The sequence below is a fragment of the Morganella morganii genome (genome assembly GCF_019243775.1).
GTDB lineage: Bacteria > Pseudomonadota > Gammaproteobacteria > Enterobacterales > Enterobacteriaceae > Morganella > Morganella morganii.
In genome coordinates, this window is the sequence record NZ_CP069157.1 from 2126232 (window position 1) to 2356917 (window position 230686).

Genomic DNA, 230686 nt, shown 5'->3' on the forward strand with positions numbered 1-230686 from the left:
ATGATTGGCATTCTGCCCGCGGACGGCATAACTGCGTTTCTGCCATCCTGCCGGTGTCTCACCAACAGGATAAAAGGCAATAAAATCCTCTCCGGAGATATGATTTTCCGGAAAGAAACCCGCCTTAACGCCCGTGGTAATACCGTGATTTTTCAGCTCAGTAACCAGCTGGTTATAAATAATTAATTCAATGTCTTTATCATTCATTCTTACCTCAGTGCCTGTGAATACTCTCTGCCTCCTGTCCGGCCATAAAAAAGCCCTGCTCACAGGCAGGGCTGAACACACCGTATTTCGGTGCAGTGATATAATGACAGATAAATAATGATTTAATTTCCGTCAGGAAACCGTATATTAATGGTATCCGCCATATACCATAAAACCGGAACCGGCATCATGGATAACGATTACAACAGTAAATCAACACAGGAATTGGCTGATGGTTTAGCGCTGTACCTGAAACAAGGTTATATCAACCCGTTATATTTCAACTGGGATTGTGAAGACGAGGGTGCAGAAGAAGCGGGTTTTTATCTGGATGCGCTTTCTGTACGTGACCCTGATTTATCCTGTGAATTCCGGAAAAAAATAATGGAATCACCGGTAATCAGTAATGATTATTTTAAATCCCAATGTATGGAATATTTACTGCTGTCATCAGATAAACACCGTGAGTATGTTATTCAGTATTTATCCGGCCATTACGATGTATTACCGGTTTCTGTGCTGCAAAAAGCGATGTTTTATTTTTATTGTGCAAAGCGTGATCCTGATGACAATGATGTTGTTCCGGATTCATTGATAGTAAAACTCAAATCCCGCTATCATACCGTTAAAGATAACAAAGACGTCATGGCTTATGAACTGACTGAACTGAAAGAAACCGGCGACGACTTTTGCGCGGCATATCCTTCACCGTAAGATGCAATTCGTCATTTTTTACAGATTAGCATGCTGTTTGCGGCCGCACTAATGTGCTCCGGACTGCGGAAAAACATCCCGCCATAATGACAAAAAGGCACTCAGAATCTGAATGCCTTTCAATATGTAATTCGTTATTTTTTACAGATTAGCATGCCGTTTGCGGCCGCACCAATGTGCTCCGGACATCAGGATAGGCTTTATATAAACTATCCATATCCAGTTGCACTGCCAGTGTTTCCAGACAACCAAAAATAAAGCTTTCCGCGCTCTGTACCTGTTTACGGATTTCATCCTCGCGGACTTTATATTTACGCCCGATCGCCCGCTTGCTCATCCCTTTCACGTAATAATCCGTAATATAGTCGCGTTCACGTTCCAGACCGGCCGTCCCCAGCATGGATACACAACGATCGATAACCCGGCCATCCTCATCGCTGCATGAGGGTCTCTGTTTACTGCTGTTCTGAGCAAGTTCCCGGAATCCGGATGAAACACGGGCCCAGCCCATGCCCGCACAGTGACCACCCGCTGCCCAACCGCCCCAGTGCAACAGTATCGTCTGAATGTCTCTGCTCATAATATTCACCTGTATAGTATCCGTATTTATTTCCCGGTATCAGCTACTCTTCAGTGCCCGCTCAGGTCGCCGGGACACTGACAGAAAAAGCCCGCCCGAGAGGGGGCTGGATAAATATACAGTATTTTTATGGATGATGTTAATCTGCTCCGGAAATAACAGGGAGATTAGCCTTGTGAATATCCGGAGCAACTATCAGTGAAACACAGAATTAGTGGTTATCTGACGGTGAAATAACCTTCACGCCTTTTATTGCCGTCACATCGATTAGTACCGGTGTATGGTGATGCCCGGTTTCGGCATAAAACATTTCGCCGGTAACAGAGACCTGCTGATTAAGATAATGCTGATTTTTGCTGTAAAAATCACCTCTTACTATCAACTGAAACTGGTCATTACTGCCCCAGTCCGGACTGTCTTTTATACAGGTCAAAGGTGCTTTGGTAAAAAGAACCCAATACGGCTCCGGTTCATCGCCCTCTTCCACGCTTTCATAATTTGGCGGCCCCGGAAATACAACACGTTTCAGTGTACCGGTTAATGTCACCTGCTGCCCGTCCTCGTAGCATATCTGCGCTGACGCCGGATTTTTACTGTCAGCAATATTCCGGAACAGCACAGATGATTTTTTATACCATTCCAGCTGGCATGCTTCTGTATCACAATTCTGTAATCTCAGTTTCCGGTTTTCTCTGACAATTTTTCTAAACTCATCACTGTTTCCGGTGATTTTTTTTGCCTGCAGGTAATCTGCATATAATTCATCATCTGCCTGAGATAATGACGGACTATCGCACACCAGTTTTTCTGTTTTACTCTGTGCTTTACTGCAATCAAAGCTGACTGCAAAAGACGCAGATGAAAATAGCAAACAGGATATAACCACCACTTTTTTCATACCAGACCTTCTGTTTCCCGGTGACAGCTTACAAAGATAAAAACCAGACATCAGCGGCTGTTATCCCTTAACTCTCCGTTATTGTGCCACAGGAGAAATCACATTTAACGCAGGTCAGGTCACAGATAATATCCGTATGACTTATTTTTAAGCATGGATACCTTATCATAATGACTACCTAAAAAAATCAAGCTGCCGATTAGTTTTGGTAAGTAATGATACTTATGTTAAATTGTCTGTACCACCTCAGTTCACGGGAAAGAGACAGCATGTCTGACATAACCAAAATCATCATTGCCGGTCGTAACATCAGCGGTTTTGGCGGCATGGAAACCGTATTCAGTACATTCAGCAGATTACTGACTGAATCCGGGAAAAACTATCAGATATCTTTCGTCTTTTTTAATGAACTGAATAATAGTGTTGACGATACGTGGCTCGGTAATAACCCGTTTACACGCTTTAGTTCATCACTAAAAAACGGGAAGCTGAAGAGAGTTTATTTTGCCTGTCAATTCGCTTCTGTTATTAAAAAAATAAATCCGGATTATGTCATTGCCTTTGATTCTGTTGGTTGTTATATTTCAAGACTGGCTTTGCGCTTCGCATTTAAAAGAATTCCATTGTTCTCGTGGAATCATTTCTCTGTCACCGGCTCATATAAAGCCAAATATATCAGGCTGACGGATAAACACCTGTCTATCAGTAGTGGTATAGCAACTCAGTTATCAGAAATGGGTATCAACCCTGCGGATATTTATACGATCTACAACCCGGTTCCGGAACAATCTGGAACAATCAGCTGTGGCAATGCGATAAATTTTTTATATGTCGGTCGCTTAATGTGCGGAGGACAAAAAAAACATGAGGGAGTTGTTCAGCGCATTATCCGGTGTTCATGGTGACTGGAAATTGCATATCGTCGGCTCCGGCGATGACTCCGAAATAAAAAAAATTAACCAGCCTGGCTCACGATCTGAAAATAGACGATAAAATCATCTGGCATGGCTGGCAATCAAGCCCGTGGAATTACATAGAACAAGAAATAAAAAATGTCTCTGCGCTTATTTTAACATCCGCATACGAAGGATTGCCGATGGTGCTGTGTGAGGCAAACAGCTATGGTATTTATACTGTCAGTTCAGACTGTCCGACAGGACCTGCAGATATTATTCGTCCGTATGTAAATGGTGAATTATATCCTGTCGGAGATAATAAAAAACTCGCTGACATTCTGAATAAAATCGTTTCCGGGGAAACAGAAATAAATCATACCGTGATAAAAAACTCCATTTCACCGTTTTATGAAGATAAATATCTTGCAAGGGTTTCGGATATATTTAAATGATAACTCTGCATTTTTCAGCCACAAACAGCCGATACACCATCAATAGTTATTTAGTATTCATAAATTCACATGACAATATCACAATATTATTTCACTATCACTGGCACTCGGCCCATTGCTCAGTGGTTTTAGTTTTGAAATCTGAAACAGCGTATTCTTTATAATCCACTGACATGACATAAACAGTTTTATCATCCTGCTCAAAGTAATAACCATTCTTTTTTGTTTTCATCTTCGGACTGGAGATTTTACTGCCGTCAGGCCTGAACGCAGTGAATGCTGAGTTGCTCAATGATACCGTGGAGTGAAATCGGCCTTGCATAGGGCCCATGGCATCACCAACGATCACAGCCTTAGAATAAATACAATTATAAGCAACACCAGAACCGATTGAACCGCCACTGCCAGAAGACCTGCCAGCCAATGATGCCGCGCTTACTCCGCCTGTTGCTGCCACTGTTGAGCCGTGCAGAGATTTTTTACTATTAGTTGATATGGATTTATTACTATAATTCTTTGTGCTGTAACTGTTTGCTGTTCCTATCCTGCAAACTTTGTTTGCTGATATACATGAGTTGCCGCAGGGAATTCCTTTCTTGCAATTTTTAGCCAAAGCATCAGACAAGAATAATAAGGGAGATAATGCCACTAAACAGACAACAGTTATTTTCAAATTAGCCATCACACTACTCCAATAATCAGTTTCCCTAATGTTAATCGTCAGGTGGTGCAAAGGAAAGCAAAACGGTGTGAACATTTGAGGTAGGCGGCAACAAGAAAAGCCCGCGATATCAAAGATATCGCGGGCTTTTCTTGTTGCCGGCTACCGGAGTCGAACTGGTGACCTACTGATTACAAGTCAGTAGTTTTGTTTTTTAATCAATTAGATACCGCATTAAATCACGCTTTCACATCCCAACAATTAAAAAGATTGAAAAGGTATAAAGCACATCTTAAACCATTTGTGTCCCAAATATGTCCCATCACTTCTACCAACAGCTATACACCCATCATTTAAACAATTTGCATATTTGCGACAACTCTTTGTCTAACTGGGACTACATTAACTTTTTACCACCGGCAACTGACTAAAATTTGTTGTGTATGCCGGTGACAACATTTCGCGCTTCATCTTGTATCCGCTGTCACTGCCTTTACCGGCAAACCACACACGGCCCAGCCCACTGTTGTTTATTGTGTCGATGGTCTTCATCAGCTCGTCGCTGTTTTTGAATGGCTGCCTGGTGGCGAACATATCGAACTGAGTGACGGCTGAATCAGTGAAATCTGACAGGATGATGCCCGCCTTATAATACCGGTACCCGTCACACCAGATACTATCCAGTGCTCTCGTGGCAGCATTGATGATGTCCCGCGTGTCGCAGCTGGGATACTCGAGTGAAATATTTGCACTGTTCGCATAATCCGGCCCGTTCGCGTGCCTGCTGGTCTGCACAAACAACCCGATCATCCGGCAGCGCTGCTTTTCTTCCCGGAGTTTTTCGGCTGACCGCTCGGCATATTCACACACGGCCTTTCTCATTGTGACAATATCCGTCACTTTGGTACCGAATGATCGGGAGCAGAGGATCTGCTGTTTCACCTTTCTGACTTCTTCCAGCTTGATGCAGGGTTCTCCGTTCAGTTCCCGCAGCGTACGCTCAGTAATAACACCGAAAGTTTTACGGATAGTCGCCGGTGCGGCGTTCGCCAAATCTAATGCAGTGCGAATCCCCATGGTGTTCAGTCTGGCCGATATTCGCCGACCGATACCCCACACTTCACTGACCGGTATCAGTGCCAGTAACTTACGCTGGCGCAGCCTATCAGAAAGGTCGACCACTCCGCCGGTTTTTTTCCATGTTTTTGCTGCATGGTTGGCAAGTTTTGCGAGTGTCTTTGTCGGTGCAATGCCAACACCGACCGGAAGGTGTGTTTTCTGCAGAATAGCAGCCTGTATCTCACAGCCGTAATCTTCCGGGCTGAATATCCTGGTCATGCCGGTAAAATCGAGAAAGGCTTCGTCTATAGAATAGATTTCTGTGGCGGGTGCGAAAGATGAGAGCAATGTCATCACACGGCTGCTCATATCGCCGTACAACGCATAATTTGAGCTGAATACTGTCACATTGTTTTTATAACAAAAATCGCGACACTCATAATACAGTGCCCCCATTTTGATGCCGAGGGCTTTCGCCTCTGCTGACCTGGCGATCACGCAGCCATCATTATTGCTCAGGACGATAACCGGCTTACCTGTCAGATCGGGCCGGAATACTCTTTCACAGCTGGTGTAAAAGCTGTTTACATCCACCAGCGCAAACATCACTGCGCCCGATGGATGATGTAGGTGACCACACCGAAAATCTGTAAATCTTGTTCACTGCTGATTACGATAGGCTGATAATCCGGATTCATCGGGATCAGCATAGGTACCGGTGACAGTTGCAATTTTTTGACAGTAAACTCTCCGTCAAAACTGGCAATCACAATATCCCCCTCTGCCGCAGTTACCGCGCTGTCCACGATAACCACATCACCGTCAAAGATATTCGCATCTATCATCGAACTACCTTCAACCCTGAGTAAATAGGTACTTTCCGGGTGTCGGATCAGTTCACTGTTCAGGTTTATGCGTTCCTCGATATAGTCCGTCGCCGGTGACGGGAACCCAGCGGGGACATGTTCCAGGAACAGAGGCAATGTCAGAATTGTATCATCGTTGATCTTGACAAGTTTCATACTCAGAACCGATTAACTGTATATATATACAGTTAATGATAGAGAAATTTGACCGTCTCATCAATCTGATTTTTACTAATCTTATGCGTCACATATTTTACTCGTTGAAATCAAATCGGGCAGTCCGCTATAAGCGAAGAACGAATATTGCTAACAGCATTCTGTGTGAATCAATGGGGAGCAGGCCAAAGTTAAAAAAAAGGAGCTTTATGAAATAAATCACACTTTATCGTATGGTACATACCCATATTTAAATTGTGTGCTAACATTCGTTCTGTAAATACCTTTCAACTCAACCCGAGGCTTTGATGCTGGAGAATGTAATCATCCGATAATCAGCTTACCGACCTTTTCAGGCCGGACTGATTATCAATGCGCCGAAATCGAATGCGGACACCGCTATGTGTTTGCACGTTTTGCACATGATGATTAAACAGGTTTTCCAGTATGAATTTATCCCGTCAGGAACAACGTACCTTACACGTTCTCGCTAAAGGTAGTCGTATCGCGCAAGTCCGAGATACGTCTGGCCGCCTCATCGCCGTTGAATGCTACACCCGCGAAGGGCTGTTGCTTACCGACTGCACCCTTGCCACCTTCAAAAAACTCAAAACCAAAAAACTTATCAAGTCCGTTAACGGTCAGCCGTACAGCATCAACACTACCGGGCTGAATAACGTTCGCGCACAGCTTGATAACCGCTAAGGAGGCATGATGGATATTAATACCCTTATTTACGCATCCCGATATGTCCGGCTTTCAGCGGATGAAAGCAAAATTCCCTGGGATGAACCAGCATTCAGCCAGCGCATGCTGGCGAACCACTTGTCGCAGGATCACGACTGGGCCAGCCGCAGGCAGGAGATCATTGAGCAGCAGGTAGAGTGGATCGCCAGCCAGTTATCCCCTGGCGCACACATCCTCGATCTCGGCTGCGGTCCCGGCTTTTATACCCACCGCTTAGCGGAGCGCGGATTTCGCTGCACCGGCGTGGATTTCTCACCAGCATCAGTGAGCTGGGCCCGCCAGCAGGCACAAAATGCCAATTTGAACATCGACTATATTCAGCAGGATATCCGCGCATACTGGCCGGATAGGTCGTTCGATTTCATCATGATGACGTTCGGGGAACTGAATGTGTTCAGCACTGCGGATGCACGCTTACTAGTCAGCCGCTGCGCGCTGTGGCTGGAGTTGGGTGGCAGGCTGCTCACTGAAGTCCATACTTTCGAAGAAGTTAAGCGTCAGGGAATGGCTGAAGCGAGCTGGCAACGCTGTCCGGATGGGCTTTTTCTGGGCGTCCCTCATCTGCTGCTGACGGAACATAGCTGGGATGAAGAAGAGCAGACCAGCTCAACGCAGTTCTGGGCTATAGAGGCAAACGGTCACACCACTCGTTTCGGCAGCCAAATGACGGCCTGGCGCGATGAAGAATACGTCAGCCTGCTCAATAATACCGGATTTACCCTGCTTCCTCCCCCTGCAGGCCACGACTGGCCAGTCAGCGAGACATTTGAAGGGAAGCTGTTTGCTCTGTTGGCTGAAAAAGCAAAAACCTCAGGGGAGCTTCCTCTTAATACTCAACACAATAAAAGGAATTCAGCATTGGATATCCCACGTATTTTTACCATCAGTGAAAGCAAACACCGTATCCACAACCCGTTCACCGAAGAGAAGTACACCACACTGGGCCGTGTGCTACGCATGAAGCCGGAAACCCGCATTCTTGACCTCGGCAGCGGCTCGGGGGAAATGCTCTGTACCTGGGCGCGGGATCATGCGATTACCGGAGTCGGTATCGACATGAGCCAGTTGTTCAGCAAGCAGGCCAGACGGCGCTCGGAAGAACTTGGTGTCAGTGATCGGGTCCAGTTCATACATAGCGATGCCGCTGGGTATGTGGCAGAAGAGAAATTCGATGTGGCCGCCTGCGTAGGTGCGACATGGATTGCCGGTGGATTTACCGGGATGATGGAGCTGCTGGCGCAGAGCCTTAAGCCAGGCGGGATCATGCTTATCGGGGAACCCTACTGGCGTCAGCTACCCTCAACAGAAGAGATAGCGCAGGCATGCGGCGTCAGCGCAATAGCTGATCTCCTGATGTTGCCTGAACTTATCAGCGCATTCGACTACCTCGGCTACGACGTGGTGGAAATGGTGCTGGCAGACCAGGAAGGCTGGGACAGGTATGAAGCCGCGAAATGGCTGACCATGCGCCACTGGCTGGAGGCCAACCCTAACGACGACTTCGCGGCAGAAGTCAGGGCTGAGCTAACGGTCTCGCCAAAACGTCACGTGACCTACGCGCGTGAATACTTTGGCTGGGGCGTGTTCGCGCTGATCGCCAGGTAACAACAGACTCCCGGTATTTCTTTCCGGAAATACCGGGACTTCTTCTTTGCATTAATCTGCTCCCTATAAACTGGCTTACGAAGTGTAAGCACACCCGTTTCAGTTCCACACACTTTTTGAGATTAGCTCCGCAGCATTTTACTACTTTTTGTTTATATATTTTAATAAGTTATAAATTTATTTTTAACGATTAACCTGATCGGAAGTAGATATTGCTTTCCTCTGTCCACCCCCTCTGATTATCCTACCACCAACGGTTAGCATTCTGTTTTCATTGAGATCTTACACTCCTCCATCAAATTAATATCTGTATATTTATACTTATTATACATCATCACACCACAACCATTAATAACATTATATTTACTATTCATCTGACCAAATCAATATTATTACATTTCACTTAAAAAATAACAACCAACAACTCAAATCACTATTTTAACCAAAAAATAAAGTATATTAATAAATAAAACACAGCATTGCTTTATCGTTATATACCAAATGATTATCACACTATTCGTAACATCACTTCATATAGACTATTTTACATATTGCACACTTGTCCTGCGATAATAATATTTTCAGGTTAAATAACCGAGCAATGATAACAAAAAAATTAAAAAATGAGATAAATCTTATTTGTAATTAAGGCTGCTATTTTAAAATTATACAGATAGCACAGAAGATCTTATCAATATTTCTAACTTAATGTCATGTAAGGATATATATGAAATCACTGATCACTACCACCATGTTTAGCTTAGGGATTTTATTCTCCGGATTCTCAACTGCAGCTGAAGGTGATGAAATTACCAAAGTGTCTTATGCTTGTGCAAATAATCAGACAATGGAAGTTATCTATGTCAACACAGAAAAAGATAGCTATGCTATTATCAATCAAATGAACGAAATGATTCCGATGAAAATAATGAAAATGGCCTCAGGCGCAAACTATGAAGCCATGAATAAAAATTACACATACAAACTTTATACAAAAGGTAATAACGCAAATTTAGTTGAAGGGAATGATAAAGCTGTATTAACAGATTGTAATGCAGATTGATATAGATTTCTATCTAAGCAAGGGGGACTGTATCCAGTCCCCACGTGACAACCAAAATAAATTTAATAGCAAATTAAAAGAATATTAATCAAAAACCGAACTCATTAAACATATCTTTACCAATAACATCATTATTGTGAGATTTGTTAATATCTTTTATTTGATCAATCAACCCCAAACCAGCCCCGACAGGTCCACTCACACTAAAGCCGACACGGCTGGAGCGGCTACGGCTACGACTGTTACTATGAGTTTGACTGCTACCATTGCAGTTGCTTTGACGAACAGTGGTTACACCATTAGCATGGTGTTCTCTTGCCTCACTTTCCGTGCAATCTCTGCTTGCCTGAGTATCACTATTTCCGGAGGCATAATTATCACTATCCGTATACCACTCACTATATTGTCCAGTCGGAGCAATGATTCCGGATAAAGTATCGTATGTTGAGTACTGATGCGGAAGGCTATTACAAGCACTTAATACCATTGAACAAGTGGTGACAAACGTTAATTTAATAAAAGTAGCTATATTCATCATGTGTTAATTTCTGAAATAGTAACCATATGTAAAAAAGTGCGGATAATTATTCATTTCTTAAATTTGAAATCAAGACCTAGTGCTCTCTTTTTTAAGAAACAGTTAACATCCAAAATAAAAACAAACAGATATACACCACCTATTTTTATTTGGTCGCAAAAATCAAACGATTAATGAACTTTTTGTTATCTCTCCTCCGCTATTTCCTGTGCCTCCCGCTCCATCTGTTCAGCCAGTTCGCGCTGTTTCACATTCCACACAGAGCCCTGCGGCATTTCAACACGTACATCGAGACGGGTGGATTCCGGCAGGTCACACAGTTCACCGTCCTGATAAAAGATGCGCTCACCTTCCGGGGTGACGTCTTTCAGCCGCCAGTTCTGGAAACGTTCCGGCAAATGCGCATGCTGACGGTGACAGGTTTCAATAATCAGGCTGCCGTCACTCTGCACCCTGTCATCGACATAAACCAACTCAAGGCCGTTATTGTCTTTCGGTACTGATATACCACCGTTTACACCCCAGGCACCATCTGAGTTATAACCAAGAATGCCGGTAATGTGATATTGGCCGGTGCCGGTGCGGCTGACTTCAGCACCTTCGGATTCGTCGTTGGTGTCGTAATGGCCATCAGGGTAAATCTGAACGATTGGCGACGATTTTTTATAATATCCACTGCCGTCTACGATATACATATTGGATGTCAACACCCTTACCGATTCCCATGCAGAACCAGTATACCGATGTATCGCCATGTGCGTCGCGCCGTAGTTGGGAAGGACTATCCTTTGTCCAATATCCCCGGAATACCTAGTTGTTATAACGCTTCCAAATCTGTCTCCTATGACAGAAGGGGGATTTTGACTGTTCTGGTTAAATCTATACATACCATTAGGCAAATTGGTATTAGTGAAATTTGTCATATACGGAGGATAGTCCGCGTATACTGACCCCCATCCGGTTGCCTGCTGAATCCAGGAGCGAGTCGCAACTACGCCGGTGTCATATGGTATCGTCACAATGTGCTGGTTTTCGCCGTTAGCTTGCCGATACACAATGCTAAGCATTGATGCTGTACCCGCATGAGGATTTGTCTCCAGTCGCACATAGCGGCCATCGATCTTTACTAAATCCAGTCCTGTATATTCTCCGTCACTAAAGCAGCGGGTGGAGCCATCCGAAATCAACGCAAAACGATATCTGTCTGTGACGGTGTCTTTAAAACCGACTGTTCCCCCGTCTTCCAGCTGAACAACATTCCTTTTGTTCGGACTTTGTACGCGGGTAACAGCAGAATTTGGCTTATACAGCATCTCCCCGACCCATTCCCTCGAAGCCAGCCCTTTTACATCCTCCAGTGTCACCTTCTGCCCGTTCGGCAACTCAATTTCCACCTGGCCGGTGTCTGTCATCCACTGCTGCATTGCCTGGAGAAAGTAAACGATATAGCCCTGATTGGCTGACATGGTGCGGGCTGCATCCGAAATGGTATCCGGGACTGTGGTGGCAATGGAGTATTTCGCACCACTGAGCGTTACCGGGGCATTGAATGACAACACCAGTTCGGTATCACTGTTTACCGCGCGGATCATCATGCTGACCGGTGCTATACCGTTCTCGATGCTGATAAGCTGGCCCGGGGCCACACCGTGAATGTTCTTTTTCCACTGCGTACCAGTGCCGGTCACAATCGGTGAACCGGCATTAATGGCTATGGTGCCGTCGGTGTAAATCATGGGGTTTCCTTAAATTTCAGACGAAAAAAAACCGCCGGAGCGGTTGTTGGAGGAGATTATTTATTTTGATTTTAGTTTTGCGGATCGAAGTAAGCGACGGTAACGGCGATAATCAGTCCTCTGTACTCTTGCCTTTAACACATGTAATTTTGTCAAACGTATCCATGCGGATCCAGCCATGCAAACCCAGAACAGGATCACCTGTACTGAAAAACCGTTTACTGTCCGGCGCATATTTTGTCAGCTTAGCTGAATAATGCCGGTTATCCAGCCCCTCAAACATATGCCCGGTGCAATCCACTGGTTTGGTGTATACGTTATGGCTGCAGGCTGTCAGCGTAGTTATTGCAGCTAATGTGATTAATTTTGATATATTCATTCTTATATCCCCGTTGTATCTATTATCATTATATATAGCGGTATATCACATGATTTAAAAGATTGTGATGCATGCGGTCTGGAATACGTATCAACCAACAGACGTACTTCCAGTTTAGAACCGTTCATTCGCCAGAAATAAGACTCGAATTCCATATATTCATCATAATTTGTTCTTTTCTGAGCACCACCGCCAAATACAACTGCACAGTTATTACCATTATTAGGCATTGTCATAGACCACATTGTATCAGGCCATAGTTTAAGCCGCTGAACATGCAGTATATTTGCAACGCCCCAGTTAGTATTATATACCACCTGATTGGTTAGCGGGTTTATCACAACTATTCCCGTTTTTTGATTACGCACCTTAACAGGAGCGTTGCCAAACTCCCAGATTTCTATATTTCCGCCGGGACCGTCGCGGAAAGGCATCGAGACAAAAGCATTGTTATTCGTATTGTCAAACGCCTGACCGCCTATTCTGACCCAGAATGATGCTCTGGCTGCGATCATTTGTGTTTTCGGATGAACTCTGGCAGGAAAATAAACCTCTTTAATGGTTCCCTGTCCTGCATCCTGCACTTTCGGACAATGAAACGACTGTTTTCTGATTAGCCCTAACGCTATATTAGTGCCGTCAATTTGCATCCGGCCGGTGTCACCAAAACATATAAAACCGTGTTTCATGATTTTACACCATATAATATACGCATATAAGTTTCCCTGGCTCTCTGTTCGTCGTTTCGCCTTAAATTACCCTCAAAAATAATAACGCCATTTTCAACCCGGCAATCGCACCAGCCGTTATGATTGAACCAAAAGCTCGGATTAACCCAGACAAAAATCTCCCCCATAGGGAGCAGGTTCCGGTGATCCCAGCTGTATTTAAACTGACCGACCGGTGCAGGATTAATATCATGCCAGCCGACGAACCGACCGAGTCTTTTACCGGAATCTAATATTTTATTACCGCGATCATCATATACAATAATCCCGTGAGCCATATTAATACCCCGATATATCACCAATAATGACCGTCAGCCGGTTATTGTCATATACTTTAATACCGCCCGCTGTAATACCGGTACCGTTTGTTGTTGTTCCGTCAAAGAACTCAAATTTATTAGCCTTTGCATCCAGAATAAAACCCTGTTTACCCGGCACATAGTTCTCCGACTGCATTTTGTCAGTGACAACCACACTGTTAAGCCATGCCTGATTAATGAACGCCTCACGCATAAAGACCTGTCCGTCCTTCATGTACATGAACATGTCCATCGATTTTTTCACCGGATTATAAAACGCAAACTGCTGAGCGTTAAAACCGATAAGGGTGTTCACCTGACCACCTTTCAGCTCAGCCCCGATCACCATACCGGCGGAATAATCCTCACCGTTATAACGGATCCGGACTTTCATATCGTGGACCACGGATGCCTGACCGGATGCCATATCCCACTGCGCGCGGATGGAGTTCTGCGCCAGCGCCAGTCCGTCTTCTGCTTTAACCTGTACCGCGTCCAGTTTCTCCGCAAGTGCCGTTGTTTCCGTAACCGTGTAGTTGCGGACATCGATGATTTCTGCTTTCATAACACCGTTTTCACGCTGCCAGTAACCCCACTGACCGTAAACGTTATTGGCGTTGTTGATAATGGCCTCGAAGTTATCATTCGCCTGAGACTGCAGGCCTTTAATGATGGCTGAGTCTTCGAGCTCTTTTTGCACTACATCGAATATTTCATCCGCATGGTTATTGGACTGACCTTTTTCTTCAATAAAATGAGATTTACCATACTCATTAATACTTCGGATATAAAACCAGTAATCATGTCCGGGCTTTAACTGACCTTTTGACCATACTTTTGCTCTGCCAAGGAATTCAGCCTCCTGTTCAATGTTATTAATGTTGGTAATTCTTTGCTCGCCGGAAAACCAAAATTCAAACTCAGTATTCAGTGTGTGCGGGGCACTGATATGTGGTATCAATTTCACCTCAAAGAAGCCTGACTCAACGCTGATAAACGAAGGGGCCGCTGGCGCACCAATAACCATCAGCACTTTCGACTCGCTTCCCAGCATTCCATTTTTATCTTTGCCGCGTACGCCAACCAGATATTCCCCAGCGGCCAATCCGTTGAAATAATATTCAAGATCAGACGTTTCACCAGTAAGGACAACCTTGTCATCTTTATAAACAGAAACAACGTAAGAAATATTGCGGTTAGCTGTTGTCATGGCCCACATAACTCTGGCCTGAACCTGAGAGCTGTCATTGATATAAGCTACGGAAAGGCGTTCAATGTCAGGGATTCGAACCGTATTTTGTGCAGACGGATTACCGGTGAAATTAACACCATCATCTACAATGCGCTCCTTTTTTGGTTCATGGAGAATACAGTTAAACTGATAGTTCCCGTCTTTATCTTCAGTAATAGTCAGTACCCGGAACATTCGCGTAATCAGCGTGTTTTTCGATACAGAAAACACACCGAATTTTTGCAGTCCGGCTGGTTCGCTCTTCAGGATAACAATGTCGCCATCTACTGATGATATTTCTGTTCTGATGAACTTCCCGCTGCCGCCGAGGTAAGCAAAATATCCCTTATCACCAGAAGACCATTTTATAGGTGCATCTGTTTTTACTCTGCTGCCAACAACATCTAAAACCCGGCCACCGACTTTTGAACCCGCAAATGAATCATCCGCTATTTCAATGATGTCACCCGGAAGACAATTAATACCCTCCCTGAAAGTCGTGAATGTTACACTTTCAGTCTCAAGCTTCTCTGTTTCCAGAATCCATTTACCAACACGATGAGCCTGCCCCCTGCTGGTGCAACCGAAAGCCGTTACTTTCTTAACATTCAGTCCGCCAAATCTTATGATCTGACCATCATCCTGTATAAACTCCCTCTCTTCCTTCCAGCCGTTATCCGGGTTAATCCATGAAACTTCAACTGCATTATGCCTTGCACTTTTAGCTGTTGATGTATAATTGAATTTCCCGCCGATAACATTTGAGTTTGTGTATGTCCATTCCGGATCTGCGGGCCTGTCCTGAAAGCAGGTTAACTGCACTCCATCCCATAAAGGCATTCCGCGAAATACGGATGCCAAATCATCAATAACGTCTTTCGCTTTCCGCTGTGAGGTAATATAGGCATTGAAAGTAAATCGTGGCTCTTTGCCGCCAAACCCATCCGAAACCATTTCATCGCAATACCTGGCTATCGCATACAAAGCAAACCGGTCACAACCAAAACGCCCCATCACGGAACCAATCCCGTAACGCCCATTGGTCACCAGATCGTAAAAAATCCATGCGGGATTGTCTGTCCATGCAGGCTTAAACCTCCCCGTCCATATACCGTTATAGCTGCGGGTTTCCGGGTCATAATTATCCGGGACCTGAACAATCAGCCCTTTGATATGATATGTACGTTTAGGCGTGTCACCATACTGAGATTTATCAATGCGCATACCAACCACAGCGGAGTTTGGGTATGAAAATTTAGCATCCGTAATTTCTGTATAGCTGGCCCACACCGTCCCGTTTTTAAGAAGGTCACTTTTACTGTCATCAGTGAGGCGCGATACTCTTATCTGAAACGGCTTTTGCTTTGGCGCGTTAATAATATGTGATTCAAGGTACTGACCACTTATTTTCCCGGGACCTATTGTGATTGTTTTTTCTGTCACCCATCCGCTGCCAGCATTAATCTCGACAAGCATCTGAACAGAAGTGTTTTCCTGGTTGCCTTTGTTGTCCTGTTTTACCAGCGCCGAAACACCTAATGTAAAGCGAATGCGATCGACTTCCTGATCAGATACCGTACGCAATATCGGTGTTTCTTTTTTCACTTCCACGTTTACAGGTATTTCTTTCTCAACAAACGGGAAACCATCGAGCGGAGACTGAGACTGCGTACCCGATCTCCACTGAACTTCGACCCCGCGAATATTCGGATTACCTTGTTTATCGACTATAGGCGTTCCGTTCAGCAGGAATCCCTGCATTCCGCCAACCGGTCCTTCAATAGGACCTTCTGACACCAAATCAATAATGTTCAGAAACTGCTTATTTTTCAGGTTGTCATCAACCAGACTCGGCGTGCTTCCGCCACCACCACCTTTGCCCATTTATACTGTCTCCAACCCCTGTGAAATCACATTTGAGCCAACCACCATCTCTCCATAACAAAGCGGAACGGGATATCCTTGCCCGATTCTGTTGGAAAGTGAGCTGAAATACTGGTTACTTTCTGAATTGCCTTCACTGAAATTTGGTGCGCCCGGTGTTCTTGTCAGCATCGTTGCCACCCCTGCTGCCGCTATTCCGACACCAGCAGCAAACATAGCCGTCGATGTCATCGTTGCCAGAAAACCGCCCGGAATAAAGAATGCCCCGGCAATTAGCGCTGCGCCGCCGATAATGCCAAGGAAGCCACCTGATTTTGCGCCACCTATAACCGGCACTATCGTGATAACATCATTGTCATTAAGTGGAGTGTGTAATCCTGCCACTATGCAGTCCTCTGTCATATCATGACCGGCAACGCGTACCCTGAACTGCCCACGGTTTATTTCCCGTTTTAATCCGTCAATCTGATAACACAGACATCTTAACGCCTCACCTGCACTGCTGACCTCTAATTCAAACCGGCGTCCATATCGGCGTAAATAGCCAGCAAACTGTAGTCTGACCACTGTTTGTGCCTCCATATGCTGTGTGTGAATTTAAACCAGTAGCCACCGTAAACATCCCGCTTACTCAAACGATCAGGGCGATGATGAAGAATCTCCTGATTACCGATATATAGCGCTGCATGACAAGGTTTTGATGTACCCAGGCAGATAAGAATAACGTCGCCATCCCGTACTTCATCAACCTGATAAAAACCCTGTCCGGAAATGTTATCCAGATACAGATTGTCACCGGTGTACCACCAATTATCATGTCGCTCAAAGTCATCAAGACTGATGCCGCACAAATGGTAAGCATCCCGGATAATGCTGTAGCAGTCCTGCACACCGTGATTAAACTCACGCCCCAGCAATCGCGGAACAGGATTAAATTTCAGTAACCGGTCATCACAAACGAGCCACCACGGTAATCCGGTTTTAACCTGCATATCCCTGTCGCCCGCGCTTAAAAATGGCAGTCCAGCCGGATGACTGTGCACGACAGCTTCCACTTCTGCATGACTCTCAGCTCTCAACCATTCCTCTGAGCTGATTTCAAAATAATTTTCCGGGTCAGGGTGAATATTGGTACACGGGAAATAAATTCCCCCTGAAACCAGCCCACACGACTCCCTCACACCTTCCGTTGTTGCATGTGCGATAATGTTACTTTCAATCATGGGTTAACCTAGTTTATTGGAGCCGAGAAACCCACCGAACGGCAATACTGAGGAGTGGCGAAGTTTGCAGCCACGGTACTTATGAGAGCACTGATCTTTTGTCGGTTCATTGGTCGGCTGATCCTTTTCGTCTGCGACAGGAGGCCCGTCATACCCGCAATCCTGTCCACGATATCGCCACGGGCATATATCAGCCTGAATAACCCGGGCGGGAATTTGTGCATTATCTGTTTCTGTCGGCAGCGCCAGCACATATGTAACGAAATCTGAGTCTGAATTTTCACGTTGCTCAATGACAAATTTCTGTACAGCCTCACGGGACGGATCTGCCTGATTGTTTCCATCCGGAAAATTTACCGCATCAAGATATTGCTCCATAACCTGCCGTCTGGTAACAATCGCCCCCAGTGCGTCGTCATAATCGTTATTGATTGCAGTCAGCAACCCATCAATGTTGGCGAATGTCATCTTCGGCCTTGCTGACGCTCCCTGCGCTGTCATGCTGAGTCCGGTTACCTGAACCGGATACGGATCATATCGGTTACCCTGCCAAATCACCGGTTTCAACAGGCCGTTCATTCCGTCATGAAAGCGGTATACATTCCCGCCGAAGCGACTTAAATCCACCTCATACAAATCAAGCATTGCTGATTGTTCAATCTGAGTAACCGCAATCCGCATATCTGCCGGAATATCTCTCACGCAACCACCTCCTCAAATACACAATCAATCTGCCAGACAGACTGTTTCCTCGTTACCTGCCAGTTACGGCACACGAATGTCCGCAGGGTTCTGTCATCCCCTGTCAGCCACAGGAATGATTCCACGGCCCCACGCTGACTGAGAAAATTATCTATTTCACGTCCGACAGAAACCGGTTTGATGAATGCCAGGTTATATGTTTTAAGCTGATTATTGATTCCGTCTTTGGCTCTCTGCTCGTAGCCATTGCCGAATTTTGCAACCCTGACCTTCGGTTCATTATTAATTTGGCAGGCATCCTCAGGACGCCATTTAAATTCATCCATTTATCGGTTCCATTAAAAAAGCCACCGTACTGGTGGCTGTTAATAGCGCTGATTACCTTGTATTGCACCGCTTCTGATTTCTGTCATCAGAACGTCATATACAGTACCTTTAACCATCCTGGTTATCATTGTTGCTTCCTTTTCTGTCATGCCATTGGGAGCCTGAACCTGAAAATTGAAGTGCATATCCCCTATGCTGACACCACCATCGCCACCCATCTGCCGGTTACTGATTACTTTTCCGCTGTCACCGGGGATCATGTACTGATGACCGTTCGACGCCTTGAATATTTCAGGCTGCCCGTTCTCACCAACGCGATACATTTTGTTAGCGTCAACGGGGCCACCGTTATAACGGGCACCGGCGACAGCCATTGTTTTACTCGCCGCCATGGCTGACATGTAAGACGCTGAACCAGCTGTAACCGCCGCCCCCATCGTTGCAATAGCAGCACTCATTGCCGCTGGAGCCCATGCTGATTGTGCTGCCACGGTCTGAGCAACAGTAGATGCCTGCGCTGCTGTTGACATGGCCTCACCAACAACCATATTTTTAATCTGCTGCATCCCCATCTGAACTAACGCCCCTACAGCCTCATCAACAATGGTTGATGCTACATTACGGAATGCATCATTAAGACTCTGTGCGCCGGTAATAAGCCCTGTCAGTACGTTGGATGAGCGCTGACCGAGAGCATCAAGACCATCTGCGAGAAACTGATTGGCCTGACTCTGATTACGCCAGATTTCCCACTGAGCATTCAGTCTTGCTTCCTCATACTCAGTGTTTGCTGCATTTATCAGCGCAAGACTTTGCTGTGCCGTAATAACTTTCTGATTTTCAAAATTTTTAATCAATGCCAACTTCTGAGCGTGCTCATTAGCCAGCGCCTGAACAGGATCAACCTGAGCCGCCATTTCCTGGACAGGAGATACAGCAGATTTCGCATTTATTTCCGCTGTTTTTCTGGCGTGTTCCGCTTTTAACTCAATGCTGCGTTTCTGATACTGTTCTTCGGTGATGAGGTTACCTTTCAGTTGCCGTTCGAGTTGCTCTCCGGCCAGTTTCATATCCTGATCAGCTTTTGCCTGCGGGTTCTGCTCAAATGCCTCTTTGCGGTCTTTGATTTTCTGCGTAAGGTCGTACTCTTTACCGGCCAGTGCTGTAACTTCGGCGATCTGAGCGGAATTAGCTTTTGAACCAAGCTTCTGTACTGCTTCAAGAATTGCAGCCTCGCGGGACAGCCCTTTTGTTTCCAGCTCTGCAACTTTCGTCGCATTAGCCAGGTCGGTTATCTTCTGTTTGAGTTTTTTCGCTTCTGTTGCTTCTTTTTTTGCTTCGGATACCGCCTCCCTTGATATTTTAATACCGGTTTTTTTTGCTTCGCTTGCCTCGCCAGCTTTAGCAGCTAATTCAGCAAGTTTTTCAGCTTCCTGCTCTGATATCCCTTTATCTTCAACATAATACTTGACCTGTAATTGACGTCTTACTACGTCATCCTTCGCTCCAGCCATTTCAATTTCACGTTCAAGCGTCTTTTTCATGTCAGCGCCAGCATCTGACCATTCAACTTTCAGGCTTGCTGAATTGAACTTTTGTTTTGCTTTTGTGGCTCCGTCAAGGTCAAGTCCGTAAGCGCGAAGTGCTGCTCCGGCATTAGGTAGCAAAGTACTCGCCTCTCGCTTTAGCAGCTCCTCGCCCTGCAACAATTCCCCGTTTAACTTCGCTTGCGCTGCACTGATAAAATTCACAGTCTTGCTTCTGTCATTTTGCACGCGCTCAAGATTGGCTTCTGCTTTTGCTAATTTTCTGGATATTATTTCGAGGTTCTCCTGGGTACTACCAAAGTGTAATACCCCATCAGAATATGCTTTGTATGCTGTTTTGAGATTTTTAACCTCCTGCTCTGCAGTGCGCTGAGCATCCGTCAGAACTTCGAGCTCGTCCCTGGCATCTGCTATTTTTGCTGCCAGTTCGGTGCGAGACATTTTATCCATGCTGGCACGCAATTCATTTAGTGAATCAGCAAACTCTTGTGCTGATCTTTTTGCTTCTTCAGCTTTTTGGAAAAAATAATACACAGCGGCTCCGGCCAACATCGCAGCACCAACCGGTCCACCAATCAAGGATAGAGCTTTGCTTGCCAACCCACTTGCAACGTTAAGTCTGTTCTGTGCCGCAGCGAGACTATTTGTAGCTGCGGTTTCCTGCTGTGTTAATCCTGTTATTACTGATGAGTTTACTGCCAATTCACGGCGAATTCTGGTTCTCTGCGCTTCAGTAGTGGCTGCTGCCAGCTGCGCACCCAGCGACTGCTGAACTGTCACAGCCAGAGTCTTCTCAGCTGCAATTCTGTTGATTGTTGCCGTGGCGGCTTCGATCTCAACTCTGACCGCTTGTTTTGTCGCCGCCATACCGGCAAGTGTCTCTTTAACTTTCTTTGCCTGAGCGGTAGCTGATAGCGTAAGAGCTCCAACATATCTAGACCCCATGACACCGGCTGCAATAAGCAATACGTTAGCCAGTGATTCCAGATTGTTGCTGGCAGATACGGTAGCGTCGTTGAAGATGTTTATAAATGTCTTAACAGTGGTGTTTTCGCCAAAGAATTTAGTAATATTATTGCTGGCGATCTGAAGAGACTGCGACATTGTTTGTGTTGTATTCGCAAACTCCTTCTCAATAGCTGGTCCCATTTCACGGAATGCTTTTAACAGTACATCCGTGGTTAATTTGCCTTCTGCGGCCATCGCCCTCAGCTTGCCGATGCTGACACCCAGTGAATCCGCAAGTCCTTTCATCAGTGCCGGAGCCTGTTCACTCATTGAGTTAAATTCCTGCCCGCGCAGTACACCAGATGCCAGTGCCTGTGATAACTGGACAAGTGCACCTTCTGATTCTGCTGCTGTGGCACCTGAAACGGTCATTGCCTTTGAGATAGTGGTGGTTATCTGCCCTAACTCTTCGCCGCTGAGCCCGGCACTGCGCATCGCTCTTTCCAGTCGTGAATACAGCGTTGCGATACCGTCAAGGCTTGAACGACTGTTCTGAGCAATATCAAACACGCGCTGATTCACCACCGCCAGCGTCTCTCCGGCCTTTATGGAGTTGACGAGTTTGTTATTCAGCACCGTCCAAGCTTCCGCGTAGCTGGTAACGGCTGATACAGACAAGTAAGCAGTCAGAGATACGGCAACCCGCGACAGCGAGGCCATTGAGCGCTCAGTGCCATTGACGGCGGTCGTTGTGCGGTTAAATCTGCCTTCCATATTCCGCAGCCGCTGATCCAGTTGACGCTGTGATGTCAGCAACTGAGCAACATCCATCTGCACCTGATATACGATTTCACCGACGTTTGCCATTTACCGGCTCCTTAAAATGAAAAACCGCCAAATGGCGGGTGTGTTAGACTGTCTTCCTGCTCACCAACCGGCGCTTGCCCTTAATCAAGTCATCGTTACGGGCATCATCGGCCTTGGTGATAGCCTCATACTCATCTTTCGTGAAGCCTTTCTCATCCGGATATTTCACTTTCAGCATCATCACGAACTCGGTCATTGTGAGTTGTTCCGCTTCGCTACGGGTGATGTTGAAATGCACACGGGCGGCACTGATGTAATCGACGGCGCGGAACTCGTCGGAGTATTCGTCTTTACCTTCGTTGCGCTGGAGTTTGCGCACCTTGGCTTTACCGATAATGCCGTGGGTCATTAGCTCGCGCGCCAGCAGGATGATATCGCGATAATGCATAGCGCCGCGCCGGTACACCATGCCGGATTTGCCAACCCGCCATTCACCGATAACCTCAGAACAGTCATCGTTACAACATGCCTGCATCACGTCCATTGCTGTCGATAAAATGCTGCGCCCATAAACCGGTTTATTTAACAGTGCAATCAGCCATTCAGGAACCACTCCGTAAGCGTCTACGGCAGACGCTATAATTTGTTGTACCTCTGAGCCATTTAATCGCGTAAACGCACTCACAATCTCTTTAGGCTCACCGATTCGCGTCATGGCATCCAGCGACGGGCGGAACAGGTAATCATTTTCGGCAGTGGATATCACTATCTCGCCGTATTCTAAACGCGGTGTCATATATCCTCCTGAACATTATCAAGGGCATCCGGAGATACCCTTTGTAATATTTAGGCCGCAGTGACTGTAACGACACATTTCGCCGTCTTACTGCCATCTTCCGATGTGACTGTAATATTCGCGGTACCGGCTGCGACACCGGTGACAGTGACAACATTCAGTAGCTTACTGACGGTAGCGAAGTTAGGCTTATCGCTGACCACCTCGTAATTTTTGTTTGTCGCGTTAACCGGATTAAATCCGACCGTGAATGTTGCCGTTTCACCGGCTTTCACAGTCAGTGTCGCGGGGTTGGCTGCGATGCTCTGAACCACGATTTCTTCCTGCAGCCATTCAAAGCTGTCAGCGTCTGCGACTTTCAGTTCACCGGAGTACGTGGAGATTTCTTTGGTAGGGAACTCCATCGACCATGATGTGAAGTTCATATACCCCTGAATCACATCACTGCCATCACCTTTCATGTCGAGCTGCACCCAATATGACGGCTGACGGCTGGCCTTAACTTCAGCAAGGATTTCTTTGGCGATATCAAAAGCAGACGTGGAACCATCAGCACCTTTGCGCTTCAGCTCGCCATCAAACTTAATGGTTAAATCCAGACCGGTCACGATGGCTTCGCCCAGCCCTTTTGTGTCGTCTGCTTTGGAAGTAACCGTTTCAGTACCGTAATCCAGCCCTTTACTAGTCAGTGCGCCGAGACGCAGAAACGCTGACTGTTCAGGAACCGTACCGGGGCAGCCGGGCGCGATGCGAAGAACCCCCGCATTACCCATCACCAGGCCTTTATCATCAGGGCATTGTGCCATGTTATAACCTCTTTATTTGCAAATAAAAAAGGCCGCATCAGCGACCTGTTTGAAGTGTGCTTGTTTAGGATGTGCAGCGGAAGGTCAGGGGAATCCAATACCTCCCCTCTGCCGTCTGAACCGGATTCACGAACCCGGATGTATTGATGATGAAATTAAGACCATGAGACTGAGCATGGCACCTGACATAATCAAGTATTGCATAGGCTCTCTGAGCGACGAATTCAACCCAGCCCTTGCCAGAAATTAACGACACAGTGAAAAAATCATCACCACCAAGATCATTGATTCTTCCGGTTCCGTCCCGCTGCTGAAAAACCATGTACGCATCATGGTCATGTCCGCCGGATTCTGACCACTCATAGTCCTGGATGATAAAACCGTCAGACAGCCCTGACTCGGAAAAATAACGCTTAACCTGCTCAGTGGTGGTCATATGCGCATCTCCTCCGCGACAGCCTGGTCAATCATCTGCTGTGTTTCCTCAAAGCCTTTAGTGAGGAATTCTTTCTTCGCTGTCGGCCTGCGGAAGCTCTGCTTCACATTCGGGTCGTGAACGAAAACGGCATAGGATGCTGAGTAACCTACACGCCCGGTAAACAGCGTTCCTTTCACCTCCACACCACGGAACTGAGAGTTGATCAGTGTCTTTGTATCAATCGGTGTGTATACCGCAGCCTGTCTGCCGCCGATATCCAGCGCACGATGCATGGCCCTGCTGACTTTTTTTGACGTGATATTACCGACCAGCGCATTAAGGTCAGCAACAGCACGGTTAATACCGATTACTCTTGCTCCCATGTCACACCGCCGTTGTTAGAGTGTAGTCATCTTTGCCGCCGTTAATATCGCGGTCACGGTCAACAGCTTTGATTCTGCTGGCTCCGGCCACGAACGGATCTTGTCCGTCATGCTTGCCGATAGCGATGTAATCATCTTGTGTGGCTTCGCTGTATTCCGTCCAGATGACATTTTTGATGACAATTTCAGTGCCTACCGTTTTTGTTCCGTCACTCATCCTGCTTCCGTAGTCACACCGGATATGAATGGGCTCTGAAAATTTCGGCTTGCCGTAACTGTCTTTGCCTTCAATCTTCCAGATAGTTGCCCATCCCTTGCAGAACCGGCGAAGGATTTTACCCATATCACCCCCGGTTCACGTCAAACTGAATAATGCTGACCGGCCGGTCAATAGGCAGGTTATCTGTGCATCCGGCGGTATCCAGTGCGGATAACAATTTCAGCAACGATTTTCTGCCGTCAGCAAAATACTGGTACGAAACTGAAGCACCGGACGGTGCATGTTCTGATGCAATTTTACGGACATCAGCCGCAGACAGGATGAGGATGACGGAATACACCTTGATAAGCGTCATCACCGCATCCGTATACCCTGCCTTATCAAGGCATCCGTCAATGCTGTCCACTACAGATAATGCGGCGGCAACCGCAAAATCAGGAGCCTCAAACCCCATCATTTCCAGTTGCTCGCCTATCTGCTCCGGACTGATTTGTACTGCCATATCACCTCCGGATTATTACTGCGATTACTTCGCAGATTTAGCAGCCTTACCGCCTGCATCAGCATCTTTACCGAATGTCACCATAACCCCGGCAGTGTCTTTGATGCTTGCAGCAATTTGTTTCCAGTTATCAGTTGCGGCTACCTGTTCGTTAGTCGGTGACTTGATACTGTCCTTCGCCCACTGATAACCACGCAAACCGATGGTGAAATCATATTCCCCCTGCATCAGAGCCTTAATGTTTTCCTGTCCGAGAACGTCCTGCGCTTTCATGATCAGCGGTGAGGTCTGTACAGCAGCTGCACCGGTAACCAGACCGAGTGAATGCTGCTTATTACCTTCAGACAGAGACGGAATATCAGAAATTACAAAACGACGCCCGAATCCGTCCTGCTTGATGGCCACGTTACCAATCTGGAACAGGTTACTGGAGTTGGTTAGTGTTTCGTCCATAAAGTCATTGAACGTTGCACCGTCCATCAGCCAGGCGATAATACGGGAATACGCATCACCAAACGGGCGGGTGCCTTTGTTTAGCCCGCGCAGTGATGGTGCGCTTCCTGTTGCTATCAGGTCAGTAACTGCCGCTGCGTTGCCGGAGATTGCCGCTTTCAGTGCCGCACCTGCAGTGTTCAGATAATCCTGCAGCATCGCTTCTGCTGCCTGAGCAGACACCACCGCTGCCGCTTCTGATACGTCTTTACCCAGGCGCTTCATCATCGTCGGAGTGACAGATACCGGCCCGATACGACCATCGACCTTAATCATCCGGTCGAGAATTTGCCCTAACTCCTGCGGTGTAAGATTACCTGATCCGTATGCATTACGACGCTGTGCCAGACCACCAAGTAACTGCCATGATGTCTGCTCAATGTAATCACCAATATGGTCACCATCACCGAAAACCAGCGCACCGCCGGATGCTTCATTAAACTGCTGTACTGCCTGAGCCACCAGCTCTGTCGCTGCCAGAGATACCTGATGCTGAAAAATATGCAATGTCATAAATCTTATGCCTCTGTATTTTTTGCAATGATTTCACGTGCGCGATCCACCAATGGATTCACACTTTTGGGTTTATCACTGCCTCCGGCAGGTGATTTGTCTTTGCCTCCGTCACCCCTGGTTCCGGTTGCCTTACTGCCGATAATGACCGGCGCAAATAACTGATTATTTCTGAATTCTTTTTCCAGCTCATCGATAGTCAGAGCTGATAGTTGCCCAGTTGCGTCCACCACGCGGGTTTTACCATCTTCAACGGCAAGGCGTGATTTGATATGCGGCACAATCAGCGCGGCACTATCACCCGCAAGTTTTGTCGCCAGCGACTGCGCGACGTTATCAACCAAAAGTTTTTGCAGGCTGGCATCTTTTTCCTGTAACTGTGTCAGTAACTCTTTTTCGCGGGTGCTGAGTTTTTCAGCCCAGCTCTTTTCCAGTGATTCGATATCACCGTTTTTACGGGCCTGTTCTTCTGCAGCTTTCTTTGCGGCTTCTTCAGCCTGACGGCGCTTTTCCTGTTCTGATTTCTTCTCAGATAACAGTTCATCGACTTTCTTCTGAAGGCCGGACACATCCGGGATGTCAGGCATGCCGTCAATCTGGATTTGGTATCCGTCACCGGCTTCTTTGTACATGGCCTTATGCTCTTCAGTCAGCACGTCAAATTCTTCTTTGGTTAATTTCCACTTAAACATCGTCAACCTCTGGTTTTGATGGTGTAGTCACTGACTACAGGTAATAAAAAACCCGCCGGAGCGGGTCATTTGAGTTCGATATCGGCCTTTCTGAAGGCATCGGGTATGATTTTCTGAAGTTCCTTCAGTGTTATTGGTCTGAAGTATTTATCGAGTTGTAATTTTGCGAATCGTTCCGGTGATAACCCGCCCTCACGGAATAACTGCGCCCTGGTCTTACCAAGCACAATGTCCTGCCTGTTCGCTGGCTGGCGGTAAAGCCACTCATAATAAGTTTCTTCGCCCCATTCAGAATTACCGACCGGCTCTGTGACAAACAAGTCTGCATATTTTTCATCAAGCACCGGGAGCAAGCGACTACGGCAGTTAGGGTGAAGCGGAGGCCTCGGTCCTTTACCAAGCGGATAACAGCGGCCGGACAGAGAACGGCACACTGCCGATGTTTTGTTATCCAGTATTGCACTGAATTCCTCATACTTAATCAGATCAGAATTCTCTTTATAGAAATCCGTCGCCGCCACACTGTGAGCATGTTGTAATGTCGTTCTGGCAACAGTCTGAAATCCCCTGACCACCCTGCCAACCACTGCCGCTGCGATTATCAGCGGTTCCGCTGAGGTTCCGTTAATAGCCGATTGCAGGTCAGCCACATCCCCGCCTGACGACAACGATATCACCACCTGATTCTCTATCTGCTGCATGGCTGTATCGGCCCACGACTCAATGAATTTGGCGAGAAACAGGGAGCTGTTCCATCCCGTCAGAGAGAGCGGTATGTTTTGCACATCTCTGCGCACCTTGTCAGCATCAGCCGGATTAACGTTTTTTACCAGTGAGTTAAACCCGTGATATTCAGCGTCTGCCATCACAACAGCGGCGTTGATAATGTCATCAAGTAACCTGTCAGAATAACCGGAAAGAACTGGCTTCAGCGTTTTTCTCAGCGCCAGCGCAATTGATTTCGCTCTGCTGACTGAGGAAACACTACCGGAATATCCGGATAATGCAGATGCTACAGCAGCGCGAATATCTGACACCAGTTCACGTGTGTCAGCAGTTGATGATTTGAGCCTTTCCAGCATAATCTGAATCATCAGTGCATTATCAAAAATGAGACCCGGCCGCATATTTTATACTCCCAGCATATTTGTACCTCTGATCAACCCAAGCTCTTCAGCTACATCCTCCGGTTTCTCATCCTGCGGAACAAGGTTCGCCCCCTGCATATACCGGATAAAATCTACAATCCGCATATTGCCGGACTGCACAGATGCCAGAAGTGCAGTAATTGCTGCCGAATCAAACTGCGCAATCTCGTATGTCTTATTGAGTTCAACAGAAGCTTCTCCAGCTCCGGCAAACTGAATACAGAAAGCCAGCGCACGATTAAAAGCCTGCTCAACATTACCGGCGCTCAACGATAAAACAGAGTTATCCGTCTGTGCTTCATCCAGTGCCTGTGTTGCTGTTCTCGCCGATGAGCCTCGCTCAACCAGCTTTGCTCCCAGCATTGCCATCTGCTTTTCCCGGCGCTCTGCCACAATAATCTGCATGGTGCGTTCTTCCGGCTGTGCAAACTTCATATCGCCACCCTGAGGCAACAACACTCCTTTGCGGGAACCGACTGTGAACCCGCCTGACATGTGGTTTTTCACCCAGTCATCTGTCAGGCCTGACAGCGCAACCATCGGCTGACCGATAGTGTGTGCTGACTCTGCAATATCTGCCTCAATCTGGTAATGCTTTATATTCATATAAGCTATGTCAGCCAGTGGTGGCGCATCAGGAGTATGGTCATTGTTTTTTGACCCAATCCACGACCATGGCAACTCAGAAAGCGGCTTTCCCTGCGCATCAGTGAATTTTATCCACTCGCCAGAGCTGATTTCACTGTCCTTCTGCCACCGCCTTGAGTGTGCCAACCCGTCGATCAGACGTAACTCAATCCAGCGGTCCTGCATTTGCAGTTCAAAATCATCAGACTCAACCGGTTCCTGATATTTCACAACAACTAGTGATGTTTTCCCGCCGGTGACCCGCCAGTTGATAATCTCCTTCGCCGTAAACAACCGGACGTATGGTCTGCCTTTGTCTGCCTCAGTCTGGATACCTGCCCCACTGAAATCACTGAGCAGTCCGGCACGGCCACGCTGCAATACCTGAGACAATGCATCGCGGATCATCTGAGTCAATGGTTGCCCCTGACCATCAATATCAGCTTCAAGACTCTTTGTTCCACCCGATATACTGATTTTTACCGGCTTACTGAATGCAATACCGAGTAATCCGCTTAATGTTCGTCCGGTTGCATTCAGAAACGAAGCACGGAGAAGATATTTTTTGTATCGCTCACCATCATCGTCATCCCGCTTTTTATCTGCGGGGTGCGGCAGGTACTTTTCACCGCGGCTTTTCACTACGCGCTCACCGTCAACGCAGTCCCCGATCATATTCCATTCCGGTAAAAATTCGGTGTATGCAGGATGTTTGTAATCCACGTTTGTATTCATGTCAGTTCCAGTTGAATGTCAGAGACTTTGTCAGACGTTTGACGTTGCGGCGACTGACCGCAAAATAACGGAATCCGTCAGCATCGTGTGATGTGTAGTCGTGAAGTGGTTTATCTTTCCAGCACCCGCGTTTGTCATCCCATTCTTTCCGGTACGCCTCAAGGTGGGTAATGCCTTCGCCACACTTGTTCTCATCGAATACACAGAGCGGCAGGATTTCGCGCACTGCCTCAATACCCTCATCAACGGATAGCTTCGGCACCACCTCAAAGCGGATGGAGTAGGTTTGCCCGTCAATTTCGTACCCTTCCTGCGCCAGTTCCCGGCGTGATTTCGCGTCTGAACCGAACTCGCGGTTGTCGATATCATGCGGCCCGTTGTGGCTGGCATATTCATAGCCTTTGTCTTTCAGTACTTTCATGTAGTGCCGCAGACCTTCGCCACTGTTTGAGTAGTGATCGATGATGTGAAATTCTTCACCGACTTCACGCACAAACCAGATTGACGTTGAGTCACCCACACCGATATCCCAGTAAGTATGCACCGGCAGGTGTGAGTTATCAGGGATTTCGCCAATGCGTTTATTCTCGTACAGCCAGCGGAATTGCTTGGCGTAATACGCACCATCCACAGACTGCTGAAATGCCTCTGACGGTATCGACGGGTATTCCCTCTTCATATCGTCGCCGAGTGTTTTTTCTTTGGCGTAGTACCAGGCTTTCTGCCGGTCGTTGAGCGTGATTCCATATTTGCCTGATAGCTCATCAAAATAGTCAGTCAGGCGTTGCGGTATCTGCTCAACAGGGTCGATTGCGTACTGCGGATTCTTCCACCAAGAGAAAAAGAAAAACTTCCAGTCCAGTGGAGATAATGTTTTGCCCTGCATCAGTGCTTTTTCAGCCAGTTGGCAATAATCGAAGAAATAACCGGCCCGACCCTCTGCCGTGCTCTCAATCGTCGTGAAGCATTCCGTTGATACCGCCTCAAACGCCCCTGTGACAATCTCACGGGCTTTCTCTGGCTGCTTGGCGCATATCTTCCCGAACTCCGATACGTGCAGGTAGCGCAGCGTACCGCCACGAAACGACACGGACACAGTCACCGAGCCGCCTTTGCTGAACACCAGTTCACCGGCAGAGTCATTACTCGCGGGATTGGCTGCTTTGATTTCGTCCGGCAGGCGCTCGTAGGCGTATTTGATTTTCTCCCGGAACAGGCGTTTTGCATCCGGCAGGGTGTGCGCTATCAGTGCGCACTTAGCTGATTCAAATATGGCCGCGTCAAGCTGGATAATGCAGACCTCAGTCGTGAATCCAAGCTGACGGGCTTTCAGAATGATATTGCGGTTGTGGATGCCTTCGAAATATTCTGTTTGCTCAGGCGTCATTTTGAAGCGAACCGGATGACCTTCTTTATCGGTGATCCAGTACAGATTATTCAGACGCCATTGCTTATTACGCAGTAACGCTAAATGCTCTGGCTTCATATTATTTGCCCGATAGTTCGTCCATCAGGTCAGAGAGAGTGCCGACAACATCATGCTCGCTTTTAATCTGGTCCCGGAATGCCTGGACAGATATGTGCTTACCGAGCAATTCAAGGTTCTTGACCTTGTCAGGCCATTTTATTTTCTTCAGGATGCCGATCATTTCCCGATTTTCACCACGTCCTTCAAACATATCAGCAAGGTCGAAGCCGCTCAGGTAGCGCCGCCATGATGCAGGCCAGTCGGAGACCGGCCTTATGCTCATGTCATCGGTCATAATGTCGAGAACATCCATCTGGTCTATTTCAACCAGGCGCTTCAGCACATATTCAGCATCAACCTTAAGTTGCTCACTGCGGCTGCTCATTAATTCCTGAATCCGTTTTTCGATGTCAGGTTTTGTCAGGTTTTCATTCCCGACACTTCGCGCAGTTTTATCACTGTACCCCGCACGAATAGCCGCCTGTGTGGCGTTCAAATCTACGAGGTACTCACGACAAAACATTTCCTGTTTATCTGTGAGTGCCATAATTATTTCTTGCTCTTTTCCTCAACCACCGGAATGTATCTGATGTCGCTGATTTCATCCGGTGCGGTATATGTCCATGAGCCATCCAGACCAGAAATACCAATCAGTCCGTTAGTAATGCGGGGCTCTTTCATTGTTGTCAGTCCGTGATATGTCGTACCGTCCTTCTTGGTTGCTGTGACTTCGTATTTTTCAGTCATGTCCACCTCAGTTGATTGATGTTCACCATTTCTTCCACCACGGCTGGTGTCGCCGCATATGAGGGGGTCTTTATCCCGGTGTTGCCGATTATTCTGGATGCCCACACGCTCGCTGTGAGGAGTGGCACTGGTCGTGGCTAATGTGGCAGAGGAGATCGGCGGCTCGCAGGTAATAAAAAACCCGCCGGAGCGGGTTGTTGTGTTTTATTTGCTGAAATATTTAATATTCAGTCCATTCAGTATCCCGGGGAATAAACCGGAATATAATTTTATTGAAATATAAGTATTCTTTCTCTGTCAAAACCATGTTCACCAGCAAAGCTGAGATACTCATTTAACAGCTCTGGCGGCATAGCTGGTGTTCGTGACAACACCCACAGGTAATCTTTATCGGGGCCAACAACCAGTGAGTACTGATAGTCATCATCAAGCTTAATAATATTGTAACCTCCATAGAAAGGTCCGAAGAAAGATACCTTTAACGCCCCAGTATCAGCTGAGTTAACAAAATAGGCCTTTCCGGTACTCTCTTTCCATTTATTGTTACTCGCATCCCAACCCCTGTTGATAACCTTGACACCACCATCATCACGAAGAGAATAGTTAGCTGTAACTTTGCTTAAGCCTTTTTCAAAACGATTATCTATCCTGGCAATTTCATACCAGTCACCTAAGTAATGAGATAAATCAAAAGGTTTAACCGGGGTTATATCTTTGGGTACCTTGACACTGCATCCATTAAGCAGAAACATGCCCAAAAACATAAAAACTGACTTTATCTGCATCATAACCTCATCAAGTTATTAACCAATGAGATACTTTCGCATAAAAAATGTGTTTGTACGATCTATTCGATATTCAGCTGTAGTCATTACCCTTGTCTCAATACCATCGATACACAAGCGGATCTATAGGAAGGTTCTGGCTGGATGCATGGCTGATTTCCTGCAGGTAAGGTAATACTTTACCCAACACCATAAACGCCTGACATATGATTCACTTTATCTTAATGAATCACATTCGTAAAAAGCCCCGCCATTTAGCAATGGTACTATTGATTTACCAGCAAAATTGCCTGTATATTGAGCATCGTAGTTAGAGTAAATATTCTTTATCAATTGCCTATTTGCCCTGTTCTTACAGGGCATTTTTTATTTGTTCCGCATATTGTAATTACGGAATTATCGGGGATATACTCAACCCGAAGATCACAATAAAAATATCCTGAATCTTTTATATATGCCCCCTCGTCATGGGGGGCTTTTTTTACTTCATTCTCTCCGCTTCTATCTCCCGTATTGACCGCTTATCGTGATTACAGTCAGCTATCGACTTCATGGCATCAGCCAGCAACAGGATTACATCGCCGTAGGTAAGTTCATCAGGAATAACCGGCTGCGGACAATCAGCGGTCAATTGTGGCGGTATCGGCACCACCGGCGCGGGAACGTATTCCGTCCGCGTATTTCCGCAACTCACTAACAGCATCAGCGGGAACAGGAGCAACAGCGCATTCGCTGTCCTTAAATACTGTCCTGATAACAGTCTTAAATTTGACATTCTCCGTGCCCTCTTCCTGTTTGGCTTTGATGTTGTCGAATGCCACGCGGTGTCTGATGGCAACGGCTGAAAGCGTGATGGTGTTTATCGTCTGTTGTGCTGACAGCTGTCCGGACAACGTTGTGTTATTCACCTTCAGTTGCTGGTTATCCCGGTAAATGTCATATACCCACCAGACAGCAGCAATAAACAGCGCGGCAATTACCGTTTCTTTCCAGTTCATGGCGCTTCACACTCATAACAGATCACACCGTCCAGCGGGTTACCCGGCAGTGACTTACAGTGAGTATCGAGTGAATACAGATAACAACCCGCCAACAGGCAGGCCGTCAGCAGGATGATAGCAATGATGAGCAGCACTAAAGGGTTCCGTGGCATACCGCTTTCTCCGTTTCGCGCCGGTTAATCAAACCCTGCCACTGCTTACCACCAGCAAATGTCCAGCGTTTCATTTCGTCACACGCCCCGGCGATATCACCGGCATTGAGTTTGCGCAGCATAGTGGAGCGCGAGAACGCGCCGGGGCCGACGTTGTAGACAAATGAATAGATGGCCACCCGGGTATTGTCATCAATCGGCACTTTGATCATCGGGTCAACCGCGCGCCGGACTTTCGTCAGGTCGTTATGCAGCAGCGCCTTACATTCAGCATCCGTATACAGCTTGCCGGGCTGAATATCACTACCTGTATGGCCATAACATACGGTGAGCACCCCAGCCACATCACGGTAAGGTTTGTACTCAACACCCTCATACGCGGGGATCAGCACCAGCGCACCGGCAATCGCCCCGACGGCACAAGCGGCCATGACTTTTTTAAATAATCGGTTATTCATGATGTTCTCCGGCTTTCAGCTGGAATTCCTTCCGTTTGTAATACCAGTTAACCAGGAACGTCCCGACAGTACAGATGATCCCGGCAACAATAGCCCACTGGTCCAGAGATAAAACGCCAAAGGCAGAGGTTATAAGTCCCCAGGCGTATGCTGTAGGGCTGGAATATTTGTCAGACATGCGCATATCCACCCCCTGCGGAGTGTTCCGTATGTTGAGTGATAGGGAAATGCCGCAACCGAGTTATATATTTTAAACAGGTTAAAGTAAGGTGGCTGCGGCATTATTCGGAATCCCACCAGCGGCGGGAAAGCAATAAGAAGAGCACCGTGACCGAATACAGATTAGGTAATGAGCCTGTCGTATTCCAATGCTCTTATTGTTGCGGGCAATAAAAAAGACCGCACATGGCGACCTTTGAAATTTATGAAATATTTTTTATTTCACCCTTTTACTCTGATAGCATCAGGCTCTGATAGTTTGCAATATGGGGTTAACTGACATGTATAAGGCTGGAACATTATTAATTATCGTACCTTTTCTTTTAGCTACGGGGTGCTCACCAAAAATCAAACACCAAACCGGTCAGGATGCATGCGTAATAAAAATGGATACTCCGGAAGGGAACCAGCCAGGCAAAATAGACCAGGTTGACGGAAACAGTCCTGAATGCAGAGCTATAGAAAAATCAATAAACAAAGCTATTTGACTTATTTATCATAGATATAAAAACCACTGATTATTTAATCTAACTACGCATCCACACCAAACTTTTACAGCGTGATAATCAGTTGTTCGGAATAACCGAACATGTGAGCTATCCGGAAACTCCGGAGAGTTGAGCCTGTAAGATTATCACTGAGTCTCTTCATCATGCTGGTTTATGCATAACGGACATAAAACCACTGCCCCTCTTGCCACAACGATAGCCTGCTGAACTGCAGCGTGCTCTCCCCAGTAGTATCCAACATACACTGTACTTTTTGCCTGTTGTAATTTCGGACATGCCTTTTTATGCAGAACAGAACAAGTATCGCTGCCCGGTAACGTCAAAAAATAATCCATATACCCCGCCTGTTATTCTTTTATTCACAGAAATATGGATAACACCCTGACAAGAATTTTAAAAATTAAAAAAACTGTTGATTTCGACCTTAGCCTGCTCAAACCACCCCACTTCCATCCCGACACCCAATATCCAGCGGTTATGCTTCAGTACGGCTTTCAGTTTTGTTCCGGACCCCGCCGATCACATCACCTTCTTCCTTACCACCGGATTTGCACTATATTTAATACAGACAGAGCAAATTTAAGATTGCCAGCATGAAAACCTATACCGGTAAACGAGTCCCTTCATATCATTCTGAATGATAATCAAAACAAGACATCTCACCATGGTTAATTTTTTTTAATTATATTACGTGTAAATACATACTATTACGCTATAATAAAAAGGTAATGAAATTTCCATAAAATAATGTCGCTTATTCCTTATGCCGGTTATTCCCAAACCGGCTTTTTTTGCATCTGAAATAAGAAACTGATTCAGTTCAACCGAACTGACCTGCGCTACCAGAGTCTCACAGCAAGTATCCAGTTATTCGGAATAACCAAACATACGGCCCTCGGAAACTTCGGAAAACCTAACATGAAAGCCATTCTTACAAGTTGGAAAAATAAAAAAGCCTCACCGAAGTGAGGCTTACACCGTAGTTATACCTTTAATCCACAAAATACTATTAACAACGGTGCATTATATATTATGTTAGGACTGTAATTTTCAGGCCTTGTAAAACCCGCCAATATTGGCGGGTTTGGAACAAAAAATCAGAAACTAAGCCTTTATATCTTTATTTTCAATAGCTATCAACTGTGGTTTTTCTTCTTCCGGAATTTCATACTCTATATCCAATGTCAGCAATCCGCAGGATAATTCTGCATTCCGAATTTTGACATTCTTACCAAGGTTAAATTCTAATGAAAACTGGCTTTTTAATATCCCTTGGTGTACCCATTTCTCTGATTCATTAACTACTTCTGCAGGTTGTTTACCCTGAATACTAAGTTTGCCACCTTTCAATGATACCTCAAGATCATCTTCCCTGTATCCGGGAACACTAACCGTCAGTTGATAGTGCGCATCATTTAATTGCTTCAGGTTATATGGATGTTCTGAGGTTATTGGCCTGTTGCCCGTAAGTTGACTGAATAAACGGTCCATCTGGTCAAAGCGATTTGACAGCAAACTATCAGATAATGCCGGAAATAATGAAAAAGAACTAATGTTCTGCATAATTCCTCCTTCAGTATTTCAATTTATTCTTTTTAAATACACATCATGGTATAACTTACCCTGATGCGTTATTTATATAGGGATGAGATCTTGACTTTCAATGACTCATTTACATTTCTTTACAAAAATCACTTCGTGACCAGCAACCAACCTCAGATTTTACAGCATAAAAATAGTTAAAAAGGCATTTGAATTTATAGGGTAATAGACAATCTACTAAAGCTGCCCCCTGTTACTCAATAATTTACCTCCGATAATCAATAATGTCCTATACTTTATAGTGAAAAGCAAACCGGAGAGAAAAGTATGTATAAGAATATTCTGGTACCGATTGACACTTCTAATAAAGCACTGGTTAACCATGTCATCCCTCACATCGAATCTCTTTCAAAGTTTGATGACCCGCACATACATTTTTTAGTCGTTATACCAAGCTACAAAATGTTTATCGGCCTTTCATACGGCATAGAAAAAGAAATCATTACAGAAGATAATCAACGATTGAAGTTAGCAGAAGCTGACCTTAAAAATGAAGTTTCAAAATTTAATCTTCCGGAAGATCGGGTTCATTATCATGCAATTCTTGACACTCCGATAGATGGGATTTTGACTACCGCAGAAAAAATACACGTTGATTTAATAATCATCAGCTCAAGATCACCAAATATTTCAACCAAATATCTACTTGGGTCTACTGCATCAGCTGTAGTCCGCTATGCAGAAACATCCGTCCTGATTGTCCGCTAATACATATCGCCCGCCATAGCGGGCTTTTTCATATACAATTATGACACTCAATACTGTCCATATCATACCGAAGTATTTAGCTGTTCAGAATGACCGAACATGTAAACAGCTCAGAAGAGTTAAACCTGTAAGTTATCGATACACACCAGACTAAGATGTAAAAACACATATTATTCAATTAAATACATAATTTTTATTAGCCGTCATTAGTAGATAGGCGACGAAAATAACCTTTAATATAATTTTTAACAATCAAACCGCATATTTACACATTTAGCCTGAATGTAAAAATTGCCTGAACTTACAAAAATTATTTGATTGAAAATAATTAGTGCTGGTTTTTTTTTATTCAGCTTCGCAAGGCTGTCACATGCCGACTGAAACCCACCAAAACATGCTTCATCATACAATGACTCGGCCTTTGGTTGGCTTTTTTCAACGCCTTCACCAGAGAGATGCATCTCTGCCAACTTTGCCAGTGCAAATGCATATTTTTGATCGGCCGCTTTCTTATACCACTCCGCTGCAACGCGGTAATTCTGTTCTATTCCCTTCCCGTAATAATACATTTTCGCAAGCTGGTATTGAGAAAATGCATTTCCCTGTTCAGCTGCTTTCTTATACCACTCTGCCGCTTTTAAAAAGTCCGGATTAACTCCATCACCGTCTTCATAGATAGCACCAAGACGAAACTGAGCACCAGCATTTCCCTGCTCACCTGATTTATGAAACCACTCAATAGCCTGCCGGTAATCCTGTTGCACTCCCTCCCCCTGAAAATACATCTCCCCCAGAGAATATTGTGCGTACTCATTACCCTGTACCGCAGCTTTTGTATACCAGTCAGCCGCCGTTTTATAATCTATGGGAGCACCATTACCGTAGTAGTAATAAGATCCGATTGTAACCTGGGCACCAGCGTCACCACCATTTGCCGCCTCGCATAATGCCGAATCCTGAGTATCGAGCTCACAATTCGCTGAGTATGCAGTATCCGTGTGAATCAAAAAAAAGGCACAACAATATTTTTTTCATAATAGTTCCCGTTTTGCAGTTAACGGAAATCATATCAAAAACAAAAATTGCAGACATAAATAACTGCGATTGTGAGGTTTCAGCTCATAAGTAATGGGTATAGGGCACCCAATGACAATCTTTGTAACTTATTTGTACAGAGAATTTTCTCCCGGAGGTCTGGTCTTAAACCTTCTGTGTGCCCACAAGTATTGGTCCGGAGCATGCATGATTTCTGCCTCAATAATCTGATTTAGTTTCTCAGCATCTGCCAGGTCATCTCCACACGGAAAATCAGCAATTTCTTTACCAATTATTAATTCATAAGGCCTCTTACCACTTTCATTATTTCTTATCATCGTTGCAGTAAGTATCGGCGATTTCGATAATTTGGCTATAGCTGCCACTCCTTTTGATGTAGAAGCATTAGCTACCAAAAAAAAAGGGGCGAAGATAGTACCTTTAGTTCCAAAGTCCTGATCCGGAGCAAACCAAATAGCCTGCCCGCGTTTTAGTTCCGATACCATAAACTTCAGATTCTTACGGTCGATCATCCCGCTTCCGGAACGGCTTCGGCATCTTGTTTGTATATACTCCATTGCTTTATTGTTGTGGGGACGATACATAGCATTTACAGGAAAACACAGCCCCATAACTCGGCCCCCAAGTTCCAGTGACATGGAATGAATACCAATAATTAAAACACCATTATTTTTGTCATATACATCATTGAAATTATCACAACCCTTTACTCTAAATATTTCATTAATTCTTTTGTCATTCCAGAACCAGGCAATACCGGTTTCAAATAATGCAATCCCTAAAGATGACAGATTACTTGCGACCATACTCTCTATCTGGATTTTATTTCTGTCAGGAAAACATAATTCTAAATTTTTTTTTAATTATGGATACCCGCCTTTTCAGGAACAAACCAGAAAAACGACCTAACTTATCGCCTAAAAACACAAGCCATGGATAAGGCATCTGAACCAAACAGAAAAGTAATAGGATACCAATCCAGGTTAATATGTACCTTGGGTGAAGAAGCCTGATAGAAAATTTATTCAGAGAGTACATTTTTTCCTGATAAGTAATAATTACTGCATAATAAAAAGGCCTGATAATATTATCAGGCCTTGGGATTTAGTTTTTTCTATTGCCTGGACAACAGCATCACCGTTTTACAAAAAATGCATTTTGCTCCATGCGGATTTGATGCGGAAACATCAAAGTGCGAAGTCCGGTATTGTGTTCCACTGCAACAGGGGCACTGAAAAAACAGTGCTATTATCATTGGTGCGCCTTAGAGACCCACCACATTTGATGCAGACGGACCTTTTGCCCCGTCTTCAATATTGAAAGTAACATTCTGACCTTCAAATAATGTCTTGAAGCTGTCGCTCTGGATCGCAGAGAAGTGAACAAACACATCTTTGCTGCCGTCAGCTGGGGTAATGAAGCCAAAACCTTTCGATTCGTTAAACCATTTTACTGAACCAGTCATTGTATTAGACATAGAATTTCCTTTAATTTTTTTGATTGCCATAAGGCATATGAGGTTTGTTTTTTATTTTTACTTATGGGAATTAATTAGAAGGAATTCGCAATGAAGTGGTATCGGGGATAACGCTAAATGGTGAACGACTTTAAACTGACTAGCATAAATAGGCCTGTACTTCCAAACCAGTGACGCTATTAAGCCACAGATGATCACAAATAGCAAACTTTATTATTTTATCCCTCAGATATTACGTATCACTACACGTAAATCACGACTGATTTTAACAAATTATCTTATCTGTTTATCAACATAAAAAAACCCCGTAAAAACGGGGTTTCAGTTTGTAATCAATACGACACAGAAATAACTCTGATCACAATAGCGTCTTTTTTACGATCGTAAAGCACTAATTTTTAAATCATGTAATTTGTTCATAAACGTCCGCATACCTCCACGATGTGATGTACCGTCCATTTCCAGTTTTACATCTCCCATTATGAGCATTCCTTCCACCAGCCCTTCTGCCTTCTGGAGTTTTTTCCCTATGTGAGTGTCTGAGCACCCGTATTTCTTCGCCAACTGGATAAACGTTTTGCCGAAAACATAGTAGTCAAAAAGCAGATCATGCATATCACTGTTGCGGATATTCAATTTTGCCATAATGCCAGATATCACCAGAGCATCATCATCGCTGCATGATTGCCGACTCTTAATTTTTTCAGGGATCAGCCCTTTAAACCCAGCAGCAATTGGTGACCAATATACTGATTCCTGATTATCAACAACCCAAGCCCCCCACCGCTCTAACACCTGGTGAATATCACGCATACATCACCTCGTTATTTTGTAGGCTATGAGATTTAATATCTTCCGATAAAACGGAAATGATACTTCCTGCATAGTTGCCCTGAAGAGTAGAGTTAATCCAATGTTCGTCTCTCATTGCTCTTTCCCCTGATTGCCTTTCATCTTGGTTTTGGTCATCAGCACGCCGTTGCAGATAACATGTCTTTCACACCGGGTGTCTTGGTTAAACATGCCGGTTTACTCCCAACTCCCTGATAGCTGTAAATCTGACAGTAAAGGCATGTCCTTTCTCTTGCGCTGAAATGATCCTCATGGTTCTCCTGTACCAGACATAAACGAGAGGAAGCCACAGGAGCGTTGATATAGCCCACGCGACAAAGGCCTTTCCTAACTCCAACATAATGATTTAAGTTCCTTCAGTTTCCGCCGGTACTCATCCCGGATGCGCTCGTAGTCTTCCCGCTTCCACTTCGGCAATTCATGTTTCCCTATCAGACGGTCGAAGCGTTCCTGGCCGATTTTCTCAATCAGCCGCAGCGTATAGTTTTCGATGTTTCCTGATAGATGGTTATTACATGGGGCACATTGCTTATGGACGTTATCCTCATCAAACCGCAGTTCCGGATTGGCCCCGGTGGTTCGATAGTGCCCAGCGTGATACTGACCTGCGTGGTGACGCCCACAACTGATACACGGCTGGTCTTTGTCCCTTTCCCGGATGTATGCGTTGAATGCGGTCTGTGCTTGTTTTGCGAAATATGAGAGGGGTTTTACTGCTAACTTGCGGATTTTTAATTTATCTTTTGCTTCACGTTCTTTTTGCTGCTGCTCCTTTCTTAATTTTGCTTCAGCCTTTTCCCTTTCCCTGCTTCGTCGTTTTATTGCCAACTCAGCACCATGCTCAGGACTGCACCACCACTCATTACTAAATTTTGGGTGAAACCACTCCCGGCAGATTTTGCATTTCCGCCTAAGTGTTCTTGCCACAGCTACCTCTTTTTGTTCTATGCTTAATACGGATTGAAAATAAATTTCGGGAGGACATATGTATAAAAGTATTCTGGTACCTATTGATACTTCTAACGAAACCCTGATTAAACACGTCATTCCACATATAGAGTCACTTTCAAAAATTAATGACCCTCATATCCATTTTTTAGTTGTTATCCCCAGTTATACGATGTTTATCGGATTTGCATATGGCATCGAGCAAGAAAAGTTCATGGATGATAATCAGCGTCTGGAACAAGCCAAACTTAATCTTAAAAACGAAGTTTCTAAATTTAATCTCCCGGAAGACAGGCTTCACTTTCATGCTGTTGTCGGGATGCCGAGAGATGGGATCCTGAATGTTGCCGAAAGAATTCAGGCCGATTTGATTGTTGTCAGTTCCAGAGCGCCGAATATCACAACGAAATACCTGCTTGGTTCCACAGCTGCATCTGTAGTCCGCTACGCAAAAACCTCGGTTTTAGTTGTCCGTTGACGCCGGTAGCCCGCCCCGGCGGGCTTTCTATTTTTCCTGCTTATTTTTTAATTTCATATACTCTGATTCTCTGGGAATGATGATCGGTATCCCTTTCTCAATGCACCACTGTTCATGTTTCTCCATCATGTAGAGCATCCGTACTTTATCCATTCTGCTGGTTTTTTCACGCTCTCCGTTTTCATTCCGGCCAAGCCAGTAACCGACAAAGTATTCGTGAGTTTCTTCATTGGTTATCGGCTTCGATATAACCACCTCTCCAGCTCCGTTCCGGATATCAATAACCACACCGCGTGCACGCAGCCAGTCGCCCGTGGTTTCCATCCACATGCGCCATGTCTTGTTCATCGGGATTGTCCGGAGGTCACGCCATTCGGTGATTTTGATTCGATACCGTTTACCGGTTTCAGCTACTTCTGAGAGAGTTTTGAGAATACCTTTGAGATTGGATTTATGGAGACAGATATCATCTGTCAATTAACCTCCCTGCTTTTTTCGTACTTTGTAAATGCGACTCTTCGATTCCACGCAGCTATTGCTTCCAATTCATCAAACCGCTTAATCCGCGCACCACATTCGTCACACGCAATACCAAACAACGTAAGTCCGTGACTGCTGGGGCTGTGTATCGTGATATCAGCACATCCACAAAACGGACAGCTCAGTAACTCCTGCGTTTTCTCTGTCATTTGAACCTCATTAACCAGCCGGTAATGTTCCTGTCGATGATTTCGGTGTGCTGCACTTTTTGCGCTCTCCTGCACATAACGTATGTAGCCACACCATAGATCGGATAAATGAACGGCGTAGTCACTGCAATGAAAATCATGGTAAACAGTGTTATCGCAGTGAATGGTAGCTCTCTGATTTCTGTATCAAGCCAAAAAAGCCATTTTGAATCCTTCAGAAACTTAACGTAGGTGTGCGCCGTAAACGCCATGCAGTCGAAGAGGTTGAAGTCATAACCGGCGGCGGCAGCATAAATCGGCCTGTCAATAAAGTGCCTGAGAGTTACCGGGTATTTTTTGAAATACTTCATCACTCCTCCGGTGGTTGTGGCGGTGTCTGAGTCTGATCCGGAAGTATGCTGCGAGCTCCGGCCATGTATGCACGATATCTGATATCAATCTCGCTCAATTTATACCCAGTGATGCCGAAAAAATCTTTTCTCCGTTTATTCATGATGTATTCGACTGTGTACCCCATTTCCCCAGCACACCACTTTTCAAAATCCGTTGGTTCCATAACCAAAATCCTTCTGTCCTGGGTTATGACGCTACTTAACCTGCCTGCGGAAACTTTCCCATGTGAAATTGATAACGGTCGGCGAACCCATTCTCAGGCGGTCAATAACCCGATCACCTAATGCTTTTGTCAGTTCGTCAAAATTGAGATTGGTCAGCACACCTACCGGCTTCTTGTTCGATGACCGGCGGTCTACCACCTGGAAGATAATCAGCTCTTCGTTCAGGTTATTACGCTGTACGCCGACATCATCCAGCACCAGTAAATCCACTTCGCACAGGTCGCTGATCAGCTGCGACTCAGTAGTTTTTGCCCCTTTCTGGTATGTCTCACGGACACGCATCATCAGGTCCGGCAGAGTGGCAATCAGAATGCTTTTCCCGTTCCGGATTATCTGGTTGCCGATAGCCGCTGCCAGATGGTTTTTACCGGTACCGGGGTTGCCGCTGAAAATAAACCCGCCAAATGATTTTCCAAACTCAGCTGCGTACTGCTGTGATTTACTGAGAGCCCGCTGCTGTTCCTGCGTTATCGCCTGGTAGTTATCGAACGTGCATTCCTGGTGTAACGGGCTGATACCGGAACGCCCCATGATTTTATGCAGTCGAGCCACACGGTTTTCGTCAGCAATCCGTTTCGCATCGATAGCGCCCTGCTCACGCTGCCACGCCATCAGCTCAGCAGCATTCGTGAATTTTGGCTTGATGTGCTTCGGCTTCATGCGGTTAAACCGCGCCAGAGTCTGCGCTGCTGTTGCCATCAGAAGTCCTCCGGTATGAATTGCTGAACACGTTTAGGCTGGACAATGCGTTGCCGTGTTGGTGGTGATTTCGGCATAAACAAGCCAGTCCAGCCGTTTGATATCGATTCGTCGATTACGCTCTCAGGTGTATACCCAGCCTCGTAAAATTTAGTCAGTCTGGATATCAGCCCGTTTAGTGTCTGTTTTGTCCTGATCGGTTTTTTCAGGTCTTTCCGGTAGGTAACCCAGTTCGCCCAGGTATCACGGCTCAACCAGTCAGGCAGCGGGTGTGCATTTGCATCAAACGGTTCTGACTTGGCCGGTTTTTCAGGTTTAGGGGATATAGGGGTATATATATTTTCTTTTTTCTTTAAAGTATTTCTTTTGTGTGTCTCCAAACCAGAGACATTGTTTGTCTCTAACTTAGAGACTTTTTTTTGTCTCCAGATTAGAGACACTGTCTCTAAGTTGATTTTTCCACGCCGAAACCTCTTTGTTTACCCCTATCTTATTGCCATCTTTCACAATGTAATTCATTGAAATTAATTCGTTCTTTACCTTGTTAACGTTCTGCCGGGACAGGCCGGTAATTTCTGCCAGCTGAGAATCTGTTATCCGGTCATTTTTCTTCCCGAACCCGTATGTTTTTCTGATCAGTGCCAACATTACCCGGAACTGTCTGGCCGTCAGGTTGCAGCATGAGAGAGACTCCAGCAGTTCGTTGGCGAGTTTAGTGTAACCATCGTCCAGGTCTGCCACTCGTGATTGCTCCTGCTTAACAGGGAATTCATACACTTCCGCTGTATTCATAGCGACCTCCATATCTTTGTTTCGTAATTACTTTCATGTATAATTACTCCGTTATTTGCTGTATCAAAAAAGGGAAACTTTATGTTTCCCTCTTTTCAACAACACTGGCTATTGATACAGTATAAATATTAAGTGCTTTTCTTAATACGCCTCTGCTGCTCCAACAGCCGGGGCGTTTTCTTTTATTCTCATCTGAGATAGCTCACCAATCTGTTTCCACAGAAACCGATACTCCTCCTCACTGATTTTTCTCTCGCCAGGCAAAACAAAATCCCTGATACCGGCTGCGGCCAATGTTTCGCATATCTCCGGTAACTTTTCTGTTCTGCGCAGGATTGTTGAATCGTGAACACCGAGTAATTTTGCAACTACCGTCTGTGTGGTGTTTCTGATTGCCTGATGAGCGGTTGTCATCAGATGATTTGACACAAACCGGTTGAACGATTTGCGTGGATTTGCATTTTCCATAATGTAAATTCCTTTTGGTATAGATAGTCCGTAGCTCACATCCTGTGAGGTAGTTTTATATGTAAATCGTCACTTTATCAGTGACTCCGTAGCAGCTAACAGCTCTGCGATTGTTAAAGAACCAGGGTAACTACATATACCTCTGCGGATACAAAATCTGCATTTCAGTGATTTTTTGTTCGTAAAATTTCACCAATTTTTCAGCAATCTCAAGTGATGCCGCCTGAGCGCCGCGCTCCAAACGACTGAGGTTCCCGACATCGTAGTTAATTGCGGCTGCTACCTCTGCAATTGTTAATTGCTTCTCCAAACGAATTTTCCTTAACGGCGTTATTTGCATATCTCACTCCATTTTGAATGCGCCACACGCATATTACCATATACTTTGATATGCGCAATACGCTTTGTGTGAGACGCATAAATAAAGTTGAATGATAATATGAAAATAGGAACAAAAATTAGAGCTCTCAGAAAACAGAAGGGATTAACAATCCTGCAATTAGCCACTGCTATTGATAGCGACGTGGGGAATATCTCTCGCCTTGAAAGGAATATCCAAGGCTACTCCGAGAGCACATTAACAAAAATTGCGGCTGCTCTTGGTGTCACGGTAGCCGACCTATTCTCCGATACCACTACACAGCAACAAGATGATAATGTTGAGTTTGTTGGATTCGTCCCCAATGGCATGGTTAAAGTAGTTGGGGAAGCATTCCTGGGGATTGATGGCGCAGTGGATATGATAGAGGCCCTTGAGGGATGGGTTCAAATTTACAGCGATGATAAGGACGCTTATGCCCTCAAAGTTAAGGGTGACAGTATGTGGCCCAGGATTCAATCAGGTGAGTATGTGGTTGTTGAGCCCAACACAGTAGTCAGATCCGGTGATGAGGTCTTTGTGCGCACTGTTGAAGGTAAGAACATGGTAAAAATACTGAATAAAACCAGAGATGGTAGTTACCAATTCACCAGCGTCAACAATACTCACCCGCCAATCACAGTTGATCCACGTGAAGTGGAAAAAATGCACTATGTGGCAGCGATTGTAAAGCCGACTAAGTTTATCGATAAATGCGAGCAATCATAAGCCAGTACTGATAATCAAGCGTGTTCTAAGGACAAACTATGGCATTCAATGACACTGAAGTCGTACAAATTAAACAATGTATGAACTATTTCATGGAAAAGCGTCGTCCACCAAAGCATATCCGGGATGAACATGATCTTCAGTATCGTATTGAAGACGATAGCGTAATCATTTTCGAGGTTAGACAACTGTCCTGGAGCACCGGACGTGCGGAAGAAATGCTGGCCAAAATAACAAACAACAGAAACAGCAACTCGTGGTCCCTGTTCTGGTCTACTGATAATAATGAATGGCGGCACTATGACGGCCGAATGATAGGCAGTTTTTCTGACGCAATAAAAATTATTGATGAAGATGCAGATCATCGATTCTTCGGCTAACAGTGGCCTGACGACACGTTTTAGCGTGTAGTGGTAAGCCGTCAGATAATATTAAAAGTAGAGATATCGTCATCACTGTAATAAACTAACAACATCACAGGGGTACCGATACAAAGCAGAAGATCGGATTAATTATGAGCAAAATTCACAAGATAAAACTTAAGCTTGGCGGGACAAAGCCAGATGAGTTACCACAAGCAAAGCTTGTTCAATATCTTGCTGCACTTACAAAAATGTGCGGTGAAAGTGATGTTCATTTTTCATCCGTAGAAGAAGGCTCGGCTGAGTTAATTTCATACACGAAATGCCAGAGTACTTATGGTTCGGTAATAGCAAACATAAACGCAAGTATTGCCAGTGAATCGAAAGATTATCGGGATATAGCTAAATACCTTGCCAGAGACAATTATACGGCACAAATACTATCTGAAGATAATATAGTTATCGGCAGCATAACTCCTCACATAGAACCAAAACCAATTGCCATTACGAAAAAAACAAAAGTGCAAGGTCAGTTATATAACATAGGGGGTCGAGATGAGACTATTCCAGTCAAGTTACTCGGTGCCAATAATGAAATTTTAAATTGTGAAGCAAATCAACAAACCGCTACTCAGCTGGCAAAATATCTGTTCAAAAAAATCAGAGTTCATGGTGTTGGAGACTGGGAAAACATCAACGGCATATGGAAACTAAAAAAACTTAAAATTGAAAAATTTGAATTACTTAAAGATATTTCAATAAAACAAGCACTATCCATTTTAAAAGAAGATGAAAATAACAAGTGGGATGAAATGGAAGACCGCGAAGACATTCTACACAAGGTTAGGAGCATCAATTGAAAGTTATCATTGATACCAACATCTTAATTTGTATGATGCTAGATGTAGAACCTCAGGGATCGTGGATAAACCCTCGAGATAACACAAAGGTTGATAATGTACACTTAAGGGCTAAAGCCCTGAAAGATTACATTGAACAAATTGGCGGTGTAATTATTGTACCTACGCCAGTTTTAGCTGAATACCTTGTTGGCATCGATAAAGAGAAGCATATTGATCATGTTAACCTCATATCATCAATGTCATGCTTTGAGTTGGTTTCATTTGATGAAATTGCAGCTATAGAATGTGCTAAATTACCGACACTTCAAGAAATTAGGCAATTGGCAAGTTCCGCAGAAAGCACCTCTAGTAAAATAAAATTTGACAGGCAAATCATATCAATTGCTAAAGCGAATAACGTTAATGAAGTATGGAGCCATGATAAAAATGTTTTTAAGAAGTGCACTGATTTAGGGATTTCAATAAAATCTTTAGCCGATATAGCCCCACCCCCAGAGCAATTTCCGCTTTATCCAGATGATGAAACAGGCACTCACATAACACATTGACCCCAGCCCTCCCCTGCGAGGGCTTTTTTGTGCCTGTAACTCCCCGCCTATGTGATCCACACCAGATTTTGACGATTTAAAAAAAATAAATTATCAGTAAAATCAACAAAATAACTACATTAAATCTTACATAATATTACCCACCCCAAAATATGCGCTTGACGCATTTGCGTTAAATGCATATTATCATAACCATCAACGGAACACAGCACGTTGGTGCTCTTTAAAAACGATGATAGCGAGCTGTGTATTGGCTGTCAGAACGGTGACGCTGATAAAGCGTCAACCTTCTCAGAAGGTTTTGGGATTGAAGCAAAGCATGATTGTACCAATCACCAAAGCCAACTGTTTGGAGGAAATATGGCAATAATCATAGTGAAAAAATCACGCAAACCTGAATTTTTACGTGGTAACTCAGCAAACAGACGTCACGCCAGACGAAAGGCTGAAGCTATTGCCACCAAAAATGTAAAAATGAAGTTGGAGGAAATATTCAGAACTGAACCGGACAAAAGCCCAATGAGCCGGGTAGAAAAAGCCACATCAGCATGCAGTACCCCGATTTACGACTCACCAGACAACTGCTGCTTAAACACAACTGCCCTGTATTCAACTAAGCGATATAAGTCAAAACCAAAAACAGAATTTGGTATCACGGCCAGAGCATAACCTGCTGGGTTGTATGAGCGCAGATACTTACTCTAGAGCTTTTTTCTTTAAATACCAGTCATAAAACATAGCTTTATATTTTGTATTTAAGCTATAGGTGGCAAGATTTTTATTGTATGCATTTGGCATCCAAAAATTAAATATCTTCTTACTTACAAGTTTATTTATTGCAGGTGAGTTTCTATTGAAATCAGATAACGGTTCGCCTCGTTCAAAGAATAGATAGATAAAGTCAAATTCATCGTTTGAAAGAGAAGCGAATATGTTATCTCTTTCATTTTTATCTCTTTGATAAGCTACGAATGACACTACTCTTTTCTTTAAAAACTCAATCGTTGATCCTGCTGCTGCTGAAATAATATAACTACAGCAAAATAGTAATATGTAATACATACAGTAATCCGGAAGCACCTCTGGATTATGGGCATTAACTGCTTCCTTGGCTTTGTCTGGTGTAAATATAACCAACAGTATCAAGATAAAAACCATATAAACCAACCTATTAAGCGTAATTCCTCGCAGGAAAAACTTAACAAACTCCTGCCACCATGAGTTGTTCATAGGCTATGTAATCTCTTATCTGTAGGGGTGAGCAGATTATAGCCGATTTCTCGCTGTAGGGGTACACGAGAACCACCTCGCCTGATGTGGTTAAAAGCAGGCACTTCGCCCCAGAGCCTAGGGACGTTAGGTTGAATGGCTAGCACCCCGCGCGGGGATAACTATTCGGACATCACGTAGCGCAGAGACGTGTAGTAAGAGGAATTACCTCGGATAAAGGAAATATCCGATTACCGCAAGGAAGATAAAGACAACAACAGGAATCCCGATAGTTAATTTCAGATACCTGATGAATGACTTGGTTATAGCTTTTTCTACAGCTTTCTCAATGATCGTCTCGAGTTGTTCAGGGGTTAAATTCATAACTGCTCTCCTTAGTTTTTCTAACTATATCCGGGGAGCGGACATTGTTCCAGAGTGAAATTATGCGCCATTAATTTATGGAAAAGGCAGTTGGAATATAACTGCCTTAATGTCCATCAGAAGGAAACAAACATAAATGAGACAGGAAGAAAAAGATACCGCCAGGAATGGTTGCTGTAATCAAAGGTAATAAAGCAAAAGCCTCAATAATCTGCTCCTCATTGTTATCACTAAATATATTTTAATCAGCATCAATAAAATTTCAATATATCCTTTATTTTTCAGGTATATCCGTAGGTAAACAACATGAAAACTAAACCTTGTCGCGCTGCGTGCGGTTCTGACGTGGCGTGCATCTCTATGCCATTTTTACGCCTTGCCCGATGTGCGGCAAGGGTAGCGATATCCACCGGAAAGTCCCGCATTTGGGATCTGGCTAACCAATTACAGATGAGAGCTTACGGGAGAAAGATATGTCGCTGATGACTGCAAAACAAAAACACACCAAGGAACAGGTTATTGAGTTGTTCAATCAGGCTGACATGGATGAAAAGCAGATTGAGCAGATTGTGTCGGAGTGGCGTTGGCGCAGGGAGAACGCCAAAACAAGCCGCATTCTCCATCAGTGCAGAATGAGGCTACCGGCATGAACACATACACAATACAGGATGCTCAGGTAGAACGGCAACGGATTGCCGAACAGCGCAGGAAACGAGAGCAGAAAGAAAAGGATGATTACTGGTTTCGTGAAAGTGTCGGATTGCCAAACGGACGGGTACCGGCAGAATTTTTAAGCGGAGAATTCACATGATGGAATATCCACGACGCATAGGGAAACCCGCAGGCTCCGGTGGAACGTATGAGGACAATTATCAACGCGCCCTGAAATCAGCAATTGAGCAAATGGATTTGCAACGGCGGGGGAAACCGACCGGAGAGCCTTCACTGTCAGAGCAACGGGTGGCCGAGACACTTTACAACATCTGCCGTATCACCGCCCTTCACTATCCCCCACTACCCGCAAACATCAAAGCAGCACGGAATGCTGCTGAGACACAGGCGTGGAGAGAATGGAGGACTGAACATGGAAAAGCTACCGGTGTCGGTGGTGTTGATTATTACGGCGGTGGGCGTGCGGAATCACGCCCCGGCCAGAGATTGGGGGATTAATCATGTCTGAAGTCTATAAGGCAATAAGTGCCGTAGCCAAGGAACTGGCTGAGACAGGCATCAAAAAAGGGAGCAGGAATTCACAACAGGGGTTTATGTTCAGGGGGATCGACGCTGTATACAACGCCCTTGCCCCGGCGCTGGTTAAGCATGGCCTGATTATCCTTCCTCGCATTATGGAGCGTTCTGTCACGGAGCGACAGACACAAAAAGGCGGCACCTTATTTTATGTCGTGGTGAAGGCTGAGTTTGATTTCATTGCCACGAAAGACGGCAGCAAACACACAGTGACCACCTTTGGCGAAGCTATGGATAGCGGGGACAAGGCAACCAACAAAGCAATGTCTATCGCTTATAAATACGCAGCTTTCCAGGCATTTTGTATTCCTACCGAAGAAACTGCGATTGATGCTGACGCAGAGGTTCACGATGTTGTTCCACGTAATCCAGAGCAGATTTTGGGTGACTATACCGAATTTCTTAATGTCACAAGTGACACAAAGACGATTGAGGCTGAATACCGGAAAGTATGGCGAATGCTGAACGGTAGCGACAAACAGGATGAATGTAAGCGCCTCACCGGCATCAGGATCAACGAACTTAAGCAGGCGGCATAAATGGCAATTAACGTAATTACAGTCAGCGGCAATCTCGGAAAGGATTGTGAGCAACGATGGACTCCGGCAGGGAAAGCCGTTGCATCGTTTAGCCTACCGGTGAAACAGGGATATGGCGAGCACGAAAAGACATCGTGGGTTATCTGTAAAATGTTCGGCGCGAAAGCTGAGAAATTGCCAGAACACCTGAAAAAAGGAATGAAGGTGACGGTTACTGGCGAGTTCATCATGGAGGAATGGACAGGTCAGGATGGCAATAAACGATCAGCGCCGGTGATTATCGTGAACCAGTTGGATTTCAGCAACAATCAGGCAGGAAGCCAGAAGCCGCAGACGCAGCAAGCTCCAGCACGGAATGAGCCACCGATGGATTTTGACTATGATGTTCCGTTTTAGGATGAAGCGTAATGCAGGGATGATCAGGTAGACGAAAGCGTTAAGTTATAACACCACAGAAAGCAGAGAACGGACGCAGACGAATAGCAAGGGATTGCCTTACGGAATTAATGCAGCACACATCAGACGAACAACACACCGCAATACTCGGCAAATACACACCGAAATTCAAACCACTTAATCACCCGTGCTTTCCTGAGAAGAAAGTGCCTGGGTATTACGTGCGTACGTTACAGCAGGAGGATGAAGTATGGGGGTTGCAACTAAACCCACATTAACCAGAGGCAGAGCCCTAACTTTATATTGGCCGACCGTAGACGCCTACCCGATGGATAGCCGTGAAGCCTGTGCTTTCATGGGAATATCTTACCCTACCCTGAAAAAATGGATTGATTCCGGCAGGCTTTCCGGCTCGAGAAAAGATCCGCTTAAGCCCAAATCGCCGTGGCAGTTTACCCGTGCAAATTGCATTGCAGCCATCAACTACAAAATGCACAATACGCCGGAAAGCGTGATTAGTGCGGAAGAGGAAAGGATATGTCAATCTTCCGGAGAGGCGAGATATGGTACGCCAGTTACTCGCACAATGGTAAAAGAATTAAGGAGTCGCTTGGTACAACGGACAAAAAACAAGCGCAGGAGTTGCATGATAAACGAAAGGCCGAGCTGTGGCGCGTAAACTCACTGGGTGAAACTCCGAAGGTTACTTTTGAGGTTGCCTGTACGCGGTGGCTCGAGGAAAAATCAGGCAAAAAATCTCTTGATGATGATAAAACCAAAATACTGTTTTGGCTCGATCACTTTGAAGGGATGCACCTGGCAGATATTGATGAGATTAAAATCTATGATGCTGTCAGTAAGCTGAAAAATCAGAAGCTGAAAGAAAATTGGGAAAAGCATATTTCCGGCAGGAAGCGGCGTGCAGTCAGTAAAAAATCAGAGCCGGTTTCTGTAGCAACCAAATCTGCTTACCTGGCTTTCATCAAGTCACTGCTCCGCGCCGCTGAACGCGACTGGAAGTATCTCGATAAAGCCCCGAATATCCGGGTGCCAAAACCGAAGAATAACCGGGTCCGATGGCTCGAGCCACGGGAAGCAAAACGCCTGATCGATGAATGCAGTGAACCTCTTAAATCTGTTGTGACATTTGCTCTGGCTACCGGCCTGCGGCGCTCCAATATTATTAACCTGGAATGGTCACAAATAGATATGCCGAGAAAAGTAGCGTGGATTCCCCCGGATCAGACCAAATCAGGGAAAGCATTGGGTGTTGCTCTTAACGACACTGCGTGCCGCGTCCTGCGTGAGCAGATAGGCAATCACACAAAGTATGTTTTTGTGCATACGAAGGCTAAAAACAGATCTGACGGCTCAATGACTCCGGTTGTCAGAAAAATGCGCGTTGACGGTAATACTGCTTTCAGGACTGCACTTAAACGTGCCGGTATAGAAAACTTCCGTTTTCACGACCTTCGCCACACATGGGCGAGCTGGTTAATTCAGGCGGGAGTACCGCTGTCCGTATTGCAGGAAATGGGGGGATGGGAATCAATAGAAATGGTACGCCGGTATGCTCACCTGGCACCGGGTCATCTGAGCCAGCATGCGCAGCAAATCGATGCTGTTTTTGGTGAGGATGTCCCAAATATGTCCCACCCGACCCTGAGTGTGGTTGGTGAGCACAAATGAAAAACCCGCTAACTGGTTGAGAGTTAACGGGTTTAATATGGTGCCGGCTACCGGAGTCGAACTGGTGACCTACTGATTACAAGTCAGTTGCTCTACCAACTGAGCTAAGCCGGCGAATTTGGCGGAAGGATAGAGATTCGAACTCTAGGACGGTCTCCCGTCGGCGGTTTTCAAGACCGCTGCCTTAAGCCACTCGGCCATCCTTCCATGGGGCGCGATTATGCTGAAAAATGAGGAACCTGTCTACCCCTATATGCAAAAAAATCCGATTTTTTTGTCTGCCTGCTCAACATTCGTGCATCATACCGGCCCTGCGGCGGAATACTGCTGTTATTGTGACGGGAATTAGTATGATAGAATTAATTCCCGGTGAATTTACAGTCAAGTACTTACTATAAGGTCGCAACGGAACATATGTACAGACAGTCACATTCCAAGCCTTATGCGATACCCGGCTTTTATGCATCATTTGTTTCGTTATTAGTCTTATCTCTCTTTTTATACGGATATAACTATTACGATGCCTGGCTGGGAAGCAAAAAAGGCGCACTCTACAGTTTCAGCACACGGATAGAACATCAGGTTGAAACGTACCGCTATCAGTCCGCTGAGCTGTTCCGGCTCGCCAATACCACGGACACCGAGAAGCGGCCTGAGCTCGTTCCGCCGCATAAGATCCTGAATGATATTTACTGGATTGACAGCCGTGTGCCGGTTGTGGATGCCATCCTGTTCGGCCAGACCAATGATGAGACCTACGCCATCGCACGGCGTTTTTCAGACTATCTGACCATTCTGTGGGGCGGTGAAAATCAGTTTAATTCTGTATATTACCTCAACGGACTGGATAACAGTCTGCTGCTGGTGACATCCCATTCTGCCCTGCGTCCGGAGCTGCGCTACCGCGAAAGCCCGCTGACATTGGGTGCCGATGAAAAACGGGCGGAAATGCTGGCGGATTCCACAGCGCTGGATGAGCGGGAAACCCTCTCCTCCTTTACCAAGATGCCGTCAGAATCAACCTATTACTATACCTACCGCGCAATGTTTAATAACCCCGGTCAGCTGACCAGCGTGGTGGCGTTTGATTTACCGGTGAATAACCTGGTGCCGGATAATCTGGATCTGTCCAATCTGTCACTGATCCCGGCCGAGACCCACACCCTCAGCAACCGTCCGAATGCGGTGCAGATCAGTATTAACGGCCTGTCACTGAAACTCAGTTACCGTCTGCGTGAAATGCCGTATCAGGTGGTTTATCAGCTCTCACTGCTATCTCTGGCCGAAGAGATGCTGGCGGCCAATATCTGGCTGTTAATTTCTGTCTTCCTGTTCAGTATGCTCTCCGTCGGCGGCCTTGTTTATATCCGCAAACGGTTCATTTCCCCGCTCAATACACTGGTCCGCCAGGCCAGAAACAGTGAGGCGATAACCAATGAAATTGTGGCGCAACTGCCTATCGGGCTGGCGATTTATGATTTTGCCGCCAATAAACGGCTGGTCAGTAATACCATCGCCAGTCAGTTGCTGACCCTCAGCGACCTGAACAAAACCCGCGATATGGCCCGCGAGCACCAGGGCCGGATCCAGACCACCATTGATAACGTGGTTTATGAAGTCAGTATGAATCCGGTCCGTAATATGAATGATACTTATCTGATTCTGTTCCGGGATGTGGATCAGGAAGCGCTGACCGCACGCCGCCTGCAATTGTCTGACCGTGAGTATAAGAAAAGTATCAAAGCCCGTCAGTCTGTGCTGTCAAATATCCGTTCAGAGCTGGTGGTGCCGGTCAAACAGCTCGGTAATGACCTGCATACGCTGGCACCGTATGTGACTGATCCCGCCGGCGGCATGCTGATGGATAAAGTGGTAACGGAATCCGGTTATCTGTGTGAGTGGATCGAAAATATTATTCTGCTGGCTGACCTGGAAAGTGATGACTGGAAACCGACCAATGATGAATTCCTGTTGTCACAGACCGTCGAAGATATCGTTAAACAATTCTCACGTCAGATAAATGACAAAGGCATTCCGCTTTATTTCCATAACAGTATTAATAAACAGCTGAATTACATTGGTGACGGCCCTATTATCAGTAAGATATTTTTATTATTACTGAATTATGCTGTCAGTAATTTAAAATACGGTAAATTGGTTATTCGCCTTAAGAATATATTTAAAGATGAACATAATAATATCAGATTGGAAATAATCGCCAGCGGCTCCGGTCTGCCGCAATCTGATCTCGTTAATCTGCACGATCCGTTTATGTTTCAGGTCGCGGAGACGGAAGGTCGTCCGAACTCGGGGCTGGCATTCTATTTGTGTGATTTATTATGTAAAAAACTCAGCGGAGAGCTGAAAATAGACAGTAAACCAGACATCGGCACACACTACACTGTCGAGTTGCCGCTGCCTGCCACCGAGATGATCGGTGAGCCGTCAGAGGTGCTGGAAGATACGCTGTTTAAGATCAATATCATTAATCCGAGTATTCGGGAAATAATTAACGCAATTATAATTGAAAACGGCGGAATTTTATTTGATAAAAATCGCGCATTATTGCAAGATGAATATGACATCCTGATAACTGACTTTGATAAGAAAGCGAGAAAGCCAATACTCTTTTTACGAAATGACATTATTGAACACAGAATGATTACGCCTTCCCTGGTGGAGTGTAATTATAATTTCAATGATGAAATTCTGAATGCTATTACGCTGCTTATCGAACAAAGCTTAACTTCGGATGAGTTTGATGATAGATTCTTACCCGGGAATCCGGGTATTAATACAGCAGCGCTTTCCGTCGGGGAAGTTGTTGCGTTATATAAAAATCAGCTGGCACAAAGTACGTATAAAGACTTGTTTGCCACCACAGTCCCTCCTGATATAAGTAAGATGTACACGGAAGCAGAATTAAGTGAATTGCAGCCACTGGCGCTGACAGTACATCGGGTCAAAGGGGTCTTTGCTGTGCTCGACTTTGATTATCTGAAATCACGCTGTGAAGATATAGAACGCTGTATCGCTGACAAAAACAAAATGAAGGTGGATGAAGGTATCCGGGAAATTGATGCCATTGTCACTGAATTGCTGCAGCAAGGTAACCAAGAGTATGAATAACCTGAATGTTATTATCGCTGATGACCATCCTATTGTTCTGTTCGGGATAAAAAAGTCCCTGGAACAGCTGGAAACGGTTAATGTTGTTGGTGAATTTGAAGATTCCACTTCACTCATCAATAACTTAGCACGCCTGGATGCGGATGTTCTGATCACTGACCTTTCCATGCCGGGAGATAAATATGGTGATGACATCACGCTTATCAAGTATATCAAGCGCCATTATCCTGACCTGGCGATTATTGTGCTGACCATGAACAATAATCCGGCGATCCTCAGTGCCGTACTGGACCTCGATATCGAAGGGATCGTACTGAAGCAGGGTGCGCCGGCTGATCTGCCGAAAGCACTGGCCTCTTTGCAGAAAGGAAAGAAATTCACCCCTGACAGCGTTTCCAAACTGCTGGAAAAAGTGAATGCCAACGGGTACGGCGATAAGCGCCTGTCTCCGAAAGAGAGTGAGGTTCTGCGTCTGTTTGCCGAAGGGCATCTGGTCACTGAGATTGCGCGTAAACTGAACCGCAGTATCAAAACTATCAGCAGCCAGAAAAAATCCGCCATGCTGAAACTGGGTGTAGATAACGATATCGCTCTGCTGAATTACCTTTCGTCTGTCACTATCGACAGCCACAGAGACGAGTAATCCGGAAACGTTTTACAGTACTGATGCAAAACCGCCATTCAGATGAACGGCGGTTTTTTTATGTGCCGGTTATTCAGCCCCGGGCGGCGTGACCTGCGGAATGTAGTGCTGCATCATGGTGCGCAACGCCTGCATCGAGACCGGTTTGGAGAGACAATCGTTCATGCCGGAAGCCAGACAGCGCTCGCGCTCTTCGGCCAGCGCGTTGGCGGTGATCCCGATAACCGGTAGTGTCATCCCCTTCTCTCTCAGTGTGCGGGTCAGGTCATAACCGTTCATATTCGGCATATTGACGTCTGACAGAATAATATCCACCTCATGGGTTTCGAGGAAGTCGAGTGCATCCAGCCCGTCATCCGCCGTTGCGGTGTGGAAGCCGAACAGATGCAGCTGATCTGACAGCAGATGGCGGTTAATCGGATGGTCATCCACAATCAGGATCCGGACATGCGCGGCCTGCTGACTGTCCGGCAGCAGCGGCGGCGGCAGATCATCGGCTTCCTGACGACGATTATTCAGGCGGTCAGAGACAAAATCAAACAGCCCGTCGAGCTGATGGGTATTATGCCGCCAGTGATTGCCGCCCATCGGCACCGGTTTGTCAGTATAACCGGCATCCAGTTCAATCAGCAGACGCACCTGTTTCATCGCCGGGGTCACCATGTCCGTGATCACTACCGCACAGGCAATATCTGAGCATTCAGACAACGGAACCGCTGCCGGGGCAATATCCTGCCAGTAACGCTGCATATAATCCGCCAGCACGCCGTTGCGGAACTCAAAGACCAGCGGTACAGTCAGCGGCACAATATCCGCATGATGGCCGGACGGATAGGCGGTATAGCACGGGAAGCGGATCCCGAACAGACTGCCGACCTCTTTCTGTGATTCCACCATCATGTCGCCGTCCATCAGTGAAATCAGCTTTTCACAGATAGGCAGCCCCAGCCCGGTACCCTGCGACGGGCTGTCCGTGTTCGGCATAATCTGATAGAACGGGTCGAATAACTGGCGCAGTTCATCCTCACTGATACCGCCGCCGGTATCCTGAATATCCACATGCAGATATTCGCCGCAGACATAGACATGAATGCACACCATCCCGACATGCGTGTATTTAATCGCATTATTAAACAGGTTGGCGATCACCTGCTGCATCCGCACCGGATCATTACAGACCAGCTCCGGCACATCTTTTTCAATAAAGCAGTACAGTGAAAGGTGTTTTTTCGCCACCAGCGGCAGGTAGTTTGCCACCACAAAATGAATATGTTCGCGGAAGTTAAACTCTCTCGGCTCAATTTTCAGCTGTTTGGATTCAATTTTGGAGAAGTCGAGAATATCACTGATAATTTTCAGCAATAATGAGGAGGAGTTATTCATCGTGCCGAGCAGGCGCTGGGCATCCCGCGAATGTGCCATGGACTGTAACAGCTCCAGGTTACCGATAATACCGTACAGCGGCGTGCGCAGCTCATGACTGACCGTGGCAAGGAACATGGATTTCGACTGGTTAGCCTGCTCTGCCGCCTGTGCCGCATCCTGTAACGAGCTTTCCAGCTGCACACGTGCGCTGATATCCACCAGCACACAAATCGCCACTTCCTCGTTCTGGTAACGGGAATGCACAAAACTGACCTGAAGGTGCCCTCCGTTACGGGTCACCATATCTTCCATTCCCTGCCGTTTATCTTTTATCAGCAGGCCGATACGGTTGCGATCCTCAAACGAAAGCATACGCCAGTAATTATGAGCCAGCTCATTACTCAGCAGTGCCGTACCGTCGAGTGTGCGCAGAATGCAAATCCCGACCGGTGCGGAGGCCACAATTTTATGGTTGAACTGCTCGTGCTCCTCCAGACGCATTGCGCTGTTTTCGGCCGGCATAAATATCCGCCGTTCCAGCAGCCAGGTAAACAACCCGATAATAATGGCGGAGATCAGATTAAGAATCGCCCCGTTAAGGATCTGAAATTTCAGTTTTTCATAGATTGAGCTCAGCGGCGTGGTATATACCACACTCAGCAGGGACGGCGTGAGCCTGCGTTTAAAGACCAGTTGGGTGAATTCGTCGTCATAGCCGAAATAATTATCGTCTACCAGATAACGGTCTTTATTTTTCTGTGTGTTAATTTCTTCCGGATAAGAGAGCACGACATCATCCTGCTCATTAATAATCACCATATTGGCCGGGAAATCGCGCAGGCGGTTAAAGTTTTCCAGCTGCAGATTACGCTCAATGCCCATCAGTGCCAGAAAACGCCCGTCATAATACAGCGGCATCATCACAAACAGGCTGGCCATTCCCTGATTACTGCCCGGCGCCGCCCAGTAAATAGTGCGCTCTTTCCCCTGACTTTTCAGGCGGAAATAGTTCTGAGAGTAATCATTGACCATTCTGCGCAGCGTTTCGCTGCTGGTGGAAAGGTTGCGGATCGGAAATGACACCATACACAGGGTTTTTGAACCGACCAGAAAGACCTGATTCAGCCCCATCGGTGCGGCGATATTGTTCTGCCAGTACGTCAGGAGATCTTTGAATGCAATAATATACGGGCCGCTGCCGGTGCGGAAGGCCGCGCAGTCGCCTTTGGTATTCAGTGCCCGGTAATCAATAAAAAAGCCGTCGGTGGTCCGGTCTGCGGGCTCTCCCGGCCGTACTTCTTTATTTTCGACAAACCGTTCATTCATATAACGGATATCGCGGGTCATATCAGTGGATTGCCGGAAATAGGCTAATAAGGCATCGTAATCGGAATAATATTGCTGGCGGATATCATTGCGCATCCCGTTATAGATATTCAGTAAATAGAATACCGTCACCAGCGCCCCCAGCCCCCATAACATCACACCGACGATCCGGAACAGGTAACGCGAAATTTTCAGTGATGTCTGGAAAGATGAAAAGTATCTCAAAGGGGCTCCGCCAATAATGAATCTGATATATTCACGAGGTTTCAGACTGTTATGTCTAGGATATACCACTGTGCAATGTTTACAAAACCCCCGGGGTAAATAAAAAGCAGGAACAATATTATTGTTCCTGCTTTATCGGTTTTTCTGATTTTATATTACCGGAAACCGGTGATATTAATCGTTATTCTCTTCTGCATTATCATCAGATGCCGCATCCGTCACTTCACCGTCTTCAGAGAAATCATTTTCATCCTCTTCCGGCTCCGCAACACGCTGCAGACCGACCACTTTCTCTTCTTCTCCGGTACGGATCAGCGTCACACCCTGGGTATTACGGCCCACGATACTGACTTCAGAGACGCGGGTGCGGACCAGAGTACCGGCATCGGTGATCATCATAATCTGATCATCCGCACCGACCTGGATTGCACCCACGACTTTCCCGTTACGCTCACTCACTTTAATGGAGATAACCCCCTGAGTGGCGCGGGATTTGGTCGGATACTCCGCTTCCGCAGTCCGCTTACCGTAGCCGTTTTCGGTGACCGTCAGAATTTCACCTTCACCGCGCGGAATAATCAGTGACACGACCGCATCGTCGTCACCCAGACGGATACCGCGCACGCCGGTGGCGGTACGCCCCATGGCACGGACAGCATCTTCCGCAAAGCGGACGACTTTACCGTCAGCAGAGAACAGCATCACTTCGTTGCTGCCGTCAGTCAGGTCAACGCCAATCAGCTCATCACCCTCATTGAGGTTGACGGCGATAATACCGGCGTTACGCGGACGGCTGAAGTCCTGCAGGGAGGTTTTCTTCACGGTACCGCTGGCGGTCGCCATAAAGACAAACTTACCTTCTTCATATTCACGGACCGGCAGAATAGCAGTGATACGCTCGTTCTGTTCCTGGTCCAGCGGTAATATGTTGATAATCGGACGACCGCGCGCACCACGGCTGGCTTCCGGTAACTGATACACTTTCAGCCAGTACAGCTTCCCTTTGTTGGAGAAGCAGAGAATGGTGTCGTGGGTGTTTGCCACCAGCAGACGTTCGATAAAGTCTTCTTCTTTGATACGGGCGGCAGATTTACCTTTCCCGCCGCGGCGCTGGGCTTCATAATCGGTCAGCGGCTGATACTTCACATAGCCCTGATGGGACAGTGTCACCACCACGTCTTCCTGACTGATCAGATCTTCGATGTTGATATCCGCTGTGTTTTCTGTGATATCAGTACGGCGCTTATCGTTGAACTGCTCTTTCACTGCCACCAGCTCTTCACGGATGACTTCCATCAGACGCTCAGGGCTTTGCAGGATATGCAGCAGACCGGCAATCAGTTCCAGTAACTCGCGGTATTCGTCGAGCAGTTTTTCATGCTCCAGACCGGTCAGTTTCTGCAGACGCAGATCCAGAATCGCCTGAGCCTGAACTTCGGTCAGATGATACAGACCATCGCGGATACCGAACTGCTCATCCAGGCCTTCCGGACGTGCGGCATCATCACCGGCACCGGCCAGCATGGCGGCAACCGTACCCAGTTCCCATGCCTGTGCCAGTAACCCGGCTTTTGCTTCCGCAGGCGTCGGCGCACGGCGGATAAGCTCGATAATCGGGTCGATATTGGCCAGTGCAATCGCCAGACCTTCGAGGATATGGGCGCGTTCACGGGCTTTACGTAATTCGTAGATTGTCCGGCGGGTCACCACTTCACGGCGGTGGCGCACAAACGCACTGAGAATTTCTTTCAGATTGAGGATCTTCGGCTGTCCCTGATGCAGGGCAACCATATTGATACCAAACGTGGTCTGCATCTGTGTCAGCAGATAAAGGTTGTTCAGTACTACTTCACCGACCGCATCGCGTTTGACTTCAATCACAATGCGCATACCGTCTTTATCGGATTCATCACGCAGTGCGCTGATACCTTCCAGACGTTTCTCTTTAACCAGCTCGGCGATTTTCTCAATCAGGCGGGCTTTGTTCACCTGATACGGAATTTCATTAACGATAATGGTTTCGCGGCCGGTTTTTTCATCCGTTTCCACTTCAGCGCGGGCACGGATATGAATTTTGCCGCGTCCGGTGCGGTAAGCATCGAGAATACCGCGGCGGCCGTTGATAATCGCCGCAGTCGGGAAGTCCGGCCCCGGGATGTGCTCCATCAGACCTTCGATGCTGATATCTTCATCATCAATATAGGCAAGGCAGCCGTCAATGACTTCACCCAGGTTATGCGGCGGAATATTGGTTGCCATCCCGACAGCAATACCGGATGAACCATTCACCAGCAGGTTCGGGATGCGGGTCGGCATCACATCCGGGATCATTTCGGTACCGTCATAGTTCGGTACAAAATCCACGGTTTCTTTGTCGATGTCGGCTAACAGTTCATGGGCAATTTTCGCCATACGGACTTCCGTATAACGCATTGCCGCTGCGGAATCACCGTCGATTGAACCAAAGTTACCCTGACCATCCACCAGCATATAGCGCATTGAGAACGGCTGAGCCAGGCGGACAATCGTTTCATACACAGCACTGTCACCATGGGGGTGATATTTACCGATCACATCCCCGACCACACGGGCAGATTTTTTATAGGCTTTGTTCCAGTCATTACCCAGTTCTTTCATCGCGAATAATACGCGGCGATGAACCGGTTTCAGACCATCCCTGACATCGGGGAGCGCGCGTCCGACAATAACGGACATGGCGTAATCCAGATACGAGCTTTTCAGCTCCTCTTCGATGTTAACGGGCAAGATTTCTTTGGCATTGTCGCTCATGGAGCCAGTATCCCTCATTACTCCGGATTCAAGGTGCGGAACTATACCACAAATCGCCAATGTTTAAAAAAGGAGATATAGAAATCGGGAGAGTATTTTATTTCTGACGCATCCGCGCCCGGCATTGTATACTGACGCCATCGCGTATTCCGGCAGGTTCTGCCGCAGCAAGAGAGAGAAAGAGACCATGAATGACACAGCTTCCCCGCTGACAGCCAATGTCGATCCTGCGGAAATTAAAAAGTTTGAGGATGTTGCCTCACGCTGGTGGGATCTTGAGGGTGAATTTAAACCGCTGCACCGGATCAATCCGCTGCGTCTGGCTTATATTCAGCAGCGGGTTAACGGTGTGTTCGGGAAGAAAGTGCTGGATGTCGGCTGCGGTGGCGGAATTCTGGCAGAAAGTATGGCGCGGGAAGGTGCGGATGTCACCGGGCTGGATATGGGCGCGGAGCCGCTTCAGGTTGCGCGTCTGCATGCACTGGAAAGCGGCACAGATATCACCTATGTGCAGGAAACAGTGGAACAGCACGCAGAAAAACATGCGCAACGGTATGATGTGGTGACCTGCATGGAGATGCTTGAGCATGTGCCGGATCCTGCGTCTGTAGTGCGTTCCTGTGCCCGTCTGGTCAAACCGGGGGGCGATGTGGTGTTCTCCACCATTAACCGCAACAAGAAAGCCTGGTTTATGGCTGTTATCGCAGCAGAATATATTCTGAAGATGGTACCGCCCGGTACGCACGATGCGAAAAAATTTATCCGTCCGGCAGAGCTGATTGACTGGCTGAATAATACCGGTCTGCGCGAGCAGCACATGATTGGCTTACATTACAACCCGTTAAGCGATAAATTCTGGCTGGCACCCAATGTGGATGTAAATTATATGTTGCATACCCGTTTTATTTTATAGTGTCAAGTTAATTACTCCGGCGATTAATAAAACGCCAAACAAATCGCATTTTTCTAAAATTATCGCTTCGCGTAATAAGGTAAGCACAGTTTCATTTTGTCAGGGATCTCAGTGCTTACCACTCTGTCAGCGGGTGACTATCCTCAAGTTATCCACAAAAGATCCTGATTTTATACACTTGATCCTGAGCGCATTTATCATTATCTTGTTACCCATCTTTTACAGACACACTACATCTTGTGTTTAAATCGCTCAGCACCCGCTATTGACTTTCCCGGAACATTTGTTTCAGGGATCGTTTTTTATCGGGCAGATACACGTTATCAGCGCGTTAATCACAACAGGGTGTCATTTTCAAAACAGGGTATATCAACTGATGAACCAGAATCTGCTTGTTACCAAACGTGATGGTCACAAAGAACGTATCGATTTAGACAAAATCCACCGCGTCATTACCTGGGCCGCTGAAGGTCTGAATAATGTCTCTGTCTCCCAGGTCGAGTTACGTTCCCAGATTCAGTTCTACGACGGGATCCGTACCGCGGATATTCATGAAACCATGATTAAGGCCGCCGCCGACCTGATTTCCGCTGAAACACCGGATTATCAGTATCTGTCTGCCCGCCTGGCTATTTTTAACCTTCGCAAAAAAGCCTACGGCCAGTTTGAGCCGCCGGCGTTATATGCCCATGTACAGAAAATGGTGGCTGCCGGTAAATATGACGAAAATCTGTTAACCGATTACACCGAAGCTGAATTTGACCAGATGAATGAGTTCATCGATCACTGGCGTGATATGAATTTCTCTTACGCCGCCGTCAAACAGCTGGAAGGGAAATATCTGGTTCAGAACCGTGTTACCGGCGAAGTGTATGAAAGTGCACAATTCCTGTATATCCTGGTTGCGGCCTGTCTGTTCTCGCATTATCCGAAAGAGACCCGTCTGGATTATATCCGCCGGTTCTATGACGCCACGTCAACCTTCAAGATTTCCCTGCCGACGCCGATTATGTCCGGTGTCCGCACCCCGACCCGCCAGTTCAGCTCCTGTGTGCTGATCGAGTGCGGCGACAGCCTGGACTCCATCAACGCGACCTCCGGTGCGATTGTCAAATATGTGTCCCAGCGTGCCGGTATCGGTATCAACGCGGGTCGCATCCGTGCGCTCGGCAGCCCGATCCGCGGCGGTGAGGCATTCCACACCGGTTGTATCCCGTTCTACAAACATTTCCAGACCGCCGTGAAATCCTGTTCTCAGGGCGGCGTGCGCGGTGGTGCGGCGACGCTGTTCTACCCTATCTGGCATCTGGAAGTGGAAAGCCTGCTGGTACTGAAAAACAACCGTGGCGTTGAGGGCAACCGTGTCCGCCACCTCGATTACGGCGTCCAGATCAACAAACTGATGTATGAACGTCTGATCAAAGGCCAGGATATCACCCTGTTCAGCCCGTCCGATGTACCGGGGTTATATGACGCGTTCTTCGCCGATCAGGATGCGTTCGAGCGTCTTTATGAGCAGTATGAGAAAGATCCGTCTATCCGCAAACAGACGCTGAAAGCGGTGGAACTGTTCTCCCTGATGATGCAGGAACGTGCCTCGACCGGCCGTATCTATATTCAGAACGTGGATCACTGCAACACTCACAGCCCGTTTGATCCGTTTATCGCGCCGGTGCGCCAGTCCAACCTGTGTCTGGAAATCGCCCTGCCGACCAAACCGCTTAACGATATGAATGATCCGAACGGGGAAATCGCGCTGTGTACGCTGTCCGCGTTTAACCTGGGTGCCATTGAGAACCTCGATGAGCTGGAAGAACTGGCTATCCTGGCAGTACGTGCCCTGGATGCCCTGCTCGATTACCAGGATTATCCGATTGAAGCGGCACGCAAAGGCTCAATGGGCCGCCGTACCCTGGGTATCGGGGTGATTAACTTCGCTTACTACCTGGCGAAACACGGTGTGCGCTATTCCGACGGCAGCGCCAATAACCTGACTCACCGCACCTTTGAAGCTATTCAGTATTACCTGCTGAAAGCCTCCAATGAGCTGGCAAAAGAGTACGGAGCATGCCCGTGGTTTAACGAAACCACCTATTCACAGGGCATTCTGCCGATCGATACTTACAAGAAAACCCTGGATCAGCTGACCAACGAGCCGCTGCATTATGACTGGGAAGGCCTGCGCGAAGAGATCAAAAAACACGGTCTGCGTAACTCCACCCTGTCTGCCCTGATGCCGTCAGAGACATCCTCGCAGATCTCCAATGCCACCAACGGCATTGAGCCGCCACGCGGTTATATCAGTGTTAAAGCCTCGAAAGACGGTATTCTGCGCCAGGTCGTGCCGGAGTATGAGCGCCTGAAATCCGCGTATGAACTGTTATGGCAGATGCCGGGTAACGAGGGCTATCTCCAGCTGGTGGGGATTATGCAGAAGTTTGTCGATCAGGCGATTTCGTCCAACACCAACTATGATCCGACCCGGTTCCCGAGCGGCAAAGTACCGATGAACCAGTTACTGAAAGATTTGCTGCTGGCCTATAAATACGGTGTGAAAACACTTTATTACCACAATACCCGCGATGGTGCGGAGGATACCCAGGAAGACCTTCCTGAGGAAGTGGTCATCGCCGACGATGATGGTTGTGAAGGCGGCGCGTGTAAAATTTAAGGTGAATAAATAATGTCTTATACAACATTTTCGCAGGTACATAATGATCAGCTGAAAGAACCGATGTTCTTCGGCCAGCCGGTAAACGTCGCCCGTTACGATCAGCAGAAGTACCCGATTTTTGAATCACTGATTGAAAAACAGCTCTCCTTCTTCTGGCGTCCGGAAGAAGTGGACGTATCCCGCGATCGCATCGACTACAATGCCCTGCCGGATCACGAAAAGCATATTTTCATCAGCAACCTGAAATACCAGACCCTGCTGGATTCCATCCAGGGCCGCAGCCCGAACGTGGCGCTGCTGCCGCTGATCTCCATTCCGGAGCTGGAAACCTGGGTGGAAACCTGGTCTTTCTCGGAAACCATTCACTCGCGTTCTTACACGCATATTATCCGTAATATCGTGAATGACCCGTCGGTGGTATTCGATGATATCGTGGCAAACGAAGAGATCATCAAACGTGCGGAAGATATTTCCGGCTATTATGATGATCTTATCCGTATGACCAATGAATATCATATGTTCGGTGAAGGAACGCATACCGCAAACGGTAAAACCTTTACTGTTACCCTGCGCGCCCTGAAACGCCAGCTGTATCTGTGCCTGATGAGCGTCAACGCGCTGGAAGCGATCCGTTTCTATGTCAGTTTCGCCTGCTCTTTCGCCTTTGCCGAGCGCGAACTGATGGAAGGTAATGCGAAAATCATCAAACTGATCGCCCGTGATGAAGCGCTGCACCTGACCGGCACCCAGCATATGCTTAACCTGCTGCGCAGCGGCCAGGATGACCCGGAAATGGCGGAAATCGCCAAAGAGTGCGAGCAGGATTGCTACGACCTGTTTGTCCGTGCGGCGGAGCAGGAAAAAGAGTGGGCAGATTACCTGTTCTGCAACGGCTCAATGATCGGTCTGAACAAAGATATCCTGTGTCAGTATGTGGAATATATCACCAATATCCGCATGCAGGCGGTGGGTCTGCCGCTGCCTTTCAAAGTCCGCTCGAACCCGATTCCGTGGATCAACGCCTGGCTGGTATCTGATAACGTCCAGGTGGCACCACAGGAAGTGGAAGTCAGCTCCTATCTGGTCGGTCAGATTGACTCTGAAGTCAACACTGACGAACTGAGTAACTTCGAACTCTGATGCCCCGCTATAAAATCACCCTGCATGGCAACATGCAGGGTATTCAGCTGCATTATGTCAGTGAAGAACACAACAACCTGCTCAATACACTCGAACAATCCGTCCCGGTGGAATACCAGTGCCGTGAAGGCTATTGCGGTGCCTGCCGTGTCCGCCTCAAACGCGGTAAAGTCGGTTACCGGCAGCGGCCGGTGGCGTTTATTAATGACGGTGAAATTCTTCCCTGCAGTTGCTACCCGCTGAGTGACATCGACATCGAACTGTAAGCTGTTTTGTGACCGGATCTGCAATCCGGTTTTTTTACGCCATTAGTGTAACGATATATTTACGATATACGTAATTTAAATTTGACACCTTTCCTGTTTTTCATTACGCTTTGCGCACATATTATTGATTGAAATATCATGAGGTTTTGGTGAAAAATCGTACACTCGGCAGTGTTCTGATTGTTGCGGGAACAACGATCGGTGCCGGTATGCTGGCAATGCCCCTGGCGGCTGCGGGGATCGGGTTTCCGGTCATTGCGGTTATTCTGATCGGCCTGTGGGCTATCATGAGCTACACCGCCTTACTGATGGTTGAAGTGTATCAGTACAGCTCACCGGATACCGGCTTAGGCAGCGTCGCCCGTCAATACCTCGGATTACCGGGTCAGCTCCTGACCGGCTTCAGTATGTTATTGCTGATGTATGCCCTGACCACTGCCTATATCGGCGGTGCCGGGGAAATGATCTCCGCCAGCCTGCAAAACTGGTGGCAAATATCTGTTACACCGGGTACCGCGACCATTATCTTCACCCTCGTCGGCGGCCTGGTGGTGTGTGTCGGGACTCACTCGGTTGATTTTATCAACCGTATCCTGTTCACCGGTAAAATTATCTTCCTGATCATCATGCTCGCCGTCATGATGCCGCATGTGAATATGACCAACCTTGTCAGCATGCCAATTCAGAACGGACTGGTGCTTTCCGCTATCCCGCTGGTGTTTACCTCTTTTGGTTTCCACGGCAGTGTACCCAGCCTGGTGAATTACATGAACGGCGACAGCAAAAAGCTGCGCTTTATTTTCCTCACCGGCAGTGCCATTCCGCTGGTGGCGTATCTGCTGTGGCAGATTGCCACGCTCGGCGCGATCCCGTCCGATACTTTCTTTGGTATTCTGGCGCAGAAATCCGGCCTTGACGGCTTACTGACGGCACTCAGTGAGACCGTGGCCAACAAATACGTGGATATCGCGGTCAGCCTGTTTATGGATCTGGCACTGGCTACCTCATTCCTGGGTGTGGCGCTGGGGTTATTTGATTACCTGGCAGACCTGTTCCGCCGCAAAAATTCCGCCTTCGGCCGTACACAAACCGGGATTCTGACCTTTGCCCTGCCGCTGATTTGCGCCCTGTACTACAAAAGCTTTACCGGTGCGCTGGCGTATGCCGCAATGGCGCTCTCCTTCCTGGCGCTGATCCTGCCGTCATTATTAGCGTGGAAAGTACGGCAGAACCCGAAAGCAGGTGCTTACCGTGTTGCAGGCGGAAACGGTGTGCTGATCTTTATCTTCCTGTTCGGCCTGCTGGTGATCTCCATCGAGTTCATCAAAAGCGCCGGTTATCTGCCGAATATCTGATGTCATTCTTCTGAAAACAAGCCCGGAAACCCGGGCTTGTTTTTTATCAGTGCGCGGCATTCAACCGTGCAAATCCGGCGGTTAAATCCGCTATCAAATCCTCCGTGTCTTCCAGTCCGATTTGCAGGCGCACTGTCAGGCCGCCCGGCTGCCAGTCAGTGACCGTCCGGTAACGGCTGCAGTCAAACGGCACTATCAGGCTCTCAAATCCCCCCCCCAGGAATAGCCCATCGCGAAAATATCCAGCCCGTCGAGCATCGCCGCCAGGTCGTCTGTGGTGTATTTCGCATTCAGAACCACCGAGAACAGACCGGAAGAGCCGGTGAAATCCCGCTTCCAGATCTCATGCCCCGGACATTCCGGGAAGGCCGGATGCAGTACTTTGCTGATCTCCGGACGGGATTGCAGCCACTCAACGACTTTCAGCGCCCGGTGCTGTGCTTCTTTCAGGCGGATATGCAGTGTACGCAGACCGCGCAGCACAAGGAAGCAATCCTCAGCACCGGGCAGCATCGCCATCTGGTCATAGGTTTTGCGCAGTTCCGGCCACCACTGTGCATTGGCGGAAATCAGCCCCATCAGCACATCCGAATGACCTCCGGGGTATTTGGTACCGGCTTCCAGGGAGATATCACAGCCGTGTTCATGAGCGCGGAAAAAAAGCGGGGTCGCCCAGGTGTTATCAATAACGGTTGTCACATGATGGCGTTTCGCCACGGCGGTGATCGCCGGAACATCCTGCACCTCAAATGTCTGGGAGCCGGGGGACTCAAGGAAAATCACCGTTGTTTCCGGGCGGATCAGCGATTCAATCCCCGCGCCGATCAGCGGATCATAATAGGTGGTGGTAATGCCCATCTTCGCCAGCAAACCGCCGCATAACTGCCGGGTCGGGTGATAAACGGAATCTGTCATCAGCAGATGATCGCCGCTTTTCAGGGTGGTCAGCAGCGCCAGTGTCACCGCCCCCAGCCCGGACGGGGATAACACCGTACCCGCCGCACCGGTCAGTTCACTCCAGGCATTTTCCAGTGCCGCGATCGTCGGTGTTCCGTCAGTACCGTAATGAAATTCCGCCCGGCGGTTGATCAGGGCATCATACGTCGGGAAGACCACCGTCGAGCCGCGGTATACCGGGGTATTCACAAATCCGTGCTGTGATGCGGGGTTACGGCCGCTCTGTGTCAGCCGGGTTTCTGTCCGCAAAGGGCGGCGTGCATGTTCTGACATAATCACCTCAATAATAGTCTGCCTGGTTATACTGCTATCCTGCCATAAGGGCGGCAGCTTTCCTTAGTAGCTTTTCAGCTAAGATATGCCGTTATCCTCACCGGCCGTGGCGTAAAGAAATATCTGGCAATTTTGCTGCATCACTATTATTAATAAGTTACGAAACCTTATATTATCAACAGATTAATTTTCACATAACGGAAAGGATATGGAATCAGAAGAAATCAGGGACCGACGTCCGATTAAAGCCCGGCAGACCCGCTGGGCGACCTCAGCCGCCCGTCTGCTGCAACAGCGCGGTGCAACCCCGAACGGTATATCTGTTGCCAGTTCAGTCTGTGCATTACTTGCCGCTGCTGCCTTTTACGGTGCCCTGAACTGTGAAATAACGGCACTTCGTATCATCCTGTTTTTGCTGGCCGCACTGATAGTACAGGGACGGCTTATCTGTAATCTGCTTGACGGTATGGTGGCGGTCGAAGGCGGCCTGCGCAGCCCTGTTGGTGCCGTATTTAACGATTTGCCGGATCGCGTTTCGGACAGCCTGATCCTCATCGGTGCCGGTTACGGACTGGCCGGTTTTATCGCTTATGCCCCGCAGCTCGGCTGGGCGGCGGCGCTGATGGCAGTGATGACCGCCTATGTCCGGGTACTCGGCGGCAGTTGTGAGCAGCCGCAGAAATTTTCCGGCCCGATGGCCAAACAGCACCGGATGGCGCTGCTGACCGCAGGGGCCGTTGCCGCCTGTTTTCTCCCGCTGTATCAGGCTCAGTGGCTGTTTCTTATCATACTGTGGGTGATTACCCTCGGCGCACTCTGGACCACCGTGCGCCGTACCCGCATACTGATGGCTGATTTACGTAAGGATAATAAAGGATGACCCGTAAAACGTTTTCGCCGGATCAAAAAATTGTCCCGGCGCTGCTGGTGTCGGTATGCCGGTTTCTGACCGGGATCCGCGCAAAGCAGAACGCCCCGCTGCCGGAAGGTAAACCCTGTATTTATTATGCTAACCACTCCAGTCACCTTGACGGACTGGTGATCTGGTCCTGCCTGACCAGTGCGGCGCGAAAACGCGTTCACCCGGTGGCGGCGCAGGATTACTGGGATAAAACCGGGTTCCGCCGTTATATTGCCAAACGTATTTTTGGTGCGGTGCTGATCGCACGCGGTAAAAAAATCGAACCGGCAACAGAGGATGAACTACAGAAGACCACACCGGCGGAGAATCCGCTGGATGTGATGCAGAATGTTCTCGATACCGGAGATTCCCTGATTTTGTTCCCGGAAGGCACACGCGGCGACGGTGAAAAGATTCAGGATTTCAAAGCCGGGCTCTGGCATTTATCCCGCAATAACCCGGATGCGGTGCTGGTGCCGGTCTATCTGGAAAACCTCAACCGCGTTCTGCCGAAAGGCTCACGGCTGATTGTGCCGATTATCTGCACCGCCACATTCGGTGCTCCGGTTGAACCGGCCGGGGAAGAAGAGAGCAAAGCAGACTTTTTAGTACGGACCCGCCAGGCGTTAGAGGCAATACATCATGAAAGATAATGAATTATTCTGGATCTTCAGCGGGCTGTTCGGGTTCCTGGCGGTGGCAACGGTTATCGGCCTGATCCTGAAGCATGTTAAGGGAAACACCTCTGTTATCAGTAACCTGAATGCCCGTATCCGTGCCTGGTGGCTGATGTGTATTATCGCCGCGGTGGCTATCAGCATCGGGCCCATCGGCTCTGTGGTACTGTTTGCCTTTATGTCCCTGCTGGCACTGCGTGAGCTTATCACTCTGACGCCGACACACCGCGCCGACCACGGTGCCCTGTTCTGGTGCTTCTTTATCATTCTGCCGGTACAGTATGTGCTGGTCGGTGTTCAGTGGTATAACCTGCTGGCGGTCTTTATCCCCGTCTATGCGTTCCTGTTTATCCCGACCCGCATGGTGCTCTCCGGCGACACCCGCCACTTCCTGGAGCGCATGGCAAAAATCCAGTGGAGTGTGATGATTGCGGTTTACTGCCTCAGTTATGCTCCTGCACTGCTGGTACTGCCGATTCCGGATTTCACGGATAATATCAACCTGCTGCTGTTTCTGATGATCGTGGTTCAGATTTCTGACGTGCTGCAATATGTGTTCGGTAAACTGTTCGGCAAACGCCCGATTGTACCGAAACTCAGCCCGAACAAAACCGTTGAAGGCTTTATCGGCGGGATCCTCAGTGCGAGCTGTGTCGGTATGGCACTGTGGTGGGCCACACCGTTCAGCCCGTGGGCGGCATTCCTGCTCTCACTGTTGATTTGCCTGGCCGGTTTCGCGGGCGGGTTGTGTATGTCCGCCATCAAGCGGGACAGCGGGATCAAAGATTTCGGTGCCATGATTGAGGGTCACGGCGGCATGATGGACAGACTGGATTCCCTCTGCTTCGCAGCCCCGGTTTTCTTCCATGTGCTGAAATATTTTTATACCTGATGATTCAGGAAATTCTGCTGATCCGCCACGGTGAACCGGTGCCGGACAGAAAAACACCGCTGGCCCTGCGCAACCTCTGTGCCTGGCTGGCGGAATATGATGCGGGCGGAATTATCCCGCCGGCCGCTCCGCCTTTATCGCTGTCCGCTGAAGAATTGTCCCGTTATTTCCCGGTAGCCAGTCCGCTGTTTCGTACCACGGCATCCCTGGCCATTCTCGGGATCACACCCCGCGCCATTGTTGATGAACTGCATGAAGCAGTACTTCCCCTGTTCTCTCCTGCACTGCTGATGCCGGTAAAACTGCCGCCGATGTGGTGGGTAACCGCATTCCGGCTGCTGTGGCTGGCGGGTGGCGGAAAATCTGTTCCCTCTGTGGCACAGGTACGCGGACGGGCACAATGTGCCGCACAAATCCTCTCAGACTATGCACAGGAACATGGCGCTGTACTGGTCATGGCGCACCGGATTATCAATCACGCCCTGCGCCCTGCACTGGAACAATCCGGCTGGCAGATGACAGAAAAAACACATAACAGCTACTGGGGAATGATGCGGTTCACCCGTGACGCACCACACCGGTAATGTCAGCCGGTGTATTCTGAACCGTATACCTCCGCACGTTTCGCCACATCCGCTCTGTTTTGCTCACTTTCCCGTATAAGACTCTGCCTGCTTTGTTCCGCAGGCTGATCATCTGCTGCTGCCTTGCTTATTTTTAAATAGTTATTGCCATTAAATGAATATTTATGTATTTTTAATTAAAAATCACGCATAAAAATGAGGTTGTCATGTTTAAAAAATTAGTCTTTGCAGGCTGTTTATCATTATTAGCATTCACCGGGGTAAGCCAGGCCAAAGAAACCTATGTGGTCGGTGCAGGCGGTACCTATCGCCCGTTTGAATTTGAAAACAGTGAAAAACAACTCGAAGGGTTTGATATCGATATTATCAAAGCGGTTGCTGCCGCCGAAGATTTTGACGTCAAATTAATCAACACGCCGTGGGAAGGTATTTTCGCCACACTGTCCGCCGGGGATCGCGATATTTTAATTTCCGGTATTACCATCACCGATAAACGCAAACAGATGGTGGATTTCTCCGCCCCGTATTTCCCGGCAGAACAGGCAATTGTGGTGAATGAAAATTCACCAATCAGCGCGTTATCTGAACTGAGTAAATATAATGTCGGTGTGGTGAACTCCAGCACCGGGGATATTGTGGTTTCTGATGTGCTCGGCAAAACCAGCACCGCCATCAAACGCTTTGATAATACTCCGCTGCTGTTACAGGAATTATATGAAGACGGCGTGGATGCGGCGGTCGGTGATGTCGGTGTGGTGAAGTTTTATATTAAAACCCATCCGGACAAGAAATTTAAACTGATTTACGACAATCATTTTGAAAAACAGTATTTCGGCATTGCCGTCGCTAAAGGTAATACGGAATTACAGGAAAAAATTAACCGTGGTCTGGCAAAAATTATTGCCGACGGTACTTACGCCAAAATCTATCAGAAATGGTTCGATAACGACGTACCTTCCCTGCCCGCGCAGTAATTCATTATTTATCTGATTAAAAACCCGCTTCTGCGGCGGGTTTGATCTGTTTTTTCAGGATGGATGTTATGTCAGCTTTCCGCTGGGAAATTATAGAAGAATACGCTCCGTTATTTATGGACGGGGCACTGATGACAATAAAATGTACCATTATCTGTGTCATCCTGGGGACTCTCTGGGGACTGACGCTCGGCCTCGGCCGGACAGCCCGTGCCGAACGCGGCCCGGCAAAATGGCTGCTGCTGTTCTTTGTGCAGTATCCGGTGCGGTTTTATGTCAGTGCATTTCGTGGCACGCCGCTGTTTGTGCAGATCATGGTGGTTCACTTCGCACTGGTGCCGCTGTTTATCAACCCGCGTGACGGCCTGATGGTCACCAGCGGTATTATTACCTCTGATACGGCCAGAATGCTGCGTTCCGAATACGGCGCATTTCTCTCCTGTATTGTTGCTATCACACTCAATGCCGGGGCGTATGTTTCCGAGATTTTCCGCGCCGGGATTCAGTCCGTCGATCGCGGTCAGACAGAAGCCTCCCGCGCACTGGGCATGAGCTGGGGAAAAACCATGCGTAAGGTGATCCTGCCGCAGGCTTTCCGTCGTATTCTGCCGCCGCTGGGTAACAATGCGATCGCGATTGTCAAAGATTCCTCCCTGGCCTCTGCTATCGGCCTTGCCGACCTGGCATATGCCGCGCGGACAGTATCCGGCGCATATGCTACTTACTGGGAGCCATACCTGGTCATCTCCGTTATTTACTGGATGCTGACATTCCTGCTGGCGCAGCTGGTTCAATACACCGAAAGAAGGTTGAGCAGAAGTGATTCACGTTAATAATTTACAGAAAAAATTCGGCAATACCCATGTGCTGCGCGGCATCAGCTGCGATATCCGTCCGCAGGAAGTTGTCTGTGTGATAGGGCCGTCCGGCTCCGGAAAAAGCACCTTTCTGCGCTGCCTGAATGCTCTGGAACGCCCGGATTCCGGTGAGATTGTGGTAAACGGCACCGATGTGTGTGATCCGAAAACAGATCTGAACAAAATGCGCGAACATACCGGTATGGTATTCCAGCGCTTCAATCTGTTTCCGCATATGACGGTGCTGGATAACATTACCATGGCGCCGCTGATGGTGTCCGGACTGAAAAAAGCCGATGCTCTGCTTAAAGCGGAGCGGTTACTGGAAAAAGTCGGTCTGCCGGACAAAATTGATGCCTGGCCGGAGAGTTTATCCGGCGGTCAGCAGCAGCGCGTAGCTATTGCCCGTGCCCTGGCGATGGATCCGACGGTGCTGCTGTTTGATGAACCGACTTCCGCGCTCGACCCGGAGCTGGTCGGTGAAGTACTGAATGTGATGAAAGCCCTGGCTCATGAAGGCATGACAATGGTGATTGTGACCCATGAGATGAATTTTGCCCGCGAAGTGGCAGACCGTGTCTTTTTTATCGATCAGGGGATTATTCAGGAGTCCGGCACACCGGAGCAGATTTTTAATCATCCTCAGAACCCGCGTACCGCCGCGTTTCTCAGCCGCGTGCTGTAGTTTTTGCTGCAGTGAATAGTGACTAAGGACAGAGACAAAACGTCCCTGTCCTTTTCTGTTTATGCCGTTAATTCACTGTGTGTAAAAACAAATTTATTCACATCATATAACCCGAGACTGGTGAGTTTCAGTGTCGGGATCACCGGCAGCGACAGGAATGCCATCTGAATAAACGGCTCATCCAGCATCACCCCGCAGTCGCGGCAGGCCGCTTTCAGCGACTCAATTTCAGCGGCGATTTCATCCGCCGTTTTATCACTCATCAGCCCGGCAATCGGCAGTGTCGCATGGCTCAGCACCCGGCCGTCCGCAACCACACACATCCCGCCGCCACCGGCAATCAGCTGATTCACCGCCAGCGCCATATCCATCGGATCAATACCGGCGACAACAATATTATGGCTGTCGTGGCTGACCGTTGACGCCAGGGCCCCGCGCGTCAGACCGAAATTGTGCAGCAATGCGGTTGCCGGTGGTGTCTGGCGGCCATAGCGCTCAATCACCGCAAGCGAGCAGATATTATCACGGTCATAGCGGAGTCCGTCCCAGCTGACCCGCTGCTCACAGGTGATCAGCTCATTCGGGATCACACTGATCGCGCGGTATTCATGACCGGCAACCGGCACAAAAGCAAGAGACTGCGCTGTCACGGCCTGACGGCGGACAGTATTCTGCATTGGCGGACGTGATGCTGCCTGTTTAGCCTCCCGCTCACGCAGCAGCGCCGCTTTATCCACCCAGCGGCCGCCGCACATAACCGCCTGAATATCGACCGTTTTCTCATCCCGCAGCAGAACCAGGTCCGCCTGTTTCCCCGGCGCCACCAGCCCGAGGTTTTTCAGCCCGAAATGCCGGGCCGCGGACCAGCTGGCAACACGGTAAGCAATATGTACCGGAATCTGATGCTGGTTAATCAGACGATACACCAGCGCATTCATATGCCCCTCGTGAATGATTTCCCAGGGATTGCGGTCATCAGTGCATAACAGACACTGCGGGCTGCTCATCGCCGTGATAAGCGGTGCCAGCGCATCCAGATTCCGTGCCGCCGACCCTTCGCGGATCATCAGCGCCATTCCCAGCGCCAGTTTTTCCAGCCCTTCCTCATAACGGTGCGATTCGTGGCAGTTTTCAATCCCCCCGGCAATATAGCCGTTGAGGTCTTTCCCGGTGACCATCGGGCAGTGACCATCCAGCGTCATACCGCGGAATGCATCCAGTTTATCCAGCGTTTCCGCCTCACCGGCAATCACCGCCGGGAAATTCATCATCTCCGCCAGTCCCGGCACATGGGGATGATCCTTGTATTTCAGCATCTCTGCCAGCGGGAAATCTGCGCCGTTCACATCACTGCCCGGTAATGCCGGCACACAGGAACTCACCTGAACAAACTGATTCTGCTGTGCCTGTTCCGCGCAGCGCAGAAACCACTCAATCCCCTCTTCTCCCATGACGTTCACGATTTCATGCGGATCACACACAATGGTCGTGACTCCCAGCGGCAGCGTGGCACTCTCAAAGGTGACCGGGGTCATCATGCTGGATTCAATATGCAGATGTGCGTCAATAAATCCGGGTACGACCACCGCATTTTTACCGTCGATAACCTGATGCGCCGGTGCATCCTTATACACCGTACCGACACCGGCAATCGCATTTCCGCTTATCACCACCGGGCCCGGAAATTCACCACCGTTAATCAGATCCAGAATCCGGACATTATCAATACGATAATCCGCCGGTGCCTCACTGCGGGCCACGGCGAGGAGTGTTGTCATTTCTTCGCGGCTGCGCGTGCAGGTGCGCTTATTTTTCTCACTGTTCATCACTGCCCCCTGTTTTTCTCTCACATTGATAATGTGAATTCGCGGTGTTCTCTCTGTCCTGTGAGGTGTACCGGAATAAAGGTGATCCCCGCCGCAACTGTTACAAATTATTGCGGCACAACCGGATGATTACGGTTTCTCACGGAATGTCATTACGATGCTGGCATTGATTATGCATTTATCAGACCAGTTATCTTTTCCCCGGGAGACAGGAGCATAAAATGGATAGTCAAACACCGGAAACCATCCGGGAAACAGGTGTACTGGGACGTTTATTCCGTTTACAGGCACACGGTACCACGGCACGAACCGAAGTTATCGCCGGTATAACCACCTTTCTTACTATGGTGTATATCATTTTTGTTAACCCGCAAATCCTCGGCGCTGCCGGGATGGATACACAGGCTGTCTTCGTCACCACCTGTCTGATTGCGGCATTCGGCTGTATTCTGATGGGTTGTCTGGCAAATCTGCCGGTCGCACTGGCACCGGCAATGGGGCTGAACGCCTTTTTTGCTTTCGGTGTGGTCAGCGCCATGGGTTACTCCTGGCAAATAGGGATGGGGGCTATCTTCTGGGGTGCACTCGGCATGCTGCTGCTGACGGTCTTCCGCATCCGCTACTGGATGATAGCCAATATCCCGCTGAGTCTGCGGGTGGGGATCACCAGTGGTATCGGGCTGTTTATCGCTATGATGGGGCTGAAAAATATCGGCCTGGTTGTGGCGAATCCGGCCACGCTGGTTTCCATGGGAGATCTGACCTCCCATTCCGTCTGGCTCGGCGCACTGGGCTTTTTTATTATCACCATTCTGGCCTCCCGCCGTATTCACGCAGCGGTGCTGATCTCCATTGTGGTCACCACGCTGATTGGCTGGGGGCTGGGGGATGTCACCTACAACGGTGTTTTCTCCATGCCGCCGGATGTTACCAGCGTGCTGGGCAAAGTGGATGTGGCCGGTGCCTTTAATATCGGGCTGTCAGGGATTATTTTCTCGTTTATGCTGGTTAACCTGTTTGACTCATCAGGTACCCTTATCGGGGTAACCGATAAAGCCGGGCTGGCAGATAAAGACGGTAAATTCCCGAATATGCAGAAAGCCTTGTATGTGGATAGTGTCAGCTCCGTGATCGGCGGCTTTATCGGCACATCATCTGTCACCGCGTATATTGAAAGTACCTCGGGGGTTTCTGTCGGCGGCCGGACAGGGCTGACCGCCGTGGTGGTCGGGATCCTGTTCCTGCTGGTGATTTTCCTCTCCCCGCTGGCCGGAATGGTGCCTGCCTATGCGGTCGCCGGTGCGCTGATTTATGTCGGGGTGCTGATGACATCGAGCCTGGCACGGGTCAACTGGAATGACCTGACTGATGCAGTACCGGCCTTTATCACCGCGATTATGATGCCGTTCAGTTTCTCCATCACAGACGGTATTGCGCTTGGTTTTATCTCTTACTCTGTGATGAAGCTGGGGACCGGGCGCTGGAAAGAGCTGAATCCGTGTGTGATTCTGGTTGCCCTGCTGTTTGTGCTGAAGTTTGTGTTTGTCGACCACTGATGTTTCTGCCGGATGGCGGGTTTCCCGTCATCCGGACATTATTTTGCTTTCTCTTTAAAACGATGATGCAGCGCTTTAAATGGAATAGCGAGGCCGAGCGTCAGAAAAATAAGAAACACAAACCCTATATTGACATAATCTTCTGTACTGTTTTCAGTCACCGGTTCCGGATCCGCTGCCGCCGGTTCCCCTTCCTCATTAATTCCGAAATCTCCGTGATGATAATCCGCCAGAATCTCCTGTGCTCTGGTTAACTCGTCCTGATTAACCAGCAGCTTCACACCGCCGACAGCCTGAGCATACATCTGGTTATTCCAGACAATATTTTCATCCAGCAGCATCACCTCAATCCCTTCGGATTCCAGCAATCCGGCTTCAATCCTGGCATCCAGCGGCGACAGATACTGAGCCAGTAATGCATAGCGGCTGCGTGTCGGGTGTATATTCCACATAATACCTCCTTCGGTTGGCTGCCCTGACTGAATAGCCCGTATTCCGGCCGGCGTCAGTGCGTGATAGCAGAAAGGATCGGCGATAATTTCCGGGAAAACAACCTGAATTTAGCCTTTTTGCAGCAGGAATAAGTTTAATGACCAGTTTCGCTATAACACTTTAAACTGTTCTAATCCAGCCGGGTGATATAAAAAAACATCAATAACTTCCCTTTATGATACTGACAACATAAATTTCTTATGGAAGATTTTAATAATGAATTATTTGATTAATAAAATATGAAGAACACTATTCTTACAGCCATTGTATTCCCGCCAAATATCCTTTAGCATTTAGTGCTGAAAAAACTTAATCCTATTCAGAATATTGATCTTTGACCTGATGCTGAAAAAATATAAATACCCGCTGTTATTTGTCGCTGCCATACTGTTGAGTTATCTCACCAATACATTCTTGTATCAGCGTGATTCAACCGGCCCGCATTTAGCCACCCTGTTTTTGGTTTTATGCACCATTATTCTTCTGAACTGTAAACACTGGCTGCCTGCCGTTGCAGGATTTATTATTACACTGATTTTTTCACTGGAAGTCGGTTATTTCACCGAATTCCACGAACGAATTTCTGCCGGTGTTCTCTATTCAGCACTGGAAACAAATAATTCTGAAGCAACACTGATGCTGGGGCACTATTTATATTCCATCATATTGCCTGCCCTGTGCATAAGCGTATTAATTTTTATCTGCTTCCGGAGAAAAAGACTCCGCCTTCCCCGCTGGTTTACATTATCACCGGTGTTCATTTTCGGCTTTCTGATGATTTCCCTGCTCCGTGAAGTCATCCCGGAATACCGTAATTTATCCATTAATTTCAGCGAAGACCCTTATGAACTGGGGACGTATCTCCGCGAGAAATTTCCTGTTGTCGCCGGAAATATTATGTATGTTTCCTCCGTTGCTCTCAGCCATGACAAGTATACGGAGAATTATCCTGACCGGAAACCAAACCGGGTGCTGGCGTCTGCCGGAAAACCACAGAATAAACTCATCATCTTTATCATCGGAGAATCATCATCTCCGTCCAGATATCATATCTACGGGTATTCCAAAGAAACAACACCGGAAATGGAACGCATTTTTCAGGGTGACAAGGCCTGCGTGACAGACAAAGTGCATTCATCCTCCCCGATAACACGGGATTCCATTTCATTGTCACTTTCATTTTACACACCGGAAAGCGAAGAAAATTTATTCCGTCAGAAATCGGTTATTGAAATAGCACAGGATCAGGGATACAAAACTTACTGGCTGGGCGCTCAGTCTCTGGTCGGCGTTAACGGTTCAAAATATGGCTATCTTGCCCGGCGGAATAATACTGTTATTGTGGAAGAAAACAATGACATGAAACTGCCTGAGTTATTAAAGCAGGCGCTGGCCGAGCCAGATGAATACAAATTTATTATTCTGCATTTATGGGGCAACCACATGCCTTATACAAATTATACAGAAACAGAAAAGCAGCAGCTGAATGACGCCGGTGACTATGATCTGACCATTCGTCACACCGATAATGTGATTGGCCGTCTTTATGATGAAGTTGAATCAGTAACCGATGACTATATTTTCATCTACACCTCCGATCACGGAGAAATTGTCGGTAAAGGCCACGGTTTTTCCAAAGGCGCGGATCAATTCCTGATTCCGTTTTTATATAAATCAGGGAATCCGTCTTATGGCTGTGAATTTATTGAAAAATACCGCAATCAGGATGGCTGGATCAGCGGATTAATGAACAAATATATTTTATCTGAACTGCTTGGTTATTCATTAGACCAGTCGATTGCGGAACCGGATAAACAGCATGATCGGATCCTTTCAACTGACGGTTATGCGATTCCGTTTTCATCTTATTTCAACAAGAATAAGTAAGCAGCCGCATACTGTTCAGTTATAAAATGCCGGGCAAACCGGACGCAGTATACCGGTCTGTCACTTCCGGTATGCTGTCCCCGCCATTAAAGATTGACAGGACAGAACGGAAATGGTTTATTTCGTTGCAGGCGTCATTTTTACATCAGTATCAGACATATAAAAATCCTGTGACTGAATAACCAGCAATATGCTAAGAGTCGATTATATGAGCAGCAACGCTTTAGTCTCGGTCATCATTCCGGCATACAATGCTGAAAAATTCATCGGCCGCGCTCTGGACAGTGTGATAAAACAGACCTGGCCGTCGGTCGAAATAGTCATTATTGATGATGGTTCGTCAGATAATACCGCCGCCGTCTGCCGGGAGTATATGAGCAGCCACGATCACATCCGGTATATCCGGAAACAGAACGGCGGCGTTTCATCCGCACGTAATGAAGGTATTAAAGCGGCCTCCGGATGCTATATCTGCTTTCTGGACAGCGATGACACTTATGAACCGGACTTTATCCGGACACTGGTGAGTAAAGTCACACAGGATGACCGGGATTTCGCCTACTGTTTATTCAGAAAAATACATTCCGACGGCCATATTACACAGTCAGTATGCTATGACAACACAGATACCGTTATTACCGACTTTCTGAACTTTGATTATTTTGATATCTGCTGTTTAATGCTGAAAAAAGAGTTTCTGGATAAGAATAATTTATTTTTTGATTCATCCATGGTTGTGGGTGAAGATGTTTTATTTATCCTTGAATGTCTGAACAAAGGCGCCTTTTCCTATATTAAAGAGTATTTATACAATTATATTTATCACAGTGAATCACTGATGAATAAAAAATGGAAGAAGGCGGATTACATCAGTGACCTGGATGCCTGGAAAAAAATTCTTTCTTACATCGCTGAGACGTATAATAAACCGGATAAATCATCCGTTTTCAGTAAAGTCCGCGCTAAAGTATTAAGCCTGCAGATTCAGTTTATGTGGAACATGCTGGCTACCGGTCTTTACCCGGATTTAAAGTCTTATATCAAAGACTTCAGCTACCATAAATCTGATTTTACATTAATCAGAAAACCGGGAAAAAACAAATTCCGTCTGAATATTGTATTATCCGGTAATATTTTCGTGTGGCGTATAGCACGTAAATTTCTGACAAAGAAAAAAAACATCATCCCTGCCGGTTAGGTATATATAACAGGGAGTGTCAGATTATAATGTTATCTGAACATTCCCTGTTATCCTGCATGAACCTGTTATGACAGCCCTTGTCAGATTAATCCGTAAAAATCTTTTTAGGTTGAGCATTCCATTACCGTCGAGCCGCGCGCTGATAAGGTGATTGCCAAAAAATAACCTGCGATTCCGCCATCTGAATAATACCAGTCCGGAAAATTCCCCGCAGATAATATGCACTGCGGGGATCGTTTTATATTGCCAGTAATTTATCCAGCCCTGCCGTTTTCACTGAGCCATGTGAAATAAAACAGAGCTGATACCAGAAAGAACCACTTTCTGACTGCAGTTTTTCCGTATAAAACGCATTAGCTGATAATGCACGGATAAGCAGACCGGTCCGGTAAAGCATGACGGCTATAATAACGGCGGATAATCCCGCAAACAGTGTGGTCAGGCTGAAAATATCCGCATCTGTCCGGATATACTGAACCAGTAACAGCGCAATAAAACCCAGTTGAGTGATACCTTTCAGTAACAGCAGGCGGAAGAAAAAATCCTTCATATTTTGTTCAAGTGCAAAACACGGATTTTTTAAAATCGCCCGCTCTTCTTTCACCGGTATGCTGTAAACATACACTATCCAGTGGCTGATATCATGGCTGCGGGAAACCAGTCCCTTCTCTTTTAATGTATGTAAACGGAGAGAAACCACCAGTTGCCAGACAATTCCGTGAAATAACAAATAAAGCAGAAACGCATTCATGCCCCAAAAACCGGTAAGCACCGCAAGTAATATAAAAAAGGCAACTCTTCCTGAATAGATCCAAAAAGGAACAATCTGGTAATTCATCGTCGTTCCCTGTGTTTTTTTGTCCATAAATACCATTCCGCAATAAAAAAATCCCCTGTGATATATCACCAGTATAACCGGAAAATCCCCAAAATATACTATTCTGACCCGTTACCGCCGGTTTGGGTTTTCTTATTAATGTTACTGCAAAAAATGTCCTTTCCTGATGTTTCGTAAACCAGCGTGACATTATTTTCACCCATAAAAAAACTAATGCGAAACAATAGCCGTCAGCCTATATATAACACCAACCCCATGAATTTAACGGAAAATTTCGCGTTACTCATTCTGAGAAATGTGTCACACTATTCGCTTACAGCACCATTTTTGAATGAATAAAAATAATGGTTATTTTTTAGCTTAACGGATTTGTTTATGGACGAAAAAACGCCTGCCACGCCGCCACGCGGCGAACTCAAACGCAGTTTAACCAACCGGCATATTCAGCTGATTTCCATCAGCGGGGCAATCGGCACCGGGTTATTTATGGGCTCCGGTAAAACGATTTCACTGGCAGGCCCTTCGGTATTATTTGTCTATATAATCATCGGGTTTGTCTTATTCTTTGTCATGCGGGCAATGGGCGAGATCCTGCTGTCAAACCTGAATTATAAATCGTTCAGTGATTTTGCCTGTGACCTGATTGGCCCGTGGGCCGGTTTTTTTGTCGGCTGGACGTACTGGTTCTGCTGGGTAATAACCGGTATTGCCGATGTGGTGGCTATTACCGGCTATATCATGCACTGGGCACCGGATTTTCCGCGCTGGGTCAGCTCGCTGCTCTGTATTTTGCTGTTACTGTCCCTGAACCTGGCAACAGTGAAATTATTCGGCGAAATGGAATTCTGGTTTTCCATGATAAAAATTGTCGCGATTGTGGCACTGGTTATTATCGGCGGCATTCTTATCGGCACACATTTTGTTTCACCGGAAGGACATGAGGCGGCGTTATCCAATATCTGGTCCGACGGAGGTATGTTCCCGAAAGGGATAATCGGATTCTTTGCCGGGTTCCAGATAGCCATTTTTGCCTTTGTCGGTATCGAGCTGGTGGGTACTGCCGCAGCGGAAACCCGTGACCCGGTGAAATCCCTGCCGCGGGCCATTAATGCCATTCCGTTCCGGATTATTGCATTTTATGTGCTGGCGCTGATTATTATTATGTCTGTCACGCCGTGGCGCTTCATTCCGGCAGATAAAAGCCCGTTCGTGGAACTGTTTGTTATGATCGGCGTTCCGGCGGCAGCGAGTCTGGTGAACTTTGTGGTGCTGACAGCCGCAGCGTCCTCTGCAAACAGCGGTGTGTTCTCCACCAGCCGGATGCTGTTCGGGTTAGCCAAACAAGGCAGCGCACCAAAACAATTCTGCCGTCTGTCAAAACAGGCAGTACCGGCCACCGGACTGATTTTCACCTGCATCTGTTTGTCTGTCGGGGTGATTCTGCTCTACTTTATCCCTGATGTGATGCATGTGTTTACCCTGGTAACAACAGTATCCGCTATCCTGTTTATGTTTATCTGGAGCATGATCCTGTACAGCTACATTATGTTCCGCCGCCGTCGTCCTGAGCTGCATGCTGCATCAGTCTATAAAGTGCCGTTCGGCAGTTGGATCCCGTGGGTGTGTCTGTCCTTCTTTGCCTTTGTGATTGTGCTGCTGACACTGGAGACCGATACCCGCCAGGCGCTGCTTGCCACGCCGTTATGGTTCATCCTGCTGGCAGTCGGTTACCGGAATGTCAGAAAGCACCGCCTTGCACAGGCACAAAAGTAACGGACAAAAAATCCCGGGATAACCCGGGATTTTTATTTTTATACTCTGTTACTCAGTCCGTCCGAGGTAACGGTCTTCCGCCTCAGTGAAACGTCCCTGAACTGATTTGTCCGGTTCACGGCCTGCCAGGCTGACCACCACAATCGCAATACCGGCCAGAATAAAGCCCGGAATAATTTCATATAAATTAAACCACTTATATTCTATCCAGATAAGAACCGTCACCGCGCCGGTAAACATCCCCGCCAGTGCGCCGTTACGGGTCATCCGCTTCCAGATAACAGAGAACAGGATAACCGGCCCGAATGCTGCGCCGAACCCGGCCCATGCGTTACTGACCAGCCCCAGCACTTTGTTGTTTTTATCCATCGCAATGTAGATAGCGATCGCCGCAATCACCAGCACCATAATGCGCCCGACCAGCACCATCTCTTTCTGTGAGGCATTCTTACGGAAAAACGGTTTGTAGATATCTTCCGTCAGGGCACTGGCACTGACCAGCAACTGACAGCTCAGGGTACTCATGACCGCTGCCAGGATGGCAGAGAGCAGAATACCGGCAATCCACGGATTAAATAAGATAGAGGTCAGGCTCATGAAAATCCGCTCACGGTTTTCAGTCACCGAGCCCGCCAGTTCCGGGTTTTGCTGGAAGAAGGCAATACCGAAGAAACCGACACAAATGGTTCCCGCAAGGCAAAGGATCATCCAGGTCATACTGATACGGCGTGCACTGCGGATGGTGTGATGAGAATCCGCCGCCATAAAACGCGCCAGGATATGCGGCTGCCCGAAATAGCCCAGTCCCCAGCCCAGCAGGGAGATAATCGCGACAATATCCAGCCCGCGGAACATATCCACATACGCAGGGCTTTTCGCTTCGATAATTGCCAGCGCTGTATCAAACCCGCCGACAGACACAATCACCATAACCGGTGTCAGGATCAGGGCGAAAATCATCAGTGTCGCCTGCACGGTATCTGTCCAGCTTACCGCCAGGAACCCGCCGAGGAAGGTATAAGCGATAGTTGCCCCAGCCCCGAGCCACATGGCTTTTTCATAACTGATACCGAAGGTGCTTTCAAACAGCAGACCACCGGCCACGATGCCGGAAGCACAGTAAATAGTGAAGAAAATCAGGATCACGGCTGCGGAGACAATCCGCAGAACACGGCTTTTATCCTCAAAACGCTGCGTGAAGTAATCCGGCAGCGTCAGCGCATGGTTGACTTCCGTCTGAAGGCGCAGACGACCGGCAACAATCCGCCAGTTAAGCCAGGCACCGATACACAGACCGATAGCAATCCAGGATTCGGAAATACCGGAGAAGAAAACCACACCCGGTAATCCCATCAGCAGCCAGCCGCTCATGTCGGATGCACCGGCGGATAATGCAGTCACAAAACTGCCCATCCGGCGGCCGCCGAGAATATAGTCGTCGAAGTTATTGGTGGAGCGGTAGGCCATATAGCCGATGAACAGCATCCCGGCGATATAGACAATAAATGTCACAATCAGCGGCGTGGTCAGCGTCATTGTCATAATTAAGTTCCTGTACTGAATTTATAGTCCGTCACGTATCAGCATTGCGTGTACCAATCGCTGTACAGGATGCGCGTCACACCGGTGTTACTGTGTTGCACATCGCCTCAGCCATCCCTGGTCTGCACAGACAATGCCCCGTCAATTATCATTATTTGTTAAATCTGTGATGAGTTGTGTTCAGCCCGATAGTAACGACAACAACAATAAAACAACAATTAATTAACGATACTAAAGTGAAGATTTGTGATTTTTATCACGGGATATGTCATCAGAAAGTGATGCGGTTAATCACCTGATTTAATCATTATACGCCCTAAAACTGACAATATACTATTGTTATATAATGATTTTATTTTAACCAATACGGTTTATTTCTTAATCATTTTCTCAGATCAGTATAAAACAGCGACATTATTCACACTTTACACATCTCTTTATTTAACAATGTTGCACAAAGTTGCAACCTCATAGATATTAATGTGCAACGCATGACCTGTTGCCGTTTATGAGGAGTGAACATGGTGAGTACCACAATGGGCGTCAGACTGGATGATGAAACCCGTGAGCGGATCAAAGCCGCAGCGCAAAAAATTGATCGCACGCCGCACTGGCTGATCAGACAGGCTATTTTTGATTACCTGACTCAGCTCGATTCTCTGCCGGACGGCACACTGCCTGCTGCCGGAGCACCTTCCGCACAGGAAGATGAAACAGTACCGGCTGAGCCGCCGGTCAGCTGCCAGCCGTTTCTGGAATTTGCCGGTGATATCCTGCCGCAATCCGTGACCCGCGCAGCTATCACATCCGCGTACCGTATTCCGGAGCCGGAAGCGGTCGCTATGCTGCTGCCGCAGGCGCAACTCTCCCCGGATGCCGCACAGGCCACGCATAAACTGGCTTACGGTCTGGCAGAAAAGCTGCGTAATCAGAAAAACAGCAGCGGACGCGCCGGACTGGTACAGGGACTGCTTCAGGAATTCTCCCTCTCCTCCCAGGAGGGGATCGCGCTGATGTGCCTGGCAGAAGCACTGCTGCGTATTCCTGATAAAGCCACCCGTGATGTGCTGATCCGCGATAAAATCAGCCACGGTGACTGGAATTCTCACCTCGGCCAGAGCAAATCCATGTTTGTCAATGCCGCCACCTGGGGGCTGCTGTTCACCGGTAAGCTGGTTGCCACGCATAATGAAGCGGGACTGAGCCGCTCACTGAACCGTATCCTCGGCAAAAGCGGTGAACCGCTGGTGCGCAAAGGTGTGGATATGGCAATGCGCCTGATGGGCGAGCAGTTTGTTACCGGTGAAACCATCGCCCGTGCGCTGGCAAACGCCCGTAAAAATGAAGCCAAAGGCTTCCGCTATTCTTACGATATGCTGGGCGAGGCCGCACTGACGGCCGCAGATGCACAGGCCTATCTGGTCTCTTATCAGCAGGCTATCCACGCCATCGGCAAAGCCTCCGCCGGACGCGGTATTTATGAAGGGCCGGGCATCTCCATCAAACTGTCTGCCCTGCACCCGCGCTACAGCCGAGCGCAGTATGACCGCGTGATGTCCGAACTTTATCCGATCCTGCGTGACCTGGTGGTGATGGCGCGTCAGTACGATATCGGAATCAATATTGATGCGGAAGAAGCTGACCGCCTGGAAATCTCCCTCGATTTACTGGAAAAACTCTGTTTTGACCCGCAACTGGCGGGCTGGAACGGCATTGGTTTTGTTATCCAGGCCTATCAGAAACGCTGCCCGGTGGTGGTGGATTATCTGATTGACCTGGCATCGCGCAGTCAGCGCCGTCTGATGATCCGTCTGGTAAAAGGCGCTTACTGGGACAGCGAAGTCAAACGCGCCCAGGTCGACGGGCTGGAAGGCTATCCGGTGTATACCCGCAAAGTTTATACGGATATCTCTTACCTCGCCTGTGCCCGTAAACTGCTGTCAGTGCCAAATCTGATTTATCCGCAGTTTGCCACCCACAACGCCCACACCTTATCCGCGATCTACCAACTGGCGGGCAATAACTATTATCCCGGTCAGTATGAGTTCCAGTGTCTGCACGGCATGGGTGAACCGCTGTATGAGCAGGTGGTCGGCAAAGTGGCGGACGGCAAACTGAACCGGCCGTGCCGCGTGTATGCACCGGTTGGTACCCATGAAACCCTGCTGGCTTATCTGGTCCGCCGCCTGCTGGAAAACGGCGCGAATACCTCCTTTGTCAACCGGATCGCCGACGGCACTATTCCGCTGGAGATGCTGGTGGAAGACCCGGTTGCGGCAGTTCAGGCAATGGCCGCCAAAGAAGGCGCTGTCGGCCTGCCGCATCCGAAAATCCCGCTGCCGCGCAATCTGTACGGCAATACGCGGGTCAATGCCGCCGGTCTGGATCTGAGTAACGAGCACCGTCTGGCATCGCTGTCGAGTGCCCTGCTCAGCCACGCCGGGGATAATCTGCTCAGTGAACCACTGACCGGCGGAACATTTACACCGTCCGCACCGGCAGAGCCGCAACCGGTCAGAAACCCGGCGAATCATCATGATATTGTCGGCCACGTTCGTCCGGCCACAGAAGATGAAGTGGATCATGCCCTTGCCACCGCCTCCGGTGCAGCGGAGATCTGGTTCGCCACCCCGGCACAGGAACGGGCGGACATCCTTATCCGCGCCGCACAGCTGATGGAAGATCAGTTGCAGCCGCTGCTCGGGATCCTGGTGCGGGAAGCCGGTAAGACCTTTGCCAACGCGATTGCCGAAGTCCGTGAAGCCGTTGATTTTCTCAATTATTATGCCTCACAGGTGAAAACTCACTTTGCCGGTGATACGCACCGTCCGCTGGGGCCGGTGGTCTGTATCAGCCCGTGGAACTTCCCGCTGGCAATTTTCACCGGTCAGGTAGCCGCTGCCCTCGCCGCCGGAAACCCGGTGCTGGCAAAACCGGCGGAACAGACTCCGCTGGTGGCAGCTGTTGCCGTTTCACTGCTCCATGACGCCGGTGTTCCGCGTGAAGTGCTGCAACTGCTGCCGGGTGACGGCGAAACAGTCGGTAACCAGCTGGTGTGTGATCCGCGTGTTCAGGGCGTGATGTTTACCGGCTCCACCGCGGTCGCGAAGATTTTACAGCGCAATCTGGCCGCCCGTCTCAGTACTGAAGGCCGGGTGATCCCGCTGATCGCCGAAACCGGTGGCCTGAATGCGATGGTCGTGGATTCCTCCGCCCTGACAGAACAGGTGGTCACCGATGTGGTCAGTTCCGCCTTTGACAGTGCGGGTCAACGCTGTTCAGCGCTGCGTCTGCTCTGCATCCAGGAGGATGTGGCTGATCGCACCATAGAGATGCTGAAAGGCGCGATGGCGGAATGCCGTCTCGGCAACCCGGACATACTGGCAACCGATATCGGCCCGGTGATTGATGAAGAGGCACATAACGGCATCCGCCAGCATATTCAGCAGATGCGCGGTAAAGGCAGACCGGTGTATCAGTCCGCCTTCGGAATGGAAACCGGTTCACCGGCGATTCTTAACGGCACCTTTATCCCGCCGACGCTGATTGAACTGGATGATGTTTCTGAACTGACGCGGGAAATTTTCGGTCCGGTGCTGCATGTGGTCCGTTACCAGCGCGATACCCTGCCGGAACTGACGGAGAAAATTAATGCCGCCGGTTACGGGCTGACATTCGGTATCCATACCCGTATCGATGAAACTATCGCACAACTGACGCAGCAGATTGAAGCCGGGAATATTTATGTTAACCGCAACATTGTCGGTGCAGTGGTCGGTGTTCAGCCGTTCGGCGGCGAAGGGCTTTCCGGTACCGGTCCGAAGGCAGGCGGCCCGCTCTATCTCCACCGCCTGCTGGCGGAACAGCCTGATGATTCAGTGGTCAGCCTTCTGGCAGAACAGGATGATCTCAATCCGCCGGATGTCACTCTGCGGACACAGTTACTGGCACCGTTTGATACTTTCCTCACCTGGCTGGAGGCGCAGCGCCGCCACGATGTGCTGACAGCGGTTATCCGTTACGGCGAGTTATCACAGGCCGGTACCTGCCGTCTGCTGCCGGGACCGACCGGGGAGCGCAACAGTTATTATCTGCTGCCGCGCGGAACCATTCTCGGCCTGAATGATTCGGAGCAGGATGCTCTGCTGCAACTGGGTGCCACACTGGCATCGGGCTGCCGTCAGCTCTGGCCTGCGGCGGAACATACCCGTTCACTGTATAACGCTTTGCCGGACAACGTCCGTGCGCAAATCACACTGACAGAAGAGTGGTCAGCGGATGGTGTGATCTTTAACGGTGTGATTTTCCACGGTGACAGTGATCGCCTGCAGGCAGTAAACCGGGATGTGGCTGCACGCGGTGGTGAGATTGTGCCGGTTGCCGGGCTCAGTCACGGTGATACACAAATCCCGCTGATGCTGTTACTGCATGAGCGTGCGGTTAGTGTGAATACCGCTGCGGCGGGCGGAAACGCCAGTCTGATGACTATCGGCTGATAATCACAGGGACTTAAAACGGAAAAAGGGAACGAAAGTTCCCTTTGTTTTATCATTTACTGATAAAAAATGGTCTGACTGATAAATCAGTGTTTACCCTGCCAGTCAAGATACTGTTCGTACTTGCGCAGTGCGATGTTGTAGTTGCTCAGGGCGGAGTCAGATAAATCTTCACTCAGCTGAGCCTGGATAATTTCAGTGGAGAATTCTGTGGTGGCCGGGAAGGCTTTGGAGGACAGCAGTTCATCGAGACGGCGCAGACAGACAACATATTCGCGCACGGTGCTGTGGCTCATTTCCGTTTCTTCAAACAGATACTGTTTGAATGCCATGATATCGAAATAATCGGTTGCACTGTTGCAGTAGATCTCGCTGCAGAAACGGCAGAGTGCCACAAATTTGTCCTGCAATCCCATCCAGGTGGTGTCATCGATCATATCTGTCATTTCAGAAATAGCTTCTTTATTGATCAGCTGACCGTTGAAAACCAGGGAGATGCGGTCGAGGGTTTTGTGACAATGACTGCAGTGAGTCTGACTGTGTTTGAAGTCTTTAATGTAACGGCTTACGGGCCGTTTCTTTTGTTTTGAAACAGACATATTCTGGCGCCTTGTGTAGTCTAGTCTAATAAAAATAAATCAAAGATAAAGTCAAAGTTACTTCATGGATTTTAAGCGCGCCCGCAGCCTTTTGATTGCCTGGCTGTGTAACTGGCTGACGCGGGATTCCCCCACTTCCAGCACTGCGCCTATCTCCTTGAGGTTCAGCTCTTCCTGATAGTAAAGAGTCAGAACCAGTTTTTCACGTTCAGGCAGTTGTTTTATCGCCTCAACCACCTGGTGACGCAAACTCTCGTCTACCAACAAACCGAGCGGGTTGCCCCCGTCATCATCATCACGGACGGGTTCGCAGCTCTCACCGTGGATTTCGTGCCACTCATCGTAAGAAAACAGCTGGCTGTTATTGGTATCGGTTAAGACCTGACGGTATTCTGCGATATCCATCTGTAACGAATCAGCGATTTCCTGCTCTGTGGCTGCACGCCCCAGAGACTGTTCGAGCGCGCGCACGGCTTTGGTTATTTCCCGCGCCTGACGGCGCACACTGCGGGGGGCCCAATCTCTTCCCCGCAATTCATCCAGCATTGCCCCGCGGATCCGTTGTACCGCATAGGTTGCAAAGGTGGCACCCTGCATGGCGTCAAAACGCTCCACTGCATGCAGTAAGCCGATACCCCCGGCCTGAATTAAGTCGTCAATATCAACGCTTGCCGGTAATCTCACCTGCAACTTCAGGGCTTCGTGCCGGATAAGGGGATAATAACGCTCCCACAGGCTATTTTTGTTGATAACACCTTCGGCGGTATACAAATCACTCACAACCTGAAACACCCTTCGAGATTCATGAAAGGCTTTTATTATCGTGCCCTGAAAAGAATTCAATCCGGTGAGTAGTGAGGTAAATCACGCCTTATTTGCCTTATCCTAAATCACCTCATTAACAAATAGCAATACTCTCTTTCATTTTTATCATAAATTTTGCAAAATTCCGGTTATTTTATATGACAAAAAGAAAAATAGGCGTTCATTAATAGAATAAAAAAACAAATAGTTAGAATATTATTTGTTCTGTTATGGGTAACATCTATAAAAAAAGGTCAGAATATTCTGACCTTTTAAATACCTTAAAGCAACTACGTAAATTAACGTAACAGGCTCAGAACACCCTGAGGAACCTGGTTTGCCTGTGCCAGAACAGCGGTACCCGCCTGCTGCAGGATCTGACCACGGCTCATGTTAGACACTTCTGTTGCGAAGTCTGCGTCCTGGATACGGCTGCGTGCTGCGCTCAGGTTGTTAACAGAGTTGTTCAGGTTGTTGATGGTAGACTGCATACGGTTCTGGAATGCACCCAGTTTTGAACGGTATGAGTCAACAGTTTTCAGTGCTTCGTCCAGTTTTTTGGTGGTTGCATCGTTGACTTTGTCAGCATCTGCTTTGGACTTGATATCAGTCAGTTTATCACCAACGACCAGGTTACCTTGTGTCGCTGTAGTTCCGTCTTTTTCGAAGGTTTTCACTTCAAAATAATCCGCACCTTTCTTAGCAACGATAGTACCGGTTGCTGTTTCAAACAGTTCGTGGCCTTTCAGATCAACAGTCGTAAATGTTGCATCTACTTTAGCAGCCTCTGCTTTTTCTGCTGTTGCATCAAGCTTAGTATCTGATTTCAGAGCAGTATAAGTCGGCAGTTCGAAATCTTTCAGACCCAGTTTAGCCAGATCAATTTTCTGCATATCCAGTTCAATGACTTCACCGTCGTTTGCACCAACCTGGAAGTTCATTTTAGTGCCCTGCTCCAGCACTTTAATGCCGTTGAACTGAGTTTGTTCAGAAATACGTTTGATTTCTGACAGGCGCTCGTTCACTTCTTCCTGGATAGAACCGATATCGCTCTTGGAGTTAGTACCGTTTTTCGCCTGAACGGTCAGTTCACGGATACGCTGGATGTTGTCGTTGATTTCGTTAACAGCACCTTCAGCAGTCTGTGCGATAGAGATACCGTCGTTAGCGTTACGGGAAGCCTGTGCCAGGCCTTTTACGTTAGCGGTGAAACGGTTGGCGATTGCCTGGCCTGCAGCGTCATCTTTTGCGCTGTTGATGCGGGCACCTGAAGACAGACGCTCAATTGCAGTGCCTAATACGCCCTGTGAACGGTTTAAGTTGTTCTGAGTAACCAGAGACAGAACGTTAGTATTGATAACCTGTGCCATGATATATGTCCTTGTTATTGAAAATAATAAACAGCGTTTATCTGTTTGGCTTTCTGATTTTCGCCAGCAATAACACTATCGGCACCCTGAGAGACCACTTTAGGTTTTTTGGTAAATATTTTTAGAAAATTGTCGCAGAAATGGTTTCCTCAGACATAAAAAAAGCCGGAACAGTGGTTCCGGCCAAACCATAACACAGAGGAATTGCCTGATTTATAATGAAATAATGATTAACGCAGTAAGCTCAGTACTGACTGTGGTACCTGGTTTGCCTGCGCCAGCACTGATGTTCCCGCCTGCTGCAGAATCTGGCCACGACTCATATTAGAAACTTCAACGGCAAAATCGGCATCCTGAATACGACTGCGTGCGGCACTCAGGTTGTTAACAGAGTTGTTCAGGTTATTGATGGTGGACTGCATACGGTTCTGGAATGCACCCAGCTGGCTGCGCTGAGTATCCACTTTGGCCAGGGCATCATCCAGCGTCTTCAGGATTTCATCTGCCGGAGGTTTCGTACCTGCTGCCAGTACCTTGATTTCACGGCTGGTATCAACACTGACGTTAGCATGATAATCTGTACCGGTAGCATCTTTTTCCACACCGGTTACTTTTGCTTCATAAGTAACATCTTTCGTTCCCCCTTTACCGTCATCTATTTTACCGGTGACCAGGTAGGTATCTTTTATTGCAACGCCGTTTTCATCTTTGGCTTCTTTCAGCTCTGTCGGTGCGGCAGACCAGGTCACACCTGAGAATTCAAATGATGCTGCTTTATTTGGCGTTGAGGCACCATCGTCAAATTCATCTGCAGTTTTCGTTGCACCTTCCTGACGATACACGGCACTCAGTGTGGAGAAATCCATACCTTTCAGACCCAGCGCCTCACGGTCAACTTTCTTCAGATCAATATCGATTGTTTCACCATCATTGGTACCAACCTGGAAACTCATTTTTTTATCGCCGGATAAAACTTTGATGCCGTTGAACTGCGTTTGTTCTGAAATACGGTCAATCTCTGCCAGGCGCTGGTCAACTTCTTCTTTTATAGAGTTGATATCGCTTGCCGAGTTAGTGCTGTTTTTGGCCTGCACACCCAGCTCACGAATACGCTGGATGTTATCGTTGATTTCATTGATAGCACCTTCCGTTACCTGCGCCAGTGAAATACCGTCACTTGCATTACGGGATGCCTGGGTCAGACCTTTCACATTGGCGGTAAAGCGGTTGGCAATCGCCTGACCTGCAGCATCATCCTTTGCACTGTTAATACGGGCGCCGGAAGAAAGACGTTCAATGGCAGTTCCTAACACGCCCTGAGAACGATTTAAATTATTCTGGGTAACCAGTGACAGAACATTGGTATTAATAACTTGTGCCATAACGATATTTCCTTTTTTTGTATGAAATAATGTGAGTTATTTTTGCCGTCGCTGCGGAGTAATACTGTTAACGGGCGATAATTCACTTTATTTACAGACAAAAAGTCGTCATTTTATCAATATCAGGCACATTTATCCGGATAACGCATTTTGTGAGATTTGTAATCAAATTGCTGCCCCCGACGCTCATTTTTGTTTCTTTATCTTAATGGTGACAATAACCCTGCTTTCCCTGCGCAACTCTGCCCATCATTTTTTGCCGTTAACGCTAAAATTCTTCCGCTGCCAACCGATAACTATGTAAAACCAATCAAATTCAGGAGAAGTACATGGCAGGCATAGCATCGTTAGGCGTCGGCGCAAATATGGACCTTAATCAGCAAATGGACATGCTGGAAAAAGCAGAAATGCGCCGTCTGGAGCCGTTAACTGCCCAAAAAACAGCGTGTGAAGCACAGATTAGTGCTTTCGGAAAGTTACAGTCTTCACTGGAAAAATTAAAATCCGCCTCTGAAGCACTGAAAAAATACGGTGATATCAGTACCACCAAAGTCAGTGAAGAAAATAAATACTTTGGTGTGTCCACCACAGGTAAAGCACAGCCGGGTCAGTATGATGTCAGCATCGAGCGACTGGCTAAAAACCAGACCTTATCCGGAAAAGGTGTTGCTGACGGTAAGACATCAATGGGTAACAGCAACGCTGAACGAACTGTTTCCATTAAAATCGGTGACGGCAGTGATGCGAAAAAGAATTTTGATATAAAACTGAGCAGCGATAAAACATCGCCGATTGAAGTCGCTGATGCCATAAATAAAGCGGATAAAGGCGTCTCTGCTAGTGTGGTAAAAGATAAACAGGGTGAATACCACCTGGTGTTAATCAGTAAAACCCAGGGGACCAATTCTGCTATCAGTATTTCTGTTACCGGCGATGATGATCTGGATAAAGCCATCGGCGGAAAATCAGAAAAACAAACCGACGGTACCGTTAAATTTATCAGTAACGGCGGCATGAAGCAGACGACCGCACCGGAAAACGCACTGTTCACTGTAAATGGTATCGAACAGGAATCACAGACTAACGAAGTCAAAGATGCTTTTTTTGGTCTGACACTGACACTGAAAAAAACCACTGAAAAAGACAGTGCCGGAAAACCAATTACTGAACCGCTGGTTGTTTCTTCTGATATTGAACCGGCCAAAAAGAAAATTAAAGAGTGGGTGGATGCTTATAACGAGTATCAGAAACTCTGTAAAGATCTGACCAAATATACCAAGACAGAAAAAGGTGAGGCGGCGGATAAAAGTAATGGTCCGCTGATTGGTGATTCCACGGTACGCGGTATCCAGAATACTATCCGCGGGCAAATCAGAACACCGAATGGTGACGGTACACTCAACACCATGAGCAAACTCGGTATCAAGCAAAAGTTAGACGGTACCCTGGAGATTGATGACAAAGTTCTGGATAAAGCATTAAAAGAAAATGGTTCCAGTGTTAAAGAGTTCTTTGCGGGGGACGGAAAAGAGACCGGTTTTGCCACTGAAAACTTTAATTATCTGAAAAAGACATTAGACAGCCGTGAAGGTACGATTCATAACGCCACCGACGGTCTGGAGAAAAAGAAAAAAGGTATCGATAAACGTATCGAACAAACCAATAAACAGATCGAAAACACCATGGATCTGTATCGCCGTCAGTTCCAGAATCTGGACAAAATGATGAACTCCCTGAGTGGCACCACACAAGCACTCGGCAGAATGTTAGGTTAAAAATAATGTATCAGCGCAAGGCAAATCAGGCTTATCAGCAAGTTAATCTTGAAAGTGAAATTACCAATGCCTCGCCTTATCAGTTGATCCGGATTTTGTTTAACGGGGCGCTCAGCGCCCTTCGCCGCAGCGAAATCTTTATGGAGCAAAATGATATTGCCGCCAAAGGTAAGGAACTGTCGAAAGCGATTAATATTATTGATAATGGCCTGAAACAGGCTCTGGATTATGATGCCGGCGGTGAGTTGGCACATAATCTGGCCTCTCTGTATGACTATATGATTATGCGGTTACTCAACGCAAATATCGAAAATAACGTGACCTACGTAAAAGAGGTCTATCAACTGCTCTCCGATCTCGCGGCAACATGGCAACAAATCGGGGCAAATGTGGATGAAAGATAATCAGGTGAGTATTCAAACGACCATCAATTTACACGATATATATCAACATGTACTGACACTGAGTGAAGAACTCGTTACCCTGGCCAGAAACAGTGAATGGGATGATTTGATTGCCCGTGAAACTGATTATGTTTGTGCAGTTGAACACCTGACACAGTTATCTCATGAACTGGAAAAAGAACAGCCGGTGACCGGCGAACTGGTGGAAATACTGCAGGCTATCATTGAAAATGAACGGGTAACAAAAATTTATTTGCAGGATCACCTCAACTTTCTGAGTAAAGAAATAAAACAGCTTGACCAACAACGGGTGATTAATAAAAGTTACGGGCAATTCACTGACCCGGATTATTCGATTCATGTTAAACCAGTAGAATAAGTTTTTTTGATCAGCGCGGTGTCTTAAAATAATGAAAAAATGGCCTGATCTGTTCCGGCCGGACAGTCGTTCCCTGCCCGGCCGGAACGTTTTGCTATTCAGCGGTATTTTTTACACCGGGTTTCACACAATTTCCCAGATATAACCCCGCCATGACAGCTGCAAATCCGCCGATCACACTGACCAGCAAATAAGTTATTCCGGTACCCAGTAACGCCGGGGATGACATTATTTCAAATGTTCCGTACACAAAGCTGCTGAATGTGGACAATCCGCCCATAATACCGGTTGCCACCAGCGCATTGACATACTGATTAATCCGGTTGCGCTGTAATAATGCCGCCGTTATTCCCAGCAGGAATGAGGCAATAATATTAGCCGCCAGAATATCAAGCGGAAATCCGTCATGCAGAGACGGCACACCAAGCATCAGTAATTCACGGCAGATTGCGCCGAATGCCCCGCCAATAAAAATAAGAATCACCATATTCATATTGTTATCCTCATGCCGCCAGCCAGACACCCAGTGCGGCAGCAGCCAGACCCGCCACAACAGAGATAAGCAAATAACCGAAAGCCAGCATCCGTTGTTTTGAATTCACCAGTTTTGCCGCATCCAGCTGCATACTGCTGAAAGTGGTGTAACCGCCGAGAATACCGGTCAGAACAGCCGCATGCAGGAATGAACCGAAGCGGTCATGCCAGTCAATCACGAATAACGTGCTTAAGAAGCCGATAATAAAAGCACCCGAGATATTAATAATAAAGGTGCCCAGCGGAAAATGGCCGTGATAACGTTCGCCTGTCAGTTTACCGACCCACCAGCGCAGTAATGAACCGCTGCCGCCGCCGATTCCGACCCAGAAAATATCAATTGCTGTCATATAACCTCACCTGTAAATAGCATCGTCAGGAGAAATACGTACCGCGGATAGTGTAGATCCTCTCTCTTTACTTCACAATTACCATGTTGAAACCGGCTGAATTTGTACAAAGATACCGGATCTGAAGTCCGGTTACAGGTTATACCCTGCAATATTCTGTGGCTATACGGAGAACGGCTACCAATAGCTGACGGTCAGCAGGATAATCATTATTCCTCCCGTCAGCGCGGCAGCCGACAGACAAAAACGATGCCCTGGTGCAGTTATTACCGGGTGCCGCCGGATATTACGGTAAACACGGATCAAATCCCCTGACAATATCAGCAGCAGAATGACCACCAGGAATTTACTGACCAGGTATAACGAATCCCAGAATTCAGCAGAAACCGGCGGTTCCCGCAGGTTATTATTTATCCGTTGCACCAGTGCAATTCCGATAACTGTATACAACCATACCCGGAAATAAAAACCGGCCAGTATTATCACGCTTGTCATTACTGTTTTATATCTCTTCATTTGTACTCTTTATACAGATAAAAAAGCGCCGATACGGAACTAATAGTATTTTTGTGCTGTCAAAAACAGAGTAAAAACACACTACTTTAACACACTCATTAAGGACAACTGATGAAATCAGCCTATGTTATTGCTCCGCTCTTCTTATTAATGGCAGGATGCAGTCAGAATGCACGGACAGACCAGGCAGCAGAGAATACCAGGACATTATATATTGACTCTGAACTCGCCGATTGCGTGGGTGTTGCGCCGATGAAATGCATGAAAATAAAAGAATCCCCTGATGCAGAGTGGGAATTTTTCTATCAGAGCATCGACGGGTTTACTTATGAGCCGGGATACCAGTACCGGGTGTCCGTTAAAACAACGAATGTTCCTAATCCGCCTGCGGATGCACCGAATATCCGCTATCAGTTAATCTCTGTACTGAGTAAGGATCCTGTACCGGCGAAAGGTGGAAAAATTAGTATGGCAAACCCGGCATCCGTTTATTGTGAACAATCCGGCGGTAAAACAGAAATCGTTAAAGCGGCATCCGGCTGGACCGGTTACTGTAATTTACCGGGTGGTGAGCGGGTTGAGGAATGGACGTATTACCGCAAAAACCATAAATAAACAGATCAAAAAGAGCGGGAAAACCCGCTCTCTTTATTTATCCGGTACAACAAAAATTATCTTTGTTATTTCACTAATTTACAGGTACGGCCTTTATCTTCGGCAACTTTGCCTTTCACCGCATCATCCTCTGAGATGCTGGCCAGATTCAGTTCATTTTTTCCGTTTGACCAAAGCTGGAAATTTTCGCCGACATAACGGGCACCGCTGGCAGCAACAGCTTCTTTCAGAACAATAATTTCATCGCTGTATACCATCACTGCAGTTTTGGCATCCGGGAAAGCAACTTTAATTTTTTGCCCGTCACAGTTATAGGTATCCGTTTTGGCCGCAAATGCAGGGCTTGCCAGTAATGCAGAAACTAACGCGACAGCAGACACAGACAGAGTTTTACGCATCGAATGCTCCTGAAAACGAGCAATGCAACCGTTAATATTATTGCGCTTTGATTATGCACCTGCCATCAATAACCAATATAGGATATATCTGTAATCCCGTTTCCCGGTTAATTTTTCCGCTGTTGCCCGGTGATATTTAAATCGCTATTCCGCGGAACGGTGCTATTATCAGTATAATTACGCAGACATTATTTAATCTTTATTACAGGCGGAGTTATACCAATGATAATATTCTCATCTCTGCGGCAGTTTATGCGTATTTATCAGTCACCGGCAGTATTGATATTGCATTTCATTATCATTATATCCGTTATTCTTCAGATTTTGATCAGCAACTGGATGTCTGTTTCCGTCACCGGCGTTATTCCCGCAAGCGGCTATCGCTTATTTTTTACCTGGCTGCATATTATTACCGGTCTTTCATTCTGGGTTTCCGGTACCCTGCTTATTGCTCTCTGCTTTCATCAGCGGGGAATAAAGCACTATTATCCGTGGGCTTTCGGCTGTTTTTCGCAGATAGCGGCAGACTGCCGCGCCCTGCTGCACGGGAAATTACCGGAATCCGCTCCCGGAGGTCTGGCAACCAGCGTTCAGGGGCTGGGTCTCGGTGCACTGGTACTGGTCGTACTATCCGGTACAGCCTGGTTTATATTATGGGCGGCGGGGTCAGCTTATGCCGGTGAAATACGTAACCTGCACAAAACGCTGACGGGACTGATTGAAGCGTATATTATTGGTCATGGTGCAATGGGGTTATTGCATTTTATAGTCTGGCTGCGGAAAAAATCAGTTTATGATAATAATCAAACCCGTTGATGTTCTATCCGGAGATAATGTATCCTCGGCACCGCTGTAAAATAATAAGCCCCTCCGGGGCTTATTATTTTTACGACAACAGCAGCTAGTCATTTTTCTTCAGATTCGCCACTAACTTTTCCAGCATCTCTGCTTTGTATAATACCGGTGCAATATTGCCGCTCTCAAGTAACGCATTAGACACGTCAGATAACTTAAAGCGTACTTCTTTCCCGACGATACCCACACGGCTCGCAATCAGCGGTTTATTTTTCGCTTCCGTACCGGTCATGAACACACTCATCGCCGCAATATTCGGGATCGGTAATTTACCTTTTTCCAGCACCAGCGTCATTTGCAGTTTCAGATCACCGGGAGCAGACTTTTTGGCCGACTGCAAACGTTTAATCGTTTCCGGCGTGATCATCACACCGGCATAGAGCTCGTCATTTGAAAAAATATAAATCCCGGCATTTACCGCCTTCATATCATCAGCGATAAACCCGACCCCGACAGGAACGATAAAACTGGCATAGGAATTAAATTTCTCTTTATAACATTCCTTGTATTCCGCACCGGAGAAGACAGCCGGCATCTGCTCTTTAATTCTGATAAGACTTTTTGATTCTTTCCGTGAATCTTCGAAATCATTACAGGCCGGTACTTCCACATTGATATTACCGGCGACCAGTTTGTGTTCATGAAAGACTAGGTCATCTGTATTTACCGTGGTTTCAACATCCACTTTACACCCTGCCAGAAATAAAACAGCGATCAGTACAGGAAGAATTTTTTTTTCATTTTTTCACCAATATGTATTTATGATTCATTTATTTAAACACACATGCAGTGAGATTAAAGCGATTCGGGAAGTTTTTGTGACAATGCAGATAAAAACGGGGTAATTGAAAAGCATATAACCGGAATTTTTTTAATAAATAACCCCGTATTGGCAGAATACTTAAATATGAAAGCCCGCAGCTTCGGGCATTCATATAATAATATTTACACCGGCATTGACATAATTTCCTGATAAGCAGCCACCAGTTTATTACGTACCTGAATACCCATTTGCAGGCTCAGGCTCGCTTTCTGCATGTCCACCATAACATCATTAAGGGAAATATCGGCTTTGCCGAGTGTGAAATCTTCCACCTTTTTTGCTGAATTAACGCGGGTGGTATTGATCTCATTCACTGCTGAGATCAGGTGATCACCAAACCCCGGTGCATCAACGACCGGTTTCGTCTGGCTTGCTGCCTGTGCTGCTGTTACATTCAGCTGGGAGACGACTCCCTCAATTGCCTGAATTGTCATGTTTTTTCTTCCGTTAACAGGGATAAATGTGCACTGCGGAAGCCATTTTCTGCTGAAAAAGACACCGGTCACATCCTATTGCCTGCATACCCTAACACACCCTTTTTAACTTGAAGCCCGTAAATAACACCAAAATCACAGGCTGATTCTGTCATTAGATTTGTTATTTGCAGGGAATAATAGCAGCGTAAAAAAGTGACGTTACAAAGAGGGAAATTACGTTGTTTCGCCAAAACTATTTTCACCCGTCAAATCTGCAAGGCAGGGAATGTTTATGAGTGCCGCACCACAAGACACCGGAGATACCAAAAAGGGATTCGCCCTGATTATTGACCGTATTAAGGCTGATCCGAAGGTTCCGCTGATGGTCGCCGGCGCGGCTGCAATTGCCGTTATTGTTGCGCTGTTCCTCTGGATGCGCAGCCCGGATTACCGCGTTCTGCTCAGTAACCTGAGTGCCAAAGACGGCGGCGATATTGTCAGCCAGCTGACACAGATGAATATGCCTTACCAGCTTGCGGATAACGGCAGTGCCATTCTGGTACCTGCTGATAAAGTGCATGAGCTGCGTCTGAAACTGGCTCAGGCCGGTCTGCCGAAAGGCGGTAATACCGGTTTTGAACTGCTGGATAAAGAGCAGTTCGGTATCAGTCAGTTCAGTGAGCAGGTGAACTATCAGCGCGCCCTCGAAGGGGAACTGTCACGCACTATCGAATCACTCAGCCCGGTACAGACCGCGCGGGTGCATCTGGCGATCCCGAAACCGACCCTGTTTGTCCGCGAGCAGAAATCACCGACAGCCTCCGTCACCGTCGGATTGCTGCCGGGCCGCGCACTGGATGAAGGTCAGATCAGTGCGATTGTGCATATGGTCTCCGGCAGTGTGTCAGGATTAACCTCCTCCAACGTTATTATTGTTGACCAGACCGGACGTCTGCTGACAAACAATGATAACAGCCAGCAGTCTGTCAGCACGTCGCAGATGCGTCTGACCCAGGAAACTGAAGCACGTCTCAAACAACGTATTGAAGACCTGCTTGCCCCGCTGGTCGGCCGTGCCAACGTACAGGCGCAGGTAACCGCTCAGGTGGATTATTCCAAAGTCGAACAGACCGCCGAAGAATACAAACCAAACCAGCAGCCGGATTCCGCCGCTGTCCGCTCGCGTCAGAGCAGCCAGAGTCAGCAGAACAGCAACGGCGGCCCGGGCGGCGTGCCGGGGGCATTATCCAATCAGCCGGTCAGTGCCCCTTCCGCCCCTGTTGAAACAGCAAAAGCGGATACAAAAGATAACAAAAATGCATCTCCTGCCGATAATAAAAGTAACAGCAACATTAATTCGCAGAGTGATAAGACCACAAACTACGAAGTGGATCGCAAAATCAGTCATACCCAGCGCCAGATTGGCGTGGTTGACCGTCTCTCTGTCGCGGTAATTATTAACTGGCTGCCGCAGAAGAAAGAAGACGGCACCGAAGAAATGCAGCCGCTGCCGCCGGAAATGATTAAAGAGATTGAATCGCTGACCCGCGAAGCGATGGGGTATTCCGTCAGCCGCGGTGACAGCCTGAGCATAACCAACTCCCGCTTTACCGATGAAGGTCAGCTAACTGAAGAGCCGTCGCTCTTCACAAGCCCGGTCATCATTGCGCAGGCACTGGAGTACGGCAAGATCCTGCTGCTGTTACTGGTGGGCTGGCTGCTGTGGCGCAAAGGTATCAGACCGCAGTGGCAGCGTTACCGCAAAGCACAGCAGGCGGAAGCAGAAGCCCGTATGTTTAAGGCGACTCAGATGAAGACCCCGCTCGTGGCTGATGATGTTATCAGTGACGATATGGACGAGAAAACCCGCCGCCGCCTGACCCGTCAGCGTGTCAGCGCCGAAATTCAGAGTCAGCGTATCCGTGAGATGGCGGATAAAGATCCTCAGGTTGTGGCAATGGTTATCAGTCAGTGGTTAGGAAAAGCACAATGAATTTAAGCGGAACAGAAAAGAGCGCCGTCATGCTGATGACGCTCGGTGAGGACCAGGCCGCCGAGGTCTTTAAACACCTGAACAATAAAGAAGTCCAGCAGCTGAGTATGGCGGTCTCCAACATGCGTCAGGTCTCCAATGCCGAGCTGGCGGAAGTCCTGACTGAGTTTGAGGAAGCGGCGATTCAGTATGCGGCGCTGAACATCAATACCAATGATTATCTGCGTTCCGTGCTGGTTAAGGCGCTGGGTGAAGACCGCGCCGCCAGCCTGCTGGAAGATATCCTCGAGAAGCACGAAAGTGCGTCCGGGATCGAAAGCCTCAACTATATGGAGCCGCAGACTGTGGCCGATATTATCCGCGACGAACATCCGCAGATTATCGCCACCATCCTGGTGCATTTAAAACGCAACCTGGCCGCCGATGTGCTCGAACTGTTCGACGAACGCCAGCGCAACGACATCATGCTGCGTATCGCCACCTTTGGTGGTGTGCAGCCGGCGGCACTGGCGGAACTGACCGAAGTCCTCAACAATCTGCTGGACGGCCAGAACCTCAAGCGCAGCAAAATGGGTGGCGTGAGAACCGCAGCCGAGATCATCAACCTGATGAAAAGTCAGCAGGAAGAAGGTGTTATCGGGGCAATGCGCGATTACGACGGCGAACTGGCACAGCGGATTATCGACGAAATGTTCCTGTTCGAGAACCTTATCGAAGTGGACAACCGCAGTATCCAGCGCATCCTTCAGGATGTCTCCAACGACTCGCTGGTTATTGCACTGAAAGGCTGCAACGAAGAGCTGCGCGAACACTTCCTGCGCAATATGTCCACCCGTGCGGCTGAGATTGTCCGTGATGATCTGGAGTCCCGTTCACCGGTGCGTATGTCGCAGGTTGAGAATGAACAGAAATCTATTCTGCTGATTGTCCGCCGTCTGATGGAAACCGGCGAAATTGTGATTGGTGGTGGTGACGATGTCTATGTCTGATAAGGAAAACACCGGCCTGCCGTGGAAGCGCTGGCAGCCGCGGGAGCTGAATCAGTGGGATCTGAATTCCTCTGTGCTCCCTGCCCTGTCCGATGAGCCGGAACCGGAAAAACCCAAAGTACCCTGCCTGGAGCCGAAAGAGGTGCTCGAGCAGATCAATCTGCTGGATAATCTGAAAGAAGAAGCGCAGCGCAGCGGTTTTCAGTCCGGCCATGAGCAGGGACAGAAAGCCGGTTATGATGCCGGATTTACTCAGGGTCTGCAGGACGGCGCTGAACAGGGTCGTCAGCAGGTACTGGCAGAACAGCAACCGGTCACGGAAGCGTGGCAGAAACTGTTATCCGAGTTCAGTTATTCTCTCGACAGTTTTGACAGCGTGGTAACCACCAAACTGCTGCAGATTGCCCTGACCGCCGCCCGCCAGGTGCTCGGTCAGCCTGCCGTCTGTGACGGTACCGCACTGCTCGAAGAGATCAGCCGTCTGCTTCAGCAGAAACCGCTGTTTGCCGGTCAGCCGGAGCTGCGGGTCAACCCGGCACATGTTGAGATGATCGAGCAGCATATCGGTACCCAGCTCAGTCTGAACGGCTGGCGTCTGGTACCGGATCCGCAGCTGCATGCGGGCGGATGCCGTGTGGTGGCGGATGACGGCGAAATCGATATGAGTGTCGCCACCCGCTGGCAGGAGCTGTGCCGGTTATACGCGCCGGAGACCTTGTTATGACCGCGCGGATTGGCCGCTGGATAGGCGCACTGGAAGGTTTTGAATCCCGGATGTCCGGCGTGGCGATGACCCGCCATTACGGACGTCTGACCAAAATTACCGGGCTGGTGATGGAAGCCGAGGGTATCAAAATGCCGCTCGGCGCCACCTGTTTTATCGAGCGCGTGATCAACGGGAACACCGAAGAAGTTATCTGTGAAGTGGTCGGTTTTAACGGGCCGCGTATGCTGCTGATGCCGCTGGCAGAGCTGGAAGGTATCGCGCCGGGTGCCCGTGTCTATGCACAATCCACCGGAAGCGGCGGGCAGACCAGCCGCCAGCTGCCGCTGGGTGATGAACTGCTCGGCCGTATCCTTGATGCCTCCGGTAACCCGCTGGACGGCAAAGGGCCGCTGGAAGCCAAAATCCGCGCCCCGCTGATTACGCCGCCAATCAACCCGCTGGAACGGTCGCCGATTAACAGTGTGCTGGATGTCGGTGTCCGCGCTATCAACGCCCTTCTGACCGTCGGACGTGGTCAGCGTATGGGGCTGTTTGCCGGTTCCGGTGTCGGGAAAAGTGTGCTGCTCGGCATGATGGCGCGTTTCACACAGGCGGACATTATTGTGGTCGGGCTGATTGGTGAGCGCGGCCGCGAAGTAAAAGATTTTATCGAGAACATCCTCGGCGCGGAAGGACTTCAGCGTGCGGTGGTTGTCGCGGCACCGGCGGACGTTTCCCCGCTGCTGCGGATGCAGGGTGCCTCCTATGCCACGCGGATCGCGGAATATTACCGTGATCTGGGTCGCAATGTGCTGTTAATTATGGATTCACTGACCCGTTACAGTATGGCACAGCGTGAAATTGCGCTCGCCATCGGAGAACCGCCGGCGACAAAAGGCTATCCTCCGTCGGTGTTCGCAAAATTACCGGCACTGGTCGAACGGGCAGGCAACGGTAAAAACGGCGGTTCTGTCACCGCGTTTTACACTGTACTGACCGAAGGGGATGACCAGCAGGATCCGATCGCTGACTCCGCACGGGCCATTCTTGACGGCCATATCGTGCTTTCGCGTTCCCTGGCGGAATCCGGACACTACCCTGCTATCGATATCGAAGCCTCCATCAGCCGTGCCATGACCGAGCTGATTGAGAAAAGCCATTACCGGAAAATTCAGCGTTTCAAACAGCTGACCTCCGCTTACCAGCGCAACCGCGATCTGATTAATGTCGGTGCCTACGCGGCAGGCAGTGACCCGATGCTGGATGAGGCCATTCAGCTGTTCCCGTATATGGCGAAGTTTCTGCAGCAGGATATCGATGAGCGCTGTGACTACCCGGCCGCCTGTGAGCAGCTCAGTCAGGTGATACCGGACGCATAACGAGGTCGTCAATGTCAAACACGCATGCACTCACCACGTTGTTAAATTTAGCTGAAGAGGCCGCCGAAGAGGCGGCTAAAGTACTGGCGCAGGTTCGTCAGACCCACACACAGATGAGTCAGCAACTGACCATGCTGGAGAATTATCAGGCTGATTACCGGCAGAAGCTGAATCAGACACTGCATACCGGGATGGCTGCCGATAAATGGCAGAACTATCAGCAGTTTCTGGTCACTCTCGAACTGACCATTGAACAGCAGCAGAGTCAGTTGAACCTGTGGGAGCAGCGCGTCAGTGATGCCAACCGCCACTGGCAGGAAAAACAACAGCGCGTCAATGCCTTCGATACTCTGATCCGCCGTGCGGATCATGCAAAAAATCAACGACAAAACCGGCTGGAGCAAAAGCAGATGGATGAATTTGCCCAGCGTGCGACTTTATGGAGAACCCGTTAATGGATGTCAATGCCGGTACCAAAGTGGTCAGTTCTGCTGACAACGCATTGAATAAACAGGAATCACCGCGTGCGGAAGATGCACAGGCAACCGCCCTGCCGTTTCAGGCCGTAATGGATGCACAGCAGCCGCGCCCGGAAAAACCGGCACAGGCTGTACATGCGGTAAAACAGACCCGTAATGACACTGCCGCGCATAAACAGGCCGCAGAGGGTAAAGCGGTCTCCGCACAGGAAAAACAGACCGGTGCCGACACCATGGCACAACTGAATTTCTCCCGCCGCCTTGCCGGGGATGCTGCCGCACCTGAGCTGGATGCAAAATTGCTGACCAGCGGGGATGATGCACCTGCATTACCGCAAACAGAAGGTGAAACGGACAATGCCCTGCTAGCGGCACTGAAAGAGCGCCTGAGCGGACGGGACAGCCGCGCGGCGGAGAAACCGGCCGCGGACACAAAGCTGCAGATTGATGACAGCGGAAAAAACGTCACCAAAACCACAGAGCTGCCGGAAGATTTACTGGCTGAAACCGGCGATAAGCCGCTGATCACGGATGAAAATAACGACGCACGCACCCTGTTTACGGATGACAAATCAAAGCAGCGGGTGGATCAGCCGCGTTTTTCACTGACCGATGCACAGAAACCGGACCCGAAAGCACTGCCGGAGGATTTTTTACCGCTGAATAAGAAATCCGCTGACACTTCCGTGCCGTTATCGCTGGCGTCCGCCACTGATACCACCGGTGCGGATAACAGCAAAAGCGCATTCAGTATCAAAACAGAAAGCAGTGCCTTTCAGACTGTCACCGCACCGGGCAGCCATACTGCCGTCCAGAGCCCGGTACTGATGCCGGCGGCGGCTCAGAGTACCGCTGCGCAGACCAATGCCCCGGTGGCTCAGCCGTCCATGCAGCTGACCGCGCAGCTCGGCAGTGAACTGTGGCAGCAGCAGGTCAGCCAGAATATGATCTATTTCTCCCGTCAGGGATTACAGCAGGCACAGTTGCGTCTGCATCCGGAAGAGCTGGGCTCCCTGAATATCCATCTTAAAATTGAGGATAATCAGGCGGTGATGCACTTTGTCTCCCCGCACAGCCACGTCCGCGCCGCGATGGAATCCATGATGCCGGTGCTGCGCAACGCCCTTCAGGAGAGCGGGATCCACCTGGCGCAAAGCTCCGTCGGTCAGGAGTATCACGGTAATCAGCAGGGTTCCGGTGATGATCGTCACAGCGGCGGCAGTGCTGATGGTATTACGTCTGCCGGAAGCATCAGCGGCGTGAATGTCAGCACAGATACCCCTGTCCGCCCGTCAGCACTTCATGACGCCCGCGCCCGCGGCGGAATCGATACCTTCGCCTGATTCCTGTACATAACGGCGGTACCGGGGACTAAAGCCCCGAGTTACCGCCTTTTTGTTTCGTTTTTCCCCCCCTTTAGTCCTTCAGAAGCACGCCATAATGGGTGGGCTTACAGAGTATGAAACCCCTGCCGGGTTTTGCTATCAAGAAATAGGAATTCAGTTAACATGTCGTCTTCACGCAATGCCTCAAAAGGTTCCAATACCGGGTTACTGGTTATTTTCGCCCTGATTGCCCTCGCAGGAGCAGGTTTCGGGGGTTACAGCTGGTGGTCTTCTCACCAGGAGAGTACCACCGCCGGTACCGCAGACGAGAAACGGGCCAATATGCCTGAGCCTATCTTTATGGGCATTGAACCGTTTACCGTGAATCTTCCCGGTATGAATAACGGCCGTGATCGTGTGCTGTATATTGATATGACACTGCGTCTGGCCAACGAGCGTTCCCGCAAACAGCTCCATGAGTATCTGCCGGAAGTCCGCAGCCGCCTGTTACTTCTGCTCTCACAGCAGTCCCCGCAGATACTCGGAACCCATGACGGCAAACTTCAGCTGATGAAGGCAGTTAAAACCACCTTAGCCCCGACCGTGGTACAGGGACAGCCGGATCAGGAAATTTCGGATGTGTTATTCACCACCTTTATTCTCCGGTAAAACTGATGAGCGATAATATTTTATCTCAGGCAGAGATAGACGCGCTGCTCAATGGTGACTCGCCGTCAGAGCCGCAGCCTGCCGACACAGCACTCAATAAAGGTAAGGACAAAGTCCGTCCTTATGACCCGAATACCCAGCGCCGCGTTATCCGCGAGCGTATGCAGTCCCTGGAAATTATTAACGAGCGTTTTGCCCGTCAGTTCCGGATGGGATTGTTCAACATGCTGCGCCGCAGTCCTGATATCACTGTCGGTGGTATCAAAATTGAACCTTATCATGAATTTGCCCGTAACCTGCCGGTGCCGACCAACCTGAACCTTGTGCATATGCCGCCGCTGCGCGGAACCGCACTGTTCACCTTTGAACCGGCGCTGGTCTATATCGCTGTCGATAACCTGTTCGGCGGTGACGGCCGTTTTCCGGTCCGTTCCGAAGGCCGGGAATTCACCAACACCGAACAGCGCATTATCCACCGTATGCTGAAACTGGCACTGAACGCTTACCGCGATGCGTGGAAGCCGATTGCTGAAGTGGATGTGGAATATGTGCGCTCAGAAATGCAGGTGAAATTCACCAATATCACCACCTCCCCCAACGATATCGTGGTCACCACCTCCTTCCTGGTGGAGATCGGTAATACCGTGGGTGAGCTGAGCATCTGTATTCCGATTGCCATGATTGAACCGATCCGCGAGCGGCTGATTAACCCGCCGATGGAGCACGGTCACCAGGAAAATGAAGCCTGGGTATCCAGCCTGGTGACACAGGTGAAGCATTCCGAGCTGGAGCTGGTCGCGAATTTTGCTGAAATCCCGCTGCGGATTTCAAAATTACTGCAACTGCAGAAAGGGGATGTGATCCCGGTGGAGAAACCGGATCGCCTGATTGTCAGTGTGGACGGCGTACCGGTACTGACCAGTCAGTACGGCACCCGGGACGGCCAGTATGCATTGCGTGTGGAACATTTGATTAATCCTGTATTAAACACTCTGGACGAGGAAAAAACCAATGAGTGAGGCGAACAACACTCCTGATATGAACCCGGAACACGATGGCGAGTCTCTGTGGGCAGAGGCAATGGAACAACAAAAAAAAGCAGAAACCGGGAACAACCAGGCGTTTGATAATCTCGACAGCCAGAATCCGCTGAATCAGCTGTCTGATATCAATCTGATTATGGATATCCCTGTCCGTCTCTCTGTGGAACTGGGCCGGACAAAAATGACCATCAAGAAGCTGCTGAGTTTATCCCAGGGCTCGGTGGTGGCACTGGACGGGCTGGCCGGTGAACCGCTGGATATCCTGATCAATGGCTATCTGATTGCCCAGGGTGAAGTGGTGGTGGTCTCTGACAATTACGGTATCCGCATCACGGATATTATCACCCCGTCTGAACGTATGCGCCGCCTGAGCCGCTGATATGACACCGACCGCATCCGGCACCCCTGTTTTACCGGCCGCAGAGAAAACGGCAGATAATGCCGTTTTTTCTTCCGTCGCCCTGCCGCCGCCCGCAGTGGGTTCTCAGGCGATTAACAGCACGGACAGCCTGATTCAGGTGTCCGGCGCACTCAGCGGCATTATTCTGCTGATCCTGGGACTGACCTGGTTTGTCCGCAAATTCGGCTTTACCGCAAAACTGGCCGGCAAAAATCCGCTGCTGAATATCAGAAGCACCTGTTCTCTGGGAAACAAAGAACGGCTGGTGGTGGCGGAGATTCAGGGTGAATGGCTGGTTCTGGGTGTGACCGCACAGTCGGTTAATCTGCTGCACCGCTGTCCGGCTGACCCGGCGGCGGTAACTGATGCCCCTTCCGCCTTTCAGGCACTGCTGAAAACCAAACGTACCGCAAATAAAGATGCGGTACCGGCTGACGAACCACGCTGAGATTTTTCATGATGTCATTGCTCAAACGCGCCATTCCCGCACTCGCTCTGTTTCTGCTGGTTCCGCAGGCGCAGGCTTCACTGCCGGGCGTCGTCAGTCATGTGCTGCCGGACGGCGGCCAGAGCTGGTCTCTGCCGGTTCAGACCCTGCTGTTTCTGACACTGCTGGGCTTTATCCCTGCTCTGCTGCTGATGACCACCAGTTTTACCCGCATCATTATTGTGCTGGGTTTATTACGCAACGCACTCGGGACACCGTCCGCACCGCCGAACCAGGTTCTGCTGGGACTGGCCCTGTTTCTGACGTTTTTCGTGATGTCACCGGTGTTCGATAAAGTCTACGAAGATGCTTACCGTCCGTTCAGTGAAGACAAAATCAGCCTGGAAACGGCACTGGATCGCGGTACTGCACCACTGCGCACATTTATGCTCGGCCAGACACGCGAAAACGACCTGGCACTGTTTGCCCGTATCGCCAAAGTGGGTGAAATTCAGGAAGCCAAAGATGTGCCGATGCGCATTCTGATCCCGGCCTTTATCACCAGTGAGCTGAAAACCGCCTTCCAGATTGGTTTCACGCTGTTTATTCCGTTCCTGATTATTGACCTCGTGGTTGCCAGTGTACTGATGGCACTCGGGATGATGATGGTACCGCCCGCCACGGTTTCGCTGCCCTTTAAGCTGATGCTTTTTGTGCTGGTGGATGGCTGGCAGTTACTGCTCGGTTCGTTATCACAAAGCTTTTTTTTAGTCGGGAGAGGATATGACACCGGAATCCGTAATGGCGATGGGCACCGAAGCCATGAAAATCGCCCTGATGCTGGCCGCACCGCTGCTGCTGGCCGCCCTGGCAGCCGGTCTGCTGATAAGTCTGTTACAGGCCGCCACTCAGGTGAATGAGATGACCCTGTCATTCATTCCGAAAATTCTGTCTGTTATCAGTGTGATTGTGATTGCCGGTCCGTGGATGCTCAATCTGCTCACTGACTATATGCGTGCACTGTTAACCAATCTGCCGTTTATCATCGGCTGATCTATGTTAAGTATCACCAGTGAAACACTGACGCTGTGGCTGAGCCAGGGATTCTACCCGTTTATCCGGGTGCTGGCATTGCTGGGTACGGCACCGTTTTTCAATGAAAAACAATCAATCAGTAAGGTGCGGGTGATGCTGGCCTTTTTCACTGTTCTGATTGTCTCCCCGCAACTGCCGGTGGTAAATATCCCGCTGTTTTCCGCCCCCGGTCTGTGGGTGATTTTACAGCAGGTGGTGATAGGTGTGGCGATGGGACTGACCATGCAGATGGCGTTTGCCGCTGTCCGTCACGCCGGGGAAGTGATCGGTCTTCAGATGGGCTTATCCTTCGCCACCTTCTTTGACCCGAGCGGCGGGCCGAACATGCCGATTCTGGCACGTATCCTGAACCTTATCACTCTGCTGCTGTTTCTCGCATTTGACGGACACCTGTGGCTTATCCATATTGTGATAAGCTCATTTGACCTCATTCCTGTGCAGGTCACCCCGCTTAACCGCGAAGGGTTCCGCATGCTGGTACAGTCGGCTAACCATATTTTTCTCAACGGGTTAATGCTGGCGCTGCCGTTTATCACCCTGTTCCTGATTCTTAACCTCGCATTGGGTATTCTGAACCGGATGACACCGCAGCTTTCTGTGTTTGTGGTGGGTTTTCCGCTGACGCTGACCGTCGGTATCAGCATGCTGGGCCTGATCATCTCCGTCCTGCCGGGCTTTACCGAGCGGGTCATTCATCAGGCGTTTGAGCAGCTCTCACTGATTTTTAATCTGTTTGCCTCTCTGTAACCTGACCTGACTCATATCCGGTGTCAGGGCAGCATAAGTATCCGCTTATCTCCCTTAAATAAAAAACCGGTAATCACCGAGAAAGTGATTACCGGATCCGGTAATGGCGTACAAATGAATATTGCTGTGTATAATCCGGAAAACGACTTGAGAAATAACACGGTTACCAATTTCCTGCTGAATAACCTCCGTCCACCGGCATTACAGTGCCGTTAATATAGTCAGATTTCAGCAGAAAACGAATGCTTTCTATAATATCATTAATGGTTCCGACTTTATCCGCCGGTGAGACTAAATTAATAAAATCCTGATTGAGTTCTGTATTCAGCGGGGACTCAATATACCCCGGTGCTACCGCATTAACGCGGATATTTTTCTTTGCATACTCCAGCGCCAGTGCTCTGACCAGTCCGTGCACGCCTTCCTTTGCCAGGACACTCAGTGCAGCCGGTATTTTCTGCGACGGTTGCAGGGCAATACAGGAGGTTACCACGATAATTTTACCACCGTGATTTTTCAACATGTTTTTAATCGCCAATTGACTCAGATTAAATAAACTATAAATATTACTGTTTATTAAATGCATGAAATCATCCGGTGTCGTTTTTTCATAAGTTTTGCTGAGAAAAGCACCGGAATTATGAATAATAATATCGATATTTCCGAAGCGAATAATACCCTGCTGCATCAGTTGTCCGGCAAAATCAGTACAGTGACCTTCACCGGTCACGGGTAAAAATGCGGTTTTATTATCCAGTTCCTGCAAAAAACTCTGCATGTGTTCATCGCTGCTGAATATGCCGATCACATTGTAGTGTTCATCAAGCAGTGTTCTGACTAACGCTTTCCCCAGACAACTTTCTGCATCGGTAATGACGGCAGTCCGCTGTTGTGGTTTCATAAATAGCCTTCGATTATGATTTATTACTTGCAATTGATGTAAATTATTATATTTCTTCATTGCGTGAAATAAACTACTCTGATATCACTTCATTACCAACCTGAGGTTAATAATGCCGCGTCATTTTGATGATTTGATGCTGGGTACACTGGAACTATTCTGCCGTGCCGCCGAACTGCAAAGCTTTTCACAGGCAGCACAGGTACTGAATATTTCTCCGGCTGCGGTCAGCAAAACCATTGCGAGGCTGGAACAGAAGCTGGGCAGTCCGCTGTTTGTCAGAACCACCCGCCATGTGCGGCTGACAGAAGCGGGAGAACAATACCTCAGCTATTGCAGGACAGCACTGGATGCGATGTATGATGCAGAGAATGCCCTGCAGGATATGAAAACCATTCCGGCCGGGAAAATCCGTGTTTGCCTGCCCAACGATTACGCCTATCTGAAGGTGTTTCCGCTGATGCCGAAATTCCGCCGCCGTTATCCGCAAATCGAGGTCGATTTTCATCTCCGCTTCCGCATTCCGCGCCAGGAAAGCACGGATTGCGATATCGTCATGACCAGCTGGCTGAATTACCTGCCCGACTGGATTGCCACCCCGGTTGATTTCGCTATGTTCCGGATTTATGCCTCACCGGATTATCTGAAAAAAGCACCGCCACTGAATACCCCGGAAGATCTCCGCCATCACAACTGCCTGCAGATGCATTTGCAGGAACAGACCAGATCACTGCGCTGGCCACTGGTGATAAACAATAAGATTGAACATATCGAAACCCGTGGTGACGCTGCATTTTATGAGGATGTGATGGCCGCATACTATATGGCGGTATCCGGTAACGGCGTCGCAATAATGCATGACTTTATTGCCCGCAAAGCCGTGGCAAACGGGCAACTGGTTCCGGTACTGGAGCCCTGGACTACCGTATCCCATATTTATCATATTGCCTGTCCGGCAGAATCGCGCAAATCTCCGCGTATCCGCGCATTCATTGATTTTCTGACAGAAGAACTGCGGCCGGCCGGCGCTTTTCCGGAACATTCGGTGATAGTCCCTGTCCGCTGACTTGTATCCGGCACAAAAAAAGGCCGTCGCAGTGACGGCCAAAGGAATTCAGTACTAAAACCGGATAATTTAACGACTGAACAGTGACATACTGTTGAGATCTTTAAAAATATCCTGTGAGGCCTGGAACAGCGCCATTTCTTTTTGATAATCCGATACCGTGCTGGTCCAGTCCGTGTGAAGCAGGCTGCTCAGACGGCTTTCATTCTGGATCCGGCGGGTCTGTGACAGGAAGTCCAGGCTGTCGATTTCCTGTAACTGCAAGCCTTGTTTCGCTTCAATATTGGAGATTTTATCCATCCCGGCTTTAATACCGCGGTTTGCTTCATCCATCCCGGCTCTGGCTCTGTCCAGATCAGCCTGTGAGGCATTCTGCTGAGGAATTTTCAGTGCTTCCAGACCTTTGTTGATCGCAGTAAACATATCAGCGACTTTTTCACCTTTCGCGTTTGTCGTGGTGACAAACACTTCCGAACCGGCAAAATAGCTGATCATTTCACGATCACTGCCCACGTTCTGGGTAATGGATTTATCGCCGCCTTTGTAAAGCACATCGCCGGTCGTTGCATCCACTTCAAACGGTGGCGTATCTGATTCATAACCACCAAAAATATAACGGCCGTTACCGTCAGTCGTGTTACCCAGAGACACCAGCTGATCTTTCAGTCCCTGCAGCTGTTCTGCCAGTGATGCACGGTCGTTATCGCTGAGCGCACCCTGGTTGGAGGCCTGGATAACCGTTGAATCCATCTGTGTGGATACTTCATTCATCTGGGTGAGAATGCTCATCTGCAATGTCATCCCGGTTTTGGCATAGCCGCGAGTGGATGCATATTGCTGATTGCGGTTCTCAGACTGAGTGACACGCACCGCCTGCGCGGATGCCTGCGGGTCATCTGACGGTTTGCTGACACGCTGACCGGACGCCAGTTTACTGCCTGCTTCCATCCAGCGGGCGGTGGCATTGTTCATATCCGACACACGCTGACTGAACATTAAATTGGTGCTGAAACGCATGATAATTTCCTTCTTAACTCAAAATCAGAATGCACGCATCAGAACGTTGAATAACTCATCAACGGTCGACAGCACTTTGGCGTTGGCATTAAAGAACTGCTGCATTTTCTGCATCTGGACACTTTCTTCGTTGGTATTAACGCCGGAAATCCCCTGCTGCTGCTCATAGAAGCTGACCGTCAGTTTGTTCTGCACTTCGGAATCAATCTGTGCCTGGCTGGCTTTGCTGCCCACATCATTGACCAGTGATGCATAGAAATCGGACAGGGTTGATGTGCCGCCGACCAGTTTCTGATCCTGCAGTTTTACCAGCTCTTTGATATTTTCATTGTTGCTGGCACCACCGGTGCTGTCCGCTGCGGCGAAATCTGCCGCATTTGTCACCAGCGTGTTCAGACCACCGATCACATTATCCACCGGCTTGAGCAGGAATTTATCTCCGGCCTGTGCCGTATTGTTACTGATTTTGATGTCCATGCCTTCGAAACTTAAGGTGCCGGTCGCACCGTCAAAATTCGCGGTCACTGCGATACCTTCCGGCAGACGGGTCACATTCCAGTTGGTGCCGTCATAACTGACATCGTAGTTATTACCGGTGACTTTGGAGACATCGTTGTATTTGATATCAAAATCGGCTTTGCCTTTGTTGTGGGTATTGCTGACCACACTGCCGCTGCCGACCGCAAAGAAATCTTTGTCAGTCTTGCCGTTGGCATCATAGCCTTTGCGGTGAACTTCATTGAATTTTTCCGCAAAGACCAGCGCCATCTGGTTCAGCTTTTGTCTTGCCGGGTCAATAATTTCACGGCGGGAACGCAGAACACCGCTCAGCTCACCACCACGGATCTGGTCATCTTTGATTTCACGGACATTACCGGCAGAATCAACAAAACCGATGCTCAGACGGCTGTCATCCGCACCGGAAGCCACCGCTTCCAGACGGTTAGCACGTCCGCCGGTCACCAGCGGCAGGCCGTTGGCAAACGAGACGTTGAAGTTGCCGTTCTGCTCGATCACTTTGATGCCGATAACAGAATTAAGCTCATTCACCAGGCGGTCACGCACATCCAGCAAATCATTCGGCTCTGCACCGTTAACCGCACGGGAGTTGCTGATCTGCTCATTCAGTTTGGCAATTTTTTCCGCATAGGTATTGATATCTTTAACTTTATTATCAATCTGATGGTTAACATCGTTATCCATCTCACGCAGACGGCGGTCAGCTTCCTTCAGTTGGCTGACCATGGTTTTGGCTTTGCCGAGGAAGACATCCACCAGCGTTTTGTCACTGGCGTCACTCGCCGCTTCGTCCAGCGAGGTGAAGAAACTGCCCAGCATCCCGGCGAGATCATCCGTGCTGTTGGATAACAGATCATCCACCCCGGAGGCATTTTTCATGAATGCTTCGTAGTCGCCGCTGCGGGAACGCGCGTTGTTATACTGCATATTGACGAATTCATCGAACTCACGGCGGACATGGCTGAAATAAGTGCCGTTGCCGAAATAGCCGTTGGTTGTCATTGTGCCCGGGTTTTCACCGAATACCGCGCTCTGGCGGTGATAATAACCCACCCCGGCGTTGGCCAGGTTGTTGGAAATAACACTCAGCCCGCCCTGGGCCGCGTTAATTCCGCTTAATGCGTTATTCATTACATTATTCAGCATGTGCTTTTCCTTTCTCTGGCGACTGCTTTCCCGGCGACTTACTGAAAATGCAGCGCAGATAGCATCCGTTTAAAATTATGTCTTACCTTGTTATCGGAAAGACGGCGTAAAAATTTAGTGTTAACTGCATTTTTTTTACGCCGTGAATTTGTCAGAAAATGTCACTCAAATCGAGGGTGTACGCCTGTACAGCACGGGAAGCCACCGGTGCGGCGGCGGGTGTGCCGCGGATTTGATTAATGAGGACAATCAGCTTGTCGGAATAGCCCGGGTCGGTGGCATATCCGGCCTTGTGCAGACGCTGTGCCGCCTGCTCCGGACTGGCCGCCTGTTTCACGCCGTGATAACGCGGATTTTCAGTCAGCAGACGGGTGTAATCGGCAATCGCCTCTTCATAAGAACCGTAAACACGGAAGTTATCACGCATTTTAATGGTCTTACCGTTGATAACCTCGGTGGTCATGATATTGGTGACCGGACCTTCCCAACCCTTACCGGCTTTGATACCAAACAGGTTGTGACTGGTTTTGCCGTCTGCGGTCAGAATTTCCCGCTTTCCCCAGCCGCTTTCCAGTGCCGCCTGTGCCAGGATCAGCAGATGATGCACACCACTTTTCTGTGATGCTGCTTTCGCCGGCTCTGTCAGTTTTGCAATGAAATTCTGACTGTTAAGCCCCAGTTCACGCACTTTTTTCAGCGGTGAACTCAGTGCATCCCCCGCAGAACTGAATTTCCGCATCAGCTGCGCCATTGCCTGCTGCGGCATGGACTGAATCACCGTGGCATCATCCAGCGCCATCATTGATGAACGCAGCGGCAGATCCGGTTCATTATCCGCAGAAAGCTGCTTAAACATCATATCGCCGAAGCCCAGCCCCTTTTCTGACAGGTTTTGGGCTATCTGCTGGTCATACATGCTGGTCAGCATCCGGGTCTGGTCGCTGGAGAACAATCCGTCCTGCGGCAGTGCGGCGCGCATGCTTTTGAGCATCATCTGAACAAAGGTCGCTTCCAGTTGCTGCGTCACCTGACGCAGCCCCTCCTGCGGTTTTTCATTCAGCTGCTGTTTCAGGCTACCCAGCGACTGCACATCGTAGGCCGCACTCTGCATCAACTGTATGTCGCTCATCAGATGATCTCCAGCTTCGCCCGCAGACAACCGGCACTTTCCATCGCCTGCAGAATCGACATCAGGTCGGTCGGTGTGGCCCCTAATGTATTGAGCGCCTGAATAACCTGATTGAGATTCGCCCCGGCATTCACTTTTTTCAGTGTGCCGTCCTGCTCACGGATCCCGACATTGGTGTTGCGGGTCACGACGGTCTGACCACCGGCAAACGGCGTGTCCGGCTGACTGACCTGTGTCTGGCGCTCAACCGTCACCGCGAGGCTGCCGTGGGCAACCGCACAACTGTCGAGCGTGACGGTCCGGTTAATCACGACAGAGCCGGTGCGGGAGTTCAGGATGACTTTGGCTTCATTCTGCGGCGGACGGATATTCAGATCCTGCACCCGTGCCAGGAAACGCACCTGGTCACTGCTGCTCTGCGGTACCCGTAACTGTACCGTGCGGGAGTCCAGCGGTGTTGCGGTACCGAAACCGTTCATGCGGTTCACCGCGTCGCTGATATCCTGTGCCAGCGCAAAACTGTCTTCATTCAGCTGGAGATTAATCACGCCGCTCTGGCCGAATCCGCCCGGCAGTTCACGCTCAATCGTCGCTCCGCCGCTGATACGGCCGCCGGCCAGCTGGTTCACTTTGACACTGCTGCCGCCGGCACTGACACCGGCACCGCCGACCAGGATATTACCCTGTGCCAGCGCATACACCTGACCATCCACGCCTTTAAGCGGCGTCATCAGCAGTGTGCCGCCGCGCAGGCTTTTGGCGTTACCCATTGAGGAAACGACCACGTCGATCGCCTGGCCGGAGCGGGCAAACGGCGGCATTTTGGCGGTGACCATCACCGCCGCCACGTTTTTCAGCTGCATATTGGTGCCCGGCGGTACAGTGATCCCCATCTGCGACAGCATGTTATTCAGGCTCTGCGTGGTAAACGGTGTCTGCATGGTCTGGTCACCGGTACCGTCGAGGCCGACAATCAGCCCGTAACCAATCAGCGCATTCTCACGCACGCCCTGTACGGTGGTCAGATCCTTAATCCGTTCACTGTGTGCGGGGAGACCCGCCAAACCTAAAACCGCAATCAGCAGGCCGGTCAGTACTTTTTTCATTCTCACTTTACCTCTGCTCAGTACGGTGACACATTCAGGAAGAAACGCTGTAACCAGCCCATATTCTGCGATTCATTGATATAGCCGTCGCCGACATACTCAATACGGGCATCCGCCACCTGAGTGGAGCTGACACTGTTATCCGCCCCGATGGTGCGCGGGTTGACCACACCGGAGAAACGGATAGATTCCGTACCCTGGTTAATGGCGATCCGTTTTTCACCCACCACATGCAGGTTACCGTTCGCCAGCAGCTGATCCACAGTGACCGTGATAGTGCCCTTAAAGGTGTTCTGGGCATTAGCGCCGCCTTTGCCGGTAAAATCACTGTTGCCTTTTACGTCCAGCTCCGTGTTGCTGCCGCCGAGCCAGCCCTGCATAAAGCCGGGCAGAATGGACGCAAGAAAGCCGGTTTTTCCGGCACGGTTGGCATTAGCGGAGGAATTTTTGCTGGCGCTGACGTTTTCCTGCAGATTGATGGTGAGGATATCGCCGACATTACGCGGACGTCTGTCCTCGAACAGCGGCTGGTAGCCGTAGTAGGCAGGCTGCGCACTCTGAAAAATAGCACCGTTCGCGGCCGGGGCAGTCGGTGCGACCGGCAGCGCGGTGGTATGGGTATCCACCAGCGGTTTGGGTTTGATGTAAGCACAGCCGCTGAGTGATACGGCAAGCACTGCCGCTGTCACCAGTCCGCGCCCGCAAACAGAAGTGGCAGGAGAACTTGCGCAATCCTGCTGCCGTGGAACAATGCCGCTTTCAGTCATCTTAATACTCTTGCTGTTCTGTGCGTGTCTCAGTAAAAAAGCCCCGGCAGCGATAACCTCACCGCCGGGACGGGGATTACAGTTGTGTCAGACGCTGTAACATCTGGTCAGAGGCGGAAACGGCCTTACTGTTGATTTCATACGCGCGCTGCGTCTGGATCATATTGACCAGTTCTTCCGCCACGTTAACGTTAGAGGTTTCCACCATGCCCTGATACAGACGGCCTGCACCGTTGGTTTCAGGGGCACTTTCTGTCGGTGCGCCGGAGCTGGCGGTTTCCATATACAGGTTTTCGCCGATGCTCTCCAGACCCGCATCATTGATGAAGGTGGTCAGGGTAATCTGGCCGATCTGCTGCGGCTGGCTTTCGCCGTACATGGTGACAGAAACCGTACCGTCACGGCCGATTTCCATCTTCTGCGCCCCTTCCGGGATCATAATGGCCGGGACAATCTGATAACCGGATGAGGTCACCAGCTGACCGTTCTGATCAGGATGCAGTGAACCGTCGCGGGTATAGGCATCAGAACCGTCCGGCATCTGGACATGGATAAAACCCTGTCCGCTGATGGCGATATCAGTCGATGTGCCGGTTTTGTTCAGCGCACCCTGGGCATGAATACGGGTGGTTGCGACCGGACGCACACCGGTACCCAGCTGGAGACCGGTCGGCAGAGATGTCTGCTCGGAACTCATGGCACCCGGCTGGCGGATGTTCTGATAAAGCAAATCTTCAAACACCGCACGCTGGCGTTTAAAACCGTTGGTGCTGACGTTGGCCAGGTTGTTGGAAATAACATCCAGGTTCGTCTGCTGGGCTTCAAGCCCGGTTTTGGCAATCCATAATGAACGGATCATGATAATTCCTTACTGAATATTAACTCACCGCAAGCAGCTGATTGGCCCGCTGGGCATTCTCATCCGCGCTGTGAACCACTTTCATCTGCATCTCGAAATGACGCGCATTGGCAATCATTTCCACCATCGCCTGTGCCGGGTTGACGTTACTGCCTTCCAGCACACCGGACGATACTTTGCCGCGCTCACTCAGCGGCAGTTCATTGCCATTGGCATTACGCGCCGCAGCAGTGAGATGAAACAGCCCGTCCTCGCCGCGCAGAACATCCTGCGGCTTCGCTTCCACCACTTTCAGACGGCCTATCTGTCCGAGCATGGTCGGCGGATCAGTCGGGATCAGCGCGGTGATGGTACCGTCACCGCCGATGGTCAGTTCCGCGTGCGGCGGCACATCAATCGCACCGCCGTCACCCTGCAGAAGGTGTTCACCCAGCATCAGCTGACCATCCGCCGAAATCTGAATGCTGCCATTACGGGTATAGGCTTCTTCCCCGCCCGGCAGTGCCACCGCCAGGAAATGACCTTCATTAAGCGCCACATCCATCTGACGGCCGGTGTAGTTCAGCGGCCCCTGAGTCATATCCGCTCCGGGGGTCGAGGAGACCACCAGTGTCCGGGTCTGCTCTGTATCGCCGTTTACCGGTACTGCCCGCATGGCGGACAGCTGTGCCTTAAACCCGGATGTCGAGACGTTGGCAATGTTGTTCGAGACAATGGCCTGATTTTCCAGCGCATGCTTAGCGCCGCCCATTGCTGTATAAATGACGTGATCCATGGCCACCTTCTGTCTTTATGCTTAACGTAAGTTAACCAGCGTCTGCAGCATCTGATCCTGCGTTTTGATGGTCTGCGAGTTGGACTGATAGTTACGCTGCATCACAATCATGTTGATCAGTTCCTGGCTCATATCCACGTTGGAGGCTTCCACCGCGCCGCCGGTCAGGTTACCGAACTGTCCGGTGCCCGGAACGCCGTCCATCGGGTTACCGGAGGCATTGGTGGCTTTCCAGACGTTACCGCCCTGGGATGCCAGGCCGTTATTGTTGGCAAACGCAGACAGTGCGATTTTGCCGACAGTCCGCTTCTGCTGGTTGGAATAGCTGGCGGTGATGGTGCCGTCATTCTCAATTTTGAAGCTGGTGTATTCACCGGACTGATAGCCGTCGATATCAATTTTGCTGACGGATGATTCGGTGACTTTCTGCTGACGGGTTTTATTGAAGCTCAGGTCAATTGTGCCGCCATCCGCACCGTTTAAGCCTTTATAAGTGAACTGAAAATCAGCGGTACCTTTCAGCTTGCCGTTGCCGTCAAATTCCATATCACCCAGGTCCTCAACAGCCGCTGTTTTATCGCTGCTGTCTTTGGCTTTGACACTCCATTTGTTGTCAGCGGTTTTGATAAAGTAAACCGCGACTTCATGGGTGTTACCCTGGCTGTCATAGGTGGTCATGGTGGTGCTGAAGTTGTAGGTATCCGGGTTGTCCGGATCAAACGCAGCGGTAATTGCCTTATCATCCGAGTTCAGGTTCATGGTTAATTCACCTTTGGCGGATGCTCTGGCGTCCATCATATCGGTCGGGATATTCAGCGCCTGCGGAATGCCGCCCGTCTGGATAGTGGTGTTACCGGCAGCATCCTGACCCGCCGGGAAACCGGTGACCATCATGCCCTGGTTGTTAACCAGGTTACCGCTCTTATCACGGTGAAATTCACCGTCACGGCTGTAAACCACATCACCGTTACCATCCAGCAGACGGAAGAAACCGTTACCGGAAATCGCCACATCAGTAGCGCGGTCAGTACGGGTGATAGCACCGTCTTTGAAGTTCTGGGAAACCGCCGCAACGTTAACCCCGAGACCGACACCGGAACCGGCAAACATATCAGCAAAAGAAGCATGCGCCCCTTTAAAGCCGTTGGTTGCGGAGTTGGCAATGTTGTTACCGATCGAATCAAGACCGGATGAAGCGGCGTTCAGGCCGCTGACTGCTTGTGAAAAAGACATGTCACCTCCATGACAATTGGGTTTGCTTATTAATTTGACGGATACACTTTAAAGATTTCAGACAGCAGCACGCTGTTGCCTATGCCCACATCCAGCAGCGGTGCATCCGCTCCCGGTGTCACGCCATTCACTTTCGCGTATTTCAGTCTGACGACGCCGCTTTTCGGGATCTCTTCACCCTTCATGGTGGCTTTTACCTCAAAGGTGTATTTCCCTTTGGTATCGGCAACCAGATCACCATTGTCATTGCGGCCGTCCCAGGTCTTGTCGTAGATATCCGGTTTGGTTTCACCGTCAATCGTGATGGTTCTGACAATTCCTTTATTTCTGTCGCGGATGGTTATCTCAATTTTGTCCGCCGGTTTGGCGAGGAAGAAACCGAACGGCGAGGATTCAAATCCGCTGCCGCTGCTGTCATCACCACCGTTATCATCCGCAAACGGCGCAATTGATGTGTCATCACCCGGCGGCGGGTTATCGGCTTTCACACGGGTGGTGCCGTCACCGGTTGGTACCAGGACCAGGTCGCTGCCCGGGATCAGGACATTTTTCCCGACCAGTTGTGTTGCCTGTAATGACTGTCCGGAGTTAATTTGTTTTGAAATACCGCTGACACTGTCATTCAGGCTGTTCATGCTTTCCAGGGTGGCGATTTGCGCCAGCTGACTGGTCAGATCCGTGTTATCCATCGGTTTGGTCGGATCCTGGTTCTGCATCTGCGTGACGATCATTTTCAGAAAGGTGTCCCGCATATCGTCACTCTGACTTTTTTGCGGCTTTTTCTGCGCATCAATGTCGTTATTGACCGGATCATTGGTTGCTGCATTAATCCCCATGACTCACTCCGTTACTGTCCGAGGGTTAAGGTTTTCTGCAACAGCACTTTGGCTGTGTTCATCACTTCCAGGTTTGCCTGATAACTGCGGGAGGCGGAAATGGTGTTAATCATTTCACCCACAGTGTCCACATTCGGCATCCGCACATAGCCCTTTTCATCCGCCAGCGGATGACCGGGTTTGTACTCCAGACGCGGCGGAGCCGGGTCTTCAATCAACTGGCTGACTTTCACGCCGCCGATGTCATAGCGCCCCTGCGGCGCGGTCTGAAACATTACCTGTTTCGCGCGGTACGGTTCGCCATCCGGCCCTGCCACACTTTCGGCGTTCGCCATGTTACTGGCGCTAACGTTCAGACGCTGGGACTGCGCGGTCAGTGCGGAGGCGGAAATATCAAAAATACTCAGTAGTGCCATCAGAATTACCCTTGCTGTAAGACGGCCAGCATGCTTTTCACGCGGCTGTTAATAAAGGTCAGGTCAGCCTGATATTTCAGGGTGTTATCAGCAAACTGACTGCGTTCAACATCCATATCCACGGTATTGCCGTCCATCGATGTCTGATACGGCACCCGGTATTTCAGATCAACCGCTGACGGTGTTGCGGCACCGTGTCCGCTGATATGACCTTTCGCGGTCACTGCCATCGCCAGACCGCCGTTCTTCACCGTGCCGTTATTCATCGCCTGTTTCAGCTGGCGGCTGAAATCGATATCCCGTGCCTGATACCCGGGGGTATCCGCATTGGCAATATTGGATGCCAGGATTGTCTGACGCGTTTCCCGCAGCGAAAGAGCCTGCTGCTGAAATGCAAACGTGGCATTTAACTTATCAAGCATGTCTGCCCTCTGTTGATGTGTTACGCCTGTTTTAGTGACAGGTATATTATCCGTCCCGTGAAAATCTAATGGCAGGATAAACGCGAAATAACCAACCTATTTACCGGATTCAACAGTGAGGAAATTGCGTAAACTGCGACCATCAGAAATAATCCCGTTTGTGAAGGAGAAGAGAATGACACCCCGTTACCGCACCCTGTTTATCAGCGGATTACTGGTGTTTTCCGCCTCCGCACAGGCCGGGTTACCGGAAGAGATCAATCATTACTTCCGGCAGCTGCACCCGAAACCCATGCAGGTATCTGTCGAAATAAAAACCCCGATCGACCGCTGGCCCGCCTGTAAAGATCCCGTACTGCAACTGCCTGCGGGCGGACGTAACACCGGCAATATTTCACTGCCGGTGTTATGCGGAAAAAAACGCACCTTTATGCAGCTGACAGTCAATGTCACCGGTCAGTATTACGTGGCAACCCGTCAGATTCAGCGCGGTGAGACTGTTCAGCTTGTGGATATCGGCACAAAACGCGGTTTACTTCACAAATTGCCTGCGGGCGCGGTTACCGATAAAATAGCCCTCCGCGGTGCCATTGCCCTGCGCAATATTGATGCCGGGCAGACCTATGTCGCCTCCATGACCCGCAAACCCTGGGCAATAAAAGCCGGACAAAGCGTTTTTGTCATGGCGGATGGTGATAATTTCTCGGTAAAATATGAAGGCCGTGCCATTAATAATGCCGCCGCCGGAACTACTATCCGGGTCCGGCTGGTGAATGGTCAGGTGGTCAGCGGTGAAGCCCTTGAAAACGGCAGCGTGAAAGTATCACTGTAGTTATATGCTGCGTGATGAATTTAGTTATAAAGTTTCAGATAAGATTGCCGATAAACAATGAGCACAAGGGAGGCGCCCCTCCATCTCATACAGATCGGGAAAAGGAAAACAGATATGGCAATTGAGCAAACATCCGCGATTTCAGCACTGACAAAAGTGACTAACCGCGACCCGAAAGAGCTGACCGCGCCGGTGCGCGATAAAAAAGTTCAGGCAGAAGAGACTGTCCGCGAAAGTGCATTTTCGCCGAGTGAACTTCAGAAGCAGCTGCTTGCGCCGGGTAAAAACGACATTAATACTGCACGGGTGGCAGAAATCAAACAGGCCCTGAAAGACGGCACATTACGGATGGATGCCGGTAAAATCGCTGACGGTCTGCTGCGCGATGCGCATGAGTGCATGTTATCCATGGACAGCGCCGATAAAAATGACTGATCAACTTCTGCCGCTGCTGGATCAACAACTCTCTCATTTACAGTCACTGCATCAGGTGATGAAAAATGAAGAGTTGTTACTCGGCTACCCGCGTGTTCCGCAGTCTCCGTTTCAGGAAGCCACGGAACAGAAACGGTTTCTGGTTGCCGCTATCGGCCATAATGAAACCCGCCGCCAGGCACTTGAGCAGGAAGCCGGGCTGTGTGCACCTTATGACAATAATGAAACCATGCACACTGTCTGGAATGCGATTAAAGACCTTACTCTGACGCTGAAAGAGATGAATTACCGCAATCATCAGATGCTGAAACTGCATATGCAGTTTAATCAGGAGCGGCTGGATTTTATGAAAAAACATAATAACCAGGCGACTTACGGCGCTGACGGCCAGGAATCCCGCACACCGGCACTCGGTAAAAAAATCTCTGTCTGATCATTAACTGCCCTTCCCCGGCAGTTAATTATTTTAATATTATCTGTCCCTTATCTTTATTCCCGTTCTCACTTCTGTTTTCTGATCAATATTGTATCCCCCTTTACGCCCATATTACTGACTGCCGCCCGGCGGCATCCTGAATAACATCAGATATACAGCCATTCCTATATGAAAATATAAATTTATAATTCAAATCTATTATTACCCCATGGAAAATAAAATCATTTCTGCTTTAAAAATCAAATAAATAAATAAAACACCACAAAGTCAGCACATCATGCTAATCGTTCTGATTGACTATCCTCATTCCAAAACTGACACTCGACCTCAGTGACATATTCCGATAATTCTATTGTTTGCGAAACATAACATCAGTTAACAATAAATTTACGGAGTACTGAAAGGTACATTTCTGTGTCATTAACTAAATTTCATATTTATAAGGCTATTGTCGATGGATAAAATAACCCGAATTCTCGAAAAGCTGAATCAGCAACGTAGTGGTGAAACAGTGACACTGGCAGATTTTATGCCGATGTCCCTTGCCGAAGTCCGCAGCCTGGCGGGTGGCCGTTTGTCCCGTGAAGAAGCGCAACTACTTCACCGCGCGGCAATCAAAGAACAGCAGAACAACATTCTGTATACTGCCCGTGCGCTGACCCGCGCCAACCCGCTGCTGAAAAAAGAGATGGGCGCTGCCCGCACTTACGGTGCGACGCCGTACGGCTATAACGACATTATCATGCCGCGTGCCGATGAGTTTGCCGCACCCGGCGCGGTCTCTTCCATGTTCTCCCCGGCCGGCTATCTGACTGAGTTGTACCGCGAAGCCCGTGGCCTGCATCAGAAAGACAGTGTCAATAATCTGGACAAACGCCGTCCTGACCTGGCTAAGCTGGTGTTATCTCAGGAAAATCTGGATAAAGAGATTTCCACCCTGTCACTGGCTAATGAGCAACAGGAAACGGCGCTGATGGCGCAAGCCGGTCAGACAGACAAAAACAAATATTATGAAACCCTGGCGACCTCCCGCCGCAGTGGTGTAACCCCGTATAACGCGCCGTTTGAGGGGATCCGTAACGCCCTGGCACAACAGGATTTTGTTCTGCCGGACCATGTGCTGAGCAAAGGTGCGGAATCTGCTGCACAAATGGCGTTATACGCCGGTATCTCACCGGAGTTATATGCGATTCTGACAGAAAAAACAGACGGATTAAGTGAAGCAGCAACCGAAGCGCTGCTGAAGAAAAACTTCCCGGGCGTCAATACCGACAACCTGATGAACCCGGATGCGCTGGCCAATTATTATGAGTTGCCGCGGGATGAGGTTCAGGCATTACTGGAGATAACTATTCCGTACGGTTCATCACTGAAAAATATACACAATCTGTACGGACAAAATAAAACACAGATAATAAAAGCCGGAGACACAGACGGTGATGTCTTTTATACATTAACTCACACCCGACTGAAAAATGAATATGCAGTCAGGGTAAATTTCGAATATATTGACCTTATTCCGCTGGGTAATAATCAATTTTATATTAATTTCAGTATAAGTTATCTTGATCAGGCGACTTCTGGTCTGCATATCGGCGTTGTAACACCATACTCAAATTATCCGACAGATATTTATTCATCTGCTACCACGAACCCTGAGGAAGGGAAACACTACAGTATCCGGGGAACAATTCCTGCCGCCAAAGTAACACCAGAAATCACCATTTCGGTTTACACCACACCTGGCGTTAACTGGTATGGACACAGCACATTTACTGTCACCAAAACAACCACCGTTCCTTTACCACTACTACTCACCCTCAACAAAATCCTGCGCCTGGCCAAAGCCACCGGTATAACCCCGCTGGAAACCCAGCGTGCATTAACCCGTCTGAAACTGAAAGACACCGATTCAGACGCAACCGTACTGCACCGCTTCTGTGAATTCCTGCTCTACCGTAAACGTTACAATATCAGCAGCGATGATGCTTTAATTCTGAGCGGTGCCACTATCAGCACTGTCAGCTATGACGGGCAGCTCAGTCAGTTTGACCGGATGTTTAATAATCCGCCGCTTAATGGTGAGGTTTATTCGCTGGGGGGAAAAACGGTTAATACGGCAGAAAACAGTGAAGATAAACGTTTACCTTACCTGCTCAGAGCATTAGAGACAGATCGAAATGAAATAAATGATATACGCTGGCTGGTTAATGCCAGTAACACGGAGATAGAAAATACTCTCCGGCGAATCAGTGAAATGTATTTAGTCAAATTACTGGCTGATCTTTGCGGTATCACCGTTTCCCGGTTGTCTTTTTTGCATGGAATGTACGATCATAAGATGCTTATTAAGAATCTTGACGACCCTGAGCGTCGGGGTATTATTAATTTCCTGTGGCAGACTAATGGTTGGCTGAGCAAGCAGGATATCTCCGCTGACACACTCTCTCTGTTGACATTTTTATCAGCACCAAATCAGCCAACAGACGAAATGAACACGCTGCTCGATGCTCTGCGCAACGCCGGTATTGACAATAAAAATACGGATACACTTCGCGCCACTATGGCTCCGGTGATCGCCGGTACTATGCAATTAGAAAATCCTGAACAAGGGGAAGCCGTGCTGCGCTGGCTGGATAATAACCATCCGGATAAAGTGCCGCTGACCCGTGATTTCTGGGTTATGCTGATCAATAATAAAACTCCGGATTTACAGGCAAAATGGTGCCAGGCACTGGCACAACGGGTGTTAGTTATCCGGACACTGTCACTCAGTGGTGCTGAACTCCGGATACTGTCAACAGGCGCCCCCGTCAGTACCGTAAAAGAGCTGCGTGAAATCAGTGAGTTCCATCGTCTGGTCAACCGTTGTGGTAACAACGCCGGTAACGTACTGGAAAAGCTGAATAAAAGGGCTCTTAGCGTTTCGGATCTGGAATCCTGTGCCAACATTCCTTATGCAATTATTCTTGGTGCACTGGGTATTGATCTTAACACCTCTATCACCACCTGGAAGCAACTGGCAAAATTACCGGCCTGTATTGATATGGCTGATACCCTCCATATTCTGCCGGAAGAATTTACCAGCCTCTTCACCATCACCGAAAAAACTACCCCGACCTACAGCGAACTGACTACCGTCGCCGGAAAATTACAGGCCGGTCTGAACGAACAGCTGACAAAACAACTGCAGGATCAGTCTGAACCGCGCCGCAGTGAAGCCCTCAGCGGAGAGTACCGTGCTCTGGTTATGGGTAAACCGCTGGCAAACCGTGATGATATCTGGCGTACACTGCTGATTGACGGCAAAGTCAGTGCTGAAATCACCACCACACCGCTGGCGGATGCGATTGCCGGTATTCAGCTCTATATCAACCGCACTGTTGCCGGTGATGAGCCGGGGGCAGACAGTGCTGTGCTTGAGCGTCAGTTCTTTAAAGACTGGGATACCTATAATAAGCGCTACAGCACCTGGGCGGGTGTGTCTCAGTTAGTCTATTACCCGGAAAACTTCATTGACCCGACTATCCGCATTGGTCAGACCGGGATGATGAACACCATGCTGGAGCAGCTTTCTCAGAGCGAGCTTAACAGCGACACCCTGGAAAATGGCTTCCGCCAGTATCTCACCGCCTTTGAACAGGTCGCTGACCTGAAAGTGGTCAGCGGTTATCATGATGCGGTTGATATTGATGAAGGTAATACCTGGTTTATCGGTGCCAGCCAGACTGAGCCGAAAAAATATTACTGGCGTAAGGCGGATCACAGCAAATGTCAGAACGGTCATTTTGCTGCCAATGCCTGGAGTGACTGGAAAGAAATTACCTGTGCTATTAATCCGTATCAGGATATGGTGCGTCCGGTGATTTTCCGTTCACGTCTTTATCTGCTATGGGTTGAAGAACAAGTACGGAAAGATGGCGAAGGTAAAAAGGATATTTCGTCTTTTACCCTGAAACTGACGCATATTAAATATGACGGCAGTTGGGCATCACCGTTCAGTTATGATGTGACCAATGAATTTGTTAAAATGGAGGAGGGTCGTAAAGGATTATATTGCACTGAGAATCCCGGGAAAAATGCATTGACTGTTGCCTGCTATCTGGTTAAAGACAGCTACAACTTCAGTCAGAAGAAAATCACACCGCGCGATAACAATAAAGCGCAGGAAAAGACAGAGTATTTCGGGTGCTATATATTCTCCGACATGTCTTCAGAAAATATACCAGATATCCGGAGTGTCCTGGAGTACACTGCGCCACAACTCGATACAACTACTATCACCAGGGTAAACAGCCTGCTACTGCACAGCTATAGCTCAACGCTCACCCCTGAAGGGGAAACCGGTACATCTAATGCAAATATCAGCCTGGACACAAAATATTATTATCTTTCAACATCCGGGAACAAAACACACCTCGTAGTTAACTCTGAAGCATGCGTTGCTATTCATGTGGATTTTATTCCGCCATTATTACGTCCTGAATTTATTAACCAACTGACTAAGGGCGCTAACTCTTACCGGACTGAGGGGACTGTTTACTCACCAGTGGGTGATTTTCCGGGCGGTGAATGTACTGTCAGCCTGACTGAATACATGACGCGGGGCATAAACATTATTTACCTGAGTATACCCGGAAACGATAAAACATTACCTTTTGTTAATAGCGCAGAATTAGCACTGGCAACCCCTGATGGAGGTGCCCAATATGAATGTATACACTATGGTTCAGATAAAAACAGACACTATTTTACATGTAAAATAGATGAATTAATATCAGGTTACCCTGCTGATAAAATAAGTATCACATTTTTTATTAGAAATAAAAACTCAAAACGGGAAAAAACAGGGGTCATAAAATATCGCGGAATTAATAAAAACCTGCATCAAGTCAACCTGAGAGATTGCTCACTTGAATATATTCATAACGGCAATACAATTGGAACGTTTCAGACAATAAATCATGGCTTCGGGTACAAAAATGATGTTTTTGAAACCGATTATAATTTTGACGAGCATAAACTGGACATCACTAATTTCATTCGTGACAAGGAAGTAAGCTTAACATTACAGGCTAAGTTTAAAAATAACAGTGTTGATATAGCCCGTAAGTACAAACTAAATATTACTGTTCCCGGGATAAGCCCTCGTGCTATTTCCCTGTACACCGATAAAAACGGTGCCCAATATATGGAATGGGATGCTTACCGCACCCGGCTGAATACCCTGTTTGCCCGTCAGTTAATTGAAAAGGCCAACCGCGGGATTGATGCCGTGCTGTCACCGGAAACCCAGAATCTGCGTGAACCGAAGCCGGGACTGGGTACTTATGTGACACTGACACTGAAACCGTATGACCCGGCTATTCATGGCAGTAACAGGAGATTTACAATTCAGCGTGGTGATGTTTTTAAGCTATATGATGTTTTCCCTGTTACGGATGGGATACTCAGTCAGGATTCAGCCACAGAGATTAAATTATTTATCCCGAATATAGCTGGCGCTTATAGCAATTATTATGCGGATACTGATCAACCTAAAAATAATACATTTTTCCTCCGCGCTAATTTCCAGAGTGGTGATTCATACTGGATTAGATTTCCACCCGACGGAAAAGGCGGATGGTACTTAGATACCAGTTATGATGGACACAACGGCACCTTCCCCGGTCTGGAATCTGTCTCCGGCCTGTCACAACCTGATGAGCCAATGGACTTCAGCGGTGCCAATGCCCTCTATTTCTGGGAGCTGTTCTATTACACCCCGATGATGGTGGCCATGCGTCTGTTACAGGAGCAGAACTTTACCGAAGCCAACCGCTGGTTAAGCTATATCTGGCGCTCTGCTGCAGATGGTGCCGGTGACTGGCGCGTGCGTCCGCTGAAAGAGGATACCTCCTGGAACGCCGATCCGCTGGATTCGGTTGACCCGGATGCCGTCGCTCAGAATGACCCGATGCACTACAAAGTCAGCACCCTGATGAAACTGCTCGATCTGCTGATTGCCCGTGGTGACAGCGCTTACCGCATGTTGGAGCGTGATACCCTCAATGAAGCGAAAATGTGGTATATGCAGGCACTGGGGCTGCTGGGCGATAAACCACTGACAACCATCAGTGGTGCCTGGAGTAACCCGGCACTGAGTGACGCGGCAGATAAAACTCAGGCAAAACAGTTCCATGACGAAATCAGCCGTATCCGCAGCGGCGGCCTCCTGCCGGAGGTCCGTACTGCCAATACCCTGACCGGATTGTTCCGGCCACAGCAAAACGAAAAACTGCTCGGCTACTGGCATATGCTGGAAATGCGCCTGTTTAACTTGCGTAATAATCTCTCCATTGATGGCCAGCCGCTGTCGCTGCCGGTCTTTGCCGCGCCGGCTGACCCGGCGGCACTGCTCAGTGCTGCCGCGGCTGCCTCCGGCGGAAGCAAAGCCTTACCGTCTGCCGCCATCCCGGCAATGCGCTTCCCGCAGGCGCTGGACAGTGCCCGTTCGCTGACCGGACAGCTGATGCAGTTCGGTTCCTCGCTCCAGGGGCTGATTGAGCGCCGGGATGCGGAAGCGATGAGTGAACTGCTGCAAAACCAGGCCGGTGAGCTGATGCTCTCCTCCCTGCGTATGCAGGAGCAGGCACTCACCGAGCTGGATGCCGAGAAGAAAACACTGGAACAGAGCCGTGCCGGTGCGCAGTCCCGCTTTGACAGCTACCGCACGCTGTATGATGAAAATGTCAGTGCGGAAGAAAAACGAACCATGGATCTGTACCTCTCTTCCGCAATACTGAGTACATCCGTTGAAGGGCTGAATATGGCTGCCGCCGCCGCCGATATGGTACCAAACGTCTTCGGTATGGCCGTGGGGGGCAGCCGCTGGGGCGGTATCCCGAAAGCGATTGGTTCCGGTATCGCACTGGCAGCCTCCGCCACCAAAATTACCGCGGATAATATCAGCCAGTCTGAGGCATGGCGCCGCCGCCGTCAGGAATGGGAAATCCAGAAAAATAATGCCGAATCTGAAGTGAAACAGATTGATGCCCAGCTGGAAGCCCTGGCCGTCCGCCGCACCGCCACAGAGATGCAGCGCGAACACCTGGAAATCCAGCAGGCGCAGACTCAGGCACAACTGGAGTTCCTGCAGCGCAAATTCAGCAATAAAGCACTCTACAGCTGGCTGCACGGCCGTCTGGCATCCATCTATTACCGCTTCTACGACCTGACCGCCACCCGCTGCATGATGGCCGAAGCCGCGTTTGCATGGCAGACCGGTGAAACCACGCGCTATATCAAACCGGGCGCATGGCAGAGCAGTAATGCCGGACTGATGGCCGGGGAGTCCCTGCTGCTGAATCTGACAGAGATGGAGCAGGCATGGCTGAAATGGAACCACCGTACGCTGAAAGTCACCCGTACTGTTTCACTCGCCAAAGTGTATAAGGAGTATGACACACCGGTTAATCTGGCAGAGAAAATTGCTGAGCTGCTGAAAGGCAGCGGTTCCGGTAATACACCGGCAGCAACCGGGCTCTCAATGACCGCAGATAAAGAGTTATATGCCGCGTTTAACCTGAAGGCACTGAAGATTGCGGAAAACTACCCTGCCCGTCTGGGTAAAACACGCCGAATCAAACAGATCAGCGTGACCTTACCGGCGCTGACAGGGCCGTATCAGGATGTGCGTGCCGTGCTCAGTTACGGCGGCGATGTCAGACTGCCGGACGGCTGTAAAGCCATTGCCGTCTCCCACGGTATGAATGACGACGGTCAGTTCCGGCTGGATTTCAATGACGGCCACTGGCTGCCGTTTGAAGGGATCCCGGTGGATAATGACAGCAGCCTGTTCCTGAGCTTCCCGGAAGCAACAAAGGATGAGCAGAAAGCCCTGCTGCTCAGTCTGAGCGATATCATCATCCATATCCGTTACACCATCCGTTAATTTTTATCCTGACCCGGGCAGCCTGCGGGCTGCCCGTTCTGGAGCCTATTATGCAACAATCAGACAATATCAGTCCTCAGGCGCCGTCTCTGCCGAAAGGCGGCGGTGCACTGACCGGACTTTCCGGACAGGCGGGGGCCGCCGGGCCGGACGGCGCGGCGTCGCTGTCTCTGCCGCTGCCCGTCAGTGCCGGACGCGGCTATGCCCCTTCTCTCTCACTCAGCTACAGCAGTCAGGGCGGTAACAGTGCCTTTGGTATCGGCTGGGATGTGAATCTTCCTGCGGTCAGCCGCCGCACCCGTAAAGGTGTTCCTGCTTATACCGCTGACGATGAATTTCTGGATCCTGCCGGTGAAGTCCTGGTGGCTGTCCCCGGCGCGGCGGATAAACGTCAGACCCTGCTGGGTGTAAAACTGGCCGTTTCTTATCAGATAACTACATACCGCGCCCGGACGGAGCGTGATTTCAGCCGCCTGGAATACTGGCAGCCGCAAGGCAGTACCACCGAACCGGATTTCTGGCTCTGGTATGCCGCAGACGGTCAGGTGCATCTGCTCGGTTATGAATCTGCCGCCCGTATCAGTAACGGCAGCCACACGGCCCGCTGGTTACTGAACGCCTCGGTCTCCGCCACCGGTGAGCAGATTTATTACCGTTACCGTGCGGAAGATGACATCAATTGCAGCGACCGGGAAAAAGCCGCCCATCCGGGCAGCCACAGCCAGCGCTATCTCAGTGAAGTCCATTACGGCAATATCACCGCCGGACGCACATTCCCTTGTTTCAACGGCAACGATGCCACCAAAGCCGGCTGGCTGTTTGTGCTGGTGTTTGACTATGGCGAACGCACCCTTAAACCGGCAGAAAAACCGCTGTTTAAAGCCGGTTCCGGCTGGTTGTGCCGTCAGGATCCGTTCTCCGGTTATGCTTACGGGTTTGATCTGCGTACCCGCCGTTTATGCCGCCAGGTGCTGATGTTCCACCGCCTGGAGACGCTCGCTGAAAAAGCAGAAGGTACGGATGTACCGGCACTGGTTTCCCGCCTGCTGTTTGAGTATCAGGAAACCCACGTTGTCACCACACTGACTGCCGCCCGGCAGATGGCGTTTGAGGATGACGGCAAAATGCTGTCTCTGCCGCCGCTGACCTTCGGCTGGCAGACCTTTGATTTTCCGGAGTCTGTGCAGTGGTCTCAGCCGGAGATGGGTAAACTCAATCCGCAGCAGCCGTGGCAGTATCTGGATCTGCACGGTGAAGGTATTTCCGGGATCCTGTATCAGGACAGCGGCGCATGGTATTACCGCGCCCCGGTCCGTGATACCGGGAGCGATGATGTCAATGCGGTAATATGGGATAAACCGCAGCGGCTCGATAATATTCCCGTCCTGAAAAACGGTGCGATGCTGACTGATCTTGACGGTGATGGCCGTCTGCAGTGGGTTGTCACACAGCCCGGCGTACACGGGCAATACCGTCAGCAGACAGATAACCCGGAACAGTGGCTGCATTTTACACCGCTCAGTGCCCTGCCGCTGGAATACGGCCATCCTGCTGCACAAATGACCGATATCGACGGTATCGGTGCCACCGACCTGGTGCTCATCGGTCCGCGCAGTGTGCGCATCTGGCCGGGCAGCAAAGACGGCTGGCTATCCGCCAAAGATATTCCGCAATCAGAAAAAATTGTCCTGCCGTCACCGGACGGCGATGCCGCCACACTGGTTGCTTTCAGTGATGTGCTCGGCTCCGGACAACAACATCTGGTACAGATCAGTGCGGGCGGAGTGCTTTGCTGGCCGAATCTGGGTCACGGCCGCTTTGGTCAGCCGCTGGCACTGGACGGTTTCAGCAAAAAACAGGCGGAATTCAATGCCGCATATGTTTATCTCGCCGATATTGACGGCAGCGGTACCGCCGATATTCTGTATGCCCGCAGTGATTATATTGAAATCTACCGTAACCGCAGCGGTAACGGTTTTGACAAACCAGTCACTGTGAAGCTGCCTGCCGGCGTCCGTTACAATAAGACCTGCCGTTTACAGATAGCGGATGTACAGGGACTGGGGGTCGCCAGCCTGCTGCTGACGGTTCCCCATACCGTACCGCGTCATTATCTGCTGCATCTGACCACCGAAAAACCGTGGCTGCTGAATCAGATTAATAATCAGACGGGGATGTCGCAGAATCTGCGCTACCGCAGTTCCGCACAGTTCCGGCTGGATGATAAAACCCGCGAACCGGTTTCATATCTGCCTTTCCCGCTGCATACGTTGTGGAAAACAGAAACTACCGATGAAATCACCGGCAATAAACTGGTAAGTGAAGCCCGTTATCACCACGGTGTGTGGGATGCCCGTGAACGGGAGTTCCGCGGCTTCGGCTGTGTGGAGGTACTGGATTCAGATACCACCGCCGCCCGCGCCACCAGCGGGGTACTGACGATGCCGGTACTGACCCGTAACTGGTATGCCACCGGTTATACCCCTGTTGATACACAACTGAAAAATGAGTACTGGCAGGGCGATAAAAATGCCTTTGCCGGGTTTGTTACGCGGCTGACAACCGGCAGCGGTGATAAAGAATCCGTCTGTTCTGATGCCCTGGCGCAAAAACAGGCATTCTGGCTCAGCCGCGCGCAAAAAGGGATGCAGCTGCGCAGTGAGGTATATGGTAAAGACGGCAGTCCGCAACAGGATTTACCGTACAGTGTCAGTGAACAGCGGCTGAGTGTCCGTCTGATCACACCGGATGCAGATATGCCGGTAGTCCGGCCGTCGGTATCAGAAAGCCGTGAATATCACTATGAACGCATGGCTGCTGATCCGCAGTGTTCGCAATCCGTTATACTCAGTGCGGATGAGTACGGTTACCCGCTGCGTGAAGCGACGATTCATTATCCGCGCCGTCCGAAACCGGCAAAAAACCCGCTGCCGGATACCCTGCCCGCGTCACTGTTTGATTCCGGTTATGATGATCAGCAATTGCAACTCATTGTATCGTTATCACAGCATGCACGGCACCACCTGACCAATCTGAAACAGGAGCAGTGGCTGACCGGGCAGCCTGATGCTGATCGCAGCGATATTTTTGTTCTGAAATCCGGATTAGTTCCGGCAACGGGCTTAAATACGGAAACACTGCCTGCCCTGCTCAGCAATAACCAGTCTGCACGCCACTTTGCCGGACAACAGAGGACTTACTGGCTGAATAAAGATAATCAGCCGTCAGTAACAGTTCCGTCCTGGCCGCCGCGCCGGAGTTATACGGATACTGCAGAGCTGGATGAGACGATTACCGCAGCCATAAAATCAGGTACAGATATCACGGAGCAGTTACTGAAAACCGGCTATATCAAAGCGGATTACCTGTTTGCCGGTACCTCAGAAACAGGAAAAAAGGTCTGGATTACGCGCTCCGGTCATCAGACTTACGGTGCACCGGAACAGTTCCTGCTGCCGGTTGCCGTCCGCGATAATCCGCTGATCGGGGAACGTCATCTGACCCGCGATAAACATCACTGTGTTATCACTAAACACACCGATGCCTCCGGACTTATCACTCAGGCAAAATATGACTGGCGTTTTCTGTCTGTCTGCGAAATAACCGATACCAATGACAATATCAGCCAGGTACAGACTGATGCGCTGGGACGGGTGATCAGCAGCCGTTTTTACGGCACGGAAAATGGTCAGAAAACCGGCTACAGCCAGAAACCGCTGACACTGCCGGATTCAGTGCAGGACGCCACGGAGATGAAAAAACAACTGCCGGTTGCGCAGTGTTTTGTCTATGCCGCAGACAGCTGGATGCACAGCGGTACAGATAAACTGCCGCCGCATGTGCTGACCCTGACAACTGATCGCTATGATGACGAACCGGCGGATAAAAGCACACAGCAAATCCGTCAGCAGGTCACCTTCAGTGACGGTTTCGGGCGGATTTTACAGCAGTCAGCCCGTTTTGAGGACGGTGACGCATTCCACCGCAATAAAAACGGTTCACTGGCAGCCGGAAGCCGGAAAAGTGAGAAAGAAACAGCACGCTGGGCAGTGTCGGGCCGCACTGAGTATGATAACAAAGGACATGCCGTCCGGACGTATCAGCCATACTTTGTCAATGACTGGAGGTATGTCAGTGATGACAGTGCGCGGCAGGATCTGTACGCCGACACGCACTGTTATGACCCGCTCGGCCGTGAGCATCAGGTGATCACCGCAAAAGGTTATCAGCGGCGCACACTGTACACACCGTGGTTTGTGGTCAGTGAGGATGAAAACGATACAGCGGAGTAAGCTGTATCTGTGTACAACAAAAAAATGCCGGTCATGATTTGACCGGCTCAATATACAAAAAACGGGAACCTGTTTTCACAGATTCCCGCAAAGTATGATGGTAATGGTTTAACCCGTGATTAACCGCCGATCATAGAAGTCATCCGTATCTGACGGCGATCGTTCAGTTCAAGGTTGGACATCACCGCCAGCTGCGGCAGACTGCGGCGCAGGAAGCGGGATAAGATCAGACGCAGTGAATGATTGACCAGCAATACTGTCGGTGCACCCATCGCTTCCTGGTGCTGTACCGCACTCATCGCCTGCATTTCGATATTCTGTGCCAGGTTCGGCTCCAGACCGCCGCCGCTTTTCGCGGCCTGCAACAGGATCTGCTCCAGCCCCGCATCCAGACCAATCACCTGAATTTCCCCTGATGCCCCGAACCACTGCTGGGTAATAGCGCGGCCCAGTGCTATCCGCACCTGCGACGTCAGAACATCGGTATCTTTCTGCTCGCCGTTCTCACCAACCTGCTCTGCCAGGGTTTCAATAATAGTGCGCATATCGCGGATCATGACATTTTCAGTCAGCAGATTTTGCAGCACGCGGTGGAAAACGGTCAGTGATAAAGTATCCGGGATCAGGTCATCCGCCAGCTTCGGTATCTCTTTCTTCACGCGGTCATACAGCATCTGTGCTTCCTGACGGCCGAACAGGTCGCTGGCGTATTCCAGCAGGATCTGATTAAAGTGTGTCGCCACCGCCGTACTGGCTGAAACCACGGTGTAACCCTGAATCTGTGCCTGCTCACGCAGATCATCATCAATCCACACTGCCGGTAAACCAAATGCCGGTTCCTGTGTGGCATCCCCTTCCAGAGAGCCCGCCGCATTGCCCGGGTCAATCGCCAGCCAGCGGCCCGGCTGAGCCTCGCCGCGCCCGACTTCCGCCCCTTTGATCAGGATCCGGTAAGCAGTCGGTGCCAGTTCGAGGTTGTCACAGATATGCACCACCGGCGGCAGATAGCCGACTTCCTGGGCAAATTTTTTGCGCAGCCCGCGGATCCGCCCGAGCAATTCGCCCTGCTGGTCATTATCCACCAGCGGAATCAGCCGGTAACCGACTTCCATCGCCAGCAAATCTTCCGCCACCACATCATCCCAGGTCGCTTCCGTGACTTTATTCGCCTCACGGAACTGCTGCTCCTGCACATTGTTATCCGTCTCTTTGACCGGCTCTTTGCTTTTCTTCACCAGATACCAGCCGAGAGATGCCAGCGCCACCGTGAACAGCAGGAACACAAAGTTCGGCATGCCCGGGATAAGCCCCAGCAGACCCAGAACCCCGGCACTCAGCCACATCACACGCGGATTGTTGAACAGCTGGGTGACCATCTGCTCACCGGCATCTTCATCTGTTGCCACGCGGGTCACAATCACACCGGCTGCGGTTGAGATAATCAGTGCCGGGATCTGCGCCACCAGACCGTCACCGATGGTCAGCAGGGTATAGGTGCTGGCCGCATCGCCCAGCGGCATATGGTGCTGAGCCACACCGACAATCAGACCGCCGATCACGTTAATCACCATGATCATAATCCCGGCGATGGCATCACCGCGCACAAACTTACTGGCCCCGTCCATTGAACCGTAGAAATCAGACTCCTGGGTTACTTCCGCACGGCGGCGTTTGGCTTCTTCATCATTGATGATCCCGGCGTTCAGATCCGCATCAATCGCCATCTGCTTGCCCGGCATACCATCGAGCACGAAGCGCGCACCGACTTCGGCGATACGTCCCGCACCTTTGGTGATAACCATAAAGTTGATTAACACCAGGATGATAAAGACCACAATCCCGATGGCAAAGTTACCGCCGACCAGGAAGTGCCCGAACGCCTCAACCACCCGGCCCGCAGCAGCAGGACCGGTGTGTCCGTCCATCAGGATGATACGGGTGGATGCCACGTTCAGTGACAGACGCAGTAAGGTGGAGAACAGCAGGATAGTCGGGAACGCGGCAAAATCGAGGGTACGCCGGGTAAACATCGCCACCAGCAGCACCATAATGGACAGCGCGATATTAAAGGTAAACAGCAAATCCAGCACAAACGCCGGCAGCGGCAGTACCATCATTGACAGGATCATCAGGATGAGGACCGGCCCGGCAAGTAACTGCCATTGTGCTCCCTGCATCGTTTTCGGTAATCTCAAAAGTGCAGCCAGATTAGCCATTTCGGGTATTTTCTCCAACAAAATCAAGTGCCTTTGGCACCGGTAAATTCTTCGGTTTTTTCGGTTTCAGGCCGCCTTCACGACGCCAGCGGCGCAGCTGAAACACCCATGCCAGCACTTCCGCCACGGCGGAATACAGTGCCACCGGAATTGACTGTCCCACCTCAGCATGGCGGTAAAGTGCCCGCGCCAGCGGTGGTGCCTCCAGCAGCAGAATGCGGTTCTCCGCACCTATCTCCTTGATCCGCTGTGCCAGCACCCCGGCACCTTTGGCCAGTACTCTCGGTGCGGTCATTTTTTTCTCGTCATATTTCAGAGCAACGGCGTAGTGCGTCGGGTTGGTCACAATCACATCCGCCTGCGGTACATCCGCCATCATGCGGTTACGCGCCATCGCGCGCTGCTGCTGACGAATTTTGGCCTTTATCTGCGGGTCACCCTCCTGCTGCTTAAATTCATCCTTGATTTCCTGGCGGCTCATCCGCAGCTTTTTCAGGTGCGAACGGAACTGCCAGAACACATCAAACGCCACCATCGGGATCAGCATGAAGATAATGAGGTAACCGGCAAAAATCACTTTCTGCATCGCATTGGCCATTGCCGTTGACGGGGATTCCATCGCCAGATGCAGTAAGGACGGCCACGCCTGCCATAAAAAAATCCATGCGCCCAGGCCAATCAGCAGGGATTTAAGAATCGCCTTGAATAATTCGGCCAGCGCATTCATGGAAAAAATACGTTTAAAGCCCTTCAGCGGGCTCAGTTTTGTCAGATCAAACTTGATGGATTTGGTGTTAAACGCCAGTCCGCCGACCAGTGCCGACGCCGAAATACCGACCAGCGCCAGCCCGCCGACAACCGGCAGCATCGCAAATAACGCTTCACCAATGACTTTTCCGAGAAAACGCAGCATCAGCCCCGGATTCTGCAGATAAAAGTTATCAAAGAGAAATCCCTGACGAAAAATATCACGCAGTTGTCCCGCCAGATGACCGCCGCTTAACCACAGCAGGCTGATACCGGCCAGCATCATCATCAGTGAGCTGAGTTCTTTGGAGCGGACAATTTGTCCGTCTTCTTTGGCTTTCTGTTTTTTATGGGGGGTGGGTTCTTCTGTTTTTTCCACATCACTTTCATCAGACACTCACACCTCCGCCGTCTGCCGGGATTTTGCTTATGGTTATAGCATGACAGAATGCGGCAAATTCAATGGTGGAAAATGACCGGTCTTAACGGTGTAATTCCCTGATTAAAGCAGGAGTGACGGAATTATCAGCAGAAAATCACTCAGTGACACCCGCAGGCAGTGGTCAGCAACGCAATATAGTCAAATTAAGCCGCTGAGCCTGATGAAAGCCCGTATTTCGCACGGAGTGTTAAATTAGGAACAATTCCGATAGGCAGTTGTTACCGGTACTTTATAATTTGCCACTGTTTTATTCCACGATAATCACAAGGTACTCACTGATGAAAAAAACAATTTTAGCCTGCTCTCTGGGTTTAATGGCTCTGGCTCTGACTGCATGTTCCGGCGAAGAAAAATCAGCATCATCCGTTCCGGGTGCAACTGAAACCTGTAACAAATACTTTGCTGAAGTCGATGATTTAGTGAAGAAAGCAACTGAAAAAGCCGGCGACAACGAAGCAGCCAAAGCACAGTTAGAACCAATGCTGAAACAGTTTGACGAAGCGAAAAAACAAATCGCAACACTGCCGAAAGAGCAGCAGGACGCAGCATGCAAAGCAGGCAGCGACGCAATGGCTCAGATTAAGCAGGCAATGGGTATCTGATTTCCGTTGTGACAGACTGACCGTTCTGAACCGCGGCATCCCTGCTGCGGTTTTTTTATATCAGAAACCAAGCTCATCGAGCAGATCATCAACCTGTGACTGAGATGCCATCACATTGGTCCCTTTCGGATCAATCTGCGGTCCGTTTTTCAGACTGTCGACCGGATGTTTTGCACGGATTTCCGCAGGGGTGTTTTCCATCAGCAGAAACAGCAGCTGTTTCTCTGTCTCTTCCACCACTTCCATCATTTTTTTCACGACCTGACCGGTCAGATCCTGGAAATCCTGTGCCATCATAATTTCCAGTAACTCACTTTTGGTCACCGCACTGCCGTCAATCACCCGGCGGATAAACGCCATGGTGGATTCCTGCAGAGCCGGATCGACCTCTGCTGACGGACAGGATTGCCAGCGCGCCTGCAAATCCAGCGCGTCCTCGTGCATTTTTACCTGCAACGGCTTGATAGTGTCGATGCCGTTGAGTGTTTTTTCCGCCGCCTGTGCAGTCATCTGAGCGATGTAGCGCAGTCTGTCTTTTCCGTCCGGAATTGTCGCGACCGCCTGCTGCACGCCCTTTTCTAATCCCAGTTCACGCATGCTTTCTCTTAACATCCTCGTTAAAAAACCGACCCGGGTGATGATCTGTTTTAAATCATCATCACTGTTTTTGTTCCTGTCCGTTGATTTATTTTCCGTCATCCTGCTTTCCTTCTGCTGAAGCCCCTCAGTTCAGACCCATTTTTTCGAAGACTTTATTCAGTTTTTCCTCGAGGATCGCGGCAGTGAACGGCTTGACAACATAACCGCTGGCACCGGCCTGAGCGGCGGCAATAATATTTTCTTTTTTCGCTTCGGCGGTCACCATCATGACCGGGATATGTTTGAGTGCATCATCCGCGCGGATGGTTTTCAGCAGCTCCAGCCCGTCCATGTTCGGCATGTTCCAGTCCGCCACCACGAAATCAATCTGACCTGCACGGATTTTCTCCAGTGCATCCACACCGTCTTCCGCCTCTTCAATTTTGTTGTAGCCCAACTCTTTTAAGAGGTTACGCACGATACGGCGCATGGTGGAAAAATCATCAACTACCAGAAAATTCAAATCTTTAGCGGCCATAACCACTCCTGCAATAATACAATGAATAATTGCCGGTTCCGTCAGGCGGAAACGGCAGCAAGTCTGCCCAGCACACTGGGGGCAATTTTGACGAGATCCTGAATTTCATCGACCGCATTCAGTTCAATCGCCGCGCGCGGCATACCGAAGACCACGCAGCTGCGTTCATCCTGGGCATACGTGACCGCGCCTTTCTGCCGCAGATTCAGCATGCCGCGCGCACCGTCCATACCCATACCGGTCAGCAGGACCGCGATGCATTTGCGGGCGGCACATTCGGCCACTGAGTCAAACAGCACATCCACGGACGGACGGTGACGGTTCACCGGCGGTGTCTGCTGAAGCACCACCTGGTAACCCTGGCCTTTATCCGCGATCAGCATATGCGCATCGCCCGGGGCAATATAAGCATGCCCTTTGCGCAGCACATCGCCGTGTTCCGCCTCTTTTACCGTCAGCGCACAGAGCTTGTTCAGACGCTCGGCAAATGAGCGGGTGAAACCGGCCGGCATATGCTGGGTGATCACCACCGGCGGACACTCAGGCGGCAGCATCTCCAGGAACTGACGGATAGCTTCCGTTCCGCCGGTCGATGCGCCCACCGCAATCAGGCGGTTATGGCAGGCATACGATGACAGCGGTTTGCTGATAACCGCCGGTGCTGCCGTCACTTTTTCCTGGCGGCGGAAGCGGTTACCCTGCGTGATTTTTGACATCGCTGCGGCACGGATTTTTTCACCGATAAGGTCGCGGTAACTCATCATGGTTTCGCGGATCCCGATCTGCGGTTTGGTGACAAAATCCACCGCTCCGAGTTCCAGGGCTTTCAGCGTCACTTCCGAGCCTTTGGAGGTCAGTGTGGAGACCATCACCACCGGTACCGGGTGCAGACGCATCAGTTTTTCCAGAAAATCGATGCCGTCCATCCGCGGCATTTCCACATCCAGCGTTACCACATCCGGTTCATGCTGTTTAATCAGATCACGCGCAACATACGGATCCGGTGCCACGTCCACCACGGTCATATCCGGATGGCTGTTAATAATTTCACGCATTAACTGGCGCATCAGCGCCGAGTCATCAACGCAAAGTACTTTTATTTTTTTCATCACTTCTCCCGGCCGCCTGAATGCTGTACACGGTCTGTCCTCTGATGACATAACGCGAAGATAACTGTGATAAGTTCTCCGAGTGCCCGATAAACAGCAGCCCGTCAGGCTTCAGTAGCGGAACAAAACGTTCCAGTAGTTGTTTCTGCATATCCTTATCGAAATAAATCATGACATTACGACAAAATATGGCATCGAACTGCCCCTGAAACTGCCAGTCGTTGTCCGTCAGATTCAGATAACGGAAATCAATCATCCGGCCGAGCGCCGGTTTCACCCGGGCATAGCCTTCATATTCCCCGACCCCCTTCATAAAATGGCGCTGACGCTGAAGGGCGTTGAGGCTTTTCAGCTCTTCGATACGGTAGACGCCCTTACGGGCCTTCTCCAGAACTTCGGTATCGATATCACTGGCGATCACTTTGGCATTCATGGCGTTCGCACCGAGAACATCACTGAGTGTCATGGCGATCGAATACGGTTCTTCCCCTGTCGAGGCAGCCGCGCACCAGATAGTGATCGGCTGGTTACGGCGGGGACGGATAAAGTCAGTCAGTGTCTGAAAGTGATGCGGCTCCCGGAAAAATGCGGTCAGATTGGTGGTCATTGCGTTAATAAATGCCTGCCATTCCGGGTGCAGCGGCTCCCGTTCCAGCAAACGCAGGTACTCGGCGAATGTGCTCATATTGCAGTCTCTGAGCCGCTTTAACAGGCGGTTGTAGACCATATTCTTTTTATTCATGCTAAGGACGATGCCTGACTTTTTATGAATAAACCGGCACACCCGACCAAACTCATCATCTGTGAGTGGTTCTATCTGTGGCGCAAAAAGCATCGTACTTGTTGTCCTTTCGGTAAAAACGATTCACTGACAGTCTTCAGTACAAACCGATCAGTTACCCCCTGACACCGGCGTCTGCGATACGAACCGGTGTCAGGCGGTGATCAGGACTGTCAGCCGGCAAAGCCGGACTGAGTGCCCCTGTTATCCGGCAGCTCAAAGAAAGCGACCGTGTCGACCAGGTTATTCGCCTGATCTTCCAGTGCGGCTGTTGCACCTGTTGACTGCTCAACCAGTGCGGCGTTCTGCTGGGTCACCAGATCCATCTGGCTGACGGCGGTTGCCACCTGCTCGATACCACGGCTCTGCTCGTTGGAGGCAGACGCGATTTCGCTCATCAGTTCCGTCACCTGGTTCACCGCAGTGACCAGTTCTTCCATTGTTTTACCGGCGCTGTCCACCAGTTGCGTTCCCTGACCGACGCGGTCAACTGACTCATCAATCAGGGATTTAATCTCTTTCGCGGCATCCGCACTGCGCTGTGCCAGCGCACGCACCTCACCGGCGACCACGGAGAATCCGCGTCCCTGCTCACCGGCACGGGCGGCTTCCACGGCAGCGTTCAGTGCCAGGATATTGGTCTGGAAAGCAATACCGTCGATCACGCTGATAATGGCGCTGATTTTCTGCGAACTGTTGGCAATCGAGGTCATGGTTTCAATCACGCTGTCCGTGATCTGACCACCACGGCTGGCGGTTTTCGATGCCGTCACCGCAAGTTCACTGGCCTGACGGGCATTATCGGCGTTCTGTTTCACCGTTGCGGTCAGCTCTTCCATACTGGCAGCGGTTTCCTCCAGGGAGGCAGCCTGCTGCTCTGTCCGTGATGATAAATTATTATTGCCCAGGGCAATCTCGCGAATTCCGGTATACATCTGGTCTGTATTCAGGCGAACGTTTGAGACAGATTCTGCCAGCGATTCCTGCATCAGCTTAAGCTGACCGAATACCACACCGATTTCATCACGGGTGGTCACTTCTATCTTCTGGTTCAGTTTGCCCTGTGCGACCTGCATAAAGTGCTCGCTCATGCTGGTGAGCGGATTAATCACTTTGTAACGCATCCAGAAATGGGCCAGACCGGAAATCAGCAGAATGGTGGCGGTCACTGCGAAGAACATGATCCACGCCAGCCGGTTATAGAACGTACCGGACTCAATCGCACTGCGGCTCTCTTCATCCAGCAGCGCCAGATAATCATTCACCACCGCACCCATTCTGTCCTGATACATCTGGGTCGGGTGTTCCACATAGGCAGGGATATTGGCATTATCAATGTAACCGCGCAGTTCTTTAATCACACCAAGGTAAGACTGATACTGTTCTTCAATACCGGCAAAATCCTCTTTTTCACTGAGAACCGGCTGGGATTTGAAATTGCTGTAATCTTCCGCCGCTTTATCCAGCAGCAAATCAAATGCTGCTTTGACCTGGCGGATATCGCTCTCTTCAGAGCCGACTTTAATATGAACAACAACCTGGGTAAGCAGGTTACGGGCCTGCATCAGATCTTCATAAGAAGACACCAGTAATGCCCGTTTTTTTGAGCCGAGATCGACCCGTTCCAGTGACGATAATTCAGATGAAACAATCCCCAGCGATAATCCGCTGGACACTATCTGCATGCCGCAAAAGAAAATAAGCAACAGATATAAACTGACAGAAATCCGTATTCTCTTACCAAACATAATGCTATCCCCACTGCGTCCGGCCGGGCTCACCTGCTTCGGTTGTTGTTATCGCTGTGATGCACAAAAGCGCCGTCAGGTTTCCCTGACAGCGCAAAGCACAGACGCGTCGTTAAAAAGTTTCCCAATTGTCATCATCTTGATGATTCTTCGATGATATTTTGCTGAGATCCGGGGTTTTCACGACATTAGAAATCGTTCTTGCCGCCGGTTCTGTGTGTTTATCGTCCCTGTGCTTCAAGGCCGGCAAGCGGAAAATGGCTATCAGCTGTGACAGTTTCGCCACCTGTTCTTCCAGCACATTTGCCGCCACCGCAGACTGCTCAACCAGTGAGGCGTTCTGCTGCGTCACTTTGTCCATTTCAGCAACTGCAATACTGACCTGTGAAATACCTTTGCTCTGCTCATCGGATGCCGTGGCAATGTGCGCCATGATGTCGGTGACACGGGTAACGGATTCCACGATTTTGGTCATGGTTTCGCCGGCATCTTCTGCCTGACGGGCACCGGTTCCGGTACGGGATACCGAGTCTTCGATGAGGATTTTGATCTCTTTTGCCGCATCCGCGCTGCGCTGCGCCAGGTTACGGACTTCATCCGCCACCACCGCGAAACCACGGCCGTGTTCACCGGCACGGGCTGCTTCAACTGCCGCGTTCAGGGCCAGGATATTGGTCTGGAACGCAATGCTGTCAATAACGGCAGTGATATCGGAAATTTTCTGTGAACTGTCAGCGATATTCAGCATGGTATTCACCACGTTGGACACCACTTTGCCGCCTTCACGGGCGATGTCAGAGGCCTGACCGGCAAATTCACTGGCCTGATGAGCGTATTCAGTGTTCTGTTTCACTGTCGCGGTCAGCTCTTCCATGCTGGCAGCGGTCTGTTCCAGACAGGCAACCTGCTCCTGGGTACGGGCAGACAGATCATTGTTACCGGCGGCGATTTCGCTGGTACCCTGATAGATGTTTTCGCTGCCGTCGCGCACACCGCGCACCGTATTAATCAGCTCCTGCTGCATGTGCTGCACACCGCGACCCAGATCAGCGATTTCATTTTTACCGTTCACCGCGACTGTCGGGGTCAGGTCACCGGCAGCAAAGATTTTGATGCGGTCTACCAGGCCATTGAGAGGGTGAATAATGCCGCGCTGTACATAGCGGTAACTGATAAGACTGATCAGCGCAAGGATAATAGCCAGGGCAATCAGCATATACAGGGATTCACTGAAGTTATCTTCCGCATTCTGTACTTCACCCCGGAACGCCGCAGAAATACTGTCGAAATACGAATTAAACTGCTCTTCGAACTTCATCTGATAACCGGATGTGGCATAGGTGTAGAACTGTTCCAGCTGATCTTCCCGGACATAGGACATCAGCCGGGTCAATGCATTACGGTAGGTTTCATAGGTGGAGAGCAGCTTTTCAAACTTCGCCTTGTCGTAACTGGTGCCTTCCATCATTTTCATGTAGCGGGCATACGCAGCGTCTGCATCCGCTAACTGACGGGTGGCCTGTTTGATCAGCTCATCCGGGGTGGCATCGTCTTTAAAGGTGTGCTCTCTGAGCAAAAAGCCGTTTGCCGCCCGGTTTAAATTGGCACGGGCCTGGATCAGATTAACCCAGCTCTGGGTCAGAACCTGTCTCTGACTCTGGAGTGAATCCAAAAAGTGAATACTGTCGCGGTTTTCACCCAGTTTGCTGAACATCAGCCCGCTGGATGCCAGCTGCAACAGTACAAATATAAGAATAACGGATAAAAGCCCTGATACAATTTTAATTCTGCTATACATAATTTTCTACTGGCATAGTGTTATTGTATTTTTGATATCGGTCACACGACAAAAAACTTTAGTGATGGCTTAACCAAAACCATTTGGCTGAATTATCATTCAGCCATGCTGTCGATGAGTGCCATTTCCTCGCTGGAAAGCAGCTTTTCGATATCCACCAGGATCAGCATCCGGTCACCGATGGTGCCCAGGCCGGTCAGATATTTGGTTGATAAGGTGACCGCAAAATCCGGCGCCGGGGCAATCTGCTCATCTTTGAGCACCAGCACGTCAGACACGCCGTCCACCACAATCCCCACCACGCGATCTTTCAGATTGACCACAATCACTACGGTGTTGTCGTTGTAAGTGACGTTCTGATGGGAGAACTTCACACGCAGATCGATAATCGGGATAATCACACCGCGTAAGTTAGTGACACCCTTGATAAAATCCGGGGTATTCGCAATACGGGTAACCTGCTCATAACCACGGATTTCCTGTACTTTCAGGATCTCAATGCCGTACTCTTCTTCGCCCAGGGTAAAAATCAGGTACCCTTCGCCGTTTTTCTCTTCATCGAGTTTGTTTAAATCTTCATCCATCATCGACATGGTTATTTACCTTTGTTTATTGCATCACGACGTGTGACGTGTTCATTTTCTTTTTGCACAAAATTTCGTTGTTCATCCGCTGCAGTTCCGCCACATCAATAATCAGTGCGACAGAACCGTCACCCATAATCGTGGCGGCAGAGATCCCCGGAATTTTGCGGTAATTACTTTCAACATTTTTCACCACCACCTGCTGCTGTCCGATCAGTCTGTCAACCAGCAGGGCGTAACGGTTACCGGCGTTCTGAACAATCAGGGCGATACTTTTCGCCAGATCACGCTCCGCTTCTTCGATACCGAAGACCTGATGCATTTCCACCAGCGGCAGATATTCGCCGCGCACCAGCAGCATTTTTTCCTCACCGGCAAGGCGGTAAATGTCTTCCTGACGCGGCTGGAGTGTGCTGATAATGGCGCTGAGCGGCACAATAAAGACATCATCGGCCACTTTGACGGACATACCGTCGAGGATAGCCAGAGTCAGCGGCAGCAGGATGCGGGTCACGGTGCCGCGCCCTTCGGTGAAACCAATCTGAATACGGCCGCCCATGTCCTGAATGTTCCGTTTCACCACATCCATACCCACGCCGCGGCCGGACACATCGGTGATCACTTCGGCAGTGGAGAAACCCGGTGCCATAATCAGCATCGCGATTTCATCGTTGGTCATGTTGTCGTGCACATCCATGCCCTGCTGACGGGCCTTGGCCAGGATCCGCTCCCGGTTCAGACCGGCACCGTCATCCCGCACTTCAATGCAGATATTGCCGCTCTGATGTTCCGCCGCCAGGGTCAGAGTCCCGGCTTCCGGTTTGCCGTTTGCCGCGCGGACATCCGGTTTCTCAATACCGTGGTCAAGGCTGTTGCGCACCAGGTGAGTCAGCGGATCGATAATCCGCTCGATCAGGCTCTTATCGAGTTCGGTGGAGCTGCCCTCCACTTTCAGCTCAATTTTCTTATTCAGTTTTGAGGCGATATCGCGCACCATGCGCGGGAAGCGGCTGAAGACATAATCCATCGGCATCATGCGGATAGACATGACAGATTCCTGCAGAGCCCGCGAGTTGCGTTCCAGCTGAACAATCGAACTGAGCAGTTCCGCATATTCGGCCTGATCCACCTGCTGGCTGTGCTGAGTCAGCATTGACTGGATAATCACCAGCTCACCGACCAGGTTGATCAGTTGATCCACCTTTTCCACCGCCACACGGATGCTGCCGCTGTCACCTTTATTTTTTGCCGCCGCAGCCGGTGCTTTGCGCGCCGCCGGAGCAGATGACGATGCTGCTGCCGGTGCCGGTACAGCAACCGGTGCGCTGACGGTTTCTTCTTCCGCCTCTGCCGGAATATTGTCTGCGGCCAGCATGGCGGTTAATTCCGCTGCCGGTGTTTCCTCATACGCGATCTGAGAATCATCCACCACAAAGCAGAGCACGCCGCTGATGTCATCAATCGCGGTATTGGTGCCCAGCCAGACTTTCAGGGTATCGGTACCCTGTTCAGTTTTGTATACCGTGCCGAACAGCGACAGCTCATCGGCCAGCAGAGCGACTTCGCTCTCCTTTAACTTACTGAGCGTGAACGTGAAATGATGTGAAAAACCGGTTTCCGGTACTGTGCTGCTCTCTTCTGAGCCGGCAGTAATTTCTGCGGTTTCACTGACCGGTTCCGGCGCGGCGGTTTCCGTGACAACAGCGGCGTCCGCCACACTCTGCTCCACATGCCCCAGTACTTCACAGATGCGGTTAAAGCTTTCTTCATCCGGCAGTGTGTCGCTCTTATAGGCATCCAGCTGCGAGCCCATCACATCTTTGGTATCAAGGAAGACATCAATGATATCCGGCGTCAGCGTCAGCTCATCATGGCGGGCTTTATCAAGCAGGTTTTCCAGGGTGTGTGTGGTTTTCTGCAACAGCGTGAATCCGAATGTTGCCGCACCACCTTTAATGGAGTGCGCGCTGCGGAAGATAGCATTGAGCTGTTCACTGTCCGGATCCCGGGGATCAAGCTCCAGCAGGTGCTGTTCCATATCCCGGAGCAGCTCGTCGGCTTCATCGAAGAACGTTTGATAAAACTCGGTTATATCCATCGCGGTTATCCAATTTTTTTTCTTGTGTTACGGCTGACAGGTACTGCCGGCAATCCGGCAGTACCTGTCCATCCTGTTTATTGTGTTGTATCTGCCGCCGCAGCGCTGTTCTGCGGCGGTGTCTGCTCCGGTGCCGCCGGTTCCGGCACTTTTTCCGGCGGGATCTCCGGCGGAGCCGGTGTCTCTGTATGCGGCGCCGGTAACTGCTTCAGCTGCTGTAAATCGGTAATGGGAACAGCCCCCTCATATTCATGGAGAATATTTGCCATCTCCGACTCATTCAGAACGATGATGCTGATACGGCGGTTCACCGGCGCAAGTCCGTCGTTTTTATCCAGATGGATAGAGGATGCCATCCCGACCACCCGCAGAATTTTGTTCTCGGCCATACCACCGCGCACCAGTTCACGGCGCGAGGCATTGGCGCGTTCGGCAGACAGTTCCCAGTTGCTGTAATTACCGCCGTTGGCATACGGCAGGTCATCCGTGTGACCGGAAATACTGATGCGGTTCGGCACGTCATTGAGGATCGGCGCGATAGCCCGCAGAATGTCCCGCATATACGGCTCAACATGAGTGGATCCGACCATAAACATCGGGCGGTTGGCACTGTCGACAATCTGGATCCGCAGCCCGTCATCTGTGGTATCAATCAGCAAATGCGGCTTCAGTTCATTCAGACGCGGGTCTTTGAGAATCGCCTGCTCCAGATCCTGTTTCAGTTTCTCAAAACGACCGGCTTCATCCTGCCCCTGCTCTTCCTGCATGCTGTCCGGGTCCGGCAGTGTGTCACCGTCTTTGTAAATGATGTCTTTGCCGCCGCCCGGAATCGGGTTAGTGGCATCCCCGGTTTTTGTTCCCGGGTTGATCGCTGTTTTCAGCGGCGTGCGGAAGTATTCCGCAATCTGAGTCAGCTCCTGCGGGCTGGAGATAGAAATCAGCCACATCACCAGGAAGAACGCCATCATGGCGGTCATAAAGTCAGCGTAAGCAATCTTCCATGACCCGCCGTGTCCGCCGCCGTGCCCGTGACCGCCCCGCTTTTTGACGCGGATAACATGCGTATTGCCCGGTTTCATCGTCGGTTTACTCCCCGTCCTGTGCTTCGGTACGGTGGCTGACTTTTACTTCACGGACTTTGTCTTCCAGCTCGGTAAAGGAAGGACGGTCGGCGCTGAACAGGACTTTACGGCCGAATTCAACCGCGATTTGCGGCGGATAACCCTGTAAGGATGAAAGGAAAGTGACTTTGATACATTCCAGCATTTTCAGCTGTTCACCACTGCGCAGACGAATCAGTGACGCCAGCGGTAAAATAAAGCCATACGCGACGAGAATACCGAGGAATGTCCCGACCATCGCATGCGCAATCAGCGCCCCCAGCTCACCGGCCGGACGGTCAGCAGAACCCAGCGCATTAACCACCCCGAGAACGGCGGCAACAATACCGAATGCCGGCATGGAATCCCCGACCATATTCAGGCCGGAAGCCGGCACTTCGCTCTCCTGACGGAAGGTTTCCAGTTCCTCATCCATCAGGGCTTCAATTTCGTGGCTTTGCAGGTTACTGGTGATCATCAGACGCAGATAATCCACCAGAAACATCAGTGCAGCCGGGTCTTTGAGAATGCGCGGGTACTGGGAAAAAATATCGCTTTCCTGCGGATTTTCGATATCTTTTTCCAGGGCAAGCAGCCCCTGCTGGCGGGATTTATTGAGTAACTGGAACAACAGCGCCATCAGATCCATTGACATCGCTTTGTTGTAGGAGGAGCGCCGGAACAGACGCGGCAGTACTTTACCCAGGGCAACAATGGATTTTCCGCTGTTACCGACGACAAATGCACCAAAACCGGCACCTAGAATAATAACAAATTCAGCGGGTTGATAAAGTGCGCCCATATGGCCGCCAACCATCAGATAGCCGCCGATGACCGTGCCCGTAACAATGATGTATCCGATGAGTATTAACACACTATTCCCTTTAACTCAGTTAGGTATCGGATGGCAGTCAAAGGGAATTTTCAGGAAGGACAGGCAAAACGGATTTGCCTGTTTACCAAATCAATCCAGTCACATTACCGCTTTGGCAATGCCATCCTCTCGATATAGCGTAATATCGGCGGGAAGCGCGGAAAGTTTACGTTTTTTTATTGCCCGTGACGGCGGCTGGCACAAACTGCAGGTAAAACTGTTTTCAGGGATGTGCGCGTAGGTAACAAATGACCCGCTGCAGCAACTGCAGACCGAGCGCTGAAGCATCCCGCTCTCCACAAAACGCACCAGGGTCCAGGCGCGGGTCAGTGCCAGCAGCGGCTCTTCACCGGGCGCCGGAGGACACTGCTCCAGGTACAGCCGGTAAGCCTTTACTATCACATCAACACCGGTGCACTGTCCGCTGTTCATCAGAAACTCATAGGCGTTATAAAACATGGAGGCGTGAATATTTTGTTCCCACGTCATAAACCAGTCGGTGGAAAACGGCAGCATACCTTTCGGGGGCGGACATCCGCGCAGCTCTTTGTAGAGGCGGATCAGGCGTCCGCGGCTGATTTGCGTTTCGCTTTCCAACATCTGAAGACGAGCACCCAGAGAGATTAATTCCATCGCGAGACGGATATCCTGAGCCTCTTTGATGATACTTTTTTCGGCCATGATACTTATCTTTTTCTTGCGTGTGAGTCAGTGCCAGCCGCGCCGTGCGTTTGCAGCAGACGGGTTGACAGTAAAATTCCGGTATGAACCTGTTGTAATTCATCCACGCGGGAATCGCGTGTAAGTTTTTCAATGGTTTCGCTGCTTTCAAATCTGAACTGACAGATTAGCTGGTTGGTTTCCGCTAATTTGACCAATTGAGAGAGCGTAAGGTTTGCTAACGTAGTTGCCATTGCATCGTTAATGCCTAAGCGGAACATGGCAGAAGCTTTTTCCTGAGCAATAAGTTTTTGGGCTAACAGCAGGTATGAGAGGTTAATATCATAAATATGCTTCAGAAAATCAGTCGTCTGGCTCATTTTTTCCTTTCCGAATATCAGCAGCAACAAAGTACAGCAGAAACTATCTCCGGCGCTGTGTGATACCGGAGATCCTGTTTTACGTAATGTAATAAATACCGGAGAAGCTCATTCCATCGTTTACTGCCAATCCATATAAATATCCGGCATGCGTGCGAAACACACAAAAGTAAACTTAAATTAAATACATATCAGGAATACCTGTAAACAATAAAGGTAACGATTAAAATCAGCACCAGCTTATTTAATGTCTGAATCATCTTATATCATTTATAGACGTTATTTATTATGCACCACAAAATTAACTATTCAAGCCACTGATGTTTGTTTTTGGCAGAGAAAGATAAACATCCCACCATGCATTAGTACAATTTTACTATTAATTATATTTTGTCTCACCATATCCCAAATACTCACCGTACTTATCACTCCCATAAGTCAAATGTCAATAATCTTCAGGCGAATACGACTCAAAATGTGTGTGACTCAAGTCCATTGCACCAATCATATAATGTGACTGCCTATATTGATCCAGATCAATGAGCTTTATTGGGAAACTCTGCTTTACCCTATCTATCGAAGGTATACTTAGCAAAAATAGCGGTACAAAACTCTTATTTTTCACCTAAATGGTTATATAAAGTTCGATTTTGTTCATTTTCACCCGGTTTATGACCCTGCAATAACAATGTGAAATTGTGAGCATTACATAACATCCCCGCTGATCAATGTTTAGTTATTTTTAACAAAAAACAGCCATTCATGATGATAAATCATAAGATAACTTTATGTTATAGCCAAGGGGTTATTTGGAAGGAAGGTAACTGAAGATTAAATGAATTTAATTCATTGTTGTGGTTTTCAATTCAGGCTGTCTTTATTTCTTTTTAAAAATAATGGCTCTCTCTTTTTATATGCTCACTTATTTGTCTTTCCGGAGCTGATAAGGTTATGTATATACCTTCGGATGATACTTTTATAAACTCGCCGCCTCTTTGATAAACCGGTTACTGTTCTGAAAAACACACTGACATGCTTCTGTCACAGAAATGGCATCATACCATCACAATCCCGGCATTTTCCTATTAGCAAAGTCGTTAATTAAATGTAGCATTAAAAGATAGGATCGTGTCTGAAGTAATAACCTACAATATAGTAACGTATAGTTACTATATACTTTTGTTTTTACAAATTAAAAGTGTATCGCAGTCATGTGACGATTCAGGGTAATTATTTCACGCTATTCAGTCCCGCAGAACAGTGCTCTTTATCCCGCAGCACTGAAAATCAGTAAGCAGATCAAAATTTGCGATCCTGCGCTTTTTACACCACCACCTGATTAGCGATAAAATGTTATCAGATTGTGATTTCCATCACGGTTTATTGCTGATTTTCCGAAAAGTTTCTGAAATCCGGGCCGATATTTATGACAGACGTCACGCTCTCCACCCCGCAACCTCACTTTACTGCCACCATAAATCTGCCGTAGTGTGACACCAATCCGCCACTTTCCATCAGCCGGATAGCTGAGGATTTAGTTCTTTATTCTTAAAATAAGCTAAAAACCCCCAGCCTCTTCCATCAAAAATTATCACTAAATATAAATATTCTGTTGATACACAGAATAAAGCCGGTGGAATAACCACCGGCACAAACCTTAAGACTTTATTAAAAAAAGATCGATAGTTGCTGACCCGCGTACAGAAAGGCATCAGACCGGCAGTTCAGAGGCAATCATCCAGTTAACCGCACTGACACTTCTCTCCAGACTGACCCGGCAAACAATGCCTTCTATCTCCTTCTGCTCTGCCGGTGTGGCACGTACTTCCGCACAAACCTCCAGTTTTCCGCCGGAAGTATCCGCACTGCTGAGAGAGTGCAGCCGGACATGTGAACCATTCAGCGCCTGAAGGATCACGGTTCTGACCAGAATTTCATCTTTTTCATGACAAACGGCACGGATTTTATAGTCCTGCACCAGATCCGTGGCGTGAATGACCGGACGGGCATTGATGCGCTGCGCAGCTTCCCGCAGCAAAATATTGGCACATAAGATAACCAGTGCCGCCGTCACTGCCGGGCCAAATTCCCCCAGTCCGCACAGCACACCTATGCCGGCTGAGCACCATAATGTCGCGGCGGTATTCAGTCCGCGGATATTCATGCCTTCACGCATAATAACGCCGGCCCCGAGAAAACCGATGCCGGAAACCACCTGTGCAGCTATACGTCCCGGGCTGTCCGGTGATGTGGTCACCGAACTTAAGATAAATACAGCGGCACCTACTGCCACCAGAGCATTGGTGCGCAGACCTGCCATCCGCTGACGCCACTGGCGCTCCGCACCAATCAGGGCGCCAAGTGCCAGCGCCGCCAGTAAATTGAGTAAATAAGGAATTGCAAACATAGTAACCTCCACCCGAAAGACGCAATGGCGTCAGGTGTTAACAGCAGAAAAAGTAAAAATGACTGAAAATTCTGCTCAGTAACCAGGAGGAAAGAGTGCGTGAGAAACAATAAACATACTGCATACCTGTAGCAGTGATACGACCGGGAACCGGCGGATCATCTGTATCAATAAAAAAGTGCAGTACCGCAAGAAAGGTGCTGCCCGCCATTATCATTCCGGCAGACAGTTTCAGAAGAGAAAGGTGTGCCGGATCAGTTAATTGAGTTATAACTGTGACTGTCCAAATCCGGGTCCTCTGTTCAGAAAAGATGCGCGGAGTATAGGATGTCCGCGAAAATATGTAAAGTCAGAAATTATTTTTCGGCGTGATGAATACACCATCCCCGCCCTCTTTTTCATTAAAAAACCAAATTCCCTCCGGATATTCCGGTAACGCCACCAGATACATCACACCTTCACTGAACGGTTCGATCAGCAATATCCGGCCTTCACGCGGCTCATCCGCATCGGTTTTGACATAAACTGTGTCGTCAATCTGCATCATCCGGCTCCCGGTCGTCACGATAGTGTGATTAGCATAAAAATCAGGTATAAAAAAAGCCCGCCACTTACGCGGCAGGCTTGGAATTCGGTTTGGCTATATCTTACAGCGGAGTTACGTTAGCTGCAGCCGGGCCTTTAGCACCATTCTCGATGGTGAATTCTACTTGTTGGCCTTCGCCCAGGGTTTTGAAACCTGCGCCCTGAATGGCAGAGAAGTGAACGAAAACATCTTTGCTGCCATCAGCTGGAGTGATGAAACCAAAGCCTTTAGATTCGTTGAACCACTTAACTTGACCTTTCATTTTGTCAGACATGTGACTTTCCTATATATAAATAAATGCATTGCCATTTTGGCAGGTACTGGCCGGAAGCAAAAACTAAATGGAGGCACACAGCATATGAAACGGTCAAAGGCTATCCTGGATAACACTCAACTTAAACGCTCAAACTCAGTTGTCATACATAAAGCTGCTCTTTTTAGGGCCGCAAGCATTAACTCATGAGTGGGGATGAATAGCAACTGATTTATTGCCGTGAATTTTAAAAAAAGTGAAAGAGCTCATATTTATTAACTTTTGTTTGGTTAATTGTCTGCGATTTCAGCGTATTGAACTGACAATCAGGCCAGACTTAAGCCAAATAAGACTATTCTTAATAATCCCCGCATCATAACAGTTATCCCTCACAAAGCCCGTAACTGTTCTGCGCGGTTGTGTACCGGATATGTTAATATAATGTATCAGAATAGTCAGCAGACCTGCGGAGGTCATTCATATGGATGTCGTCAGAACACTTATTACCGGCGCTCTTGATAATATCAACCAGCGTGAGAAACGGGACGGAAAACCCCGTTTCAGCAGTCATTTTATCCGCACCTATCCTTATTTATGTCTGGCGATGGTGGTGTCCTATCTTGTTCTGGGTGTTCTTATTTATTATGCACCCTACTTCGGCTTTTACTGGCTGCTCGGTTTCAGTGCTCTGTTCCTGGTAATGGCTGCGGTTCTGCTGTTTGAGGTCAGACCGGTTTACCGCTTTACGGATATCGGCGTGCTGGATCTGCGGGTGTGCTACAACGGCGAATGGTTTGTCAGTGAAGTTGTGCCCCCGGAAACCCTGGCGGCGTTACTTGACCACCCGCAGGTCAGTGATTCACTGAAACAGGAGATCCGCCATATGACAGAAACAAAAGGTACCGTGTCATTTTATGATCTGCATCTGATGGCGTACCCGGAAGCGCATCCGGAAAAACCACGCTCTCACTGGATGAAAGGTGCAGCTTAAGCCACTGTTTATGCCTGTTTTTCACTCACCCGGGTTACTTGCTGAGCAAACAGAATAAAATTGCCTTTTTCCCGTTGACACAACCGGGGCACCCCGTTAATATGCGCCTCGTTCCCAAGGGAACACGCTTCCTCCATAGTTCAGTCGGTAGAACGGCGGACTGTTAATCCGTATGTCGCTGGTTCAAGTCCAGCTGGAGGAGCCATATTTAAGAGCCCGCTCACTGAGCGGGCTTTTTCGTTTTTGTCCCTGCTTATCCGCAATTGCTCAAGCCTTAGCCACTCAGTCATTTTTTTGCATTTTGCCCTTTACAAGCTGCCGCAGGATAGCTATGATTCACCCCGTTCTCACGAGAACGCGATTCCTCCATAGTTCAGTCGGTAGAACGGCGGACTGTTAATCCGTATGTCGCTGGTTCAAGTCCAGCTGGAGGAGCCAAATTTAAAAGCCTGCTCACTGAGCAGGCTTTTTTCATTTCTGCTGTTCTTCTTTTTCCGCACGGCTTCTGATGAATTCCCTGAGGGTGAAAATCCGGATTTATACCTGTTAACCCCGTGATTTTGATGATTATTCCGCCGGAATGCTCATAAGTACGGCAAACAGATCACAATCTCTGATTTTCGCTTTGACAATCCGTTCTGACCACATTACTATGCACCCCGTTCTCACAGAGAACACACTTCCTCCATAGTTCAGTCGGTAGAACGGCGGACTGTTAATCCGTATGTCGCTGGTTCAAGTCCAGCTGGAGGAGCCATATTTAAGAGCCCGCTCACTGAGCGGGCTTTTTCGTTTATGCCATCCGGTAATTTCTGTCTGCCTGTTTTTATTTTTCATGACTGACTGATTTACAGGCAGAAATTATGCTTTTTGCTGTTATTTCCTGCAAAGTGATCACAAACAAAGCAAACGATTCAAAAAGTCATTTTTCATTTTGACAAACCGGCCCCGCCGCACTACTATGCACCCCGCGTTGAAGATGTTCCTCCATAGTTCAGTCGGTAGAACGGCGGACTGTTAATCCGTATGTCGCTGGTTCGAGTCCAGCTGGAGGAGCCAACGTTTACCTCTCCTGTTTATTTCTCTGTTTTATCCGCAGTATCCCGTATCAGACCCGGAACATATAATGCGTGCCGTCCGGCAGTTCAACATCAATATTCAGTTTTCCGCCGATGGCATCCACATAGCGTCTCAGCGTGGATAATTTGACATCACGCCCCGGTTTTTCCATCCCTGCGACTGTCGGCTGTTTTATTCCCAGTGCCTGCGCCATTTCCACCTGTGTTTTCTTCACTTTCTCCCGCAGCTCCGCCAGATGGATATTCAGCAGGATCTCATCCGCCTGAACCCGTGCAGCAGCCGCGACTTCCGGCTTTTCCTCAGCCAGCAGTTGTCTGAGTGACTTTCCCATTGTTAACTCCTGTTTTCCGGCCTGTTCAGCCATTCTGTATACTCACGGTCAGCCTGCGGGATCATCTGCATATAAAAACGTTTTTCTTTGCCGGTTTTATACCCCGCACACAGCAAGACGCCTCTTCTCTCAGGGTCGAATGCAAAAAATGCCCGTATCGGTTGTCCCCTGCTCTGTATACGAAGCTCTTTCATATTCGTATACCGGGAACCTTTTACAGTATCCGCATACGGCCTTGGTAAGCCGGGTCCCCGCTTCTCTAATACCAGCATCGCTGCCAGTATTGCTGCGCGATCTCCGTCATCCTGCTCAGCAAACCACGCTGTAAAATTATCTGTTGTGACTATCTTCCACACGTTATGTCCTTATAATATAGATCATATGCTATATAGGTGCAAAGCAATAGTGCGGATTTTACAACAGGTCATTACGTCAACCGACCCGTGATGCCGGTAACCCGGACAAACATTCAGAAACCCCCTGCCCGTTTCTGCAACAGAGCTACCGTTTCTCCGCCGGTAACGCAAAAGCGCAAATTAACATGGTATTTACCGGCGAATCGTTCTATCATTCTTTTCCGGCTTATGGCACCCGCCATCAGGTTATCCTTTACTTATTTCGGAGCCGGTTCAATGACTCATCCTGTTACTTCCCTGAAAATCCGCCGCCCTGACGACTGGCATATCCATTTCCGTGATGGTGCGATGCTCGGTACTGTTGTGCCTTTCACCAGTGAATTTTTCGGGCGCGCCATTGTGATGCCGAACCTGGTTCCGCCGGTCACCACAACCGATGCCGCCATTGCGTACCGTGACCGTATTCTGGCCGCCGTACCGCAGGGGCACAGTTTCACCCCGCTGATGACCTGCTATCTGACCGATGACGCAGACCCGGCTGAGATTGAACGCGGTTTCCGCGAAGGTGTGTTTACCGCCTGTAAATTGTATCCGGCGAATGCGACCACCAACTCCGCACACGGCGTGTCAGATATCCGCAATATTTATCCGGTGCTGGAGATGATGTCCCGCAACGGTATGCCGCTGCTGGTACACGGTGAAGTGACACACGCCGATATTGATATTTTCGACCGTGAAGCCCGTTTTATTGATGATGTGATGATCCCGCTGCGCCGTGATTTCCCGGCACTGAAAGTGGTGTTCGAGCATATCACCACCAAAGAAGCTGCTCAGTATGTGCTGGACGGGGATGATAATGTCGCCGCCACACTGACACCGCAGCATCTGATGTTTAACCGCAACCATATGCTGGTCGGCGGTGTACGTCCGCATCTGTTCTGCCTGCCGATTCTGAAACGTAATGTACATCAGGAAGCACTGCGTCAGGCAGTGGCCGGCGGCTGCAAACGGTTCTTCCTCGGTACGGACAGCGCTCCGCATGCCCGTCACCGCAAAGAGTCCTCCTGCGGCTGTGCAGGGGTGTTCAATGCCCCCACCGCGCTGGCCGCGTATGCCACAGTATTTGAGGAGCTGAACGCGCTGGAGCACTTTGAGGCATTCTGTTCACTGAACGGCCCGGCATTTTATAGTCTGCCGGTCAATGACGGTTTTATCGAATTAACCCGTCAGGAAGTCATCACCCCGGAAATCATTAACGGCGCAGAGGATATTTTAGTGCCTTTCCTGGCCGGAACCGATGCCCGCTGGGATGTTAAAATCTGTCGTTAAGCAAAATAAACCAGGTATAAACACTCAGACTTTTAGTGCAATAAGGTAAAAACCATCTTATTGCACTACTATTATGTTCAGAGAAGGCGTTTTTGCCGTTTTTTGCATAATAAAAGTCTGATCCCCCCTTTTTACTTTGCGAAAAGACCTTATACTGATATCACCCGTTGTTAACGGGACGTTAGCTCTTAGTCAGAGATACTTAACCATCTTGCCGTATGATTAGGAGGTTCCATGAACGATAAAAAAACCGTGATCCAGACTCATCCGGTTATCGGATGGGATATCAGTACCGTCGACAGTTACGACGCCATGATGCTGCGCCTGCATTATCTGCAGGATCAGTCCCAGTCTCCCGAACATGCAGAAGTGGATAAAACTATGTGGCTGACGACCGATGTCGCCCGCCAGTTGATTGACATACTTCAGGCCGGTATCGATAAAATTGAGTCCGGCGAATATTATAATCAGTCAGATAATATCAGACACTGACACGCAAAGACTGCACAAGAGGGACACCATTTGGTGTCCTTTGTGTTTTCTGCGGCAAAAAAAAAAGACCACCCGGAGGTGGTCAGAGGTATTGCATTACGACTTATTATAATTGTTGGATGATGGGTTGAGGCAGACAGTGTTATCAGGCTGCGGAAATCCGTTCCACTTTCGCCGGCAATCCCTGCCGCACAGACGCTCCGGTTACCCAGTCCAGCCAGGTGTTAGCCACCTGGCGGGTCGGGTCAGCGAAGCCGAGGTCGTTGATATTAATGCCGGACGCGATGCGTTTATCCATCGCCAGCGCTTCGCCGTCAAGATAGTGCTGACGTGCGCCCATTTCGTGATGTCCGTAACCGTGTTCAATCGCCACCACACCCGGCATCACACCGGTCAGCAGGCTGATCTGCGCTTCGACACTGCCGCCCGGCGTGGTGATACGCACCAGATCCCCGTGCTGCACGCCGAACTTCTCACCGTCCGCCGGGTTGATCGCCACCAGGTTTGACGGTTTCACATGGTGCAGGCGCTCAATCATGGTGGTTGAACTACTCATCACATGGGATTTAAAGGACATCAGTTTCAGCGGCCAGCTTTCCGCCGGATAGACGCGGTCAATATCGCTGCCGTCCGACAGACGCGGCGGATAATAGGCCGGACACCCGCTGAAACGCTCGCCGGTGATGGCATGGCGGTTCTGCGCCACTTCCGCGTTCCAGATCTGCAGCGGCTGTTTCCACTGCGGCCCGGTTTTCTCCCCGTCCCAGCCTTTTTCATACGGCGCAAAACGGCCGCCGCGGCTGAAGAGATAAGCAACACGGCTGATTTCTTCTGCTTTCAGCACCTGCTGCATAACAGGCATGATGCGATCCACCCCGGACAGACGGATATCCGCCTCTTTGGCTTCCGGCCCCGGTTTTTCGCCCATAAAGGCGGTATTGGCCGCCACACGCAGATAGTAATCCTCCGCCGTGTTCAGCGGATAAGTGTTGCCGTCATTGTCCGCGATAGCATTATCACCGAATCCCGGCAGGTTCAGGGCTTTCGCCACCGCAATACAGAAGGATTCCATCGCTACCGGCTGACCATCCGCCGTTTTTGCCACACGCGGCGCAACAACCGGCCAGCGGGCGGTGGTGGCTTTGGTCTGTACACCGGACCACGGCGCACTGAATCCCCAGCTTTCAAAGTTGTGGGTATCCGGCACAATGTAATCCGCCAGCGCGGTGGTTTCATTCATAAAGGCATCGATACCGATAATCAGCGGCAGATGCGCCGGGTCTTTCAGCTTCTCTTCCATCACCTGACGGATCCCCGCAATGCCGTACAGCGGGTTGGTCATATTGGTGATCCAGGCCTTCAGTTTGTGCGGATACCCTTCCAGTGCAGAGCCGAGCTGCTCGGTCAGCTGACCGGCTGCCAGCGGATACCACGGTGCTTTGGCCGGATACGGGTTCTGACCGGCGGAAACCTTGTTTTTGTATTCATCGGATTTTTCATAGACCGACTTGCTGCGCGCCAGGTTCATGCCTTTCGGCTTCACTTTGCCCGGGAAGCTGTCCATTTTGTAGCACGGCCCGTCATTGGCACCGTTAAACTTGCCGCCGCCGACAGACACACCGCCTTTCAGGTTCATGTTACCGATCAGCGCATTCAGCATGATCACCGCCCAGGCGTTATAGAATCCGTTACCGGACATCATCCCGCCGTGCGAAATGACCGCCGCCTGACGGCCGTATGAGGTTAGTGTTTTCGCCAGTGCGGCAATCGTTTCTTCCGGCACACCACAGCGGGCGCTGTATTCTGCCGGGGTAAAACGTTGTGCGGATTCTTTCAGCAGCAGGAAACTGCTCTTCAGATTCACAGTGGTGCCGTCTGCCAGCGTGACCGGCTGGCTGACTTCAAGTACCGCACGGTCACAATTGTCCGCCGGAACCAGCTCACCCTGCTCTGTCAGTACCATATACACCGGCTCTTCGGATGTTTGTCCGCTCAGGGCTTCGGCTGTCAGATGCTGACCGGCCAGCGGATGCGCATCATCGGTGATGACAAGATGAGTCGCGTTTGTCCAGCTGCTCTCACCGACACGCTTCATGGAGGCTTCCCCCGGAACGGCGAGATACTCCGCGTTATAGCGGTTATTCTCAATCATCCAGCGGATCATACCCATGACCAGCGCGGAATCGGTGCCCGGTGTGATTGGGATCCAGTGTCCGTGGTCATTGGCAAGCGTAGTGGTCAGCGGCAGTGCCGGTGAAACCACCGCATAGTTAAAGCTGTCGCGGATCCGCGCATTGGCCAGCTGACGCCCCTGGCGTTTGAACGGGTTACCGGACTGCGCCGGAGAGGTGCCGAGGAACAGGGCAAACTTCACATAATCCCAGTCCGGTTTGACGTGGGCGTTTTTGTCCAGGTCGTTCATCAGCGCACCGGAGCCGGCGCGATAGGCCAGTCCGCAATAAGCGCCGTGTGCGCCGAAGTTTTTGCTGCCGAAGGCATTCTGGGCAAAACGGCGGATAAAGGTATCGCGCCCGTCATCCCCGGCGTTGGTCACCAGTAACTGGTTTGCCACCGGGCCGAGTGCAGGCTGTGCCGGGTCAATCAGCGTATCGAGGTCACGGATAGCACGCAGCCCGTCCACATGACCTTCGCCGAACAGATCACCGCCTTCCGTCACTTCTTTTATCAGCTGTTCAAAGCTGATGCGCTGCCATTTACCTTCGCCGCGTTTACCGGCGCGCTTCATCGGCTCCAGGATACGCAGCGGGCTGTGCAGCCCTTCCATCAGTGTCGCGCCACGGGCACAGGCGGTGGAACGTCCTTCCAGGCCGCTTTCGCCGCCCATGTTTTTCAGGGCTTCCGCCAGCGGCGTGTTATAGGCGATGTGGTGGTCGTGAGAGAGCGGATGATACGGGTTACCGGCAATGCGGATCACCTGATTGGTTTCGCGGTCAACACGGGCACGGATCCCGCACTGCGTCCAGCAGCCGAAGCACTGGGTCATCGATACCGCCTGTGCGTTTTCCGCCTGCCAGCCTTTCAGGGCATTCCCTTCCGGGATCAGCGAGTTACCGTTAATGCGGTGCAGAGTCACTTTACCGGAAGTACCGTTCATCAGCCCGTCGACGGCGCGTTTCGCCACATCGCGGTAACTGTAACCGAACGCTGCCAGTCCGCCGATCGCCAAACCTGCTTTTAACCACTGACGTCTTGTTGACTTAGCCATGTTGTACACCCCCGTCCTGCGCGACTTTCTGTTGATTCTGTACTTTGTTATTAACCCAGCGGATACCTTCACGGAATATAATCACCAGAGCTATCCATAAACCGATCGTGCCGATAATGGCCTGAATACCATCCGTGCCCATCGGCAGGCTGTACGGATTGTGCATGACATTGTATTTCGGCAGCGTCTGTACCTGCATCAGCAGCAGCCAGCGCAGCGACCAGGTCAGGAACAGTGTCAGCAGCGCATGAACGGTGATATACGCGACTGAGCCACGGCGGGTCAGCAGACGGACCGCCAGCACCATCAGCGCAATCCACAGAACGATTTCCCCCATCGCCAGTGTCCACCCGGTTGTGCCGAAACGGAGCTGGGCGCGGATAGCGGCACCGGAAATGGTGTCACCGGCGATCCAGAATCCCATACACACCGCCAGCAGCAGTAACGAAACCACCTGCAGACGCGCCAGTTGCGCCTGATACTGCGGCTCACGGCGGGCACCCAGCATCATCAGGGCAGGCAGTGCCTGTAATGCACTGAAGAAGAGCAGCACCGGGATCCAGTAACTGAACCAGATCGGATGCGCACGCACCACTGAAACCTCACGGCCGGTATACAGCAGCAGGCCGATGGCGAATGCGGCACTGCCGAGTGCCACCCAGCGGGTCAGTTTAAATTGCTTATGCCAGATTTTGTCCGCCACCAGCGCCAGGAAATAGAGACCGATACAGCCGGTAAACGCCGGCAGGAACAGAGCGCCCCACGGCATCCACGACCACGGCGTCGGATAAGCATAGAAATGCCAGACACGGGCGGTCTGATGCAGATCCGCTGTCAGTGCCATCGGCGCGGCGATCCCGAGGGTGATGCTGATAAAGACCGCGAGCATCTCAAGGCGGGCATCCCGTTTGTCTCCCCGCCAGCGCTGCCAGCAGGCATACAGGGCGGCACAGGCGGCGATCCCTATCATAAAGAAGTATTGCACCGCCCACGGCAGCCAGGTGATTTCCTGCGGCCGGGCCAGCACTTCCTGAATTAACATCGCTTGTTCAGTCATCAGTGGATCTCCTGCCATAATGCGGGCTGTCCGCGGTTTTCCAGCGGATGAACGAAAGCCTCATCCAGTCCCAGATAGAACACCTGCGGCAGTGTGCCGTTTTCCGGTTTCAGCACTTTAATCGCAGCTTCATGCTCTCTGAGCATTTTGCTGATGGTGCCGGACGGATCTTTCAGGTCACCGATAATACGTGCGCCGCCGACACAGGATTCCACACAGGCCGGTAACAGCCCCGCTTCCAGACGGTGGGCGCAGAAGGTGCACTTATCTGCGGTCTGTGTGCTGTGGTTAATAAAGCGGGCATCGTACGGACAGGCCTGCACACAATAGGCGCAGCCGACACAGCGGGTGTTATCCACCACCACAATGCCGTCTTCGCGCTGGAAAGTGGCCTGCACCGGACATACCGGCACACACGGCGGGTTATCACAATGGTTGCACAGACGCGGCAGAAGCACGTTGGTGGTCGCCTCTTCATTGCGGATCTGAATCTGATACTGGCTGACACTGGTGCGGAACTGCCCCTGCGGGCTCTGGTTTTCAACTGAACAGCTGACGGTACAGGACTGACAGCCGACACAGCGGCGTAAATCAATCAGCATACCGTAGCGCTTTGACGGGTCGCCTTCACGGCGGGTCGGCGAAAAATGCAGACCTGCCTCCGCCATCGGAACCAGGGCCGTACCTGCTGTCAGGACGCCCAGGTTTTGCAGAAATTTTCGTTTGCCAAGATCCATACTGCTCTCCGGTGTATTTGGAACTTCATTGCTCGTCGTATTCAAACTCAACCAAAAAGGAATAAACATGTTGTTGAGTAAAGGGATATGTCATTATGGGGATTGTAAAAATTGCCGGAGAGTCCCCCTATTGTGGTTAACCACATAACGGGGAATACATTGATCTAAAACAACAGATTTTTCTCAGAAAACGGACACAGGACGCACTGACCCGGGGACACATGCAGATAGCCGCACGCACAGGTTTGCTGACCGCACTGTTATTTTTCACCTCTTTTTCATTTGCCGCACAGTGGACCATCGGTGTGCTGGCACTGCGGGGGGATGCACCGACACGTCATTACTGGGAGCCGCTGACAGAGCAGCTCAACCGCGCCCTGCCCGGTGAACACTTCACCCTGCTGCCGCTGACGCTGGATCAGATGCGGGAAGCGCTGCACAATAACGAGATTCAGTTTGTCCTCACCAATCCGGCACAGTTTATCCAGCTGGACAGCAACTTTCCCCTGCGCTGGCTGGTCTCCCTGCGTTCGGCTTATGAGCCGGATAACGCCACCCGTAATGTGATCGGCAGTGTGCTGCTGGTGCGCAAAGAGAGCCCTTATCAGACTCCGGCGGATCTGACCGGTAAAAAAGTCGGGGCAGTCGCGCCGGATGCCTTCGGCGGCTATTTATTAGGCTATAAAGCCTTGCGTGATGCGGGTATCGACCCGCCGCGTGATTACCATCTTCAGTTCTCCGGTTTTCCGGCCGATGCCCTGCTTTATCTGCTGCGGGATAAGGCAATTTCCGGTGCGATTGTTCCGGCCTGCCTGATTGAATCCATGGATAAAGAGGGACTCATTCACCAGGATGATTTCCGGCCGCTTCTCGGACGGGACAGCACCATTCCCTGCTGGACCAGCAGCGAGCTATACCCGAACTGGTCATTTGCGGCGGGCAGCGGTGTACCGGACGAACTGGCGGATGAAGTCACCCGGGTGCTGCTTAACAGCCACGGCGAAAAAACCATGCGCTGGGGTGCGCCGTCATCCACCCGCCAGGTGGAAAATCTGCTGAGGGAAGTCAATCAGCACCCGCAGCAGCGGCAGTTCTGGCAGGAGATTATCAGCTGGAGCCGGAAAAACAGCTGGCTGTTAGGCTCGGTTGCCCTGGTTTTTCTGCTTCTCGGTATCAATCATGTGTGGATTGCTTTCCGGGTGCGCCGCCGCACCCGCCAGCTGGAAGCCGCCCATTCACAGTTACAGCGCCAGCAGCAGGATCTGGAAAAAGCCCAGCAACTGAGTGTGCTCGGGGAGATGGCCTCCGGTTTTGCGCATGAGCTGAATCAGCCGCTGTCCGCTATCCGCCATTACGCCCAGGGCTCGCAAATCCGGCTGGAGCGGGAAGATCCCGCACATCCGCTGCTGCCGGTCATGTCGCAGATTGACAGCCAGGCCGAACGCGGTGCCAGTATTATCCGCAACCTGCGGCTGTGGGCGGGAAACAGCCCATCCTCCCCGGAAGGTGCACCTGTGCCGCAGAATGTGGCGGCGGTACCGGAACTGGTCTGGAAACTGCTGCGGGTTACAGAACGATATCCTTCTGCAGTTTTATATAACACCGTTGCTCATGATGCCGTATTACACTTACCGCCGGCACTGCTGGATCAGGTGCTTTCCAACCTGTTCAGTAACAGTTTGCAGGCCGGGGCGGACTGCATCCGTGTGATGCATCACCACCCCCCCGGCGGACAGATTCTGGTGGTGCAGGATAACGGCGGCGGGATGGATGAAACGCAGCTGACACAACCTTTTGCCCCGTTCCGCTCCACCAGGTCCGAAGGACTCGGGCTCGGGCTGGTGATCTGCCAGCGCCTGATGCGCAGCCAGGGTGGTGATATTCATATGGAAAATTGTTCCGGCCCGGACGAACAGCCCGGCTTATGTGTTACCCTTATCTTCAGTGAACCGACAAAGGAATCCCCATGCCCGTGATCCACCTGGTTGATGATGATGTTGCTGTGACACAGGCGTGTCAGTTTTTGCTGGAGAGCCTCGGTTATGAGGTGTGTGTCTGGAATGACAGCCGGACATTTATTGCACAGGCACCGCTGCACACTTACGGTATTGTGTTACTGGATATGCGCATGCCGCATTTTGACGGCTGCCGTGTGCATCAGATCCTTCAGGAGCGGCACAGCACGCTGGCGGTGATATTCCTGACCGGCCACGGCGACCTGCCGATGGCGGTTGAACAGATGAAACTCGGTGCGGTGGATTTTCTGCAGAAACCGGTGGCCACACAACCGTTGCAGGCAGCACTGACCCGCGCCGCCGCGGTAACCGGCAAAGCCGTGGCCTGTGCCCGAATCCGTGACCGTTTTCAGACTCTGACGCCGAAAGAGCGTCAGATCGCCGGTTTTGTCGCACAAGGACTGATGAACCGGGAAATCGCTGATATTGCCCATGTTGCGGTAAGAACCGTCGAAGTGCACCGCGCCAAAGTGATGGAAAAAATGGCGGCGGGCAGCCTCGCGGAGCTGGTCACGCAGCTCAACAGCATTACGGACGCTGAAAACAGCACCGCAGAGCACTAACATCTGCAACCGATACCACGTATAATTTAGTGTTATATCATTTACATGAACCCGCATCTGCTGATGCTTTAAACAATAACGATGTCTGACTATGATTACAGCTCCTGAATTTCAACGCTCGTTTCTGCATCCCCGCTACTGGCTGACCTGGCTTGGCCTGGGTGTACTGTATGTGCTGGTGTTGCTGCCGTATCCGGTGATTTACCGGCTGGGCACCCGTCTGGGTCGTCTGTCCATGCGTTTTCTCAAACGCCGCGCGGAGATTGCTGACCGCAATCTGCAGTTGTGCTTTCCGGATATGCCGGAAGAAAAGCGCAAAGCGATGGTGGTGGCAAATTTTGAATCCGTCGGCATGGGGCTGTTTGAAACCGGCATGGCCTGGTTCTGGCCGGACTGGCGGGTAAAACGCTGGTTTAAGGTGGAAGGCCGCGAACATATTCAGAAAGTACAGGCATCCGGACAAGGTATTATCGTGATAGGCATCCATTTCCTGACCCTGGAACTGGGCGCACGGATTTTCGGTATGCTCAATCCAGGCATCGGGGTTTACCGTCCGAACGATAACCCGGTGATGGACTGGATGCAGACCACCGGTCGTTTGCGATCCAACAAATCCATGCTCGACCGCAAGGATGTCAAAGGGATGATCCGCGCCCTGCGTGACGGACAGATTTTGTGGTATGCACCGGATCACGATTACGGCCCGCGCAAAAGTGTGTTCGCACCGCTGTTTGCCGTGGAGAAAGCCGCCACCACCACCGGTACGTCTATTCTGGTCAAAGCCGGTCGTGCAGCACTGATCCCGTTCACACCGCGCCGTCTGCCGGACGGAAAAGGCTATGAACTGCTGATCCAGCCCCCTGCGGACGGTTTTCCGGAAGATGATGATGTGGCTGCCGCAACCTTTATGAACCATGTTGTGGAAAAAGAAATTTTACGCGCCCCGGAACAATATATGTGGCTGCATCGGCGCTTCAAAACACGGCCGGAAGGTGAACCGTCCCTCTATCATGACCGGGACAAAGTCCATTAAAAAAGGAATTAAATTACTACCCTGATGCAGAACAAAGCCCCCAACCGTAACTGGAAACGAAATCTTTATGTTGTGTGGTTCGGCTGTTTTCTGACCGGCGCCGCCTTCAGCCTGATCATGCCCTTTCTGCCGCTCTATGTGGAAGAGCTCGGGGTGACAGACCATGAGGAACTCAATCTGTGGACGGGGGCGGCATTCAGTATTACCTTCCTGTTTTCCGCCATCGCTGCCCCTTTCTGGGGCAAACTCTCTGACCGCAAAGGCCGTAAGCTGATGCTGCTGCGCTCCGCGCTCGGTATGGCGATTGTCATGCTGCTGATGGGCTTTGCACAGAATGTCTGGCAATTGCTGTTCCTGCGCGCCCTGCTCGGGCTGCTGGGCGGTTTCGTGCCGAATGCCAATGCGCTGATAGCCACCCAGGTGCCGGTCAAACGCACCGGCTGGGCACTGGGCACGCTTTCCACCGGCGCTGTCAGTGGCGCACTTATCGGCCCGCTTATCGGCGGTTTTCTGGCGGATCACACCGGGTTGCGTCCTGTCTTCTATATCACCGCCAGCGTGCTGTTTATCTGCTTTTTCGTGACACTGTTTTTTGTCCGCGAAAACTTCACGCCGGTGTCACGCAAAGATGCCCTCAACACAAAGCAGGTTTTTGCAGCGATAAAAAATCCGCGCCTGGTAATCTGCCTGTTTTTCACCACCATGTGTATTCAGATTGCGGCAGGTTCGGTCAGCCCGGTTATCACCCTGTATATCCGTGAGCTGGGCGGACATACTGAAAACCTGGCGTTTATCAGCGGGTTAATTGCCTCTGTGCCGGGGCTGGCCGCGCTGATCAGCGCCCCGCGCCTCGGAAAACTGAGTGACCGGATAGGGCCGGATAAGGTACTGATCGCCATGCTGGCAGTGTCTGTGTTTGTTATTCTGCCGATGGCCTGGGTCACCCATTACTGGCAGCTGGGTGCCCTGCGTTTTCTGCTCGGCGCCGTCAATGCCGCTCTGCTGCCCGCCGTCCAGACCCTGATTATTTATCATATCACCCATGAAATTGCCGGACGGATTTTCAGCTATAACCAGGCACTGCGCGACGCCGGTAATGTTACAGGACCGTTAATGGGCGCCTGGGTGGCTGCGCATTTCGGCTTCGCATCTGTCTTTTATTTCACCGCTGCGGTTGTACTGTTTAATCTGTTTTATTCGTGGTGGTGCATAAAATCGCAGAGCGCCCCGAAAATTAAACCGGCCGATATCGGGTAGATATCGCCGGTTTTCATCCGGTTACTTTTCGCTGTCAGCAATTTGTTACTGAAATTTCATCTTTCCGTTATGAGTCAACTTTAACTGGTTGATTTAAAATAATTTTGCAAATATACGTAAGCCTCATAATCCACATCTTCTGTCAATAGACCTCATCACATTTTGTATAAATAAGTCTTGTGAAATGAGATTTTTGTCGACATTTCATCTAAAAAATGGTTTATAAAATAGAAAACGTGCTTTAAGTGAATACGATTCACGATAAGTGTGTTAATAATACTTTAATAAGACAGGATGTTTATTGATACACAAAAGTATCATTTTGTTAACAGGAACTGTTTATCCTTACCATTTTCAGGCTTATTCTCCGGAATAAACCTTTGGGAAATTACAGATGCAATCAACAACAAACAAAAAACGTACTTTCTTCGGGCACCCTTACCCGCTCAGCTCGCTGTTCTTTACCGAGATGTGGGAACGCTTCTCCTTCTACGGTATCCGTCCGTTACTGATCCTGTTTATGGCAGCCACCGTCTATGAAGGCGGGATGGATATTCCGCGTGAACAGGCTTCCGCTATCGTCGGTATTTTTGCCGGTGCGATTTACCTGACCTCCCTGCCGGGCGGCTGGCTGGCGGATAACTGGCTCGGACAGCGCATGGCGGTCTGGTACGGCTCAATCATTATTGCACTCGGTCACCTCTCGATTGCCCTGTCGGCAATCTGGTCACCAAAGCTGTTCTTTGTCGGTCTGCTGTTTATCGTTATCGGTACCGGGTTATTTAAAACCTGTGTGACGGTCATGGTCGGTACGCTGTACAAACAGGACGATACACGCCGTGACGGCGGTTTTTCCCTGTTCTACATGGGGATTAACATGGGCTCCTTTATCGCGCCGCTGGCGACCGGCTGGTTAGTCCCTAACTTCGGCTGGCACTGGGGCTTCGGTATCGGTGGTCTGGGGATGTTAGTGGCCCTGCTGGTGTTCCGCTTCTACGCGGTACCACTGATGCGTCAGTATGACGGTGAAGTGGGTCTGGACTCCAGCTGGGATCGCCCGACTGTCGCGCGCAAAAATGTCGGTAAGTGGGTTGGCCTGGCGGCTGTGGTTATCGCCGCTGTCACTGTCCTGATCGCCTCCGGCGTTATCCCGTTCAACCCGATGCTGGTTGCCACCAACATGGTTTACCTCATCTCCGGGATGGTTATTCTCTACTTCATCTACCTGTTTGTGTTTGCCGGTCTGGAAAGCAGTGAACGCATCCGGTTATTTGTCTGTTTTATTCTGTTAGTCACCGCCGCCCTGTTCTGGTCTGCGTTTGAACAGAAACCGACGTCATTCAATCTGTTTGCGAAGGATTACACTGACCGTAACCTGTTCGGTTTTGAAATCCCGACTGTCTGGTTCCAGTCCATCAACGCCCTGTTTATCATTATACTGGCCCCCGTGTTCAGCTGGTTATGGCCTGCCCTGGCGCGCCGTAATATGAACCTGAGCAGTATCACCAAGTTTATGTTCGGTGTCCTGTTCGCTGCGGGTGGTTTTGCAGTGATGATGATGGCGTCCGAGCGCGTGATTGAAACCAGCGCCGGTGTCTCCCCGATGTGGCTGACCTTCAGTATCCTGCTGCTGACCCTGGGTGAGCTGTGCTTAAGCCCGATTGGTCTGGCGACCATGACACTGCTGGCACCGATGAAAATGCGCGGCCAGGTGATGGGTCTGTGGTTCTGTGCCAGTGCGCTGGGTAACCTTGCAGCCGGTATCATGGGCGGTAATGTCCGTCCGGATCAGCTGATGAACCTGCCGGGCTTCTTCTCACACGTTTCTGTTGCCCTGCTTATCTGTGCCGCAGTGCTGTGTGTGCTGATTGTGCCGGTACGCAAAATGCTGCAAAGCGCAGACAACAAATCTGCCTGATTGAAATAATGTACAAAAGCAAAAGGGTGAGCTCCGGCTCACCCTTTTTTTATGCGCAGACTGGCCGGTGTATCGCCGTAAAAGCGGCGGAAAGCACTGGTCAGGGAAGATTGGGTACTGTAACCGCAGCGCAGGGCAATTTCCGGCAGTGTCAGCGGGGTATGGCAGATAAGATGATGTGCCCGGCGCAGACGTATTTCAGTCAGAAAAACCGCCGGGGTTTTACCGGTGGCCGCCAGCAGGCGGCGCTGAAGAGTACTGGCCGATAGTGCACAGCACGACGCCATTTCACTGACCGTCCACGGGTAATCAGGACGCGCGGTCAGCTGTTGTGTCAGAGTATGCAGCCAGCGCCTGTCCTGCCCGTCCGGCTGCAGTTGCGCCGCAAGCTGCTCTGCCAGCAGGATACGCGCACTTTCCGGATGCTGTTCAATCATCTGCGGATAACTGATAAGCCAGTCCACATAAGTACGGGTGGCATCCGGCAGCACAGACCACAGAGAATCAGGGGAAGTGAAGAAGAGGCTGTCCGCAGGCAGTTCAAGTACCACCTGGCGGTTATGACCGGTGCCGCAGAAACGGTGGTGATACCCCGGCGGGATCGCCGCCATCCGTCCCTGCTCCACCGAACCGCTGTCGCTGCCGACAGTCAGTTCCATTGCGCCGCTGCCGCCCAGCACCAGTTGCCACATGTCATCATGACTGTGCTCCAGGGTTTCCTGCCGGTAGGTACGTAATGAGATAACAGGTCGTTTCATGGAATACCCCCTGAGAGTACGGAAAACGACAGGCGGCAGGGTGTTACATCAGGCGGTGACCGGCGGGTACCGGCAGGGAAAACTCCGCAAGAACGATATCTCCGTCCGCATTAGCAGCGCCGGTTATCAGCACTTCTGATTTCACGCCGGCCACCCGTTTCGGGGCAAAATTACACACACATAATACCTGACGCCCGATTAATTCTTCCGGTTTATATAATGCGGTAACCTGTGCGCTGGAGGTTTTCACACCGTACTCCCCAAAATCCACAGTAAAGATATAGGCGGGTTTGCGGGCTTTCGGATTAAGCTCTGCGGTCAGTACCACACCGACACGCAATTCCACTTTTTCAAAATCGGCCCATTCAATTTCTGCTGATGTCATCGGTCTCTCCGGCTGCTGTACAACGGTTAATCAGGGTAATATTCCGCATCATTATACCGGTGATCAGACACCGCCGCTGTTGCCGGACAGTCAGATTTTATCGCCGGACAGGCAACTCAGCGGTAAGCCTCTGAGCCCGGCAGCGATTCACGGGTCAGCCCGAGAGAGCGCATCATCTCCTCAACCTCTTCATCCAGACGGCTGAGATGCAGCACACGATCCACAATAATGTCTTTCTTATCATTATTCAGCAGAACCACCGGCACCGCGCGGTAGCTGTTGATCATCTCAATCGCTTCTGACAGCGGGATATTATTCAGCACCAGTGAGCCGGATAACCAGTCGATATCGGTGTACTGGCGCTGAAATACTTTTGCCCGGCCTTCCGGCAGAATTTCCAGACGCTGTCCCGGCCCGACCGTTTCGGTTTTACCGTTAAAAAACGTGGTTACGGTTTCATCCAGCGGGCAGACGGAGACTTTATTATCCGCAATATCCACCACAAAGTTGCCGTTACCGGACTCCACCCGCACACCATTGGCGGTGACCCGGAACGGACGCTGTTCCTCACGGTTTTCGCTGACGGCAAAACGCGCCCGTCCGGACAGCAGTTCTACCGCCCGGCTGCCGTTATCATAGGCCACCACAGCACGGGATTCGGTATCCAGCTTCAGCTGGCTGCCGTCACGGAGAGAATACTGTTTAATCTCTCCGCGGTGAGTGTAATGTTCTTCAACGCCTTTTGCCTTCATCAGAATGGCGTTGTATACCCCGTAACCTGCCAGAATCGTCAGGAAAACAAGTAATATGATGAGCAAACGGCGTCGCCGTTGTCTGAAAAATAGGCGTTTCAACTGCAATCTCCTGCGGATTGTAAGCGCCGGAATCTGTTTTTCCGGCGTCACATATATCGTCGGGTAACCGACGGCTTCCGGTCACCCGTTGATAAGAAATTCCGATTAATCACTGCCGTTATTGTCACAAATCAACGGTATCAGGTTGTTATTATTGTTTATCCGCATAAACCGCGCATACAGTGATAAGTATCAGATAATTATCATTTACAATGAAAAATAAGTTCGCAGATATCCGGCGATATCCACAATAAAAACAAGGCCAAAAGTAAAATATCATCTTTTAATTCAGCTAATTAATTGATGATACGGTACCATTGGTGCAGCTGAGTATAATACACTTTACCGGATGTAAAGCCGTGCTTTTACGTTTTGTTACACTATCTGCCATCCGGAAACACTCTTTTGATGCGTACTCTTTTTCCGCCCGTTTTTTAACACTGATAAATTATAAAGTGAGTAATTCATTATAAATATTGAACAAGTTTATATAATTCAGCAAATCAATATACGCGTATAAATAACCGGCAAAAATGTCATTTGCCAGCGGATCATACTTAATGGCATTATATCCGCCATAATATAACGTTTTCTCTGACTCCGGAGGGCTGTCACATGCTGGATATTATCCATTACCCGCTGTTTTTACTGTCCGTTTTTATCTTTGCGGTAACGCCGGGGCCGGATATTGCCTATGTACTGGGACAAAGCCTGGCCAACGGCCGCAAAGCCGGTATTTTGTCCGCGCTGGGGGTGATGCTCGGCAGCAGTGTGCATGCTGTTGCCGGGGCTGTCGGGCTGGGGGCGATTATTGCCGCATCGCCGACACTGTTTACCGTGATTAAGTATCTCGGTGCGCTGTACCTTGCGTTCCTCGGCGCCAAAATGATCCTCGGCACACTCAGAAAGCGCGGGCAGACCGCTGATGATAATGAAGAAGTGGTGATTCAGAAGGCAGCCGCAAAATCGATTCTTATCCGGGGGTTTATCACCACACTGACCAATCCGAAAGTGCTGCTGTTTTTTATTGCCTTTTTCCCGCAGTTTATTGCGGCAGGCGGCAGTTATTATGCGGAATCTTTCCTGCTGCTCGGCGCAACCTATGCCCTGCTCGGGTTCTGCACTGATACCACGCTGGCACTGATTGCCGGGACACTGGCTGCACGGATCTCCGGCAGCCCGAAAGCGCATTACTGGATTGACCGCCTCGTCGGTACCACCTTTATCGCTCTCGGTCTGCGCCTGGCATCAGTGGCCCGCTGAGGGTTCAGCCTGCGATATTCACATCCAGGTGAGCCAGATAGCGGCAAATATCCGCATCAATATGCGGGTTTTTAACCACGTCAAAACAGGAAAATGTCGGCAGTGATGTCATCCCGGTAAACTGATTGGTTTTGTGGAGCGGGAAATACACACTGTCGATACCCCGCCCCTCAAAGAACTGCTTTTCATCCTCAAAGGCTTCCTGCGGTGCGTTCCAGGTCACGGATAACATGTATTTTTTACCGGTCAGCACACCGCCGGAGCCGTATTTTTTACTGCTGTCACGGCGGCTGCGCCCGTCATTAATATGAAAACGGTCATCAGACTGTGTAAATACCTCATCAATGTATTTTTTCACAATCCACGGCCCTTCCATCCACCAGGCCGGCATCTGGTAAATAATCACATCCGCCCACAGGTAATTCAGTACTTCCTGTTCATCGTCATAACCGTCATCAATACGGGTAACGCGGACATTCATGCCTTTTTCTGTCAGATGGCGGCGGGCGATATCGGTCATATGGTCGTTCAGTTTGCCGTCAGAGCCGCCGAATTCTTTTGAACCGTTAATAATAAAGATGTTTTTCATTGTGTTACTCACTCAGGAATGATGTCGTCAATCCTGTTATCCTAACCGGCCTGTCCCGCAAATACGTTAGCCTGTCCGCTCTGATGTTTGCCTGATCCTGTCATTTTGCCCGGAAATCACACACCGGTCAGAGAAGAACCCGCTTTTTATCCTGTCCGGGAGGTAACCCGAATAACCGCCGGTATTCACGGTTAAACTGAGAGGCACTTTCATACCCGACACGAAAAGCCGCTTCCGAGGCATCCGCCGATTCCACCAGCAGAAGGCGACGGGCTTCATTCAGCCGCAGCCATTTCTGATATTGCAGCGGGCTCATCCGGGTGACCCGGCGGAAATGGCGGTGAAAAGAGGATTCGCTCATCTGAGCCCGGCGGCAGAGTGTCTCCACCGACACCGGCTGATCAAAATGCGCTTTCAGGTAACTAAGTACGCCGCTTATCTGGCGGCACTGTTTATTATGTGCGGCCATCAGCTGGAGCCGTGCGCCCTGGCCGCTTTTCAGCAGGTAATAGAGAATTTCTTTATGGATAAGCGGAGCCATGACCGGGATATCGTCCGGTTTTTCCAGCAGCGCCACCAGGCGGCAGACCGCACTGAGCAACGCTTCTGTGACCGGACACACTGCCTGCGGTACAGCGGGTTCTGAAGTCAGCAGCTGAAAACCGCTTTCCTGCATCAGTACCGGAAGGTCGCTGAGGTTAAGACTGACCAGCAGAGCCAGAAACGGTGCCTGCTCTGATGCCTCACAGACCTGCGCAATCGCAGGGATATCCACGGATGTCAGCAATACATCCCCGGGGCGGTAACAATAGGTGTTATCTCCGAGTGTGATCCGTTTTGCGCCCTGAACCGCAAGTGCGATACCCGGCTCATAAGTCCAGGTTTGCGCCTGTGACGGACCCGTCCACCGGCACAATGCGAGACCGGGAACGGTCGTATCCCACCCGCCGCTGCGCTCTGCGGTGTAAGTCTGTAACAACTGTTTCAGGCAGCGCAGGCGATCATCCGTTTCCATTATATTCTCAGCGACTGATTAACAGGGCTACAGCATAACGGAAAAGACCGTACCGTGCTGTATTTTGCATTACGGTACCGGTTATCAGACTCAGCAGCATATCGTGCAGAGAGAGACCGCCGGAGGGATATTTACTTTATCTTTTAAAAACAGAAATATACCTTTATATGCAGTAAATTATTTTTCCTGTCTTTCATAAGCAGAATTATTATTTTAATTTCATTCATTATTTTGTGATCTGCTGCTGTTTATTTTTATTGAATTTGCGCGGCAAAATAAAAATAATAATCCGCCCTGAGAGCTTATTCAGGACAAAACTCGGCCTGCGGTGAAATAATCACCGCGTTTGCATAATGTGGTTAACTATCATGAGCAATGTAATTGCGTTTACTGATGCGGACACCAATCCCTGTATGCAGTGCGGGGCGTGCTGTGCCTATTTCCGGGTCTCGTTTTATCACGGGGAAACGGACAGTACGGGCGGCGTGGTGCCGGCAGAGATGACAGAAAAAGTGAATGACTTTATGGCCTGTATGAAAGGCACTGATCAGAAATCCCCGCGCTGTATCAATCTTCAGGGGGAAGTCGGTCAGTGTGTGGCGTGCAGCGCTTACGCACAACGCCCGTCGCCATGCCGTGAGTTTGATCAGTCGTGGGTCAGCGGTGTACACAATGCCGCCTGTGACCGGGCAAGAGCCGCACACGGCCTGCCGCCGCTGGAGCCGCCGTCCCGCCACAATGATCACGCGGCCTGATCACCGCCGTTTTGCACTAACGCTTTTACCGCTGTTCAGGTAGGATAACCGCATTACTATCAGACTGAATAAGGACAGCCGTATGAGCGATTATGCACAGAGTGTTGCTGATGTGGAAAAAGCCATTGAGAGTAACAGTATCACTGAAATGAACGAAATGATGGTCAGCCTGGGTGACAGCAACCCGCTGCCGTATGAACAGCGTTATGAATTACAGCAGCGCCTCCGCCAGGCGATAATGGATCACGGAAAAATACATCACTAGTTAATTCTTATTCCGTACCGGCTTATTACCAGAATAATATACCGGTACGGAGTGTCATGTTTATTCCGTTAATGTCAGCTTTTGCAAAAGTCGCGTTCATTCCTGTACTAACCGCCTTTTAATCCGCTATGCTTTCCCTGTCAGCTATCTCATTCATTCATCTGATTATTGTTTATAACAAATCAATCTTATCTGCCTGTTAATTAAAAACTAAAATAAAACACCCTATTGCTTTGTTTTATATGACAGTTTTATGAACTTTTTAATTTTTTCACCGTCTGAAAAATTCCTTATTTATCTGTAGAGGAAAGAGAATAATCGGCATATGATATTGAATACATTTCACTGACGTGACTATTTACACGTGCGTTGTATCCGGGTTTGTAAGGAATGCTTATTATGGAAGTATCAAACTATTCACCGTTACTGAGCTATTACGCGTACATCAAAAAGTTTATTGCATCGCCGGCCACGATGGGAACAATTACCCCTTCATCACGCTGGCTGTGCCGTGCAATGGTCCGTCACGTCGACTGGAGCGGTGTGCAGCATTTTGCTGAGCTGGGTGCCGGTACCGGGGTAATTACCCGTCAGATTCTGGATCAGATGGATCCACTGGCTAAACTGGATGCCTATGAAATTGACCCCTATTTTGTCAGCCTGCTGAATAAATTTCAGGATGGCCGGCTGGGGATTTTTTCTGACTCAGCAGAGAAACTGAACCGCCCGTATAATGTGATTTTCTCCGGTCTGCCGTTCCTGTCAATTGACCGCCGCACCGGGCTGCGTATTCTGAAAGCGGTGCGTGACAATATCGAACTCAGCGACGGGCAGTTTATTCTGTTTCAGTACACCACCAAATTTGAGAAATATCTGCGCCGTTATTTCCATTTCCGCAAAGAGCGTGTATTGTTCAACGTTCCGCCAGCCTGGGTGTATATCTGCACCCCGAAGAGACGTTATACCAATAACTGATCACCCGCAGCGTGTCCCGGGATACCGGGACACCGGCCATTCTCAGTATCCTCTGTTTACGGATTTCTTTATGTTAATTATCACCCCCGCCAAACCGGATCATTTCCCGCGCCTGGTTGCCATCTGGGAATCATCTGTCCGCGCCACTCACGATTTTTTATGTGAGGCTGATATTGAAAAACTGCATCCGCTGCTGCTCAATACCTATCTGCCGAACCTGAATGTGGTGGTGGCGCAGGATGAAAACGGTGTGATCCTCGGTTTTCTCGGCACAGACGCGAACCGGATTGAGATGCTGTTTGTGGATGCGGCTATTCGCGGTAAAGGCACCGGTAAATTCCTGCTGAATTATGCTGTTGAGCAGTTACAGGCAGATGAGCTGGATGTGAATGAACAAAACCCGCAGGGTGTCGGTTTTTACCGCCATATGGGTTTTACACAGACAGGCCGTTCTGAACTGGATGGGGAGGGAAATCCGTTCCCGCTGCTGCACATGAAATACACCGGCAAAACAGCGGGATAATGTCTCAGCCGAAAACGCCGGTCGAGAGATAACGGTCGCCGCGATCGCAGATTACGGCGACAATCACCGCTCCCGGGTTCGCTTTTGCAATTCTCAGTGCACCGGCCACCGCGCCGCCGGAACTGACCCCGCAGAAAATGCCTTCCTGTTGTGCCAGCTGGCGCATCGTATCTTCTGCTTCCTGCTGTGTGATATCCAGAATATCATCCACCAGCTGCGGCTGAAAAATCCCCGGCAGATACCCCGGTGACCAGCGGCGGATCCCCGGAATCTGACTGTTTTCCGCCGGTTGCAGACCGGTGATATTGATCTGCGGTGCGACCTCTTTCAGATAACGCGCCACCCCGGTAATGGTGCCGGTAGTGCCCATAGCTGAGACAAAGTGCGTGATACGCCCGTCCGTCTGCTGCCAGATTTCCGGGCCGGTTGTCCGGTAATGGGCCAGCGGGTTATCGGGATTATTAAACTGATCAAGCACATAACCTTCCCCGTCCGCTGCCATCTGCTGCGCCAGGTCCCGCGCCCCTTCCATGCCCTGTGCCCGGCTGACCAGCACCAGCTCCGCGCCGTAAGCTTTCATGGCGGCCTGACGTTCGGCACTCATATTTTCCGGCATCAGCAACTTTAATTTATAACCGCGAATCGCTGCGATCATCGCCAGCGCAATACCGGTGTTACCGCTGGTGGCTTCAATCAGCGTATCCCCGGGACGGATCTCCCCGCGCTGTTCAGCACCTTCAATCATACTTTTCGCCGCACGATCTTTTACAGAGCCGCCGGGGTTATTACCTTCCGGTTTGACCCAGATTTCTGCGCCACTGCCTTCACCCAACCGTGCAAGCCGGAAAAGCGGGGTATTACCGATCCCATTACTGATAGATGCCACGTTGTTCTGCCTCCTGAGCCATAAACGGAAACCATACCGCCGCCGCAAGGCAGTATGCAACCGGAATTATTTTCATCTTTATGCGCACTGTGCCTGCGGCAGCAGCGCCAGTTCATCTTCGCCGCGAAACAGCCGTAGTTCCCTGATTGTCAGCCAGACAGAATCACCGGCGGCAGCACGGGTGTCCGGCGGTAATATTACCGTCACTTCATCTTCAGCCGCTTCCGTGGTTACCACCGCAGTGCGGTAATGCCCGTGTGAACGGATGGTCACAATCCGGGCAGCAACCGCATCGGCTGAAAAAGTGTGCTGCAATGTCAGCGACCAGGGGCGCACAAATACCGATACCGGCCCGAAACCGGCGGTCAGTGCGGCAACCGGCTGGCGCACACCGCCAATCCGCACCCCGCCATCCGTACCGATATCACCACGGAAAATATTTATCTGACCGAGGAATTCTGTTACAAAGCGGTTGCTGTCATCATTGCCGAGGCTTTCAGGTACCGCGACCTGCTCGATATGTCCGCCACGCATCACCACGATGCGGTCAGCCACCTCCAGCGCCTCTTCCTGATCGTGTGTCACGAACACAGCAGTAAATCCCAGCGACTGATGCAGCTGACGCAGCCAGCGGCGCAGTTCGGTTCTCACCCCTGCATCCAGGGCACCGAACGGCTCATCCAGCAGCAGAATGCGCGGCTCTGCCGCCAGCGCTCTGGCCAGTGCCACCCGCTGTTGTTGTCCGCCGGAAAGCTGTGCCGGATAGCGATCCGCCAGGTGCGGCATCTGAATCTTTTCCAGCAGTGACATCACTTTAGCGCGGATTTCTTTTTTTGATGGCCGTGTTTTGCGCGGCAGTACCGTCAGCCCGAATGCTATGTTGTCAAACACCGTCATATGCCGGAACAGTGCATAGTGCTGAAAAACAAACCCGGCCCGGCGCTCCCCTGCCGCCAGCCCGGAAACCTCTTCCCCGCTGATATACAATTCTCCGGCGCTATGAGGGGTCAGCCCGGCAATAATCCGCAGCAGTGTGGTTTTCCCGGATCCGGACGGCCCCAGCAACGCCACCATTTCGCCGTCCGCCACCGACAGCGAGATATCCTGTAATACCGGCTCCGCACCGAAATGGTGTGTCAGATGACGGATTTCAATGCTCATATTTCCTCCGGGATCCCTGATATGCCATCACGCCATGGCGGATGCACAGGGTCGCAACAGCCATCAGTGCCAGCAGACCGGATGCGGTAAATGCCGCCACGGTCTGATAATCCTGATGTAATAATTCCACCTGCAACGGCAGGGTGAAGGTTTCCCCGCGAATCGCCCCGGAAACCACTGACACTGCACCGAATTCCCCGATAGCGCGGGCGTTGGTCAGGATCACACCGTAAAACAGCGGCCAGCGGATATTCGGCAGTGTCACCCGCCACCAGATCTGCCATGCACGGGCCCCCAGCAGCACGGCGGCCTCTTCTTCCTGTGCACCCTGACTGAGCATTACCGGCACCAGTTCCCGCACCACATAAGGACAGGTTACGAAAATCGTCACCAGCACAATTCCCGGCAACGCAAACATGATTTGGGTATTCAGCGAGTTTTCGAGAAAGCCACCCAGCCAGCTGTTTGAGCCGTACAGCAGCAGATACAACAGCCCGGCAATCACCGGCGATACTGCAAACGGCAGATCCGCCAGTGTCAGCAATAACTGGCGGCCGGGAAAATGAAACCGTGTTACCAGCCACGCCAGCAGTGTGCCGAAAATCAGATTCACCGGCACGGTGATCAGCGCTACGATCACTGTCAGCCAGATAGCATGCAACATATCCGCCTCCGCCAGTGCGCGGATCACACCGCCGATACCATCAGACAGCGCGGTCACAAAAATCCACACCAGCGGAATAACCAGGATGAAAAATGTCAGCAGCAGCCCGGCAGAAATCAGCAGCCACTTCTGCCAAGGGAAACGCCGGCGGCGTAGTGTATCAGCCATGAGACCTCCCGGTACGCAATCCGGCGCGGCTCTGAATAATATTGACCGCCAGCAATAACACCAGCGAAGTCATCAGCACCACCGAGGCAATCGCCGCAGCCGCCGGGTATTCAAACTCCTGGAGGCGGACAAAAATCAGGAATGACACCACTTCCGTCTGCCACGCCAGGTTACCGGCGATAAAAATCACCGCACCGAACTCACCAAGGCTGCGGGTAAAGGACAAAACGGTTCCCGCCAGCGCTGCCGGGGCGATTTCCGGCCAGATCACACGGCAGAATATCTGAAAACGCGAAGCACCCAGCGTTTCTGCCGCTTCCTCATACTCCGGTTTCAGAGTTTCCAGCACCGGTTGTACCGTGCGGACCACAAACGGGATACTGGTAAACATCATCGCGACCGCAATACCAATCCAGGTATTCACCACGGTGATATTAAACGAATCAAAAAAACGGCCGTACCAGCCGTTCGGGGCAAAGAGAGTGGCGAGTGTCAGCCCCGCAACAGCCGTGGGCAGCGCAAAGGGCAAATCCATCAGGCCGTCGAGAATACGGCAGCCGGGAAAGCGGTAGCGGGTCAGGATCCAGGCCATCAACACACCAAACACTGCATTAAACAGACTGGCAGCAAGCGCGGCGAGCAGTGTGACTTTATAAGCGGCGACCACCTGCGGGCCGGTGATCACCTGCCAGTACTGCGCCCAGCTCATCTGCGCCAGCTGTAATACCAGTGCAGTGAGGGGCAGCAGCAGGATCAGCCCGCTGTAGAGCAGCGTAAACCCGAGGGACAGGCCGAATCCCGGCAACACCCGCCTTGCCATATCAGCGTCCCTGAGCCATCAGGGTGTCAAATTCACCGCCTGAACTGAACCGGCTTGTCATTACTTCAGACCATGAACCGAACTGATCTTCCACTTTAAATAAGGTCACCGGCGGGAAATGGCCTTTATTGGCGGCCATCACATCCGGATCCGTCACCCGGTAATTAAACTGCGCCATTTTTGCCTGCGCCGCCGGGCTGTACAGGAAAGTCAGATAGGCATCAGCAACAGCCTGTGTGCCGTTCTTTTCCGTGTTTTTATCCACCCGCGCCACCGGGAATTCTGCCAGGATATTGGACGCCGGGACGATAACATCATAATCATCCGCGCCATATTCATTGCGGATATTATTCACTTCTGATTCAAAACTGATCAGCACATCGCCCAGCCCGCGATCAATAAATGACGTCGTGGCTCCCCGGCCGCCGGTATCAAATACCGCGACATTGCTGAGGAATTTTTTCATCTGTTCCTGTGTTTTGGCACTGTTTTTACCGTTTTTCTGCTGCCAGAAACCTTCCGCAGCCAGATAGGTGTAACGACCGTTACCGGAGGTTTTCGGGTTCGGAAAAACGATTTTCACATCATCACGCAGCAGGGAATCCCAGTCTTTGATCTGCTTCGGATTGCCTTTGCGCACGAGGAAAGCCATGGTGGAATAATACGGAGAACTGTTATTCGGCAGACGCGCCTGCCAGTCCGCTGCCAGCAGATTACCTTTGTCATGCAGAACCTGCACATCGGTCACCTGGTTATAAGTGACCACATCTGCCCGCAGTCCCTGTAATATCGCCAGTGCCTGTTTTGAGGAACCCCCGTGAGACTGGCGGATAGTCAGCGGATCATCAGGATGTTCCGCATTCCACTGCTTTTCAAACAGCGGGTTGATTTCCGTGAACAGCTCACGGGCAATATCATAGGAGCTGTTCAGTAACTGAGCAGCGCCGGCAGCGCCGCTCCATACAGCAGAAAGGAGCAGCAGACCGGCAGGTAATACAGCGTTGACAGACAGTTTCACGGCGGAGAACCTCATTATGATGATGCGTTTCAGGTAACTCCGGCCAGTGTGCATATATCCGTAAAGTGACACAAGCCATTTACTTATATCATTATGGAATTATATATAGTGATTATTTACTTCACGATATTATGCATCGATATGTTTCTTCTCTTCCTGTGACGCAGGTGCTTTTTCGTTATGCTGATTATGCTCACAACCGCCGTGTGAACCGTGTCCCCGGTGCATAAAGAAGTGCATCAGCGGACAAATCAGCAGCATAAGCAGAAACCAGTTTTCTCTGAAAAACTCAAGCATGGGAACCTCCTGTGTGGTGTATACACGGAGGATAGAGGTTGCCCTCAGGGGAAGGTACAGCGGAATAGTGTCATTTAACCTTTGTTTTTGTAAGGATAAAAACAGACACAAAAATGTGCATCACTGCGGGAAAAGTATGACGGTGATAACGGGCAAAGGAAACGAAAAGCATGCGCGCCACGGATGGTGCGCCTGAGCTTACAGGGATGTATTCACAGCGACTTTTCGTTTTTGCCCGTTATCAGCCGGTTCCGGGCTTAAAGTGGCACCCTCTTACAGCGCACTCAGTTGTTCCAGCGACGGCGCATAATAATAAGCCCCGGTTTTCGGTTTGCTGAACCGCAGCAGATCATCAAATTTACCGTCGGTTTCGCCGAACATACTCAGCAATTGCTGCTCAATATTGTGCAGACGACCGCAGTACGCGATAAAGAACAGGCCGTGCTCACCGCTGGCAGTACCGTACGGCAGGCTCTGGCGCAGAATGGAAAGCTCTTCGCCCTCTTCCTCAATCACCACGCGGGAAACATGAGAGGTTACATTGCGCACATTTTCATCCAGCTCTGTGCTGTCTGCTTTGGTGCGGCCAATCATTTTTTCCTGCTGCTCTTCAGAAAAACGGGTCCATTTATTCAGGCTGTGTGCCCAGCGCTGAGTCAGGATATAACTGCCGCCCGCATCTTCCCCTTCTGCGATCAGTGCCACGTCCGGGCGCTCATCCCCTTCCGGGTTTTCGGTGCCGTCGATAAAACCGCTCAGGTCACGCTCTTCCGTCCAGCGGAAGCCGTGGGTTTCGCCCTGAATCTCAACCGCATCCGCAAATGCCGCCACCGCTGCCTGTGCCAGCGAGAAGTTGATATCATGACGCTGAGAATGAATGTGGATCAGTAAATCATATTGTGTGGCCGGCGCCAGGCCGCGCCCCAGTTCACGGAAGTTTTTCAGCTCCGGTGCACTGCTCTGACTGCCCAGCTGACGCCACAGGTCATGACCGAATGCCACCGTGGCACTCAGTTGATCAGCCGCAAACTGTGTCTGTAACTTTTTCAGAGCTGCCAGGAAAACCTGACAACCACGCCGGATCGCCGGTAAATCACCTTTGGTGTTTGCTTCAATAAAAATACCGAAACGGCAGTGTTCCGGCAGAATACCGCTTTGTACTTGTGACATATTGCTCCCTTTGCATCGTCAGTCTGATCAGGAAATGGCCTTATCATAAATCACTGACGCGGAATTACTTTGTTATTCCGCAAGTTCATTTATTTTTCCGGATTATTTATTGGCCCAGACGATATAACTGACTGTCCAGTTTTTCAGAATATCATCTGACGGCATCAGGGTTTCAGGGCCGTTCCAGGTTCCGCGGAAAACATAAGAAACACGCGGGGTTTGCGGTGAACGGCAGATAACCTGTGCGCTGTCATCAAATTCAGTGGTCAGGGTACAGGCACCGGCAACGGCCTGCGGATAGATGTCCGAAAAGAGGGTTCCTGTTTTGGTGTCCCATTCCGTGCGGATATCCGCATCATTGGCAACAATGCGCTGCACAGTGCCATTTTCCGGCCCGGACAGACGGATAACCGTTTTATCATCTTTCCGGCCTTCAAAAATTTTAACGATCTGCCCCTGCTCGGTCTGCATACCACCGCGCAGTGTGTATTTATCGTCCAGTCCCTGACTGATCGCCGTTTCGGTCATGGCCGTCTGATTATTCACACCACCGACGCCCTGTGCCGTTACCGTCAGCCCACTGCTGCTGAACCAGCTTACCGGCGATAATGATGACCATGAAAACGAACTGCACCCGTTCAGCATCAGTACGGCACCGGCCGCGGCGGCCAGCTTCATTGCCTGATAACACTTCATTCATTGCTCCTTTGCATTCGGTTCAGATATCAGACTCCGGAATTGACAAAACATTCATTCTGAATTATTACATCAAATAATTTTAACGAAATAGGTATGTTTACCAATTCAGTAACGTAACATTTCCGATAAGATATCTCCTGGTATATAACCGACATTTTTCATTTACCGGCGTCGTAAGCTATGGCTGAAATGACATTCACATCATCGACTTTTTACCTGTTTTCAGCGGTTGTTCTGACAGGTACATTCTGGTTTCAGCCTGCTGCGGCTCTGCCGTCATTTTCTGCCTATGAGTATCATCAGAGCACAGTAAAATGTGAAACACCACAGCGCTTTATCATCAAACAACTGCCCTATCTGCAGGATAACAGCCGGGTGATTCTGGAAGGTAATATTCAGTCTCAGATTTCAGCGGAGCACTATCTGCTGGGGGATTACAGCGGTATCGTCGAGGTAAAAATTCCGGCGGAATTATGGGGGAAAAAGATTATCACCCCTAATGATACCATCCGCATTGAAGGCGGAATGGAAAAAGACCGCCATGCGATTGTGGTAACCGCCGATACACTCAGTGTGGTCAACCCCGGCAGTTAATATTCCGGGTCGGTGATCAGCCGTTTGCTGTAGGTCAGGCTGTCCTGCTGACACTCGTCGTAGGCCAGCTTGTCAAACATGCTCAGCGTGGCGGTATTATCATCCGGAATCGACAGCAGCAACTGCGGACATCCCCGCGCCAGCAGTTTTTTTTCCAGCCTCGCCACCATAGCATTGGCAATCCCCCGTCCCTGAAATTCCGGATGTACTGCCAGATAATAGGCATAGCCCCGGTATCCGTCATAACCGCCCAGCAGTGTGCCCACCACTTCGCCGTTGACTTCCGCCACCAGGAACAGGGCCGGATCATGTGCCATTTTCCGCTCAATTACGGTTTCCGGGTCATCCGGGGGGGTGACCAGATCACAACGCTCCCAGAGCGCAACAACCTCTTCAAAATCACCTTGCTGAAATGTGCGAATGTCCATACCGTTACCTGTCTGCCGGTTGTCTGCCCGTGTCCGTGACGGAACGGGTGTGATATCTTATAAAAACAAAATGATATACTAAAGTTTATCAGCAGCTCAATGGTCGTGATGTAATGAATATCCCTGATAGTGACAGTGTTAAAGATTTTTTTTCTCAGATTACAGGATTCCCTCTGCGGACAACTCGCCGCCTGTGACGGCGGTGCTGAGTTCAGCGAAGATAAGTGGCAGCGGGAATCCGGCGGCGGCGGACGCAGCCGGGTACTGAAATCCGGCGCACTGTTTGAACAGGCCGGTGTCAATTTTTCACATATCAGCGGGGACAACCTGCCGCCGTCTGCCACGGCACACCGCCCGGAGCTGGCCGGGTGTCACTATCAGGCCATGGGCGTTTCTCTGGTACTTCATCCGCATAATCCGTATGTCCCGGCCGCACACGCCAACGTGCGCTTTTTTATTGCCGAAAAAGCCGGCAGTGACCCGGTCTGGTGGTTCGGTGGCGGTTTTGACCTGACTCCTTTCTATCCTTTCACAGAAGATGCCGTACACTGGCACAGTGTCGCCCGGGATATCTGCACGCCGCTGGGCGAAGATGCCTGGCCGCGTTATAAAAAATGGTGCGACGACTATTTTTATCTGAAACACCGCAGCGAAGCGCGTGGTATCGGCGGCCTGTTCTTTGATGATCTGAATAAACCCGGTTTTGAGGAATGCTTTGCCTTCACACGGGCTGTCGGCAACGGCTTTACCCGGGCTTATCTGCCGATCGCGGAAAAACGCCGTTCCATTCCTTATGGTGAGCGCGAACGGCAGTTTCAGCTCTACCGGCGCGGCCGTTATGTGGAGTTTAATCTGGTGTGGGATCGCGGCACACTTTTCGGTTTACAGAGCGGCGGGCGGACCGAATCCATCCTTATGTCGATGCCGCCGCTGGTGCGCTGGGAATATGACTACCAACCGCAGGCCGGTTCTCCGGAAGCCGCACTGAGTGATTTTCTTATCCCCCGCGACTGGGTCTGATAACCCTTCACAGTGTGCTGACTGAAAAGCAGGCTGATAGTCTGCTGCGGTAAATATTTTTCTCCGTAAAGATGGTCATTCCAACCACAGGAGAACCGCCTATGTCAGCACATGCCCCGCGCTATTCATTTTTACCGCCCTGGATCCTGAAAAAACGCCTGCTTCATGAAGGGGATCACGAAGAGACACAGTTATGTTATCAGCATATGCAGCGGTTGCTCGGTTACCGACGCCTGCCGGAAACAGAAATGATGCCTCTCAGTTATGCTGCTCTGCCGGAATCCGGATGTACTTCGCAGGCACACCGCCGGGTGATGCATCTGAAAAACCTGACCACCGTTCCGGACCTGTATTACCGCGAAGACCGGAAAGCAGAAAACCCACAGCCACATATGCCTGTGCGGCAGGATACAGATACCGATAATATGTTTGAGTATCTTGATATCATTTACGGTTTTTTTGATGATGTCTTTGATTACAAATCCTTTAATGACAACAATGCCACTATCTCCGCCATGACACATTACGGACGCGGCTACTGCAATGCCTTCTGGAACGGCGCACATCTGGTGTTTGGTGCCGGGGATGCCGGAATGAGCGTCACTCCCCTGTTTCTGAGTTTTGCCCAGCTGGATATCGCCACACACGAATTTTCCCACGCTGTGATTGATCACCTTTCCCCGCTGACTTACAGCCATCAGTCCGGTGCTCTGAATGAATCGGTCTGTGATGTGTTTACCGTCATGCTGGGTCATTACCACCGCCGTCACGCCAGCCATCAGGGGGACTGGCATATCGGCAGAACATTGTTTAATAAACAAAGCGGAATTAAAGCACTGCGCTCCCTTTCGTCACCGGGAAATGCCTATAATCACCCGGTGATCGGCAAAGATAAACAGGTAGCACATATGAGAGATTATATTGAGCTGCCGGATGACCCGGAGAATGATAACGGCGGCGTTCATTGTTACTCCGGCATCCCGAACCATGCATTTTACCACTTCGCCTCCGCCCTCGGCGGGTACAGCTGGGAAGTGGCCGGACAGATCTGGTTCGACACGCTGCGCAGAGGCAACCTGCCGCCTGAGTGTGATTTTCTGACCTTTGCCCGCGAAACAATGGACATCGCCGGTGATAATTATGATAAGGACGTGACGGCTGTGCTGATGAGTGCCTGGAAAGCTGTCGGGCTGGAGCCGTAAAATGCCGGAAAATAAAAAACCCGCATTAAAAAATGCGGGTTTTCCTGATTAACGGCCTTTTTTGATATGAGACATCAGGCGTTTACGTTTCCGCAGCTGGGTCGCTGTCAGCACGTTTTTCTTATCCGCAAACGGGTTTTCACCCTCTTTAAACTGGATGCGGATAGGCGTTCCCATCACTTTCAGTGACTGACGGAAATAGTTCATCAGGTAACGTTTATAGCCATCCGGTAAATCTGACACCTGGTTACCGTGGATAACAATAATCGGCGGGTTATAACCCCCTGCATGCGCATATTTCAGTTTGACGCGGCGGCCGCGAACCAGCGGCGGCTGGTGATCTTCCGCTGCCATTTTCATGATGCGGGTCACCAATGCGGTACTGACACGGCGGGTCGCGCAGTCATACGCTTCCTGTACTGAGTCAAACAGGTTACCGACACCGCTGCCGTGCAGCGCGGAGATAAAGTGGATACGGGCAAAATCAACGAAGCCGAGACGCAGTTCCAGCATATCTTTGACGTGTTCGCGATCGTCTGCGGTCATGCCGTCCCATTTGTTGATGGCGATAACCAGAGAACGGCCGGCATTGAGGATAAAGCCCAGCAGTGACAGATCCTGGTCTGAAATCCCTTCGCGGGCATCAATCACCAGCAGCACCACGTTCGCATCCTCAATCGCCTGCAGTGTCTTGATAACGGAGAATTTTTCAACCGTTTCAGTCACTTTACCGCGTTTACGCACACCGGCAGTATCGATAATAATATACTCGCGCCCGTCGCGTTCCATCGGGATATAGATACTGTCACGGGTGGTACCCGGCATATCGTAAACCACCACACGCTCTTCACCGAGGATACGGTTGGTCAGCGTGGATTTTCCGACATTCGGACGCCCGACAATCGCCATTTTAATCGGCTGATCAATCGGGTTGAAATCATCTTCCTCTTCACCGTCTTCCGTTTCTGCTGCCTGTGCCAGGGCTTCCTGCTCTGCCCAGTAAGCGGCGTTAGCCTCTTCTTCGGTTAACTCGCGCTCATCATCCTCACTTTCCGGCTCGCCGTAGAACGGCACCAGTGCACGGGTGATCAGCTGACTGACACCACGTCCGTGTGAGGCGGCGATAGGCACCACTTCGCCCAGACCCAGGCTGTAGAATTCACCCAGCGCCTGATCCTGATCGATGCCGTCGATTTTGTTCGCCACCACAAAGGTGGTTTTGTTATCGCGGCTGCGCAGATGTTTGGCAATACCGCTGTCCGCCGGCATCAGGCCGGAACGGGCATCCACCATAAACAGCACAATATCGGCTTCTTCAATCGCCAGCAGTGATTGCGCGGCCATGTGGGTTTCAACACCCTCTTCCGTGCCGTCAATACCGCCGGTATCGATAATAATAAATTCCTGTCCCTCAACCTCTGCACGACCGTACTTACGATCCCGCGTCAGGCCGGGGAAATCAGCAACCAACGCATCGCGCGTACGCGTTAAGCGGTTGAATAATGTGGACTTCCCGACATTGGGACGCCCGACCAGAGCAACGACAGGTATCATGCTTTTACTGCCTCATAACACTGAAAAAATCCCCTGCACCATACAGGAGATTAAAGACGAAACGGCTCCTGTCATTCAGGAGCCGTCAATGAAACCACTCCGCAGTCAGTTACCCTGCCGGAGTGATGCCGGAAACAGCGGTTTACTGTCAGCGGCGGAGCAGGTACAGGCGTCCGTCACGGGCCTGCACCATCAGTTTATCACCGGCAATCGACGGACGGCTGAGAATACCGGAACTGTTCAGTTTATTCTGCGCCACGAACTGTCCGTTGGAGGTATCCAGCCAGTGGAGATAACCTTCACCGTCACCCACGACCAGATAGCCGTTAAAGATTTCCGGTGCGGAGAGATTACGGTGCAGTAATTTATCCTGTGACCACATGGTGACGCCATCCGCTGCGCGCAGACCATAGACGTTATCATCCTGGTCAACAACATAGAGGGATTCGCCATCCAGCACCAGTTCGTTGACTGAACCGAAATCGCGTTTCCACAGAATCTGACCGCTGCGCATATCCATCGCCACCAGATTGCCGTTATACGCGATAGCGTAAACACGACCGTCAGCAACAACCGGGGTCATATCCACGTCATTCAGACGGCTGATTTCGGTGGTACCGGTTGTCTGGGAAATACGCTGCTGCCAGATAATCTGACCCTGGCCGAGCATAACCGCACTGACACGACCGTTGTCACCACCGACAAATGCCGCACCCATGGCCACAGCCGGGGCTGATTCACCACGGACAGACAGGCTTGGGGTATCCAGGTTCAGGCTCCAGCGCTGTTCGCCGGACACGGTATCAAATGCCTGTAACAGGCCGTTACCGGTATGCACCAGCACCAGGCCGTCACTGACTTCCGGACGGGACAATACTTCACCACCGGCGTTGGCGGTCCATGCGATTTCACCGTCGTTCGCGTTCAGGGCGATCAATGTACCGCGCTCTGTACCCACATAAACGTGTTCACCGGAAACGGTCAGACCGCCGGATAACATCGCCGGGATATCCGCGGATAAGAAACCGGTTTTTTCCGCCAGATTCACTGACCAGATTTCAACACCGGAATCGGTATCCAGGGCTTTGACCAGGCCATTGCGGTCAGCCGCATAGACACTGGATCCTTCCCATGCCGGGGAAAGGTGAGAATAGTATTTACCGACACCGTCACCGACGGATTTATCCCACACGGTTTCCGGGGTGAACTGACTTGTCACTTCCGGCAGTGGTGACATCACGATAGTATCCTGTTCACTTGAACAGCCGGCCAGCAGCACAGAGGCGACTAATCCTACCAGCAGTGTTTTACGCAGTTGCATTATCGAGAGTCCCCTCACCCGGCTAAGTTATCGAGTTTGAATGTCATAACGGATTTGATAGTCCCGGCACCTTCACTCTGAATACCGGTGGTGTAGGCTTCCTGCGCGCCTTTCACATCCCCTTTCTGTAACAGGGCGTCACCGCGGATATCCTGTGCGTAAGCCGCCCAGCCTTTCCCTTTCACTGCCGCAACGGTCGCCAGCGCGGCATCCGGTTTTTTCTGACTCAGCTGTACACGGGCCAGACGTGCATTAATCAGATCTTTTAAATCTTCATTATCGGTTTTTGTCAGCGCCTGGCTCAGGGCATTTTCTGCCGCCGGGAGGTCGTTGCTGTCAACCGCTTTCATCGCCAGATCAAGACCGGCGATAGCACCGTAGTTGTTATTGGCTTCTTTCGCAAAAGCCTGCAGACGGGCGGTCTGCTCCGCCGGGGTGCCTTTTGCTGTGATCGCCGTTTCATAGGCAATCGCCGCATCCTGTAATTTGCTGACCTGGTGAGACTGATAGTAGTTCCAGCCGGCAATACCGCCGATACCGATGATCAAACCTGCCGCGATTGCTTTGCCGTTTTCGACAAAGAAATTCTTCAGCGCTGATACCTGTTCATTTTCTGTGGTATAGACTTCCACACGTCTCTCCTTAACCTAAAAGTTCGCTCAGACGAGCGGAAAGCCCGCTCTGTGCCAGCGTCTGCTGCTCACCGGTGGCCAGTTCTTTGACAGTGACTGTCCCGTTGGCAATTTCATCCTCACCTAAAATCAGGGCGATGCGCGCACCGTTTTTATCCGCACGGCTCAGCTGGCGTTTAAAGTTGCCGCCGCCGTAGTTGGTCATGATACGCACACCCGGCAGGCTGTCGCGGATCTGTTCCGCCAGCATCATTGCCGCAACCTGGCTGCCTTCACCGAAGGAGGCCAGATAAATATCGGTCACTGCAGTTTCGCTCACAAAGTCCGGATTGACGGACTGAACCAGCAGTACCATACGCTCCAGACCCATGGCAAAACCCACCGCCGGGGTATTATGACCGCCGAGCTGTTCAACCAGCCCGTCATAACGGCCGCCCGCGCAGACAGTTCCCTGCGAACCCAGTGCGGTGGTCACCCACTCAAACACGGTGCGGTTATAGTAATCCAGACCACGGACCAGACGCTGATTGATGCGGTACTGAATACCGGCAGCATCCAGGATGGCACACAGGCCGTCAAAGTGGGCTTTTGATTCTTCATCAAGATAATCAAACAGTGCCGGTGCATCGTTCAGGAGTTCCTGAACAACTTTGTCTTTGGAATCCAGCACACGCAGCGGGTTGGTGTACATCCGGCGTTTGCAGTCTTCATCCAGTTTGTCTTTGTGCTGTTCCAGGAAGGCAACCAGTGCTTCACGGTAGTTTGCACGCGCCTGTAACGAACCGATTGAGTTCAGTTCCAGGGTAACATGCTCCGCAATGCCCAGCTCACGCCACCAGCGGGCGGTCATCATAATCAGCTCAGCATCGATATCCGGACCGCTCAGGCCGAAAACTTCCGCACCCAGCTGATGGAACTGACGATAGCGGCCTTTCTGCGGACGCTCGTGGCGGAACATCGGTCCGATATACCAGAGGCGCTGTTCCTGATTGTACAGCAGGCCTTTCTCGATCCCGGCACGAACACAGCCCGCTGTTCCTTCCGGCCGCAGTGTTAAGCTCACATTTTCTTCGCGGTCCTGAAAAGAGTACATTTCCTTTTCAACAACATCAGTCACTTCACCGATGGCGCGCTGAAACAGGGGGGTATGCTCGACAATCGGCGTACGGATTTCACTGATCCCGTAGCTTGTCAGAATGCGTTTAAGCGTGTTTTCAATACGCTGCCATACCGCAGTATCAGCAGGCAGATAATCATTCATACCACGAACAGATTGGATTTTTGTCGCCACGTTAATTCTCTTAACTCAATGAAATATGTTTCCGATTATAAAAGCGACCCTGTGCGGGTGCAATATCGGGAGGCGGATATATCGTCTTAAAACAGCATATCTGCCAAAACAGACAAAACCGGCTCATCAATAATGAGCCGGTCCGCGATTATTCTTTCTCAACCAGACTGATATCAATCCGGTTATTCTGATCCAGCATGGCCGCTTTGGCACGGATTTTCGCTTCCAGCTGATCAATCATATCGGTGTTATCCAGGCGCTCTTTCTGACGGACACCATCTTCATAGAACCCGCTGCGGGTTTTCGCACCGGTCACACCCAGTGTGGAGACTTCCGCCTCGCCCGGACCGTTAACCACACAGCCGATAATCGACACATCCATCGGAGTGATGATATCTTCCAGCCGTTGTTCCAGGGCATTCACGGTGCCAATCACGTCGAACTCCTGACGGGAGCAGGTCGGACAGGCGATAAAGTTAATGCCGCGCGAACGGATACGCAGGGATTTCAGGATATCAAACCCGACCTTCACTTCTTCCACCGGATCCGCTGCCAGCGAGATACGCAGCGTATCACCGATACCTTCCGACAGCAGCATACCTAACCCGATAGCGGATTTCACAGAACCGGCACGTGCGCCGCCCGCTTCGGTAATACCCAGGTGCAGCGGCTGATCAATTTTCTGTGCCAGCAGACGGTAAGCACCGACTGCCAGGAACACATCTGACGCTTTTACACTGACTTTAAACTGGTCAAAATTCAGGCGATCAAGAATGTCCACATGACGCATGGCAGATTCCACCAGCGCTTCCGGTGTCGGTTCGCCGTATTTTTCCTGGATATCTTTTTCCAGTGAACCGCCGTTAACCCCGATACGGATAGGGATATTATAATAACGGGCGCAATCCACAACCTGACGGATACGCTCCTCGCTGCCGATATTACCCGGGTTGATACGCAGACAATCCACGCCGTATTCCGCCACTTTCAGCGCAATGCGGTAGTCAAAGTGAATATCCGCCACCAGCGGTACAGAGACCTGCTGTTTAATCAGTTTAAATGCTTCCGCCGCATCCATGGTCGGTACTGACACGCGGACAATATCCACGCCGACGCGTTCCAGGGATTTAATTTGTCTGACGGTCGCCTCAACATCCGTTGTCCGGGTGTTTGTCATTGATTGTACGGCGATTGGTGCACCATCACCGACCGGCACATTTCCCACGTAAATTCGGGTGGATTTGCGTCTTTTTATCGGGGATTCATTATGCATAAGTCTTTCTCCGGAACATCCTTGTGTCCTTAATCATTGCTGTGTTTATTGTGTAGTAAAGATTTAATTTATAAACCAATTATTCACCGGCTTTCGGCACACTCAGATTTGCCACCCGGTTTGCCTTAACAAAATGACTCAGGTCAACACTCTGACCTTTGAACTGCACATCCACGGCAGCCGGTGCGCCGATTTTCAGACGGTAAGGTTCTGCGCCCGCAAATTCCAGGGTATCCCCTTTCTGTTTGGTGCCGCTGAAAATTTTTGTACCTTTGTTATCTGTCACTTCCAGCCAGCAGGTGTTTTTAAAGGTCAGAACCAGACCATCCTGTGTCTGTGTGGTGGTCGGCAGCGTGCCGCCTTCACTGTCCACGGCGCGGTTAACAACCGCCGGTACACGGTCACTGCCCGGCAGCGGCACAATCTTGCTGCTGTCAATTTCCTGATCCTGCGGGGTGGCTGCCGATAATTCCAGTGCAGCGGTATTGGTATTACCGGCCGGAGCGGTGTCCGGCGTTCCGGCAGGGGTATTCAGTGTCTGTGGTGCGGTGCTGTCTGCCGGATCGGTACCCGGAACATCTGCCGGAGCATTCACGGTGACATCATTCTGTTGTGCCAGTGAAGCAATATCAGCCTGTTGTGCCTGATACTGCTGCCACCACCACACGCCAACCAGCGCCAGAACCACCAGCAGTACCAGCCAGGTGAACTTCATCAGCCAGCCTTCGCGTTTTTTACGCTGGCGGCCGATAGTCACACTTTTCATCGGCTGGACTTTGGTCATCTGAGCGGGGGCGATTTTATCAAGATAAGGCATGATCGCAGATTCAGGGATCTGCAACAGCTTGGCATACGTACGGACATAACCGCGGATAAAGGTCGGGTTGCCTTCTTTCAGTGCATCTTCTTCGATTTCACGCACTGTAGTCAGTTTAAGACAAAGTCTGTCGGCGACTGTTTCCCGTGATAACTGAAGTTGTTCCCGACGTTGTGTTAAGAATTGGCCAAGAGTGAGTTGGAGATTATCTTGAGATTGAGAGTTATTCATGAGTTTCAGGACACAAACAGTTCTGGTTACGAGAAAGCGCGGAGATCTGCCCTTCCGCGCACCGAAGTTCCGTATTCCGGCATACTGCATGCCACCCGTAATGATAAAAATAATCCTGAAAACAACATCACTTTTATATTGTTTTACAGACTGTTATCCGGCGGACACTCATAAGCCAAAATGTACTGTACCACACTATCACTGCCTGACGGGGAATTCACGGCTAAATTCAGGTATTTTTCCGCAATTTCAGGCTGCTGATCGCATTTTGCACTCAGCGCCGCGCCTGTCAGCGCACCGGTATGCTGCGGCTGTGCTTTCAGTACCCGGTCAAAATGATACCGTGCAGCATCATACCGGCCGGCCTGAAGATAAGCCTCACCCAGTGCAAGACGGGTACCGGTCGCAGCCGGTACGGTCTGTGTCACGGGTGCTGTCCGGCATCCTGCCAGCAGCATTACTGCAATTAATCCCGGGGAATACGTCCTTATCATACTGCCTCCTTGTCTGTAAGGCAGGTATATTAACGTAAACAGTCACCGGGGAGTGTTACTTAATATTACTGTCAGACTGCTTTGACAGAGATTGGTTCACCGGCCATGCGTTTTTTCAGTGTCCGTTTGGTCCGGTCGATAACATCACCGGCCAGCTGTCCGCAGGCAGCGTCAATATCATCACCGCGTGTTTTGCGGACAATGGTGGTGAATCCGTATTCCATCAGTACCTTGGCAAAACGGTCAATCCGGCTGTTTGAGCTGCGCCCGTAAGGGGCGCCCGGGAACGGGTTCCACGGGATCAGGTTGATTTTGCTCGGCGTGTCTTTCAGACAGGCCGCCAGCTGATGCGCCTGATCAGTGCTGTCATTGATATGATCCAGCATGACATATTCCACAGTCACACGGCCGCCGTTCGCATTGGATTTTCCGAGATAACGGCGCACAGATGCCAGGAATGTCTCAATGTTATATTTTTTGTTGATCGGCACGATTTCATCACGCACATCATCCGTCGGTGCGTGCAGGGAAATAGCGAGCGCCACATCAATCATATCGCCGAGTTTATCCAGCGCCGGAACCACACCGGAGGTGGAAATCGTCACGCGGCGTTTGGAGAGCCCGAAACCAAAGTCATCCAGCATGATTTCCATCGCCGGGACAACATGGGTCAGGTTCAGCAGCGGTTCACCCATCCCCATCATCACCACGTTGGTGATAGGACGGCGGCCGCTGGATTTCAGGGAGCCGATGATTTTCGCGGCACGCCAGACCTGGCCGATAATTTCAGAGACGCGCAGGTTGCGGTTAAAACCCTGCTGCGCGGTTGAGCAGAATTTGCATTCCAGCGCACAACCGACCTGGGAAGAGACACACAGAGTAGCGCGGTCATCTTCCGGGATATAGACGGTTTCCACTTCCTGGTCGCCGACACGGATAGCCCACTTAATGGTGCCGTCCGCAGAGCGCTGTTCTTCTGACACTTCCGGGGCCCGGATTTCCGCCACCGCTTTCAGTTTGGTGCGCAGCACTTTGTTGATATCGGTCATCAGATCGAAATCATCATAGCAATAGTGATAAATCCACTTCATCACCTGATCAGCACGGAAAGGTTTCTCACCCATATCGGCGAAAAACTGGCGCATTTCTTTGCGGGTCAGGTCGAGTAAATTAATTTTTCCGTTGATTTTTTCAGGAGCAATCGGTGCGGAGCCTGTTACACAGGCGTCTTGAGTGGTCAGTTCTGACATTGTTAACATTGCCTCGTTATTACACTTTCGGCGGTGACACGCGGCGCGCATCACAGATACAGGAATAAGGATAGCCGCTGAAACGGACTGCGTCACGGATACGGCGGAAATATAAAAGCCCCGTATCATAACGGGGCGCGGCATTGTACAAACATTAATGGTGATATGGCAAATTAAAACACGTAAATGTAAATCGATTTATTGGATAATAGTACTTGTTTAAATCATTTTTTCAGATATTAATAATATTAACACTCATCTTTTACAGGTCATTTAATCTGAAATAAAGGAGTTGTTATGCATAAAATTATACTGGTTCCGATCGATCTGAATGCCGGTGCGTTATCTCAGAACGTCATTACTGAGATTAACGACTATGCCAAAGATAAAAATGTGAAATTTCATTTCGTTACGGTAATTCTTCCGTCTGAACAGCTTTTTGACTATGGTCTGACATTCCCTGTGATGACCGAAAATGCCAAGTCAGAAGACCAGCGCATCAAAGCTCTGCTTGAAAAACTGGATGCCGCCACCGAAAAATTTGCTGTACAGAAAGAACAGATTTCCACCGGTGTACTTATCGGAAGTGCGGCAGAGGCCATTCTTGATAATGCAGAAAGAATTAAAGCCGACCTGATTGTTATCGGTTCCAAAAACCCGACCATGAAAAGCCGTTTCCTGGGCTCCACCGCGTCCGCACTGATCCACTACGCCAATATCTCAGTCCTTGTTGTCCGGTAAAAAAGCAAAAGCCCGGATTACCGGGCTTTTGAGACTGAATTCACTGATAAAGCAGGATAACACAGGTTTTTTCCTGCTTTGTGTTATCAGCGCGGGCAGATCTCATCTTCAGTGAAGAAATAGGCAATTTCACGGGCAGCGGATTCTTCCGCATCAGAGCCGTGTACGGCGTTTTCAGTGAAACTGTCGGCGTAATCTGCGCGGAGTGTACCGGCCAGGGCGTTATCCGGATTGGTGGCGCCCATCAGATCACGGTGACGCTGCACGGCATTTTCCCCTTCCAGTACCTGTACCATAATCGGGCCGGATGTCATAAATTCCACCAGACCATCAAAGAACGGGCGGCCTTTGTGCTCAGCGTAGAATCCTTCCGCCTGTTCGCGGGTCAGGTGCAGCATTTTGGCGGCGATAATACGGAAACCGGCGCTTTCAAAACGGTGATAAATGGCCCCGATAGCATTTTTCTTTACGGCGTTTGGCTTAATGATAGAAAATGTGCGTTGTACAGACATGAATTGACCTCATTGTGCGCATGTGCGCTGTTGTCATTGTTATTTGCGGCTGACGGCAGACCGGTCCACACCTTGTGGTAAGGCAGTGATTATACGGGCTCACCTCTGTTTTTCCTACAGTTACGCAACATTTTTGCAAAGTATTCCGCATAACAGATCACAGATTTTCCGTCTGTATCACACTTTTTCCGCTGCGGTTCCCGCCGTTTCTGCTATTTCAGGGTAAAACTGACTGAACTGACCTGGCCGCTGAGATCCAGCACCGTCAGCTGATAACGCCCCGGGGTGTCCAGCGTCAGCAACAGCGGCTCACCGGACTCAGTACTGCCCGCCTGGTCGCCGTTAAGAAACCACCACTGAGTGCCCTCTCCGCCCTGCGTCACCACCCGCAGATCGAGGGTTTTCGCCAGCGGCAGACGGCGCAGCACATCCCCTTCGCGGATCCCGGAAATCAGCAGCGGAGCCGCTTCCACCCGCAACGGCGGACAGGTTTTACTCACCGGCGGCAGACGGTGGCTGCGGCGTTCACCCGGCGGCAGCCAGCTCTCCAGCGCAATCGGCCACAGCGCCACGGTTTTCTCCTGTGCATCCGGACAATCCGGCGACACCCGTTCCCCCTGTCCGTTAACCCAGATCACCGCATTGGTGCCGGACAGGCTTTCCTGCCCTGCGGACGGCAGTGTCGGCGGCACAGTATTGTCCAGCACCAGCGCTATCCGCTGCTGACGGCAGTTCGGATCCTGTTTGTCCGCCGCCAGCCCTGACGGCCAGCAAATCATCTTACTGCTGACACTGATGGGTTTCGGATCCGGCAATTTTTTGCCGCCGCGTGCCCGAAGATAACTATCCACCTGATACAGGATCGGGATCGCGGTTGCAAACCCGGCCTGGCCGGCCACCGGCGTACCGTCCGGACGGCCGACCCACACCCCGATGGTGTAGCGGTTATTCACCCCCAGTGCCCAGGCATCACGGTAGCCGTAACTGGTGCCGGTTTTCCACGCCAGCGGCACATCCTGCGCCAGCCGGTCATCTGCCAGCGGCCGTGTCTCTCCGGCCATCACCCGGCGCGTGATCCACGCCGCGCCCGGGGAGATCAGCTGCCGCTCTGCCAGCGGATCTTCCGGACGAAAACGCACCGGTGCCACTTTACCCTGACGGGCAAACGCGCTGTAGGCCGCAATCAGCTGATCCATCCGCGCCCCTGTCCCGCCCAGAATCAGCGACAGGTTCGGGTCACTGCCGAGCGGAAAACGCAGTTCCAGACCGACATTGCGCAGTTTGGCACTGAACCGCTTCGGGCCATAAACATCCAGCAACTGAACCACCGGCAGATTCAGAGAACGGCGCAGTGCCTCACTGACACTCACCGGCCCACTGAATCCGGTATCAAAGTTACCCGGCCGGTAATCATTAAAGCGGCGCGGCACATCCTGTAACAGGGATTCGCTGTGGATCAACCCCTCATCCATCGCCAGGGCATATAAAAACGGTTTCAGTGTGGAGCCCGGTGAACGCCAGGCGCTGTTCACATCCACATGCCCGAAACGGGTATCATCGGAGAAATCGATAGAGCCGACATAGCCCTTCACACTCATATCGCGGTTATCCACCACCATAATGCCGAGCGAGGTTTTTTCCGGCAGCTGATATTTGCGGTTGCGGGCCATCTCCTCCAGCTGGCGCTGAATGGCAGGATTGATGGTGGTGCGGATCACCGGGTCTTTCACCCCCTGCGCCACACGCCGTGCCAGCAGCGGCGCGGAATGCGGCACCTGGCGCGGTGCCAGCCAGATACTCTCCTGTTTTAAATCATTCACTTTTGACTGCGGCCACACCTCAAATTCGGCCAGCCGGTCAAGCACCTTATTACGGGCCGCTTCAGCGCGCTGCGGATAACGATCCGGCCGCAGACGGCTTGGTGCCTGCGGCAGGACCGCCAGCAGTGCCGCTTCCCCGGCGGTCAGTTCCGATGGCGGCTTGCCGAGATACATCCAGCTCGCCGCACCAATACCCTCTACCGTGCCGCCGTATGGCGCGCGGTTAAGATACATCTCCAGAATCTCATCTTTGGAATAGTGCCATTCCAGCTGAATGGTGCGGAAAACCTGTTTCAGTTTGCCGGTCAGCGTGCGGTCATGGGGATCGAGCAGACGGGCGACCTGCATGGAGAGCGTGCTGCCGCCGGAGACAATACGTCCGGAAGTCAGATCCTGCAGTGCCGCGCGGCCGATAGCCACCGGATTGATGCCCGGGTGCTGATAGAAATAGCGATCTTCATATGTCAGAAGCGCTTCAATAAATTCCGGTGATACATCCTTCAGTGTGACCGGGTAGCGCCACACACCATTACTGTCAGCAAAACGCCACAGCGGTGACCCGTCCTCAGCCGTAACCGTGCGCGCCATCACCACCTCATCCAGCGGCAAAGGCCAGATTTTATCGGCCAGCCAGAGCAGCGGCGGTGTCAGAACAATTGTTATCAGGCCGGTCAGCGCGAGACGTTTAAACCACACTTTCATGTATCAAACCGCATTATCAGAATTCTTAAGATAAAAATGCCCTTATAACAGACTATAAGGGCATAAAACATATTTTGCTGCCGCAGCCCGGAGGCTGCGGACAACAAACAGTACTGTTAACGAACTACTTCCAGTGTCGCCGGTGTCACACCGGTGGCACGCCAGGACGGAATATACATCGATTCCACCTGTGGTGCAGGAACACTGTATTTACCCGGAGTGACCGCGCGGGCCAGATAGACCAGCGTCACCGGACGGTACTCTTCCACCGCCACCTGGGAGACAAAGCGATCATCACGGTACTCGGTATGACGGATATTGGCCTGCTGCATGTCCTGGATAGCTTCAGCCAGGTTCGGCGCACTGTCCGCCAGACTTGCACTGGCTGCCGCCAGGTTCTGGTTTTCCAGCTCCAGACCGGCCGGTAACAGATCCACCACCAGCGCATCCGGCACGTTGCGGTCAGCCTGAATATCCAGACGGACTGCCACCAGGTCACCACTGCTCAGACGGTCAATACTGATCGGATTACCGTTCAGATCCATATACGTCCGCTTGATCTTCAGCACTTCAGATGACGGGTGCGGTGCCTGTAACGGATAGCCGGTGATATTCACACGACCGAACAGCTCCGCATCCCCGCGGTTCGCGACACTGATGCCGTTGTTCAGCTGTGCCGCGGTGAGGGTTTCACGCAGTGCGCTGTCACGGCTGACCGCCGGGGCCTGTCCGTTGATCAGGGCAGACCACGGTTTTTCGCTCTGATTAATGTACTGACGGCCTGCCAGATACAGGGCGTTGCTCTCCTGAGTGGAGAAGTAACGGTTATTCTGTATCTCCGCAGAGAGTGCCTGCAACTTGCCGTAACGCTGATCCGCATTGGAATCCGCCTCACTCAGCAGCGCAATAATCATCGCATCATCACGGATGGTGCTGCCGTAATCGCCGGTGTAGACGCTGTCACGGTTCTTCATCACACCCAGACGGATGGCTTCGTTACCGCGATCCGCATCCCCCATTTTCTTCAGGGCGATACCCAACTGTACCAGTGCCAGTCCGCTTGCGGCATCATCACGGCGCTGATAGACCTGACGCAGTGCACCGAGCGGTGCTTTCTGCTGCTGTGCCAGCACATAACCGGCATACGCCTGTACCGCAAAGCGCATCTGATCGCTGTTACCGTAATAGTTGCTGCTGATCACCGAGCGATCCTGCAGATAACGCAGCAGGCGGTTATTGGCGTTACTCAGGGCATCCGCCGGGACATCAAACCCGCGCTGTCCGGCACGGAACAGAAAATCTGTCGCGTATGCGGTCAGCCACGGCTCTTCCGCGCCGCTGTTATCCCACAGGGAGAAACTGCCGTCACTGCGCTGCATGCCGAGCAGATGCGGGATACCGGTCATCACCGCCTGACGGCGTCCGGCGTCCGTCTGGGTTTTGATGCCCAGTTTTTTCAGCTCAGCCTCAGAGGAGTACAGAGACGGATACAGCCCGCTCACTGTCTGCTCCAGACAGCCGTACGGATAGGCATAGAGTTCACGGATGTAACGCGAGATATCCAGCGGCGGACGGCTGGTCAGCGTCATTTCACCGGACACAGTACTGGCGTCCAGATAACCGATCTGATCTGCCGGTAACGCCCATTCCCCGCCATTGCCGAGTGACATGGAGTAAGAAACAGTTTCAGCCGGGTATGCCGGACGCACGCCGATTTTCCAGCTGTTTTTATAGGTGTTGCTGCTTTCATCAGGCAGTTTCAGCCCTTTGACCGTCATAAACACCTCGCCCTGACCAAAGCCGTTGGCAGCTTCAACCGGGACATTCACGGAGGTGCGCTGGCCTTTCGCCAGGGTGACTTCTTTCTCTGCCGCCCCTTTGAGATGCACCATGCCGTCCGCACTGAAATTCACGGTCAGATTCTGTGTTTCATCGGTCAGGTTGGTCAGATCCAGCGTCAGCTGTGAACGGTCACCGCCGGCCATAAAGCGCGGCAGTGCCATCTGACTGATCACCGGTGCGGCAACAATCACTTTATTCTGCGCATGGCCGAAATCTTCGTCCGTCCAGGCCTGAGCCATCAGGCGCAGCTCGCCGTTGAAATCCGGAATCGGCAGAGTAACCGTACCTTCACCCTGCGCATTCAGTTCCACCGGTGCCGCCTGCTGCGCGATAATCTGCACTTCAGTCAGCGGTTTCAGGCCGCCGCGATCGAGATCATCGCCGCCGTCACCACCAAACCGCAGTGTGCCGAGACGACCACTGCCCTCAATCAGCTGGCCATAGACATCATACTGGTCCACGCTGTAGCGTTTGCGGCCGAAGAAGGCGTCATACGGATCCGGCGTTTTATAGTCGGTGATATTGAGCACACCGGTGTCCACAGCGGAAATCAGCACATTCACTTTTTCCGGTGCCGCTTTGCCGTCCTGTGCTTTCGCTTTGATTTTAACGGTCAGATCCTGATTCGGACGGATGCGGGCCGGCGTATCCAGTGTCACATCAATCTTACGGGCCGGATCGGCCATCGGGATATGCAGAATGCCGACCGCGCGTTTGACGGTCGCCTGACGGGAGCTGTCCCCCGGACGGACAACCACCGCAGTCGCGTACAGGTCGTGGCGTGTCCACTCTTTGTTCAGCGGGACTTCCACATCGGTGCCGCCTTCAGGAACATCGACTTCCTGCCACCACAGCGGGCCGTCACTGGATTCCAGAAGCACATAGCCTTTACCGGCCTGCGGTGCAGTCACATTCAGTTTAACTTTATCACCGGCGTGATAATTTGGTTTATCCAGTTTCAGTTTCACCTGATCCGGGCGAACCGCACCGGTACCGCCGGTGTTATCCTGCCAGGAGTACCCAGCCCAGAAACGCACGCTGCTGGTCAGCCCGGTGGACGGATCCACCACTTCCAGACGGTATGCCCCCCAGGAGACCGGGACGGTCACTTTTGCGGTACCGTCTTTGGCGATACTGATTTTGTCATCAGACATCACGAGGTCTTTCTGATCATAACCGGATGACCAGCCTTCGGAGTCGGACCAGCGCCAGTAATAGTCGCGGCGCTCATAAATCAGACGCGCATTCAGATCATCCGCTTTTAACTTATTACCCTGACGGTCGGTATAGACAATTTCGAATTCAGCCAGTGAATCTTCATCCATGCTGTACTGCGACACATATTTGTCAGTGCGGTAGTCGTAAACCTCTTTTTTGGCGAAGACCGGACGAATACCGGCCATTTTCGCGGCTGGCCATACCGCGACATCCGCACGGCGGGTCACCGGACGGCCGCCGGTTTCCATCAGGCTTGCCTGGAGGATTAATTTAAACGGCGATTTCACCTCTTTCCAGTAATCATTACTGATGGTGAATGCGAGTTCACCGCTGTCATCCATGGTTTCGTCGAACTCATCCAGGGTGCGGGTCAGGCTCTCTTCCTGAATATCACCGAATTCAAAGCCCGGCAATTTGGCGGATGCCTCACGATCCGGACGCATAAACAGCTGCCCGGTCAGCTGATTACCGGCAGCAGGCGCTCCATAGAGATAATGGCCTTCAATTTCAAAATCAGCAGATTGCTGTGTGGTGATCGGCTGTTTGTCGGTTTTGATTTCCATCGCCATGCGCTCAGGCATGAAATCTTCCACATTGACGCTGTAGAAGCGCGGCGTGTTATCCCCGAGATCAAAACGCAGCGTCAGCTTACCGGTTTCAATATTTTCCGGAATCGCATACTGGTACTGATAAAGGCCGTTTTCCGGCTGCCAGACGAAGGTGGAGGCCACCTGACCGTCGTTTTTCAGCACATCCACTTTGACCGGCTGATCTTTGACCGGATGGCCGTCACCGTCACGCAGCAGACCGTTAATTACCAGAGTTTCCCCCGGACGGTACAGATCACGCGGACCAAAAACGAAGAATTGTTTTGCATAGCCCTGCGGACCGGCGATATCAAACTCTGCCAGGTCAAGCGCCGGGTTTTTCAGGTCGATCATACTGGTCTGGCCGTTGTTAATCGCCAGTAACAGCGCGGCATCCGCCCCGCGATCCAGTTTTGCATGACCGCTGCTGTCGGTTTCTGCTTTGCCCAGAAGCTGACCTTTGCTGTCGAGCAGACGGATTTCCACGCCTTTCAGTGCACTGCCTTTCGCCAGCGACTGAGTAAATACATCCAGCTCATTAAGATAGCTGTGCATGGAAACGCCGATATCACTCAGGGTAAAGAGTGTGGCCGGCATGGTGTAGCTGTAACGCCCGGCCTGCTGCATCACCGCCAGATACACGCCCTCTTCCTGTAACGGCTTGATATCCTTCAGCGGGATCTGCATATTTTCACGGGTGTTTTTCTGCGGATTGAGATCAAAACGCCCGGTATAGACCAGATCGGTATTATTCAGCAGGTCATCAGAATTCCAGTACTGGAGATTGTTGCCGTACTGCCAGCTGGCGAGGAAAGACGCCAGGGAATCCGGTTTGATGCGGTAAAAATTGACATCAATACTGTCCACGTTCAGCGCGAATACCGGCAGTCCCTGCAGGACATCAGCCGGGAACAGCGAGCCGCGGCTGGCAAAACCGACACTCGGTACCACATCCGCAGTGGTCAGTTTTAAGTCATAACCATTAACCAGTGTGCGCTCATTGATACCGCGCACGCCGCGATCGATACTCAGCTGCAATTCCCGTGACGGCGGCAGATGGCGCATGCGCAGTTCCATCAGGTTATCCGACAGCTCCCAGGCACCTTCCAGCTTGCCGTTTTTCACGTCCACCAGACGGGCAAACTGACTGAAATCCTGGTTCGGATCCAGCGGAACAGAGAAGGTCACCACCATCGCATTTGCGCCGTCGAGCTGGATCTCAGAGGCGTCGATGATAGTCACATCTTTCCCGGCGTAGCGCTTACTCAGCTCTGCCAGTGATGCGGCATCCTGTGTTTTTTTCGCAGACGGAGAGGAAGCAGATGAAGAAGACGAGTTTTCTTTATTATTATTGGCCGGCGCGCTGTCATTGCTGCCCGCCGCCGTGGTTTTACTGCCGGTGTCATCACAACCCGTGAGCGCCAGCGCTGATGCAAGAAGCACTGCAATGCAGCGTTTTTTGCCGGGACCCTGTCCTGCAATCGGAGAACGCATAATCAATCCTTTCTGGTGAGCCCGGAAAACGGGCACTTGTTCGGTATTATTTCACGAAGTGTAAACAAAGCCTAAACAAGCGTATAGTGCATTATTCTGAATATATGCACTACACATATTCACCATCCGGATAAATTATTGTTACGCTTCTGTTACCGGAATGGCGTTACGCAGCCAGCCACCGAGACGGCGCTGATAGAATGCCTGAGTGTGCTGTGTCAGGAAGTGCGTCAGCCCGTCATTTTCATCCGGATTTAACAGACAAAAATCAATATGCTCCCCGTCAGCAAGGTGCTCCATCGCAGCCTCAGCCGCCTGACGGATCACGGTATCCGCTTCCTGCTCTTCACTCAGCTCCAGCACAATCAGCAGCACCGGTTCATCCGGGACAGTATTGTTTTTTTCGGCAGCCATTACCCAAAATGCACGGCGCACCGGTTTGTGCTGTTTAAACACGCCGGTCAGCGCATCAAGCACCGCGTCCGGTTTGTTTTCCGGTACGCTGAGCAGCAGTGCGCTGCCCTGTTCAATCATCACTTCCTGTACCGGGAGTATATCCGCCATTACAGAACTCCTTATTTCAGCATCTGTCTTCGTAAATATCACAGAAAAACGGCCACATGTTATGTGACCGTTTTACAGCAGAATCAGCAGGGCAATACCCGGTTACTGTCCGGCTTTTTTCAGCAGCAGTGCCGCCACAGTGCGCACACCGTACCCGGTTGCACCCGCAGACCATAAGTCTGACGGCGCTTTGCGGTAAGTGGCTGAGCAGTCAATGTGCAGCCAGTTTTTACGGTAATCTTCCACAAAATGAGACAGGAATGCCGCAGCGGTACTTGCCCCGGCAGTATTCGGTGCCCCGGTGTTGCTCAGATCCGCAAAGGAGGACGGCATCTGACGGCGGTGGAATTCTGCCAGCGGCAGGCGCCAGAACATCTCTTTTTCCTGATCAGCGGCTGACATCAGTTCATTGTACAGCGCATCATCGAAGCTCATCACAGAGTGATAGTCGTTACCGACGGCAGTTTTCGCCGCCCCGGTCAGGGTCGCTGCATCAATGATAAACCCCGCGTTATCTTTGTCCGCTTCAATCAGACCATCCGCCAGTACCAGACGCCCTTCCGCATCAGTATTCATGATTTCAACGGATTTACCGTTGCTGTAACGGATAATATCACCCAGTTTGAAGGCATTACCGCTCACCAGGTTATCCGCGATGCACAGGTACAGTTTGACACGCTTTTGCAGGCCGCGGCTGATAGCCATTGCCAGTGCGCCGGTCAGGGTGGCTGCGCCGCCCATATCGGATTTCATGGAGTCCATGGAGGAAGTTGGTTTCAGGCTGTAGCCGCCGGAGTCAAAGGTGATCCCTTTACCGACCAGGCTGGCGAACACCGGCGCATTTTCCTGTTTGCCCGGATTGTAATCCAGCGCCAGCAGTACCGGCGGACGTACAGAACCACGGCCAACCGTATGGATCCCCATATAGCCCTGCTCGCGTAAATCTTCCCCTTTGATGATACGGTAACCGACTGAATTGCAGGAAACACCGCACAGCAGATCAACCGCACGCTGCGCCAGTTGTTCCGGGCTCAGCTCTTCCGCCGGGGTATTGATAACGTCGCGTACCCAGTCGATGATACGGATACGGTGTTCCAGTTCGGTTTTATCCGCTTCCGGTAATTCCGGCCATTCAATCGAGCGTGCGCCTTTCGGACCACGGAAGCCCTGCCAGAATGCCCAGCTGGTTTCCAGATCCCAGTTACTGCCGCTCAGTACCACATTACGGATACCCTGACCGTCGATTTTGCGGCCCGCGCTCTGCACGGCGCACAGCATCCCTTTACGGCTTAAATGAACGGTCATTCCTTTGTCAGTCGCACTGACCAGGGCTTTCTCTCCCCACGCCGGAGAAGCAGGTTCATACGATAAGGTTACAGGCATGATGAGTTGCGTCATTTCGTTCTCTCTTTTGACTTTTAGACTGCCGTAACAGTCAGATTTTATTTGAGGAATGCACGGCGTGCCGGTCTGCACAGGAGGCGGTAACAGCATACGCGCATCAGAGACCGCACGCTAACACAATTGTGCGGCCTGATGCGCGTAACAAAAGACATCATTCAAATTCGTCGAGCCAGACTAACAAAATTGCTTCTAACACTTTTTCGTTAGATTTTTCCGGTGCATCGTCAAATTCTTCCAGTTCGCAGATCCACTGGTGCATATCGGTGAAACGCACGGTTTTCGGATCTGTATCCGGGTACAGATCATACAGAGCTTCACCGATTTCACGGCTGTCCTGCCATTTCAGTCCCATTTCAAGCTCCTTTATCAGTGCTCACGCGCGTGGTTGATGGTGTATTTCGGAATCTCCACCACCAGATCTTCATCCGCGACTTTCGCCTGGCAGCTCAGACGGCTTTCCGGCTCGAGTCCCCAGGCTTTGTCCAGCATGTCATCTTCCAGCTCACTGCTCTCGCCGAGGGAGTCAAACCCTTCGCGGACGATACAGTGACAGGTTGTGCAGGCACATGATTTCTCACAGGCATGTTCAATTTCGATACCGTTACGCAGGGCAACATCCAGAATTGACTCACCTTCATTTGCGTCGTATACCGCACCTTCAGGGCATAATGACTCATGCGGTAAAAAAACAATCTTAGGCATAATCTTCCCGTTATATCTCATCCACAGAGTGGCCCGCGAGTGCCTTGCGGACAGAATTGTCCATCCGGCGCGCCGCGAATACCTGTGTTTGCTTGTCCAGTTGTTTAATTGCGTTTTCAATGGCGGCTGGTGAGTCGCCTTCAACGCTCTCAATAAGCACACCGACTGCCGCATCAATAGCGGCATTTTCGTCGTCGCTCAGTAAATTGCCATCCTCTGAAAGCGCCTGAGTCAGGCTCTCCAGCAGGCGGGCAGCTTCCACTTTTTGTTCCGCCAGACGGCGGGTGGATAAATCGTTTTCTGCGTTTTCGAGTGAATCTTTGATCATCCCGGCGATATCGGTATCGCTCAGGCCGTAAGACGGTTTGATCTGAACTGAGGCCTGCACACCGGTGGATTTCTCCAGTGCACTGACACTCAGCAGCCCGTCCGCATCCACCTGGAAGGTGACACGGATATGGGCATTACCGGCGGCCATCGGCGGGATGCCGCGCAGGGTAAAACGTGCCAGGGAACGGCAATCGCTGACCATTTCCCGCTCGCCCTGCAGCACATGAATGGTCATGGCGGTCTGGCCGTCTTTAAAGGTGGTAAATTCCTGGGCACGGGCTGCCGGAATGGTGGTGTTGCGCGGAATGACTTTTTCCACCAGGCCGCCCATAGTTTCCAGCCCCAGCGAGAGCGGGATCACATCCAACAGCAGCATGTCGCTGTCCGGTTTGTTACCGGCCAGAATATCTGCCTGAATCGCGGCACCGATAGCAACCACTTTGTCCGGGTCAATCGAAGTCAGCGGCTCTTTGCTGAAGAACTCACCGACCAGCTCACGCACCAGAGGCACCCGGGTTGATCCTCCGACCATCACCACTTCGCGGACTTCATCCTGATCCGTTCCCGCATCTTTCAGGGCCCGGCGGCAGGTCATCAGGGTTTTTCTGACCAGCGGACGAATGAGTTCCTCAAAAGTCTCACGGGTCAGCACACCCTGCCAGCCATCCAGGGAGATGGTGGTTTGTGCGGCATCAGACAGTGCAATTTTGGCTTCCGCCGCCGCATTTAATACTTCGCGGTGCTGCGAATGCCCCTGTGACTGAATGCCGCGCTGCTCATAAATCCAGTCAGCAATCAGATTATCGAAATCATCACCGCCGAGCGCGGTATCACCGCCGGTGGCCAGCACTTCAAATACACCACGGCTCAGACGCAGCACAGAGATATCAAACGTACCGCCGCCGAGGTCATAAACCGCAATCACCCCTTCCTGACCGGAATCCAGCCCGTAGGCGATTGCCGCCGCTGTCGGCTCATTCAGCAGACGTAAAACGTGTAATCCGGCAAGGCGGGCGGCATCTTTGGTGCCCTGACGCTGCGCATCATCGAAATACGCGGGAACAGTGATCACCACGCCATCCAGTTCACCACCGAGGGTTTCCTGCGCGCGCTGTGCCAGCACGGACAGAATATCCGCCGAGACACGGACAGGATCTGTCAGCCCGGCCGCAGTGCGGATGATTGGCAGGCCGTTTTCACCCGCCTGCAACTGATACGGCAGATCAGGATAGCGCTCAGTGATATCGGTCAGCGAGCGCCCCATCATGCGTTTGACAGAGATAATCGTATTCTGAGGATCGGCCGCCGCATTTGCGCGGGCATCCCAGCCGACCCGGCGGCTGTCCGCGCTGTACTGCACGACAGAAGGCAGTAAATAACGCCCTTCGTGATCGGGCAGCACATCGGTTTCACCACTGCGCACAGTGGCGACCAGTGAATGAGTGGTGCCTAAATCAATACCCGCGGCAAGGCGGCGCTGATGCGGGGCGGGAGCCTGTCCCGGTTCGCTGATTTGTAACAGTGCCATATTTTTCCCCTAGAAACTGTCGAGCAAACGTTCTTCAAGATTTTCAATTTGTTGCGTCAGTTTACTCAAAAATCGTAATTTACGCACGCTGTCCGCAGCAGCGGTCCAGTCTTCGTCATCCAGCTGACGAATCATCTCTGCCATCCGGGTTTTTGTCATTTTAGTGATAGTGGCAGCAAAACCGGCCAGTGCATCACTGTCCTGTTTCTGTTCGATGATATCGAGGGCTTCGCGCAGCTCCAGCTGCTCCATCAGAAATGCGGTATCATGCATTGTGTGCTGTTCATTATTGATATCAATATCATGTAACAGCAGTATGTATTCCGCACGTTTCAGGGGATGTTTCAGGGACTGGTAGGCGTCATTGATGGTCGCGGCCATTGTCAGTGCCTGCGCTTGTTCTTTCGCATCACCGGCGGCAAATCTGTCCGGGTGATACTGGCGCTGCAAATCCTGATAACGACCGGCAAGTGCCTGCGTGTCAAGGTCATAACGCACAGGCAGGCTGAACAGTGAAAAATAGTTCATCGTGTTCTCTTCGCGGATAAATGGATCAGTTAAACGTGAAAACTCTCGCCGCAGCCGCATTCGCTGTTGACGTTCGGGTTATTGAATTTAAACCCTTCGTTTAACCCTTCCTTCACGAAATCCACTTCCGTGCCGTCAAGATACACAATACTTTTTCCGTCGATGATCACTTTTACGCCGTGATCTTCAAAGACGACATCATCTTCATTAATGACATCGGCAAATTCAAGTACGTAAGCCATACCAGAGCAACCGGAGGTTCTCACGCCTAACCGCAGACCTACTCCTTTACCGCGGTTTGCCAGAAAACTGGTGACCCGGTTTGCCGCACTTTCTGTAAGAGAAACGGACATTACACACCTCGCTCTATAAACCAGTATGGCGGATGACCGATGGGATCAGTATCCGCCATTATTTTATTGTTTTACCTGCTGCACACCGGCAGCGGCGGGCTATTAGTTGCCCCGGCGTTTACTTTTGTAATCCGCAATTGCTGCTTTGATCGCATCTTCAGCCAGAATCGAGCAGTGAATTTTCACCGGCGGTAATTCCAGTTCTTCCGCAATCGCGGTATTTTTGATGGCTTCCGCTTCATCCAGGGTCTTCCCTTTCATCCACTCAGTCACCAGTGAGCTTGACGCAATCGCCGAGCCGCAGCCGTAGGTTTTGAAACGTGCGTCTTCAATCACGCCGTTATCATCAACTTTGATCTGTAACTTCATTACGTCACCACAGGCCGGTGCACCCACCATGCCGCTGCCGACAGTCGGGTCTTCGTTGTCGAATGAACCGACGTTGCGCGGGTTTTCGTAGTGATCGATTACTTTATCGCTATAAGCCATTGTTTATACTCCTGAAACCGTCTGATTAATGGTGTGACCATTCAATACTGTTAATATCAACACCTTGCTTGTGCATTTCCCACAGCGGGGAAAGATCGCGCAGGCGGCCAATTGCGTTATGGATAAGTTTGATAGCATAGTCAATCTCTTCCTCAGTCGTGAAACGACCCAGAGAGAAGCGGATTGAGCTGTGCGCCAGTTCGTCGGTCATACCCAGGGCGCGCAGAACATATGACGGCTCCAGGCTGGCGGACGTACAGGCAGAACCGGATGATACCGCGAGATCTTTCAGCGCCATCATCAGGGATTCACCTTCAACATAGTTGAAACTGACGTTAAGAATATTCGGTGCGGAGTGCTCCGGGCAACCGTTCAGATAGGTTTCTTCGATATCTTTGATACCGTTCCACAGACGCATACGCAGTGCGGACAGACGCTCAGCTTCCGCTGCCATCTCTTCTTTGGCGATACGGTAAGCTTCACCCATACCGACAATCTGATGAACTGCCAGTGTACCGGAACGCATACCGCGCTCGTGACCACCGCCGTGCATCTGCGCTTCAATGCGGATACGCGGTTTGCGGCGGACATACAGTGCGCCGATACCCATCGGGCCGTAAATCTTATGGCCGGAGAAGGACATCAGATCCACTTTCAGTTTGCTTAAATCAACCGGCACTTTACCGACGCTCTGGGTGGCATCCACATGGAAAACAATCCCTTTGCTGCGGCACAGTTCACCGATTGCTTCGATATCCTGAATCACACCGATTTCGTTATTCACATGCATGATTGAGACTAAAATGGTGTCTTCACGCATTGCAGCTTCGAGTTCAGCCAGGTCGATCAGGCCATTACGCTGCGGCGCAAGATAGGTTACTTCAAACCCTTCGCGCTCTAACTGACGGCAGGTATCGAGTACCGCTTTGTGCTCAGTTTTACAGGTAATAATGTGCTTGCCTTTTTTCTCATAGAATTTGGCTGCACCTTTAATCGCCAGGTTGTCAGACTCGGTGGCACCGGAAGTGAACACGATTTCACGCGGGTCAGCACCGACCAGATCAGCAATCTGGTTACGGGCAATATCGACAGCCTCTTCGGCCTGCCAGCCAAAACGGTGAGAACGTGACGCCGGGTTGCCGAAGATGCCGTCCATTGTGAGGCATTGCATCATTTTTTCAGCAACACGCGGATCAACCGGGGTGGTTGCTGAGTAATCTAAATAAATCGGTAATTTCATCGCTCAATTGCTCCATGAACTACGGTTGCGTTGTTAACGCAGGTTTCTGCTTATGCTTGCAGATTGATAATCGTTTCGTTAATTGCCAGATTATGTGCACGACGTTTATCATCCTGGCGATCAGCAACATCAATCACTTCTTTATGATTTACTAACTCTTCCAGACTGATACTGCTTAAGAAATCAGTAATACGGTCACTCAGGTCACGCCACAGCGCGTGTGTCAGACAGCGGTCACCGCCCTGACAGCCTTCCTGAGTTCCCTGACAGCGGGTCGCATCAACGGATTCATCGACGGCCGAGATGACCTGAGCAATGAAAATCTCACCGGCACCGCGTGCCAGAAGATACCCGCCGCCCGGCCCGCGAACGCTGGAAACCAGCTCGTTTTTACGCAGACGGGAGAAGAGTTGCTCAAGATAAGAGAGGGAGATACCCTGACGTTCAGAAATGTCAGCCAGTGGTACGGGCCCCTCATGGGAGTGCAGCGCTACGTCGAGCATAGCGGTTACCGCATAGCGCCCTTTTGATGTCAGTCTCATAACCGGATCCCCGTGATAAATGGTGAAGAAATTGTGTCATTCCTGAGTAATTTAGTCAACTATTTAACCCAGTAATTTACTCAACTATTTTTTCGCCCATTTCTCAACAGAAGTCAGGATTCCACGCAGGATATTCAGCTCCTGTGTTTCCGGATGCGCGCGGGTAAATAAGCGGCGCAGACGGTTCATAATCTGACCCGGGTGTGCTTTGCGGATAAAACCGGATTCATTCAGTACCGATTCCAGATGCGTGTAAAACCGCTCCATATCATCCGCCGGCGGATAGTGTACCTCATCTGCCTCATCATTATTTGCCGGTTCGCTCTCATTCTGAGAGGCAAGAAATGCCATCCGGATCTCATAACTGACCAGCTGCACCGCCATCGCCAGGTTCAGCGAGCCGTATTCCGGGTTGGTCGGGATATAAAGATGATAATTACACTTCTGCAATTCATCGTTGGTCAGCCCGACACGTTCACGGCCGAAAATAATCGCGACCGGTGCGGTCTGTGCGATTTTAACACTTTTTTCCCCGCATTCACGCGGTTCAACCATCGGCCACGGCAGTGTGCGTGACCGGGCACTGGTGCCGATCACCAGTTCACAACCGGCAATCGCCTCATCCAGGGTGCTGACAATCTTTGCATTGCCGATAACATCACTGGCACCGGCAGACAGCGCGATGGCGTGAGAGTCCGGCTGTACCTGCGGATTGACCAGATAAAGGCTGGATAACCCCATTGTTTTCATAGCCCGCGCAGCGGAGCCCATATTGCCTGTATGTGAGGTTTCAACCAGGACGATTCGGATATTTTCGGACATAACACACTTTCTTTGAGAAATTATCGCAATATCTTAACACAAGAATAGTCAGATTGACGATCACCTGTTATACTCTGCCGCGTTTATTTTCGTTCTTTAACATCCCGGTGGACAACCCCATGCATCCGATGCTTACCATCGCCATACGTGCTGCACGTAAGGCCGGCAACCTGATTGCCAAACACTATGAAATGCCTGACACTGTTGAGACAACTCAGAAAGGTTCCAATGACTTTGTGACCAACGTGGATCGCGAAGCCGAGCAGATGATTATCGAGATCATCCGCAAATCTTATCCGAAGCACACCATTATCTCCGAAGAGTGCGGTGAGTTACCCGGTGAAGAACATGATATGCAATGGGTGATTGATCCCCTGGATGGCACCACCAACTTCGTCAAACGTCTCCCGCACTTCGCGGTATCTATCGCATTCCGTATCAAAGGCCGCACTGAAGTGGCGGTTGTTTACGATCCGATGCGTAACGAATTATTCTCTGCTGTCCGTGGTCAGGGCGCACAGTTAAACGGCTACCGTCTGCGCGGTGCGACTGCCCGTGATCTCGACGGCGCGGTACTGGCTACCGGCTTCCCGTTCAAAGCCAAACAGCACGCTGATACCTATATCAAAATGCTCGGCAAACTGTTTACCCGCTGCTCAGACTTCCGCCGTACCGGCTCTGCCGCACTGGATCTGGCTTATCTCGCTGCCGGCCGTGTGGACGGTTTCTTTGAAATCGGCCTGAAGCCATGGGACTTCCTCGGTGGTGAACTGCTGGTCCGTGAAGCGGGCGGTATCGTTACTGACTTCACCGGTAACCACCGTTATATCGACAGCGGTAACATCGTTGCGGGCAGCCCGCGTGTGGTCCGCGAACTGCTGGCAGAACTGCGTGATGAGCTGACTGAGTCTCTGAAACGCTGATTCTGTTCCGCCAGATGTGAAAAAGGGTTATGACTTTCGTCATAACCCTTTTTTATTATGCGTTTTCCGGGGTCTGCGGCCGGACTTTCGGGCGCAGGAACAGTGCCGGAAGTACTGTCAGTGCCATCAGATAAAATATGCCGCCGTGGATATCCTCATACAGATACCCGGCCACCAGCGTCATCACCGCAATCGCCCCGCCCATCGCCAGCGCGGAATACGCCGCCTGTAACGGAATGATCTCTGTGGATTTGCGGGCACCGATAAAGCGCATGGCCGCCAGATGACACACGGTATAGGTGCCGCTGTGCAGGATCTGCGCCGCAATCAGCACCGGCAGTGCCGCCGACATGCCCAGCAGCGACCAGCGAAGAATACCGCAGATACCGGAAAGCAGTAACAGATTGGCCGCACTCCAGCGGCGGAACAGCTTATTACTGAAGGTAAAGACAATCACTTCCGCCACCACGCCCAGCGACCAGAGATAGCCGATCGCGGCATCAGAATAGCCGACTTTTTGCCAGTAAATCACACTGAAGCCGTAATAGGCGGCATGCGCCCCCTGCAACAGACTCACACACAGCAGAAAGCGGACCACCGCATTATCTTTCAGCAGAACACGGAATTTCACCTGCGGACCGCGCTGTTTCATCTCTCCGGACGGCATAATGCGCGGTCGCAGCAGCGACGTCAGCAACAGCGAGCCGGTACTGACCACTAATGCAGCCAGAATCACCTCATGCTTCCAGATATCCATCAGCATCCCGGTAACCGAGGTGGCGATGATAAATGCCACCGATCCCCAGACACGGATCGAGCCGTAATCCATCGGGAACTGTTTTTGCCAGGTTGCGGCGAGGGAATCCCCCAGCGGGATCATCGGCGAGAAAAAGAGGTTGAATCCGGCCATAACAAAAAAGAGCCAGAGCCAGTGAGAACCGAAATAAAACGCCACCGCGAACAGGAAAGAACAGAGCGCCATCAGTCTCAGGGCAAAAATCAGCCGTGACGGGTCTTTAAACAGCGGTGTGATAAACAGGCTGCCGACGAACCGCGCCACCAGCCCCACACTGAGCAGCATACCGACCGTTGCCACATCATGCCCTTCACCTTTCAGCCATGCGCCCCAGTAGGGAAGAAAAATCCCGTAGGAAAAAAAATACGTAAAATAATCAAGCGCCAGCCAGAGCGATGACGGAACAAACATCTGCCTCTCCTTTCAGGAATACAAAAAACCCGCTCGCGGCGAACGAAGCGGGTTTTGGTTACATCAGATTGGTAACGCGATTATGCGTAAACCGGATATTTCGCGCAGATAGCCAGAACTTTTTGTTTCACAGCTTCAATGGTCGCTTCATCATTGAGGTTATCTAACACGTCACACATCCAGCCGGCCAGTTCACGGGCTTCTGCTTCTTTGAAGCCGCGGCGGGTGATCGCCGGGGAACCGACACGGATACCGGAAGTCACAAACGGGCTCTTCGGATCGTTCGGCACACTGTTTTTGTTGACAGTGATGTTTGCACGGCCCAGTGCCGCATCCGCATCTTTACCGGTGATGTCTTTATCGACCAGATCCACCAGGAACAGATGGTTCTCAGTACCGCCGGACACCACTTTATAACCACGGTTCAGGAAGACTTCAACCATTGCTTTGGCATTTTTCACAACCTGGACCTGATTTGCTTTAAATTCAGGCTCCATTGCTTCTTTTAACGCCACGGCTTTACCGGCGATAACGTGCATCAGCGGACCCCCCTGGTTACCCGGGAATACCGCTGAGTTCAGTTTTTTGTACAGATCTTCATCACCGCCTTTCGCGAGGATCATCCCGCCGCGCGGACCCGCCAGGGTTTTGTGCGTGGTAGTGGTGACAACGTGAGCATGCGGAACCGGGTTAGGATAAACACCCGCAGCAACCAGACCGGCTACGTGGGCCATATCAACAAACAGGTAAGCACCGATGCTGTCAGCGATTTCACGCATTTTCGCCCAGTCAACCACACCGGAGTAGGCAGAGAAGCCGCCGATGATCATTTTCGGCTGATGTTTTTTCGCCTGTTCAGCGACATCGTCATAATCGATTTTACCGGCAGAATCGATACCGTAAGGGACGATATTGTACAGTTTACCGGAGAAGTTTACCGGAGAGCCGTGAGTCAGGTGACCGCCTTCCGCTAAGTTCATCCCTAATACTGTATCGCCCGGTGACAGCAGTGCGGAGTACACTGCAACGTTAGCCTGGGAACCTGAGTGCGGCTGAACGTTGGCATAGTCTGCGCCGAACAGTTCTTTTGCACGGTCAATCGCCAGCTGTTCAACGATATCCACATATTCGCAGCCGCCGTAGTAGCGTTTGCCCGGATACCCTTCTGCATATTTGTTGGTGAGCTGGGAGCCCTGAGCTTCCATAACGCGCGGGCTGGTATAGTTTTCAGAGGCAATTAATTCAATGTGCTCTTCCTGACGACGATCTTCGTCTTTCATCGCCTGCCAGAGTTGTGGGTCGTAATCTGCAATATTCATTTCACGCTTTAACATTCGCTTCTCCTGACTCGCCTGATGCCGATAAAAAAACACCCCTTTCCGGGGACGAATGCCCTACAGTGTAAACCCTTTTTCTGAATTGAGATAGCCCCGGAAACAAAAAATACGCAAACGATTGCATAGCGGTAAAATCAGGTAATTAGCATGCTTATTATTTCATAAGAATATCCTGTCCATCGGACACAATACCGGATTTGTGATCCCCTCTTACCCACGCTCACTGATCAATTTCGCTATTTTCACCGGATTTTCAGAAACAGCAGAAAAATTTGCGCTTTACAAATTCTGCCCTGTATTATAAGTTGCATAAAAAATACATGTTATAAATTTCACACTGATGTGATGCTTTTTCAGGAGCCCTGCTATGCTCGATGCACAAACTATCGCCACCGTAAAATCCACCGCCCCGCTGATTGCCGCCACCGGCCCGAAACTGACCGCCCATTTCTATGACCGCATGTTTCGTCAGCATCCTGAGTTAAAAGATATCTTCACCATGAGCCACCAGCAGAACGGCGCACAGCGTGAAGCGTTGTTTAATGCGGTCTGCGCCTATGCCATGAATATTGATAACCTCGGCGCGCTGGGTGCGGCAGTGGAAAAAATTGCCAACAAACACGCCAGTCTGATGATCAGACCGGAACATTACCCGGTTGTCGGGGAAAACCTGCTTGCCACCATTGAAGAGTTGCTCAATCCGGGTGAGGAAGTCCTTACCGCCTGGGGTAAAGCGTACGGTGTACTGGCGGATATCTTTATTCAGCGCGAAGCCGGGCTGTATCAGGAAAAAGCGGCTTTACAGGGCGGATGGGAAGGACTGCGTGAATTCCGCGTGATCCGCAAACAGCCGCAGAGTGAACTTATCACCAGTTTCGAACTGGCGCCGGTTGATGGTAAGCCTGTCGCGGATTACCGCCCGGGGCAGTATATTAGTGTCTATATCAATGATGATGCGCTGGAAAATCAGGAGATCCGCCAGTATTCCCTGACGCAGGCACCGGACGGTAAAACCTACCGGATTGCGGTCAAACGTGAAGACAAAGGTACGATTTCCGGCTGGCTGCACGCTAATGTGCAGGAAGGCGATGTGGTCAGACTGACACCACCGCTGGGGGATTTCTTCCTGGAGGCAGAAAAAGAAACCCCGGTGGTCCTGATTTCAGCCGGTGTCGGCTTAACACCGATGATGGCTATGCTGCAGACACTCGCCGCACAACAGCATCCGGCGGATGTGACCTGGCTGCACGCGGCAGAGCACGGCGGCGTGCATGCCTTTGCGGAGGAAGTAAACCGGTTTGGTGCGCAGTTGCCTGCGTTCAGCCAGACCGTCTGGTACAGAGAGCCGCGCGCAGATGAAGCTCATCCGCACCTGACCGGGCTGATGGATTTAACGGCTCAGCAGGATGCTCTGCTCAGTAAAACCCGCCACTATTACCTGTGCGGCCCGGTAGCCTTTATGCAGCACATTGCGCGTCAGCTGACTGCAATGGGCGTTAATGCAGACCAGATCCATTATGAATGTTTCGGTCCGCACAAAATTTTATAATCGCGACAGAACAACAATAACAACACGCTGGATATTCAGCGTATGTGCTTAAGCTGAAGCACATTTGAGTAACAGTGACATAACCGCCGAATTTATATCTATCCCATCCTTTCGCCCGGTTCACTGTTACTCTTTTTTGCCCGTCAGTTTTTATACCGGGCCCGGTTCACACATTTTTTTTACTGCCTGTGAGAAATACATCACCTTGGCCGAATTGATACACGTTTCCAGCTCATCCTGTTCTTCTTTATTTAAATTCATCCCGGAAACCTCCGCAAAAAGTGCCGGTAATTCATGCTGACCGGGGTCTTTCATTGCTGACTGCAGAATAATAATACCGGCCATAACCAGAATAATAACCACAACACACACCGCCACTATCCATTGTATTGCCCGCACATGTATTGTCCGCACAGTCTTCTCCTTTTACTGACAGATAAAAGAATCCGGCGGTGTCAGAAATAACAGCCGCCGGATACGTTTAATTTGCAGGGATGCTCAGCAGAACTCAGATAGCATCTTCATCCTGTTCCCCGGTACGGATCCGGACAACCTGTGCCACATCGAACACAAAGATTTTACCGTCACCGATCTTACCGGTCTGCGCCGTCTGCATAATGGTTTCCACACAGGTTTCGAGAATGTCATCGGCGACAACAATTTCAATTTTTACCTTCGGCAGAAAATCCACCATATATTCCGCACCGCGATACAGTTCCGTATGCCCTTTCTGACGGCCGAAACCCTTCACCTCTGTCACGGTCATCCCGGTGATCCCCACTTCGGCCAGAGCTTCGCGGACATCATCGAGTTTAAACGGCTTAATAATTGCCTCAATCTTTTTCATTGTCAGATCCTGTTACCAATTTTTGCGGCCAAACCCGGATGTAATCGGGTAACGGCGATCTTTGCCAAAGTTCCGGGCGGTAATGCGCGGTCCCACCGGTGACTGGCGGCGTTTGTATTCATTGATATCCACCAGCCGGATAACCTTGCGGACCACCGCTTCATCAAACCCGGCGGCGATCAGTTCATCTGCGGACATATCTTTTTCAACATACCCGGCCAGCAGGGCATCGAGGATGTCATACGGCGGCAGACTGTCCTGATCCAGCTGACCCGGTGCCAGCTCTGCTGACGGCGGACGGGTGATAACCCGCTCCGGAATCGCCGGAGAGAGTGTGTTGCGGTATCTTGCCAGTTCAAACACCATAGTTTTCGGCACATCTTTCAGGACATTAAAGCCCCCGGCCATATCCCCGTACAGTGTGGAGTAACCAACCGCACACTCGCTTTTATTACTGGTGGTCAGCACAATGCGACGGCGTTTGTTGGACATCGCCATCAGGATCACCGCACGGCAGCGTGCCTGTAAATTCTCTTCGGTGGTATCAACCGGTGTTCCGGCGAATTTCGGTTCCAGTTCGTGCATAAAGGCTTCAAACATCGGCTCAATCGACACCACATCAAATTCCACACCCAGCAGCTCTGCCTGCTCACGGGCATCGTGGATGCTGATATCCGAGGTGTAACGGAACGGCATCATCACCGCCTGCACCTTATCTTTACCCAGTGCATCTGCAGCAATGGCGACAGTCAGGCCGGAATCGATCCCGCCGGACAGGCCCAGCAGCGCTCCCTGAAAACCATTTTTGCGGACATAATCCCGCGTTGCCAGCACCAGCCCCTGATAAACCTGAGCCAGAACAGGTAACGACGGTGCCGGATCCGCCATCGGCGTGATGGTTAAATCCGTAAAGTAACACTGCGCGATTTGCTCTGAAAATGCAGCAAGACGATGTGTTACGCTGCCATCTGCGGCGAAAACAGCAGAATTACCATCAAAAATCAGCTCATCCTGTCCGCCGACCTGGTTGAGATAGACCAGCGGCAGCCCGGTACGGCGGCAGTGTGCCTGTATCAGCACATCCCGGGTATCAATTTTATCAGTGGAATACGGTGACGCATTCAGTGTCAGAATGATTTCCGCACCGGCCGCTTTCAGGGCATCCACCGGACCGTCAGTCCAGATATCCTCACAAATGAGTAACCCGAGGCGGTAACCGCGAAAATCAATCACACAGGTTTCTGTTCCTGCCGTAAACCAGCGTTTTTCATCAAACACGCCGTAGTTCGGCAGTTCCTGTTTGAAATAACGGGCGCGGAGCTCCCCTTTCTCAAAGAAAGAGAGGGCGTTATAAATGTGGCTGTTTTCCTGCCACGGGTGTCCCACCAGCACAGCACAGTCACCGCTGGCCTGTTGGATCCGGATGAGGCTCTGCGCTATCCGCTGATGAAAATCGGGACGAAAAACCAGGTCTTCCGGTGAATACCCGGACAATGCCAGTTCGGAAAACATGACCAGGTCAGCCCCTGCCGCCTGCTGTTCCGCCATGGTTTTCAGAATACGTTCACCATTGCCTTCGATATCTCCGACCAGAAAATTCAGCTGGGCCAGGGCGATATTAAGTGTACGACGCATAAAATCCTGCTCTCCCGGGATAGATCTCACCGTATGTAAAAATTAATAATAAAACAGCTAATAATGAAGATGATAGCAAAATGTGCCGGTTAGCACCGATTCTTTGCTTATTCTTTAAAGTCGGCCGCATCCAGCTCATGACGGGACAGTAATTTATAGAACTCTGTCCGGTTACGCCCTGCCAGACGGGCAGCGTTGGTCACGTTACCTTTGGTCATCTGGAGAAGTTTGCGTAAATAATTGAGTTCAAACTGGTTACGGGCTTCCGCAAAGGTCGGCAGCGCCGTATTTTCTCCTTCCAGCGCCTGAGTCACCAGAGCCTCACTGATCACCGGCACGGTGGACAGCGCCACGCACTGCTCGATAACGTTAAGCAGCTGACGGACGTTGCCCGGCCAGCTCGCGCCCATCAGGCATTTCATGGCATCCGGAGAGAAGCTGCGGACAAACGGCTTATGTTTTTTCGCCGCTTCGCGCAGAATATGATTGGCCAGCAGCGGGATATCTTCAGCCCGCTCATGGAGTGTCGGAATTTTCAGGTTAACCACATTGAGGCGGTAGTAGAGATCTTCACGGAATTCGTGTTTTTCCATCGCCTTGGGTAAATCGCGGTGTGTCGCGGAAATGACGCGGACATCAATATCAATGTCGCGGTTACTGCCGAGCGGGCGCACTTTGCGCTCCTGCAGAACACGCAGCAGCTTGACCTGCAGCGGCATCGGCATATCCCCGATTTCATCGAGGAACAGTGTGCCGCTCTCTGCCGCCTGGAACAGCCCTTCCCGGCTGCTCACCGCGCCGGTAAAGGCACCTTTGGCATGGCCGAACAGCTCGGATTCCAGCAACTGCTCCGGCAGTGCACCACAGTTGATGGCGATAAACGGTTTTTTCGCTCTCGGACTGGCTTTGTGGATAGCCTGGGCCAGTACCTCTTTCCCGGTACCGCTCTGACCATTGATCAGCACACTGACATCGGATTGCGCCACCATACGTGCCTGTTCAAGCAGACGCAGCATCAGCGGGCTGCGGGTCACAACCCCCTCACACCAGGATTCATCACTGACCGTGGTGGTGGAGAGCGCCAGCGCATCGTCAATCGCTTTATATAAAGCATCGCGATCCACCGGTTTGGTCAGGAAGCTGAACACGCCCTCACGGGTGGCAGCCACGGCATCCGGAATGGAGCCGTGAGCCGTCAGGATAATCACCGGCATGCCGGAATGGGTTTTCTGGATCTCGGCAAACAGCGCCATACCATCCATTTCATCCATCCGCAGGTCGCTGATGACCAGATCGATTTTTTCTTTATTGAGTACCTTCAGCGCTTCAGGGCCGCTTTCTGCCGTTGATACCCGGAAACCTTCACTGCTCAGGCGCATACCCAGCAGTTTCAGTAAACCCGGATCATCATCAACCAATAATAAGTTTGCGCTGCGGCGTGCTGTCATGCCGGGGTTACTCCTTTTTTTCCTGTGCCGGTTTTGTTTCTGCGGCTTTTGTTTCTGCGGCAGCCGGTTTGGCTTCTGCCGGTTTGACATCCGCAGGTTTTGCTTCCGCCGGTTTCGGCTCTGCCGTACCTGCTGCCTCTTCTAATGCCTCACGGCGCTCCTCGAGCGCATTTTCCAGTTCCGCATCCGCTTTGGTCGGCTGTTTGCGGCCGGCCAGCTGGCGCTCAATGTTGCTCAGGTTATCCAGCTTGCGGGTGGTATTCTGTAATTCAAACTGCAGGCGGGAGTTAACCGCACGCAGCTGATCAATTTTGCCGTCCGTATCGCTCTGCAGGCGGCGGTAGCGCTGGCGTTCGTCACTCAGGGCAATCGCCTGTTTCAGTTGATCACGCCACAGGGTCATCAGCGGACGCAGAGAGACCGGGAACCCGGCACTGTAGGCATTCAGGGTCTCGAGCACCTTACGCTTGTCATTGGCGGAGGTGCCGGTGTTATTAAGCAGAATGCTCTGACGCAGTGCAGTATCCCAGCTGTCCGGGGTGATTTTCCCCGCCATAATGCGGGCTGTATCACTGCTGAGCAGATCAGCACAATCCATCATCCGCAGCCAGTAAAGCGCGTTTTCTGTCGCGGCCGCAGAGTTGAGTTCCCAGATAGCGTGGCAGTCCGCAATCCGGTAATCCGCCGTCCGCTCCTGCGGCAGGACAACAGAGGCCAGCGCGGAGAGATCCGGCGGCGTTGCGGTTTTTACGCAACCGGCCAGCAACAGCGGGACGGCGGCAATCAGGGACTTAAATGTCATTTTCAAGTTAATGCTGACCTGTTATTCCAGTAAGGTGTGGAACGGAAGCTGAATACGGAAGCACACATCCGCACCTTCAGAACCGACTAATATCAGTTCGCCGCCCATCCGGTTAATACAATCCCGGGCAATACTCAGTCCCAGCCCGCTGCCTTTGACAGCACCTTTGCGCTGAAGCGAGCCCTGATAGAACGGTTCGAAGATCATTTCCTGCTCTTCTTCCGGGATCGGCGTACCGGTATTGGCGACATCAATCTGTATATGCTGACCGGCTTTCCGGCTGGTTATCCGGATCTTACCCGATTCAGCGCCATAGTGTACCGCATTTGAGTAGAGATTATCGAGTACACGTGTTAATAAGACGGGTTCAGCCCAGACACTTGTTTCATCCAGAGCAAGGTCCGTAGTGATTTCTTTGCTTCTCGCCGGTAAGCTGTGGGCATTAACCACCTCATGCACTACCGTATCGAGGTTAACCCATTTGGCTTCTGTCGGGCTGTCCACCAGCGTGCGGTTATACTCCAGCAACTGTTCAATCAGCACCTGCAAATGGCGGCTGCTTTCACTCAGTATTGATACCACATCTTTCTGATCCGCTGTCAGCGGCCCCGCGACTTCATCCGCCAGCAGTTCGGTACCTTCACGCATACTGGCCAGCGGGGTTTTCAGTTCATGGGAAATATGACGCAGGAATTCATGACGCTGGGATTCCAGCCAGTCGAGGCGCTCACTCAGCCAGACAATCCGCAGCGCCAGCGAGCGCAGTTCTCTCGGGCCGTTAAAATTATCAAGGCGCT

General features: G+C 50.4%; 227 protein-coding genes, 6 tRNA genes and 3 pseudogenes (2 of these 236 only partly in view). 85 read left to right on the plus strand and 151 right to left on the minus strand.

Annotation, left to right across the window (positions count from 1 at the left end; all coding sequences use genetic code 11):
- Positions 1–207 carry the 5' end (the start) of a phage gateway protein gene (locus JL661_RS10300; RefSeq protein ID WP_046024352.1) on the minus strand. The gene continues 309 nt to the left of window position 1, outside the view, so only the first 207 of its 516 coding nucleotides appear in the window; the start codon lies at positions 205–207; the stop codon falls past the left edge of the window.
- A gap of 189 nt (positions 208–396) precedes the next feature.
- Here JL661_RS10300 and JL661_RS10305 point away from each other — a divergent pair, with 189 nt between their 5' ends.
- Positions 397–921 (plus strand): hypothetical protein, encoded by a 525-nt coding sequence (locus JL661_RS10305; protein WP_225310086.1) that lies wholly within the window; start codon positions 397–399, stop codon positions 919–921.
- 148 nt (positions 922–1069) lie between these two features.
- Here the strand turns inward: JL661_RS10305 and JL661_RS10310 are convergent, their stop codons facing one another.
- Positions 1070–1501 (minus strand): antiterminator Q family protein, encoded by a 432-nt coding sequence (locus JL661_RS10310; RefSeq protein WP_015422659.1) that lies wholly within the window; start codon positions 1499–1501, stop codon positions 1070–1072.
- 211 nt (positions 1502–1712) lie between these two features.
- Positions 1713–2372: a DUF4431 domain-containing protein gene (locus JL661_RS10315; protein WP_225310087.1), complete on the minus strand. Its 660-nt coding sequence runs from the start codon at positions 2370–2372 to the stop codon at positions 1713–1715.
- 296 nt (positions 2373–2668) lie between these two features.
- Between JL661_RS10315 and JL661_RS18410 the strand changes: the two genes are divergently transcribed.
- Together JL661_RS18410 and JL661_RS18415 are read left to right on the plus strand one after the other, a co-directional pair.
- Positions 2669–3304: a glycosyltransferase gene (locus JL661_RS18410; protein ID WP_247718659.1), complete on the plus strand. Its 636-nt coding sequence runs from the start codon at positions 2669–2671 to the stop codon at positions 3302–3304.
- A gap of 92 nt (positions 3305–3396) precedes the next feature.
- On the plus strand, positions 3397–3747 hold the full coding sequence (locus tag JL661_RS18415; RefSeq protein WP_247718696.1) for a glycosyltransferase: 351 nt from the start codon (positions 3397–3399) through the stop codon (positions 3745–3747).
- Positions 3748–3844: 97 nt separating this feature from the next.
- Here JL661_RS18415 and JL661_RS10325 read toward each other — a convergent pair whose 3' ends face one another.
- From JL661_RS10325 to umuD, 3 genes are all read right to left on the minus strand, one after another.
- Entirely contained in the window at positions 3845–4429 is a 585-nt protein-coding gene (locus JL661_RS10325) for a hypothetical protein (protein ID WP_015422657.1), read from the minus strand.
- A 381-nt stretch (positions 4430–4810) separates the two neighbouring features.
- Positions 4811–6073 carry a translesion error-prone DNA polymerase V subunit UmuC gene (umuC, locus tag JL661_RS10330; RefSeq protein WP_049243227.1) on the minus strand — a complete coding sequence of 421 codons (1263 nt, stop codon included), beginning with the start codon at positions 6071–6073 and terminating at the stop codon, positions 4811–4813.
- Positions 6073–6489 (minus strand): translesion error-prone DNA polymerase V autoproteolytic subunit, encoded by a 417-nt coding sequence (gene umuD / locus JL661_RS10335; RefSeq protein WP_036420632.1) that lies wholly within the window; start codon positions 6487–6489, stop codon positions 6073–6075. The genes umuC and umuD overlap by 1 nt, the downstream gene beginning before the upstream one ends.
- Positions 6490–6936: 447 nt before the next feature.
- Between umuD and JL661_RS10340 the strand changes: the two genes are divergently transcribed.
- The 3 genes from JL661_RS10340 to JL661_RS10350 all read left to right on the plus strand — a co-directional run bounded on the left by JL661_RS10340 (position 6937) and on the right by JL661_RS10350 (position 9904).
- The gene (locus JL661_RS10340) at positions 6937–7194 is read left to right on the plus strand and encodes a YjhX family toxin (RefSeq protein WP_036420633.1); all 258 of its coding nucleotides are present in this window, start codon (positions 6937–6939) and stop codon (positions 7192–7194) included.
- 9 nt (positions 7195–7203) lie between these two features.
- Positions 7204–8841 (plus strand): class I SAM-dependent methyltransferase, encoded by a 1638-nt coding sequence (locus JL661_RS10345; protein WP_049243230.1) that lies wholly within the window; start codon positions 7204–7206, stop codon positions 8839–8841.
- Positions 8842–9562: 721 nt separating this feature from the next.
- Positions 9563–9904, plus strand: a complete 342-nt coding sequence (locus tag JL661_RS10350; protein ID WP_369750087.1) for a c-type lysozyme inhibitor — start codon at positions 9563–9565, stop codon at positions 9902–9904.
- 88 nt (positions 9905–9992) lie between these two features.
- On the opposite strand, the gene JL661_RS10355 is transcribed toward JL661_RS10350, so the two are convergent.
- From JL661_RS10355 to JL661_RS10505, 32 genes are all read right to left on the minus strand, one after another.
- Positions 9993–10442, minus strand: a complete 450-nt coding sequence (locus JL661_RS10355) for a hypothetical protein (protein WP_225310137.1) — start codon at positions 10440–10442, stop codon at positions 9993–9995.
- Positions 10443–10627: 185 nt separating this feature from the next.
- On the minus strand, positions 10628–12178 hold the full coding sequence (locus tag JL661_RS10360; RefSeq protein ID WP_036423168.1) for a phage tail fiber protein: 1551 nt from the start codon (positions 12176–12178) through the stop codon (positions 10628–10630).
- Between the two features lie 112 nt (positions 12179–12290).
- Positions 12291–12557, minus strand: a complete 267-nt coding sequence (locus JL661_RS10365; RefSeq protein ID WP_004242380.1) for a hypothetical protein — start codon at positions 12555–12557, stop codon at positions 12291–12293.
- A 2-nt stretch (positions 12558–12559) separates the two neighbouring features.
- Positions 12560–13246, minus strand: a complete 687-nt coding sequence (locus JL661_RS10370) for a hypothetical protein (RefSeq protein ID WP_004238648.1) — start codon at positions 13244–13246, stop codon at positions 12560–12562.
- Positions 13243–13563, minus strand: coding sequence for a hypothetical protein (locus tag JL661_RS10375; protein ID WP_004238646.1), 321 nt, complete (start codon positions 13561–13563; stop codon positions 13243–13245). The genes JL661_RS10370 and JL661_RS10375 overlap by 4 nt, the downstream gene beginning before the upstream one ends.
- Before the next feature lies 1 nt (position 13564).
- Complete coding sequence (locus JL661_RS10380) at positions 13565–16699, minus strand: TipJ family phage tail tip protein (RefSeq protein ID WP_004242379.1); 3135 nt, start codon at positions 16697–16699, stop codon at positions 13565–13567.
- Positions 16700–17281 (minus strand): tail assembly protein, encoded by a 582-nt coding sequence (locus JL661_RS10385; protein WP_205814236.1) that lies wholly within the window; start codon positions 17279–17281, stop codon positions 16700–16702. It abuts the gene before it with no gap.
- Positions 17209–17922 carry a C40 family peptidase gene (locus JL661_RS10390; protein WP_036421935.1) on the minus strand — a complete coding sequence of 238 codons (714 nt, stop codon included), beginning with the start codon at positions 17920–17922 and terminating at the stop codon, positions 17209–17211. The genes JL661_RS10385 and JL661_RS10390 overlap by 73 nt, the downstream gene beginning before the upstream one ends.
- Before the next feature lie 3 nt (positions 17923–17925).
- Complete coding sequence (locus tag JL661_RS10395) at positions 17926–18624, minus strand: phage minor tail protein L (protein ID WP_036423162.1); 699 nt, start codon at positions 18622–18624, stop codon at positions 17926–17928.
- Positions 18621–18950: a phage tail protein gene (locus tag JL661_RS10400; RefSeq protein WP_004242374.1), complete on the minus strand. Its 330-nt coding sequence runs from the start codon at positions 18948–18950 to the stop codon at positions 18621–18623. Before JL661_RS10400 ends, JL661_RS10395 begins: the two co-directional genes overlap by 4 nt.
- 39 nt (positions 18951–18989) lie before the next feature.
- A complete protein-coding gene (locus JL661_RS10405) occupies positions 18990–22313 on the minus strand; it encodes a tape measure protein (protein ID WP_062772602.1) in 3324 nt (1107 codons plus the stop codon).
- A 43-nt stretch (positions 22314–22356) separates the two neighbouring features.
- Positions 22357–23049 (minus strand): DUF6246 family protein, encoded by a 693-nt coding sequence (locus JL661_RS10410; protein WP_049241817.1) that lies wholly within the window; start codon positions 23047–23049, stop codon positions 22357–22359.
- Between the two features lie 50 nt (positions 23050–23099).
- Positions 23100–23855 carry an Ig-like domain-containing protein gene (locus JL661_RS10415; protein ID WP_062772599.1) on the minus strand — a complete coding sequence of 252 codons (756 nt, stop codon included), beginning with the start codon at positions 23853–23855 and terminating at the stop codon, positions 23100–23102.
- Positions 23856–23919: 64 nt separating this feature from the next.
- On the minus strand, positions 23920–24291 hold the full coding sequence (locus JL661_RS10420; RefSeq protein WP_036421933.1) for a phage tail termination protein: 372 nt from the start codon (positions 24289–24291) through the stop codon (positions 23920–23922).
- A complete protein-coding gene (locus tag JL661_RS10425) occupies positions 24288–24656 on the minus strand; it encodes a hypothetical protein (RefSeq protein WP_004242365.1) in 369 nt (122 codons plus the stop codon). The genes JL661_RS10420 and JL661_RS10425 overlap by 4 nt, the downstream gene beginning before the upstream one ends.
- Before the next feature lies 1 nt (position 24657).
- Positions 24658–24999: a hypothetical protein gene (locus JL661_RS10430; protein ID WP_062772597.1), complete on the minus strand. Its 342-nt coding sequence runs from the start codon at positions 24997–24999 to the stop codon at positions 24658–24660.
- A gap of 1 nt (position 25000) precedes the next feature.
- Entirely contained in the window at positions 25001–25378 is a 378-nt protein-coding gene (locus JL661_RS10435; protein WP_004242363.1) for a DUF7370 family protein, read from the minus strand.
- A gap of 24 nt (positions 25379–25402) precedes the next feature.
- Positions 25403–26383, minus strand: coding sequence for a major capsid protein (locus tag JL661_RS10440; protein WP_062772595.1), 981 nt, complete (start codon positions 26381–26383; stop codon positions 25403–25405).
- Positions 26384–26388: 5 nt separating this feature from the next.
- Positions 26389–27075: a hypothetical protein gene (locus JL661_RS10445; protein WP_004242361.1), complete on the minus strand. Its 687-nt coding sequence runs from the start codon at positions 27073–27075 to the stop codon at positions 26389–26391.
- A 65-nt stretch (positions 27076–27140) separates the two neighbouring features.
- Positions 27141–28169 (minus strand): structural protein, encoded by a 1029-nt coding sequence (locus JL661_RS10450; protein WP_225310115.1) that lies wholly within the window; start codon positions 28167–28169, stop codon positions 27141–27143.
- A gap of 36 nt (positions 28170–28205) precedes the next feature.
- The gene (locus tag JL661_RS10455; protein WP_062772588.1) at positions 28206–29585 is read right to left on the minus strand and encodes a DUF4055 domain-containing protein; all 1380 of its coding nucleotides are present in this window, start codon (positions 29583–29585) and stop codon (positions 28206–28208) included.
- A 1-nt stretch (position 29586) separates the two neighbouring features.
- Positions 29587–31071, minus strand: coding sequence for a terminase large subunit (locus JL661_RS10460; protein WP_062772585.1), 1485 nt, complete (start codon positions 31069–31071; stop codon positions 29587–29589).
- A 1-nt stretch (position 31072) separates the two neighbouring features.
- Positions 31073–31600, minus strand: coding sequence for a terminase small subunit (locus JL661_RS10465; protein WP_004242355.1), 528 nt, complete (start codon positions 31598–31600; stop codon positions 31073–31075).
- A gap of 2 nt (positions 31601–31602) precedes the next feature.
- Entirely contained in the window at positions 31603–31800 is a 198-nt protein-coding gene (locus tag JL661_RS10470) for a hypothetical protein (RefSeq protein ID WP_004242354.1), read from the minus strand.
- Between the two features lie 269 nt (positions 31801–32069).
- The gene (locus JL661_RS10475) at positions 32070–32585 is read right to left on the minus strand and encodes a lipocalin family protein (RefSeq protein WP_036421931.1); all 516 of its coding nucleotides are present in this window, start codon (positions 32583–32585) and stop codon (positions 32070–32072) included.
- 481 nt (positions 32586–33066) lie between these two features.
- On the minus strand, positions 33067–33288 hold the full coding sequence (gene lysC, locus JL661_RS18680) for an Rz1-like lysis system protein LysC (RefSeq protein ID WP_064483764.1): 222 nt from the start codon (positions 33286–33288) through the stop codon (positions 33067–33069).
- Complete coding sequence (locus JL661_RS10480; protein ID WP_004242351.1) at positions 33206–33583, minus strand: hypothetical protein; 378 nt, start codon at positions 33581–33583, stop codon at positions 33206–33208. The genes lysC and JL661_RS10480 overlap by 83 nt, the downstream gene beginning before the upstream one ends.
- Positions 33580–33738, minus strand: a complete 159-nt coding sequence (locus JL661_RS10485; RefSeq protein WP_169802103.1) for a hypothetical protein — start codon at positions 33736–33738, stop codon at positions 33580–33582. The genes JL661_RS10480 and JL661_RS10485 overlap by 4 nt, the downstream gene beginning before the upstream one ends.
- Complete coding sequence (locus tag JL661_RS10490; RefSeq protein WP_036424740.1) at positions 33720–34196, minus strand: lysozyme; 477 nt, start codon at positions 34194–34196, stop codon at positions 33720–33722. The genes JL661_RS10485 and JL661_RS10490 overlap by 19 nt, the downstream gene beginning before the upstream one ends.
- On the minus strand, positions 34189–34380 hold the full coding sequence (locus tag JL661_RS10495; RefSeq protein ID WP_004240322.1) for a phage holin family protein: 192 nt from the start codon (positions 34378–34380) through the stop codon (positions 34189–34191). Before JL661_RS10495 ends, JL661_RS10490 begins: the two co-directional genes overlap by 8 nt.
- A 669-nt stretch (positions 34381–35049) precedes the next feature.
- On the minus strand, positions 35050–35259 hold the full coding sequence (locus JL661_RS10500) for a hypothetical protein (protein ID WP_015422643.1): 210 nt from the start codon (positions 35257–35259) through the stop codon (positions 35050–35052).
- A 769-nt stretch (positions 35260–36028) separates the two neighbouring features.
- Positions 36029–36487, minus strand: coding sequence for an Hsp20 family protein (locus JL661_RS10505; protein WP_004242347.1), 459 nt, complete (start codon positions 36485–36487; stop codon positions 36029–36031).
- A 306-nt stretch (positions 36488–36793) separates the two neighbouring features.
- Between JL661_RS10505 and JL661_RS10510 the strand changes: the two genes are divergently transcribed.
- Positions 36794–37234 (plus strand): universal stress protein, encoded by a 441-nt coding sequence (locus JL661_RS10510; protein ID WP_062772582.1) that lies wholly within the window; start codon positions 36794–36796, stop codon positions 37232–37234.
- A gap of 245 nt (positions 37235–37479) precedes the next feature.
- Here the strand turns inward: JL661_RS10510 and JL661_RS10515 are convergent, their stop codons facing one another.
- The 6 genes and pseudogenes from JL661_RS10515 to JL661_RS10535 all read right to left on the minus strand — a co-directional run bounded on the left by JL661_RS10515 (position 37480) and on the right by JL661_RS10535 (position 41546).
- Complete coding sequence (locus JL661_RS10515) at positions 37480–38241, minus strand: tetratricopeptide repeat protein (RefSeq protein WP_218480969.1); 762 nt, start codon at positions 38239–38241, stop codon at positions 37480–37482.
- A 156-nt stretch (positions 38242–38397) separates the two neighbouring features.
- Positions 38398–39328: pseudogene (gene lpxL, locus JL661_RS10520) on the minus strand (LpxL/LpxP family Kdo(2)-lipid IV(A) lauroyl/palmitoleoyl acyltransferase).
- A 76-nt stretch (positions 39329–39404) separates the two neighbouring features.
- Complete coding sequence (ymcF, locus tag JL661_RS18420) at positions 39405–39545, minus strand: cold shock small protein YmcF (protein WP_223302381.1); 141 nt, start codon at positions 39543–39545, stop codon at positions 39405–39407.
- A 9-nt stretch (positions 39546–39554) separates the two neighbouring features.
- On the minus strand, positions 39555–39767 hold the full coding sequence (gene cspE / locus JL661_RS10525) for a transcription antiterminator/RNA stability regulator CspE (protein ID WP_004242341.1): 213 nt from the start codon (positions 39765–39767) through the stop codon (positions 39555–39557).
- A gap of 375 nt (positions 39768–40142) precedes the next feature.
- A complete protein-coding gene (locus tag JL661_RS10530; protein ID WP_062772579.1) occupies positions 40143–40580 on the minus strand; it encodes an antiterminator Q family protein in 438 nt (145 codons plus the stop codon).
- A gap of 366 nt (positions 40581–40946) precedes the next feature.
- Positions 40947–41546, minus strand: coding sequence for a recombination protein NinG (locus JL661_RS10535; protein ID WP_062772575.1), 600 nt, complete (start codon positions 41544–41546; stop codon positions 40947–40949).
- Between the two features lie 58 nt (positions 41547–41604).
- On the opposite strand from JL661_RS10535, the gene JL661_RS10540 reads away from it, so the two are divergent.
- Complete coding sequence (locus JL661_RS10540) at positions 41605–42045, plus strand: universal stress protein (protein WP_062772572.1); 441 nt, start codon at positions 41605–41607, stop codon at positions 42043–42045.
- Between the two features lie 27 nt (positions 42046–42072).
- On the opposite strand, the gene JL661_RS10545 is transcribed toward JL661_RS10540, so the two are convergent.
- From JL661_RS10545 to JL661_RS10580, 9 genes are all read right to left on the minus strand, one after another.
- Positions 42073–42522, minus strand: a complete 450-nt coding sequence (locus JL661_RS10545) for a NinB/YbcN family protein (protein ID WP_062772569.1) — start codon at positions 42520–42522, stop codon at positions 42073–42075.
- Complete coding sequence (locus JL661_RS18685) at positions 42519–42734, minus strand: Lar family restriction alleviation protein (protein WP_062772567.1); 216 nt, start codon at positions 42732–42734, stop codon at positions 42519–42521. The genes JL661_RS10545 and JL661_RS18685 overlap by 4 nt, the downstream gene beginning before the upstream one ends.
- On the minus strand, positions 42731–43084 hold the full coding sequence (locus tag JL661_RS10555) for a hypothetical protein (RefSeq protein WP_062772565.1): 354 nt from the start codon (positions 43082–43084) through the stop codon (positions 42731–42733). The genes JL661_RS18685 and JL661_RS10555 overlap by 4 nt, the downstream gene beginning before the upstream one ends.
- Positions 43084–43290: a hypothetical protein gene (locus JL661_RS10560; RefSeq protein WP_062772562.1), complete on the minus strand. Its 207-nt coding sequence runs from the start codon at positions 43288–43290 to the stop codon at positions 43084–43086. The genes JL661_RS10555 and JL661_RS10560 overlap by 1 nt, the downstream gene beginning before the upstream one ends.
- A gap of 31 nt (positions 43291–43321) precedes the next feature.
- On the minus strand, positions 43322–44050 hold the full coding sequence (locus JL661_RS10565) for an ATP-binding protein (protein WP_062772560.1): 729 nt from the start codon (positions 44048–44050) through the stop codon (positions 43322–43324).
- Positions 44050–44490 carry a hypothetical protein gene (locus JL661_RS18735; RefSeq protein WP_487250680.1) on the minus strand — a complete coding sequence of 147 codons (441 nt, stop codon included), beginning with the start codon at positions 44488–44490 and terminating at the stop codon, positions 44050–44052. The genes JL661_RS10565 and JL661_RS18735 overlap by 1 nt, the downstream gene beginning before the upstream one ends.
- Entirely contained in the window at positions 44456–44842 is a 387-nt protein-coding gene (locus JL661_RS18425; RefSeq protein ID WP_247718660.1) for a replication protein, read from the minus strand. Before JL661_RS18425 ends, JL661_RS18735 begins: the two co-directional genes overlap by 35 nt.
- A gap of 141 nt (positions 44843–44983) precedes the next feature.
- On the minus strand, positions 44984–45310 hold the full coding sequence (locus tag JL661_RS10575) for a hypothetical protein (protein ID WP_062772557.1): 327 nt from the start codon (positions 45308–45310) through the stop codon (positions 44984–44986).
- A 130-nt stretch (positions 45311–45440) separates the two neighbouring features.
- Positions 45441–45650 (minus strand): helix-turn-helix domain-containing protein, encoded by a 210-nt coding sequence (locus tag JL661_RS10580; protein WP_081113475.1) that lies wholly within the window; start codon positions 45648–45650, stop codon positions 45441–45443.
- Between the two features lie 99 nt (positions 45651–45749).
- On the opposite strand from JL661_RS10580, the gene JL661_RS10585 reads away from it, so the two are divergent.
- The 5 genes from JL661_RS10585 to JL661_RS10605 all read left to right on the plus strand — a co-directional run bounded on the left by JL661_RS10585 (position 45750) and on the right by JL661_RS10605 (position 48839).
- Positions 45750–46397, plus strand: coding sequence for an XRE family transcriptional regulator (locus JL661_RS10585; RefSeq protein ID WP_036414490.1), 648 nt, complete (start codon positions 45750–45752; stop codon positions 46395–46397).
- 38 nt (positions 46398–46435) lie between these two features.
- Positions 46436–46777, plus strand: coding sequence for a DUF3024 domain-containing protein (locus tag JL661_RS10590; protein WP_062772554.1), 342 nt, complete (start codon positions 46436–46438; stop codon positions 46775–46777).
- A 134-nt stretch (positions 46778–46911) separates the two neighbouring features.
- On the plus strand, positions 46912–47619 hold the full coding sequence (locus JL661_RS10595; protein WP_062772552.1) for a hypothetical protein: 708 nt from the start codon (positions 46912–46914) through the stop codon (positions 47617–47619).
- Positions 47616–48170, plus strand: a complete 555-nt coding sequence (locus tag JL661_RS10600; RefSeq protein ID WP_062772549.1) for a type II toxin-antitoxin system VapC family toxin — start codon at positions 47616–47618, stop codon at positions 48168–48170. The genes JL661_RS10595 and JL661_RS10600 overlap by 4 nt, the downstream gene beginning before the upstream one ends.
- Positions 48171–48386: 216 nt before the next feature.
- Positions 48387–48839 (plus strand): transcriptional antitermination N peptide, encoded by a 453-nt coding sequence (locus JL661_RS10605; protein ID WP_459540173.1) that lies wholly within the window; start codon positions 48387–48389, stop codon positions 48837–48839.
- A gap of 27 nt (positions 48840–48866) precedes the next feature.
- Here the strand turns inward: JL661_RS10605 and JL661_RS10610 are convergent, their stop codons facing one another.
- On the minus strand, positions 48867–49400 hold the full coding sequence (locus JL661_RS10610; protein WP_073970181.1) for a super-infection exclusion protein B: 534 nt from the start codon (positions 49398–49400) through the stop codon (positions 48867–48869).
- A gap of 836 nt (positions 49401–50236) precedes the next feature.
- On the opposite strand from JL661_RS10610, the gene JL661_RS10615 reads away from it, so the two are divergent.
- The 5 genes from JL661_RS10615 to JL661_RS10635 all read left to right on the plus strand — a co-directional run bounded on the left by JL661_RS10615 (position 50237) and on the right by JL661_RS10635 (position 53635).
- A complete protein-coding gene (locus JL661_RS10615; protein WP_004240098.1) occupies positions 50237–50413 on the plus strand; it encodes a hypothetical protein in 177 nt (58 codons plus the stop codon).
- A gap of 157 nt (positions 50414–50570) precedes the next feature.
- Positions 50571–50933 (plus strand): hypothetical protein, encoded by a 363-nt coding sequence (locus JL661_RS10620; RefSeq protein WP_015422640.1) that lies wholly within the window; start codon positions 50571–50573, stop codon positions 50931–50933.
- Between the two features lie 2 nt (positions 50934–50935).
- Positions 50936–51550: an ERF family protein gene (locus JL661_RS10625; RefSeq protein WP_062772546.1), complete on the plus strand. Its 615-nt coding sequence runs from the start codon at positions 50936–50938 to the stop codon at positions 51548–51550.
- Positions 51551–51946, plus strand: a complete 396-nt coding sequence (locus tag JL661_RS10630) for a single-stranded DNA-binding protein (RefSeq protein WP_036420946.1) — start codon at positions 51551–51553, stop codon at positions 51944–51946.
- A gap of 537 nt (positions 51947–52483) precedes the next feature.
- Positions 52484–53635, plus strand: a complete 1152-nt coding sequence (locus JL661_RS10635) for a tyrosine-type recombinase/integrase (protein ID WP_004240095.1) — start codon at positions 52484–52486, stop codon at positions 53633–53635.
- A 38-nt stretch (positions 53636–53673) separates the two neighbouring features.
- Here the strand turns inward: JL661_RS10635 and JL661_RS10640 are convergent.
- Together JL661_RS10640 and JL661_RS10645 are read right to left on the minus strand one after the other, a co-directional pair.
- Positions 53674–53749 (minus strand) — tRNA-Thr (locus tag JL661_RS10640).
- Positions 53750–53754: 5 nt separating this feature from the next.
- Positions 53755–53842: transfer RNA gene (locus JL661_RS10645), tRNA-Ser, on the minus strand.
- A gap of 207 nt (positions 53843–54049) precedes the next feature.
- On the opposite strand from JL661_RS10645, the gene rcsD reads away from it, so the two are divergent.
- Together rcsD and rcsB are read left to right on the plus strand one after the other, a co-directional pair.
- A complete protein-coding gene (rcsD, locus tag JL661_RS10650) occupies positions 54050–56764 on the plus strand; it encodes a phosphotransferase RcsD (RefSeq protein ID WP_046024347.1) in 2715 nt (904 codons plus the stop codon).
- Entirely contained in the window at positions 56757–57407 is a 651-nt protein-coding gene (gene rcsB, locus JL661_RS10655; protein ID WP_062772543.1) for a response regulator transcription factor RcsB, read from the plus strand. The genes rcsD and rcsB overlap by 8 nt, the downstream gene beginning before the upstream one ends.
- Before the next feature lie 69 nt (positions 57408–57476).
- Here rcsB and rcsC read toward each other — a convergent pair whose 3' ends face one another.
- Together rcsC and gyrA are read right to left on the minus strand one after the other, a co-directional pair.
- Positions 57477–60323: a two-component system sensor histidine kinase RcsC gene (gene rcsC / locus JL661_RS10660; RefSeq protein ID WP_062772540.1), complete on the minus strand. Its 2847-nt coding sequence runs from the start codon at positions 60321–60323 to the stop codon at positions 57477–57479.
- Positions 60324–60497: 174 nt separating this feature from the next.
- On the minus strand, positions 60498–63113 hold the full coding sequence (gene gyrA / locus JL661_RS10665; protein WP_004236765.1) for a DNA topoisomerase (ATP-hydrolyzing) subunit A: 2616 nt from the start codon (positions 63111–63113) through the stop codon (positions 60498–60500).
- A 187-nt stretch (positions 63114–63300) separates the two neighbouring features.
- On the opposite strand from gyrA, the gene ubiG reads away from it, so the two are divergent.
- The 5 genes from ubiG (at position 63301) to tyrP (ending at position 69461) form a co-directional block, all read left to right on the plus strand.
- Positions 63301–64026 (plus strand): bifunctional 2-polyprenyl-6-hydroxyphenol methylase/3-demethylubiquinol 3-O-methyltransferase UbiG, encoded by a 726-nt coding sequence (gene ubiG / locus JL661_RS10670; RefSeq protein WP_062772537.1) that lies wholly within the window; start codon positions 63301–63303, stop codon positions 64024–64026.
- A gap of 376 nt (positions 64027–64402) precedes the next feature.
- Entirely contained in the window at positions 64403–66697 is a 2295-nt protein-coding gene (gene nrdA / locus JL661_RS10675; protein WP_024473820.1) for a class 1a ribonucleoside-diphosphate reductase subunit alpha, read from the plus strand.
- A gap of 12 nt (positions 66698–66709) precedes the next feature.
- Positions 66710–67840: a class Ia ribonucleoside-diphosphate reductase subunit beta gene (gene nrdB / locus JL661_RS10680; protein ID WP_004236768.1), complete on the plus strand. Its 1131-nt coding sequence runs from the start codon at positions 66710–66712 to the stop codon at positions 67838–67840.
- On the plus strand, positions 67840–68106 hold the full coding sequence (gene yfaE, locus JL661_RS10685; RefSeq protein WP_004236769.1) for a class I ribonucleotide reductase maintenance protein YfaE: 267 nt from the start codon (positions 67840–67842) through the stop codon (positions 68104–68106). Before nrdB ends, yfaE begins: the two co-directional genes overlap by 1 nt.
- A gap of 209 nt (positions 68107–68315) precedes the next feature.
- A complete protein-coding gene (tyrP, locus tag JL661_RS10690; RefSeq protein ID WP_247715219.1) occupies positions 68316–69461 on the plus strand; it encodes a tyrosine transporter TyrP in 1146 nt (381 codons plus the stop codon).
- Positions 69462–69507: 46 nt separating this feature from the next.
- Here the strand turns inward: tyrP and metC are convergent.
- Positions 69508–70691: pseudogene (gene metC / locus JL661_RS10695) on the minus strand (cystathionine beta-lyase).
- Positions 70692–70899: 208 nt separating this feature from the next.
- Here metC and JL661_RS10700 point away from each other — a divergent pair.
- The 7 genes from JL661_RS10700 (at position 70900) to JL661_RS10730 (ending at position 76261) form a co-directional block, all read left to right on the plus strand.
- Positions 70900–71571 carry a CDP-alcohol phosphatidyltransferase family protein gene (locus JL661_RS10700; RefSeq protein WP_024473822.1) on the plus strand — a complete coding sequence of 224 codons (672 nt, stop codon included), beginning with the start codon at positions 70900–70902 and terminating at the stop codon, positions 71569–71571.
- Positions 71568–72245, plus strand: a complete 678-nt coding sequence (locus JL661_RS10705; RefSeq protein WP_024473823.1) for a lysophospholipid acyltransferase family protein — start codon at positions 71568–71570, stop codon at positions 72243–72245. Before JL661_RS10700 ends, JL661_RS10705 begins: the two co-directional genes overlap by 4 nt.
- The gene (locus JL661_RS10710) at positions 72235–73161 is read left to right on the plus strand and encodes a phosphatidate cytidylyltransferase (RefSeq protein ID WP_062772531.1); all 927 of its coding nucleotides are present in this window, start codon (positions 72235–72237) and stop codon (positions 73159–73161) included. Before JL661_RS10705 ends, JL661_RS10710 begins: the two co-directional genes overlap by 11 nt.
- A complete protein-coding gene (locus tag JL661_RS10715; RefSeq protein ID WP_032098778.1) occupies positions 73161–73745 on the plus strand; it encodes a hypothetical protein in 585 nt (194 codons plus the stop codon). The genes JL661_RS10710 and JL661_RS10715 overlap by 1 nt, the downstream gene beginning before the upstream one ends.
- Before the next feature lie 206 nt (positions 73746–73951).
- A complete protein-coding gene (locus tag JL661_RS10720; RefSeq protein WP_024473826.1) occupies positions 73952–74719 on the plus strand; it encodes a basic amino acid ABC transporter substrate-binding protein in 768 nt (255 codons plus the stop codon).
- Positions 74720–74787: 68 nt separating this feature from the next.
- Positions 74788–75552: an amino acid ABC transporter permease gene (locus tag JL661_RS10725; RefSeq protein ID WP_004240080.1), complete on the plus strand. Its 765-nt coding sequence runs from the start codon at positions 74788–74790 to the stop codon at positions 75550–75552.
- Positions 75539–76261, plus strand: a complete 723-nt coding sequence (locus tag JL661_RS10730; protein ID WP_004240079.1) for an amino acid ABC transporter ATP-binding protein — start codon at positions 75539–75541, stop codon at positions 76259–76261. Before JL661_RS10725 ends, JL661_RS10730 begins: the two co-directional genes overlap by 14 nt.
- 59 nt (positions 76262–76320) lie before the next feature.
- Here JL661_RS10730 and adeD read toward each other — a convergent pair whose 3' ends face one another.
- On the minus strand, positions 76321–78087 hold the full coding sequence (adeD, locus tag JL661_RS10735; RefSeq protein WP_036406905.1) for an adenine deaminase: 1767 nt from the start codon (positions 78085–78087) through the stop codon (positions 76321–76323).
- 221 nt (positions 78088–78308) lie between these two features.
- Here adeD and JL661_RS10740 point away from each other — a divergent pair, with 221 nt between their 5' ends.
- Positions 78309–79643, plus strand: a complete 1335-nt coding sequence (locus JL661_RS10740) for an NCS2 family permease (RefSeq protein WP_024473828.1) — start codon at positions 78309–78311, stop codon at positions 79641–79643.
- A 38-nt stretch (positions 79644–79681) separates the two neighbouring features.
- On the opposite strand, the gene JL661_RS10745 is transcribed toward JL661_RS10740, so the two are convergent.
- The gene (locus JL661_RS10745; protein ID WP_024473829.1) at positions 79682–80095 is read right to left on the minus strand and encodes a putative signal transducing protein; all 414 of its coding nucleotides are present in this window, start codon (positions 80093–80095) and stop codon (positions 79682–79684) included.
- Positions 80096–80477: 382 nt separating this feature from the next.
- Between JL661_RS10745 and JL661_RS10750 the strand changes: the two genes are divergently transcribed.
- Both JL661_RS10750 and JL661_RS10755 read left to right on the plus strand, forming a co-directional pair.
- Positions 80478–82022, plus strand: a complete 1545-nt coding sequence (locus JL661_RS10750) for a phosphoethanolamine transferase (RefSeq protein ID WP_062772528.1) — start codon at positions 80478–80480, stop codon at positions 82020–82022.
- Positions 82023–82230: 208 nt separating this feature from the next.
- Positions 82231–83220: a glycosyltransferase family 2 protein gene (locus tag JL661_RS10755; RefSeq protein WP_004236789.1), complete on the plus strand. Its 990-nt coding sequence runs from the start codon at positions 82231–82233 to the stop codon at positions 83218–83220.
- Positions 83221–83461: 241 nt separating this feature from the next.
- Here JL661_RS10755 and JL661_RS10760 read toward each other — a convergent pair whose 3' ends face one another.
- Positions 83462–84088, minus strand: a complete 627-nt coding sequence (locus JL661_RS10760; RefSeq protein ID WP_062772649.1) for a hypothetical protein — start codon at positions 84086–84088, stop codon at positions 83462–83464.
- Positions 84089–84436: 348 nt separating this feature from the next.
- Between JL661_RS10760 and cycA the strand changes: the two genes are divergently transcribed.
- On the plus strand, positions 84437–85834 hold the full coding sequence (gene cycA, locus JL661_RS10765; protein WP_062772522.1) for a D-serine/D-alanine/glycine transporter: 1398 nt from the start codon (positions 84437–84439) through the stop codon (positions 85832–85834).
- 48 nt (positions 85835–85882) lie between these two features.
- Here cycA and putP read toward each other — a convergent pair whose 3' ends face one another.
- Positions 85883–87370 (minus strand): sodium/proline symporter PutP, encoded by a 1488-nt coding sequence (gene putP, locus JL661_RS10770; RefSeq protein ID WP_024473836.1) that lies wholly within the window; start codon positions 87368–87370, stop codon positions 85883–85885.
- Positions 87371–87897: 527 nt separating this feature from the next.
- Here putP and putA point away from each other — a divergent pair.
- On the plus strand, positions 87898–91872 hold the full coding sequence (gene putA, locus JL661_RS10775; RefSeq protein WP_062772519.1) for a trifunctional transcriptional regulator/proline dehydrogenase/L-glutamate gamma-semialdehyde dehydrogenase: 3975 nt from the start codon (positions 87898–87900) through the stop codon (positions 91870–91872).
- 86 nt (positions 91873–91958) lie between these two features.
- Here the strand turns inward: putA and fliZ are convergent, their stop codons facing one another.
- From fliZ to JL661_RS10795, 4 genes are all read right to left on the minus strand, one after another.
- Entirely contained in the window at positions 91959–92471 is a 513-nt protein-coding gene (gene fliZ / locus JL661_RS10780) for a flagella biosynthesis regulatory protein FliZ (RefSeq protein WP_218480970.1), read from the minus strand.
- 57 nt (positions 92472–92528) lie between these two features.
- Complete coding sequence (locus JL661_RS10785; protein ID WP_024473838.1) at positions 92529–93251, minus strand: RNA polymerase sigma factor FliA; 723 nt, start codon at positions 93249–93251, stop codon at positions 92529–92531.
- Between the two features lie 323 nt (positions 93252–93574).
- Complete coding sequence (locus JL661_RS10790; protein WP_004236796.1) at positions 93575–94645, minus strand: FliC/FljB family flagellin; 1071 nt, start codon at positions 94643–94645, stop codon at positions 93575–93577.
- Positions 94646–94875: 230 nt separating this feature from the next.
- Positions 94876–96027, minus strand: coding sequence for a FliC/FljB family flagellin (locus JL661_RS10795; protein ID WP_036418429.1), 1152 nt, complete (start codon positions 96025–96027; stop codon positions 94876–94878).
- A gap of 329 nt (positions 96028–96356) precedes the next feature.
- Here JL661_RS10795 and fliD point away from each other — a divergent pair, with 329 nt between their 5' ends.
- Genes fliD through fliT form a run of 3 tightly spaced genes read left to right on the plus strand, consistent with a single transcriptional unit; the run spans position 96357 to position 98585 of the window.
- Complete coding sequence (gene fliD, locus JL661_RS10800; RefSeq protein WP_015422629.1) at positions 96357–97802, plus strand: flagellar filament capping protein FliD; 1446 nt, start codon at positions 96357–96359, stop codon at positions 97800–97802.
- Between the two features lie 5 nt (positions 97803–97807).
- Positions 97808–98206: a flagellar export chaperone FliS gene (gene fliS / locus JL661_RS10805; protein ID WP_004236802.1), complete on the plus strand. Its 399-nt coding sequence runs from the start codon at positions 97808–97810 to the stop codon at positions 98204–98206.
- Positions 98196–98585 (plus strand): flagellar protein FliT, encoded by a 390-nt coding sequence (gene fliT / locus JL661_RS10810; protein ID WP_004240057.1) that lies wholly within the window; start codon positions 98196–98198, stop codon positions 98583–98585. Before fliS ends, fliT begins: the two co-directional genes overlap by 11 nt.
- Before the next feature lie 94 nt (positions 98586–98679).
- Here fliT and JL661_RS10815 read toward each other — a convergent pair whose 3' ends face one another.
- The 3 genes from JL661_RS10815 to JL661_RS10825 form a co-directional block, all read right to left on the minus strand.
- Entirely contained in the window at positions 98680–99078 is a 399-nt protein-coding gene (locus tag JL661_RS10815; protein WP_004236804.1) for a CrcB family protein, read from the minus strand.
- A 10-nt stretch (positions 99079–99088) separates the two neighbouring features.
- Positions 99089–99469 carry a fluoride efflux transporter CrcB gene (gene crcB / locus JL661_RS10820; protein WP_004236805.1) on the minus strand — a complete coding sequence of 127 codons (381 nt, stop codon included), beginning with the start codon at positions 99467–99469 and terminating at the stop codon, positions 99089–99091.
- Positions 99470–99646: 177 nt separating this feature from the next.
- Positions 99647–99892 (minus strand): hypothetical protein, encoded by a 246-nt coding sequence (locus JL661_RS10825; RefSeq protein WP_225875362.1) that lies wholly within the window; start codon positions 99890–99892, stop codon positions 99647–99649.
- A gap of 204 nt (positions 99893–100096) precedes the next feature.
- Here JL661_RS10825 and JL661_RS10830 point away from each other — a divergent pair, with 204 nt between their 5' ends.
- A complete protein-coding gene (locus JL661_RS10830) occupies positions 100097–100600 on the plus strand; it encodes a DUF4377 domain-containing protein (RefSeq protein ID WP_036418431.1) in 504 nt (167 codons plus the stop codon).
- A 65-nt stretch (positions 100601–100665) separates the two neighbouring features.
- Here the strand turns inward: JL661_RS10830 and JL661_RS10835 are convergent, their stop codons facing one another.
- Positions 100666–100998: an MliC family protein gene (locus JL661_RS10835; protein ID WP_049240396.1), complete on the minus strand. Its 333-nt coding sequence runs from the start codon at positions 100996–100998 to the stop codon at positions 100666–100668.
- A 222-nt stretch (positions 100999–101220) separates the two neighbouring features.
- Here JL661_RS10835 and JL661_RS10840 point away from each other — a divergent pair, with 222 nt between their 5' ends.
- Positions 101221–101814, plus strand: coding sequence for a cytochrome b/b6 domain-containing protein (locus JL661_RS10840; RefSeq protein WP_004236809.1), 594 nt, complete (start codon positions 101221–101223; stop codon positions 101812–101814).
- A gap of 85 nt (positions 101815–101899) precedes the next feature.
- Here the strand turns inward: JL661_RS10840 and JL661_RS10845 are convergent, their stop codons facing one another.
- Both JL661_RS10845 and fliE read right to left on the minus strand, forming a co-directional pair.
- Positions 101900–102538: a DUF7424 family protein gene (locus JL661_RS10845; RefSeq protein ID WP_225310099.1), complete on the minus strand. Its 639-nt coding sequence runs from the start codon at positions 102536–102538 to the stop codon at positions 101900–101902.
- Positions 102539–102798: 260 nt separating this feature from the next.
- Positions 102799–103110, minus strand: a complete 312-nt coding sequence (fliE, locus tag JL661_RS10850) for a flagellar hook-basal body complex protein FliE (RefSeq protein WP_004236811.1) — start codon at positions 103108–103110, stop codon at positions 102799–102801.
- Between the two features lie 274 nt (positions 103111–103384).
- On the opposite strand from fliE, the gene fliF reads away from it, so the two are divergent.
- The 13 genes and pseudogenes from fliF to fliR all read left to right on the plus strand — a co-directional run bounded on the left by fliF (position 103385) and on the right by fliR (position 114344).
- Positions 103385–105085, plus strand: coding sequence for a flagellar basal-body MS-ring/collar protein FliF (gene fliF / locus JL661_RS10855; protein WP_150974909.1), 1701 nt, complete (start codon positions 103385–103387; stop codon positions 105083–105085).
- Positions 105082–106074: a flagellar motor switch protein FliG gene (gene fliG, locus JL661_RS10860; protein ID WP_004236813.1), complete on the plus strand. Its 993-nt coding sequence runs from the start codon at positions 105082–105084 to the stop codon at positions 106072–106074. The genes fliF and fliG overlap by 4 nt, the downstream gene beginning before the upstream one ends.
- Positions 106067–106798, plus strand: coding sequence for a flagellar assembly protein FliH (gene fliH / locus JL661_RS10865; RefSeq protein WP_036418442.1), 732 nt, complete (start codon positions 106067–106069; stop codon positions 106796–106798). Before fliG ends, fliH begins: the two co-directional genes overlap by 8 nt.
- Positions 106795–108159, plus strand: a complete 1365-nt coding sequence (fliI, locus tag JL661_RS10870) for a flagellar protein export ATPase FliI (RefSeq protein WP_004236815.1) — start codon at positions 106795–106797, stop codon at positions 108157–108159. Before fliH ends, fliI begins: the two co-directional genes overlap by 4 nt.
- 11 nt (positions 108160–108170) lie before the next feature.
- The gene (gene fliJ, locus JL661_RS10875; RefSeq protein ID WP_062772510.1) at positions 108171–108614 is read left to right on the plus strand and encodes a flagellar export protein FliJ; all 444 of its coding nucleotides are present in this window, start codon (positions 108171–108173) and stop codon (positions 108612–108614) included.
- Positions 108599–109981 carry a flagellar hook-length control protein FliK gene (locus tag JL661_RS10880; RefSeq protein ID WP_225310100.1) on the plus strand — a complete coding sequence of 461 codons (1383 nt, stop codon included), beginning with the start codon at positions 108599–108601 and terminating at the stop codon, positions 109979–109981. The genes fliJ and JL661_RS10880 overlap by 16 nt, the downstream gene beginning before the upstream one ends.
- 165 nt (positions 109982–110146) lie before the next feature.
- Positions 110147–110632 (plus strand): flagellar basal body-associated protein FliL, encoded by a 486-nt coding sequence (fliL, locus tag JL661_RS10885; RefSeq protein WP_004236818.1) that lies wholly within the window; start codon positions 110147–110149, stop codon positions 110630–110632.
- Positions 110633–110637: 5 nt separating this feature from the next.
- Positions 110638–111651: a flagellar motor switch protein FliM gene (gene fliM / locus JL661_RS10890; protein ID WP_004236819.1), complete on the plus strand. Its 1014-nt coding sequence runs from the start codon at positions 110638–110640 to the stop codon at positions 111649–111651.
- Complete coding sequence (gene fliN / locus JL661_RS10895; RefSeq protein ID WP_004240045.1) at positions 111644–112054, plus strand: flagellar motor switch protein FliN; 411 nt, start codon at positions 111644–111646, stop codon at positions 112052–112054. Before fliM ends, fliN begins: the two co-directional genes overlap by 8 nt.
- 1 nt (position 112055) lies before the next feature.
- Entirely contained in the window at positions 112056–112523 is a 468-nt protein-coding gene (gene fliO / locus JL661_RS10900; protein ID WP_032098790.1) for a flagellar biosynthetic protein FliO, read from the plus strand.
- 11 nt (positions 112524–112534) lie between these two features.
- Positions 112535–113269 (plus strand): annotated as a pseudogene (fliP, locus tag JL661_RS10905) (flagellar type III secretion system pore protein FliP); the annotation flags it as partial.
- A 16-nt stretch (positions 113270–113285) separates the two neighbouring features.
- Positions 113286–113555, plus strand: a complete 270-nt coding sequence (gene fliQ / locus JL661_RS10910) for a flagellar biosynthesis protein FliQ (RefSeq protein WP_004236823.1) — start codon at positions 113286–113288, stop codon at positions 113553–113555.
- A 3-nt stretch (positions 113556–113558) separates the two neighbouring features.
- A complete protein-coding gene (fliR, locus tag JL661_RS10915; RefSeq protein WP_046024334.1) occupies positions 113559–114344 on the plus strand; it encodes a flagellar biosynthetic protein FliR in 786 nt (261 codons plus the stop codon).
- A gap of 163 nt (positions 114345–114507) precedes the next feature.
- Here the strand turns inward: fliR and JL661_RS10920 are convergent, their stop codons facing one another.
- Complete coding sequence (locus JL661_RS10920) at positions 114508–115305, minus strand: SDR family NAD(P)-dependent oxidoreductase (RefSeq protein WP_225902762.1); 798 nt, start codon at positions 115303–115305, stop codon at positions 114508–114510.
- A gap of 52 nt (positions 115306–115357) precedes the next feature.
- Between JL661_RS10920 and JL661_RS10925 the strand changes: the two genes are divergently transcribed.
- Positions 115358–116311, plus strand: a complete 954-nt coding sequence (locus tag JL661_RS10925) for a LysR family transcriptional regulator (protein WP_049240387.1) — start codon at positions 115358–115360, stop codon at positions 116309–116311.
- A 69-nt stretch (positions 116312–116380) separates the two neighbouring features.
- Here JL661_RS10925 and flgL read toward each other — a convergent pair whose 3' ends face one another.
- From flgL to flgB, 11 genes are all read right to left on the minus strand, one after another.
- A complete protein-coding gene (flgL, locus tag JL661_RS10930) occupies positions 116381–117328 on the minus strand; it encodes a flagellar hook-associated protein FlgL (protein WP_004236829.1) in 948 nt (315 codons plus the stop codon).
- A gap of 24 nt (positions 117329–117352) precedes the next feature.
- Entirely contained in the window at positions 117353–118993 is a 1641-nt protein-coding gene (gene flgK, locus JL661_RS10935) for a flagellar hook-associated protein FlgK (protein WP_004236830.1), read from the minus strand.
- Between the two features lie 151 nt (positions 118994–119144).
- Positions 119145–120122, minus strand: a complete 978-nt coding sequence (flgJ, locus tag JL661_RS10940; RefSeq protein WP_015422626.1) for a flagellar assembly peptidoglycan hydrolase FlgJ — start codon at positions 120120–120122, stop codon at positions 119145–119147.
- The gene (locus JL661_RS10945; RefSeq protein ID WP_004236832.1) at positions 120122–121228 is read right to left on the minus strand and encodes a flagellar basal body P-ring protein FlgI; all 1107 of its coding nucleotides are present in this window, start codon (positions 121226–121228) and stop codon (positions 120122–120124) included. The genes flgJ and JL661_RS10945 overlap by 1 nt, the downstream gene beginning before the upstream one ends.
- A gap of 17 nt (positions 121229–121245) precedes the next feature.
- The gene (locus tag JL661_RS10950) at positions 121246–121995 is read right to left on the minus strand and encodes a flagellar basal body L-ring protein FlgH (RefSeq protein ID WP_004236833.1); all 750 of its coding nucleotides are present in this window, start codon (positions 121993–121995) and stop codon (positions 121246–121248) included.
- 76 nt (positions 121996–122071) lie between these two features.
- A complete protein-coding gene (gene flgG / locus JL661_RS10955; protein WP_004236835.1) occupies positions 122072–122854 on the minus strand; it encodes a flagellar basal-body rod protein FlgG in 783 nt (260 codons plus the stop codon).
- A gap of 19 nt (positions 122855–122873) precedes the next feature.
- Positions 122874–123629: a flagellar basal body rod protein FlgF gene (locus JL661_RS10960; RefSeq protein WP_004240029.1), complete on the minus strand. Its 756-nt coding sequence runs from the start codon at positions 123627–123629 to the stop codon at positions 122874–122876.
- Between the two features lie 21 nt (positions 123630–123650).
- Positions 123651–124862: a flagellar hook protein FlgE gene (gene flgE / locus JL661_RS10965; protein WP_004236837.1), complete on the minus strand. Its 1212-nt coding sequence runs from the start codon at positions 124860–124862 to the stop codon at positions 123651–123653.
- A 29-nt stretch (positions 124863–124891) separates the two neighbouring features.
- Positions 124892–125698, minus strand: coding sequence for a flagellar hook assembly protein FlgD (locus JL661_RS10970; protein ID WP_004236839.1), 807 nt, complete (start codon positions 125696–125698; stop codon positions 124892–124894).
- 11 nt (positions 125699–125709) lie between these two features.
- Positions 125710–126114 (minus strand): flagellar basal body rod protein FlgC, encoded by a 405-nt coding sequence (flgC, locus tag JL661_RS10975; protein ID WP_004240027.1) that lies wholly within the window; start codon positions 126112–126114, stop codon positions 125710–125712.
- A gap of 5 nt (positions 126115–126119) precedes the next feature.
- Entirely contained in the window at positions 126120–126536 is a 417-nt protein-coding gene (gene flgB / locus JL661_RS10980) for a flagellar basal body rod protein FlgB (RefSeq protein ID WP_032098796.1), read from the minus strand.
- A 175-nt stretch (positions 126537–126711) separates the two neighbouring features.
- Between flgB and flgA the strand changes: the two genes are divergently transcribed.
- The 5 genes from flgA (at position 126712) to JL661_RS11005 (ending at position 140464) form a co-directional block, all read left to right on the plus strand.
- Positions 126712–127368, plus strand: a complete 657-nt coding sequence (gene flgA, locus JL661_RS10985; RefSeq protein ID WP_004236843.1) for a flagellar basal body P-ring formation chaperone FlgA — start codon at positions 126712–126714, stop codon at positions 127366–127368.
- 114 nt (positions 127369–127482) lie between these two features.
- Positions 127483–127803 carry a flagellar biosynthesis anti-sigma factor FlgM gene (flgM, locus tag JL661_RS10990; protein WP_004240024.1) on the plus strand — a complete coding sequence of 107 codons (321 nt, stop codon included), beginning with the start codon at positions 127483–127485 and terminating at the stop codon, positions 127801–127803.
- A complete protein-coding gene (locus JL661_RS10995; RefSeq protein ID WP_004236847.1) occupies positions 127796–128236 on the plus strand; it encodes a flagella synthesis protein FlgN in 441 nt (146 codons plus the stop codon). Before flgM ends, JL661_RS10995 begins: the two co-directional genes overlap by 8 nt.
- Before the next feature lie 457 nt (positions 128237–128693).
- On the plus strand, positions 128694–136172 hold the full coding sequence (locus JL661_RS11000) for a Tc toxin subunit A-related protein (RefSeq protein ID WP_062772504.1): 7479 nt from the start codon (positions 128694–128696) through the stop codon (positions 136170–136172).
- 50 nt (positions 136173–136222) lie between these two features.
- Complete coding sequence (locus JL661_RS11005) at positions 136223–140464, plus strand: SpvB/TcaC N-terminal domain-containing protein (protein WP_062772501.1); 4242 nt, start codon at positions 136223–136225, stop codon at positions 140462–140464.
- A gap of 119 nt (positions 140465–140583) precedes the next feature.
- On the opposite strand, the gene flhA is transcribed toward JL661_RS11005, so the two are convergent.
- Positions 140584–142680: a flagellar biosynthesis protein FlhA gene (gene flhA / locus JL661_RS11010; protein ID WP_015422625.1), complete on the minus strand. Its 2097-nt coding sequence runs from the start codon at positions 142678–142680 to the stop codon at positions 140584–140586.
- Positions 142673–143824 (minus strand): flagellar biosynthesis protein FlhB, encoded by a 1152-nt coding sequence (gene flhB, locus JL661_RS11015; protein WP_004240019.1) that lies wholly within the window; start codon positions 143822–143824, stop codon positions 142673–142675. The genes flhA and flhB overlap by 8 nt, the downstream gene beginning before the upstream one ends.
- A gap of 323 nt (positions 143825–144147) precedes the next feature.
- Here flhB and JL661_RS11020 point away from each other — a divergent pair, with 323 nt between their 5' ends.
- Positions 144148–144471: a DUF5339 domain-containing protein gene (locus JL661_RS11020; protein ID WP_004236855.1), complete on the plus strand. Its 324-nt coding sequence runs from the start codon at positions 144148–144150 to the stop codon at positions 144469–144471.
- Between the two features lie 60 nt (positions 144472–144531).
- On the opposite strand, the gene JL661_RS11025 is transcribed toward JL661_RS11020, so the two are convergent.
- From JL661_RS11025 to cspE (JL661_RS11095), 15 genes are all read right to left on the minus strand, one after another.
- Positions 144532–145170: a protein phosphatase CheZ gene (locus tag JL661_RS11025; protein ID WP_004236856.1), complete on the minus strand. Its 639-nt coding sequence runs from the start codon at positions 145168–145170 to the stop codon at positions 144532–144534.
- 25 nt (positions 145171–145195) lie between these two features.
- A complete protein-coding gene (gene cheY, locus JL661_RS11030; RefSeq protein WP_004236857.1) occupies positions 145196–145588 on the minus strand; it encodes a chemotaxis response regulator CheY in 393 nt (130 codons plus the stop codon).
- A 41-nt stretch (positions 145589–145629) separates the two neighbouring features.
- Positions 145630–146697 (minus strand): protein-glutamate methylesterase/protein-glutamine glutaminase, encoded by a 1068-nt coding sequence (locus JL661_RS11035; protein ID WP_004236858.1) that lies wholly within the window; start codon positions 146695–146697, stop codon positions 145630–145632.
- Positions 146669–147532, minus strand: coding sequence for a CheR family methyltransferase (locus JL661_RS11040; protein ID WP_015422623.1), 864 nt, complete (start codon positions 147530–147532; stop codon positions 146669–146671). Before JL661_RS11040 ends, JL661_RS11035 begins: the two co-directional genes overlap by 29 nt.
- Before the next feature lie 119 nt (positions 147533–147651).
- Complete coding sequence (locus JL661_RS11045; protein ID WP_032098589.1) at positions 147652–149226, minus strand: methyl-accepting chemotaxis protein; 1575 nt, start codon at positions 149224–149226, stop codon at positions 147652–147654.
- A gap of 112 nt (positions 149227–149338) precedes the next feature.
- On the minus strand, positions 149339–151024 hold the full coding sequence (locus JL661_RS11050) for a methyl-accepting chemotaxis protein (protein ID WP_004236861.1): 1686 nt from the start codon (positions 151022–151024) through the stop codon (positions 149339–149341).
- 95 nt (positions 151025–151119) lie between these two features.
- Positions 151120–151617, minus strand: a complete 498-nt coding sequence (gene cheW / locus JL661_RS11055) for a chemotaxis protein CheW (RefSeq protein WP_004236862.1) — start codon at positions 151615–151617, stop codon at positions 151120–151122.
- Positions 151618–151633: 16 nt separating this feature from the next.
- Positions 151634–153706 (minus strand): chemotaxis protein CheA, encoded by a 2073-nt coding sequence (gene cheA / locus JL661_RS11060; RefSeq protein ID WP_062772498.1) that lies wholly within the window; start codon positions 153704–153706, stop codon positions 151634–151636.
- A 77-nt stretch (positions 153707–153783) separates the two neighbouring features.
- Positions 153784–154785, minus strand: a complete 1002-nt coding sequence (gene motB / locus JL661_RS11065; RefSeq protein WP_036414415.1) for a flagellar motor protein MotB — start codon at positions 154783–154785, stop codon at positions 153784–153786.
- Between the two features lie 7 nt (positions 154786–154792).
- Positions 154793–155680 carry a flagellar motor stator protein MotA gene (gene motA / locus JL661_RS11070; protein ID WP_004240017.1) on the minus strand — a complete coding sequence of 296 codons (888 nt, stop codon included), beginning with the start codon at positions 155678–155680 and terminating at the stop codon, positions 154793–154795.
- A gap of 99 nt (positions 155681–155779) precedes the next feature.
- On the minus strand, positions 155780–156361 hold the full coding sequence (flhC, locus tag JL661_RS11075; protein WP_004236866.1) for a flagellar transcriptional regulator FlhC: 582 nt from the start codon (positions 156359–156361) through the stop codon (positions 155780–155782).
- 5 nt (positions 156362–156366) lie between these two features.
- Positions 156367–156720 carry a flagellar transcriptional regulator FlhD gene (gene flhD / locus JL661_RS11080; protein ID WP_004240016.1) on the minus strand — a complete coding sequence of 118 codons (354 nt, stop codon included), beginning with the start codon at positions 156718–156720 and terminating at the stop codon, positions 156367–156369.
- Between the two features lie 1711 nt (positions 156721–158431).
- Positions 158432–159127, minus strand: coding sequence for an MgtC family protein (locus JL661_RS11085; RefSeq protein WP_004240015.1), 696 nt, complete (start codon positions 159125–159127; stop codon positions 158432–158434).
- Positions 159128–159476: 349 nt separating this feature from the next.
- Positions 159477–159671, minus strand: a complete 195-nt coding sequence (dsrB, locus tag JL661_RS11090; RefSeq protein ID WP_015422621.1) for a protein DsrB — start codon at positions 159669–159671, stop codon at positions 159477–159479.
- Positions 159672–159774: 103 nt separating this feature from the next.
- Complete coding sequence (gene cspE, locus JL661_RS11095; RefSeq protein ID WP_004240014.1) at positions 159775–159987, minus strand: transcription antiterminator/RNA stability regulator CspE; 213 nt, start codon at positions 159985–159987, stop codon at positions 159775–159777.
- Positions 159988–160447: 460 nt separating this feature from the next.
- Here cspE (JL661_RS11095) and JL661_RS11100 point away from each other — a divergent pair, with 460 nt between their 5' ends.
- From JL661_RS11100 to JL661_RS11120, 5 genes are all read left to right on the plus strand, one after another.
- The gene (locus JL661_RS11100; RefSeq protein ID WP_004240013.1) at positions 160448–160957 is read left to right on the plus strand and encodes a YlaC family protein; all 510 of its coding nucleotides are present in this window, start codon (positions 160448–160450) and stop codon (positions 160955–160957) included.
- 129 nt (positions 160958–161086) lie between these two features.
- A tRNA-Asn gene (locus JL661_RS11105) sits at positions 161087–161162 on the plus strand.
- A 157-nt stretch (positions 161163–161319) separates the two neighbouring features.
- Positions 161320–161395, plus strand: a tRNA-Asn gene (locus tag JL661_RS11110).
- A gap of 243 nt (positions 161396–161638) precedes the next feature.
- Positions 161639–161714: transfer RNA gene (locus tag JL661_RS11115), tRNA-Asn, on the plus strand.
- A 226-nt stretch (positions 161715–161940) separates the two neighbouring features.
- A tRNA-Asn gene (locus JL661_RS11120) sits at positions 161941–162016 on the plus strand.
- Positions 162017–162065: 49 nt separating this feature from the next.
- Here the strand turns inward: JL661_RS11120 and JL661_RS11125 are convergent.
- Complete coding sequence (locus JL661_RS11125) at positions 162066–162368, minus strand: helix-turn-helix domain-containing protein (protein ID WP_004236876.1); 303 nt, start codon at positions 162366–162368, stop codon at positions 162066–162068.
- Positions 162369–162370: 2 nt separating this feature from the next.
- Positions 162371–162724 (minus strand): type II toxin-antitoxin system RelE/ParE family toxin, encoded by a 354-nt coding sequence (locus tag JL661_RS11130; protein WP_032098584.1) that lies wholly within the window; start codon positions 162722–162724, stop codon positions 162371–162373.
- A gap of 276 nt (positions 162725–163000) precedes the next feature.
- Here JL661_RS11130 and pyrC point away from each other — a divergent pair, with 276 nt between their 5' ends.
- Positions 163001–164053, plus strand: a complete 1053-nt coding sequence (gene pyrC, locus JL661_RS11135) for a dihydroorotase (protein WP_062772495.1) — start codon at positions 163001–163003, stop codon at positions 164051–164053.
- A 234-nt stretch (positions 164054–164287) separates the two neighbouring features.
- Positions 164288–164545, plus strand: coding sequence for a biofilm formation regulator BssS (gene bssS, locus JL661_RS11140; protein ID WP_004236879.1), 258 nt, complete (start codon positions 164288–164290; stop codon positions 164543–164545).
- Between the two features lie 145 nt (positions 164546–164690).
- Here the strand turns inward: bssS and ttrA are convergent, their stop codons facing one another.
- From ttrA to ttrB, 3 genes are read right to left on the minus strand one after another with little or no spacing between them, the layout of a single operon-like run.
- A complete protein-coding gene (gene ttrA / locus JL661_RS11145; protein WP_062772492.1) occupies positions 164691–167771 on the minus strand; it encodes a tetrathionate reductase subunit TtrA in 3081 nt (1026 codons plus the stop codon).
- Positions 167764–168828, minus strand: coding sequence for a tetrathionate reductase subunit TtrC (ttrC, locus tag JL661_RS11150; protein WP_004236882.1), 1065 nt, complete (start codon positions 168826–168828; stop codon positions 167764–167766). The genes ttrA and ttrC overlap by 8 nt, the downstream gene beginning before the upstream one ends.
- The gene (gene ttrB / locus JL661_RS11155; protein WP_004236883.1) at positions 168828–169565 is read right to left on the minus strand and encodes a tetrathionate reductase subunit TtrB; all 738 of its coding nucleotides are present in this window, start codon (positions 169563–169565) and stop codon (positions 168828–168830) included. The genes ttrC and ttrB overlap by 1 nt, the downstream gene beginning before the upstream one ends.
- Positions 169566–169786: 221 nt before the next feature.
- On the opposite strand from ttrB, the gene ttrS reads away from it, so the two are divergent.
- The 5 genes from ttrS (at position 169787) to JL661_RS11180 (ending at position 176351) form a co-directional block, all read left to right on the plus strand.
- Positions 169787–171541, plus strand: coding sequence for a tetrathionate respiration histidine kinase TtrS (ttrS, locus tag JL661_RS11160; RefSeq protein WP_004236884.1), 1755 nt, complete (start codon positions 169787–169789; stop codon positions 171539–171541).
- Positions 171532–172143, plus strand: a complete 612-nt coding sequence (gene ttrR, locus JL661_RS11165) for a tetrathionate respiration response regulator TtrR (RefSeq protein ID WP_004236885.1) — start codon at positions 171532–171534, stop codon at positions 172141–172143. Before ttrS ends, ttrR begins: the two co-directional genes overlap by 10 nt.
- 91 nt (positions 172144–172234) lie before the next feature.
- Entirely contained in the window at positions 172235–173176 is a 942-nt protein-coding gene (locus JL661_RS11170) for a Kdo(2)-lipid IV(A) acyltransferase (protein WP_004236886.1), read from the plus strand.
- 24 nt (positions 173177–173200) lie between these two features.
- A complete protein-coding gene (gene mdtG / locus JL661_RS11175) occupies positions 173201–174433 on the plus strand; it encodes a multidrug efflux MFS transporter MdtG (RefSeq protein WP_024473894.1) in 1233 nt (410 codons plus the stop codon).
- Between the two features lie 394 nt (positions 174434–174827).
- Entirely contained in the window at positions 174828–176351 is a 1524-nt protein-coding gene (locus JL661_RS11180) for a peptide MFS transporter (RefSeq protein WP_004236888.1), read from the plus strand.
- A gap of 38 nt (positions 176352–176389) precedes the next feature.
- Here JL661_RS11180 and JL661_RS11185 read toward each other — a convergent pair whose 3' ends face one another.
- The 3 genes from JL661_RS11185 to JL661_RS11195 all read right to left on the minus strand — a co-directional run bounded on the left by JL661_RS11185 (position 176390) and on the right by JL661_RS11195 (position 178312).
- The gene (locus JL661_RS11185; RefSeq protein ID WP_062772489.1) at positions 176390–177109 is read right to left on the minus strand and encodes a helix-turn-helix domain-containing protein; all 720 of its coding nucleotides are present in this window, start codon (positions 177107–177109) and stop codon (positions 176390–176392) included.
- A gap of 43 nt (positions 177110–177152) precedes the next feature.
- A complete protein-coding gene (locus JL661_RS11190) occupies positions 177153–177494 on the minus strand; it encodes a tRNA-binding protein (protein WP_004241460.1) in 342 nt (113 codons plus the stop codon).
- Between the two features lie 116 nt (positions 177495–177610).
- Positions 177611–178312 (minus strand): FecR family protein, encoded by a 702-nt coding sequence (locus JL661_RS11195; protein ID WP_004241462.1) that lies wholly within the window; start codon positions 178310–178312, stop codon positions 177611–177613.
- Positions 178313–178963: 651 nt separating this feature from the next.
- Between JL661_RS11195 and JL661_RS11200 the strand changes: the two genes are divergently transcribed.
- Positions 178964–179611: a LysE family translocator gene (locus JL661_RS11200; protein ID WP_004236892.1), complete on the plus strand. Its 648-nt coding sequence runs from the start codon at positions 178964–178966 to the stop codon at positions 179609–179611.
- Between the two features lie 4 nt (positions 179612–179615).
- On the opposite strand, the gene JL661_RS11205 is transcribed toward JL661_RS11200, so the two are convergent.
- Both JL661_RS11205 and JL661_RS11210 read right to left on the minus strand, forming a co-directional pair.
- Positions 179616–180200, minus strand: a complete 585-nt coding sequence (locus JL661_RS11205; RefSeq protein WP_004236893.1) for an NAD(P)H-dependent oxidoreductase — start codon at positions 180198–180200, stop codon at positions 179616–179618.
- Positions 180201–180327: 127 nt separating this feature from the next.
- Complete coding sequence (locus JL661_RS11210; RefSeq protein WP_062772486.1) at positions 180328–181215, minus strand: AraC family transcriptional regulator; 888 nt, start codon at positions 181213–181215, stop codon at positions 180328–180330.
- A 368-nt stretch (positions 181216–181583) separates the two neighbouring features.
- Here JL661_RS11210 and JL661_RS11215 point away from each other — a divergent pair, with 368 nt between their 5' ends.
- From JL661_RS11215 to JL661_RS11230, 4 genes are all read left to right on the plus strand, one after another.
- Positions 181584–181970: a YkgJ family cysteine cluster protein gene (locus tag JL661_RS11215; protein ID WP_004236896.1), complete on the plus strand. Its 387-nt coding sequence runs from the start codon at positions 181584–181586 to the stop codon at positions 181968–181970.
- 82 nt (positions 181971–182052) lie between these two features.
- Positions 182053–182235, plus strand: a complete 183-nt coding sequence (locus JL661_RS11220) for a DUF2526 family protein (protein ID WP_004236897.1) — start codon at positions 182053–182055, stop codon at positions 182233–182235.
- Between the two features lie 399 nt (positions 182236–182634).
- Positions 182635–183210, plus strand: coding sequence for a class I SAM-dependent methyltransferase (locus JL661_RS11225; protein WP_004236898.1), 576 nt, complete (start codon positions 182635–182637; stop codon positions 183208–183210).
- 70 nt (positions 183211–183280) lie between these two features.
- Entirely contained in the window at positions 183281–183733 is a 453-nt protein-coding gene (locus tag JL661_RS11230) for an acetyltransferase (protein ID WP_004236899.1), read from the plus strand.
- A gap of 4 nt (positions 183734–183737) precedes the next feature.
- On the opposite strand, the gene cysM is transcribed toward JL661_RS11230, so the two are convergent.
- The 8 genes from cysM to JL661_RS11270 all read right to left on the minus strand — a co-directional run bounded on the left by cysM (position 183738) and on the right by JL661_RS11270 (position 190613).
- A complete protein-coding gene (cysM, locus tag JL661_RS11235; protein ID WP_036418534.1) occupies positions 183738–184619 on the minus strand; it encodes a cysteine synthase CysM in 882 nt (293 codons plus the stop codon).
- A 78-nt stretch (positions 184620–184697) separates the two neighbouring features.
- Entirely contained in the window at positions 184698–185780 is a 1083-nt protein-coding gene (locus tag JL661_RS11240) for an ATP-binding cassette domain-containing protein (RefSeq protein WP_004236901.1), read from the minus strand.
- A complete protein-coding gene (gene cysW, locus JL661_RS11245) occupies positions 185770–186612 on the minus strand; it encodes a sulfate/thiosulfate ABC transporter permease CysW (RefSeq protein WP_062772483.1) in 843 nt (280 codons plus the stop codon). Before cysW ends, JL661_RS11240 begins: the two co-directional genes overlap by 11 nt.
- Positions 186605–187432, minus strand: coding sequence for a sulfate/thiosulfate ABC transporter permease CysT (gene cysT, locus JL661_RS11250; RefSeq protein WP_004236904.1), 828 nt, complete (start codon positions 187430–187432; stop codon positions 186605–186607). Before cysT ends, cysW begins: the two co-directional genes overlap by 8 nt.
- A 1-nt stretch (position 187433) precedes the next feature.
- Positions 187434–188465 carry a thiosulfate ABC transporter substrate-binding protein CysP gene (gene cysP, locus JL661_RS11255; RefSeq protein WP_046024293.1) on the minus strand — a complete coding sequence of 344 codons (1032 nt, stop codon included), beginning with the start codon at positions 188463–188465 and terminating at the stop codon, positions 187434–187436.
- Between the two features lie 114 nt (positions 188466–188579).
- A complete protein-coding gene (locus JL661_RS11260) occupies positions 188580–188747 on the minus strand; it encodes a DUF2933 domain-containing protein (protein ID WP_081113474.1) in 168 nt (55 codons plus the stop codon).
- Between the two features lie 273 nt (positions 188748–189020).
- Positions 189021–189917 (minus strand): Dyp-type peroxidase, encoded by an 897-nt coding sequence (locus JL661_RS11265; RefSeq protein WP_036418524.1) that lies wholly within the window; start codon positions 189915–189917, stop codon positions 189021–189023.
- Positions 189918–190019: 102 nt separating this feature from the next.
- On the minus strand, positions 190020–190613 hold the full coding sequence (locus tag JL661_RS11270; RefSeq protein ID WP_036414390.1) for an RpoE-regulated lipoprotein: 594 nt from the start codon (positions 190611–190613) through the stop codon (positions 190020–190022).
- Positions 190614–190796: 183 nt separating this feature from the next.
- Between JL661_RS11270 and JL661_RS11275 the strand changes: the two genes are divergently transcribed.
- A complete protein-coding gene (locus tag JL661_RS11275; protein WP_004236908.1) occupies positions 190797–191210 on the plus strand; it encodes a YgiW/YdeI family stress tolerance OB fold protein in 414 nt (137 codons plus the stop codon).
- On the opposite strand, the gene JL661_RS11280 is transcribed toward JL661_RS11275, so the two are convergent.
- Positions 191207–191638 carry a GNAT family acetyltransferase gene (locus JL661_RS11280; RefSeq protein WP_004236909.1) on the minus strand — a complete coding sequence of 144 codons (432 nt, stop codon included), beginning with the start codon at positions 191636–191638 and terminating at the stop codon, positions 191207–191209. The genes JL661_RS11275 and JL661_RS11280 overlap by 4 nt on opposite strands.
- A 117-nt stretch (positions 191639–191755) precedes the next feature.
- Between JL661_RS11280 and hemF the strand changes: the two genes are divergently transcribed.
- Positions 191756–192658: an oxygen-dependent coproporphyrinogen oxidase gene (gene hemF, locus JL661_RS11285; RefSeq protein ID WP_218481060.1), complete on the plus strand. Its 903-nt coding sequence runs from the start codon at positions 191756–191758 to the stop codon at positions 192656–192658.
- Positions 192659–192759: 101 nt separating this feature from the next.
- Positions 192760–193860, plus strand: coding sequence for a M4 family metallopeptidase (locus JL661_RS11290; RefSeq protein ID WP_062772477.1), 1101 nt, complete (start codon positions 192760–192762; stop codon positions 193858–193860).
- Between the two features lie 48 nt (positions 193861–193908).
- Here the strand turns inward: JL661_RS11290 and der are convergent, their stop codons facing one another.
- From der to rlmN, 8 genes are all read right to left on the minus strand, one after another.
- Positions 193909–195414 (minus strand): ribosome biogenesis GTPase Der, encoded by a 1506-nt coding sequence (der, locus tag JL661_RS11295; protein ID WP_024473928.1) that lies wholly within the window; start codon positions 195412–195414, stop codon positions 193909–193911.
- Between the two features lie 148 nt (positions 195415–195562).
- Positions 195563–196735, minus strand: coding sequence for an outer membrane protein assembly factor BamB (gene bamB, locus JL661_RS11300; protein WP_062772474.1), 1173 nt, complete (start codon positions 196733–196735; stop codon positions 195563–195565).
- A 14-nt stretch (positions 196736–196749) separates the two neighbouring features.
- Complete coding sequence (locus JL661_RS11305; RefSeq protein WP_062772471.1) at positions 196750–197367, minus strand: YfgM family protein; 618 nt, start codon at positions 197365–197367, stop codon at positions 196750–196752.
- A gap of 10 nt (positions 197368–197377) precedes the next feature.
- Entirely contained in the window at positions 197378–198658 is a 1281-nt protein-coding gene (gene hisS, locus JL661_RS11310) for a histidine--tRNA ligase (RefSeq protein WP_032098568.1), read from the minus strand.
- Positions 198659–198806: 148 nt separating this feature from the next.
- Positions 198807–199931 (minus strand): flavodoxin-dependent (E)-4-hydroxy-3-methylbut-2-enyl-diphosphate synthase, encoded by a 1125-nt coding sequence (ispG, locus tag JL661_RS11315; protein WP_004236917.1) that lies wholly within the window; start codon positions 199929–199931, stop codon positions 198807–198809.
- A gap of 79 nt (positions 199932–200010) precedes the next feature.
- Entirely contained in the window at positions 200011–201069 is a 1059-nt protein-coding gene (gene rodZ / locus JL661_RS11320) for a cytoskeleton protein RodZ (protein ID WP_052049112.1), read from the minus strand.
- Positions 201070–201122: 53 nt separating this feature from the next.
- Entirely contained in the window at positions 201123–201473 is a 351-nt protein-coding gene (locus JL661_RS11325) for a tetratricopeptide repeat protein (RefSeq protein ID WP_004241978.1), read from the minus strand.
- 71 nt (positions 201474–201544) lie between these two features.
- Complete coding sequence (gene rlmN / locus JL661_RS11330; RefSeq protein ID WP_004241977.1) at positions 201545–202723, minus strand: dual-specificity RNA methyltransferase RlmN; 1179 nt, start codon at positions 202721–202723, stop codon at positions 201545–201547.
- A 297-nt stretch (positions 202724–203020) separates the two neighbouring features.
- Between rlmN and JL661_RS11335 the strand changes: the two genes are divergently transcribed.
- Positions 203021–203464, plus strand: coding sequence for a universal stress protein (locus JL661_RS11335; RefSeq protein ID WP_004241975.1), 444 nt, complete (start codon positions 203021–203023; stop codon positions 203462–203464).
- A gap of 86 nt (positions 203465–203550) precedes the next feature.
- Here the strand turns inward: JL661_RS11335 and ndk are convergent, their stop codons facing one another.
- The 14 genes from ndk to trmJ form a co-directional block, all read right to left on the minus strand.
- Positions 203551–203976 (minus strand): nucleoside-diphosphate kinase, encoded by a 426-nt coding sequence (gene ndk, locus JL661_RS11340; RefSeq protein ID WP_004236924.1) that lies wholly within the window; start codon positions 203974–203976, stop codon positions 203551–203553.
- Positions 203977–204188: 212 nt separating this feature from the next.
- A complete protein-coding gene (gene pbpC, locus JL661_RS11345; RefSeq protein ID WP_004236925.1) occupies positions 204189–206498 on the minus strand; it encodes a peptidoglycan glycosyltransferase PbpC in 2310 nt (769 codons plus the stop codon).
- Positions 206499–206614: 116 nt separating this feature from the next.
- Positions 206615–211639 (minus strand): alpha-2-macroglobulin family protein, encoded by a 5025-nt coding sequence (locus tag JL661_RS11350; RefSeq protein WP_062772468.1) that lies wholly within the window; start codon positions 211637–211639, stop codon positions 206615–206617.
- A 141-nt stretch (positions 211640–211780) separates the two neighbouring features.
- Positions 211781–212203 carry an enhanced serine sensitivity protein SseB C-terminal domain-containing protein gene (locus tag JL661_RS11355; protein WP_032098565.1) on the minus strand — a complete coding sequence of 141 codons (423 nt, stop codon included), beginning with the start codon at positions 212201–212203 and terminating at the stop codon, positions 211781–211783.
- A 102-nt stretch (positions 212204–212305) separates the two neighbouring features.
- The gene (pepB, locus tag JL661_RS11360) at positions 212306–213601 is read right to left on the minus strand and encodes an aminopeptidase PepB (protein WP_015422612.1); all 1296 of its coding nucleotides are present in this window, start codon (positions 213599–213601) and stop codon (positions 212306–212308) included.
- A 157-nt stretch (positions 213602–213758) separates the two neighbouring features.
- Entirely contained in the window at positions 213759–213959 is a 201-nt protein-coding gene (gene iscX / locus JL661_RS11365) for a Fe-S cluster assembly protein IscX (protein ID WP_004236931.1), read from the minus strand.
- A 14-nt stretch (positions 213960–213973) separates the two neighbouring features.
- Positions 213974–214309, minus strand: a complete 336-nt coding sequence (gene fdx, locus JL661_RS11370) for an ISC system 2Fe-2S type ferredoxin (protein ID WP_004236932.1) — start codon at positions 214307–214309, stop codon at positions 213974–213976.
- A 10-nt stretch (positions 214310–214319) separates the two neighbouring features.
- Positions 214320–216167, minus strand: coding sequence for a Fe-S protein assembly chaperone HscA (gene hscA, locus JL661_RS11375; RefSeq protein ID WP_036418514.1), 1848 nt, complete (start codon positions 216165–216167; stop codon positions 214320–214322).
- 9 nt (positions 216168–216176) lie between these two features.
- Entirely contained in the window at positions 216177–216695 is a 519-nt protein-coding gene (gene hscB, locus JL661_RS11380) for a co-chaperone HscB (RefSeq protein ID WP_062772465.1), read from the minus strand.
- Between the two features lie 29 nt (positions 216696–216724).
- Positions 216725–217048: an iron-sulfur cluster assembly protein IscA gene (gene iscA, locus JL661_RS11385; protein ID WP_004236935.1), complete on the minus strand. Its 324-nt coding sequence runs from the start codon at positions 217046–217048 to the stop codon at positions 216725–216727.
- A 102-nt stretch (positions 217049–217150) separates the two neighbouring features.
- The gene (gene iscU / locus JL661_RS11390; protein WP_004236936.1) at positions 217151–217537 is read right to left on the minus strand and encodes a Fe-S cluster assembly scaffold IscU; all 387 of its coding nucleotides are present in this window, start codon (positions 217535–217537) and stop codon (positions 217151–217153) included.
- A 25-nt stretch (positions 217538–217562) separates the two neighbouring features.
- Positions 217563–218777, minus strand: a complete 1215-nt coding sequence (locus JL661_RS11395; RefSeq protein WP_004236937.1) for an IscS subfamily cysteine desulfurase — start codon at positions 218775–218777, stop codon at positions 217563–217565.
- Positions 218778–218827: 50 nt separating this feature from the next.
- The gene (iscR, locus tag JL661_RS11400; protein ID WP_004236939.1) at positions 218828–219319 is read right to left on the minus strand and encodes a Fe-S cluster assembly transcriptional regulator IscR; all 492 of its coding nucleotides are present in this window, start codon (positions 219317–219319) and stop codon (positions 218828–218830) included.
- An 84-nt stretch (positions 219320–219403) separates the two neighbouring features.
- On the minus strand, positions 219404–220141 hold the full coding sequence (trmJ, locus tag JL661_RS11405) for a tRNA (cytosine(32)/uridine(32)-2'-O)-methyltransferase TrmJ (RefSeq protein WP_004236940.1): 738 nt from the start codon (positions 220139–220141) through the stop codon (positions 219404–219406).
- A gap of 119 nt (positions 220142–220260) precedes the next feature.
- On the opposite strand from trmJ, the gene suhB reads away from it, so the two are divergent.
- A complete protein-coding gene (gene suhB, locus JL661_RS11410; RefSeq protein WP_032098561.1) occupies positions 220261–221064 on the plus strand; it encodes an inositol-1-monophosphatase in 804 nt (267 codons plus the stop codon).
- A gap of 55 nt (positions 221065–221119) precedes the next feature.
- Here the strand turns inward: suhB and JL661_RS11415 are convergent, their stop codons facing one another.
- Positions 221120–222271: a 3-phenylpropionate MFS transporter gene (locus JL661_RS11415; RefSeq protein ID WP_004236942.1), complete on the minus strand. Its 1152-nt coding sequence runs from the start codon at positions 222269–222271 to the stop codon at positions 221120–221122.
- 80 nt (positions 222272–222351) lie between these two features.
- On the minus strand, positions 222352–223605 hold the full coding sequence (gene glyA, locus JL661_RS11420; protein WP_004236943.1) for a serine hydroxymethyltransferase: 1254 nt from the start codon (positions 223603–223605) through the stop codon (positions 222352–222354).
- A 370-nt stretch (positions 223606–223975) separates the two neighbouring features.
- On the opposite strand from glyA, the gene hmpA reads away from it, so the two are divergent.
- Positions 223976–225157 (plus strand): NO-inducible flavohemoprotein, encoded by a 1182-nt coding sequence (gene hmpA / locus JL661_RS11425; protein ID WP_049246221.1) that lies wholly within the window; start codon positions 223976–223978, stop codon positions 225155–225157.
- A 150-nt stretch (positions 225158–225307) separates the two neighbouring features.
- On the opposite strand, the gene JL661_RS11430 is transcribed toward hmpA, so the two are convergent.
- The 6 genes from JL661_RS11430 to JL661_RS11455 form a co-directional block, all read right to left on the minus strand.
- The gene (locus tag JL661_RS11430; RefSeq protein WP_151298164.1) at positions 225308–225571 is read right to left on the minus strand and encodes a hypothetical protein; all 264 of its coding nucleotides are present in this window, start codon (positions 225569–225571) and stop codon (positions 225308–225310) included.
- A 94-nt stretch (positions 225572–225665) separates the two neighbouring features.
- The gene (gene glnB / locus JL661_RS11435; protein WP_004236946.1) at positions 225666–226004 is read right to left on the minus strand and encodes a nitrogen regulatory protein P-II; all 339 of its coding nucleotides are present in this window, start codon (positions 226002–226004) and stop codon (positions 225666–225668) included.
- Positions 226005–226016: 12 nt separating this feature from the next.
- A complete protein-coding gene (locus tag JL661_RS11440; RefSeq protein WP_062772462.1) occupies positions 226017–227639 on the minus strand; it encodes an NAD+ synthase in 1623 nt (540 codons plus the stop codon).
- 107 nt (positions 227640–227746) lie between these two features.
- Positions 227747–229087 carry a two-component system response regulator GlrR gene (gene glrR / locus JL661_RS11445; protein ID WP_004236949.1) on the minus strand — a complete coding sequence of 447 codons (1341 nt, stop codon included), beginning with the start codon at positions 229085–229087 and terminating at the stop codon, positions 227747–227749.
- 7 nt (positions 229088–229094) lie between these two features.
- Entirely contained in the window at positions 229095–229889 is a 795-nt protein-coding gene (gene qseG / locus JL661_RS11450) for a two-component system QseEF-associated lipoprotein QseG (protein WP_015422610.1), read from the minus strand.
- A gap of 21 nt (positions 229890–229910) precedes the next feature.
- Positions 229911–230686, minus strand: the 3' portion of a protein-coding gene (locus JL661_RS11455; protein ID WP_004241960.1) for a sensor histidine kinase. The gene runs 664 nt beyond the window's last position; the window shows 776 of its 1440 coding nt (coding positions 665–1440); the start codon falls outside the window, past its right edge; its stop codon occupies positions 229911–229913.

Bases quoted from the DNA above. Each gene is read 5' to 3' on its own strand.
- cheW (WP_004236862.1), bottom strand. From the start codon at position 151,617: ATGTCGATGATGGATGAAGATTTAAACAAACTCGATGAAGAGAAAAAC.
- JL661_RS10400 (WP_004242374.1), bottom strand. From the start codon at position 18,950: ATGGATGAATTTAAATGGCGTCCTGAGGATGCCTGCCAAATTAATAAT.
- JL661_RS10425 (WP_004242365.1), bottom strand. From the start codon at position 24,656: ATGGGAGCAAGAGTAATCGGTATTAACCGTGCTGTTGCTGACCTTAAT.
- fliE (WP_004236811.1), bottom strand. From the start codon at position 103,110: ATGACAATTCAGGCAATTGAGGGAGTCGTCTCCCAGCTGAATGTAACA.
- flgJ (WP_015422626.1), bottom strand. From the start codon at position 120,122: ATGAGCGACATACAGTTGATGCAGAGTGCGGCCTACGATGTGCAGTCG.
- nrdA (WP_024473820.1), top strand. From the start codon at position 64,403: ATGAACCAGAATCTGCTTGTTACCAAACGTGATGGTCACAAAGAACGT.
- cheY (WP_004236857.1), bottom strand. From the start codon at position 145,588: ATGGCCGCTAAAGATTTGAATTTTCTGGTAGTTGATGATTTTTCCACC.
- JL661_RS10405 (WP_062772602.1), bottom strand. From the start codon at position 22,313: ATGGCAAACGTCGGTGAAATCGTATATCAGGTGCAGATGGATGTTGCT.
- JL661_RS10840 (WP_004236809.1), top strand. From the start codon at position 101,221: ATGATAATATTCTCATCTCTGCGGCAGTTTATGCGTATTTATCAGTCA.
- putA (WP_062772519.1), top strand. From the start codon at position 87,898: ATGGTGAGTACCACAATGGGCGTCAGACTGGATGATGAAACCCGTGAG.
- pyrC (WP_062772495.1), top strand. From the start codon at position 163,001: ATGACTCATCCTGTTACTTCCCTGAAAATCCGCCGCCCTGACGACTGG.
- JL661_RS18425 (WP_247718660.1), bottom strand. From the start codon at position 44,842: ATGAATACAGCGGAAGTGTATGAATTCCCTGTTAAGCAGGAGCAATCA.
- JL661_RS10590 (WP_062772554.1), top strand. From the start codon at position 46,436: ATGGCATTCAATGACACTGAAGTCGTACAAATTAAACAATGTATGAAC.
- JL661_RS10455 (WP_062772588.1), bottom strand. From the start codon at position 29,585: ATGAATACAAACGTGGATTACAAACATCCTGCATACACCGAATTTTTA.
- JL661_RS10555 (WP_062772565.1), bottom strand. From the start codon at position 43,084: ATGAAGTATTTCAAAAAATACCCGGTAACTCTCAGGCACTTTATTGAC.
- fliQ (WP_004236823.1), top strand. From the start codon at position 113,286: ATGACACCGGAATCCGTAATGGCGATGGGCACCGAAGCCATGAAAATC.
- ubiG (WP_062772537.1), top strand. From the start codon at position 63,301: ATGAATGACACAGCTTCCCCGCTGACAGCCAATGTCGATCCTGCGGAA.
- cysW (WP_062772483.1), bottom strand. From the start codon at position 186,612: ATGGCTGATACACTACGCCGCCGGCGTTTCCCTTGGCAGAAGTGGCTG.
- bamB (WP_062772474.1), bottom strand. From the start codon at position 196,735: ATGCAACTGCGTAAAACACTGCTGGTAGGATTAGTCGCCTCTGTGCTG.
- fliJ (WP_062772510.1), top strand. From the start codon at position 108,171: ATGTCAAACACGCATGCACTCACCACGTTGTTAAATTTAGCTGAAGAG.
- JL661_RS11225 (WP_004236898.1), top strand. From the start codon at position 182,635: ATGGAAGTATCAAACTATTCACCGTTACTGAGCTATTACGCGTACATC.
- rcsD (WP_046024347.1), top strand. From the start codon at position 54,050: ATGTACAGACAGTCACATTCCAAGCCTTATGCGATACCCGGCTTTTAT.
- JL661_RS11035 (WP_004236858.1), bottom strand. From the start codon at position 146,697: ATGAAAAAAATAAAAGTACTTTGCGTTGATGACTCGGCGCTGATGCGC.
- JL661_RS10720 (WP_024473826.1), top strand. From the start codon at position 73,952: ATGTTTAAAAAATTAGTCTTTGCAGGCTGTTTATCATTATTAGCATTC.
- JL661_RS11200 (WP_004236892.1), top strand. From the start codon at position 178,964: ATGCTGGATATTATCCATTACCCGCTGTTTTTACTGTCCGTTTTTATC.
- flhD (WP_004240016.1), bottom strand. From the start codon at position 156,720: ATGAGCCAGACGACTGATTTTCTGAAGCATATTTATGATATTAACCTC.
- JL661_RS10500 (WP_015422643.1), bottom strand. From the start codon at position 35,259: ATGGATTATTTTTTGACGTTACCGGGCAGCGATACTTGTTCTGTTCTG.
- flgE (WP_004236837.1), bottom strand. From the start codon at position 124,862: ATGTCTTTTTCACAAGCAGTCAGCGGCCTGAACGCCGCTTCATCCGGT.
- iscR (WP_004236939.1), bottom strand. From the start codon at position 219,319: ATGAGACTGACATCAAAAGGGCGCTATGCGGTAACCGCTATGCTCGAC.
- JL661_RS10945 (WP_004236832.1), bottom strand. From the start codon at position 121,228: ATGAAAAAAGTACTGACCGGCCTGCTGATTGCGGTTTTAGGTTTGGCG.
- umuC (WP_049243227.1), bottom strand. From the start codon at position 6,073: ATGTTTGCGCTGGTGGATGTAAACAGCTTTTACACCAGCTGTGAAAGA.
- ymcF (WP_223302381.1), bottom strand. From the start codon at position 39,545: ATGATAATAGCACTGTTTTTTCAGTGCCCCTGTTGCAGTGGAACACAA.
- fliZ (WP_218480970.1), bottom strand. From the start codon at position 92,471: ATGTCTGTTTCAAAACAAAAGAAACGGCCCGTAAGCCGTTACATTAAA.
- JL661_RS10325 (WP_015422657.1), bottom strand. From the start codon at position 4,429: ATGGCTAATTTGAAAATAACTGTTGTCTGTTTAGTGGCATTATCTCCC.
- cycA (WP_062772522.1), top strand. From the start codon at position 84,437: ATGGACGAAAAAACGCCTGCCACGCCGCCACGCGGCGAACTCAAACGC.
- JL661_RS10565 (WP_062772560.1), bottom strand. From the start codon at position 44,050: ATGGCAACAGCAGCGCAGACTCTGGCGCGGTTTAACCGCATGAAGCCG.
- JL661_RS10530 (WP_062772579.1), bottom strand. From the start codon at position 40,580: ATGCGTGATATTCACCAGGTGTTAGAGCGGTGGGGGGCTTGGGTTGTT.
- JL661_RS10435 (WP_004242363.1), bottom strand. From the start codon at position 25,378: ATGGCAGTACAAATCAGTCCGGAGCAGATAGGCGAGCAACTGGAAATG.
- flgL (WP_004236829.1), bottom strand. From the start codon at position 117,328: ATGCGTTTCAGCACCAATTTAATGTTCAGTCAGCGTGTGTCGGATATG.
- JL661_RS10970 (WP_004236839.1), bottom strand. From the start codon at position 125,698: ATGGGGATTAATGCAGCAACCAATGATCCGGTCAATAACGACATTGAT.
- cysP (WP_046024293.1), bottom strand. From the start codon at position 188,465: ATGAGGTTCTCCGCCGTGAAACTGTCTGTCAACGCTGTATTACCTGCC.
- fliR (WP_046024334.1), top strand. From the start codon at position 113,559: ATGTTAAGTATCACCAGTGAAACACTGACGCTGTGGCTGAGCCAGGGA.
- fliM (WP_004236819.1), top strand. From the start codon at position 110,638: ATGAGCGATAATATTTTATCTCAGGCAGAGATAGACGCGCTGCTCAAT.
- JL661_RS10450 (WP_225310115.1), bottom strand. From the start codon at position 28,169: ATGATTCAGATTATGCTGGAAAGGCTCAAATCATCAACTGCTGACACA.
- crcB (WP_004236805.1), bottom strand. From the start codon at position 99,469: ATGACAGCAATTGATATTTTCTGGGTCGGAATCGGCGGCGGCAGCGGT.
- JL661_RS11125 (WP_004236876.1), bottom strand. From the start codon at position 162,368: ATGGGAAAGTCACTCAGACAACTGCTGGCTGAGGAAAAGCCGGAAGTC.
- JL661_RS11415 (WP_004236942.1), bottom strand. From the start codon at position 222,271: ATGTTTGTTCCGTCATCGCTCTGGCTGGCGCTTGATTATTTTACGTAT.
- lysC (WP_064483764.1), bottom strand. From the start codon at position 33,288: ATGCTGTTAGTGAGTTGCGGAAATACGCGGACGGAATACGTTCCCGCG.
- JL661_RS10560 (WP_062772562.1), bottom strand. From the start codon at position 43,290: ATGGAACCAACGGATTTTGAAAAGTGGTGTGCTGGGGAAATGGGGTAC.
- fliS (WP_004236802.1), top strand. From the start codon at position 97,808: ATGTATCAGCGCAAGGCAAATCAGGCTTATCAGCAAGTTAATCTTGAA.
- JL661_RS10835 (WP_049240396.1), bottom strand. From the start codon at position 100,998: ATGCGTAAAACTCTGTCTGTGTCTGCTGTCGCGTTAGTTTCTGCATTA.
- JL661_RS10630 (WP_036420946.1), top strand. From the start codon at position 51,551: ATGGCAATTAACGTAATTACAGTCAGCGGCAATCTCGGAAAGGATTGT.
- cheA (WP_062772498.1), bottom strand. From the start codon at position 153,706: ATGGATATAACCGAGTTTTATCAAACGTTCTTCGATGAAGCCGACGAG.
- JL661_RS10745 (WP_024473829.1), bottom strand. From the start codon at position 80,095: ATGTGGAATATACACCCGACACGCAGCCGCTATGCATTACTGGCTCAG.
- JL661_RS10925 (WP_049240387.1), top strand. From the start codon at position 115,358: ATGCCGCGTCATTTTGATGATTTGATGCTGGGTACACTGGAACTATTC.
- JL661_RS10445 (WP_004242361.1), bottom strand. From the start codon at position 27,075: ATGTTTAAGTGGAAATTAACCAAAGAAGAATTTGACGTGCTGACTGAA.
- JL661_RS11045 (WP_032098589.1), bottom strand. From the start codon at position 149,226: ATGTTTGGTAAGAGAATACGGATTTCTGTCAGTTTATATCTGTTGCTT.
- fliI (WP_004236815.1), top strand. From the start codon at position 106,795: ATGACCGCGCGGATTGGCCGCTGGATAGGCGCACTGGAAGGTTTTGAA.
- JL661_RS11395 (WP_004236937.1), bottom strand. From the start codon at position 218,777: ATGAAATTACCGATTTATTTAGATTACTCAGCAACCACCCCGGTTGAT.
- JL661_RS10760 (WP_062772649.1), bottom strand. From the start codon at position 84,088: ATGGACAAAAAAACACAGGGAACGACGATGAATTACCAGATTGTTCCT.
- JL661_RS10815 (WP_004236804.1), bottom strand. From the start codon at position 99,078: ATGAATATGGTGATTCTTATTTTTATTGGCGGGGCATTCGGCGCAATC.
- JL661_RS10360 (WP_036423168.1), bottom strand. From the start codon at position 12,178: ATGATTTACACCGACGGCACCATAGCCATTAATGCCGGTTCACCGATT.
- umuD (WP_036420632.1), bottom strand. From the start codon at position 6,489: ATGAAACTTGTCAAGATCAACGATGATACAATTCTGACATTGCCTCTG.
- JL661_RS18685 (WP_062772567.1), bottom strand. From the start codon at position 42,734: ATGACAGAGAAAACGCAGGAGTTACTGAGCTGTCCGTTTTGTGGATGT.
- JL661_RS11180 (WP_004236888.1), top strand. From the start codon at position 174,828: ATGCAATCAACAACAAACAAAAAACGTACTTTCTTCGGGCACCCTTAC.
- JL661_RS11025 (WP_004236856.1), bottom strand. From the start codon at position 145,170: ATGACGGAAAATAAATCAACGGACAGGAACAAAAACAGTGATGATGAT.
- iscA (WP_004236935.1), bottom strand. From the start codon at position 217,048: ATGTCCGTTTCTCTTACAGAAAGTGCGGCAAACCGGGTCACCAGTTTT.
- fliT (WP_004240057.1), top strand. From the start codon at position 98,196: ATGAAAGATAATCAGGTGAGTATTCAAACGACCATCAATTTACACGAT.
- motB (WP_036414415.1), bottom strand. From the start codon at position 154,785: ATGAAACCGGGCAATACGCATGTTATCCGCGTCAAAAAGCGGGGCGGT.
- JL661_RS10305 (WP_225310086.1), top strand. From the start codon at position 397: ATGGATAACGATTACAACAGTAAATCAACACAGGAATTGGCTGATGGT.
- JL661_RS11335 (WP_004241975.1), top strand. From the start codon at position 203,021: ATGCATAAAATTATACTGGTTCCGATCGATCTGAATGCCGGTGCGTTA.
- fliL (WP_004236818.1), top strand. From the start codon at position 110,147: ATGTCGTCTTCACGCAATGCCTCAAAAGGTTCCAATACCGGGTTACTG.
- adeD (WP_036406905.1), bottom strand. From the start codon at position 78,087: ATGAACAGTGAGAAAAATAAGCGCACCTGCACGCGCAGCCGCGAAGAA.
- hscA (WP_036418514.1), bottom strand. From the start codon at position 216,167: ATGGCACTGTTACAAATCAGCGAACCGGGACAGGCTCCCGCCCCGCAT.
- JL661_RS10470 (WP_004242354.1), bottom strand. From the start codon at position 31,800: ATGACTGAAAAATACGAAGTCACAGCAACCAAGAAGGACGGTACGACA.
- JL661_RS11325 (WP_004241978.1), bottom strand. From the start codon at position 201,473: ATGATAAGGACGTATTCCCCGGGATTAATTGCAGTAATGCTGCTGGCA.
- JL661_RS10580 (WP_081113475.1), bottom strand. From the start codon at position 45,650: ATGCAAATAACGCCGTTAAGGAAAATTCGTTTGGAGAAGCAATTAACA.
- flgK (WP_004236830.1), bottom strand. From the start codon at position 118,993: ATGCTGAATAATGTAATGAATAACGCATTAAGCGGAATTAACGCGGCC.
- JL661_RS10950 (WP_004236833.1), bottom strand. From the start codon at position 121,995: ATGACTGAAAGCGGCATTGTTCCACGGCAGCAGGATTGCGCAAGTTCT.
- JL661_RS10510 (WP_062772582.1), top strand. From the start codon at position 36,794: ATGTATAAGAATATTCTGGTACCGATTGACACTTCTAATAAAGCACTG.
- qseG (WP_015422610.1), bottom strand. From the start codon at position 229,889: ATGACATTTAAGTCCCTGATTGCCGCCGTCCCGCTGTTGCTGGCCGGT.
- JL661_RS10390 (WP_036421935.1), bottom strand. From the start codon at position 17,922: ATGATTGAAAGTAACATTATCGCACATGCAACAACGGAAGGTGTGAGG.
- rodZ (WP_052049112.1), bottom strand. From the start codon at position 201,069: ATGCAGTATGCCGGAATACGGAACTTCGGTGCGCGGAAGGGCAGATCT.
- JL661_RS11355 (WP_032098565.1), bottom strand. From the start codon at position 212,203: ATGGCGGATATACTCCCGGTACAGGAAGTGATGATTGAACAGGGCAGC.
- JL661_RS11005 (WP_062772501.1), top strand. From the start codon at position 136,223: ATGCAACAATCAGACAATATCAGTCCTCAGGCGCCGTCTCTGCCGAAA.
- JL661_RS11210 (WP_062772486.1), bottom strand. From the start codon at position 181,215: ATGGAAACGGATGATCGCCTGCGCTGCCTGAAACAGTTGTTACAGACT.
- cspE (WP_004242341.1), bottom strand. From the start codon at position 39,767: ATGTCTAATACAATGACTGGTTCAGTAAAATGGTTTAACGAATCGAAA.
- mdtG (WP_024473894.1), top strand. From the start codon at position 173,201: ATGCAGAACAAAGCCCCCAACCGTAACTGGAAACGAAATCTTTATGTT.
- pbpC (WP_004236925.1), bottom strand. From the start codon at position 206,498: ATGAAAGTGTGGTTTAAACGTCTCGCGCTGACCGGCCTGATAACAATT.
- JL661_RS10340 (WP_036420633.1), top strand. From the start codon at position 6,937: ATGAATTTATCCCGTCAGGAACAACGTACCTTACACGTTCTCGCTAAA.
- JL661_RS10385 (WP_205814236.1), bottom strand. From the start codon at position 17,281: ATGGAGGCACAAACAGTGGTCAGACTACAGTTTGCTGGCTATTTACGC.
- JL661_RS10355 (WP_225310137.1), bottom strand. From the start codon at position 10,442: ATGATGAATATAGCTACTTTTATTAAATTAACGTTTGTCACCACTTGT.
- cysT (WP_004236904.1), bottom strand. From the start codon at position 187,432: ATGGCAAGGCGGGTGTTGCCGGGATTCGGCCTGTCCCTCGGGTTTACG.
- JL661_RS10715 (WP_032098778.1), top strand. From the start codon at position 73,161: ATGATTCAGGAAATTCTGCTGATCCGCCACGGTGAACCGGTGCCGGAC.
- JL661_RS11170 (WP_004236886.1), top strand. From the start codon at position 172,235: ATGATTACAGCTCCTGAATTTCAACGCTCGTTTCTGCATCCCCGCTAC.
- JL661_RS11085 (WP_004240015.1), bottom strand. From the start codon at position 159,127: ATGTTTGCAATTCCTTATTTACTCAATTTACTGGCGGCGCTGGCACTT.
- flgG (WP_004236835.1), bottom strand. From the start codon at position 122,854: ATGATCCGTTCATTATGGATTGCCAAAACCGGGCTTGAAGCCCAGCAG.
- JL661_RS11220 (WP_004236897.1), top strand. From the start codon at position 182,053: ATGAGCGATTATGCACAGAGTGTTGCTGATGTGGAAAAAGCCATTGAG.
- ttrS (WP_004236884.1), top strand. From the start codon at position 169,787: ATGCAGATAGCCGCACGCACAGGTTTGCTGACCGCACTGTTATTTTTC.
- JL661_RS10625 (WP_062772546.1), top strand. From the start codon at position 50,936: ATGTCTGAAGTCTATAAGGCAATAAGTGCCGTAGCCAAGGAACTGGCT.
- JL661_RS10610 (WP_073970181.1), bottom strand. From the start codon at position 49,400: ATGAACAACTCATGGTGGCAGGAGTTTGTTAAGTTTTTCCTGCGAGGA.
- ttrB (WP_004236883.1), bottom strand. From the start codon at position 169,565: ATGGATCTTGGCAAACGAAAATTTCTGCAAAACCTGGGCGTCCTGACA.
- ttrA (WP_062772492.1), bottom strand. From the start codon at position 167,771: ATGGCTAAGTCAACAAGACGTCAGTGGTTAAAAGCAGGTTTGGCGATC.
- nrdB (WP_004236768.1), top strand. From the start codon at position 66,710: ATGTCTTATACAACATTTTCGCAGGTACATAATGATCAGCTGAAAGAA.
- JL661_RS10370 (WP_004238648.1), bottom strand. From the start codon at position 13,246: ATGAAACACGGTTTTATATGTTTTGGTGACACCGGCCGGATGCAAATT.
- JL661_RS11205 (WP_004236893.1), bottom strand. From the start codon at position 180,200: ATGAAAAACATCTTTATTATTAACGGTTCAAAAGAATTCGGCGGCTCT.
- JL661_RS11270 (WP_036414390.1), bottom strand. From the start codon at position 190,613: ATGAAGTGTTATCAGGCAATGAAGCTGGCCGCCGCGGCCGGTGCCGTA.
- JL661_RS11265 (WP_036418524.1), bottom strand. From the start codon at position 189,917: ATGTCACAAGTACAAAGCGGTATTCTGCCGGAACACTGCCGTTTCGGT.
- JL661_RS10475 (WP_036421931.1), bottom strand. From the start codon at position 32,585: ATGCAGATAAAGTCAGTTTTTATGTTTTTGGGCATGTTTCTGCTTAAT.
- rcsB (WP_062772543.1), top strand. From the start codon at position 56,757: ATGAATAACCTGAATGTTATTATCGCTGATGACCATCCTATTGTTCTG.
- ispG (WP_004236917.1), bottom strand. From the start codon at position 199,931: ATGCATAATGAATCCCCGATAAAAAGACGCAAATCCACCCGAATTTAC.
- JL661_RS10465 (WP_004242355.1), bottom strand. From the start codon at position 31,600: ATGGCACTCACAGATAAACAGGAAATGTTTTGTCGTGAGTACCTCGTA.
- JL661_RS10420 (WP_036421933.1), bottom strand. From the start codon at position 24,291: ATGACCACCACTGAGCAGGTTAAGCGTTATTTTTCCGAGTCAGGGCTG.
- JL661_RS11215 (WP_004236896.1), top strand. From the start codon at position 181,584: ATGAGCAATGTAATTGCGTTTACTGATGCGGACACCAATCCCTGTATG.
- JL661_RS11260 (WP_081113474.1), bottom strand. From the start codon at position 188,747: ATGCTTGAGTTTTTCAGAGAAAACTGGTTTCTGCTTATGCTGCTGATT.
- JL661_RS10795 (WP_036418429.1), bottom strand. From the start codon at position 96,027: ATGGCACAAGTTATTAATACCAATGTTCTGTCACTGGTTACCCAGAAT.
- putP (WP_024473836.1), bottom strand. From the start codon at position 87,370: ATGACGCTGACCACGCCGCTGATTGTGACATTTATTGTCTATATCGCC.
- JL661_RS10750 (WP_062772528.1), top strand. From the start codon at position 80,478: ATGCTGAAAAAATATAAATACCCGCTGTTATTTGTCGCTGCCATACTG.
- JL661_RS10920 (WP_225902762.1), bottom strand. From the start codon at position 115,305: ATGAAGAAATATAATAATTTACATCAATTGCAAGTAATAAATCATAAT.
- JL661_RS11440 (WP_062772462.1), bottom strand. From the start codon at position 227,639: ATGCGTCGTACACTTAATATCGCCCTGGCCCAGCTGAATTTTCTGGTC.
- gyrA (WP_004236765.1), bottom strand. From the start codon at position 63,113: ATGAGCGACAATGCCAAAGAAATCTTGCCCGTTAACATCGAAGAGGAG.
- JL661_RS11020 (WP_004236855.1), top strand. From the start codon at position 144,148: ATGAAAAAAACAATTTTAGCCTGCTCTCTGGGTTTAATGGCTCTGGCT.
- JL661_RS10430 (WP_062772597.1), bottom strand. From the start codon at position 24,999: ATGGGTAAAATCCTTCGCCGGTTCTGCAAGGGATGGGCAACTATCTGG.
- JL661_RS11290 (WP_062772477.1), top strand. From the start codon at position 192,760: ATGTCAGCACATGCCCCGCGCTATTCATTTTTACCGCCCTGGATCCTG.
- JL661_RS10705 (WP_024473823.1), top strand. From the start codon at position 71,568: ATGACCCGTAAAACGTTTTCGCCGGATCAAAAAATTGTCCCGGCGCTG.
- JL661_RS10740 (WP_024473828.1), top strand. From the start codon at position 78,309: ATGGATAGTCAAACACCGGAAACCATCCGGGAAACAGGTGTACTGGGA.
- trmJ (WP_004236940.1), bottom strand. From the start codon at position 220,141: ATGTCCGAAAATATCCGAATCGTCCTGGTTGAAACCTCACATACAGGC.
- JL661_RS10505 (WP_004242347.1), bottom strand. From the start codon at position 36,487: ATGCAGAACATTAGTTCTTTTTCATTATTTCCGGCATTATCTGATAGT.
- JL661_RS11000 (WP_062772504.1), top strand. From the start codon at position 128,694: ATGGATAAAATAACCCGAATTCTCGAAAAGCTGAATCAGCAACGTAGT.
- flhC (WP_004236866.1), bottom strand. From the start codon at position 156,361: ATGGCCGAAAAAAGTATCATCAAAGAGGCTCAGGATATCCGTCTCGCG.
- tyrP (WP_247715219.1), top strand. From the start codon at position 68,316: ATGCTGGCAATGCCCCTGGCGGCTGCGGGGATCGGGTTTCCGGTCATT.
- JL661_RS10485 (WP_169802103.1), bottom strand. From the start codon at position 33,738: ATGCCACGGAACCCTTTAGTGCTGCTCATCATTGCTATCATCCTGCTG.
- JL661_RS11280 (WP_004236909.1), bottom strand. From the start codon at position 191,638: ATGGACATTCGCACATTTCAGCAAGGTGATTTTGAAGAGGTTGTTGCG.
- JL661_RS10410 (WP_049241817.1), bottom strand. From the start codon at position 23,049: ATGACACCGCGTTTAGAATACGGCGAGATAGTGATATCCACTGCCGAA.
- yfaE (WP_004236769.1), top strand. From the start codon at position 67,840: ATGCCCCGCTATAAAATCACCCTGCATGGCAACATGCAGGGTATTCAG.
- glnB (WP_004236946.1), bottom strand. From the start codon at position 226,004: ATGAAAAAGATTGAGGCAATTATTAAGCCGTTTAAACTCGATGATGTC.
- JL661_RS10700 (WP_024473822.1), top strand. From the start codon at position 70,900: ATGGAATCAGAAGAAATCAGGGACCGACGTCCGATTAAAGCCCGGCAG.
- fdx (WP_004236932.1), bottom strand. From the start codon at position 214,309: ATGCCTAAGATTGTTTTTTTACCGCATGAGTCATTATGCCCTGAAGGT.
- JL661_RS10380 (WP_004242379.1), bottom strand. From the start codon at position 16,699: ATGGGCAAAGGTGGTGGTGGCGGAAGCACGCCGAGTCTGGTTGATGAC.
- JL661_RS10460 (WP_062772585.1), bottom strand. From the start codon at position 31,071: ATGAAGCCAGAGCATTTAGCGTTACTGCGTAATAAGCAATGGCGTCTG.
- JL661_RS11275 (WP_004236908.1), top strand. From the start codon at position 190,797: ATGGCTGAAATGACATTCACATCATCGACTTTTTACCTGTTTTCAGCG.
- JL661_RS10620 (WP_015422640.1), top strand. From the start codon at position 50,571: ATGATGGAATATCCACGACGCATAGGGAAACCCGCAGGCTCCGGTGGA.
- der (WP_024473928.1), bottom strand. From the start codon at position 195,414: ATGATACCTGTCGTTGCTCTGGTCGGGCGTCCCAATGTCGGGAAGTCC.
- JL661_RS10995 (WP_004236847.1), top strand. From the start codon at position 127,796: ATGACTGATCAACTTCTGCCGCTGCTGGATCAACAACTCTCTCATTTA.
- fliD (WP_015422629.1), top strand. From the start codon at position 96,357: ATGGCAGGCATAGCATCGTTAGGCGTCGGCGCAAATATGGACCTTAAT.
- JL661_RS11050 (WP_004236861.1), bottom strand. From the start codon at position 151,024: ATGTATAGCAGAATTAAAATTGTATCAGGGCTTTTATCCGTTATTCTT.
- JL661_RS11230 (WP_004236899.1), top strand. From the start codon at position 183,281: ATGTTAATTATCACCCCCGCCAAACCGGATCATTTCCCGCGCCTGGTT.
- JL661_RS10790 (WP_004236796.1), bottom strand. From the start codon at position 94,645: ATGGCACAGGTTATCAATACTAACGTTCTGTCTCTGGTTACTCAGAAC.
- pepB (WP_015422612.1), bottom strand. From the start codon at position 213,601: ATGACGCAACTCATCATGCCTGTAACCTTATCGTATGAACCTGCTTCT.
- JL661_RS10960 (WP_004240029.1), bottom strand. From the start codon at position 123,629: ATGGATCACGTCATTTATACAGCAATGGGCGGCGCTAAGCATGCGCTG.
- JL661_RS10365 (WP_004242380.1), bottom strand. From the start codon at position 12,557: ATGAATATATCAAAATTAATCACATTAGCTGCAATAACTACGCTGACA.
- JL661_RS10310 (WP_015422659.1), bottom strand. From the start codon at position 1,501: ATGAGCAGAGACATTCAGACGATACTGTTGCACTGGGGCGGTTGGGCA.
- JL661_RS10345 (WP_049243230.1), top strand. From the start codon at position 7,204: ATGGATATTAATACCCTTATTTACGCATCCCGATATGTCCGGCTTTCA.
- JL661_RS10575 (WP_062772557.1), bottom strand. From the start codon at position 45,310: ATGGAAAATGCAAATCCACGCAAATCGTTCAACCGGTTTGTGTCAAAT.
- JL661_RS10490 (WP_036424740.1), bottom strand. From the start codon at position 34,196: ATGAATAACCGATTATTTAAAAAAGTCATGGCCGCTTGTGCCGTCGGG.
- JL661_RS10585 (WP_036414490.1), top strand. From the start codon at position 45,750: ATGAAAATAGGAACAAAAATTAGAGCTCTCAGAAAACAGAAGGGATTA.
- hscB (WP_062772465.1), bottom strand. From the start codon at position 216,695: ATGAACTATTTTTCACTGTTCAGCCTGCCTGTGCGTTATGACCTTGAC.
- fliG (WP_004236813.1), top strand. From the start codon at position 105,082: ATGAATTTAAGCGGAACAGAAAAGAGCGCCGTCATGCTGATGACGCTC.
- JL661_RS10725 (WP_004240080.1), top strand. From the start codon at position 74,788: ATGTCAGCTTTCCGCTGGGAAATTATAGAAGAATACGCTCCGTTATTT.
- JL661_RS10415 (WP_062772599.1), bottom strand. From the start codon at position 23,855: ATGGCACAATGCCCTGATGATAAAGGCCTGGTGATGGGTAATGCGGGG.
- JL661_RS18410 (WP_247718659.1), top strand. From the start codon at position 2,669: ATGTCTGACATAACCAAAATCATCATTGCCGGTCGTAACATCAGCGGT.
- flgC (WP_004240027.1), bottom strand. From the start codon at position 126,114: ATGGCACTACTGAGTATTTTTGATATTTCCGCCTCCGCACTGACCGCG.
- JL661_RS11190 (WP_004241460.1), bottom strand. From the start codon at position 177,494: ATGACATCAGCAGAAATTGAATGGGCCGATTTTGAAAAAGTGGAATTG.
- fliF (WP_150974909.1), top strand. From the start codon at position 103,385: ATGAGTGCCGCACCACAAGACACCGGAGATACCAAAAAGGGATTCGCC.
- JL661_RS10830 (WP_036418431.1), top strand. From the start codon at position 100,097: ATGAAATCAGCCTATGTTATTGCTCCGCTCTTCTTATTAATGGCAGGA.
- JL661_RS10480 (WP_004242351.1), bottom strand. From the start codon at position 33,583: ATGAACTGGAAAGAAACGGTAATTGCCGCGCTGTTTATTGCTGCTGTC.
- JL661_RS10880 (WP_225310100.1), top strand. From the start codon at position 108,599: ATGGAGAACCCGTTAATGGATGTCAATGCCGGTACCAAAGTGGTCAGT.
- JL661_RS10710 (WP_062772531.1), top strand. From the start codon at position 72,235: ATGAAAGATAATGAATTATTCTGGATCTTCAGCGGGCTGTTCGGGTTC.
- JL661_RS10540 (WP_062772572.1), top strand. From the start codon at position 41,605: ATGTATAAAAGTATTCTGGTACCTATTGATACTTCTAACGAAACCCTG.
- cspE (WP_004240014.1), bottom strand. From the start codon at position 159,987: ATGTCTGACAAAATGAAAGGTCAAGTTAAGTGGTTCAACGAATCTAAA.
- JL661_RS10615 (WP_004240098.1), top strand. From the start codon at position 50,237: ATGTCGCTGATGACTGCAAAACAAAAACACACCAAGGAACAGGTTATT.
- bssS (WP_004236879.1), top strand. From the start codon at position 164,288: ATGAACGATAAAAAAACCGTGATCCAGACTCATCCGGTTATCGGATGG.
- hmpA (WP_049246221.1), top strand. From the start codon at position 223,976: ATGCTCGATGCACAAACTATCGCCACCGTAAAATCCACCGCCCCGCTG.
- JL661_RS11240 (WP_004236901.1), bottom strand. From the start codon at position 185,780: ATGAGCATTGAAATCCGTCATCTGACACACCATTTCGGTGCGGAGCCG.
- flhA (WP_015422625.1), bottom strand. From the start codon at position 142,680: ATGGCTAATCTGGCTGCACTTTTGAGATTACCGAAAACGATGCAGGGA.
- ttrC (WP_004236882.1), bottom strand. From the start codon at position 168,828: ATGACTGAACAAGCGATGTTAATTCAGGAAGTGCTGGCCCGGCCGCAG.
- JL661_RS10755 (WP_004236789.1), top strand. From the start codon at position 82,231: ATGAGCAGCAACGCTTTAGTCTCGGTCATCATTCCGGCATACAATGCT.
- flgB (WP_032098796.1), bottom strand. From the start codon at position 126,536: ATGCTTGATAAGTTAAATGCCACGTTTGCATTTCAGCAGCAGGCTCTT.
- fliN (WP_004240045.1), top strand. From the start codon at position 111,644: ATGAGTGAGGCGAACAACACTCCTGATATGAACCCGGAACACGATGGC.
- iscX (WP_004236931.1), bottom strand. From the start codon at position 213,959: ATGGGACTGAAATGGCAGGACAGCCGTGAAATCGGTGAAGCTCTGTAT.
- rlmN (WP_004241977.1), bottom strand. From the start codon at position 202,723: ATGTCAGAACTGACCACTCAAGACGCCTGTGTAACAGGCTCCGCACCG.
- flgA (WP_004236843.1), top strand. From the start codon at position 126,712: ATGACACCCCGTTACCGCACCCTGTTTATCAGCGGATTACTGGTGTTT.
- glyA (WP_004236943.1), bottom strand. From the start codon at position 223,605: ATGTTAAAGCGTGAAATGAATATTGCAGATTACGACCCACAACTCTGG.
- JL661_RS10375 (WP_004238646.1), bottom strand. From the start codon at position 13,563: ATGGCTCACGGGATTATTGTATATGATGATCGCGGTAATAAAATATTA.
- JL661_RS10440 (WP_062772595.1), bottom strand. From the start codon at position 26,383: ATGACATTGCATATTTTTCAGCATCAGGTATCTCTGGCAGCGACAGAG.
- JL661_RS11100 (WP_004240013.1), top strand. From the start codon at position 160,448: ATGGATGTCGTCAGAACACTTATTACCGGCGCTCTTGATAATATCAAC.
- suhB (WP_032098561.1), top strand. From the start codon at position 220,261: ATGCATCCGATGCTTACCATCGCCATACGTGCTGCACGTAAGGCCGGC.
- JL661_RS10635 (WP_004240095.1), top strand. From the start codon at position 52,484: ATGTCAATCTTCCGGAGAGGCGAGATATGGTACGCCAGTTACTCGCAC.
- glrR (WP_004236949.1), bottom strand. From the start codon at position 229,087: ATGACAGCACGCCGCAGCGCAAACTTATTATTGGTTGATGATGATCCG.
- JL661_RS10595 (WP_062772552.1), top strand. From the start codon at position 46,912: ATGAGCAAAATTCACAAGATAAAACTTAAGCTTGGCGGGACAAAGCCA.
- JL661_RS11185 (WP_062772489.1), bottom strand. From the start codon at position 177,109: ATGAAACGACCTGTTATCTCATTACGTACCTACCGGCAGGAAACCCTG.
- ttrR (WP_004236885.1), top strand. From the start codon at position 171,532: ATGCCCGTGATCCACCTGGTTGATGATGATGTTGCTGTGACACAGGCG.
- fliO (WP_032098790.1), top strand. From the start codon at position 112,056: ATGACACCGACCGCATCCGGCACCCCTGTTTTACCGGCCGCAGAGAAA.
- JL661_RS10495 (WP_004240322.1), bottom strand. From the start codon at position 34,380: ATGCGCATGTCTGACAAATATTCCAGCCCTACAGCATACGCCTGGGGA.
- JL661_RS11040 (WP_015422623.1), bottom strand. From the start codon at position 147,532: ATGCTTTTTGCGCCACAGATAGAACCACTCACAGATGATGAGTTTGGT.
- fliH (WP_036418442.1), top strand. From the start codon at position 106,067: ATGTCTGATAAGGAAAACACCGGCCTGCCGTGGAAGCGCTGGCAGCCG.
- JL661_RS11350 (WP_062772468.1), bottom strand. From the start codon at position 211,639: ATGCGTTCTCCGATTGCAGGACAGGGTCCCGGCAAAAAACGCTGCATT.
- iscU (WP_004236936.1), bottom strand. From the start codon at position 217,537: ATGGCTTATAGCGATAAAGTAATCGATCACTACGAAAACCCGCGCAAC.
- flgM (WP_004240024.1), top strand. From the start codon at position 127,483: ATGGCAATTGAGCAAACATCCGCGATTTCAGCACTGACAAAAGTGACT.
- dsrB (WP_015422621.1), bottom strand. From the start codon at position 159,671: ATGCAGATTGACGACACAGTTTATGTCAAAACCGATGCGGATGAGCCG.
- ndk (WP_004236924.1), bottom strand. From the start codon at position 203,976: ATGTCTGTACAACGCACATTTTCTATCATTAAGCCAAACGCCGTAAAG.